We start from the raw sequence: 229,832 nt of genomic DNA, 5'->3' as shown, positions 1-229,832 counted from the left end.
CAACGCCGTCCACTGGAACTGCGCGGACGGCAACGGCTTCGGCCGCGGACTGCCGATGGCGTCCGACAACGCCGCCAAGTGGCCGTACGCCAAGCCCCTGTTGAGCAAGGTCCGGGTGGGCTGCGAGCAGATCGACGGCGCCTCGGCGGCCTACCGCGACCTGCTGCGGATCCGTACCACCGAGCGGGACTTCTCCCTCGGCACGACCGAGCGGGTGCAGTCCCGGCTCTCCTTCCCGCTGTCCGGCAGGGACGAGACACCCGGCGTGATCACCATGCGGCTCGGTGACCTCGTCGTCGTCTTCAACGCCACCCCCGAGCGGCGGGAACAGCGCGTCCCCGCACTCGCCGGGACCGGCTACCGGCTGCACCCCGTGCAGGCGGCGGGGGCGGACCCTACCGTCAAGTCGGCCTCCTACGCGGCGGAATCGGGCACGTTCGCCGTTCCGGGGCGCACGGTCGCCGTCTTCACCCGGGCCGCCGGATAGCCGCACTACGTTGGGTGGGGCAGGCCGCGACCGACGGTCTGCCCCACCCACGTACGCCCCGAGGGCCCAGTCGAGATGGACGGCAACGGTACGCAGCACAGCCCCGGCACCACCGTGCTGGTCGTGGACGACGTCGCGGCCAGCCGGTACGCCATGGGCGCGGTGCTGAGCCGGGCCGGCCACCAGGTCGTGCCCGTCGCCAGCGGCGGCGAGGCGCTCGTCGAACTCGACGTCCGGCTGCGCGACGGCACCCTGCCCGACGTGGCCCTCGTCGACGTGGGTCTGCCGGACATGAGCGGCTTCGAACTGTGCCGCCGGGTCCGGGCCCGACCGCCCATGGCCGCCCTGCCCGTCGTGCACTTCTCCGCCGCCGCGACCGCGCCCGGCGACCGGTGCCGGGGCCTGGACGCGGGCGGCGACAACTATCTGACCGTGCCCGCCGAGCCCCAGGAGATCCAGGCCGTCGTACGGGCCGCCGTGCGCGGGGCGCGCCGCAGCACGGGCGCCGAGACCGCCGTCCACCGTCTGACCCTGCTGTCCGAGGCCATCGTCACCGTGCAGGCCGCCCGCTGCCCGCGGGAACTCGCCGCCGCGGCCGCCGACGGCGCCGCCCGCCTCACCGCCTCGCCCGCCGTGGTGCTGGTGATCGGCCCGGACGGCGAGCCGTACCGGGGCACGGCCCGGTGCCGTCCCGCGCCGGCGGACACCGGCGCCCACCAGGCGGCGGCACGGCTGGTCACCCGGCTCGCGGAGGGCCGCACGGGCGTCCACAGCACCGTCGTCCCCGCGCCGCTGTGGCCGGCCGGGATGTTCCGGCCGGGCGTCGAGGAGGACGCCCGCCTGACCGTGGCGACCGCCCAGGACGGCCGGACGGCGGTCTGCCTCGCCACCACCGTACGCCGGGCCGCCATCACCGACCCCGCGGCCGACGGGCTGCTCGCCCGCCTCGCCCAGGCCTGTGCGCTGGCCGCCGAGCCGCTGCTGCTGTACCGGGTGGAGCGGCACGTCGCCCTCACCCTCCAGCACAGCTTCCTGCCCCAGCCGCACAAGCTGCCGCATCTGCCCGGCGTCGACATCGTCGTCCGCTACGTGCCCGCCTCCCGGCAGACCGAGATCGGCGGCGACTTCTACGCCGCCCTGCGCACCGGCGACGGCGTGCTCACCGCCGTCGGGGACGTCGTCGGGCACTCGCTGGACGCGGCCACCGTCATGGTCGAGATCCGGCACGCGCTGCGCGCCTACTGCGTGACCGAGAGCGACCCGGTGGTCCTGGCCGGCCGGCTCGACCGGATGCTCCAGCAGTACCACCCGGACATCACGGCCACCGTGTGCCTGGCCCTGCTCGACCCGGGCAGCGGACGGGTGCGGATCGCCAACGCCGGGCACATCCCGCCGCTGATCCTGCGCGACGGGGGCGGTGCCGAGTACGTCGACGTGTGCGGTCCGCTGCTCGGGCTGGGCCTGGAACGGCCCGAGCCGACCGAGCGGTACCTGAAGCCAACCGACCGCCTCCTCATGGTCACCGACGGTCTCATCGAGACCCGCGGCACTCCCCTGGAGACCTCCATGGAACAGCTCCGCACGGCCGCCGCGGACGCCCCGGCCGGCCTCGACCCCCTCTGCGACGTGCTGCTCGGCTGCTTCGGGCGGGACCGGGAGGACGACATCGCGATGCTGGCGCTGCGGCTAGGGTGAGCCCGTTGGCCGCCGCCCAGAACAGGAGTGCTCATGCCGCAGATCACCGTCGACTATTCCGCCGACCTCGCGGACGACTTCGACCGGCCCGGGTTCGCGAAGGCGCTGCACGAGGCGACCGTCGAGATCGCGGCCGCCAGGCCGCCGGCGTGCAAGACCCGGTTCCGCCGGACCGAGGACATCGTGGTCGGGCCCGAGACCGGCGGGCACTCCCATGTGCACGTCCACTTCGCGCTGCTTCCCGGCCGCACCGAGGAGACCAAGGCCCGGCTCACCGAGGCCACCCTGGAATTGCTGCGCACGCATGTGAAGGCCGCCGAGGGGCGCGCGCTGCACGCCTCCGCCGAGGTGCGCGAACTGGACGCGTCCTACCGGAAGTTCGAGAGCTGAGAAGCTGAGAAGTCCAAAGCCGCGCGGCCTCAGGTCGCCAGCGCCAGGAGGCGGCCGGCCAGCTGGGCGAACGGGCCGTCGGCCGGCTCCTCCCGGGCGATGCGGCGCATCAGGGCGCCCATCTCCGCGTCCTGGGCGGCGCTGACCGCGGTGAGCGCGGCGAAGTCGTGGACGAGCTGGACCTCCAGCTCGGCCCGCGGGATGCGCCGGCCGTCCAGCCAGATCAGCGCCGTCGACTCGGCGAGCGAGATCCAGGAACGCACGACGAGTTCCAGCCGCGCGGGCGGATCGGTCACGCCCAGATGCGAAAGGATCTGGACATACGCGGCCTGCCGTACGGAGTCGATCAGCGCGTTGGTCGTCGAGGAGCCGACCGCCGGGCCGCCGCGCATGAGGGCGGAGAAACCGGGGCCGTGCTCGTCGACGAAGTCGAAGAAGCGGCGCATCACACGCAGCAGCCGCGCCCCCAGCGGCCCCTCGTGCGGTTCCACGAAACGGGCCGCGAGATCGTCCGAGGCCCGCTTCAACGCGGCCTCGTACAGGCTGAGTTTGCCGGGGAAGTAGTGGTAGACCAACGGGCGTGAGATGCCCGCGGCGGACGCTATCTCGTCGATCGAGACCTCGTCGGGCGAGCGGCGGCTGAACAGTTCGAGGGCGACGCCGATCAACTGCTGCCGCCGCTCCTCGACTCCCATTCTGCGGCGAACCCCGGTAGTCATGCGAACACCTTACCGATCGATTCCGGCCTTGAACGGATCGGATCGATCAGGGATGTTCACCCGGGGGCCCCGGGCGGGTGCCCGGGGCTGTCGGGTGGGCGCCCGGGGCTGTCGGGTGTGAGCCAGTAGCCGTCGGTCAGCGCAGCCCGCCGATCGATCGCCCGTCCCGCAGCGTGCCCTTCAGTTCGGCCCGCGCTCCCTGCTCGGCCGGCACGGTCAGCAGACTGGTCGGCGACGACCCGGCGGCCCCGCCCTTCGCCCGGACCGACGCGGTCTCCCGGCTGCCGGCGGCCAGCAGATACCAGTCGCCCGCCTTCGACTTCCACAGCACTCCGGCCAGGACGTGCGGCTCACGCGCCCCGCAGGCAGGGACGTTCTCGGCCTTCGCCGCCACCGCCCCGTACGTCCCGCCCGGCGTGTGGAACTGGGCCAGCACCCGCGCCCCGCCGCCCCGCCAGGTCTCGGCCCGGGTGCACACCCACGCGGCCGAACCGCTCGCGTCCGGCAGCGGCTGCTCGTTGAACGCCCAGGCGTTGACGCTTCGCACGCCCGCGGAGCGCGCCGTGGCCAGCGAGCAGGCGAACGGCGCCCAGGTGCGCAGCGCCTTGGCGCCGGACGCCTCCCCCGGGGATCCGGGCCGTCCGGCGGTGAGCCGGGCCGGGACCAGTTCGCCGAGGTCGGTCAGCAGCCGCGTCTTCCTGCCGTCGGTCAGTTGCAGCACGTTCCACGACGTGCACGACCCGGACCGCAGGACCGGGCTGGCCAGCGGCGCGGCCACACCGTCGGTGAGGGTCAGGTCCATCGCGCCGGAGCCCGGCTTCATCAGGTCCCGCTCGCCCACCTCCTTCACCCAAGGGGCGGTCAGATAGCGGACGTTGCCGTCGGCCCGGCCCAGGACCACCGCGCCGGCCTCGGCCCGGCCCGCGCCGTCGACCCGGGCGAAGTCGAGGGCGGCGCCCTGCGTGCCCTCCTTCGGCTCGGCGTACCGGGCGATGCGCAGACCGTCGTAGAGGATCACCACGCGCGCCGCGTCGACCGTCCCCGCGTACAGCAGCTGGGGCGGTCCGGCCGGGCCGCCGGACGCGGTGCCGGGCGTCGCGGAGACCCGGACCGTCTCGCCGGGGCGGGCCCAGACGGCCAGCGCGCGGCGCAGCAGGGCCGAGTCGCCGGTGAGATCACCGCGGGCCGGCCACACCGAGAAGTCGGTGCGCGCCGAGCCGCGCCACGCGGTGGGAGGGACCCGGGTCAGCTTCGCCGGGTCCAGGGCGGCCTGGGCGGCCGGATTGCGCGCGTACGGCGGCGCGGCGGCGCCGTCGGGTCCCCAGCCCTCGCCCGGCAGACCCAGCAGCGCCCCGCACACGAGCAGGGCCGCCCCGGCGGCCAGCGCGGCCTTCAGGTGCTGGCGGCGCCGCATCAGGTCGGTGGGGCGGGCCTGGAGCGAGCAGGGGTCGAACTCGGGGGAGTCGAGCAGCCCGTACTGTGCGGGGACCCCGTCGGCCTCCAGCAGCGCGCCGTCCGCGTCGGCGACGCCCGCGGCCGTGAGCACCTTGCGCACGCCGTCGTCCGTCAGCCGCTCCAGGCCGCGCAGCGCGTAGGCGGCCCGGGCCGGTCCCGACAGGGTGGACAGCCGCTGGTCCAGGGCGAGCTCGTCGGCTCCGCCGGAGCGCGGGAACAGCTTCAGGCCCCACACCTGCGGCAGCACCGGCGGCAGCTGGGACCGCTTCGGCCATGCCCTGCGCTTCAGCGGCAGCCCCGCCTCCAGCGCCGTCCGCAGCACCTGGAGACGGACCAGGGCGTAGCCCGGGTCGCCGTCACGGCCGGTCGACTGGGCCGGGATCACCGGCGCCGGTGTGCGGTTGCGGGGGAGTGCGCGCTGGGTGAGGGCGTGTGCGGTGAGGACGCGCCTGTGGCGGCCCAGGCCCGGCGGCAGCACCAGATAGGCGAGCCGCACGAGCCGCGGATAGTGCTCGACGAGCGCGGCCTCGGCCTGCTCGACATCGACGACCGGGCCGGTGGGGGAGGGGGGCGCGGGGCGCTGGGCGACATCCTGTGACTGCACGTTCAGCAGAACGAGCGAATCGGGGGATGGTCACCTGACAGCGGGCGTCACGCCCCCGGTTGCTCCGCGGGCTCGACGAGCAGCCGGGCGTAGTTCGCCATCGACCGCTGGTAGCGCGGCAGGTGCGGGGCCAGGGCGCCGAGGGCCAGCGACAACGCCTCACGGTCGCGGCCCAGGCTGGACAGGCACAGCGCGAGCGTCGCTCTTACGGGATCGTCCAGCTCGTCGGACGGGGCGTCCAGCTCGGGTGTCAGCAGCGCGACGCCCTCCTCGGCCTGCCCGATGTTCCGCAGCGAGCTGGCCAGCTGGATCTTCGTCCGGCGGGCCTTGTAGGGGCTGACGCCGGCGAGGCCGAGCTCAAGGGCCTCCCGGTAGAGCGGGACGGCCTTGTCCGAGTGGCCCGTGGAGTCCCAGGCGCAGGCCTGCTCGAACGGCCCGTGCGGACTGCCCTCCGGCAGTTCGGCCACGAGGGCGTCGACGTCGGCGCGGAAGCGGGCCTCGTCCTCCTCGGTTTCGGCGTAGTCGTCGAAGCGGTCCCACAGGGCGGCCACGCGATCTTCCCAGTCCTGGTTCACCGGGACACACTCGCACGGACGTGCCCACGCCGGCACCCGAATTTGAGCGCTGCGCCCGCCACAGCCGTATCGAAGGCGAGAGCCTCTTGCCGGGGCTCCGTGCGGCATGCGTCCGGACCGTGCCGTGACAAGGACCGGAGGAACAGATGAGGGTGACCCGACCGATGCTCGCGTTGAGCGGCGCGGTGGCGATACTGGCGCTGGCCGGCTGCGGATCCGGCGGCAAGGACGAGGCGGCCGTGCCGGAGGCGGTGACCGGCAGCCTGGAGCACATCGCGGCAGAGGCCAAGTGCAAGCCGAACATGCAGACCGACGCCGACGAGATCCGCCAGGCCCTCTGCAAGAAGGGCAAGGAGAAGTACGTCCTCGCGACCTTCGCCACCGACCGCGGCCAGCGCGAATGGCTGAACAGCGCCAAGGACTACGGCGGCTACTACCTCGTCGGCCGCAAGTGGGTCGCCGTCGGCCAGGAGAAGACGGTCACGGCGCTCCAGGGCACCCTCGGCGGGACCATGGAGGAGGGCTCCGAGCACATGAACCCCGGCGGCAGCCACAACAAGGGCGGTCACGACGGCGGCAGCAGCCATCACGGCTGACCGCGCGGGCGGAAACGGCAAGCGAAAGCCGGCGGTGGGAAATCCCACCGCCGGCTTTCTGCCGTTCTCACTGCGTGAGGACTACTGGCAGTCCTCGCCGCTGTTGATGCACTGGACCATCTCGTTCATCACGTTGTCGTCGAAGAAGTTGATGAAGTCGTTGTGGTCCGTGATCGGCTTGTGCAGCTGCTCCGGGAAGGAGTCCACCGCGAACGGGTTCTGGACCTGCCCGTTCTGGATCTGCGGCGCCGGGACGTCGTAGACCAGGCGGACCTGGAGCTGGGGGATGGCCTTGAAGCCGTTCGAGCAGCTGCCGTCCGCCTCCACGAAGTCCACGTGGGTGCGGTGGTTGGCGCTGTCGATGTTCTGGCCGTCCCAGCAGCTCTGGAAGTTGGACGTCCGCACCACGCTGCTGCCCTCGGGGCAGATCGGGTACTTGTCCGTCACCTGCCGGTCCTCGAAGCCGGTGCAGCTCCAGGAGGTGTTGGCGTTGTTCAGGCCGTTGGTGAAGGACTTGGCGTCACCCGTGATGATGCGCAGGGCCTTCGGCATCGCGACCACGTCGCTCGTCCGGTTGCCGACGAACTTCAGCTGCGCCTCGGCGGGCCGGACGATCTTGCCGACGTTGCTGTCCTGACCGCCACCGGGCTGGCCCTGGTCGGCTTCCTGCGTGCCGTCCTGGATACGGATGACGGGCCAGAAGTACGTCGACTTGTCGCCCTGGTTCTGGCAGGAGGTCTGGCCGCCCGCCAGGTCCTCGTCGCTCGCGAAGGCGTTGTTGTTCTGGTTGCCGACGTAGTCGTGCTGGTGCTGCGCACCGTTGGAGACACCGGGCGCCACGATCACGTTGTCCGAGTTGCGGTTCGCGTTCTCGTTGGTGCCGCAGTTCGTGGTGAAGGTGCCGGTGGAACCGCCGTCGCCGTTCGCGGCGAGGCCGTTCGGCAGGTTGCGGGAGTTGGGCTGGACGTCCTCGATGTTGATGAAGTCGTCCGCCACCGGGCCGTTGCCGGCCTGACCGCCGTTGCCGCCCTGACCCTGGTCCTGGCCGTTGTCACCGCCCTGGTCCTGACCGCCCTGGTCCTGGCCGCCCTGGTCCTGACCGCCGTCCTGGTTCTGGTCCTGGCCGTCCTGGTTCTGGCCGTCGTTGTTCTGACCGTCCCCGGCGTTGCCGTCGTTGGTGTTCGCGTCGGCGGCCATGCCCTTGCACTCGGCCATCTGGGCGAGGTTGTCCGGGGCCTGTCCGCCCACCCGCCGGATGTTGATGCCGATCCGGTCGATGGCCGCGGTCCGCTTCGACTTCAGCGGGCCGAGGATGGCGTTGTCGACGAAGCCCGAGTCACCGGCCTGGGCCTGGCGCGTGGAGGCGAGGCGGCTGTAGGCCTCGCTGATCTGCTTGTCGAGGTTCGCCAGCTCCTTGTCCACCCCCTGGCGGGCGCCGTCCGGCACATCGGTGAGCTGCTGTCCGACGTCCGGACACTGGATCGTGGCGATCTGTGCGCCCGCGGACTTCGTCTGGTTCGCCGAGTTCTCCTCATGCGCCGAGGCGTAGAAGTTTGCCCAGATCAGCCCGCCCCCACCGAGCGCTAGGGCCGCCGATGCGGCTATGGCCTTGGTGGCCATCGGCGTCCGGCGTTTTCTTGTGTTGCGTCCCATGGAACTCCTCTGACTTCCTTTTTCGGGGGCATCGAGGCGCCCGACAGGAGTGAAGCGGCTCCCATCCATACGGAGGCCGTCCCAGGGGTGTTCAGATGTCCCGGAAATTGATGCGAGATTCGTGAGGGAGCTGTGTTCTCAACAGCCCCTTGCGCACCGGGAGTTGTTGATCCCCGACCGTGGGTGAACAAGCCGGGCCGATATCACCGGCCGTGGTCGAGATACGCGAGAACCGCCAGCACACGCCGGTTGTCGTCGTCCGAGACCTCCAGTCCCAGTTTGGCGAAGATGTTCGCGGTGTGCTTGGCGATCGCCCGTTCCGTCACGACCAGCCGGCCCGCGATCGCGGCGTTGGACCGGCCCTGCGCCATCAGCTCCAGCACCTCCCGCTCCCGGGGCGTCAGCCGGGCCAGCGGACGGTCGTCGCCCGACTGCCGCGCCAGCAGCTGCTGGATGACCTGCGGATCCATCGCCGTACCACCGGCGGCGACCCGCCGCACCGCGTCCACGAACTGCTCGGCGTCGAACACCCGGTCCTTCAGCAGGTATCCGACACCGCCTCCCCCACGCTCGGCTCCGCTCGCGCGGGAGGTGCCCCCATCGTCGGCGAGCAGCTCCCGCGCGTACAGCTGCTCCACGTGCTGGGAGAGCACCAGCACCGGCAGCCCGGGCCGCTGCCTGCGGGCGTCCAGCGCGCACTGCAGCCCCTCGTCGGTGTGCGTGGGCGGCAGGCGTACGTCGACCACGGCGACGTCCGGCTCCAGCTCGGTCAGCGCGGCGGCCAGTTCGGGACCGGACTCGACGGCCGCCGCGATCTCGAAGTCGTGCGCCCGGAGCAGCCGGACGAGTCCGTCGCGCAGCAGGAAGAGGTCTTCGGCTAGGACAACGCGCAAGGGATCTCCATGGTGACCATGGTGGGACCGCCCGCGGGACTGCCGACGGCCAGGACGCCGTCGAATGTACCCAGTCGCCGCTCGACCCCGGCCAGCCCCGAACCGGCCCCGATCACCGCACCTCCCTTGCCGTTGTCGGTGACGGTCGCCCGCAGATGGCCGTCCGCATGGTGCAGGTCGACCCAGATCCGGTCGGCGCCGGAGTGCTTCACGGCGTTGGTGAGCACCTCGCTCACGGCGAAGTACGCGGCCGACTCCACGGGCGCCTCCGCCCGCCCGGGCAGGTCGACGTTCACCTCGGTGGCCACCGGCAGCCGCAGCGCCAGCGCCCGTACGGCGTCGCCCAGTCCGCGCTCGGCCAGGACCGGCGGATGGATGCCGCGCACCAGCTCGCGCAGTTCGGACAGCGCCTCGACCGAGGACCTGCGGGCCTGCGCGATCAGCTCCTTGGCCTGGGCCGGGTCCTTGTCGAGGAGCGCCTCGATGGTGCCCAGGTCCATGCCGACCGCGACCAGCCGGGCCTGGGCCCCGTCGTGCAGATCCCGTTCGATGCGCCGCAGTTCGGCGGCGGAGGTGTCGACGGCATCGCGTCGCGTCTCGGTCAGGACCCGCACCCGATCGGCCAGTTCGCGCTGGTTCGAGCCCAGGACGGCCTGGGTGAGCCGGAAGTGGACGTCCAGCAGCGGCGGGGTGAGGAACCGCGCGAAGGAGAGGACGACCAGGCCCAGGGCGGCCGCACCGAACGCCGACACCTGCCCGGTGACCTTGACGAACCCGTACCAGTACCCCTCGGGAGAGACCCGCCACAGCCCCGCCGCGAGCGCGAACCCCTCCAGCGGGTACAGCCACAGCATGGCCGGCAGCAGCGCGGTGACGAACCCGGCCGTCATGTCGACCGGCAGCCACCTCAGGTCCCGCCAGGTCGCCGGGTCGCGCAGCATCCCGAAGGTGCGCGACCACGGATTGGCGTCCTTCGGCAGCGGCCGGTACGCCGGAGGTATCCGCACCCCGCCCCACTGAGCCGCGAGCTCCCGCCGCCAGTTCGCGAACGCCCGCACCCCGTTCAGTACGTACGGCGTCGTGACGAGCCCGATCCCGATCGGGATGAGCGCCATGGACACCAGGGACAAGGTGAAGCACAGCACCGCCCCCGGCAGGGAGACGAGGGCGACCCCCAGCCCCCGCACCGCGGCGAGTGCGAGGCCCCGCCCCTTCGTACGCCCGTTGCCGCTCTTCGTGTCGATGGTCATGGCGTCAGTCTCGCCGAGCGGGGGTGCGGGGTCACTGGGCCGGAACACCCGGTCACGGGGTGGTGTTACGTACACCTCCGCCGGCTGCGAGCACCTTCGCCTCCACCTCCGGGTCCAGGCCCGAGCGCGGCCGGTCCGGGCGCTGGGGCGCCACCCCGCCGATGTCCTGGAGCCACCGCCAGGTGTCGGCCACGGTCTCCTCGACGGGCCGGCAGCTCAGCCCCGCCGCGACCGCCTTCGAGACGTCCCTGTTGTGCAGACCGTCGTGCAGGTCACTGCCCGGCGGCACCCACACCGGCAGCTCGGTCCACGGCTGGATGCCCGCCTGGAGGATCACCTCCGGCTCGGTCCACCGGAGTTCGGCCGCGCCGCCGGTGACCGTCACGCAGGCGTCCAGCAGCTCGCCCATCGTGGTGTGGCCCTGCGGACTGACGAGGTTGTACGGCCCGCTCAGCTCCCGCTCCGCCGCGTGCAGGACCCACTCGGCCAGGTCACGGACGTCCACGTACTGGATGGGCAGGTCGCGCGGGCCGGGTGCCAGCACCGGGCCGCCGCGCGCCGTGCGGGCCAGCCACCAGGGCAGCCGGCCGATGTTCTCGTAGGGGCCGAGGATCAGCCCAGCCCGTACGAGCACCGACCGGTCCTCGCCGAAGGCGTCCAGCACGGCCAGTTCACCACCGAGCTTGTCCTGCGCGTACGCGGTCTGCTCCGCGTCGGCCGAGGCGCCCTCCACCAGCGGCGCGTCCTCGTCGTACCCGGCGGGCCGGCCCCACGCGTACACCGAGCAGCTCGACACGTACACGTACCGGCGGGCGCGGCCCCGCAGCAGCCGCGCCGCGTCCCGCACCGCGCGGGGCGCCGCCGACCAGGTGTCGACGACGACGTCCCACTCGCCCGGGTCCTCGGCGAGGGCGGCCAGACCGCCGGGCTCGGTGCGGTCGCCGAGCAGCGAGCGCACGCCCGGCGGCGCCTCGTGCCGCCCCCGGTGGAAGACGGTCACCTCCCAGCCCCGCCCCAAGGCCGCCTCCACGACGGCCCGGCCCGCGAACTCCGTACCGCCCAGCATCAGAAGTCTCATGCCGTCGACTCTGCCCGCCGGGGCGGCGGTACGGAACGCGCTTCTGCCGTCAGCAGACGGGCGGGCACCAGCGGCTCAGCCGCCCACGGCGGGTACGTACTTGTAGCCGACCCGGCGCACGGTGCGGATCGTGTCGCGGTGCTCGGCACCGAGCTTGCGGCGCAGGCGGGCGATGTGGACGTCGACCGTACGGCCGTCGCCGACGTGCCCGTAGCCCCACACCGTGCCGACCAGCTGGTCGCGGGTGTGCACCCGGCCCGGATGCGCCACGAGGTGGGCCAGCAGCTCGAACTCCAGATACGTGAGGTCGAGCGGCCGCCCGGCCACCTGGGCGGTGCGCTGCACGGTGTCGACGCGGATCGGCTGCTCGCCGCCCGGCTCGGAGCCCGCGGGAGTCGTGGGGGTCGTGGGGCCTTCCGGGCGGGTGGCCTTCGGCAGGTCCGGCACCGCCACCGGGAACGGCGGTTGCTGGTCGGCCGGGACGAGCACCAGATAGCCGATCATCGGCGGCCGGCCGGGGAGCGTGGGCAGGGTGTGCTGCGGCGCCGGCAGCCAGGTGGCGCCCGGGGGCAGCAGGTCCGCGACCGTCACCACCTCCTCCCGGTCGACGGCGCGCAGCCGGTGCCGGGGCCCGGTGGCCGACGGGGCGTTGAAGGAGGCGGCGGTGGACAGGGAACGAGTGGTCGCCATGAGAGGTCAGCTCTTTCGCGCGAGGAGTTCGTCGGAAGGTCGACGGCCGCGAGTTCGTGGTCGGGCTCGCCGAGGACGTACGCGGTTCGCGCTGGCCGAAGGCCGGGGTGTACGGCTTTAGAGGGCCGGCGCGTTCGTCGCGCGGCAACACACCCGGTCGAAGTCGTGGTCCTGACGGGACGGCCAGAAGGGCTCGAGGTCATGGCGACCCGTCGCGGTGTGCTTCTGGTAGCTGGCCATGGGGCCATTGAAGCAGACCGGTGCCGGGTACGGGGACCCTCCTCTCACAGCGTGGACACCCGCCGGGAGGGCGGACGGCCGCCCGGCGTCTCATCCCACCAGGCGTTTGCGCCACTCCAGCGCCGCGACGTCGATCGCCTTGCCCGGGTCGCCGTCCCACTGGGCGGACAGCCCGGCCGCGGTCAGCGCCGCCACGACCTGGTGTCCGACGGTCTTCGTGGTCTCCTCGGAGCCGTCGAACCCGCCGTAGTAGAGCGACAGGCCGTGGCCCTGCGCCGCGCCGCGCGTGCCCTGGTGGTGGAAGAAGACGAACCCGCGCGCTCCCGGCCTGCCGTCCGCCTCCGCGCCGATCTCCGACATGCCGCAGCCGCGGCAGCAGGTGAAGTTCTCCCGGGCGACGATGCCGTCCTCCTCCAGGGCCGCGAAAGCCCGCCCCAGCCGGTCCGGATCGGTCGGCCCGGTCCACTTCTCCTGCTCGTCGAGCCGCTCCAGCCACAGCCGCTCGACCAGCTCGCGGGCCTGCTCCTGGGAAACGGGAGGGGTCTCCTCGCCGTCGTCCGTCAGGTACACCGTCTCGCGGATCATCGCCTCGATGCCCAGATAGCCGTCCTGGAGCATGTCGCGGATGTATCCCTCGGCCCGCGCCGCGACCTCGGGGGCGAGGGCGGGAGCCTCCTCGGGCAGCCCGAACTCCTCGCGCTTCCAGGAGACTCCGGCGTCCCAGCCGTCCTCCTGCCGCGCCCAGCGCACCATCGCGTCCGCGACCGGGCCCGGGTCGGTCACCCGGGCCACCCACATATGGGGGACGCGGCCCGTGCGGTGCTGGAGGTCGTACGCCCCGTCCGCATCGCGTGCCGTCTGGATGAAGACCAGCGGCCGGTCCGGTATCCGCTGCACGACGAGGAAGTGGTCGTCCTCGCCGCCGATCCGCTCCACCAGCTCCCGCAACCGCCGCGCCGAGACCCGCGCGTACGTCTGCCCGCTCTCCGTCATGACCTTGACCGGAAGTCCCCCGTCGATCTCCATGCCCCCACGATGACACGCCCCACTGACAACGCGAGGGGGCGCCCACCGCGAACGGTGAGCGCCCCTCGGAGCCTTGCGGACGGATCAGACCTGGCCGGCCTTCTCCAGCGCTGAGCAGCAGGTGTCGACGAGCAGCCGGGTCACCACGTACGGGTCGACGTTGGCGTTCGGACGGCGGTCCTCGATGTAGCCCTTGCCGTCCTTCTCGACCTGCCACGGGATACGGACCGAGGCACCGCGGTTGGAGACGCCGTAGGAGTACTCGTTCCACGGGGCGGTCTCGTGCAGACCGGTCAGGCGGTCGTCGATGCCGGCGCCGTAGTTCTTGACGTGGTCGAGCGGCTTGGAGCCCTCACCGAGCGACTCGCACGCGGTGATGATCGCGTCGTAGCCCTCGCGCATCGCCTTGGTGGAGAAGTTGGTGTGCGCACCGGCGCCGTTCCAGTCGCCCTTGACCGGCTTCGGGTCGAGCGTGGCGGCGACGTCGAAGTCCTCGGCGGTGCGGTACAGCAGCCAGCGGGCCACCCACAGCTGGTCGGAGACCTCCAGCGGGGCCAGCGGACCGACCTGGAACTCCCACTGGCCGGGCATGACCTCGGCGTTGATGCCGGAGATGCCCAGGCCCGCCTTCAGGCAGTTCTCCAGGTGCGCCTCGACGACGTCACGGCCGAAGATCTCGTCGGCGCCGACACCGCAGTAGTAGCCGCCCTGCGGGGCCGGGAAGCCGCCCTTGGGGAAGCCGAGCGGGTAGCCGTCCTTGAAGAAGGTGTACTCCTGCTCGATGCCGAAGATCGGCTCCTGCGCCGCGAACTTCTCCTCGACCTCGGCCAGCGCGGCACGGGTGTTGCTGGCGTGCGGGGTGAGGTCGATGTTCAGGACCTCGCACAGCACCAGGATGTCGTCGCCGCCGCGGATCGGGTCCGGACAGGTGAAGACCGGCTTGAGGACGCAGTCCGAGGCGTGGCCCTCGGCCTGGTTGGTGGAGGACCCGTCGAAGCCCCAGATCGGCAGCGCGTCGAGACCGGCGGGGGAGCCCGCGATGATCTTGGTCTTGGAACGCAGCTTGGCCGTCGGCTCGGTGCCGTCGATCCAGATGTACTCAGCCTTGAAGGTCACGGGCCACATCCTTCGGGGGTGTGTCTGGGCGCGTATCGCGGGTGCTTGCGGCGCTGCGGCACTGGGGCGCCGCTCAATGCCCGGCAGCCTGTCAACAGGCGATTTCCCGGCCATTGCTCGAATGTGAACCCCGTGTTACCTGGTGCCGCTGTGCCGCACCTCACGCTGTGAGGGCGTTTGGCCGCGAGGGAGGAGCCGGTCACCGGCTTCCCTCCGTCAAGCCGGTGACCGGCGCCGCGTGTCGCACAGCGCGCCGGGTCCTGCCCCTCCTGGCCGGGAGCGGCAGGACCGCTGACACGTACGAGGAGGCGGCCGAGGGGAGGGCCGCCCGCCTCAGTGACTCACTCGTCCTCGCTCGTCCGGCGTCACCCCACCTTCTCGATCACGGCCCGGCGGATGAGGAACTTGCCGGGCTCACGGACCTGTTCGAAAGCCGCGTTGTTGAGCAGCACACAGCTGCCGGAGACCGAAGTGACCTCCACCGTCGTGGACTTGCTGTTGTCCAGGTTGGTGACCTTCAGCTTCGTGCCGGCCGGGAACTGGTTGCTGGACGCGGCGGGCGCACCGTCCTCGCCGGAGAGCGTGACGGTGGAGCCGTTGCACACCTGCTGCCCGGAGGCCGCAGCGCCACCGCCGGCGTTCTCCGCGGGGGCGGACTGCGCGGGCGCGGGGGCGGCCTGGGAGGGCTGCGCGGTCCGGGAGTCCTGAGCCGACTCCCCCACCACGCACCCCGACGCCTCCTGCTTCCGCTTGATCTCCTCGATGACCGCCTGGCGGTTGGCGATCCGGGCTTCCGACTGCGCGTCGGGCTTGGCCTGCTGGTCGGCGATGAACTTCTCGTTGTTGCCGAGGGCGGTGGCCAGTCCCTGGCAGGCTGCCGACTCCGCCGCCGACTGGGGAGCCTGCGCGGCGTTCGACGTGCTCGCCATGACGAAGGCCCCGCCTCCCGCCACGGTCGCCGCGCTCACCAGCAGCGCGATCTTCTTCTTCGTACCGAGCGTTCTCCTACGCGACATGCGCGCCTCCTGAGAGGTAGGGGGAGCGTACGCCGCTATGTACGAGATACCGAACGAGGTTACTCAGCGGTTACAGGAGTCACTTAAGTAACCTCCGTCACACGGAAGCGAGATCTCTGCGGAGACGAGCCCTCTAACGGGAGAGGGCGTCCCGTACGGCCTCGTCGGTGCGCGCGACCACCGCCGTCCCGTCGTCCGCGGTGATGATCGGCCGCTGGATCAGCTTGGGATGCTCGGCGAGGGCCTTGATCCACTGCTCCCGCGAACTCGCGTCCCGGGCCCACTCCTTGACGCCGAGTTCCCTTGCGGCGTCCTCCTGGGTACGGGTGATGTCCCAGGGCTCCAGCCCGAGCCGGTCCAGGACGCCCCGGATCTCGTCCTCGCTCGGCACGTCCTCCAGGTAGCGGCGGACGGTGTAGTCGGCGCCCTCGGCGTCGAGCAGCTTCACGGCACTGCGGCACTTGGAACAGGCCGGGTTGATCCAGATCTCCATGGGGCTACGGTACGCCCTCGTGACGCCGGGGAGCGGGGCCGAAACCTCGTTCTCCCCTTGTGTCACCGCACCCCCGAAAGCCCTTGTGGCCAGGGCCTTTTGTCAGTGGTGGGCAGTAGAATAGAAGCAGTGTTCGAGGGTGGCGCCGGGATCGCCGAGGACCCCGGAGAGCCGCCCTGACCGCGACAGGAGGATGCCTGTGCCCGCTGCCGCACTCAAGCCGAAGCCGCTGCCCACCCAGTCCACCGCGAAGCGCCCCGTCCTGCTCGACCTGCCGTACGCGCCCCTGGAGAAGCGGCCGCTGCCGCCGGGCCGACCGCGCGAGTGGTACGTCGCGCACAACCGTCGCCTCAAGGCGATGCGCCTCGCCATCGCCCTGCTCGACTCCGGCGTCCACACGCCGAACCAGGCCCGCAACGAGACGATCCGCGACACGGCGGAACTGATCGGCGTCCACCCGCCGTCGGACACGACGTGCCACATGGTGAGGGCGTTCATGCGGTACTCGCGCTGACACGATCCGACCCGATCCCGAGCGCCGGGTGCCCTGTTCCGCGGGGCGCCCGGCGCTTCGTCATGCCGCCTGGTCCGGTGCCGCGAACACCGGCGGGTTCAGGCGGGCGAAGCCCTCCTGCCGCTCGTAGGGGAAGTAGGGGTAGGGCGCCGGGCGGTGGCTCGCCGCGTCCAGCTTCGCCATCTGCTCGGGGGAGAGGCTCCAGCCGACGGCGCCGAGGTTCTGGCGCAACTGCTGCTCGTCGCGGGCGCCGATGAGCACGGAGGACACCGTCGGCCGCTGCAGCAGCCAGTTGAGGGCGATCTGCGGCACCGCCTTGCCCGTCTCCTGTGCGACCTCGTCCAGCGCGTCGATCACGCCGTAGAGGTGCTCATCGGTGACGGGCGGGCCGTAGTCGGCGGTGCGGTGCAGTCGGCTGCCAGGCGGGAGCGGCATGCCGCGGCGGATCCGGCCGGTGAGGCGGCCCCAGCCGAGCGGACTCCAGACGATGGCGCCGAGGCCCTGGTCGAGGGCGAGCGGCATCAGCTCCCATTCGTAGTCGCGGCCGATGAGGGAGTAGTACACCTGGTGGGCCACATGGCGTGGGTGGCCGTGCTGCTCCGCTGTCGCGAGGGACTTCATCACCTGCCAGCCGGAGAAGTTGGAGACGCCGGTGTAGCGCACCTTGCCCGCCCGTACCAGCGAGCCGAGCGTGTCCAGTACCTCCTCCACCGGCGTCCCGGCGTCGAAGGCGTGGAGCTGGAACAGGTCGAGGTGGTCCGTGCCCAGCCTGCGCAGGGAATCCTCGCAGGCGCGGATCAGCCGGGACCGGGAGGAGCCAGCATCGCCCGGTCCGTCGCCCATCGGCAGGCTCGTCTTGGTGGATACGATCACCTGGTCCCGGCGGCCCTTGATCGCCTCCCCGAGCACCTCCTCGGACGCGCCGGCGGAGTAGACGTCGGCGGTGTCGAACATCGTGATCCCCGCGTCCAGGCAGATGTCCACCAGGCGGCGCGCCTCCCGTGCGTCGGTGGTACCCCACGCGCCGAAGAGCGGACCCCGGCCGCCGAAGGTGCCGGCTCCGAAGCTCAGCGCCGGAACCATGAGCCCGGACGCGCCCAGTCGCCTGTATTCCATCTCGATCCCCTTCCGGAGGTGACCCGGCCTTTAATGGGTCTGTAGATCCGTTAGTGTCGCTAAGGTAGCAGGGCGAAGGAGTTAATGGAACAGGAGTACCGTTATGGTTGATGGGGGCGAGCCGGGAACCGTACGGCCCGGGGGGCGCACGGCACGGGTCCGGGAGGCGGTGCTGCGGGCGGCCGAGGACGCCCTGACCGAGCAGGGATTCACCGGCCTGGACCTGGCCGACATCGCTCGCCGTGCCGGTGTCGGCAAGACGACCGTCTACCGCCGCTGGGGGACGGTGACCGGGCTGGTGGCGGACCTCCTGGCGGACATGGCCGAGCAGTCGGCGCCGCGCACCGAGACCGGTTCGCTGCTCGGCGACCTGACGGCGAACGCCCGGCTGGTGCAGCGGACGTTGACGGACCCTCGACAGGGGCCGCTGTTCAAGGCGCTGATCGCCGCAGCCACAGGCGACACGAAGACGGCCGCGGCGCTGCACCGCTTCTACGACATCCGCGTCAGGGAGTGGGCCCCCTGCGTCCGGCAGGCCGTCGACCGTGGCGAGGTACCCGAGGGCACCGACACACACGAAGTGGTCCGTGCCGTCTCCGCCCCGCTCTACTACCACCTGCTGATCAGCGGCGGCCGCCTCGACGAGACGATGGCCGACCGGGCGGCGGAGGCGGCGGCGACTGCGGCGCGGGCGGGGGTGTACGTACGGGCCTGACGCCGCGGAGGCCCGACGCCCCTCCTGGCTACGCCGCCAGCTCCTTCTCCAGCGGCGTCCGGAAGCGCGGCGTGATCCTGGTCGTCCCCACCCACCCGCTCAGCCGCTCCGCCTCCTTCTCGATCGCCGCGCGCGCCTCCCGGCCCACCCCCTCCTCGTCGAGGATCCGCCAGACGATCTCCCCGCCGGGCCGCTGGGCCCACCCGCCGACCACGCGTCCGTCCCACCACACCGTCGGCCCGACGTTCCCGCTGCGGTCGAACAGCAGGGGCCGCAGCTCCGGCGCGAGATACCAGTCGCGCTGCTGCCACCCCATGGCCGTCGGGTCGAGGCCGGGCAGCAGCGCCGCCCAGGGCTCGCCGGGCGGGGCCACCTCGTCGACGTCGCCGTCGGCCACGTACCCCGTGCCCTCGTCCAGCGACACCGGCCGCGCCCCGATCGCGGCCAGCGCCGCGCGGACCTCCGTCACGCGCCATCCCGTCCACCACTTCAGATCGGCCTCGGTCGCCGGACCGCACGCGGCCAGCCACCGTCTCAGCAGCTCCGCCTGCGCCTGCGCAGGGTCCAGTTCGGCGTGCTCGGGCGCGACGGCCCAGCGGAACTGGCTGGACGTCCAGGAGCCGAGGGGCCGGCCGCGGACGACCTTCCCTTCGACGCCCAGCACCCTCAGCAGCCGCGTCGAGACCGTGTGCACCCCCTCGTAGCGCTTCCCGGCCGCGTACACGAACTGCTCCCGCAGGCGCGGCTCGTCCTGGGCGAGTTCGGCGGCCGTGGCCTGCCCGCGCCGGGCGAGTGCCGCCAGCGCCGACTGCTCGACCTCCGTCAGCCAGGCCGCGTCCGGCGCCCCGGCCGCCGTCATGTCCCTGAGCAGCGCGGCCCGCTCCCGGGCGGCGACCGCCAGGCCGGTCGAGGCGTGTACGACGGCGGTCAGGGCCGTCGGGAACACGAACACCGTGTGCCGCATGCCGTGCATCCGCACCAGGGAACGGTCGTCGTACAGCGCGCGCCCGGTCTCTGCCACGGTCTTCGCGGGGTCCGCGAGACGCGCGCCCACGGCCAGGTACACCGTCGCCGGGTCCGTGCCGTGCAGGGCGACGAGCGAACCGGCGACCTCCTCCGGCGTGTGCGCCCGCGCCTGCCCGGCCAGCCGCTGCCGCAGCGCGAGCCGGGCCCGCCGCTCGGCCACCCCGATGTACCGCTGCGCCTCGCCCATACCGGCCTCCTTCCGTCACGTCCCTCCGACCCGACTGCATCATCGCGAACGCCACTGACAATCGGCCGTCGACTGCCCGGCTCAGGCGTACCGCTCCAGCAGCCCCGCCACATACGCCTCCAGCCGTCCGCCCAGCACCTCCGGCGTCAGATCGGTCCGGCCCAGCTCCCGCCACGGGCCCGCCAGCTTCGCCGCGTCGGGGACGTAGGCCAGGGCGTCGAGCAGCCGCCAGTACAGGTGGTCCGGCCCGTCGGCGAGTCGGTGGCCGCCGTGCGCCGCGTAGTGCTCCCGGAAACCGAGGCCGTACTCCGGGCCGTACAGCAGCGCCAGGGCGGTCGAGCAGTGGGCGGCGTCCAGGTCGGCGGGACCCCACGAGGTCTCCACCCAGTCGACGACACCACTGATCCGCAAGCCGTCTCCCGAGCCCGTGAACAGCACGTTCCCGGGGTGGTAGTCCCGGTGCAGGAAGCAGCCCTCGTACGGCGGCGGGTCGCGGCGGATCACGTCCACCGCCCGCTCCCACATCGCACCCGCCGGCGCCCGCACCCGCTCCGGGGAGGTCCACGCCTGATACGGACGGGGCCGCTCCACGGGAACCACCCGGTGGATCCGGGCGAGCTGCGCCGCCAGCAGGTCCACCCGGCGGTCGAGGTCCTCCTCGTCGACCCGCACCCGCCCCGGCAGCTCGGACATCAGCAGGGACGGGTGGTCACAGTGCTCGGCGGTGGCGTCCACACCGGTCAGCTCGGGAGCCGGCACACCGTCCTCCCCGGCCAGCAGGGTGAGCACGTCCGCCTCGCGGGCCAGCAGCCCGGGGGCGTGCCGCCGGAAGAAGGGCTTCACGAAGGTCCGCAGGGCGAGTGCGGTGCCGTCGTCCAGGGTGAGCCGCCGCATCTGGGCGCTCCAACCGCCGGTGAGGAAAGTGGACGTGTCGACCGTACGGCCTTCCGGGAGCTGCTTGGCCACCCACGCGCGGGTCGCCGTCCAGCCCTGGTCGCCGAGCCCGGTCAGGACGTTGGTGACGAACTCCCCCAGGTCGCCGGGGTGGTCACGGAACCACCGGCCCAACCGGTGCTCCGCGTCGGGGAGTTCCCAGTGGGTGAACTGGGCGCGCCGGGCCAGCGCCTCCGAGACGGCCTCCGTCACTGCGGGCGGGATGACCTCGTCCGTGCCCGGCACCGCGAGCACCGCCCGCCCCTCGTACCCCCGCAGGACGTCGAGCGCGGGCGACTCCCGCCAGCTGCCGGGCCGCCGGATGATCTCGCTGAACCGCCCGTCACCCGCACCGAACGCCACGTCCCACGCCTGAGCCGCGTACACCGCCGGCGCGCACAGTCCCAGAGCCGCCACCCGGTCCCCGTAGTGCCGGACGAGATCGGCCACCGTCTGGCCGCTCATGCTGAAGCCGACGAGGACCAGCGGCCCGGCCACGCGCGCGTGCGCGTCGATGACGGACACGGCCTGCTCGAAGCGGCGGCGCAGGCTCAGCTCCCGCAGCAGGCCGGTGCTCTCCCCGTGCCCGGAGAAGTCGAAGGCGAGGGCGTGGCAGCCGTGGGCGGCGAACTCCTCCAGCAGCGGCACCAGCCGCTCCTTGCCGCCGTTGCCCGCGCCGTGCAGCAGGACGGCGGTCGCCCTGGCCGGCTCACCCGGGCCGGCGCCGCCGGACAGCCCGCTGAGTCGTTCGCCGTCGACGGTGTGCGTGAAGGGGATCAGCTCACTCATACGGCCATTCACTCACGCACGCGGGCCAGGTGACGGGCGATCACACCGGCGCGGTCACAGACCCGGCGCGCCCCACACCGGGAACCAGCGGCCCAGGTCCTGCTCGATCGGCAGGTCCTCGGCGAGTGCCGCCCGTACCTGGAGTTCCAGCGCGTTGTCACGCCGCTGTGCCTTTCCGGGCAGGGGCGCGAACGGGTAGAAGGTGCCGCGCTTGTAGAGGTAGACCAGCCCGAGCCGCCTGCCCGACCGATCCCTGAACCCGGCCAGGGAGCACAGGAGCTGGGGGCCGAAGCCGTTGACCTCCATCTGGCTGTTCACGGCGTGCAGGTCGGTCACGAGCGGGGCCAGCTGGTCGGGGGCGCGGTGCGAGACCAGCCAGGAGTAGCCGTAGTCGTCCTGCCGCAGTTCCACCGGAGGGCCGTCGCGGTCGATGTCGGCGTCCAGCAGCGCCTGCACCTCGCGGTGGGTCTGCTCGAAGGCCGCGCCCTCGACCGTGGCGAAGCACACCGCGCCCTGCCCGGTCGGGGTGAAGCCCGCCGCGGCCTCCAGTGTCACGGCCGCCGACGGCAGGGCGAAGAGCCGGTCCAGATCCGGCGCGACCGGCTTCGTGCGGCCGAGCAGAATGTCCAGCAGCCCCATGCCCCGCTCACACCCCTCCGGGTGCCGTCGCCTCGCCCAGCTCGGCGGAGATCCGGCCCAGCTGGTCGAGCCGCTGCTCCAGGCTCGGGTGGGTCGAGAAGAGCCGCGCGACACCGGGCTCGCGGCCCAGCGCCGGAGTGAAGTAGAAGGCGTTGAAGGCCTGGGCCGTGCGCAGGTCCTTCGTCGGGATGCGGGCGATGTCCCCCGACACCTTGGTGAGGGCGGAGGCCAGCGCCGAGGGCCGGCCGGTGAGCAGCGCCGCCGCCCGGTCCGCGGCCAGCTCCCGGTACCGGGACAGGGACCGGATCAGCAGGAAGCTCAGCGCGTACACGGCCGCCGAGACGCCCATCACCGCGGCGAAGACCACCGCCGTGTTCTGGTCCCGCCGGCCCCCGCCGAACAGCTGCGAGTAGAAGGCGAACCGCACGATCAGCCCGGCGAGCACACCGAGGAACGAGGCGACCGTGATCACGGCGACGTCCTTGTGCGCCACATGCGACAGCTCGTGCGCCAGCACGCCCTCCAGTTCGGCCGGCTCCAGGCGCCTGAGCAGCCCGGTCGTCACACAGACCACGGCATGGTCGGCATTCCGCCCGGTCGCGAACGCGTTGGGCATGTCCATATCGGACACGGCCACCACCGGCTTGGGCATGTCCGCGATGGCGCACACCCGGTCCACGACCCCGTGCAGCTCGGGATACTCCTCCCGCTCCACGACCCGCCCGTGCATCGCGAACAGCGCGACCCGGTCCGAGAACCAGTACTGCGCCCCGAGCACCGCCGCCGCGACCAGCACGACCAGCACCCACGACTTCAGCAGCACGATCAACGCCGCGACGAACCCCACGTACACCAGCCCGAGCAGGAACAGCGTGATCCCCATACGGGTGGTCAACCGCCGGTCGCTCCGGAAACGGCTGTGCATCTGCATCACCCCGCAGTCACGCACTCGTCCCACTGCCAGTGTGCACCCGGCCCGGCCCATGAACGGGTCGCGATCGCCCCCAGGCCCGGCAAAGGCGTCAGCCGCCCGCGGCCACCGCGTACCCGGGCACGGACGGCCACCGGACCGTCAGCACCACCGACTCCTCCTCGGCGCACCAGGAGTGATCGACTCCGCGCCCCCACACGACGTAGTCGCCCTGCCGCTCCAGCAGGACACTGCGACCGGGAAGCTCCACCCGGAAGCGCCCGCTGATCAGAACGAGCAGCGCGGTCCGCTCCTCGCCCCGCACCCACTGCGACCGCTCGTCGCCGGCCGGATGGACACCCCACTTGACCTCGACGGCCTCGCTGTGCCGCGGATCGCCGACGCCCTTGAAGTGCCCGAGGAGCCATCCCCGGTCCAGCGCCGCGTCCCGGCCCGCGTTGCCCACGTACACACCGTCATCCACGTAGCCGGACGCTCCCTCGTACAGCGGCCGGCTAGTACGGCGGCCGGAAGTTGATGTACCCGAGCAGCACGATCACCGCGGCCACGCAGCCGAGCACCACGACCGTCGACACCCACGACGAGCGGGACCCGCGACCGGACGACCTGTGGTCGGGCTCGGGACGGAAGGGCACGGGCCCGGGCGGGTCGTGCTTCCAGCGCGCGGCGAGCATCCGGGCCCGCGCCGAGGGCTCCTTGTGCTCGGCGCTGTCCGCCCATCTGAGGTCGAACTCGCGCTCCTGGCCGTCCTGTTCGTGCTCGGGCATCTCCTGCTCCACCCCCGTGAGGTCCTGGCAGCAGAATAGAACACACGACCGCGCCCCCGCTGCCCGTAGGGACGGCGGAGGCGCGGTCGTGATGCCTCGATCAGGCGTCGATCACACGGCTCGGGCGTCGATCACACGTCGAAGTACAGCTCGAACTCGTGCGGGTGCGGACGCAGCTGAAGCGGCGCGATCTCGTTCGTGCGCTTGTAGTCGATCCACGTCTCGATCAGGTCCGGCGTGAACACGTCGCCCTGGAGGAGGAACTCGTGGTCGGCCTCGAGGGAGTCGAGGACGGCCGGGAGCGAGGTCGGGACCTGCGGGACGCCCGCGTGCTCCTCGGGAGCCAGCTCGTAGAGGTCCTTGTCGATCGGCTCGGCCGGCTCGATCTTGTTCTTGATGCCGTCCAGGCCCGCGAGGAGCAGCGCGGAGAACGCCAGGTACGGGTTGCCGGAGGAGTCGGGCGCGCGGAACTCGACGCGCTTGGCCTTCGGGTTCGAGCCCGTGATCGGGATACGCATGGCCGCGGAGCGGTTGCGCTGCGAGTAGACCAGGTTCACGGGCGCCTCGAAGCCCGGGACCAGACGGTGGTACGAGTTCACCGTCGGGTTGGTGAAGGCCAGCAGCGACGGGGCGTGCTTGAGGATGCCGCCGATGTAGTAGCGAGCGGTGTCCGACAGGCCCGCGTAACCGGCCTCGTCGTAGAACAGCGGGGAGCCGCCCGACCACAGGGACTGGTGGACGTGCATGCCCGAGCCGTTGTCACCGAAGATCGGCTTCGGCATGAAGGTCGCCGTCTTGCCGTTCTTCCACGCCACGTTCTTCACGATGTACTTGAAGAGCTGGAGGTCGTCGGCGGCGGCCAGCAGCGTGTTGAACTTGTAGTTGATCTCGGCCTGGCCGGCGGTGCCCACCTCGTGGTGCTGGCGCTCGACCTGCAGGCCGGCCCGGTTCAGCTCCAGGGAGATCTCGGCGCGCAGGTCGGCGAAGTGGTCGACCGGCGGGACGGGGAAGTAGCCGCCCTTGTAGCGGACCTTGTAACCACGGTTGTCCTCGACGGCACCGGTGTTCCAGGCGCCGGCCTCGGAGTCGATGTGGTAGAAGGACTCGTTCGCGGTGGTCGCGAAGCGGACGGAGTCGAAGACGTAGAACTCGGCCTCGGGGCCGAAGTACGCCGTGTCGGCGATCCCGGTGGAGGCGAGGTAGGCCTCGGCCTTCTTCGCCACGTTGCGCGGGTCACGGGAGTACTGCTCGCCCGTGATCGGGTCGTGGATGAAGAAGTTGATGTTCAGCGTCTTGTCACGGCGGAACGGGTCGACCCGGGCGGTCGACAGGTCCGCGCGCAGCGCCATGTCGGACTCGTGGATGGCCTGGAAGCCGCGGATGGACGAGCCGTCGAAGGCCAGCTCCTCGTCCGCGTCGAACGCCTCAGCAGGCACCGTGAAGTGCTGCATCACGCCCGGCAGGTCGCAGAAGCGGACGTCGACGAACTTGACGTCCTCGTCCGCGATGAACTTCTTGGCCTCGTCGGCGTTCTGGAACATCCAGCTCCTCCTACTCCCGACCGTCCCGCCGGGGTGGTAGTTCGTTCGTGCGGCCAGTGCGGGTGGCACACGCTGACCTCGACCCTAGGGACGGGTGGTTTCTCGGGCGTGACTCATTTGTTTCGCACAAGTTAACCGGCTCGGCTTCCACCCTAGCCCCGACGCACCCCGCCGTGCCCTGGTCATTTCCGGGCGCAGTACCGTGGACGGGTGGACAACAGGCAAGCACTCGGATCGTGGCTTTCCGGGCCCCGCGCGGCGGCGGAAGAGGCCGGTGTCGACTTCGGATACCGGGGTGAGCAGCTCGGTCTGCCCGAGGAGGGGCCCGGCTCGATCGCCCGTCCGGGGCGGCGGCTCGGCGCCCTCGCCGTGGACTGGGGCCTGAGCCTCCTGATCGCATACGGTCTCATCACCCAGAGCTACAACGAAGCGGCCCAGATCTGGGCGCCGCTCATCATGTTCGCCTTGATGGTCCTCACGGTCGGTACGCTCGGCTTCACGCCGGGCAAGCGGCTCTTCGGCCTGCGGGTGGTCGCCCTGGACACCGGCCGGGTCAGCCCGTGGCGCGCGGTGCTGCGCACGGTCCTGCTCTTCCTCGCGATCCCCGCCCTGATCTGGGACCGCGACGGCCGCGGCCTGCACGACCGGCTGGCGGGCACGGTCGAGGTCCGCCTCTGACACGAACGAACGGACATGAGTGAAGGGGCGGCCGGATCACTCCGGCCGCCCCTTCACTCATGTGGTGTGCAGGCGGTCAGCGCGCCTTCGGCCCGCCGCCCCTCGGCATCCGCATGCCCTTGGGCATCGGCCCCTTCGGCAGCGGCATGTTGCTCATCAGGTCGCCCAGGGCGCGCAGCCGGTCGTTGGTGGCGGTGACCTGGGGGCCGGTCAGCACGCGCGGCAGCTTCAGCATGGTCGTGCGCAGCTTCTTCAGCTCGACCTGGCCCTCGCCCGTGCCCACCACCAGGTCGTGCACCGGGACGTCCGCGACGATGCGGTTCATCTTCTTCTTCTCGGCGGCGAGCAGGGACTTCACCCGGTTCGGGTTGCCCTCGGCGACCAGCACGATGCCGGCCTTGCCGACCGCGCGGTGCACCACGTCCTGGTTGCGGTTCATCGCCACCGCGGGGGTCGTCGTCCACCCCCGGCCGATGTTGTCGAGCACCGCCGCCGCGGCACCGGGCTGGCCCTCCATCTGCCCGAAGGCGGCCCGCTCGGCCCGGCGCCCGAACACGATCGCCGACGCGAGGAAGGCGAGCAGGAGGCCCAGGATGCCGAGATAGATGGGGTGACCGATCAAGAAACCGATCGCGAGGAAGACACCGAAGGTGACGATTCCGACTGCCGCGAGTACAAGACCGATCTTCTTGTCGGCCTTGCGGGTCATCTTGTAGGTCAGGGCGATCTGCTTCAGTCGCCCGGGATTCGCAGCGTCCGCTGCAGGTTCCTTCCTCGCCATGCCACGAAGTCTACGTGGCCCCACAAGCGCCTCCGACGGCAGTGTCCGCGGGGAGGCTCGCGGGGGAGGAGAGCGGGCTCAGGGGTGGACGGAGACGGACCGGGAGACGGACTGCTCGAGGACGCGCTGCGCCTCGACCCGGTCCTTGGCGCGACGGCGGTCCTCCAGCACGGAGGTCCAGGCGTTGCGGCGGGCGGTGCGCTGACCGCTGCTGAGCAGCAGCGACTCGACGGCACGCAGGGCGGTGGTGAAAGACGGAATCGCGGTGGCGCGAACGGGCGCGGCCTGCATGGGTCAGGTCCCCCCTCGGGAGCGGTGTACGTGCTGTGAGTTCAGCGTCACTGATTGGTGTTACCAGGGCGTGTCCGACCGGTCAAACACCCATGAAGCCCCGGCGGGGATCCGCGGAACGCCGACGCGGTCCTGACATACGCCCTCATCTGCGAGGACGGTCAGGACCGCGTCCATTCGGCCGTTACCGGCGGGTAGTGTCTTGTGCGCGAATTCACACGCTTGTCTCGCCCCTTGGCGGGCAGGGACGGTGACGGTTCGTCAGACGGCCTGGGCCGCGATGCGCGCGTCCCGCTGCTCCATGGCCATCTGGTAGAGCCGCCCGGCACGGTACGAGGACCGCACCAGCGGACCCGACATCACACCGGAGAAGCCGATCTGCTCGGCCTCCTCCTTCAGCTCCACGAACTCGTGCGGCTTGACCCAGCGCTCCACCGGGTGGTGGCGCACGGAGGGCCGCAGGTACTGCGTGATGGTGACCAGCTCGCAGCCCGCGTCGTGCAGCTGCTTGAGCGCCTCGCTGACCTCCTCGCGGGTCTCGCCCATGCCGAGGATGAGGTTCGACTTGGTGACGAGGCCGTAGTCGCGGGCCTCGGTGATGACCTTCAGGGAGCGCTCGTAGCGGAAGCCGGGGCGGATCCGCTTGAAGATCCGCGGGACCGTCTCGACGTTGTGCGCGAAGACCTCGGGGCGGGAGGAGAAGACCTCGGCGAGCTGCTCCGGGACGGCGTTGAAGTCGGGCGCGAGCAGTTCGACCTTCGTCCGGCCGGCCTCGCGGTCCGCCGTCTGCCGGTGGATCTGGCGGACCGTCTCCGCGTACAGCCAGGCGCCGCCGTCCTCCAGGTCGTCGCGGGCGACGCCGGTGATCGTGGCGTAGTTCAGGTCCATGGTGACCACGGACTCACCCACGCGGCGCGGCTCGTCGCGGTCGAGCGCCTCGGGCTTGCCGGTGTCGATCTGGCAGAAGTCGCAGCGCCGGGTGCACTGGTCGCCGCCGATGAGGAACGTGGCCTCGCGGTCCTCCCAGCACTCGTAGATGTTGGGGCAGCCGGCTTCCTGGCAGACCGTGTGCAGCCCCTCGCTCTTCACGAGGTTCTGCATCTTGGTGTACTCGGGGCCCATTTTCGCCCGGGTCTTGATCCACTCGGGCTTGCGCTCGATGGGGGTCTGGCTGTTGCGGACCTCCAGGCGCAGCATCTTGCGTCCGTCGGGTGCGACTGCGGACACGACCGGCTCCCTAGCGTTTGATTCTTCGGCGTCCTCAAGGGTACGCCCGTTGATTTGAATGCCTGTGTGGGTGCCAGCCCCTCCACGGCCCGTTTTATGCCGCCGGCGCCTTCTCGATCTCCCGCGGCTTCAGCTCGGCGTTCTCCAGGACGTCCCGCAGATGCCGCTCGACGACCGGCAGGACCTCCTCGATCGTCACGTCGCGGCCCAGTTCGCTCGCCAGGGAGGCGACCCCCGCGTCACGGATGCCGCACGGGATGATCCGGTCGAACCACTTGTTGTCCGGGTTCACGTTGAGCGAGAAGCCGTGCATGGTGACGCCCTTGGCCACGCGGATGCCGATCGCGGCGATCTTGCGGTCCTCGCGGCGCTGGCCCGCGTTGGAGGGCGCGTACTCCGGGCCGTTCAGGCGCGGGTCGAACTCCTCGTCGTGCAGCCGCGGGTCGAAGTCCAGGGCCAGGCCGCCGAGCGCGGGGCGCTGTTCGACCGGGTCGCCCAGCACCCACACCCCGCTGCGGCCCTCGACCCGGGTGGTCCCCAGGCCGAACTCCGCGCAGGTGCGGATCAGGGCCTCTTCGAGGCGGCGCACGTGCGCCACGACGTCCACCGGGCGCGGCAGCTTCTGGATCGGGTAGCCGACCAGCTGGCCGGGGCCGTGCCAGGTGATCTTGCCGCCGCGGTCCACGTCGATGACCGGCGTGCCGTCGAGGGGCCGCTCGTTGTCCGCCGTGCGCCGTCCGGCCGTGTAGACCGGCGGATGCTCCAGGAGCAGCACGGTGTCGGGGACCTCGTCGGCGAAGCGCGCCGCGTGCACCCGGCGCTGTTCGTCCCACGCCTCCTGGTACTCGACGGCCTCGTCACCGAACCCCATGCGGACGAACCGCAACTCACTCACGGCAAGCGCCTCCCTAGGACGGGTGTGTCGGGCACGTATCGCGCCCCAGCCACTGTACGTCCGGCCCGGACACGTCAGTCCTGGGGTCAATCCTCACACGATCGGATGAATGTCCCCGAAAATGTGTGATGGGGTGTTTACTCTCCGCTACATTCGCGCCGTCCAGCAAGCCAAAAGGCCTGCTCACAGGCAATCCGGCAGATCACCAGCACCGGAAGGCAGGAGACCGCACCGCACCATGACGGAACGACCCGCGCAGCGCACCCCCAACCGACAGCTCGCCGCGCTCATCGCAGAAGCGGGGTTCTCCAACGCGGGTCTCGCCCGTCGCGTGGACCAGCTCGGTCTCGAACACGGGCTCGATCTGAGATACGACAAGACATCCGTCACCCGGTGGCTGCGCGGCCAGCAGCCCAGGGGCACCACGCCCGCCCTGATCGCCGAGGTCTTCACCCGGCGCCTGGGCCGCCGTCTCACCGCCCAGGACCTCGGCCTGGACGCCTGCGCGCCCGTCTACGCGGGGCTGGAGTTCGCCGCCACCCCCGAGGAGGCCGTCGACATCGTCAGCGGGCTGTGGCGCAAGGACTCCGGCAGCCACGCCGAGCTGCGCAAGATCGCCTTCACTCCGGCCGGGCTCGTCGTGCCCAGCCGGGACTGGCTGATCGGCCGCGCCGACGAGAAGGTGGCCCGGGGCGAGCCGGCCGCCGCCCGGATCCCGGCGCAGGGCCGCCCCGCCCTGCGTCCCCCGGCCGAGCAGGGCGTGCCGTCCCTGCCCCGCCAGCGAGGGCAGGCCGAACGCGGACCCGGCCAGAAGGTGACCGCCGGCGACATCGCCGCCCTGCGCTCCGTCGGCGAGCTGTTCCGCACCCTCGACGACGCCTACGGCGGCGGTCACGCCCGCCAGGCCCTCGTGCGCTACCTGGAGCACGAGTGCGAGCCCATGCTGCGCGGCACCTACGGCGAGCAGACCGGCCGCCGGCTGTTCGCCGCCGCCGCCGACCTGACCCGGCTCGCGGGCTGGACGTCGTACGACATCGCCGCACACGGACTCGCCCAGCGCTACTTCGTGCAGGCGCTCCGGCTCGCCCAGGCGGCCGGGGACCGGACGTACGGGGCGTACGTGCTGGTCACCATGAGCCGCCAGGCCGTCTACCTCGGGCACGGGCGCGAGGCGGTGCAGCTCGCGCGCGTCGCCCAGCAGGGCGTCGGCACCTCGGCCCCGCCGGTCGTCCAGGCGCTGCTGCACGCCTCCGAGGCACGCGGGCACGGGGTGCTCGGCGAGGTGCGGGCCTGCACGGCCGCACTGGTCCGCGCCGAGCGCGCCCTGGAGACGGCCCGGTCCGGGGACGACGTCCCGTACTGGGCCAAGTTCTTCGACGAGGCACAGCTCGCCGACGAGTTCGGGCACTGCCACCGGGATCTCCAGCAGTTCCGCGCCGCCGCCCAGCACGCGGAACGCTCACTCCAGCTCCGCGCCCCGTCCTACGCCCGCAGCCGCCTGTTCTGCCGCGTCGTCCTCGCCACGGCCCGCCTGGGCCTGGGCGAACTCGACCAGGCCTGCCAGCTCGCGGCGGAGGCCGCCGGCCAGGCCGCTGAGATGCGTTCGGTAAGGGCGGTGGAGTACGTGCGGGACTTCGAGCGAAGGCTGGAGCCGTACAAGGACGCGGCCCCGGTGCGCAGCTACCGCGACAAGGTGGCGGCCTTGGGGTGAGGTCTTGGGGGCGCGGGGCTGTGTCGATTTGCGGCTCCGCCGCGTGGGCGCGACAAGCCACAACGCGCCCGCACTCGCCGACGAAGCGCTCAGGCCGCTTCCGGCTGCGTATCCCGCCGCGTCGGCAACGGGTCGGCCATGTGCAGAGACCGCCCCGCCCCGAGATCCGCCAAGATCGCCGCCGACGCCCGGTGCCCAGAATGCAAAGCGCCCTGGACCGTACTGGTATCGCGGTGATCCCCGCACACATACAGCCCCGCAAGCAACCGCACCGGCCGCCGCAGATCATGCGGCGGCCGCATCGCGGGCACGGCCTCCGCCGTGTGGTGCACGGCCAACGTCTCCCACCGCGCCGTCGACACCCCGTACAGCCGCGCCACATGCATCCGCACAGCCGTGTCGACATCCCCCGGCGGCCGTCCCAGCACCGTCGAGGACACCAACGCCCGCCCCGCCGGCGCCCGGGACGGATCGACGTGGCTGACCACCGCCGTGTGCGCGACCGGCCCACCGAGGTCCGCGTCGAGCAACAGCGACGCCCCCGTCGCCGGCGGCTCGTCCGTCGTGTGATGCACCACCGTCACCGGATGGAACTCCGGCACCCGCAACCCGGGCAGCAGCTCGGCCGCGGCCCTGGCGCCCGTCGCCACCAGTACCGCCCGGCAGCGGATCTCGCCGTGCTCGGCGGTGGTCACCGAGGTCGTGGACACGGAGGTGACGCGCACGCCGGTGTGCACGGTGCCCGGCGGCAGCGTGCTCGCGAGCAGCTCCGGCAGGGCCTCGGCGCCGCCCTCCGGCAGACACAGCCGGCCGCGTGCGAAGGCCCGCAGCGCGAGGTCCGCGCACCGGCTGGACGTCGTCAGGTCCGGGTCGCACAGCAGGGCGGCGAGCAGCGGACGCAGGAAGCCGTCGATCGTCCGGGCCGGCAGCCCGCGAGCCGCCAGGGCCTCACCGGCGGGCAGCTCCGGGCGGGTCAGCAGCCGTTCGGCCGGTGTGCCCGCCAGCCGGGTCAGGGCGGCCCCCAGACGTGCCTGGTCGACTGCCGTGCCCAGCGGCGCACCGGACCGGCTCCGGGGCACCGAGACCTGCCGGCCGGGCACCGCCACCGGCCTCCTGGGCGGCCTGGGCGCGGACGGCGACCGGGGAGCGCTCGCCAGGGCGCGCACCGCGTGCAGTGCGCCCCGTGCGCCCCCTGTGCCCGCCTGGACGCCCGCGCGGTGGTGGCGTCCGTCGCCGTGCAACAGGACCCCGGGCGCGAAGGGACGCAGCGCGAGGGCGCCGAGGCCGGGTGTCAGCCGTAGTTCCGGGTATGCCGTGGACAGCAACTGGCCGATTCTGTCGAGCCGGAAGCCGTCGACCTTCTCCGTCGCCATGCGGCCGCCGACCCCGAGGGCGGCCTCCAGGACCATGGTCGTCACTCCTGCGCTGGTCAGCCGGTGCGCGGCCGAGAGTCCGGCGACCCCGGCCCCCACGACGACCACGTCCGCCTGGTAAGCGGGCTCAAGCACGTGCCCCTCCTCGAGGTTGCGCGGGCGCTGGAGACGTCATGCCCTCAACAGGCCCCAGGGATACGCGAGTTCTGGTCGAGGGTAGGGCCGTGATCGGTCAGGGGGAGTCGCGCATCGACAGGGCACGGTCGCACAGCGGTCGCATACGGACTCCTTGTGGGCATGAAGTGGTCACAGGGGGCTGGTGTGCGGCGCGAGGGGCTGTCTCGGAATGGTCGGTCGGCGGTCGGTCGGCGCTCTCGGGGTACGTCACAACGCCGCCCGGATCGCCCCCTCGATCTCCGGGAAGGCGAACCGGAACCCCGACTCCAGCAGGCGCGTCGGCAGGACCCGGGCGCTGCCGAGCACATCCCCGGCCATCTCGCCCAGCACGGTCCGCAGGACGGGCGCGGGCACCGCGAACAGCGTCGGGCGGTGCAGCACGCGCCCCATCGCCGCCGTGATCTCACGGTTCGTCAGCGGGTTCGGGGCGGTGAGGTTGAACGGTCCGGACAGGCCGTCGGTGTCGATCAGATGCCGGATCGCGGCGACCTCGTCGTGCAGCGCGATGAACGACCAGTACTGCCGCCCGTCGCCCATCCGCCCGCCGAGACCGGCCTGGAACAGCGGGAAGAGCCGCCCCCACGCACCGCCCTCGCGGGACACGACCAGCCCGGTCCGGGTGAACACCGTGCGGACACCGGCCTCCTGGGCGGGGGCTGTCGCGGCCTCCCACTCCACGCACAGCCCGGGCAGGAAGCCCTCGCCCGCCGGCGCGCTCTCGTCGACGGACCGGTCCCCGGTCTCGCCGTAGTACCCCATGGCGCTGCCGTTCACGAAGACCCGCGGCCGGTCCTTGTCGTCCAGCGAGGCGACGGCCCGGGCGAGGGCCGCCGTGCCGTTCACCCTGCTGTCGCGGATCCGCTGCTTGTAGGCGTCCGTCCAGCGGCGGTTGCCGACCCCCGCACCGGCCAGGTTCACCACCGCGTCGCACCCGGCGAGCCCGGCCGCGTCCACGCGCCCGCCCTCGGGGTCCCAGCGGACCTCGTCCGCGACCCTGGGGGCATGGCGCACGAGGCGCACCACGTCGTGCCCGTCCGCGGTCAGGGACCGCACCAGGGCGCCGCCGATGAGACCGGACGCACCGGCCACTGCGATTCGTGAGCGTTCCATGGCCCCCATCCTGCCTGCCGGCTCCATAAATCCGGCGTACGGCCACAAGCCATCGCCGTAGGGTGACGCCATGCCCGAGTCCCGCGAACCCCGCATCCGCGTGGCCGCGCCCGATGACGACGAGGGGCTGGCCCTGCTGGACCGGCTCGCCTGGTCGCATCTGCACGCGGTGGTGCCCCGGCCGCAGCCGCCGTACCCGCCGTTCTTCAGCGACCGGCACGCCCCCGAGGACTGCCTGGTCGCCGAACTCGGTGACCGCTTGGCGGGATACCTCCATCTCGGCTTCCCGACGCCGGTCGCAGCGAACCGGCACGTCCTGCAGATCCAGGGCCTCGCCGTCGCGGAGGAGGCACGCGGCCGGGGTGTCGGGCGGGCGCTGGTCCGCGCCGCCGTCGACGAGGGCCGCCGGCGCGGTGCCCGCCGCCTCACCCTGCGCGTCCTCGGCCACAACGCCCCGGCCCGGAGGCTCTACGAGGCCGAGGGATTCGTGGTGGAGGGGGTTCTGCCCGAGGAGTTCCGGCTCGACGGGCAGTACGTGGACGACGTACTGATGGGACGTTTCCTCTGAGCCGGTACCAGGACGCCTACGACGCGGCCAGCTCGCCCGTGTCCACCGGTGCCGTCGCGTCCGCCGCGCGCTCGGCGTCGGAGGAGACCTCGGCCGCCGTCAGGACGTAGCCCGTCTCGGCGTCGGAGGTGGAGCGGGCGAAGACCACGCCGAAGACCCGGCCGTCCGTGGTCAGCAGGGGGCCGCCGGAGTTGCCGGGGCGGACCGTGGAGCGGATCGAGTAGATCTCGCGGGTGACCGTGTCGTCGTTGTAGATGTTCTGGCCCGTCGCCCGGACCCGGTTCGCGACCGTCGCCGCCTGGAGGTTCAGGTCGCCGTCCTGCGGGTAGCCCGCGACCACCGCCGAGTCACCGCGCTCGGCGTTGTCGTCGAACCGCAGCACGGGCGCCTTCAGGCCCGGCACGTACAGCACGGCCACGTCCTTCTGCGGGTCGAAGAGCACCACCCGCGCCTCGTACGTCCGCCCGACCCCGCCGATCTGCACGGTCGGCTCGTCGATGCCCGCCACCACATGGGCGTTGGTCATCACGTGCTCCCGCGCGTACACGAACCCGCTGCCCTCGCGGCCCTGGGTGCCCGCGACGCCCTCGACCTTGACCGTGCTCAGCTTCGCCGCGTTCGTGGCGGCCGCCGTGACACTGTCGCCGGAGGGCGCGGCCACCTCGGCCGTCGACTCGTTCTCGAACGGGTTGAAGACCTGCGGGAAGCCCGCCTCGGTCAGCGCCGACGTGGCCCGCGAGAACCAGGCCGGGGTGGTGTCCGGCATCGTCTCCTGCACCGCGCCGAGCAGCCGCGAGTCCCGGATCGCCGAGGTGACCAGCGGCGACGAGGACGCGCCCAGAACGCTCGCGGCCACCCACGCCACGATCAGGACCGCGACCGAGTTGGCCACGGCCCCGCCGATCCCGTCCGCCACTCGCAGCGGCCCCCGGTCCAGCTCCCGCCGCAGCCTGAGCGCGAGGCGCCCCGCCAGCTCGTGGCCCACCACCGCCGGGAGCAGCACCGTGAACACCGCCGTCACCGTCGCGCGCGTCGTACCCGGCGGCACCAGGTCCATCACCCACGGCAGGATCCAGACGCCGACGACCGCACCGCCCACGAAGCCCGCCAGCGACACACAACCGGCCACCAGCCCGCGCCGGTAGCCGGACGCCGCATAGGCCAGGACGACCAGCAACAGCAGGATGTCGAGCAGGTCCACGCACGCCTTCTTTCTCTCGGAACCCCTTAGTACGTGGGGGGAGGGCCCGTTTGATCAGTCACACGCGCGTGGATGATCAGAACCGGCCACGTGCGCGTGCACTCGGAGGAAAAACGTCGCGGACCGTGACGATGGTTCCACCAGGTGGCACATCACACATCGCGGACGGACCGGATCAGGCCGACAGTGGGTCCATGCGTGTCTTGCGAAGACGGCGGGGTACGCGCAGGCGCCGCGTCGCCGGGACACCCGGCATAGCCGGTATGCCGCGCGCGGCCCGGGTGCTGCTCGGCTGCCTGCCGGGACTCGCCGCCGTCGTGGCGCTGGTGCTGTGCTCCTACGGCGTCGAGAACGCCGCCGAGACCGGCCCCCGCCCGGCCGGGCACCGCCCCGCCGCCACGCCGTCCTACGCCGCCCCGCGGCCCCCCATCGTGCCGAGATCGCGGTGGCTGGGCGACGCCGCCCGCAAGCAGCCCCGCCCGCGCTACGGCGACCGGGTCGCCGCCGTCTTCGTGCACCACACCGACTCGCCCAACGGCTACGACTGCGCTGACGCGCCCCGTATCCTCCGGGACCTGTACACCGGCCAGACCGGCACCCGCGACTGGGACGACATCGGCTACAACTTCGTCGTCGACCGCTGCGGCACCGTCTACGAGGGCCGGGCCGGCGGCGTCGAGCGGGCCGTCACCGGTGCCCACACCCAGGGCTTCAACCACCGCACCACCGGCATCGCCGCCCTCGGCACCTTCACCGCGGGCATGCCCGTACCCCGGGCGATGATCCACGCCATCGCCGCGCTGTCCGCCTGGAAGCTGGGCCTGACCGGCATCGACCCCCGGGCGCGCGTCCGCCTGGTCTCCAGCAACGGCCTGAGCCGGTACGCGGCCGGCACCGCCGCCGAGCTGCCCGCCCTCGCCGGTCACAACGACGGCTACATGACCAGCTGCCCGGGCGCCGCCCTGCACGCCAGGCTGCCCGAGATCAGGCAGCTGGCCGCCCGGTTGCAGGGCCGGCCGGCGGGCCCACAGGAAGGCCACAGCCGACACGCAGCGTCCTCAGATCCCGGCGCCCTACGGTCACCACCACAGGCAGCCGACCGGAGGTGGGGACCATGAACAACGGTCGTACGAGGAACCGGGGGATCCGGGCCGGGGCCGGACGCGGCCCGTGGGCGGTGCTCCGCGCGGTCACGACCGTCGTCCTGGGCCCGGCCGCGGCCACCGCGTCCGCCCTCGACCAGGCCAACGCCGCCCCGCTGCACGAGGCGGTCACGGCGGATCAGCCCCACGCCCACCTCGCTGATCAGCCCCTGAAGCGCTCCCACAGCCGGGGATAGCGCTCGGCGAGCAGGTCCTCGTTCTCGAAGTCGAGCGGGGTGCCCTCCGGTTCCGGGGGCGGGGGCGAGATCTCCAGGTCGGGGGCGACCGTGCCGGTGAGCTGCTCGTAGGCCTCGTCCGCCGCGTAGCCGAGCTCCTCGCCGTCGCCGTCGATCTCCTCGTCGAAGTCGTCCAGCAGATCGGCGAGCGAGTCCGGGTCGTGCACGGCGCCCTCGAAGACATGGCGGCCCTGGCCGATCAGCCAGCAGCGGAAGAAGTCGAAGGCGTCGTCGCTCGCCCCGTCGAGCAGCACCCAGGCGGCGCCCCACAGGTCCCAGCGGTAGGCCCGGTTGTAGCGGGACTCGAAGTGCCGGGCGAAGTCCAGGACCGAGTCCGGGTCCTTCTGCGTGAGCCGCTCCACGAGCAGGTCGGCCTGCTCTTCCGGGTCGCCCTCGGCGGCCTCCCGGGTGTCGTCCACCAGCTCCCAGAACTCCGTCTCGTCCATCACGGGTCCAGCATCGGCCCTGGGGCACAGGGGCGCACCCGGAGTGCGCGGGATCGTTATACGCCGTCCCGGGGGTGGTACAGCCCGGCCAGCCGCAGCGCGTCCCCGGCGAACCGCTCGCGCAGGCTCTCCGGCGCCAGCACCTCCACCTCCGGGCCCAGCGCCGTCAACTGGGTGTGGGCGACCTCCTCGGACTCCACCGGCAGTGCCACCGTCACCCAGCCGTCGCCGTCCGGAGCGTCCGCGTCCGCCAGGGCCTCACGGGCGGACAGCGAGTCGAGGGCGTGCGGCAGTCTGCGCACACCGTCCGGGGACAGCCGCACCACGACCCGCGCCCGCAGGATCGACCGCGCGAACTGCTCCGCCCGCTCCTCCCAGAAGGCCGGCAGATCGAACTCCGGCTCCCGCTCGAAGCGCTCCTCGCCCGTCTCCACCGCCGTGAACCGGTCGATCCGGTACACCCGGAAGGACCCGCCCCCGGCCACCCGGGCGCACAGGTACCAGACGCCCGCCTTCAGCACGAGCCCGTACGGCTCCAGCTCGCGGACGACCTCGTCCTCCCCGCGCCGGTAGCGCGCGGTGATCCGCCGGTCGTCCCACACCGCGTCGGCGACCGCCGGCAGCAGCACGGGCGTCTTCGGCTCCCTGAACCAGTTCGGCGCGTCCAGATGGAACCGCTGCGCCGCCGTCCTCGACGCGTCCCGCAGCGAGGGCAGCAGGGCGGCCGACACCTTCAGCCGGGCCGCCGAGGCGGCGTCCTCCAAGCCCATCTCGCGCAGCGCCCCCGGCACCCCGGACAGGAACAGCGCCTCGGCCTCGCTGCGGTGCAGCCCGGTCAGCCGCGTACGGTACCCGCCGACCAGCCGGTACCCGCCGACCCGGCCCCGGTCCGCGTACACCGGCACACCCGCCTCCGACAGCGCCTGGGCGTCCCGGGTGACCGTCCGCTCGGACACCTCCAGCTCGCGGGCGAGCTCGGCGGCCGTCATGGAGGGCCGGGACTGGAGCAGCAGCACCATCTTGATGAGCCGGGCAGCGCGCATGCAGCACATGATGCAGCAGGAGGCCCCCGCCGCAGCGGGGGCCTCCTGCCTGACAACCCTTACAGGCCGTACTTCGCGCGCGCTTCCTTCACGGCCGTCGCCTTGACCTCGCCGCGCTTGGCGAGCTGGGCCAGGGCCGCGACGACGATCGACTCGGCGTCGACACCGAAGTGGCGGCGGGCCGCCTCACGGGTGTCCGAGAGGCCGAAGCCGTCGGCGCCCAGCGAGGACCAGTCCTGCTCGACCCACTGCGCGATCTGGTCCGGGACCTGGCGCATGTAGTCGGAGACCGCCAGCACCGGGCCCTCGACGCCCTGGAGCGCCTGCCGGACGAACGGCATCCGCTCCTCGCCGCGCAGCAGCGCCTCGTCTGCCTCCAGGGCGTCCCGGCGCAGCTCGCTCCACGAGGTCGCCGACCACACGTCGGCCGCCACGCCCCACTCCTCGGCGAGCAGCGCTTGCGCCTTCAGCGCCCAGTGGATCGCCGTACCGGAGCCGAGCAGCTGGATCCGCGGGGCGTTGGCCGGGGGCGTGATGCCCGCCGACTCCGCCGTGTTGAAGCGGTACAGGCCCTTGACGATGCCCTCGTCGATGCCGTCCACGGACGGCTTCGCGGGCTGCGGCAGCGGCTCGTTGTAGACGGTCAGGTAGTAGAAGACGTTCTGGTCCTCACCCGGGGCCGCCTCGCCGTACATCCGGCGCAGACCGTCCTTGACGATGGCCGCGACCTCGTACGCGAACGCCGGGTCGTACGTCAGCGCCGCCGGGTTCGTCGCGGCGATGACGGGGGAGTGGCCGTCGGCGTGCTGGAGGCCCTCGCCGGTCAGCGTCGTACGGCCCGCCGTGGCGCCGACGAGGAAGCCGCGGCCGAGCTGGTCGCCGAGCTGCCACATCTGGTCGGCCGTGCGCTGCCAGCCGAACATCGAGTAGAAGATGTAGAACGGGATCATCGTCTCGCCGTGCGTCGCGTACGACGTCGAAGCGGCGATGAAGTCGGCCATCGAACCGGCCTCGGTGATCCCCTCGTTGAGGATCTGGCCGTTCTGGGCCTCCTTGTAGTACATCAGCTGGTCGCGGTCGACCGGCTCGTACGTCTGGCCCTTCGGCGAGTAGATGCCGAGCGACGGGAAGAGCGACTCCATACCGAAGGTGCGCGCCTCGTCCGGGACGATCGGCACCCAGCGCTTGCCGGTCTCCTTGTCGCGGACCAGGTCCTTCACCAGGCGGACGAACGCCATGGTGGTGGCCACGTTCTGCGAGCCGGAGCCCTTGTCGAAGGAGGCGAACGCCTTCTCCGCCGGGGCGGGCAGCGGCGCCACCGGGTGGACGCGGCGGGCCGGGGCCGGACCGCCGAGGGCGGCACGCCGCTCCTGGAGGTAGCGGACCTCGGGGGAGTCGGCGCCCGGGTGGCCGTAGGGGACCACGCCGTCGACGAAGTCGCTGTCCTTGATCGGCAGGCCGAGCAGGTCGCGCATGTTCTTGAACTCGTCCACCGTCAGCTTCTTCATCTGGTGGTTGGCGTTCTTCGACGCGAAGCCCTCGCCGAGGGTGTGGCCCTTGACCGTCTGGGCCAGGATCACGGTCGGCGCGCCCTTGTGCTCGACGGCGGCCTTGTACGCGGCGTACACCTTGCGCGCCTCGTGACCACCGCGCGAGAAGTGGAAACACTCCAGGATCTTGTCGTCGCTCAGCAGCTTCGCCAGCTCCGCCAGCGCCGGGTCGCCGCCGAAGAAGTCCTGGCGGATGTAGGCCGCGTCGCGGGTCTGGTACGTCTGGATCTGCGCGTCCGGTACCTGGCGCAGACGGCGTACGAGCGCGCCCGTGGTGTCGAGCTGGAACAGCTCGTCCCAGGCCGTGCCCCACAGCGTCTTGATGACGTTCCAGCCGGCGCCGCGGAACTGGGCCTCCAGCTCCTGCACGATCTTGAAGTTGGCGCGGACCGGGCCGTCGAGGCGCTGCAGGTTGCAGTTGATGACGAACGTGAGGTTGTCCAGCTCCTCACGGGCCGCCAGCGCGAGGGCCGCCGTCGACTCGGGCTCGTCCATCTCGCCGTCACCGAGGAACGCCCACACGTGCGAGGCGGAGGTGTCCTTGATGCCGCGGTTGGTCAGGTAGCGGTTGAAGCGCGCCTGGTAGATGGCGGAGAGCGGGCCGAGGCCCATCGACACCGTCGGGAACTCCCACAGCCAGGGCAGGCGGCGCGGGTGCGGGTAGGAGGGCAGGCCGTTGCCGCCCGCCTCGCGGCGGAAGTTGTCGAGCTGCTCCTCGGTCAGACGGCCGTCGAGGAACGCGCGGGCGTAGATGCCGGGGGAGGCGTGGCCCTGGATGTAGAGCTGGTCGCCGGAGCCGTCGGCCTCTTTGCCCTTGAAGAAGTGGTTGAAGCCGGTCTCGTAGAGCCAGGCCGCGGAGGCGAAGGTGGCGATGTGGCCGCCGACGCCGTACTTGCTGCCACGGGTGACCATCGCGGCCGCGTTCCAGCGGTTCCACGCGGTGATCCGCTGCTCCATCGCCTCGTCACCGGGCACGGCCGGCTCGGCGGCGGTGGGGATGGAGTTGACGTAGTCGGTCTCCAGGAGCTTCGGCAGCGCGATGCCGGCGCCCTCGGCGCGCTCCAGCGTGCGACGCATCAGATATGCGGCACGGTGCGGCCCGGCCGCCTCGGTCACCGCGTCCAGGGAGGCCTGCCATTCGGCGGTCTCCTCCGGGTCCCGGTCCGGGAGCTGGTCGAGCTCGCTCGGCTGGATGGCGTTGGGGTCGGTCATGTCGCCGCCTTCCTCAGTCGAAGGGGGTTCCCTCACGTAAGGGGATCGGGGGTGCCCTTTGTCTTTGGCAGGACAGGGCTGGAGCTTGGGTGGCAAGCCCGTCGGCGACTGTAACTCGCTGATCGATGATCGATCAAAGGGTTGAGAGGCAAAACCTCTTGATCACGAGAAAGTAGGCACGGGGTGCCTCCGGCGGTGGCACGCGGTGACGGCCCTTCTCTGGGTTTTCGCAGGTGGGAGGCGTTTGAGCGGGAGTGCGCTCGGGTGTCACGCCCGGGGCGCGCAGCCCAGTACGTGCGCCTTCACGAGTTCCGCGATCCGGGGGTCACGGCGCTTGAAGGCGGCGACCAGCTCCTCGTGCTCCTCGGCGTACGACTGCTGCCGGGTGCCCAGCCAGCGGATCGACAGGGCCGTGAACACCTCGATGCCGAGGCCTTCCCAGGTGTGCAACAGGACGGAGTTGCCCGCCGCGCGGACCAGTTCGCGGTGGAAGGCGACGGTGTGGCGGACCTGGGCCGTGCCGTCGGACATGCGGTCGGCCTCGTAGAGGGCGTTGACGTGGGGTTCCAGGGCCGAGCAGTCCTCCGACAGGCTCTGGGCCGCCAGTTCCGCGGCGATGGCCTCCAGGCCGGCCCGGACCGGGTAGCTCTCCTCCAGGTCGGCGGCCGTCAGGTTCCTGACGCGGACGCCCTTGTTCGGAGCGGACTCGATCAGGCGCAGGGACTCCAGTTCGCGCAGGGCCTCGCGGACCGGGGTCTGGCTGACCTCCAGCTCGGTGGCGATCCGGCGCTCCACGATCCGCTCGCCCGGCTGCCAGCGTCCGCTGATGATCCCCTCCAGGATGTGCTCGCGGATCTGCTCGCGCAGCGAGTGGATGACGGGCGCGGTCATGTGGGCTCCTTAGGCGGGATTGACGTTTAGACAATACGGCCGGTTCGCTCCGGGGGTGGGACCGATGAGGGCGCTGTCGTGCAGGTGAGATGAGGCGCACATGGTGTCTGTGACGCATGTGAGCTCGGGCTGGCCGGTCTTCGGGCGGCTGCGGCTTGTTTGTGCTTGATCGCGCAGTTCCCCGCGCCCCTCAGGTACGACGATGCCCCGCCCGGGAAATCCGGACGGGGCACCGTACAGCCGTGAGGAAGGTCAGAGGCCGAGCTCGACCTCGAACTCGCCCGCCTCAAGGATGGCCTTGACCGCCGTCAGGTAGCGGGCCGCGTCGGCGCCGTCCACCAGGCGGTGGTCGTAGGACAGGGTCAGGTACGTCATGTCGCGGACGCCGATGACCGTGCCCTCCTCCGTCTCGATGACGGCGGGGCGCTTGACCGTGGCGCCGATGCCGAGGATGGCGACCTGGCCCGGCGGCACGATGATCGTGTCGAAGAGCGCGCCGCGCGACCCGGTGTTGGAGATGGTGAAGGTCGCGCCGGACAGCTCGTCCGGGGTGATCTTGTTGGCGCGGACCTTGCCCGCCAGCTCGGCCGTGGCCTTGGCGATACCGGCGAGGTTGAGGTCACCGGCGTTCTTGATGACCGGGGTCATCAGGCCCTTCTCGGAGTCCACCGCGATACCGATGTTCTCGGTGTCGAAGTAGGTGATGGTCCCCTCGGCCTCGTTGATCTTGGCGTTGATGGGCGCGTGCGCCTTCAGCGCCTGGGCCGCGGCCTTGACGAAGAACGGCATCGGGGAGAGCTTGACGCCCTCACGCGCCGCGAACGCGTCCTTGGCACGGGCGCGCAGCTTCATCAGGCGGGTGACGTCGACCTCGACGACCGAGGACAGCTGGGCCTGCTCGTGCAGGGCCTTGACCATGTTGTCGCCGATGACCTTGCGGATCCGCGGCATCTTGATGGTCTGGCCGCGCAGCGGGGACGCTTCCAGCACCGGGGCCTTCTTGGCGGCGGCCGGAGCGGCCGCGGCCGGAGCCGGGGCAGCGGCGGCGGCCTTGGCGGCCTCGGCGGCGGCCATGACGTCCTGCTTGCGGATACGGCCGCCGACGCCGGTGCCCTTGACGGCGGACAGGTCGACGCCGTGCTCGGCGGCGAGCTTGCGCACCAGCGGGGTGACGTAGGCACCGTCGTCGGCCGGCTTGGCGGCGGCCGGAGCGGCCGGGGCCTGCGCCGGAGCCGGGGCGGGAGCAGGAGCGGCCGGGGCCGGCTCGGGAGCCGGAGTGACCTGCTGCTGCGGGGCCGGGGCCGACGGAGCCTGCGGGGCCGGGGCGGGCTGCGCCGGGGCCGGCTCGGGAGCCGGGGTGGGCTCGGGCTGGGCCGGGGCGGCCGGGGCCTCCTGCGCCGGGGCGGCGGCCGGAGCGGCACCCGCCACGCCGATGACGGCGAGCTTGGCGCCGACCTCGGCCGTCTCGTCCTCGCCGACCACGATCTCCAGCAGCGTGCCCGAGGTGGGCGCCGGGATCTCGGTGTCGACCTTGTCGGTGGAGACCTCCAGCAGCGGCTCGTCGGCCTCGACGCTGTCACCGACCGACTTCAGCCAGCGGGTGACGGTGCCCTCGGTGACGGACTCGCCGAGCGCGGGCAGGACCACGTCCGTGCCCTCGGCGGAGCCGCCGCCGGCAGCGGCGTCGGCGGTGGGAGCGGGCGCCGGGGCGGCCTGCTCGGTGGACGGGGCGGCCGGGGCCGGCTCGGGGGCGGGCTCGGCGACCTGCTCGGCGGCCGGGGCCGGCGCTGCAGCGGGCGCGCCCGTGCCGTCGTCGATCACGGCCAGCTCGGCGCCGACCTCGACCGTCTCGTCCTCGGCGACCTTGATGGACGCCAGGACACCGGCGGCGGGAGAGGGGATCTCGGTGTCGACCTTGTCGGTGGAGACCTCGAGCAGCGGCTCGTCGGCCTCGACGCGCTCACCCTCGGCCTTCAGCCAGCGGGTGACAGTGCCCTCGGTGACGCTCTCGCCGAGCGCCGGAAGGGTTACGGAAACCGCCATGGTTTCGGTTGCTCCTTACGGAAAGTGCGGAAGTCTGTGTCGTCGCGTTCGTCGACCGAGGGGTCAGTCGTGCGCGTGGAGGGGCTTGCCGGCCAGGGCCAGGTGGGCCTCGCCGAGCGCCTCGTTCTGCGTCGGGTGGGCGTGGATGAGCTGCGCGACCTCGGCGGGCAGCGCCTCCCAGTTGTAGATCAGCTGGGCTTCGCCGACCTGCTCGCCCATGCGGTCGCCGACCATGTGGACGCCGACGACGGCACCGTCCTTGACCTGGACGAGCTTGATCTCGCCCGTGGTGTTCAGGATCTTGCTCCTGCCGTTGCCCGCGAGGTTGTACTTCAGAGCGACGACCTTGTCCGCGCCGTAGATCTCCTTGGCCTTGGCCTCGGTGATACCGACGGAGGCGACCTCCGGGTGGCAGTACGTCACCCGCGGGACGCCGTCGTAGTCGATCGGAACGGTCTTGAGACCGGCCAGACGCTCCGCCACCAGGATGCCCTCGGCGAAGCCGACGTGGGCGAGCTGGAGGGTCGGGACGAGGTCACCGACGGCGGAGATGGTCGGGACGTTGGTGCGCATGTACTCGTCGACCAGGACGTAGCCGCGGTCCATGGCGACGCCCTGCTCCTCGTAGCCCAGGCCCTGGGAGACCGGGCCGCGGCCGATGGCGACGAGCAGGACCTCGGCCTCGAACTGCTTGCCGTCGGCGAGGGTGACCTTGACGCCGTCCTGGGTGTACTCGGCCTTCTCGAAGAAGGTGCCCAGGTTGAACTTGATGCCGCGCTTGCGGAAGGCGCGCTCCAGCAGCTTGGAGGAGTTCTCGTCCTCGACCGGGACGAGGTGCTTCAGGCCCTCGACGATGGTGACGTCGGTGCCGAAGGACTTCCACGCGGAGGCGAACTCGACGCCGATGACACCGCCGCCCAGGATGATCGCGGACTTGGGCACACGGTCCAGGACGAGGGCGTGGTCCGAGGAGATGATCCGGTCGCCGTCGATCTCCAGGCCGGGCAGCGACTTCGGCACGGAACCGGTCGCGAGGAGCACGTGGCGGCCCTCGACGCGCCGGCCGTTCACGTCGACGGAGGTCGGGGAGGACAGCCGCCCCTCACCCTCGATGTAGGTCACCTTGCGGGAGGCGACGAGCCCCTGGAGCCCCTTGTACAGGCCGGCGACCACGCCGTCCTTGTACTTGTGGACGCCGGCGATGTCGATGCCCTCGAGGGTCGCCTTCACACCGAACTGCTCGCTCTCGCGGGCCTGGTCGGCGATCTCACCCGCGTGCAGCAGGGCCTTGGTGGGGATGCATCCTCGGTGCAGGCAGGTGCCGCCGACCTTGTCCTTCTCGATCAGGGCGACGTCCAGGCCCAGCTGCGCCCCGCGCAGGGCCGCGGCGTAACCACCGCTGCCACCGCCGAGGATCACTAGGTCGAAAACGGTGCTGGCGTCGTTCGCCACGTCACGTCCTCCATGCATGTGCGCCGTACGCCGGTCTTCACTGACCGGCAGGCGGCTGGTGTCCGGCCGCTCGTTCTTCGGCCCTTCGGTGGGGCCCTGTCCTGCCGAGCCCCATCTTCGCACTTGTCAGCACAGAAGGAGACGCCGGGCTGCTGTGTGAGACGGCCCACGTTCAGATGAGAGACGCCCCTGAAGGGCAGTGCCCCGTTGAGGGGCGCGGGGAACTGCGCGAACAGCCCCCACGCCCCCGCACTCGCCACACAACCGGCGAGACCGAGCTACTGGGCGACGATCAGCCCAGATCACCCGCAGCGGTCAACTCGGCCAGCCGCACGAGCGTCCGCACAGCCGACCCCGTCCCGCCCTTCGGCGTGTAACCGAACGGCCCGCCCTCGTTGAAGGCCGGCCCGGCGATGTCGAGGTGCGCCCAGGTGATCCCCTCGCCCACGAACTCGCGCAGGAACAGCCCGGCGACCAGCCCGCCGCCCATCCGCTCGCCCATGTTCGCGATGTCGGCCGTGGGCGAGTCCATCCCCTTGCGCAGGTGCTCCGGCATCGGCATCGGCCACGCCGGCTCCCCGACCTCCTCCGCCGCCTCGTACAGCGCCGTACGGAAGGAGTCGTCGTTGCCCATGATCCCGAACGTCCGGTTCCCCAGCGCCAGCACCATCGCCCCGGTCAGCGTCGCGACGTCCACGATCGCGTCCGGCTTCTCCTGGGACGCCGCCCACAGGGCGTCGGCCAGCACCAGCCGGCCCTCCGCGTCGGTGTTGAGCACCTCCACGGTCTTGCCGCTGTACATCCGCAGCACGTCACCCGGACGGGTCGCGGACCCGGAGGGCATGTTCTCGGCCAGGGCCAGCCAGCCGGTGACGTTGACCTCCAGCCCCAGCCGGGCGGCCGCCACGACCGCGGCGAACACCGCGGCCGCGCCGCTCATGTCGCACTTCATGGTCTCGTTGTGACCGGCCGGCTTCAGCGAGATGCCGCCCGAGTCGTACGTGATGCCCTTGCCGACGAAGGCGAGGTGCTTCTTCGCCTTGGAGGAGGTGTACGACAGCTTCACCAGGCGCGGGCCCGCCGCCGAACCGGCCCCGACGCCCAGGATGCCGCCGTAGCCGCCCTTCTCCAGGGCCTTCACGTCGAGCACCTGCACCTTGATGCCGTGCTCCTTGGCCGCGGCCTGGGCGATCGCGGCGAACGACTCGGGGTTCAGGTCGTTCGGCGGGGTGTTGACCAGGTCGCGGGCGCGGTTGAGCTCCTCGGACACGGCGACGGCACGCTCGATCGCGGCCTTGTACGCCTTGTCGCGGGGCTTGCCGCCGAGCAGGGCGACCTCGGCGAGCGGGGCCTTGCCGTTCTTCGCCTTGGGATCCTTGCCGTTCTCCTTGTAGGCGTCGAAGGAGTACGCGCCGAGCAGCGCGCCCTCCCCGATCGCGCCGGCGTCGGCGGCGTCCGTCAGCGGCAGGGCGAAGGCGGCCTTCTTGGACCCGGTCAGGGCGCGGGCGGCGACACCGGCGGCCTTGCGCAGCGCCTCGGTGTCGTAGCCGGCGTCCTTCTCGGGCACCGGGCCCAGGCCCACCGCCAGCACGAGCGGTGCCTTGAAGCCGGACGGCGCCGGCAGCTTCGTCACCTCGCCCTCGGCGCCGGCGGCGCCGAGAGTCTCCAGAACGCCGGCGAGTTTGCCGTCGTACGCCTTGTCCACGGCCTCGGCGCCCGGCGCGACGACCGGCCCCTTGGCACCCTTGGCGACACCGATCACGATGGCGTCGGCCCGCAGACCGGGCGCCGCGGCGGTGCTGAGAGTGAGAGCAGTCACGGTGGTGAAATCTCGCTTCCGATGTGAAGTTGCTGTGGTCGAACGGTGTGGGTCGACCGGGCCCGACAGCCGACCCTGAGGGTCGGTCGGCGATCTCCCGCCTGCCCGGCGGTGTCCGGCACGCGCATCTGCGGCGTTGTCGTCGGTCCCCGACGCTCCGCGTCGACTCCCTCCTCCGCCTTGCAGCTGCACGCACCGGACACCGCCGGGCCCGCCCTCCGGGCGGACGACGGGAGATCGCCGACCGACCCTATTCCGACCTCAGGGTTCGGGTATCACGGGGCCTTCCCCGGTGCGGCGAACACTCGACGACGAGACTACGCGCGTGGTCGTGTTCGCTCATTCCTGCGGGCGTTCACCTGTCGGTGGCGTAGTGGCCAGTTCTTGATCCTCCATGTCGGTGAACTGAGTCACACTCATCGAGATCCGGTGAGCGCCCTGCTCGCCGCTTTGCATGATTTCCACGGATCCTCCTCTGTTCGACCGCAAGGGGATCCCTGGGATCTTCTGGGGGAGGAACCATGGCGCAGCGTGCGCGCGGATGGAGAAGCACGGCCGCCGCGGTGACGGCGGCCGGCATGATCACGGCCGGGGCGGTGGCGCCCGGGGCGGCAGCCGCGGAGGAACCCCGCATCGATCTGAAGGTGCTGGTGGTGGACAACGGCGACAGCTCGGTCCGGGCCGTCACCGCCCAGCTGAAAAGCACCGGCGTCCCGCACACGACCGTCGACCTGAACGACGCCGGCCGCCCGGAGATCACCGAGTCGTTCCTCAGCGACACGGTCGACGGCAGCCCCCGCGCCAAGTACCAGGGCGTCGTCCTGCCGAACGAGTCCCCGTTCGGCGCGGGCTCCGCCGAACAGACCGCCCTGGAGACGTACGAGCGGACGTACGGCATCCCCCAGGTCGACGCCTACACCTGGGCGCACCCGGAGGTCGGCCTCGACTACACCAGCGAGGGTGGCTGGGCAGGCACTCTTGACGGGCGCGAGGCATCCGTCACCACGGCCGGGAAGGCGGGCTGGTTCGGCTACCTCGACGGCGCCTTCCGGTTCGAGGACAACTCGGCGGCCGTCCAGGAGAGTTACGGCTATGTGGCCCGGCCCCGCGCCGGTTTCACCAGCTACGTCGACATCCCCGTGCCCGGCGGCACCGGCCGTGGCAGCCTCGTCGGCGAGTACGCCCACGACGGCCGCCGCGAACTCGTCGTCACCTTCGCCTACAACGGCAACCAGCAGCAGTTCCGGCTGCTGGCCCGGGGCATCGTCGAGTGGCTCACCCAGGGCGTGCACCTCGGGCAGACCCGCAACTCCTTCGCCGTGCACGTCGACGACGTGTTCGCGCCGGACGGCCGCTGGGACACCGAGCGCAACTGCACGCCGGGCGACTTCGACTGCGCGGGAGGCGACGGCGAGGGCACCACGCCGATCCGCATGACCGCGGACGACGCCGCGTACGCCGCCCAGTGGCAGCGCGAGCACGGCTTCACCATGGACCTGGTCTACAACGCCGGCTCCGGCGAGGAGTGGAAGACCGAGCACGGCGGCACCGACGCCCTGGCCGACCGGCTGCTCGCCGACAAGGCCCAGTACCGCTGGGTCAACCACACCTACACGCACCCCTTCCTGGGCTGCGTGCAGGACACCTCCACCGTGCCGTGGAGCTGCGCGAAGAACGCCGACGGCTCGACGAAGTACATGAGCCGCGCCGAGATCGCCGCGCAGATCCGCGACAACCACGACTGGGCGGTGAACAAGGGCCTCGGCGTCGACCGCGCCGAGCTGGTCACCGGTGAGCACTCGGGCCTGAAGACGCTGCCCCAGCAGCCCGACGACAATCCCGACCTGGCCGGCGCCCTCGCCGACACCGGCGTCAGGTGGATCGCCTCGGACAACTCCCGCGAGCCCGAGCAGCGCGCGGTCGGCAACGCGCTGACCGTGCCGCGCCACCCGATGAACGTGTACTACAACGTGGGCACGGCGGCCGAGATGGCCGACGAGTACAACTGGGTCTACACCTCGCGGGCCGACGGCGGCAGCGGCGTCTGCGAGGACAACCCCACCTCGACCTGCCTCGACGAGCCCCTCGACCCCGCCACCGGCTACACCGCGCACATCGTCCCGCAGGAGGCGCGCACCGCCCTCGGCCATGTCCTCGCGGGCGACCCCCGGCCGCACTACGCGCACCAGTCCAACCTCGCCGAGGACCGGCTGCTCTACCCGGTCATGGAGAAGGTGCTGGACGACTACCGGGCGCTGTTCGCCGGCAACACCCCGCTGGAGAACCCCCGGCACAGCGTCATCGGCACGGAGGTGCAGCGCCGCGCCGCCTGGCATACGGCCCTGGCCGACGGCCGTGTCACGGCGTACCGCATCGGCAACACGGTCACGGTCACGGCACCGTCCGGAACGCAGATCCCGGTGACGGCACCGGAGGGCACGAAGAAGCAACTCCTGCTGAGCACGACCGATTTCGGCACCCCGTACGCGGGATCCCGCTCGGCCTGGACGACCCCGGCAGCACTCCAGTCGGCTTTGACACTGAAGCTGCCGTAGGGAGCAACGCCCTTCTTTTCAGGGGCGCGGGGAACTGCCCGACCAGCCCACGCGAGACCCGCACTCGGCATCCGGGCAGCAGTTCCCCGCACATCATCCGCACCACAGGGGGAAACACCGCATGAGGCGAACAGGCCGTCATGTCACCATGCTCACCGAAGGCACCTACCCGCACGTCCACGGCGGCGTCAGCACCTGGTGCGACCAGCTCGTCAAGGGCATGCCCGAGGTCGACTTCCACCTCGTCTCGCTCACCGGCAACGGCCGCGAACCGATCACCTGGGAACTGCCGCCCAACGTCTACGCACACACCTCCGTCCCCACCTGGGGCCCGCGTCCCGGCCGCACCAGACCCCCGTACGGCAGGGCCCGCCGCCGCTTCTGCGAGACCTACGAGCGTTTCCTGCTCTCCTTCCTCGACCCCGGCTCGCACGCCGACTTCGGCGAGTCCCTGAACGAGCTGGCCGGACTCGCCCGCGACGGACGCCTGCCGGCGGCCCTGCGCACCGAGTCGGCGCTGCGGTCCCTGATGTGGATATGGACCATGCCGCATCTGCCGACGGCCGCCGCCCGCCCCACCGTGCACGACGCGCTGACCGCGACCGACCTGCTGGAACACGCCCTGCGCCCGCTCGGCGTCCGCATCCCCGAGGACTCCGTCGCGCACGCCGTCAGCAGCGGCCTCGCGACCCTGCCCGCGCTCGCCGCCCGCCACCTGGACGGCGTGCCGTTCCTGCTCACCGAGCACGGCATCTACCTGCGCGAGCGCTACCTCGGCTACCGCCGCGACGCCCAGCGCTGGCCCGTGAAGGCCTTCATGCTCGGCTTCTACCGCGAGCTCAATTCCTACGGCTACCGTGCCGCCGACCTGATCACGCCGTGCAACCAGTACAACCGCCGCTGGGAGGAGCGCGGCGGCGCCGACGCCGACAAGATCCGCACGGTCTACAACGGCGTCGACCCGGCCGCCTTCCCGCACGCCGGCCCCGAGCCCGAGGTTCCGACGCTGACCTGGTGCGGCCGGATCGACCCGATCAAGGACCTGGAGACCCTGATCCGCGCCTACGCGATGGTGCGCGCCGAGATCCCGGCGACCCGGCTCAGGCTCTTCGGCCCGGTCCCGCCCGGAGGCGAGGCCTACCGCACCCGGCTGGAGAAGCTCGCCGCCGAACTGGGCGTCACCGACGGCCTGACCTTCGAGGGCCGCATCAGCGAGGTCTGGCGCGCGTACGCGGCCGGGCACCTGGTCATGCTGTCGTCGATCTCCGAGGGCTTCCCGTTCTCCATCATCGAGGCCATGTCGTGCGGCCGTACGACGGTGTCGACCGACGTCGGGGGAGTGCGCGAGGCCGTCGGCGACACGGGTCTCGTCGTGCCGCCGCGCGAGCCGGAGAAGATGGCCGCCGCCGCACTGACCCTGCTCAAGGACGACCAACGGCGCACCGAGCTGGGGGAGTTGTCGCGGCAGCGGGTCATCGACCGGTTCACGCTGCGCCGCTCGGTGGACGCCTTCCGCACCATCTACAAGGAACTCGCGGGCGAGGACGAGGTGTACGAGCCGACGCTGGAGACCGTCGCCGACTGGACGCTGGAACTGCGCGACCCCTGGTACGCGGCCGTCGCGACGGACGGTGCAGGCTGGTGAGCGGAAGCGTCTGGCTGCCCCCGGGCTCCCGCCCGGACACCCTCCCCGGCATCCCCCGGCAGCGCACCCCGAGCTGGGCCCAGCCCGACCCGGTCGACGAACTGGCCGTCCGTCTGGAGGACTTCATAGCCGCGGCCGTCCACCCCGACGAGGTAGCCGCCCTGCTGGAGTCCGACGGCCTCTCCGACGACCAGATACGCGAGCGGTACGGCGTGAAGAACTCCTTCGCCCTCGCCGAGACCCTCTACGAACGGGTCGAGCGCCGCTACCCCGAGCCCGACGGCCCGGTCCACGACCCCTGGCGGATCGGCCTGCTGGGCTGCCTGCTGCGCGGCGTCGTCTTCGCCCTGCCCGGCCTCGCCTACGTCCTCGGCGCACCCCTGTTCACCGGCCCGGGCGACTTCGGCCTCCCCGCCGGCACGGTCCCGCTGCTGGCCGGAGCGCTGTGCGGCTGGACGTGGAACCAGGGGCTCGCCCACCGGGCGTACGCCTGGCTCGGGCTCGGCGACCGGATGGCCGCCCGGCGCGCCCTGCTGCTCGGCGCCCCGGCCGGCGCGCTGCTCGGCGCGCTGGTCGCCCTGGCGTTCGAAGGCGCCGCCGCCCCGGCCGTGGTCGCCTTCGCCGCCGGGCAGTCCTGCTATCTGGCGGCGGCGACGGTGCTGCTGGTGATGGGCCGCGAACGGTTCCTGCTGACCGCACTCGCCCCGATGGCGATGGGCGCGGTCCTGTCCCTGGTCGACCCGCTGCCCGAGGCCGCGAGCCTGGCCCTGCTGCTGGGCTCCCTGGCGGCGGTCGCGGCCCTCGCCGTCCGCGAAGTCGCACCCGCGCTCAGGAAACCGGGCGAGGGCGGCTGGACCGCCGGCCTCGTCGCCCTGCTGCCCTTCGGCGGGTTCGGCACCGTCCCCGCGCACCGGCGCCCCGCCGGACCCCGGCTCACGGGCTCCCTGCCGTACGCCCTGTTCGGGCTCGGCACGGGCGTCCTCGTGCTGTACGCGGCACTCGGTGACGCCCTCGCCGGCGAGGAGCACAGCGCGGTCGCCGCGCCCCGCCGCGGTGGCGCTCACCCTCAGCATGGGCCCCGCCGAGTGGCTGCTGTACCGCTTCCGCAGCGACAGCCTCGCCGGACTGCGCTCCAGCGGCACCGCCCGGGACTTCCGGCGGACCACGATCCTGACGGTCGTCCAGTGCCTGGCCGCCTATCTCGCCGTGCTGCTCGCGCTGAGCCTCGCCGCCTCCGCCCTGTGGCCGCACTCCCCGGTCCCGGGCGGTGCCCGGCTGGCCGGGCTGCTCCTGCTGGGCGTGGTCCTGTGGACGGGCCTGCTGCTCCAGTCGTTCGGCGCGGTGACCGGCGCGACGGCGGTGTGCTGCGCCGCCGCCCTCGCCCAGACCGTGCTCCTCGTCACCCGCACCGGCGATCCGCACCTGGCCGGTGCGGCCGTCTACGGCACGGCGGCCATCGTCCAGGCCGCCCTGGTGTGCGCCCTGCTGGGAAGGGCAACCGCCCACCGATGAGCACTCTCCTGGTCCCGTACTACGAGCACCCGTCCGTCCGCCCCGCCGAATGGGACGCGATCATCGCCGCCGCGCCCCGCCTCCACGGGGTCGTCCTCAACCCGGCCAGCGGCCCCGGCGACCGCCCCGACGAGGCCTTCGCCGAGGTCGCCGCCCGGTTGAAGGCGGCGGGCGTCCGGGTGCTCGGGTACGCCGACACCGACTACGGCCGCCGCGCCGCCACGGACGTCGTCCGCGACCTCACCCGGCACCGCGACTGGTACGGCACCGACGGCGCCTTCCTCGACCAGGTCCCGTCCGGGCCCGAGCGGTTCGAGCACTACCAGCGGCTGGCCGTGGCCGCCTGGGGCGTCGGCTGCGGCACCCTCGTCCTCAACCACGGCACGGCACCGCACCCCTGCTATGCCCGCATCGCCGACGTCCTCGTCACCTTCGAGGGCACCTGGGCGGCCTATCGCGCCCTGCCTCCCCAGCCCCGGCCCGGCGACCACGGGGTGCGGCTGTGCCACCTGGTGTACGGCGTGCCGCCCGGCGCCGACGCCGAGCGCCTGGCGCGGGAGCGGGGCGCGGCGGTGCACTGCGCCGTGCCCGGCACCGGAGATCATCCTTGGGGCACCCTGCCGCACACCCTGCACGACCCGGAGAACGCCCCGTGAGACGCCCCCTGCTCGCCGCCCTGCTCGTCCTGCTGCTCGCGGGCTGCACCCAGGACCCCGACGACAAGCCCGGCCCCCGCTGGCAGCCCCGCCCCGGCACGGCCTGGCAGTGGCAGCTCAGCGGCCGGCTGGACACCTCCGTCGACGTGCCGGTCTACGACATCGACGGCTTCGACCACTCCGGGGCCACCGTCGCCCGGCTGCACCGCGAGGACCGCAAGGTCATCTGCTATCTGTCCACCGGCGCCTGGGAGGAGTTCCGCCCGGACGCGAAGAGGTTCCCGAAGCCGGTTCTCGGCCGGGGCAACGGCTGGGAGGGCGAACGCTGGCTCGACATCCGCCGCACCGACGTCCTGGAGCCGCTCATGGCAGCCCGCATGGACATGTGCCGTGACAAGGGCTTCGACGCGGTGGAGCCCGACAACATGGACGGCTACCGCAACGACACGGGCTTCCCGCTGACCGCCGCCGACCAGCTCCGCTACAACCGCCTCATCGCCCGCCTGGCCCACGACCGGGGCCTGGCCGTCGGCCTGAAGAACGATCTCGACCAGATCCCGGAGCTGGTCGGCGACTTCGACTTCGCGGTCAACGAACAGTGCGCCCAGTACGACGAGTGCGGGACCCTGAAGCCGTTCGTGGCGGCGGGCAAGGCCGTCTTCCACGTCGAGTACGAGGTGCCCAAAGGCCGCTTCTGCGCCGAGTCCCGCCGCCTGCGCCTGAGTTCACTGCTCAAGAAGTACGAACTAGGGGCATGGCGACAGGCGTGCTGAGCCCGATCCCGGTGACCGCCGTGCCCGCCACCCGGTCGGCGAGGGACCGCCGGCCGGTGAAGAGGACCGGCAGCGCGTTCAGCAGGAACAGCACCACCGCGACCGCCCACACCAGCACCGACATCACGACCTGCCCCTCGACCAGCAGCACACAGGCCACCGCGTACACGGCGACGTCCGAGGCGGTGGTGACGGCGGCCCGCAGCGCCGCCCGGTGCGGCAGCCGCGGCGTGACCTTCAGCCCGACCAGGCCCTTGCCGATCGTCCGCCCCGCCAGGGCCAGGCACGCCCACTGGTAGAGGAACACCGTCAGGACCAGCAGCCCGAAGGCCTGCTCCACGTACAGCACCGACTTGTCCCACAGCGTCAGCCCCAGGTCCTGGGAGGCGTCGAGCACGTCGCCGCGCGAGGTCAGCAGGTCCAGGCCGCTGCGGGTGGCGAGTTCGGGCACGTCGGTGACGAGCGCCGAGATCCGGTGGAAGGTGAGCACAGCGAGCCCCGAGGCCAGCGCCACCACCAGTGCGAAATCGACGAACCAGGCCAGGGCACGGCGCAGCTTCGGCATGAACATCCCCCGATCACTTGTGTGTCGGGGCAGGAAGCTAGCGGCTGGGCAGCCCGTGCAGGAGGGGGACGAGGAGATCGTTTCAGCCCAGTGACAGAACGACCAACGCCGTGGTCGCCGCCGTCTCCGCCAGACCGCCGAAGACATCCCCGGTGACCCCGCCGAAGCGGCGAGTGCAGTGATGCAGCAGCACCTCGGCGGCCGCCAGGGAGAGGACGACCGCGAGCACGCTCCGGACCATGTCGTACGGCCCGAGGAAGGCACCGGCCGCTGCACCGGCTCCCGCGACGGCCACGGCGGTGACCACCGCCCCCCGCACCGGCACCACGCCCGCCACCGCCGCCCCCAGCCCCTCCGGCCGCGCCGCGGGCACCCCGGCCCGGGCCGCCAGGGTCAGGGTCAGCCGGGCGACCGTCGCGGAGACGACGGCGGCACCCGCGCCCCGGGCCCAGGAGGCGTCGTAGACCTGGGCGAGCGCGGCGGCCTGCGCGAGCAGGGCGAGGACGAGGGTGATGACCCCGAACGGCCCGATGTCCGACTGCTTCATGATCCGCAGGGCGTCCTCGGCGGGCTTGCCGCTGCCCAGCCCGTCGGCGGTGTCCGCGAGCCCGTCGAGGTGCAGCCCCCGGGTCAGGACGGCGGGGACGGCGACGGTGGCCACGGCGGCGAGCGGTCCGCCCGCGCCGAGGAACAGCAGCACCAGCCCGGCGGCGGCGGCAGCGGTACCGACCGCGAGCCCGGCCAGCGGAGCGCACAGCATGCCGCCGCGCGCCGCCTCCCGGTCCCACCGGGTCACCCGGACCGGGAACACCGTGAGGGTGCCGAAGGCGAAGCGGAGACCGTCGAGGGGTGAGGTTCTGGGCACCGGCGCAGGCTACCGGCCGGTCAGAAGAGCGGATCCGGTGGGCAGGGATAAAGTTCGCATATGGGATGGCTGGAGCGGAACATCATCGAACCCGGCAAGCTGCCGCTGCTCCTCGCCCTGGTCTCCTTCGTGGTGACCTTCCTGATCACCCGGGGCATCACCCGCCTCATCCGGGCGGGCAAGGGCCCCTTCCGCAACGTCAGCAGCAGCAGTGGTGTCCACGTCCACCACGTGGTCCCGGGGATCATCCTGGTGATCGCCGGCGGCTTCGGCGCGGTCGCCAGCGGCCAGCACGGCGTCGGTGCTGGGCTGGCCGCGGCGGTCTTCGGCATCGGCGCCGGTCTCGTGCTCGACGAGTTCGCCCTGGTCCTGCACCTGGCCGACGTCTACTGGAGCGAGGCCGGCCGCAAGAGCGTCGAGATGGTCGTCCTCACCGCCTCTCTCGTCGGACTGCTCCTGATCGGCTTCTCGCCCCTGGGCGTCGACGGCCTCTCGGACGACCAGGAGCAGAACCGCGCCACCGTGATCGTGAACATCGCCGTGAACTTCGTCTTCGCCCTCATCGCCCTGTTCAAGGGCAAGACCCGCCTCGCGGTCTTCGGCGTGATCGTCCCCGTCATCGCCCTGATCGGCGCCGTACGGCTGGCCCGCCCCGGCTCCTACTGGGCCAAGCGCTTCTACCGGCGCCGCCCCCGCGCCCGCGCCAAGTCCGGCCTGCGGGCCTACCGCCACGACCGCCGCTGGCTGGGCCCCCGGCGCGCGTTCCAGGACTGGATCGGCGGCGCGCCCGATCCGCAGCAGACCCGGTCCCTCGAACACCACTGACGTGCCGCCCGCGCACCGCTCCGGCCGCGCACACCACCAGCACGGCCGCGATCGCCGCCAGGTGCTCCTTGCCCGCCAGGTTCTCTTTCACGGCGACCTCGGCCACCATCGCCACGATCACCGCCCCGGCCGTGACATACGCGCGGTAGCGCCATCCCAGGCAGACGGCCAGTCCCACCACCGCCGCCGACGGCCCGGTGTCCACGGCCCGGGCGTCCGAGACGGGCAGGCCCAGTGGAGAGTCCGGGCCCAGCCAGATGCCGAGGCGGGCGTAGAGCGTGCCCGCGAGCGTCGCGAGGTACGCGACGACCAGCGTCCGTCGCCGGCCCAGGCAGAGCTCCGCGATGCCGAACACCAGCAGGAGTTGCACCAGCGCGCCCCACACCGGCAGGTCCAGCGCGGGCACGAACAGCGACAGCGGCGTCCGCAGGAGCGCGAGCCACAGCGGGTCCTCGGCCCGTACCGCCCCGATGTCCTGCACGAACCGGTAGCCCCAGGGCTGGTTGTGCACCAGGTGCAGCGCGGCCGTCAGGCACACGGCCGCGACCGCCATCGGCACGGCCCGCAGGCGCCGCTCCCGCAGCGGCCTGTTCACGGCCGCGTACAGCGGCCCCCATTCGGCACGGGCCCAGCGGGCGAGCGTGGTCATCGGGCCGTCCTCGTCCGGATGTCGGTACGTCAGCGGGTGTGCGCGGTGGCTGGGCTCAGCCAAACCGACACCACACGCGAAGACCGACCGGAACGGGACGAAGTTGAGCCAGGTGTGCGTGACCAGGATCTCGCGGGAACGCTACTGCTCGGAGGGAACCTCCGAGGCCTCGGACGCGTCCGTCGCCTCCGCGGTCTCCGGCTCCTCGGACTCCTTCGGCTTCTCGGGCAGCTCCGCCGCCAGCGCGGCCGCGGCCTGCACCAGCGGCAGCGCGAGCAGGCCGCCCGCGCCCTCGCCGACGGTCACGCCCTGGGTCAGCAGCGGCTCCAGGGCCATCCGGTCCAGCGCCTTGGCCTGCCCCGGCTCGCCGCTGTCGTGCGCGGCCAGCCACCAGTCCGGCGCCCGGAACGCGATCCGCTGCCCGACCAGCGCGCACGCGGCCGTCACGACCCCGTCGAGCACCACCGGCAGCTTGCGCACCGCGCTCTGCAGCAGGAAGCCCGTCATCGCGGCGAAGTCGGCGCCGCCCACCGTCGCCAGCAGCTGCAACTGGTCCCCGAGCACCGGCCGGGCCCGCCGCAGCGCGTCGCGGATCGCCGCGCACTTGCGCATCCACGCCAGGTCGTCGATCGCCAGCCCGCCCCGGCCGGTGACGACCGACGCGTCGACCCCGCACAGCGCCGCGACCAGCACGCCCGCCACCGTGGTCCCGCCGACGCTCACATCGCCGAGCACCACCAGATCAGTACCGGAGTCGGCCTCCTCGTCGGCCACCGCGACCCCGGCCCGGAACGCCGCCTCGGCCTCCTGAAGGGTCAGCGCGTCCTCGACGTCGATACGCCCGCTGCCACGCCGCACCCGGTGCCGCACGACGTCCTCGGGCAGCGACTCCGGGTCGCAGTCCAGGGCCATGTCGACGATCCGCACCGGCACGCCCAGCCGTCGCGCCAGCACCGACACGGGCCGGCCGCCCTCCAGCACCTGACGCACCAGTTCCCCGGCGCCGCCCGCCGGCCGGGCCGAGACGCCCAGCTCGGCGACGCCGTGGTCACCGGCGAAGAGCACCACCCGCGGCCGTTCGACCGGCCGCACCGGCACGGCCGACTGCGCCGCGGCCAGCCACTCACCCAGGTCGTCGAGGCGGCCCAGCGACCCGGGCGGCACGACCTGCCGCTCCCGGCGCGCCTCGGCGTCACGGCGCACCCCGCCGTCCGGACGCTCGATCAGATCGGTGAAGTCGTCGAGATTAAGCGAGCTCATTCGCCGAACAGTACCGGCACCGGTCGAACAGCACGGCGCCACATCGCGACTCCGCGCAGGCGACGTCGTTGCACCCGGGACCCCCATCCCATACGTTCCGGTTTGCAGCGGATTGTCGTACGTGGTTGGTCGGACGTCCCTGCCGTACGCCTCGCGCCCGGGAGCCGCCCATGCCCGCACATCCCGCCCCCTCCGCACCCCCCGTCCTCCAAGCGACCACACCCGTCCACGAGCCGCGCCGCGAGGACTGCCCCTGGTGCGGCTCCGCCCGCCTGCGCAACCGGCTGCGCACCGGTGACCTGCGGCGGTACAACCCGGGCAGCTTCACCGTCGACGCGTGCCGGGACTGCGGTCACACCTTCCAGAACCCCCGCCTCACCTTCGAGGGCCTCGCGCTCTACCACCGGACGGTGCGCGGGGCGCCACGGGACGTCGCGGCCGACACCCTCCTCGCGCTGCGCGCCAGCCGGCTCCGCCACCGCTCGGCCGCCCGCGCGATGCGGCGGTTCGGGGAGCCGGAGAGCTGGCTGGACGTGGGCACGGGCCACGCCCGCTTCCCCGTGACGGCCCGGGAGTTCTTCCCGTACACGTCGTTCGACGGCCTGGACCACACCCCGCGCGTGGTCCGCGCCCGCTCGGCCGACCGCGTCGAGGAGGCCCACGTGGGCCGCCTGGCGGACCCCCGGATCTCGGCGCCCCTGCGCGCCCGCTACGACGTCGTCAGCATGCTCCACCACCTGGAGGGCACCCCCGACCCCCGCGCGGAACTCCACGCCGCCCTCGCGGTCCTGCGCCCCGGCGGCCACCTGCTCATCGAGACCCTGAACCCCCGCAGCCTGTACGCCGCGCTCCTGGGCCGCTGGTGGCTCGCCTACGACCAGCCTCGCCATCTGCACCTGCTCCCCCCGCACAACCTCCGCGCGGAACTGGAGGCGGCCGGCTGCACGATCGCCCTCCTGGACCACCGCCCCGTCCACATCCCCCACGACCTCTCCGGCGCCACGGCCCTGGCCCTCTCCCACGCACTCCCCGCCCCCGACACCCCGTGGCGAGCGATCCCCCCACCCCTGGCCCGCCAACACCTGCGCGAGGCCCTGCTCCGAGCGGGCATCCCGCTGGTGGCCCTGGCATCGGTGGCAGACCACCTCATCGCCCCCCTGGCCCGCCGCACGCGCTTCGCGAACGCATACCGGGTGATCGCCCGCAAACCGACCTAGCCAGCTGCGGGCAGTCGTGCCTCCCCCAGTGCCTTAAGGGCCTGGGAGGTACCCCCAGGGCGGCACGGGTGGGCGCAGCGGCACCCCGCTCCGCCGGGCTGCGCACCCACCCGCCCCCAGCCCACACGCCGAGCACCGTTCACCCCCGCAGCACCACAGCCTGCCCCGCCACCACCAACAGCACATGCTCACACTCGTCCGCGAACCCCGCGTTCAACCGCCCGAGTTCATCCCGATACCGCCGCCCCGACGCGGTCGACGGCACGATCCCCGACCCCACCTCGTTCGACACGGCCACAACCCTCCGCCGAGTCGACCGCACCGCTTCCGTCAACTCCCGCACCCGCTCCCGCAACGCCTTCTCCCCCCGCTCCGCCCACACCGCGTCGTCCCACGCCCCCGCCGCGTCCATCGCATCCGTCAGCCACAACGACAGACAGTCGATCAGCAACGGCGGCCCCTCCGCCTCCAGCAACGGCACCAGATCGCAGGTCTCGACCGTCCGCCACGACCCCGGCCGCCGCTCCCGGTGCGCGGCCACCCGCGCCGACCACTCGGTGTCCCCGTTCCGCGACCCGCCCGTCGCCACGTACAGCACGTCCGGAAAGGCCTCCAGCCTCCGCTCGGCCTCCACCGACTTGCCCGACCGCGCCCCGCCCAGCACCAGCGTCCGCCGCGGCAGGTCCGGCACGTCCTCGTACACCCCCACCGCCAGCGTCGTCCCGTCCGGCACGGCCCGCGCCCCGGCCGCCGCGAGCCGCCGCGCGAGCTCAGGACCGGGCGGCACGTCGTGGTCCAGATGGACGGCGACCACATCGGTCGTCGGCCCCACCGCGCCCACCGCCCGCAGTTTCGCCAGCGCGTCCGGCCGCCCCACGACGTCCGCGAGCACCATGTCGTACGACTCGGCCGGCTCCTCCAGCCCCGCCGGCGCCCCGCCGGGCGGCAGGTACAGCAGCCGCTGCCCCTCCGGCCCGGTCACCGCGTACCCCGTGCCCGGCGCGTCCATCGCCACCGCCCGTACCCGGTGCCCCGTCAGCAGCGTCAACTCCCGCCCGTCCGGCACCCGTCCGGGTTGCGGCAGCCCGGCCGGCACCTCGACCGCAGGCCCGTTGTGCGGGTGCGACAGCAGCACCTGCCGTACGCCGGTCAGGGAACGGCCCGCCCGCGCCGCCGCGAACGCGGCCCCGGGCGTCAGGTCGAGCAGCAGCGCCCCGTCCAGCAGCAGCGCGGTGGCCGCCCGCGCGTCGGGGCCGAGGGCAGCCGCACAGGCCGCGCAGGGACAGTCGGGGCGGGGGAGTCCCGCGGGGGCGCCGGTGCCGAGCAGAGTCAGTTCCACGCCCCGATTCTCACCCGCGAGCATGGGACATGCGTTGTGGAGACGCCCCGACAGGGGCGCGGGCCGTATCGATATGCGGCTCCGCCGCGCGGGCGCGACCAGCTCCACACGACCCGCACGCGCCCAACCACCCGCACTCCCGCAAGGCCTATAACGCCGAACCCAGCGGAGCGCTTAGGCTCTGGACAGGAGCCGGACCAAGATCCGGCTTCCGCTGTGCAGTGTGCTCACACACATGGGAGGCGTACATGGCGGCATGGACGTGGCGGTTCGAGAAGACCGACGGGACGGAGATCCAGCCCGCGGTGCCGCCGGAGGAGTTCCCCACCCAGGGGGACGCCGAGTCCTGGATCGGGGAGCACTGGAAGGCCCTGCTGGAAGGCGGCGCCGACCAGGTGCGGCTGTTCGAGGACGCCACGGAGATCTACGGGCCGATGAGCCTGCACGCGGCCGACGCGTGAGCCCCCGGGGCGGGGGCCCACGGCCCTCGCCCCACCCCGAGGGGGTGGGCGTGTCAGCCGCGCACGCCGCACAGGTGGAGCAGCGCCGCCACCCCGCGGTACGGATCCGTCCGCCCGGCCTTCTCCTCCACCGCGAGCAGTGTCTCCACGTCGGCCGGGACATCGGCGCCGTCCGCCGCCGTGTCCGTGAACACGCGCACCCCGTACCAGGCGTGCAGCGGCGCCCCGATCCCGGCGAGCGTCGACGTCAGGTCCTTCAGCCGGTCGGCCCGTACGTCCAGCCCCAGGCGGATGGGGGTCCCCCCGTTCGAGTCTGTTCGAGAATGGGGGAGGTAGGAGACCGTGTCGAACGCGGCCAGCGCGCCCGCCCAGTCGCCGGACAGCCCCGGCCGGATCGCGAGCGCGTCCCCGTTGCGCACGAGCAGGGACAGCAGCCCGCCGGGCGCGAGCATCCGGGCCAGGCCCGCCAGCAGCGGGTCGGGCTCCTCCACGTACATCAGGACGCCGTGGCACAGGACCACGTCGAAACTGCCCGGCAGGAAGTGCACGCCGGTGTCCCGGCCGTCGCCCTCGATGATCCGCATCCGCTCCCGGATGCCCTCCGGTTCCCCGGCGAGGGACTCCCGGGCCACGGCGATCATCTTCGCGTCCTGCTCCAGACCGGTCACCTGGTGCCCGGCCCGGGCCAGCCGCAGCGCCTGCGTGCCCTGGCCCATGCCCACGTCGAGCACCCGCAGCCGCTGCCCGACCGGGAACCGCCCGACGATCTGCTCGTCCAGCTGGCGGGTCACCAGCTCCTGCCGGACGACATCGCGCAGCCCGCCCAGCTTGTCCAGCCAGGCATCCGCCGCGCCCCCGGAGAACGACGTCGCGGTCAGGGCCGCTCTCCGCGCTTGACCTGCGGCTTCGGCAGCCGGAGCCGGCGCATCTGGAGAGAGCGCATCAGGGCGTAGGCGACGGCGCCGCGCCGGTTCTCACCCGCGAAGCGCTCGTTCAGCTGCTTCTTCAGGCGGAACGCCGTGACGAACGAGTCGAGCACGATCAGCACGATCACCACGAGCCACAGCAGCAGCGCGATGTTCTGCAGCGCGGCCACCCGCACCATGCTCAGCACGAGGATGACGACGGCCATCGGCAGGAAGAACTCCGCGATGTTGAACCGCGAGTCGACGAAGTCGCGCGCGAACCGGCGGACCGGCCCCTTGTCACGCGCGGGCAGGTACCGCTCGTCGCCGCTCGCCAGCGCCTGGCGCTGGCGCTCCAGCGCGCTGCGGCGCTCCTCGCGCTGCCGCTTGGCGGCCTCCTTCCGCGTCATCGACGTGTTGGCGACGCTGCGGCGCTGGGACTGGGCCTCACTGCGCTTGGGCGTGGGCCTGCCCTTCGGGGCCTGCGGGTCGCGGGGCTGCTTGGAGAAGTTCACCGGCGCCTTGTCGGCGGCCTGGGCCTTCTCATCCTTCGCACGGCTACGGAACACAAAACCCAAGGGTAAGGGCTTCCCGGGCATGGACCCCAGTCCCATGGGGAACGATCCGGCAACACCAGTCGTCAGTAAGGGGACAGAGGGGACGTTGTGTACGCACCCGGTCGTTCCCCGGAGGTACGTCTCCGGTTACCGGGGGTATCCCCGGTGACCCCGGGGACCACCTACTCCCTACGCCGGAGCGGGCGCGTGCTCAGTCGTCCTTGGGGATGAGCGCATCCGTCCCCGAACAGTGCGGTAATGGATGCAGGGCCCGTACTGTGGGTTCTGTCGCAGGAGCTGGAGCCGGAGTCGGTCAGAAGGGGGCGCGCGAAGCCCATGAGCGGTGTCATGAAGCGTATGGGGATGATCTTCCGCGCGAAGGCGAACAAGGCCCTTGACCGGGCCGAGGACCCGCGCGAGACCCTCGATTACTCGTACCAGAAGCAGCTGGAGCTGCTCCAGAAGGTCCGCCGCGGCGTCGCCGACGTGGCGACCTCGCGCAAGCGCCTGGAACTCCAGCTGAACCAGTTGCAGTCCCAGTCCACCAAGCTGGAGGACCAGGGCCGCAAGGCGCTCGCGCTGGGCCGTGAGGACCTGGCCCGCGAAGCGCTGTCCCGCCGTGCCGCCCTCCAGCAGCAGGTGACCGACCTGGAGACCCAGCACGCGACGCTCCAGGGCGAGGAGGAGAAGCTCACCCTCGCGGCCCAGCGGCTCCAGGCCAAGGTCGACGCCTTCCGTACGAAGAAGGAGACCATCAAGGCGACGTACACGGCGGCCCAGGCGCAGACCCGGATCGGCGAGGCCTTCTCCGGCATCTCCGAGGAGATGGGCGACGTCGGCCTGGCGATTCAGCGCGCCGAGGACAAGACGGCCCAGCTCCAGGCGCGCGCCGGCGCGATCGACGAGCTGCTCGCCTCCGGCGCCCTCGACGACCAGTCCGGCATGCACAAGGACGACATCCAGGCCGAGCTGGACCGGCTCTCCGGTGGTACGGATGTAGAGCTGGAACTTCAGCGGATGAAGGCCGAGCTGGCCGGAGGTTCGAGCGCCGGGCAGCAGGCCCTCGAAGGTGGCACGAGCCAGCAGCAGTCCCAGCAGCAGCCGCAGGACACCCCGCGCTTCGACAAGCAGTAGGGGCCCACGCCTAGGAGGGCGACATGATCGTACGGATCATGGGGGAGGGCCAGGTGAGGCTGGCCGACGGCCACCTCGCCGAACTGAACAAGCTGGACGACGAGCTCCTGGCGGAAATGGAGAACGGCGACGGCCCCGGCTTCCGGCGCACCATCCAGGCCCTGCTGACCAGGGTCCGAGACCTGGGCGACCCCCTCCCGGACGACTCCCTGGAACCCTCGGACCTGATCCTCCCCTCTGCGGACGCGACGCTGGAGGATGTCCGGGAGCTCCTCAGCGACGACGGCTTGATTCCGGGTTCGTGATCCGCGGGCAATCGTGCCTCCCCCAGTGCCTCAAGGGCCTGGGAGGTGCCCCCAGGGCGGCACGGGTGGGCGCGGGCGGCACCCCGCCACGCCGGGTTGCGCAGTCGCCCCGCCCCCAGCCTCAACGCCGAGCACCTCACACCCGGCCCTTTGCCCCCGGCCCCCATACCCCCGCACACCCACCCCGGCTACCGTGAACCCCCGTGAGCACCCTCCAGCGGGTCAAATGCCAGGCCAAAGCACATCCCCTGGCCATGGACGCCGTCCTGGCCGCAGCCGTCCTGGTCTGCATGGTCGCCGGCTCGTTCGTCGAACCCCGCCACCGTGACAGCGTCAGCTGGGCCCTGCGCACCCCCGACCCCCTCAGCCTCGTCCTCATGGCCCTCGGCGCCGCCGCCCTGGTCTTCCGCCGCCGCGCCCCGATGACCGTCCTCGCCCTCACCGGCGCCGTCTCCGTCATCGAATCCGTCACCGGTGACCCCCGCGCCCCCGTCGCCATGTCCGCGGTCATCGCCCTGTACACCGTCGCCTCCACCACCGACCGCCCCACCACCTGGCGCGTCGGCCTGCTCACCATGACCGTGCTGACCGGCTCCGCCATGGCCGCCGGCAGCCTGCCCTGGTACGCCCAGGAGAACCTCGCGATCTTCGCCTGGACCGGCATCGGCGCCACCGCCGGCGACGCCGTCCGCAGCCGCCGCGCCTTCGTCCAGGCCATCCGCGAACGCGCCGAACGCGCCGAACGCACCCGCGAGGAGGAGGCCCGCCGCCGGGTCGCCGAGGAGCGGCTGCGGATCGCCCGCGACCTGCACGACGTCGTCGCCCACCACATCGCCCTGGTCAACGTCCAGGCCGGAGTCGCCGCACACGTCATGGACAAGCGCCCCGACCAGGCCAAGGAGGCCCTCGCCCACGTCCGCGAGGCCAGCCGCTCCGCGCTCAACGAACTCCGCGCCACCGTCGGCCTGCTCCGCCAGTCCGGTGACCCCGAGGCCCCCACCGAACCCGCCCCCGGCCTGGACCGCCTCGACGAACTCACCGGCACCTTCCGCAACGCCGGCCTGCACATCGAGGTCGCCCGCGCCGACCAGGGCACCACCCTCCCCGCGGCCGTCGACCTGGCCGCCTACCGGATCATCCAGGAGGCCCTCACCAACGTGCAGAAGCACGCCGGAACACAGGCCAAGGCCGAGGTCAGCGTCGTACGGGTCGGACCGAACATCGAGATCACCGTCCTCGACGACGGCACCGGCGAGAACGAGACCCGGGACGACAACGGCGGCGGGCACGGGCTGCTCGGCATGCGGGAACGCGTCACCGCCCTGCGCGGCACCCTCACCACCGGTCCCCGTTACGGCGGCGGTTTCCGCGTCCATGCGATCCTGCCGGTCAAGAACCGCACACCCGGGGAGGACCCCGCATGACGATCCGTGTCCTGCTCGCCGACGACCAGGCGCTGCTCCGCAGCGCCTTTCGCGTACTCGTCGACTCCGAGCCCGACATGGAGGTGGTGGGCGAGGCCTCCGACGGCCTGGAAGCGGCGCGGATGACGAAGGAGCTGCGCGCCGACGTCGTCCTCATGGACATCCGGATGCCGGGCACCGACGGTCTCGCGGCGACCCGCATGATCAGCGCCGACCCCGACCTCGCCGACGTCCGGGTGGTCATCCTGACGACGTTCGAGGTCGACGACTACGTCGTGCAGTCGCTGCGCGCCGGTGCCTCCGGCTTCCTCGGCAAGGGCTCCGAGCCCGAGGAACTGCTGAACGCCATCCGGATCGCGGCCGGCGGCCAGGCCCTGTTGTCCCCGGCGGCCACCACCGGTCTGATCTCCCGCTTCCTCGCCCAGCAGGACCCGGCCGACGACGACCGCGACCCGGCCCGGGGCGAGCGGCTCGACTCGCTCACCGTCCGGGAGCGCGAGGTGCTGGTCCAGGTCGCGGGCGGCCACTCCAACGATGAGATCGCCGAGCGGCTGGAGGTCAGCCCGCTGACGGTGAAGACGCACGTCAATCGGGCCATGGCCAAGCTGGGCGCCCGGGACCGGGCCCAGCTGGTGGTCATCGCCTACGAATCCGGCCTGGTCCGTCCAAGGGTGGAGTGAGCTCTACCCCGGCGTACTGCGGCCGGAGTATGCGCCGCATAAGGAACGGGACTTGGGGCCTACGGATCGGGCCCCGCCGATGGCTCAGGGTGTAAGGGCGGGCGCTCATCTGCGCGCCCGCTGCCGCTTCTGCCGCTAAACAGAAGAGAGACCCTGACCCATGTCCTGGCTGTCGAGATTCAGCCTCGCGCAACGGGCCCTGATAGGGCTGATGTCGATCATCGCGCTCGTCTTCGGGGCGATCGCGATACCCCAGCTCAAGCAGCAGCTGCTGCCCACCATCGAACTGCCCATGGTGTCCGTGCTGGCGCCCTACCAGGGCGCGTCCCCGGACGTGGTCGAGAAGCAGGTCGTCGAGCCCATCGAGGACAGCCTCGAAGCCGTCGACGGCATCAGCGGCGTGACCTCCACCGCCACCGAGGGCAACGCCGTGATCATGGCGTCCTTCGACTACGGCAACGGCACCGAGCAGCTCGTCGCCGACGTCCAGCAGGCCGTCAACCGGGCCCGCGTCCAGCTCCCGGACGACGTGGACCCGCAGGTCGTCGCCGGTTCCACGGACGACATCCCGACCGTCGTCCTCGCCGTCACCTCCGGCCGGGACCAGCAGGCCCTGGCCGACCAGCTCGACAAGACCGTCGTGCCGGACCTGAAGAGCATCGACGGCGTCGGCCAGGTCACCGTCGACGGTGTACGGGACGTTCAGGTCTCCGTCACGCCCGACGAGGCGAAGCTCGCGAAGGCGGGCCTCACCTCGCAGTCCGTCGCCCAGGCGCTCCAGGCGGGCGGCGCGACCGTCCCGGCCGGCTCCTTCGACGAGGGCGGCGCCAACCGCACGGTCCAGGTCGGCGGCGGCCTCACCTCGCTGAAGCAGATCCAGGACCTGATGGTCACGGGCGAGCCCGGCAAGGGCAAGCCGGTGCGCCTCGGCGACGTCGCCACGGTGAAGCAGCAGGAGGCCCCGGCCGACTCCATCACCCGCACCGACGGCAGGCCCAGCCTCGCCGTCACCGTCACCATGGACCGCGACGGCAGCGCGGTCGCGATCTCCGACGCCGTCCAGGACAAGCTGCCCGACCTGCGCAAGGACCTCGGCTCCGGCGCGACCCTCACGGTCGTCAGCGACCAGGGCCCGGCCGTGTCGAAGTCCATCAAGGGCCTCACCACCGAGGGCGCGCTCGGACTGCTCTTCGCGGTCCTGGTGATCCTGGTCTTCCTGGCCTCGATCCGCTCCACCCTGGTGACCGCGGTGTCCATCCCGCTGTCCGTGGTCCTCGCCCTGATCGTGCTGTGGACCCGCGACCTGTCGCTGAACGTCCTCACACTGGGCGCGCTGACCATCGCCATCGGCCGGGTCGTCGACGACTCGATCGTGGTCCTGGAGAACATCAAGCGGCACCTCGGCTACGGCGAGGAGCGCCACTCCGCCATCCTCAACGCCGTGCGCGAGGTCGCGGGCGCGGTGACGTCCTCGACGCTCACCACGGTCGCGGTATTCCTGCCGATCGGCCTGGTCGGAGGCATGGTGGGCGAGCTGTTCGGCTCCTTCAGCCTCACCGTCACGGCCGCGCTGCTGGCGTCCTTGCTCGTCTCCCTGACGGTCGTGCCGGTCCTGTCGTACTGGTTCCTGCGGCCCCCGAAGGGCACCCCGGAGGACGCGGACGAGGCCCGCCGGCTCGCCGAGGAGAAGGAGGCCAGGAGCCGCCTGCAGCGCATCTACGTCCCGGTCCTGCGCTTCGCGACCCGCCGCCGGCTCACCAGTGTGGCCCTCGCGATCGTCGTCCTGGTCGGCACGTTCGGCATGGCGCCGCTGCTGAAGACGAACTTCTTCGACCAGGGCGAGGTCGAGGTCCTCACCGTCAAGCAGGAACTGAAGCCCGGCACCAGCCTGGAGGCGACCGACGCCCAGGCCAAGAAGGTCGAGCGGCTCCTCGACGGCACCGAGGGCGTGAAGGACTACCAGGTCACGGTCGGCTCGTCCGGCTTCATGGCGGCCTTCGGCGGCGGTACGGACACCAACCAGGCCTCGTACCAGGTGATGCTGGACGACTCGGCGTCGTACGAGGACGTCCAGGACAGCATCGAGAAGGGTCTGGCCGGGCTGAAGGGCATCGGCACGACCACCATCTCCGCCGGTGACGGCTTCGGCGCCCAGGACCTCAGCGTGGTCGTGAAGGCCGCCGACGCCGACGTCCTGCGCACGGCGTCCGAGGAGGTCCGCAAGACGGTCGCCTCGCTCGACGACGTCACGGACGTCACCAGCGACCTGGCGACCAGCGTGCCGCGCATCTCCGTGAAGGCCAACGACAAGGCGGCCGCGGCCGGTTTCAACGACCAGACCCTCGGCGCCGCCGTCGCCCAGGCCGTCCGCGGCACTCCGGCCGCCAAGGCCGTCCTGGACGACACCGAGCGCGACGTCGTCATCCGCTCGGCCAAGCCCGCGACGACGCTGAAACAGCTCCAGGACCTGCGCCTGGGCCCGGTGAAGCTCGGCGACATCGCGACGGTGAAGCTGGTCGACGGCCCGGTGTCGATGACTCGTATCGACGGCCAGCGCGCGGCCACCATCACCGCGAAGCCGACCGGCGACAACACGGGCGCGGTGAGCACCAAGCTCCAGTCGAAGATCAACGCGCTGAAGCTCCCCGACGGCGCCACGGCGTCGATCGGCGGTGTCTCCGAGGACCAGGACGAGGCGTTCGCCAACCTGGGCCTGGCGATGCTGGCGGCCATCGCGATCGTCTTCATGCTGCTGGTCGGCACCTTCCGGTCGCTGGTCCAGCCGCTGATCCTGCTCGTCTCCATCCCGTTCGCGGCCACCGGCGCGATCGGCCTGCTGGTGGCCACCGGCACGCCGATGGGCGTCCCCGCGATGATCGGCATGCTGATGCTGATCGGCATCGTGGTGACGAACGCGATCGTGCTGATCGACCTGATCAACCAGTACCGCAAGCAGGGCTACGGCGTCGTCGAGGCCGTGATCGAGGGCGGCCGGCACCGCCTGCGCCCGATCCTCATGACGGCCCTGGCGACGATCTTCGCCCTGCTCCCGATGGCCCTCGGCATCACCGGCGAGGGCGGCTTCATCGCCCAGCCGCTGGCCGTGGTCGTGATCGGCGGCCTGGTGACGTCGACCCTGCTGACACTGCTGCTGGTGCCCACGCTGTACGCGATGTTCGAACTCCGCAAGGAGCGCCGGGCGAAGAAGCGGGCGGCGAAGCGGCAGGCGAAGGCGCAGACGTCGTCGGAGGAGGTGCCGGAACCGGCCGGCGTCTGACGGCCGGCGAGGCGATGACGGCCGGGTCCCTGCGGGGGCCCGGCCGTTTCCGCCGTTGTACGGCTAGGCGCCGTCCTGGGGCTGGGTGAGGGACTGGATGAGGCGCAGCCAGGGGGCGGGGTCTTGACCCGGGCGAGCGCTGAGCGCGGCCAGTTCGGTGAGGAGGCGGGTACGGGTCTCCGGCGGGGCGTCGGCGACCGGGGCGTCGGGGGCGGGAACCTCGCCCTCGCCGGTGAGCAGGGTGGCGGCCTGCGCATGGGCGCGGGAGGACAACGCGTCGCCGTAGACGTCCAGTTCGAGGGCGGAGGCAGCTGTCAGGGCCGCGGCGTCCCCATCGGCGACGGCCCGCTCGACGTACCGCTGGAGGCTCTCCCGCTTCTGGACCCGCTCGTAGGCGGTGTCGATGCCCTCCGTCCGGGCCATGTGGACCAGGGCGCTGTGCGCGGCCGAGCCGATGTCCTGGAGAACGGCGTCCGCGTGCTCGTCGAGGAGGAAGTCGGCGTTCTCCTGGAAGAAGAGCCGCGATGCCTTCAAGGGTTCGCGGTCCACCCAGTCCAGGACGGCGTCCTCCACGTGCAGGCGCCGGAAGACGGGGGCGGCCCCCTCGGAGAGGATGCGCAGGCGCAGCGCGATGTGCTGATCGGCGACGAACGTGAACACCGCGCGCTCCGCCAGGGCCGCCGACGCCTCGTCCGAGCTCAGCACATCGGCGTGGCGGGTCCAGAAATCATGGCTCTCGGACCACGTGGCCGCCTCCAGCCACGCGTCCACCGCCGTCAGGACCTCCGCGCGGATCCGTATCCAGTCCGGCAGGGCGGTGGAGGTCTCGTGCCGCCACACCTCCTCGAACAGAGAGAGACGGTCCGGGTCTTCCTGGATGAAGGTGCGCAGCTTGTCGCGTACGCGTACGGCGATGCTGTCGGGCACTTCATCGGTGTCCCTGACGAGCACACCGATGAGCCGCCGCAGGCCGGCGGCCTTGGACGCCCGGTCGGGGAGCCGGAGCTGGAAGACCCCGCACTCGCTCTCGACCAAGTGTCCGGCGCCCGGGTGGTCCCGGGCGATGGCGCAGGTGGTGTCCGAGAAGAGCCGGAGGGCCTCGTCCACGTCACCGGAACGGGCCAGTTGGTCGGCGAGGTTGTTGAGCGATGTGACGAGGCCGGAGAAATGCGCAGCGGGGTTCGTGCGGACGAGTTCGAGCCGGAGTTCGAAGGACTCGCGGGCGGAGCCCACGGCGGCTCGGTCCTCTCCGTTCTCGGCCAGGCGGAGGGCGAGGCCGTAGAGGGCCTGGGCGAGGCCGGGGAGGTGAGCGGCCCGGTTGGTGCCGGTGAGTTCGGTGTAGAGGTGGACGGCTTCGCGTGCGGTCGTCAGGGCGGCAGGGTGGTCTCCGTTGTCGGCCAGGTGGCTGGCGAGGTTGTTGAGGGCCATGGCGAAGTCGGGGAGGTGGGCGGCCCGGTTGGTGCCGGTGACTTCGGTGTAGATCTGGACGGCTTCGCGGGAGGTCGCGAGGGCCGCCTCCCGGTCCCCGGTCCGGGTCAGGTAGCCGGCGAGGTTGCTCAGGGTGCCCGCGAGCCCGGGTAGGTGCGCGGCGGGATGGGCCCGGGCGAGTTCTCGCTTGATGCAGACGGACTCCCGGGCCGTCTCCAGGGCGGCTGCCGCGTCTGAGGTGTCGGCCAGGTGGCTGGCGAGGTTGTTGAGGGCGAAGGCGAGGCCGGGCAGGTAGGCGGCGGGGTCGGCCTCGGCAAGTACACGCCGGATGCCGACGGATTCCCGGGCGGGCTCGATGGCGGACTGCGGGGAACCGTTCCGGGACAGGTGGCCGGCGAGGTTGTTGAGGGCCATGGCCAGGGCCGGGAGATGGGCGGTGGGATTGCCCTCAGCGAGTTCACGCCGGATGTCTACGGCTTCCTCGATGGTCTCGACGGCGGCCTGACGGTCTCCGTTCCGGGCGAGGCCGGCGGCGAGAGTGTTGAGCGAGGTGGCCAGGTCGGGGAGGTGCGCGGTGGGGTTGACGCGCACGAGTTCGCGGTGGATACGGACGGCTTCCTGGGCGGGGCCGATGGCGCCTTGGAGGTCTCCGTTGTCGGCCAGACGGATGGCGAGGTTGTTGAGGGCATGGGCGAGGCCGGGCAGGTGGGTGACGGGGTCGGTGCGGGCCAGCCGGGTGTAGAGGTGGGCGGCTTCTTGGGCGGCCGTGAGGGCGGCCGGGTGGTCTCCGTTGCCGGCCAAAAGCATGGCGAAGTTGTGTACAGAGGACGCGAGTTCGGCGAGGTGTGCGGCCGGGTCGGCCCGGGCGAGGTCGCATCGGATGCGGACGGCTCGGTCAGCCGTCTCCAGCGCGGCTCGGTGGTCTCCGCTGTCGGCCAGCCGGCCGGCGAGCGTGTGCAGGGCGGCGGCGAGACCGGGGAGATGAGCGGACGGGTCGGCCTCGGCAAGTCCGGCGTGGAGCTGGACGGCCTCCCGGGCGGTTGTGAGGGCGGCTCGGGAGTCTCCGTTGTTGGCCAGGTGGTTGGACAGATGGGTGAGGGCCCTGGCGAGGTCGCGCTGGTGGGCGGCCGGGTCGGTGCGGGCGAGTTCACGCCGGACGGTGACGGACTCCAGGCCGGCTTCCAGGGCCGCCCGGTCGTCTCCGGCCCACGCCAGGAGCGCGCCGAACTCGTTGAGGGAGGCGGCCAGGTCGGGGAGGAGGCCGGGATCGGTCCGGGCGACCTCGCGGCGGATACGGACGGCCATGCTCAAGGGCTCGATGGCGGCCTGCCGGGCGCCGGACAGGTTCAGCGTCGCGGCGATGTTGAAGAGGGAGGAGGCGAAGACGGCGCCGTGTGTCCCGGGATCGGCCTCGGCCAGCCCGGAGAACAGTTCGGCCGCCTCGTAGGACAGGGCGAGGGCGGTCTCGTGGCGGCCTTCCACGGACAGGAAGGCCGCCAGGTCGTGCAGCGCCACCGCGAGCAACGGCAACGCCTTCCCGTCCCACTCGACGATTGCGCGCAGCATGTCGATGCCCGGCTGACCGGCCCACACCGCGTGCCGCGGCAGCCACATCAGGAGATACGGATCGACGGCGCTCCAGTCCCCGACCCGCGCGTCCCGCCGGACCAGATCCACGACCGTCCGGCACACCACCAGCCCCGCGCCGGCACCCCCGGGTCCGCCACGCCCCCGCAGATGCGTCACGAACTCCCGGTGATACAGCCGGTACACGGCCTGGGATTCCGCGCCGTCCTCGACGATGTACCGCCCGTACGCGGACAGCACCCAGTGCACGTCATCCTCGTCGTAGACGGCATCTCCCAGCGCGGAGGCCACCGCCTCCCATACCCCGCCCGCCGGCATGCCGTGCCCGGCAGCCCAGGCCAGTGCCGTCAGCAGGTCCCGCGCCGCCGAGGCAAGTTCCGTACCGTCGTCCCGCACACGCACCGGCCCCGACCGCAGGTCCTCCTCGAACGCGGCCTCGACGGACTCCGGCAGCCCGGCCAGCAGATCGGACTCCCGCACCACGCCCTCCCGGAGCCGGGAGATGAGAAAACCCGTCACCAGCCGGGCGAACAGGAAACCCCCGTCGGCCTCGGTGGCCCGCTCCGCCAGTGCTCCGGCGACCCGCGAGCCGTCGACCTCCGCCGCCTCGCACCGCCGCCGCACGTACGCGGCGATGTCCGCCCGCGTGTCCGGCTCCCGCTCCAGGTCCACGGTGACGACCCCCATCCCGATATAGCGCTGGAGCGCCTGGGGAAGCGTCTCCCCGTTGGCGAGCTTGCTCAGGAACGGCCGCTCCCGCGAGCCGACCAGCACCGGGAGCATCCGGCTCAGCGGGAACACCAGCTCCTCGATCACCTCCTGCGTGTGTTCGGCCGGCACTTCGTCCAGGCCGTCGAGCACGACGACCGGAGGTACGGGAAGCTCCCGCAGCGCGGCCCGGAACGCGTCCACACTCCTCGGCTGGTCGAGCCGCAGCCGCGCCGCCAGCTCCGCGGCCGCCCGCAAGGCATCCAACCCCCGCAGATGCACCGCCGCGAACGACCGCGGATCCCGCACCCCGGGGTCCGGGTCGCCACCCCTCAGCGCCTCCTGCCGTTCCGCCTCCTGCCGTGCCTGCGGGTCCGCGAGCGTGGCGATACGGCCCAGAACGGCCGACTTGCCGCACCCCGCTGGGCCGGTCACGAGGAACAGCCCGGGATCGCCCGTCTCCAGCCACGCGACGATGCGGCCGAGCACCCGTCGCCGCCCGGTGAAGAACCACCCCTCCTCCCGGTGCCCCACACCTCGCGCCGCGAGCACCAGATGCTCCACGAGCGCGGCTGGGGCGCCCGGCTCGGACCTGGGGTTGGGAAATGCCGGGCGCTCGTCCCCGACCGTGACCTTCTGCGGCGTCTGGCCGTCCGCATCCCACTGGCTGCGTACGGCGGCCATCAGGTCGGCGCCGGTGACCAGCTCGTTGTGCACGCTCCAAGCGGAGAGGTAGCGGTCCGTGCGCGGTCCCTCGGCCAGCGCTCTCGCCACCGCCTCCAGCAGCGGGCCGTACCCCTCGGAGAGTTCACCGGCCCGACAACTCGCCATCGCGCCCAGCCACTTCGAGCGGCCCTCCGGCAGCGAGGTCCGTCCCAGATGCTCCAGGGCGGTCTCCACGCCCGGCGCCAGGCCGGCCCCCGCATGGCAGGTGTCCACGAGGAGCAGGATCTGGTCGGCGCCGGAGGCCAAGGCCGTGCCGACGAGCTGCTGTGCCGTGACGCCGTGGTCCCGCAGCAGCATCGTCCGCTCGGAGGGGTCCCCCGTGAGCTTCAGGTCGCCCAGCACCAGCCGGAGGTCCCGGCCGTCCACCAGCTCGCCGTGGCCCGACCAGAGGATCAGCGCGGGACCGTTGCCTCCCTCCCGCCGCCAGAAGGCGCGCCACTCCTCCTTCTCCCGCTTGAAGGCCGCCAGGTCGGGGTCCTCATGCTGCCCGATCACCCGGACCGCGAATCCGAGGCGCCGCAGCCGTTGCGCGATCCTGAGCATCTGCTCGCGCGCCCCGGCCAGCCGCCGGGAGACGGGCGCGCCCTCGTACGACTCGCACACCACGCACAGCGCGGTGGCCGTGAAGGGACCGGTGGCCGCCGAGGACGCGGAGCGGCCGGGCACCTCGCTCACGCCCCGCCACCGGCCCGGGAGTCGCGGCCCAGCACCAGCACGAGCGCCGTCACCGTCTCCCCCGGGGCATGCCGCGCCCCCACCTCCAGCCGGTGCGCCCCGGCACCCAGCCCGCGAAGCGCCGCCGCATACCGCCCCCCGCCCCGATTGCGCAGGGGACGCCATCCGTCCCCGCCGTCTACCCGCACCCCCACCGCCAGCTCCTCGAACCCCGGCACGTCTCGAGGGACCGACACCTCGACCTCGCACAGCTCGCCCTCGGCCACCACCTCCGGGACCCGCACTCCGAGAGCCGCCTCCCTCCTCTCCGGCCCCCGGTGCACACGCGGCTCCGGCGTGAGCCAGCCCCACAGCGCCTGCCGTACGGCGGGGTTGTTCTGCAGCGAGCCGTGCTGCTCCCACGGGGTGCACGCGGGCCGTCGCACCCCGGCGACGTGCGCACTGGACAGACACGGCACCCGGCCGTCACCGCCCTCGTCCTCGCCCTCGATGGTGAACAGCGGCGCCAGCCGATCGCCCCCGTCGAACTCGGCCGTCGTCGGCGTCGGCTGGAGCACCCCGCCGACCGGCAGGTACTCCACCGCGTACGCCGTCCCCGCGGCCGGCTCGCGCAAGGCGCAGTGGAAGGTCTGCGCGTCCTTCAGCAACTCCTCGTCCACGCCCGGCAGACCGGTGACCTCCCACGCGCAGCGCAGTGCCGGGGCCCCTGCCAGGCATGCGTAGTCCGGGGCGAGCTGATGCAGCGACGGCAGGCTGCGCGCGAAGGACGACAGGGCCGGCCCGACGAGCCGGCCGAGGCCCCGCCGCGCGCCGTTGACCAGGTACAGCAGCGCGTCCAGCGAGCCTCGGTAGGGCGTCCCCAGCGTGATCACCCGCCGTGTGATCTCCGCCCCGCCACCCTGCTCGACGTACTGCCGGGCCACCAGCCCGCCCATGGAGTGGCACACGAAGACGGCCTTGGCGTCCGCCCGCCCGGGTGCCGTTTGCCGCCAGCGGCCGAGCTCCTGAGCCACCCGCTCGCCGAGCCTGGCCGCGTTGTAGCGGCAGGACAGGCGCCAGTCGTAGGAGAAGGCGATCAGGTTGGCGGGGGTTCGCGGGTCCTCGTCCGGCAGGCGTCTGCGGAGGGTGAAGTGCCGCTCCAGCCAGTCCAGCAGGTCGGTGTAGCCCTCGACGAGCGATGACAACCCCGGCAGGCCGTGCACGTCAGGTATGACCCCGACGGGCCGTACGCCGTCCCCCGGATGGTCGTCGAGCAGCCCGGCCGGGAGGGCCAGCGCCGTGACGGAGCCCCCGAACGTCCTGATTCCCCGTAAGAGAGCCCGGCCCGAGAGCCCCCACACCTCACGGCCGTCCGCGTCCGCCAGCCGGCTCCCCATGATTCCCGGCACCACGACCACGAGGTCGTCGACCCGGCCACGCCGCGTTGCCAATCTCGCCCCCGAGCATGCACGTGCTGTGAGGAGACCAGGTTAGTGACGAGGAGACGAAAAGGTGCCCCTTCCGTTCGGAAGGGGCACCCCTCTCACCGCTGCTGACGCCTCACGGCCGCTTACGGCAGCGCCAGCATCCGCTCCAGGGCCAGCTTCGCGAACGCCTCGGTCTCCTTGTCCACCTCGATGCGGTTGACCAGGTTGCCCTCGGCCAGCGACTCCAGGGTCCAGACCAGGTGGGGGAGGTCGATGCGGTTCATGGTCGAGCAGAAGCAGACCGTCTTGTCGAGGAAGACGATCTCCTTGCCCTCCGGAGCGAAACGGTTCGCCAGGCGGCGGACCAGGTTCAGCTCCGTGCCGATGGCCCACTTGGAGCCGGCCGGGGCGGCCTCCAGGGCCTTGATGATGTACTCCGTCGAGCCGACGTAGTCCGCCGCGGCCACGACCTCATGCTTGCACTCGGGGTGGACCAGGACGTTCACGCCCGGGATGCGCTCGCGCACGTCGTTCACCGAGTCCAGGCTGAAGCGGCCGTGCACCGAGCAGTGGCCGCGCCACAGGATCATCTTCGCGGCGCGCAGCTCGTCGGCCGTCAGCCCGCCGTTCGGCTTGTGCGGGTTGTAGACGACGCAGTCCTCCAGGGACATGCCCATGTCCCGCACGGCCGTGTTCCGGCCGAGGTGCTGGTCGGGCAGGAAGAGCACCTTCTCACCCTGCTCGAAGGCCCAGTCCAGGGCCCGCTTGGCGTTCGAGGAGGTGCAGATGGTGCCGCCGTGCTTGCCCGTGAACGCCTTGATGTCGGCGGACGAGTTCATGTACGAGACGGGCACGACCTGCTCGGCTATCCCGGCCTCGGTCAGCACGTCCCAGCACTCGGCGACCTGCTCGGCCGTCGCCATGTCGGCCATCGAGCAGCCGGCGGCGAGGTCGGGCAGGACGACCTTCTGGTCGTCGGACGTCAGGATGTCCGCGGACTCCGCCATGAAGTGCACACCGCAGAACACGATGTACTCGGCCTCCGGACGCGCCGCCGCGTCCCGGGCCAGCTTGAAGGAGTCCCCCGTGACGTCGGCGAACTGGATGACCTCGTCGCGCTGGTAGTGGTGGCCGAGCACGAAGACCTTGTCCCCGAGCTTCTCCTTCGCCTTGCGGGCGCGCTCCACCAGGTCCGGGTCGGACGGCGAGGGCAGGTCGCCGGGACACTCCACGCCGCGCTCGCTCCTGGGGTCGGCCTCACGGCCGAGGAGCAGCAGGGCGAGGGGCGTCGGCTGTACGTCGAGCTCCTGGGTTTGGGCGGTGGTCACGACACGCACCCTTTCTGTTCCGCGACTTTTCGTCGATTTGACGCTATCTATCATAACCGCTTCACGTCACTTTGACGATGGCCATAGCGTCTGTGTGACGTGAATCCCGGTGAGCCGCCGTTCATTCCCGGGAAGGCCGGGAAAGAGCCGTTTTCCGGTTCCGGGCGCGTGTGCGAGCATGAAGAGGAGCCGAGATCGAGCGCCCGGCCCGGAATGAATCCGAGGCCCCGCCGGTTGCACCCGTCGGCAAGCAGTCTCCGTACAACCCGGGAGAGATGTAGATGTCCGTATCGGACGAGACCAGCACCGTCACCGACGGCATCATCCTGACCGACGCCGCCGCGTCCAAGGTCAAGGCGCTGCTCGACCAGGAAGGCCGCGAGGACCTCGCGCTGCGCGTCGCCGTCCAGCCCGGCGGCTGCTCCGGCCTGCGCTACCAGCTCTTCTTCGACGAGCGTTCGCTCGACGGCGACGTGGAGAAGGACTTCGGCGGTGTGAAGGTCGTCACCGACCGCATGAGCGCCCCCTACCTGGGCGGTGCCACGATCGACTTCGTCGACACGATCGAGAAGCAGGGTTTCACGATCGACAACCCGAACGCGACGGGCTCCTGCGCCTGCGGCGACTCCTTCAGCTGAGCCTGCCTAGCAGCTGAGCCTGCAGAGCGGCTGAGCCCGCCGAGCCGCTTCCCGCGGCCGCGGACATGACGAAGGCGGCGGCCCCCTCCGAGGGGGACCGCCGCCTTCGCGCTGTGCCGTGTGCTACCGCGCCTGCGTTGAGCCGTCCTACCGCGCCCGCGTCGGGGGAGCCGGCAGCCGCGCGCCCTCCTTGGCCAGCGGGACTCCCTTGCCGTCCGAGTCCACGACCGCACGGTCGCCGAGCGGCTCGTCCAGCTGCACGGTCTTCTGGAACTGCTTCGCGATCATGATGCAGACCTTGCCCGGCCACGGGGTCGAGGTCACCGTGACCTTCACCTCGTCCCCGCTCTCGCTCGCCTTCACGTCGTAGTCGGAGCACACCCCGCCCGTGAAGGTCACCGTCAGCTCCGAGCCCTCGGCCCGGTAGCCGTCCACCTTCACGTCACGCGGCTCGGGAGCCGGCGTCGGCTTGTCACTCGGCCCGCTCGGCGTCGCGGAGGCCAGGTACTTCGGGTCGACCGCCGGGTACGTGACCGTGAACGGGTCCTTCGCGCCCGGCGCCGTCACCTCGAACAGCCAGGACGGCACCAGCGCCTGCCGTCCGTCCACGAAGTGCGAGGCCAGCCCGAACACCGCGTTCTCCACCGTCACCGCGTCCTGCTCGGGAGCGCCGCTCGCCGACGACCCGCAGGGCTGCTCCAGCCGGTCCTTCAGCGGCACGGGGCTCGCGCAGCCGCCGATGCCCATGCGGTGGTCGCCCGTCGGCCGCTTCTCCATCAGCTCCAGCGCCTTCGCGGCGCCGACCACGGGGTAGGTGTCCCCCTTCACCGGCGTCTTCAGCTGACCGCTGCCGCCGACGACCTCGCCGTCCGAGCCGACCGTGACCCCGGTCGTCCAGCCGTGCGTCGGCAGTCCGCCGACCTCGGGAGCGGCGTTCACCACCCGCTGGGCGCCCATGACCTGGCTCGCGTCGCGCTTCGCGTCGTCCTGACCCAACGCCTTCAGCACCGGCGCCGCGGCCTTCTCCGCCTCCGCCTCGCTCACCGGGCTGCCGCCGGACCGAGGAGCGGTGCAGGCGTCGGTGCCCTTGCAGTCGTCGGTGCCCGGGGCGTACCGGCTGAAGGTCCAGGCACCCGGCGCCTGCTTGTTCACCTGGAGGCTCGGCCCCGAGCCGTCCTGACCGGCCCCGACCTTCCAGGCCTCGCCCTGCGCCACCGGCGTCCCCTCGACCCCGAGGGCCTTCGCCAGCCGGGCCACGTCGTCCTTGGTGACCTGGCCCCGCGCCCGGTACACCGGGGCTTCGCCGGGACCCTCGGGCAGCGGGCCGTCGACCCGGTAGGTGGTGCCGTAGGGGTTCGGCTCACCGGGCGCGATGCCGTTGCCGCCGCCAGGCGTCGATTCCGCGTACCCGTCGAGCGCGAGCGGCGGGGGAGTGCCGTCCCCACTGGGCGCGCCGGGCGTCGCACCGCCGCCGGAGCCGCCGGAGGCGTTGGCCGCGAGCCAGGCTCCGCCACCGCCGATCAGCAGCACGGCGGCGGCGACGGAGGCGATGATCGCGGGCGTCCGCGACCGCCCGCCGCCCGGACGGACCAGGTGCTCTTCGTCGCGGGGCAGGTCGCTGTCGGGTGTGGCGGGTGTTTCCTCGTGGGCTTCCGGGGCCGGACCGGCTTCCTCGGCGTCGGCACTGCGAGTGCCGGCTTCGTCGGTGTCGGTGCCCCGGCCCTCGGGTGCGTCGCTCTTCCCGGCCGCGGTTTCCGGTGTGCTGGTCTCTTCGGCCTCGGCCGGCGCTTCGTCCGTCGTCTCCGACTCAGCAGCCCGCGCGTCAGCCCCCGAGGTCGCGGAAGCCTCGGTGGCCTCGGTTGCCTCAGCGGTGTCTGCCGAACCCCGCTCCTCGACCTCCGGGGTGTCGGCGGATCCGGCGCCGCCCACATCCCTGGCGTCGTCGTCGTTGTCGGGTCGCTCGGTGTTCACCGCATCGCTCCTTCGGCTGCACAGCTGTCCCATGGGACCCGGCCCGGGTCCGACACGGGCCGCTGTCGGGTCGTATCCCGCCTCCCCTTTACGGGGGACAGCGATGGGACGCAGCGGGGGAGCGCACGGTTCCCGTCAGCGCGCCGCTCAGTCCCCGTAGTCCGACATCGCGTCGAGCAGCCGCGCCGACGCCGGGGGTACGGTCACACCGTGGATCAGGGCCGGGGAGACCGGCCGGGAGGCGACCCGGTCGGGAACCGCCCAGTGGGGAGCCATCCGGGCGCCGTCGCCGGGCAGCGACGCCAGGTCGCCTTCGAGATCGACCGGAACGGGCACCTGGACCTTGAGGTTCGTCATATCCGCACCGTAGGCACGCCGGACCTCACGGAGAAAGATCTACTATCGGGTAGTTTCGATGCCTTCAGAGCCGCCCCGTCCACCCGATAGCGTGAAGCGTCAAGGTCCGCCTCCCTCAGGAGAGTCCACGCCGTGCGCATCGCAGTCACCGGCTCCATCGCCACCGACCACCTCATGACCTTCCCCGGCCGCTTCGCCGACCAGCTCGTAGCGGACCAGCTGCACACGGTCTCGCTGTCGTTCCTGGTCGACAAGCTCGACGTCCGCCGCGGCGGCGTCGCCGCGAACATCGCGTTCGGCATGGGACAGCTCGGCACCCGCCCGATCCTGGTCGGCGCCGCGGGCGCGGACTTCGACGAGTACCGGGCCTGGCTCGACCGGCACGGCGTCGACACCGACTCCGTCCGCATCTCCGACACGCTGCACACCGCCCGCTTCGTGTGCACCACCGACGCCGACCACAACCAGATCGGCTCCTTCTACACCGGCGCCATGAGCGAGGCCCGCCTCATCGAGCTGAAGACCGTCGCCGACCGCGTCGGCGGTCTCGACCTGGTCTCCATCGGCGCGGACGACCCGGAGGCCATGCTCCGCCACACCGAGGAGTGCCGCTCCCGGAACATCCCGTTCGCCGCCGACTTCTCCCAGCAGATCGCCCGGATGGACGGCGAGGAGATCCGCATCCTGCTGGACGGGGCGACGTACCTCTTCTCCAACGAGTACGAGAAGGGCCTCATCGAGTCCAAGACCGGCTGGACCGACGCGGAGATCCTCTCCAGGGTGGGCCACCGGGTGACCACCCTCGGCGCGAAGGGCGTGCGCATCGAGCGGGCCGGCGACGACCCGATCGAGGTCGGCACCCCGGACGAGGAGCGCAAGGCCGACCCGACCGGCGTCGGCGACGCCTTCCGCGCCGGGTTCCTCTCGGGGCTCGCCTGGGGCGTGTCCCTGGAGCGTGCCGCGCAGGTCGGCTGCATGCTGGCGACTCTCGTCATCGAGACGGTGGGGACGCAGGAGTACCAGTTGCGCCGCGGGCACTTCATGGAGCGGTTCACCAAGGCGTACGGGGACGAGGCCGCGGCGGAGGTGCAGGCGCACCTGGGCTGAGAGGCCGGCGCCGACCGCGTGGGGGCTGGTCGCGCCCACGCGGCGGAGCCGCACATCGACACAGCCCCGCGCCCCTGAGTTACTCAGCTCACCCGGCGGACCAGGTACGCGGTTCCTTTGTGCGCCGGTTCCTCGCCCACGTACTCCTGGCCCCTCATCTCGCACCACGCCGGGATGTCCAAGCGGGCCGCCTCGTCGTCCGACAGGACCCGGACCAGGCCGCCCACCCGCACGTCGCCGATGACCTTCGCCAGTTCGATCACCGGGATCGGGCAGCGCTTGCCGAGGGAGTCGACGACCAGGACGTCCTCCTCGCGGGCGATCTCGGAGGCGACCGGCGCCCCCAGCTTCTCCCGCACCGCCGCCACGGCCCGGGGGAGGACCTCCAGGAACCGCTCGACATCCTCCTCCGCCGCCCCCGGCGGCAGCGACACCCGTACGTTCCCCTCGCTCAGGACGCCCATCGCCCGGAGCACATGGCTCGGCGTCAGCGTGCTGCTCGTGCAGGACGATCCGGACGAGACGGAGAAATCCTCCCGATCCAGCTCGTGCAGCAGGGCCTCCCCGTCGACGTAGAGACAGGAGAAGGTGACGACGCCGGGCAGCCTGCGCACCGGGTCACCGACCACCTCGACGTCCGGCACCGCCTGCGGCACCCGCACCCGGATCCGCTCCGTCAGCTCCCGCAGCCGCGGGGCCTCCTGGGCGGCCTCGGCCCTTACGGCCCGCAGCGACGCGGCTGCCGCCACGATCGCCGGAATATTCTCAAAACCGGGTGCCCGCCCCGATTCCCGCTCGTCCACCGGCCCTTGCGGCGCGAATCGCACACCCTTGCGGACGACGAGCAGCCCGACCCCCGACGGCCCGCCCCACTTGTGGGCACTGGCCGTGAGCAGCGACCAGTCGCCCTCCACCGGCCCCCACCCCAGTGACTGCGCCGCGTCCACCAGCAGCGGCACGCCCGCCGCCCGGCACGCCTCGGCCACGGCCGGGACGGGCTGCTCCGTCCCCACCTCGTGGTTCGCGGACTGCAGACAGGCCAGCGCCGTGTCCGCGCGCAGGGCGGCCGCGTACGCCGACGGCTCCACCATCCCGGTGCGGTCCACCGCGATCTGTGTGACGGTCCCCCCGGCGGACTCGTGGAGCTCCGCCGAATGCAGTACCGAAGAGTGTTCGACCGCCGACACGATCAGGTGACGCCCGACCCGCCTCCGCCCGGCCAGCGTCCCGGCAATCCCCGTGTGCACGGCACGGGTTCCCGACGAGGTGAAGGTCAGCTCGTCCGGCCGGCATCCCACCGCCTCGGCGGCGGCCTCCCGCGCCGCGTCCAGCAGCACCCGGCCACGCCGCCCCTCCCTGTACAGACGCGCCGGATCCGCCCACCCCTCGTCGAGCGAGGCCAGCAGCGCCTGCCGGGCAACGGGGTGGAGAGGAGCACTCGAAGCAGCATCGAAGTAGGGCACACCTCAACGCTAAGCGCCCCAAAGGGGCGCGGGGAACTGCGCGCTCGCCCCCACGTACCCGCGGTCGCCGATTGGCGGAACTCCCGCCCTGGTGGGCGCCCGGCGTAACCCGCGGCGCGTTGGGCACCCCTCCCCGAGAACCCCCGGAGGGCGTCGGCTAGGGTTTGGTCCGCATAAACATCCAAACCCCTGCCCGACGCAGGGCGGCGACCGACCAGCGAGAAGGCCAGGCCGCAGCCGATCCGCGCGGGCGAGACTCTCGGGAAGGCGCTACGTGAGTCCCAACGGCTCCGACCGCTCGCCGCGGCGCCCGATGCGGCGGAAGCTGCTGCAGGCACTGACCGCGGGCCTGGTCTTGGCGACAGCCACCGGTTGCTCGTACAACTGGGAAGACTTCCCCCGCCTTGGTATGCCCACCCCGACCACGGAAGAGGCTCCGCGGATCCTCTCCCTGTGGCAGGGGTCCTGGGCGGCTGCGCTCGCCGTTGGCGTGCTGGTGTGGGGTCTGATCCTGTGGAGTGCTTTCTTCCACCGGCGCAGCCGCACCAAGGTCGAGGTTCCTCCGCAGACCCGGTACAACATGCCCATCGAGGCGCTGTACACCGTGGTCCCGCTCATCATCGTCTCGGTGCTGTTCTACTTCACCGCCCGCGACGAGTCCGAGCTGCTCAGCCTCAAGAAGAAGCCCGACGTCACGGTCAACGTGGTCGGCTTCCAGTGGAGCTGGTGCTTCAACTACATCGAGCCGGTCGCCGGTTCCACGGGTGACGCCAAGAAGTCCCCGGAGCTCGACGCGATCCCGGACCGGTTCAAGAAGGACTTCCCGGCAGGTGCCGGCGGCGTCTACGACTGCGGCACCCCCGGCACGCGGAACCCGCAGACCAACAACCCGGGCCCGACGCTCTGGCTGCCCAAGGGCAAGACCGTCCGCTTCGTCCTCACCTCGCGTGACGTCATCCACTCCTTCTGGGTGGTGCCGTTCCTGATGAAGCAGGACGTCATCCCGGGCCACACCAACGCCTTCGAGGTGACCCCCAACAAGGAGGGCACCTTCCTGGGCAAGTGCGCCGAGCTCTGCGGCGTCGACCACTCTCGGATGCTGTTCAACGTGAAGGTCGTCTCCCCCGAGCGCTACGAGCAGCACCTCAAGGACCTCGTGGACAAGCAGCAGAACGGTTACGTTCCTGCCGGCATCGCGCAGACGAGCCACGAGAAGAACCGGGAGACGAACAACCTGTGAGCATCCTCAACGAACCCCAGGGTGCCGCGGCAGCAGGGTCCCACTACCAGGACGAGCTGCCGGTCAGGCGCCAGAACCGCGGCAGCGTCGTGGTCAAGTGGCTGACGACGACGGACCACAAGACGATCGGCACGCTGTACCTGGCCACGTCGTTCGCGTTCTTCGTCATCGGCGGCGTGATGGCGCTGCTCATGCGCGCCGAGCTCGCCCGGCCCGGTCTGCAGATCATGTCGAACGAGCAGTTCAACCAGGCGTTCACGATGCACGGCACGATCATGCTGCTGATGTTCGCGACGCCGCTGTTCGCCGGCTTCGCGAACTGGATCATGCCGCTGCAGATCGGCGCGCCGGACGTGGCCTTCCCCCGGCTGAACATGTTCGCCTACTGGCTGTACCTGTTCGGCTCGCTCATCGCCGTGGGCGGCTTCCTCACGCCGCAGGGCGCGGCCGACTTCGGCTGGTTCGCCTACAGTCCGCTCTCGGACGCGATCCGCTCCCCGGGCATCGGCGCCGACATGTGGATCATGGGTCTGGCCTTCTCCGGCTTCGGCACCATCCTCGGCTCGGTCAACTTCATCACCACGATCATCTGCATGCGCGCCCCGGGCATGACCATGTTCCGCATGCCGATCTTCACCTGGAACGTGCTGCTGACCGGTGTGCTGGTCCTGCTCGCCTTCCCGGTCCTGGCCGCGGCCCTGTTCGCCCTGGAGGCGGACCGCAAGTTCGGTGCGCACGTCTTCGACTCCGCCAACGGCGGCGCGTTGCTGTGGCAGCACCTCTTCTGGTTCTTCGGCCATCCAGAGGTGTACATCATCGCGCTGCCGTTCTTCGGGATCATCTCCGAGGTCATCCCGGTCTTCTCCCGCAAGCCGATGTTCGGTTACACGGGTCTGATCGGCGCGACCATCGCGATCGCGGGTCTGTCCGTGACGGTGTGGGCGCACCACATGTACGTCACCGGCGGTGTGCTGCTGCCGTTCTTCTCCTTCATGACCTTCCTGATCGCGGTCCCGACCGGTGTGAAGTTCTTCAACTGGATCGGCACCATGTGGAAGGGTTCGCTGTCCTTCGAGACACCGATGCTGTGGGCGACCGGCTTCCTCATCACCTTCACCTTCGGTGGTCTGACCGGTGTCATCCTGGCCTCGCCGCCGATGGACTTCCACGTCTCCGACTCGTACTTCGTGGTGGCCCACTTCCACTACGTCGTCTTCGGCACCGTCGTCTTCGCGATGTTCTCCGGCTTCCACTTCTGGTGGCCGAAGTGGACCGGCAAGATGCTCGACGAGCGCCTCGGCAAGATCACCTTCTGGACGCTGTTCATCGGCTTCCACGGCACGTTCCTGGTCCAGCACTGGCTGGGTGCCGAGGGCATGCCGCGCCGGTACGCGGACTACCTCGCGGCCGACGGCTTCACCGCGCTGAACACGATCTCGACGATCAGCTCGTTCCTGCTCGGCATGTCGATCCTGCCGTTCTTCTACAACGTGTGGAAGACGGCCAAGTACGGCAAGCCGGTCGGCGTCGACGACCCGTGGGGCTACGGCCGCTCCCTGGAGTGGGCGACCTCCTGCCCGCCGCCGCGGCACAACTTCATCACCATGCCGCGGATCCGCAGTGAATCCCCGGCGTTCGACCTGCACCACCCGGAGATCGCCGCCCTCGACCAGCTCGAGAACGTCGGTCACGGCGAGAAGGCCATCGCTGGTGGCAAGGAGGCCGGCAAGTGAAGATCCAGGGCAAGATGTTCATGTGGCTGAGCGTCTTCGTCCTCGCCATGGCGGTCGTCTATGGCGTGTGGTCGAAGGAGCCGGCCGGTACCACGGCCCTCTTCCTGGCCTTCGGCCTGTGCATCATGATCGGCTTCTACCTCGGCTTCACGGCCAGGCGGGTCGACGTCGGTGCGCAGGACAACAAGGAGGCGGACGTCGCGGACGACGCCGGCGAGGTCGGGTTCTTCAGCCCGCACAGCTGGCAGCCGCTCTCCCTGGCCATCGGTGGCGCCCTCGCCTTCCTGGCCATCGCGATCGGCTGGTGGCTGCTGTACTTCTCGCTGCCGATCATCCTGGTCGGCATCTGGGGCTGGGTCTTCGAGTACTACCGCGGTGAGAGCCGCACCCAGTAACACGAGCCGAGCGCTCCAGGGGCCCGGACACTCCGCGAGGAGCGTCCGGGCCCCTGCTTTTGCCGCAATCCATGTCACTCGAACGAGTCACCCGGCGTGCCGCAGTTGACGCCGCTTCCTAGCGTGAGGTCATGAGCCACACAGCGATCTCCCGCCCCCGCACCGCCGTCAGTTGCACGCTGCTGGTGACAGCCCTCTGCGCGGGCGTCACGGCCTGCGGCTCGGACGGCAACCCGCTCTCCCACCGCCCCTACGACGCGGCGGACCAGATATCCTTCAACGCCCCCTCCGAGGGCCGCAAGAAGGCCGACCCGGACAAGCCCCTGGAAGTGGTCGCCGAGGACTCCGACGGGCGCATCACGGACGTCACGGCCCACGACGCCACGGGACGCTACGTGGCCGGCGAACTCTCCGCCGACGGCGGCCGCTGGCACAGCACCTCACCGCTCGCCGCCAACGCCAGCTACACGGTCCGGGTGAGCACCGAGGACGAGGACGGGGCGCCCGGCCGCAAGGTCCTCACCTTCGACACCGGTAAGCCCACCAGCAACAAGCGCCTCGACGTCACCTTCGGCCCCAAGGCGGGCACCTACGGCGTCGGCCAGCCCATCACGGCCGAGCTGAGCCAGCCCGTCAAGGACAGGTCCCAGCGGGCCGTCGTCGAACGGGCCCTGAAGGTCTCCTCCATGCCCGCCACGGAGGGCGCCTGGCACTGGGTGGACGACAAGGAGCTCCACTACCGCCCGAAGGACTACTGGCCCGCACAGGCCACCATCCAGGTCCGCAGCAACCTGGAGGGCATCAAGATCGGCGACCGTGTGCGGGGCGGCAAGGCCAAGCCGCTGACGATCAGCACGGCCGACAAGGTCATAGCCGTCACCGACGCCGCGGCCCACCAGATGACCGTCTACAAGAACGACGAGATCGTCCGGCAGATCCCGGTCACCACCGGCAGGCCGGGCTACGACACCCGCAACGGCGTCAAGGTCGTCCTCGCCAAGGAGGGCACCGTTCGGATGACCAGCGCCAGCATCGGCGCCTCGGACTTCTACGACCTGGTCGTCCACCACTCCGTGCGGGTCACCAACAGCGGCGAGTACGTGCACGCCGCCCCCTGGTCCGTCGGCTCCCAGGGCTACGCCAACGTCAGCCACGGCTGCACCGGCATGAGCACCGAGAACGCCGTCTGGTTCTACGACAACGTCCGCGAGGGCGACATCGTCAAGGTCATCAACTCCGGCGGCGACACGATGCCCCCCTTCGGCAACGGCTACGGCGACTGGAACCTCGAGTGGAAGCAGTGGCGCACAGGCAGCGCCCTCACAGCCGGCACCCCGGAGGGCCCGACACCGGCGGACAGGGCCCGTCTGAGACCGCAGAGTGCGTGACCGACCCAGGGGCGCGGGGAACTGCGCGACAAGCCACACACCACCCGCACCCGCCGACGACGAGGAAGCCCCGGGCTCCTAGGCGTTCAAAGCCGCCCTCGACCGCAACAAGGAAGCCAGCGCAGAGGCGAACTCCACCGGCTCCACCGGCAACGTCACCGCCGATTCAGCCCGGCTCCAGGTCGCCAGCCACGCATCCTGCGGCCGCCCGATGAGCAACAACACCGGCGGACAATCGAACACCTCGTCCTTGATCTGCCGACAGAGCCCCATGCCCCCCATCGGCACGGCCTCACCGTCCAGCACACAGACGTCGATCCCACCCCGGTCCAGCTCCCTGAGCACCGCGTCCGGAGTCGCACACTCCACGAACTCCACCAGAGGAACGTCCGGCGCCGGCCGCCGTCCCGTGGCGAGCCGCACCTGTTCGCGGGTGGTGGAGTCGTCGCTGTAGACCAGCACCGTGGCGGTCGGCTGCATTGTTCCTCCGTGACGTCAGCGTCGTAAGGACAGGCCCGTTGGGCCGGATGCTACTCCCTTGAACACCACGTCAACACCGGTACGACCGGGTCAGACACTCCGAACGGCACCCCCCGGAGTGAGGGCGGGATAAGCGACCGACATAATGTCGGTCGTGGCGACAGCAACGACAGTAGAAACCGGGCACGCGCACCCGTCGGTCAATCGGCCGAACCTCACCAGCGTCGGAACCATCATCTGGCTGAGTTCCGAGCTGATGTTCTTCGCGGCCCTCTTCGCGATGTACTTCACCCTGCGATCGGTGACGGGTCCCGATCACTGGAAGGAGATGGCTGCCCATCTCAACTTCCCGTTCTCGGCGACGAACACCACCATCCTGGTGCTCTCCTCACTCACCTGCCAGCTCGGCGTCTTCGCCGCCGAGCGCGGTGACGTGAAGAAGCTGCGGATGTGGTTCATCGTCACCTTCGTGATGGGTGCGATCTTCATCGGCGGTCAGGTCTTCGAGTACACCGAGCTGGTCAAGGACGCGGGCCTGTCCCTGTCCTCCGACCCGTACGGCTCGGTCTTCTACCTGACCACCGGCTTCCACGGCCTGCATGTGACGGGCGGTCTCATCGCCTTCCTGCTGGTCCTGGGCCGGACCTACGCGGCCCGGAGGTTCACCCACGAGCAGGCGACCGCCGCGATCGTCGTGTCCTATTACTGGCACTTCGTCGATGTCGTCTGGATCGGCCTCTTCGCCACGATCTACATGATCAAGTAGCGGGACCGCAGCGCGCGCCCGACGAGGCACGCATCCCAGAAGCACCGACGCAGAAGATCCTGACACCGGGGTAATCCGTGAAAAAGCTCTCCGCACGACGACGCCACCCGTTGGCGGCGGTCGTCGTCCTACTCCTCGCGCTGCTCTTCAGCGGGGGGCTGTACGCCGTGTTCGCACCCACGAGCAAGGCTGAGGCCGACGAAACCGCCCAGTCACTCACCATCGAGGAGGGCAAGAAGCTCTACTCGGTCGGCTGCGCCAGTTGCCACGGCACCGGCGGTCAGGGCACCTCCGACGGGCCGAGCCTGGTGGGTGTCGGCGCCGCCGCCGTCGACTTCCAGGTGGGCACCGGCCGTATGCCGGCCGCCACCTCCCAGGGCCCGCAGGTCCCGAAGAAGAAGAACATCTACAGCCAGGCCGAGATCGACCAGCTCGCGGCCTACATCGCCTCGCTGGGCGCCGGTCCTGCCGTCCCGACCGAGGAGCAGTACGGCCCCCAGGGAGCCGACATCGCCAAGGGCGGTGAGCTGTTCCGCACCAACTGCGCGCAGTGCCACAACTTCACCGGCAAGGGCGGTGCGCTGACGCACGGCAAGTACGCGCCGACCCTTGAGGGTGTCGCCCCGAAGCACATCTACGAGGCCATGGAGACCGGCCCGCAGAACATGCCGTCCTTCCCCGACACCACGCTGTCGGAGAAGAACAAGAAGGACATCATCGCGTACCTGGACGCGGTCAACAGCAGCAAGTCCGAGAGCCCCGGCGGCCTCGAGCTCGGCGGCCTCGGGCCGGTCAGCGAGGGCCTGTTCGGCTGGATCTTCGGTCTCGGCGGGCTGATCGCCGTCGCCGTGTGGGTCGCCGCCCGGACCGCAAAGGCCAAGAAGTCATGAGTAGCCAAGACATTCCAGAAGAGAACCTGCCTGCTGAGCAGTCCGAGCAGTCCGCAGGACATGACGAGCACGGGCACGGGGCGCTGAGCCCCGCGGACGAGCACCCGTTCGCCGACCCGGGCCTGCCTCCCCACGAGCACCGGATCCAGGACGTCGACGAGCGGGCCGCCAAGCGGTCCGAGCGCTCGGTCGCCCTGATGTTCACGGTGTCGATGCTGGCCACCATCGCCTTCATCGCCTCGTTCGTGGCGATCCCGGTCGACAAGTCGGTCTACATCTTCCCGCTGGGCCACATCAGCGCGCTGAACTTCGCGCTGGGCCTGACGCTCGGCATCGCGCTGTTCTGCATCGGCGCGGGCGCGGTCCACTGGGCCCGCACCCTGATGTCCGACGTGGAGATCGCCGACGAGCGGCACCCGATCGAGGCGGAGCCCGAGGTTCGCGAGAAGGTCTTCGCGGACTTCCAGCAGGGCGCCAAGGAGTCCGCGCTCGGCCGCCGCAAGCTGATCCGCAACACCATGTTCGGCGCGCTCACGCTGGTGCCGCTCTCCGGTGTCGTGCTGCTGCGCGACCTCGGCCCGCTGCCCGAGGACAAGCTGCGTCACACGCTCTGGTCCAAGGGCAAGCTGCTCGTCAACATGAACACGAACGAGCCGCTGCGTCCGTCGGACGTTGCGGTCGGCTCGCTGACCTTCGCCAAGCCCGAGGGCCTGGAGGAGCACGACCACGAGTTCCAGAACGAGATCGCCAAGGCCGCCCTGATGATCGTCCGGATCCAACCGGACAACATCAAGGACAAGCGCGAGCTCGAGTGGTCGCACGAGGGCATCGTCGCGTACTCGAAGATCTGCACCCACGTCGGTTGCCCGATCTCCCTGTACGAGCAGCAGACGCACCACGTGCTCTGCCCCTGCCACCAGTCCACCTTCGACCTGTCCGACGGTGCCCGAGTGATCTTCGGTCCCGCCGGTCACGCCCTGCCGCAGCTGCGCATCGGCGTGAACGACGAGGGCTACCTCGAGGCGCTCGGCGACTTCGAAGAGCCCGTCGGTCCTGCCTTCTGGGAGCGCGGATGAGTAACAAGGACGACCGCCGCAAGGCACCCGCCGGAGAGCGGGTCGCCGACTGGGCCGACGGCCGCCTGGGGATCTACTCCCTGGCCAAGGCCAACATGCGCAAGATCTTCCCGGACCACTGGTCCTTCATGCTGGGTGAGATCTGCCTCTACAGCTTCATCATCATCATCCTGACGGGTGTGTACCTGACGCTGTTCTTCCACCCGTCGATGAACGAGGTGGAGTACCACGGCAGCTACGTCCCGCTCCAGGGGCAGCTGATGTCGGAGGCGTTCGCCTCCACCCTGGACATCAGCTTCGACGTGCGCGGTGGTCTGCTCATCCGGCAGATCCACCACTGGGCGGCGATCATCTTCCTCGCCGGCATGTTCGTGCACATGATGCGCGTCTTCTTCACCGGCGCGTTCCGCAAGCCGCGCGAGATCAACTGGATGTTCGGCTTCCTGCTGTTCGTCCTGGGCATGTTCACCGGTTTCACCGGCTACTCGCTCCCGGACGACCTGCTCTCCGGCACCGGTGTCCGCTTCACGCAGGGCGCGATCCTGTCCGTGCCGATCGTCGGTACGTACATCTCGATGTTCCTGTTCGGCGGGGAGTTCCCGGGTACCGACTTCGTCGCCCGGTTCTACTCGATCCACATCCTGCTGCTGCCGGGCATCATGCTCGGGCTCGTGGTCGGCCACCTGATCCTGGTCGTCTACCACAAGCACACGCAGTACGCGGGTCCCGGCCGGACGAACAAGAACGTCGTCGGCATGCCGCTGCTGCCGGTCTACATGGCCAAGGCCGGAGGCTACTTCTTCCTGGTCTTCGGCGTCATCGCGGCCCTCGCCGGCATCGCGACCGTCAACCCCATCTGGGTCCTGGGCCCCTACCGGCCCGACCAGGTGTCGACGGGCGCGCAGCCCGACTGGTACATGGGCTTCGCCGAGGGTCTGGTCCGGGCGATGCCGGGCTGGGAGATCAACCTCTGGGGCCACACGCTCGTCCTGGGCGTGTTCATCCCGCTGGTCCTCTTCGGCCTGTTCCTCGGGATCATCGCCCTCTACCCGTTCATCGAGTCGTGGGTCACCGGGGACAAGCGCGAGCACCACATCCTGGACCGGCCGCGCAACGCCCCGACGCGCACCGCCTTCGGTGTCGCCTGGGTCACCGGCTACATGATCATGCTGATCGGCGGTGGCAACGACATCTTCGCCACCCACTTCCATCTGTCGATCAACTCGGTCACCTGGTTCGTCCGGATCGGGTTCTTCCTCGGACCGGTCGTCGCCTTCATCATCACCAAGCGCATCTGCCTCGGCCTCCAGCGCCGCGACAAGGAGAAGGTGCTGCACGGCCGCGAGTCGGGCATCATCAAGCGCCTGCCGCACGGTGAGTTCATCGAGGTGCACGAGCCGCTCAGCCAGGAGCAGATGTACACGCTCACGGCGCACGAGCAGTACAAGCCGGTCGAGATCGGCCCGACGGTCGACGAGAACGGTGTCGAGCGCAAGGTGAAGGGCTCCGAGAAGCTGCGCGCCAAGCTCAGCGAGTCCTACTACGGCGAGGGAGCCCAGATCCCGAAGCCGACCGCCGAGGAGTACCGGGAGATCACGAGCGGCCACGGCCACCACTGATCACTGCTTCGCCACGCCACAGAAGGGCCCCGTCCGGTGTTCGGACGGGGCCCTTCGCGTGCCCTGGGGCTGGATAGGGTGGACCTCGTTGAGACTCTCGTCCCGTAGTGCGGGACGCCTGACCCTGGAGCGGCTTATGAGCGCTGTGACCCCCGCTGGAGGCGACACCGCGGCGGGCCGCTCCTGGCCCCTGCTGTTGAACGGTCTGCTGGACCGCCGGGACCTGACCGCCGACGACACCGCGTGGGCGATGGACCTGATCATGCGCGGCGAGGCGACGGACGCCCAGATCGCCGGACTGGTGGTGGCGCTGCGGGCCAAGGGCGAGACCGTCGAGGAGATCGCCGGGTTCGTCCGGGCGATGTACGAGCACGCGAACGTCATCGAGGTGCCGGGCCCGGCCGTCGACATCGTCGGCACGGGCGGCGACGGGGCGAAGACCGTCAACATCTCCACCATGTCGGCGATCGTCATCGCCGGCACGGGCGCGAAGGTCGTCAAGCACGGCAACCGCGCGGCGTCGTCGGCGTCCGGGGCGTCGGACGTGCTGGAGAAGCTCGGCGTCAACCTGGAGCTGCCGACGCACCGGGTGGCCCAGGTCGCCGAGGAGGCCGGGATCACCTTCTGCTTCGCGGCGAAGTTCCACCCGGCGATGCGCCATGTGGGCGCCGCGCGCGGCCAGTTGGGCATCCGGACGATCTTCAACGTCCTCGGTCCGCTGACCAACCCGGCGAAGGTGCGGGCCCAGGCCGTCGGTGTCGCGGACCCGCGCATGGCACCGATCGTCGCGGGCGTCTTCGCCGAGCGCGGCCACTCGTCCCTGGTCTTCCGAGGTGACGACGGCCTCGACGAACTGACCACCACCGCCACGTCCAGAGTGTGGGTCGTCCGCGACGGCAAGGTGACCGAGGAGGCCTTCGACCCGCGCGACGTGGGCCTCGAACTCGTCCCCGTCGAGGCGCTGCGCGGCGCCGACGCCTCCTACAACGCGGAGGTCGCCCGCCGTCTGCTGGACGGCGAGACGGGCCCAGTGCGCGACGCCGTCCTGCTGAACTCGGCGGCGGCCCTGGTGGCCCTCGAACCCGGCCCGGGGACACTCGCCGAGCAGATCGGCGCCGGCATGGCGAAGGCGGCCGCATCGATCGACTCCGGGGCCGCCAAGCGGACCCTGGAGCGGTGGGTGGCGGCGAGCAACGCGTAGGGCTGTCTGACGCCGGGTGTCCCGCAATCCGGACTCGGGTTGCGGGACGCCGATCTTTTCGCGTACGTTCCTGACCAGGTCATGAGTGACAGTCATGAGGCCCCGGCCGACTGTCCGGCAACCCTCCGTCCGTGGCGGGGTGCCCCGGGTGAAGACCAGGCCGCAGGCAGCGAGGTCTGTGGCAAGCGCGTGACGAGGAGTCTCTCGTGAACCAGCGAATGCGATAGGGCCGCAGAGCCCCGCCTCCGCACCCCTCTTTCCTTCACCCCCGCTTGAGCCATGTGCTCGCGGGCGGATTCCACCTGACTTCACGGGAGTTCCGCCATGTCCGTCTCCACCGTTGCCGCCGCCCCGTCCGTTTGTGCCCCGCTGCCCGTTCTGGGCCGGGACGTCACCGTTCCGCTCGTCACCGGGGGCGAGGTCGCCTACGCCGCGCTCGACTACGCCGCCAGCGCCCCGGCGCTCCAGCGGGTCTGGGACGACGTCGCCGCCTACGCGCCCTACTACGGCAGCGTTCACCGCGGAGCCGGGTACCTGTCCCAGCTGTCGACCGACCTGTTCGAGAACGCCCGCCGGACCGTCGCGGAGTTCCTCGACTGCCGGGACGGTGACCAGGTGGTCTTCACCCGGTCCACCACCGACTCCCTCAACCTCCTGGCCGCCGCGCTCCCGGCCGGCTGCCAGGTCTTCGTCTTCGAGACCGAGCACCACGCCTCCCTGCTGCCCTGGCGCGACGCCCGCGTCACGTATCTCGACGCCCCGCGCAGCCCCCGCCAGGCCGTCGAGACCCTGGAGCGCGCCCTCGCCGACCGTGACCCCTACGGGCCGGCCCTCGTCTGCGTCACCGGCGCCTCCAACGTCACCGGCGAGCTGTGGCCCGTACGGGAACTCGCGGCGGCCGCGCACGCGCACGGCGCCCGGATCGTGCTCGACGCCGCCCAACTGGCCCCGCACCACCCCGTGTCCGTCGCCGACCTCGACGTCGACTGGGTCGCCTTCTCCGGGCACAAGCTGTACGCGCCCTTCGGGTCCGGCGTCCTGGCAGGGCGGGCCGACTGGCTGCGTGAGGCCGAGCCGTATCTCGCGGGCGGCGGCGCCAGCCGCAAGGTCACCCGGCGCACGGACGGGGGAGTGGACGTGGAGTGGCACGACAGCGCCGCCCGTCACGAGGCCGGATCGCCCAACGTCATCGGCGCCTACGCCGTGGCCTCCGCCTGCAAGGCGCTGACGGAGGCCGGCTTCGACACCCTCGTCGCCCGCGAGCAGTACCTGGTCGCCAAGGTGCGCGAGGGGCTCGCCGACGTCCCTCAGGTGCGGTTCCTGTCCCTCTTCGGGGACGACGCCCCGCGCGTCGGTGTGCTCTCCTTCGTCGTCGAGGGCTGGAACAGCTCCCACTTCGCCGCCGCGCTCTCCGCCGAGTACGGCATCGGCGTGCGGGACGGGCTGTTCTGCGCCCACCCGCTGGTGCGCACGCTGCTCGGCAGCGACCCGCAGACGCAGGGCGAGTGCGGGTCGCCCGAGGCCGCGCCCGGCGAGAAGTCCCTCAACGCCATCCGGGTCAGCTTCGGCGCGGGCACGCCGGACGAGCACGTGGAGCGGTTCGTGCGGGCCGTGCGGGAGCTCGTGACGGACGGGGCGCGGTGGAACTACCGCACGGAGGACGGGCGTTGCGTGCCGGACACCTCCGCCTGAACGGGTTCGGACACCGGAGGCAGCCGGGTGCCGAGGACGATCATCCGCAGGGCGCGTTCCGTGGCGTCGGTGAGCAGTTCGCTCGCGCGCGGCAGTGCCTCGGCCGGCTCCTTCGGGGCGGGCAGGATGCCGTGGCAGGCGTCCACGCCCGCACCTCGTGCGCGCCCTCGCCGAGCATGCCCGCCAGGGCCAGGACCGGGCGGCCGTAGAGCTTGGCCCGGCGGGCCACTTCGGCCGGGACCTTGCCGCGCGGCGTCTGGTGGTCCAGGGCGCCCTCGGCGGTGATCACCAGGTCGCGCGGGCCGGCCGGGCGTCCAGGTCGAGGTGGGCCAGCAGCACGTCGAAGCGGGGGAGGAGACGGGCGCCGAGGGTGGCGAGGCCGGCGCCCAGCCCGCCGGAGGCCCCGGTTCCGGGACCGTGCCGGAGGTTGGTGTCCGGGACGGCGACATCGCGGGTGAGGACGAAGGCCCAGTTACCCGGGCCATGCCCCGCTCGCCGCACAGCACGTTGTACGGGTTGCAGGCGACGAGCAGCTCCACATCCGCCAGGCGGGCGTCCAGGCCCCTCGGGTCGACGCGGTGCAACCGCGTCAACTCCCGGCCCCGGAATGTGAGTTCCTTGCCCCACTCGTCCAGCAGCCGGGCCCCGAACGCCTGGAGCGCGCCCGCGCCGCCGCCGCAGCCGACGAGGATCCGCCTCACGCCCCGGTCGAGCGCGGAGCGGATCAGCTCGCCGACGCCGTAGGTGGTGGTGCCGCCCGGGTCGCGCGGGACGAGGGAGAGGCCGGTGACCACCGCCATCTCCACGACCGCCGTGTCCCCGGAGCCCAGCGGGGTGAAGCGGGGGCCCACGGTCCGGAGGACGCGGCCGAGTCGACGATGCCGCGCTTGGCGGCGGGGTCCTCGTGCAGGGGCAGGGCCTGCCGCCGGCGGATCTGCCGGGGCGTGCCGCCCGCCCCGCCGACCAGGCCGGTCAGCTCCTCGTCCGCGTCGGGGTTCTGCCGTTCCAGGAACATCGTCAGCAGCCGGTCCGCGTCGGTGAACGGCCGGCCCGTCCGAGGATCCCGGCCCCGCTCCTCGACGTTGGCGAACTCGCCGGTCTCCTGCGTGAGCAGGCGGTTGCCCAGCGGGCTCAGTACGACCGCGGAGAGGGCGGCCATGCGACGGGAGAATGCCATGTGCCTGATCCTGCGGACGGAACCCGGAGCGAATGATGATCCCGGATGAGGAACTCTTCATCCGGGGCCCGGCAGGCTGGACGGCTCTAGTTGTCCAGCCCGATCGAGAACGCCGCCTCCAGGTCGTGCTGCGAGTAGGTACGGAACGCCACGTGCGTGTCCGTGCCCTCCACGCCGGGGATCTTGCTGATCCGGCCGGGGATGACCTCCGCCAGGTCCTCGTGCTGCTTCACCCGGACCATCGCGATGAGGTCGTAGGTGCCGGTGACGGAGAAGACCTCGCTGACGCTGTCCAGCGCCGCGATCGACTCCGCGATCTCGGGGATCCGGTCCACGCTGGTCTTGATGAGGACGATCGCGGTGATCACGGCTGGTTCTCTCCCTCGGGGGCCGGAGCAGGGGCGGACTTCACTCTAGTGGGACCGGCGGGACGGCCGTAGCGGACCGACGCGTAGCCGAAGCCGAGGCCGAAGCCCACCAGGTGGGCGAGGTAGGCCACGCCCGGCCCGTCCGGGGCCCGCCCCGCCGCCAGCCACTGGAGCGCCGCCCAGAACGGCAGCACGACCCAGGCCGGGAAGCGCACCGGCAGGAAGAAGAGGAACGGCAGGAGACTGGTCACCCGGGCCCGGGGGAACAGGTAGAGGAACGCACCGAGGACCGCCGAGATCGCCCCCGACGCACCGACCAGGGACTGCTCGGAGTCCGCGTTGGCGGCGGCGTAGCCCAGCAGGGCCAGAGAGCCGCAGCCGACGTAGAACAGGGTGAACTGCACCCGGCCCATCCGTTCCTCGGTCATCGCCCCGAAGACGTAGAGGAAGAGCATGTTGCCGAGCAGGTGCACCCAGCTGCCGTGGACGAAGAGGGCCGTCGCGGGGGTGAGGGCCGATCCGGCGGACCCCTCGAACAGTTCTGCGGGGATCACGCCCCAGCGCCGGAAATAGGCCCGGTGCGCGGCGAGCAGCTCGTCGCCCGTGCCGTACGCCGGACCGAGCCCCGAGGCGGGACCGGCCAGGAAGACCGCGCAGCACAGGGCGATCAGTGAGTACGTCACCGGCGCCGACGACCCCCGGAACGTTCTGCCGGCCCGGACGATCGACGCACTCCACTTGCTGATCATGGCTACAGAGCATGACGTAACCGGACGCAACCGCACAGACCGCCTCGCCGCCGTGGGCGCGTGGGCGGCGAGGACCCGCCAGGCCGTAGGGTTACGAGCCACACGCACCGGATGCCGGTGGCGTCACGGACACTAGAAGGAAAGAGAACAGGCCACGATGACGGTTCCCCTGCCGACCGCCGAGACGCGGTGGCGCTGCACCCTCTGCGGCAACCTCACGAGGTTCGACGTGACCCGCTCCTCGAAGGTCGTCGAGTACGTCCACCTCGACCTGGCCGGAGAGCCGAAGGTCGAGGAGCGCGAGGTGCTCAGTGAGACCATCGAGTCGGTGCGCTGCCGCTGGTGCAACGCGGTGGACCAGGTGGAACTCGTGGACAGGCCGGGTGCCGGCTCCTGAGGGGAGCTGGCCCCGCACAGGCATTGGGGTGTGACGGATGGTGGAGACCACAGGCGGGGGGCCGGGCGACGGCGCCGCCGAGGTGCTCGACCGTCCGCTGCCCGACGGCGTGCGCCGCAGAGTCGTCCAGATCGTTTCCGACGGCTTCGGTTCGCTGACGGTCGGCGAGCTGCCCGCGCAGCTCAGGCAGTACGCCCGGTTCGCCCCGAACCGCCGGACCAAGTTCGCGGGCAACGCCATGGCCGCGGCACTGGAGACCGACCCGCTGTTCCGGCAGCGCATCGGGGAGAAGCTCAGAGAGACCCAGCCGGAACTGACCGGCGCCCTCGACTCAGGCTCCCCGCCCCCGGCCGCGGACCCGCTCGACGTGGCGGCCGCGGCCTACGTACTGCGGCCCCACGGCTGGGTGAAGCTCGTGGCCGCCGCCGGCGAGGAGGCCCAGCGGGCCGACGCCGAGCGGGCCGACGAGGAGAACCGGGCCGAGCTGGAGCGGCTGCGCACCGAGCTGGCCCGGGCCCGCGACCACACCAGGGCCGAGACGGAGCGGCTGCGCACGGAGCTGGATTCGGCCAAGAAGGAAGCCGAGTCGCTGCACCGCAAGCTGCGCGCCGCCCTCAGTGACGTCAAGCGCGGCGAGGCAGCCCTGCGCAAGGCGCACGGCGAGATGGAGGCTGTCCGGGCCGAGGGGCAGGCCCAGGTGTCCGCCGCCGAGAGCGAGAGCCGGCGGCTCAAGGCCCGGCTGGGGGAGACCGAGGCCGCCCTGGAGGCCACGCGCCGGGCCGCGCGCGAGGGCCGCAGCGTCGAGGACATGCGGGTACGGCTGCTGCTGGACACCCTGCTGGACGCCACCCAGGGGCTCCGGCGCGAACTGGCCCTGCCGCCGGTGTCCGTGCGGCCCGCCGAGACCGTGGACGCCGTCGAGCCGGACCGGATGAGCCCCAAGGACATCGCCGCCCGCGCCCTGTCCGAGGACGACCCGCAGGTCCTCGACCAGCTGCTGGCGCTGCCGCAGGCCCATCTGGTCGTCGACGGTTACAACGTCACCAAGACGGGTTATCCGCAGATGCCGCTGGAGAAGCAGCGCCTGCGGCTGCTGGGGCAGCTCTCACAACTGGCGGCGCAGAGCGGCGCCGAGGTCACGTGCGTCTTCGACGGGGCCGAACTGGCCGCGCCGGTCCTGCTCGCGCCGCCGCGCGGAGTCCGGGTGCTGTTCTCGAAGCCGGGCGTCACCGCCGACGAGCTGATCCGCCAGCTGGTGCGCGCCGAACCGCCCGGCCGGCCGGTCATCGTCGCCTCCACCGACCGCGAGGTGGCCGACGGCGTGGCCCGCGCGGGCGCCCGCCCGGTGGCCTCGGCGATGCTGCTGAAGCGCCTTTCGCGGGGCTAGCAGCTGTTCGCACCATGCGTAACGTACGGGCTTCATGCCCGAATTGGTGAGGTCTGTGTGCCACGTTGCGTCAAATGGGGCTCACCGCCTGTGAGTCAAGGGGAAAAGATGGCTCACTGTGACGCAATTTTTCAGCTGAGGATTTGAACTGATCACAGGAAGGTCACTAGGGTCAGGCCGAACCTCCGCTCGGGTGATCACTCATCGGGAGAGACGGCGGAGGGGCCAGAAGGAGCTTTTCACCCGTGGCGTCCCACCGTCGTCCCAAGCAGCCGAGCCGCGCACGTGTGACCGTGTTGACCACCGCCGCCGCAGCTGCCGTCGCCTTCAGCTCGCAGGCCGCCAACGCGGCCCCCAGTGAGAAGCCGAGCAAGGACGAGGTCAAGGCCAAGGTCGACAAGCTCTACGAGCAGGCGGAGCAGGCCACCGAGAAGTACAACGGGGCCAAGGAGAAGCAGGAGAAGCTCCAGAAGGAGATCTCCACGATCCAGGACAACGTCGCCCGCGGCCAGGAGGAGCTCAACGAGCTGCGCGACAGCCTGGGTCTCGCGGCCGCGTCGCAGTACCGGACCGGCTCCATCGACCCCTCCGTGCAGCTCTTCCTCTCCGCGAACCCGGACGACTACCTCGACAAGGCCTCCACGCTCGACCAGTTGAGCAGCCAGCAGGTCGAGGCGCTGAAGAAGGTCCAGGAGAAGCAGCGCGAACTGGCACAGGAGCGCGCCGAGGCCTCCGAGAAGCTCAAGGACCTCGCCTCCACCCGGGCCGAACTCGGCAAGAAGAAGAAGGAAGTCCAGGGCAAGCTCGCCTCCGCGCAGAAGCTGCTCAACAGCCTCACCGCCGCCGAGAAGCAGGCACTCGCCGCCGAGCAGGACCGCGCCAGCCGTGACAGCGAGCGCGACGCCCTCACCGACAACGTCCCGCCCGGCTCCGGCCGCGCCGCCGCGGCCTATGCCTTCGCGCAGAGCCAGCTCGGCAAGCCCTACGTCTACGGCGCCACCGGTATGAGCTCCTACGACTGCTCCGGCCTCACCTCCCGGGCGTACGCCGCGGCCGGCGTGCAGATCCCGCGGACCTCCGAGGCGCAGGCCCAGTACGGCACCAAGATCTACTCGGTCAGCCAGCTCAAGGTCGGCGACCTGGTCTTCTTCTTCAACGACCTGCACCACGTCGGCCTCTACGCCGGCAACGGGCAGATCATCCACGCCCCGCGCACCGGCACGGTCGTCCGCTACGAGTCGATGGACACCATCGGCGGCCCGTTCATGTTCGGCGTCCGCGTCTGATCCCAGCGCCCGGGAGTCCCCGGCGTCTCCAAGATCAGGACACCGTGTCCGCCGTTCGGGCGAATCACGCCAACTTCGAGTGAGCCCACGCCCCGCCAGTGACCTGCGTCAGTGGCGGGGCGTCGTGCCGCATACCCACGGATGGTCGTTGGCGGTCCCCCGTCGCGGGGCTACTGTCTGCCGCGTTTCCTAGTCCGCCAGCGGAAGGAGAGCGGCTTCCCGTGGGGTCCCATCGTCGCCTTGCACCGTCCGGGTTCGACCGGAACGCCAGTGTCGCGGTCAGCTTCCTTTCCGTCGCGGCCGCCGCCCTGGGCGCGGTACCGGCCCCAGCCGCACCGTACGACGACACCCGGGCCACGGTGGACCGCCTCTACGAGCAGGCCGAGAAGGCGACGGAGGCCTACAACGAGGCCGATGAGCGCGCCGACCGGCTGCGCGACGAGGTCGGCACCGCCCGGGACCGGATCGCCCGGCAGCAGCAGCGCATCAACTCCATGCGGGAGTCGCTCGGTTCGCTCGCCGGTGCCCAGTACCGGTCGGGCGGCATCGACCCGTCCCTCGCCCTGCTGTTCTCCGACGACCCGGACGACTACCTCGACAAGGCCTCCCGGCTGGACCGCATCACGGCCCACCAGGCCGGTGAGCTCAAGGAGCTTCAGCAGGCCATGCGCGAACTCGCCCAGGACCGTGAGGAGGCCGCCGGCAAGCTCCGCGAACTGGAGAAGAGCCGCGAGGCCGTCGCCGCCCGCAAGAAGACCGTCGAGCACAAGCTCGCCGCGGCCCGGCGGCTGCTCAACTCCCTTCCGGACAGCGAGCGTGACGCCTACGGCCGCGCCTCCCGCTCCGGCCGCGACGGCATCCCCGGCCTCGGCGGCGCCACCGCCGCCTCGGGACGCGGAGCCGCCGCCGTCGCCGCCGCTCGCAGCGCGCTCGGCAAGCCCTACATCTGGGGCGCCAACGGCCCCTCCGGTTTCGACTGTTCGGGGCTGACGCAGTGGTCGTACGCGCAGGCCGGGGTCTTTCTGCCGCGCACCTCGCAGGCCCAGCGGTACGCCGGCCGGCAGATCCCGCTGTCCGAGGCGCGCCCCGGCGACCTGGTCGTCTACCGGGGCGACGCCAGCCATGTCGGGATGTACATGGGCAACGGCCAGGTCATCCACGCGCCCTACCCCGGCGCGCCCGTGCGCTACGACCCGGTCGGGATGATGCCCGTCTCGTCGGTCACCAGGGTCTGACCGGCGCGGCCCGGCGCCCGTACGATCGGGACCGTGGCTGGTCGAAGGTCGAGGTCCCCGGTGGTGGCGCTCGTCGTGCTGCTCGTCGTCCTGACCGGATGCGGCGGCCGGTCCGCCGCCGACAGCGCCACGGCGGACGTCCAGCGGCTCCTCGACCGGCGGGCCGCCGCGGTCCTCGACCACGACGAGCGGTCCTACGCGCGCACGGGCACGGGGGCGGATTTCGCCCGGGTGCGCGCGCTGCCCCTGGCCGCCTGGTCGTACCGCGTGACCGGCCTGCACCGCACCGGCGACACCGCCACCGCCGACGCCGAGCTGCGCTACCGCGTCGCGGGGTACGACCGGGCGCCGGTGACCGCCGGCCGCACCCTGCGGCTGAGCCGCGACGCGGACGGGCAGTGGTCGGTCGACGCCGACCGGCCCGCGAGGAAGTCCGCCCAGCAGCTGTGGGACCAGGGCGCCGTACAGGTCGTCCGGGGCGAGCGCAGCGTGGTCCTCGGCGTCGGACAGTCCGGCCGGTCGCTGCGCGGCTTCGCGGACCTGGCCGACCGCGCGGTGCCCGCCGTCTCTCAGGCGTGGGGCACGGACTGGGGCCGGCGCGTCGTCCTGCTCGTACCGAAGTCGCTGGAGGGGATGGCGGGGCTGCTCGGCTCACCCGCCTCCTCCTACCGCGGGATCGCGGCGGTCACCACCGGCGAGACGGGAGCACCGGCGAAGGCGCCCGCGGACCGCATCATCGTCAACCCGGACGCGTTCGCACTCCTCGGGACCCTCGGCGAGCAGGTCGTCGTCACCCACGAGACGACCCATGTCGCCACCCGCGCCCACACCACCCCCGCCACCCCGCTCTGGCTGTCCGAGGGCTACGCCGACTGGGTCGGCTACCGGGCCGCCGGCCGCACCCCGCCCGAGGCCGCGCCCGAACTGTCCCGCGCGGTGACCCAGGGCCGGATCCCGTCCGCCCTCCCCGGCGACAGGGACTTCGGCTTCACCGGCGATGCGAGCCGCCTGGCCCGGGCCTACGAGAGCGGCTGGACGGCGTGCCGGCTGATCGCCGACCGCTGGGGCGAGGCGCGGCTGGGCGCGTTCTACCGGGCCGTCGGGGAGCACCGGAAGCGGGCTGGGGCGGTGGAGGAGGCGATGCGCGACGTGCTGGGGACGACGCCGGAGGCCTTCACGGCGCAGTGGCGGGACTATCTGCGGGTCCAGCTGGGCTGACCGCCCGCGGTCTCACTCAACCCGGCTGTTCGAGCAGCGCGATGGCCTCCCGCAGCCAGGACCGTTCCGCTTCGCCCGTCGCCCGGGCGACCCGCAGTATGCCCTGGCGGAACAGGTCGTCCGTCTCCTCGGCGCGGACCGGCTTGCCGGACTCGTAGAAGAAGCTCGCCGGGGTCTGAAGGAACTCCAGCCGGCGGCGCAGCACCGCGGCCTGCTCGTGCCGGTCGGGCAGGTGGCGCAGGAACGCCAGGACCGTGTTGAAGCGGACGTGGTCGGTGATCTCGGTCTGCTTCGGGCGGCGCAGCCGCTCCAGCAACTCCTCGTGGCCCTTGCCGGTGAGGGCGAGGATCCGGCGCGGGGCCGCGCTCGCGCCGGGCTCGGTGCGCTGGTCGAGCAGGCCCGCCCCGACCAGGCGGGTGATCGCCGGGTAGAGCGCGCCGTCGCTGACCGGCCGGACATGGCCGGTCAGCGCCTTGATGCGCTCCTTGAGCTCATAGCCGTGCAGCGGTTCGTCGGCCAGGAAGCCCAGGATCGACAGCTCCAGCATGGTCCTCCTCGTCCTCCTTGCGGCGCCGTGAGACGCCATGCTACCTCTTATCGAGCTACCTCGAATCGAGGTTCAGTCGGTCTCAGGGGGGACAGTCACCGTGAACGCCCACCGCAAGCAGCTCCTCCAGCTCGCCCGCCCCGTCTACTTCTCGCTCCTGGCGTCCGTCGCCGCCGGGATCATCAACACCATCTGGGTCGCCCGGCTCGGCGGTCCGGCCGTGGCCGCCGTGGCCGTGGCGACCACCACGGAGAACGTGCTGCTCGGCATCGCCCTGGTCTTCGGCTCCGGCACGACCGTGCTGGTCGCCCACGCCCGGGGCGCCCGCGACCCCGCCGCCGTACGGGCGGCCGTGCGCGGCGGCTGGGCACTGTGGGCGCTGGTGACGCCCCTGGTGGTGGCGGGCGGCCTGCTGGGGCGCGAACCCCTGGCCCGGCTGGTGCTGGGCGGGGCCGACAGCGCCGCCCTCCCGCTCGCCGTCTCCTACTTCACGCTCTCCATGCCCGGCACGGCCGTCTTCTTCGCCCAGCAACTCGTCGACGGCATCCTCAAGGGCACCGGCGACACCCGGACCCCGATGCGGCTCGCCCTGCTCTCCAACGGTCTGATCCTGGCCCTCGACCCGTTCCTCATCCACCTGCACGGCGTCCAGGGCGCCGCCGCCTCGACGGTGCTGTGCCGGACCGTGGCGCTCGGGGCGGGACTCGTCGCGGTCCGGCGCACCGCACTGCTGCGCAGCGCCCGCGGAGCGGCACCGGCGGAGCCCCTGGCCGTCTCCCTGCGCCGGACGCTGACCACCGGCCTGCCCATGTCCGCCGACTTCACCGTGCGGCAGACCGGCACCCTGGTCCTGGTCGCCGTCGTGGCGCGGCTCGGGGTGACGGCGGTGGCCGCGTACTCGATCGCCTACAAGGTCATGTACGTGGCGACCATGGCCTTCTACGCCGTGCGCCAGGCCGCGTCCATCCACACCGCGCACACGCGGGGCGAGGGAAGGGACGCGCGGCGGGAGATCGGGCGGCAGGCGGTGCTGGTCTCCGGAGCCATCGGCCTCGCCGCGGCCGTCCTGCTGGCCGTCGCCGCCCCGTGGCTCATGGCAGCCTTCGGCGCCGGACCCGGGGTCGCGGGCGAGGGTGTGCTGTTCCTGCGCTGCGTCGGGCCCTACCTGCTGCTGATGGCCTGCCTCATCGCGCTCGGCGGGGTCTTCGAGGGCGGCGGGGACGCCCCGAAGCTGCTGCGCGTCACCGTGCTCGGGACGGCTCTCCAGCTGGCGCTCGCGTACGGCCTGACCGGGCTCGGGCTGCCCGGTGTGTGCCTCGCGCTGGCGGTGGCGACGGCGGTGCAGTGCGCGCTGGCGGGCGTGCTGTTCCGGCGGGCCCCGGCTCAGGTGGAGACCGGGGTCTCGTCGGTGCGGGTGGTGGGCTGAGCGGGCACCGGAGCGGGGGCCGTGCGCGGTACCGTCGCCCGCCACAGGGCGCGGGCCGCGAGGAGCGTGGCGGCGACGAGCAGGCCGTTGCGCAGGAGCAGCAGGGTCAGGCCGAGGCTGTCACTGGCCACCACGTTGGCGAAGTAGAGCGGGAACTCCAGCACCGTCACGAAACACGCCACCAGGACGAGCCCGACCGGCAGCCGCATCCGGCTCCCGGGGAAGTACAGGCAGACCGCGGCCAGCCCGACCAGCCAGACCATGTACTGCGGGCTGATCACCCGGCTGGTGGTGGTGAACATCAGCACCGCCACGAAGGCCGCGTCGGCGACCGTGTGCTCCTCGAAGGTCCGGGCCAGCAGCCGCCACAGCACCAGCCAGCCGAAGGCCGCCCCCGTCAGGAACAGCGCGCCCGTGCTCACCTCGCGCACGTACGGCCCGAGGAACTCGATCGAGCCGTAGTTCAGCCGCACCTCGCCCCGCCAGCCGAAGCGCCGGGCGACATGGAAGACCAGCGCGCCCAGCGACTCCACCTCGGTGCCCCGGTCGCGCTGGGAGGTCAGGAAGGTGAACGCCCCCGGCGCGGCCAGGGCGCACACGCCCGTCACCGCGACGCCGGTGACCAGGGCCGACACCCAGGAGGCGGGCCGGCGGGCCGCCAGCAGGAGCATCGCCGGCCAGACCTTCAGCAGCGCGCCGAACGCGGCCAGCACCCCCATCACCTTGGGGTGCCGGGCGCCCGCGAGCAGCGCCGCCACGGCCACCGCCGTGACCATCACGTCGTAGCGCGCGTACACCGTCGGCCCGAGCAGCGGCACGCCCGCCACCCACACCCAGGCGCCGCGCAGCGACCTGCCGGGGCGCCGGCCCGCGTACGTCAGCAGGGCCAGGACGGCCAGGTCGGTGACGCAGACCAGCACGAAGAACGCGGTCGCGTAGGGCAGGAAGGGCAGCAGGCCGGGGGAGAGGATCGCCAGGGCGGCGGCGGGCGGGTACTGCCAGGTGACGTCGTCCTGAGGGAACGTTCCGCTGCTCAGGACGTTGTACCAGCCCTGGTAGATCACGGACACGTCGCTCGTCACGTCCGGGCCCGGGAAGACGTACACCTTCAGCACGAACAGCAGCAGCATCAGCCTCGTGAGACCCCAGGCCACCAGCAGCCATGCCAGGGACCGCTTCGCGCCCGTCGTCCTCACCGAATCCCTGCCCGTCCGCGTGCCGTGTCGAGGAGGCCATGATGTCCCCGACAGCTGTGAGGGTGCCACACCCGGCGGCGCGTACGGCCGCGCGGGGCGGTTCGGTAGGGTCGGCGGCGTGCGCAAGACCCTGATCGTGACGAACGACTTCCCGCCCCGGCCGGGCGGCATCCAGGCGTTTCTGCACAACATGGCGCTGCGGCTGGACCCGCAGCGGCTGGTCGTCTACGCGTCGACCTGGAAGCGGAGCCGGGAGGGCGTGGCGGCGACCGCCGCCTTCGACGCCGAGCAGCCCTTCACCGTCGTACGGGACCGTATGACCATGCTGCTGCCGACGCCGGGTGCCACCCGGCGGGCCGTCGGGTTGCTGCGGGAGCACGGGTGCACCTCGGTGTGGTTCGGGGCGGCGGCTCCCCTCGGCCTGATGGCACCGGCGCTGCGCAGCGCGGGCGCCGAACGGCTGGTCGCCACCACGCACGGCCACGAGGCCGGCTGGGCACAGCTGCCCGCCGCCCGGCAGCTGCTGCGCCGGATCGGCGACTCCACGGACACGATCACCTACCTCGGCGAGTACACGCGCTCCCGGATCGCCGGCGCGCTGAGCCCGCAGGCGGCCGCGCGGATGGCGCAGCTGCCGCCGGGCGTCGACGAGAAGACCTTCCACCCCGGCTCGGGCGGCGACGAGGTGCGGGCCCGGCTGGGCCTGACGGACCGCCCGGTGGTGGTGTGCGTCTCCCGGCTGGTGCGGCGCAAGGGCCAGGACACCCTGATCCAGGCCATGCCCCGGATCCTGGCGGCCGAGCCGGACGCCGTGCTGCTGATCGTCGGGGGCGGCCCGTACGAGAAGGACCTCCGCAGGCTGGCCCACGACACGGGCGTCGCCGCCTCGGTCCGCTTCACGGGCCCGGTGCCCTGGTCCGAGCTGCCCGCCCACTACGGCGCCGGCGACGTCTTCGCCATGCCCTGCCGGACCCGCCGCGGCGGACTGGACGTCGAGGGCCTCGGCATCGTCTACCTGGAGGCCTCGGCGACGGGCCTCCCGGTCGTCGCCGGCGACTCGGGCGGCGCCCCGGACGCGGTCCTCGACGGCGAAACGGGCTGGGTGGTGAGAGGAGGCTCCCCCGATGAGGCAGCCGACCGCATCACCACCCTTCTCGGCGACGCCGACCTGCGCCGCAGCATGGGCGAGCGGGGCCGCGAGTGGGTCGAGGAGAAGTGGCGCTGGGACCTCCTCGCCGAGCACCTGAAAAACTTGCTGTAGATGCTCAGGGGCGCGGGGAACTGCGCGACAAGCCACAACGAACCCGCACCCGCCCACAACGATCAAGCGGCACCCCACTAGGCGGAACCCAAAAATCCGCTGATGCTGCGCACATGACATCAAACCTGACACAGCGTCAGCTGACAAGACGTCAGATCCTGGGCATGGCAGCCCTGCAAACCGCAGCCACCCTGGGATTCACCCGCATCGGCCTCGATTCCGCCCGAGCGGCGCAGCCCGACGCAGTGGACACCGCCCCCGCCATCGTCATCGGCTCCGGCTACGGCGGCGCCGTAGCCGCCCTCCGCCTCGCCCAGGCCGGCATCCGCACCCTCGTCCTGGAAATGGGCCGGCTCTGGAACACCCCCGGCCCCGACGGAAAGATCTTCTGCTCCACCCGCACCCCGGACCAGCGCTCCATGTGGTTCCGCACCCGCACCGAGGCCCCCCTGGGCACCTTCCTCTGGCTGGACGTCGTCAACCAGGACATCGGCCGCTACCCGGGCGTCCTGGACCGCGTGCACTTCGCGCAGATGTCCGTCTACGTCGGCCGGGGCGTCGGCGGCGGCTCACTCGTCAACGGCGGCATGGCGGTCACGCCGCCCAGGGCCTACTTCGCCGAGCAGTTCCCCACCGTCGACGCCGACGAGATGTACGGCACGTACTTCCCGCGCGCCCGCGCCGCCCTCGGTGTGAACACCGTCGACCCGGCCTGGTTCGAGTCGACGGAGTGGTACCGCTTCACCCGCGTCTCCCGCAAGCACGCCGAGAAGACCGGCCTGCGCACCACCTTCGTGCCGAACGTCTACGACTTCGGCCACATGGCGCGCGAAGCGGCCGGCACCGCCCCGAAGTCGGCCCTCGCCGGCGAGGTCATCTACGGCAACAACCACGGCAAGCGCAGCCTCGACAAGACCTACCTCGCCACCGCGCTCGGCACCGGCCACGTCACGATCCACACCCTGGAGAAGGTCCGCGCGATCAGCCGGGCGCCGGACGGGAGCTACGTCCTGACCGCCGACCGCGTCGACGAGACCGGCCGGGTCGTCGAGACCAAGGAGTACGGCTGCACGTACCTCTTCCTCGGCGGCGGCAGCCTCGGCACCACCGAACTGCTGCTGCGCGCCCGGGAGACGGGCACCCTGCCCGACCTCGCCCCCAGCGTCGGCGCCGGCTGGGGCACCAACGGCAACGTGATGCTCGGCCGGGCCAACCACCTGTGGGACACCGTCGGCGCGAACCAGTCGACCATGCCGGTCATGGGCATCGACGACTGGGCCAACGCCGACAACCGCGTGTTCGCCGAGATCGCCCCGCTGCCGACCGGGCTGGAACACTGGGTGAGCCTCTACCTGGCGATCACCGGGAACCCGGAGCGGGCGTCCTTCTCGTACGACACGGGCTCGGGTGAGGTGCGGCTCGGCTGGACGGCCGCCCACAGCGCGCTCTCCGTCGCCATGGCCAGAAAGCTGTTCGACCGGATCAACGCGGCCAACTCGACGATCTACCGCTACGACCTGTTCGGATCGAGCAGCAAGGTCTTCGCCGACGACTTCACCTACCACCCGCTCGGCGGCTGCGTACTGGGCCGGGCGACGGACGACTACGGGCGCGTGAAGGGCTACCCCAGGCTCTACGTCACCGACGGCTCGCTCGTGCCCGGGTCGATCGGGGTCAACCCCTTCGTGACCATCACCGCGCTCGCCGAACGCACGATGGCGCGGGTCCTCGCCGAGGACACCGCGCCATGAACGCCCCAGGAAAGACCTGCTACTTCGCGTAGATCGCCTCGACCTCGTGCGCGTAGTCCTTCGCCACCACGTTCCGCTTCAGCTTCAGTGAGGGGGTCAGGTGGCCCGACTCCTCCGTGAACTGGGAGGACAGAATGCGGAACTTCCGCACCGATTCCGCCTTCGACACCGCGGCGTTGCCGTCGTCGACCGCCGCCTGGATCGCGGCCAGCAGGTCCGGGTCCTCGCACAGCGACGCCGCGGTGGAACCCGCCGGCTTGCCGTGGTCCGCGCACCAACGGCCCAGGAACTCCTCGTCGACGGTGATCAGCGCGCCCACGAACGGCCGCCCGTCGCCCACCACCATGCACTCCGCGACCAGCGCGTGCGCCCGGATGCGGTCCTCGATCACGGCCGGGGCGACGTTCTTGCCGCCCGCGGTGACGATGATCTCCTTCTTGCGACCGGTGATCCTCAGGTACCCGTCCTCGTCGAGGGTGCCGATGTCACCGGTGTGGAACCAGCCGTCGGCCAGCGCCTCGGCGGTCGCGGCGGGGTTGTTCCAGTACTCCTTGAACAGGTGCTCGCCGTGCAGCAGCACCTCGCCGTCGTCGGCGATCCGCACCACCGAGCCGGGCAGCGGCTGGCCGACCGTGCCGATCTTCTGCCGGTCCCAGGGGTTGAACGCGGTGGCCGCGCAGGACTCGGTCAGGCCGTAGCCCTCCAGGACCGTGAAGCCGATGCCGCGGAAGAAGTGGCCGAGGCGCTCGCCCAGCGGGGCGCCGCCGGAGATGGCGTACTCGCCCCGGCCGCCGAGGACCGCGCGGAGCTTGCTGTAGACGAGCTTGTCGAACGTCTTGTACTTGATCTTCAGGCCGAGGGACGGGCCCGACGGGGTGTCCAGCGCCTTGCTGTACGCGATCGCCGTGTCGGCGGCCTTGTCGAAGATCTTGCCCTTGCCGTCGGCCTGCGCCTTGGCGCGCGCCGAGTTGTAGACCTTCTCGAAGACGCGCGGCACCCCGAGGATCAGGGTCGGGCGGAACGCGGCCAGCTCGTCGGTGAGGTTCTTGATGTCCGGGACGCAGCCGAGCTTGATCGGCGCCATCATCGGCGCGATCTGCACGAGCCGCCCGAAGACGTGCGCGAGCGGCAGGAAGAGCAGCACCGAGCACTCGCCCGTGCGGAACAGCGGACGCAGCCGCTCCACGATGTTGCCGCACTCGGCGAAGAAGCTGCGGTGGGTGAGCACACAGCCCTTGGGGCGGCCTGTGGTGCCCGAGGTGTAGACGATGGTCGCCGGGTCGTCGGCCTTGGCGATCGAGCTGCGCTCCTCGACCGTCTGGTCCGTGACGTCCTGCCCGAGCCGGCCCAGCTCCTCGATGCCGCCGGCCTCGATCTGCCACACGTGCTTGAGCGCCGGCAGCCGGTCACGCACCGACTCGACGGCGGCCGTGTGACCGTCCGACTCCACGATGCACGCGGTCGCGCCCGAGTCGCCGAGGATCCACTGCACCTGCTCCGGCGAACTGGTCTCGTACACCGGCACGGTCACCGCGCCCGCGCTCCAGATCGCGAAGTCCAGCAGCGTCCACTCGTAACGGGTGCGGGACATCAGGCCCACCCGGTCGCCCGGCTCGACCCCGGCGGCGATCAGCCCCTTCGCGGCCGTGTGCACCTCGGCGAGGAAGGCGGTGGCCGTGACGTCCTGCCAGGTGCCGCCGACCTTGCGGGCGATGACGGCGACGTCCGGGTGCTGCGCGGCGTTTCTGCGGACGATGTCGGTCAGATTGCCGTCCGCAGGGACCTCGTACAAAGCCGGAAGGCTGAACTCGCGCAAGACTGCTGCTCCTCATAGGGCGCCGGCGCCACGACGTTGTGTGATGCGACGGTCCGGTCCAAGGCTCGGGCAGGTGCTCCGGCATTCACTTGTTGAAATGCAGAGCACGACTGGACTGCCCGGACGTTACCCGCCGGTATGGGTTCTCCGACAGGGGGTCCCGTCGAGATGTTCGCTGCGTCACACAGTTGGGTATTCCTTTGCGCACAGTAGTCCACGTGCTAACTGACTGGCCAGTAACCGCAGGTAGGGCCGCCACTGTTCACAACTGTGCCGCTCGACCTACCCTTGATCACCATGGCACCCACACCAGCCGGAAACCACAGGACGCGCGTGCACGTGGTCAGCGACGTGCACGGCAACGCCCGTGACCTGGCCAGGGCCGGCGAGGGCGCCGACGCCCTGATCTGCCTGGGCGACCTCGTCCTCTTCCTCGACTACGCCGACCACTCGCGCGGTATCTTCCCCGACCTGTTCGGCGTCGAGAACGCCGACCGCATCGTCGCGCTGCGCACCGCCCGGCGCTTCCAGGAGGCGCGGGAGCTCGGGGCCCGGCTGTGGGCCGGCGTCGGCGAGGACCGCGCCTCGGTGATCGAGAAGGCGGTGCGCAAGCAGTACGCCGAGATGTTCGCCGCGTTCCCCACCCCTACGTACGCGACCTACGGCAATGTCGACATGCCGCCCTTGTGGCAGGAGTACGCCGGGCCCGGCACGACCGTCCTCGACGGCGAGCGCGTCGAGATAGGCGGCTGGGTCTTCGGCTTCGTCGGCGGCGGCCTGCGGACGCCGATGCGGACGCCGTACGAGATCAGCGACGAGGAGTACGCGGCCAAGATAGAGGCCGTCGGCGAGGTCGACGTGCTGTGCACGCACATCCCGCCCGAGGTTCCCGAACTGGTCTACGACACGGTCGCGCGCCGCTTCGAGCGCGGCAGCCGGGCCCTGCTGGACGCCATCCGCCGCACCCGGCCCCGCTACTCCCTCTTCGGGCACGTCCACCAGCCGCTGGTGCGGCGGATGCGGATCGGGGCAACCGAGTGTGTGAACGTGGGGCACTTCGCGGGGACCGGGACACCGTGGGCGCTGGAATGGTGAGGACGTCCCAGGTCGGGTGAGATCGGCGGGTCCCGTGCGCGGTAGCCTTCACGCTGCACACGCTTGCGCACGACGACCTCATACCGGCCCGTATCTGGAGGAGCCACGGCGATGGCGGAACACACCAGCTCGAGCATCACCATCGAGGCGGCCCCGGCCGACGTCATGGCGGTCATCTCCGATTTCGCCCGCTACCCGGACTGGACCGGCGAGGTGAAGGAGGCCGAGGTACTCAAGACCGACGAGCGGGGCCGTGCCGAACAGGTCCGGCTCGTCATGGACGCGGGGGCGATCAAGGACGACCAGGTCCTCGCGTACACGTGGACCGGCGAGAACGAGGTCTCCTGGACCCTCGTGAAGTCCCAGATGCTCCGGTCCCTGGACGGCACGTACTTGTTGAAGCCGGCGGGGGCGGGTGGCACGGAGGTCACCTACGCGCTGACCGTGGACGTCAAGATCCCCATGCTCGGCATGATCAAGCGCAAGGCGGAGAAGGTCATCATCGACCGGGCGCTGGCGGGTCTGAAGAAGCGCGTGGAATCGGGCAAGTAGGGGTCGCGCCGTAGCGGTGCCTGTGCCGTACCGGGTGCGGGCCCGTCGTGGCTGGTCGCGCAGTTCCCCGCGCCCCTGGGGTGCCTCGGCTGCGGGCTGCGGACCCACCCGGCCCGAGCGCCAACGCCCGGTACCGTTCACCCTCATGCGCACCATCCTGATCACGGGCCCCGGCGGCAGCGGCCGTACCACCCTCGCGGCCGCGACCGCCCTGGCCGCGGCAGCGAAGGGCACCCGCACCCTCGTCCTCGGTACCGACCGCACGGACACCCTCGGTACCGCCCTGGGCACCCCCACCGGCCCCGAGCCGGTCAAGGCCGCACCCGGTCTCACGGCCTGGCGCCCCGACCCCGCCCAGGACTTCCGCACGGACCTCACCGCCCTCCAGGACCGCGCCTCCTCCGCCCTGGACCTCCTCGGCGCCTCCCGCCTCGACCCCGAGGAACTCAGCCCCCTCCCCGGAGCCGAGGAACTCGCCCTCCTGCGCGCCCTGCGCGACGCCGCGCTGTCGGGGTCGTACGACCTGCTCGTCGTCGACCTGCCCCCGGCCCCGCAGGCCCTCGCCCTGCTCGCCCTGCCCGAGGAACTCCGCCGCTACCTGCGCCGTCTGCTCCCGCCCGAACGCCAGGCCGCCCGCGCCCTGCGCCCCGTCCTGGGCCGGCTCGCCGGCGTCCCCATGCCCGCCGAGTGGCTGTACGAGACGGCCGCCCGCTGGGACCTTGAGCTGGCCGCCGTCGAGGCCGTCGTCGCCGACCGCGACACCGTCGTACGACTGGTCGCCGAGCCCGGCCCGGCCGGTGCCGACGCCCTCCGCACGGCGCGCCTCGGACTCGCCCTGCGCGGCCTGCGTACCGACGTCGTGGTCGCCAACCGCGTCCTGCCCGAGGCGTCCCCGGACACCTGGCTGGCCGGCCCGGTCGCCCAGCAGCGCAAGACACTGGACGAGTGGCGGGAGTCCTACGACGTCCGGACCGTCGCCCACCTGGGACGCGACCCGGTCGGCGCCGACGACCTGGCCGCCCTCGCCGCGCCCGGCGTCGACCCGGACGCCCCCGTCCCGGCGGTCGAGTGGCCGGTGGCCGACCGGCTCGGCGAGGACGGGGTGCTCGTCTGGCACATCCCGCTGCCCGGCGCCCTGCGCGAGGAACTGGACCTCGTGCGGCGCGGCGACGAACTCGTCGTCACGGCGGGGCGTTTCCGCCGAATCGTTCCGCTGCCCTCCGCGCTGCGCCGCTGCACCGTCGACGGGGCCGCCCTGCGCGAGGGCGAGCTGCGCATCCGCTTCGCGCCCGACCCGAAGCTCTGGCCGCAGACGCGGTGAGGGGGTATGAGAGGGGGTAACGTCGGAGAGACGAACCGTAGTCAGGAGTCCGTCATGAGCGAAGAGCTCCCCCCGTCCGACGCCGCCCGCGACGAGGCCGCGGACGAGGTGCGGGCGACCGACGCCGACGCCGACGCCTGGGCGACCGCGTGCGCCGAGGACCTCGAAGCGGAGAAGGCCCGCCGCCGAGCCGAGTACGGCCCGCCCCCGGGCTCCGCGGCCGAGGAACTGAAGAAGCTCGTCGACGCCGTCGCGGACAAGCTGTCGGGGATCCAGTCCCCGCTGTTCGGCGCCGTCGCCGGGCCCGCCGCCGAACAGGTCGTCCGCCAGGTCGTCCAGCAGGCCAAGGCCGCCGTGGAACCCGTCATCGAACGCAACCCGGACGTCTTCGACCACCTGGCAGCCGCCGGGAACGAACTGCTCGCCGCCTACCGCTCCGCCGTCGAGGCCCAGGAGCGCCGCTGGACCGGCCGCGACGACCGGATCGACCCGCGTGACCTGGACGAACGCCATGACCGGGGCGACGACGCCGGTCCCGGGGAGCGCATCGACCTGGACTGAGCCCCGCCTCCTCTTCACGAGCCGCGACCGGCGTGCCGCCGCCGGTCCTGCCCAGCGTGCGGACGACAGCGAACCCGACGGCGTGCCTCGGGTACCGTTGGCCGTAGCGGGGCTCGACCGAAACTGAGGGATTCATGGGACTCACCATCGGCGTCGACATCGGCGGCACGAAGATCGCGGCCGGCGTGGTCGATGAGGAAGGCAACATCCTCTCGACCTTCAAGGTGCCGACCCCGGGCACGCCTGAGGGCATCGTGGACGCCATCGCATCGGCGGTGGAAGGCGCACGCGTCGGGCACGACATCGTCGGCGTGGGCATCGGCGCGGCCGGCTATGTGAACCGGCAGCGCTCCGAGGTCTACTTCGCGCCCAACATCCACTGGCGCAACGAGCCGCTCAAGGAGAAGGTCGAGGCCCGCGTGGGCCTCCCGGTGGTCGTCGAGAACGACGCGAACGCCGCGGCGTGGGGCGAGTACAAGTTCGGCGCCGGCAAGGGCCACCGCAACGTCATCTGCATCACGCTCGGCACCGGCCTCGGCGGCGGCATCATCATCGGCAACAAGCTGCGCCGCGGGCACTTCGGCGTGGCCGCCGAGTTCGGTCACATCCGCATGGTGCCGGACGGCCTGCTGTGCGGCTGCGGCTCGCAGGGCTGCTGGGAGCAGTACGCCTCGGGGCGGGCGCTGGTGAGGTACGCCAAGCAGCGCGCCAACGCCACTCCCGAGAACGCCGAGATCCTCCTCGGCCTCGGCAACGGCACGCCCGACGGCATCGAGGGCAAGCACATCTCCATGGCCGCCCGCCAGGGCGACCGCGTGGCCGTCGACTCCTACCGCGAACTGGCCCGCTGGGTCGGCGCGGGCCTCGCCGACCTCGCCTCCCTCTTCGACCCCTCCGCCTTCATCGTCGGCGGCGGCCTCTCCGACGAGGGCGAACTGGTCCTGGGCCCGATCCGCAAGTCCTACAAGCGCTGGCTGGTCGGCGGCAACTGGCGCCCGGTCGCCGAGGTCCGCGCGGCGGAACTGGGCAACAAGGCCGGGCTGGTGGGAGCGGCGGACCTGGCCCGGGAACCCGACCCGATCATGTAAACGCCCTTCTTTTTTGCTTTTTTGGGGGCGCGGGGAACTGCGCGATCAGCCACAGACGACCGGCACTCGCGCACCATCCCCGCGCCCCGAGCCATTGGGCGTAAATTGATCACATGCCCCTGCTCCCCAACTCCCGTACCGAACCCGACGGTTCCGCGGTCATCAGGGTCCTCAGCTACAACATCCGCTCGATGCGCGACGACACCGACGCCTTGGCCCGCGTCATCAAGGCCTGCGAACCCGACCTGGTCCTTGTCCAAGAGGCCCCCCGCTTCTTCCGATGGCGCAAGAAACTCGCCCGTCTGGCCCGCGCATCCGACCTGGTCGTCGTCACAGGGGGCGCCACCACCACAGGCCCGGCGATCCTCAGCTCGCTGAGGGCGAGCGTCGAACGCACGGAGGACGTCCTCCTGCCCCACACCCCCGGCCTGCACCGCCGCGGCTTCGCCACGGCCGTCGTCCGCTTCGCCGGCACCCGCCTCGGCGTCCTGAGCTGTCACCTGTCGCTGCAGAAGGACGAGCGCTACGACCAGGCCGGCATGCTCCTGGACCGGCTCGCCGGCATGGGCGTGGAGCACGTGATCGCCGGCGGCGACCTGAACGAACGCCCCGACGGTCCCGCCTTCCGCCTGCTGGCCGGCACCCTGACCGACTGCCGGGCCGCGTCCCCCTGGGGCGGCGAGCACACCTGGACCCCCGCCGACCCCTACCAGCGCATCGACGCGATCTTCGCGACCGAGGGCATCGAGGTGCTGGGCTGCGGCGTGCCGATCGGACACCCCGGAGTGACCGACACAGACCTGAGGGCGGCCACGGACCATCTCCCGGTCCTGGCCGCCCTCAGAGTGCCGGCTTCCTAGACGACCGCACCCCGCCCGGGGTCGTCGTCCTCCTCGTCGTCGGTGCGCATCCGCATCACCAGCGTCGCGAACCCGCCGAGGAAGCCGCCGATCCCCAGCGTGGTCAGCCACCAGGTCATCTCCCAGCCGAGCAGCACGGCCAGCAGGAGCAGCACCGGCCCGCCCAGGACGCCGAGCCAGGCGAACTTGGCGGTGGGGTCGGCGGACGGCAGCGGGGGCGGCTCCGGCGGCACGAAATGCCCCTCGTCGTCCTCGTCGAAGTCGTCCTCGGCGGGCTCGGGCGCCGAGTAATCGCGCGGGCCGACGCCGGGCGCGAAGGAGACGGAGCCGCCCAGCGGCTTGGCCGGCTTGTCGCCGGATGCCTTCGGCTCCGGCCCGTCCGGCTCGCCGGGCTTCCCGGCGTCCGCGGGGGCCGACGCGGCCGTGTCCACCCGGTCGGCCCGGTCGTCGTTGGTCGGAGGCTCCAGCAGCGGCAGGTCCTCGACCGACTTGAACGGCTTGGCGCCCGGCGGGTCCGGCGGTTCCTCGCCGTACCCGGCGACGATCGCCGCCCAGGCGGCCTCCTCGTCGAACGGGACGCCCTTCTCGTCCGGCTCGCGGCCCTCGCGGTCGGAGTCGTGCTCAGCCACCTGCGGTCGTCCCTTCCTTGCCGAGACCGGGCTCCTTGCCGAGGCCGGACGCGAGCCGGCTGATGAAAGTGGTGCTCTCCTCGAAGATCCGGTCCGCGTCATGGTCCAACGTGGCGACGTGGTAGCTCTGTTCCAGGAGGACCTCTTTCACGTCCGTCGACGAGATGCGGCTGAGGACACGGGCCGAGTCGGCCGGCGGCACCACATGGTCCTGCGGGCTGCGCAGCAGCAGCACCGGCTGGGTGACCTGCGGCAGCTCCCGGTCGGTTACCTGGAAGAACTGGCGCAGGGAGTGCGCGGCGTGCAGCGGCACCCGGTCGTAGCCCAGCTCCCTGCTGTCCGGCTTGGCGATGTCGCTGGCGATGCCCTTCGTCGCGGGGACGAAGTGGCGGATCACCGGGAGGGCGTGCGCGGCCAGGCCGTGCACCTTGTTCGCCGGGTTGACGACCATCACTCCGCTGACGGCGTCGCCGTGCCGCGCGGCGAGCCGCAGGGCCAGGGCGCCACCCATGGACAGACCGGCCACGAACACCTGCTCGCGGCGCTCGCACAGGAGGCGCAGCTCGCGCTCCACCTCCGCGTACCAGTCCTGCCAGCCGGTGATCCGCAGGTCCTCCCAGCGCGTGCCGTGCCCGGGGAGCAGCGGCAGCGAGACGGTCATGCCGCGTGCGGCGAGATGCTCCGCCCAGGGGCGCAGCGACTGCGGTGAACCGGTGAAGCCGTGACAGAGGAGCACGGCGATCTCCCCGCCCTCGTGGCGAAACGGCTCGGCTCCGGCAAGGACCGGCACCTTCGGCCTCCTGGTCGTGAGAAGGGACGAACACGATCACGGAATGTCACGGAACGTCATGGCAGGGGTCGCACGGCGTTCGCGGGACCTTCACCGTACGCGACGGCACTGACACCGACCAGGGCCGTCGGCGCCTTTGACGGCGCGCCGGGTTAAGGTCTGATCGATACCTACAGGAGGCACTCGGTTGTTGTACGGCGCGATGAAGGTCGCTGTTGGGGGGCCGCTGAAGGTCGCCTTCAGGCCCTGGGTGGAAGGCCTGGAGAACGTTCCCGCCGAGGGCCCCGCGATTCTGGCGAGCAACCACCTGTCCTTCTCGGACTCGTTCTTCCTGCCCGCGGTCCTGGACCGCAAGGTCACGTTCATCGCGAAGGCCGAGTACTTCACCACGCCCGGGGTGAAGGGCCGGCTGACGGCCGCCTTCTTCAAGGGAGTCGGCCAGCTGCCCGTGGACCGCTCCGGTGCGCGCGGCGCGGGTGAGGCCGCCATCAAGAGCGGCATCGAGGTGCTGGAGCGCGGCGAGCTGTTCGGCATCTACCCGGAGGGGACGCGTTCGCCCGACGGGCGGCTCTACCGCGGCAAGCCGGGCGGCCTCGCGCGCGTGGCGCTGGCGACCGGCGCGCCCGTCATCCCCGTAGCCATGATCGACACGGAGAAGATCCAGCCGCCCGGGAAGGTCATGCCGAAGCTGATGCGCCCCGGCATCCGGATCGGCAAGCCCCTGGACTTCAGCCGCTACCAGGGCATGGAGCACGACCGGTTCGTGCTGCGCGCGGTGACCGACGAGGTCATGTACGAGATCATGAAGCTCTCCGGCCAGGAATACGTCGACATGTACGCGACGGCCATGAAGCGGCAGCTCGCGGAGGCGGCGAAGGCGGAGAAGGAAGCCGAGAAGGCGGCGAAGGCCGCGCTCGCCCGGGCGGAGAAGGAACAGGCGGAGAAGGAACAGGCGGACCAGGAAAAGCCGGAGCGGTAAGAGCCGCAGAAGAGGCGGACGGAGCCCTGGTCGGGGGCGCGTTCCGGGGGTGGGGGAGATGGCCGAGCGCGAGCGGGTCATGAGGATGTCGGTCGAGCAGCCGCTGTGGCGTGCGCTGACCGCCTACCGGGTGCTGACGATGCTGTACGCGGTCGGCCTGTTCGCCACCGCCTACGAGGAGTTCGCCCGGCCCTGGATCGCCGTCGCCTACTACGCCGTACTGGCCGTGTGGACCCTGGCCACCCTGCCCCGGGTCGCGAACGCCGCCCGCTGCACCAAGCGGTTCCTCACCGCCGACCTCACCATCGCCGTCGCCGGCATCCTGCTCACGCCCGTCGCCGACGCGCACGAGCGGGTCCAGGCGGGAGGCCCGACGCTGCCGTCGATATGGACCGCCGGTTCCGTCCTGGCCTTCGCCGTCAAGGGCGGCTGGCGCTGGGCGGCCCTCGCCTCCACGCTCGTGGCCGCCGCCAACCTGGTCGAGCGCGGCAGCCCGGCCCGCGACACCGTCCACAACGTCATCCTCGTCTGCATCGCCTCCATCGCCATCGGCTACGTCGTCGAGGTCGCCCGCGCCTCCGAGCGCACCCTCGCCCGCGCCCTGGAGATCGAGGCCGCGACGAGGGAACGGGAGCGCCTCGCCCGGGACATCCACGACAGCGTGCTCCAGGTGCTGGCGATGGTGCAGCGGCGCGGCGCGGTGATCGGCGGCGAGGCGGCCGAGCTCGGCCGGATGGCCGGTGAGCAGGAGGTCGCGCTGCGCACCCTGGTCTCCGGCGGACTCGTGCCCGTCTCCCGGATCTCGGAGGACGCCGCCGAGGGAGCCGTCGTCCGGGCCGTCGACGAGCAGCCGGAGAAGAGCGGCCCCGTCGACCTGCGCGCCCTGCTCGCGCCGTACGCCGGCGCCAAGGTCAGCCTCGCCGAGCCCGGCGCGCCCGTGCCGCTGGCGCCGGCCGCCGCCCGGGAGGTGGCCGCCGCGGTCGGCGCGGCCCTGGACAACGTCCGCAGGCACGCCGGAGAAGAGGCGCGCGCGTGGATCCTCGTCGAGGACGAGCCGGACGAGGTGATCGTCACCGTACGGGACGACGGACCCGGCATCCCGGAAGGGCGGCTCGCCCAGGCCGAGGGCGAGGGGCGGCTCGGCGTCGCCCTGTCGATCCGCGGACGGCTGCGCGACCTCGGCGGCAGCGCGGAGCTGATCTCGGTGCCAGGCCAGGGCACGGAGGTCGAACTGAAGGTACCGAAGGACCTGACGACCGTACGGGGGAAGGCGGAGCAGCGATGACGGAGACCACTGCGGACCGGCGGGAGCCGATCAAGGTCATGGTGGTCGACGACCACCCCATGTGGCGCGACGCGGTCGCCCGTGACCTGGCCGAGTCGGGCTTCGAGGTCGTCGCCACCGCGGGCGACGGCGAGCAGGCCGTGCGCCGCGCCAAGGCCGCCGCACCCGAGGTCCTGGTGCTCGACCTGAACCTGCCCGGCAAGCCCGGCGTCCAGGTCTGCAAGGAGGTCGTCGCCGCGAACCCCGCGCTGCGCGTCCTGGTGCTGTCCGCGAGCGGTGAGCACGCCGACGTCCTGGAGGCCGTGAAGTCCGGCGCGACCGGCTATCTGCTGAAGTCGGCCTCCACCGAGGAACTCCAGGACGCGGTCCGCCGCACGGCCGTCGGCGACCCCGTCTTCACCCCCGGCCTCGCCGGGCTGGTCCTCGGCGAGTACCGCCGCCTGGCCTCCGAACCCGCCCCCGCCCCCGACACCGACGAGCCGAAGGCGCCCCGCCTCACCGACCGCGAGACCGAGGTACTGCGCCTTGTCGCCAAGGGCCTGAGCTACAAGCAGATCGCCGAACGCCTGGTCATCTCCCACCGCACGGTGCAGAACCACGTCCAGAACACCCTCGGCAAGCTCCAGCTGCACAACCGCGTGGAGCTGGTCAGATATGCGATAGAGCGCGGACTCGACGACGAGTGAGACGCACGCCACACTGACCCTTCGTCAGGCACCTGCTGCGAAGGGACATTCCATGCGGGTCGGAGTACTGACCGGAGGCGGCGACTGCCCCGGGCTCAACGCCGTCATCCGGGCCATCGTCCGCAAGGGCGTGCAGGAGTACGGCTATGACTTCACCGGCTTCCGGGACGGCTGGCGCGGTCCACTGGAAGGCGACACCGTCCGTCTCGACATCCCCGCCGTGCGCGGCATCCTGCCCCGCGGCGGCACCATCCTCGGCTCCTCGCGGACCAACCCGCTGAAGGAGCGGAACGGCATCCGCCGGATCAAGGAGAACCTCGCCGGGCTGGAGGTCGAGGCGCTCATCGCCATCGGCGGCGAGGACACCCTGGGCGTGGCCGCCCGGCTGTCCGACGAGCACGGCGTGCCCTGCGTGGGCGTGCCGAAGACGATAGACAACGACCTGTCCGCCACGGACTACACCTTCGGCTTCGACACCGCGGTCGGCATCGCGACGGAGGCCATCGACCGGCTGCACACCACCGCCGAGTCCCACATGCGGGTCCTGGTCTGCGAGGTGATGGGCCGGCACGCCGGCTGGATCGCCCTGCACTCGGGCCTCGCCGGCGGGGCGAACGTCATCCTCATCCCCGAGCAGCGCTTCGACGTCGAGCAGGTGTGCGCCTGGGTGACGTCCCGCTTCCGGGCGTCGTACGCGCCGATCGTCGTCGTCGCCGAGGGAGCCATGCCCAAGGACGGCGACATGGTCCTCAAGGACCAGTCGCTGGACTCCTTCGGGCACGTCCGTCTGTCCGGTGTCGGCGAGTGGCTCGCCAAGGAGATCGAGAAGCGCACGGGCAAGGAGGCCCGCACGACGGTCCTGGGCCACGTCCAGCGCGGCGGCACCCCCAGCGCCTTCGACCGCTGGCTCGCCACCCGCTTCGGCCTGCACGCCATCGACTGCGTCCGCGACGGCGACTTCGGCACGATGGTCGCCCTGCGCGGCACGGACATCGTCCGCGTCCCCCTCGCGGACGCGACGGCCCGTCTGAAGACGGTGGACCCGACGCTCTACGAGGAGGTCGGGGTGTTCTTCGGCTGACCGCCCGTGCCAGGTGCCGGTCGGAACCGCGCGGCCCCGACCGGCACCTGTGCTACACCGAGGGCGCGCTCGTGCCCCGCAGCTGTCCCACCAGGTCCCGCACGACCGCCGCGCCGCCCAGCGTGAGCACCGACTCCGGGTGGAACTGCACTCCCGCGAATCCCGGCCCCCGCAGCGCGTGCACCTCCCCGTTCGCCGCGCGGCTGACCTGCACGCCGTGCGCGGCCAGCTCCTGACGGGCCCCTTCGTCGCAGCGCGCCACGAAACTGTTGTAGAAACCGACCGTCTCCGGCCGCCCGAACAGGTCGATCGTCGTCTGCGCCCCCTGGTACGGCACTTCCTTGCGTACGATCTCCAGCCCCAGCTCGGCCGCGATCAGCTCGTGCCCGAGGCAGACGCCGAGCACGCCGTGCGGGTGATCACGGATGACCTCGGAGGCGAGGTTGCGCAGGAGGCGCATCTTGGGATCGGTGAGATCGGAAGGGTCACCGGGGCCCGGGCCGAGCACGACCGGGCCCTCGTGCGCGAGCACCGCCTCGCGGAGTCCGTCCTCGTCGTACCGCCGGACGGTCACCTCCAGCCCGCCCGTCCGCAGCACATGCGCGAGCATCGCCGTGAAGGTGTCCTCGCCGTCGACGACCAGGGCGTGTCCCGTGACCTCCTCGGACGGCTCCTGCATCCGCAGCCAGAACGGCGCGAGCGAGGCCCGGCGCCCGTCGAGCGCGGCCCGCACGCGCGGATCGTCGGCCAGTCGCGGCCGTACGGACTCCTCGCGCGGCCGGCCCGGGCGTACGCCCAGCGCCGTCAGCACGCCGGCCGCCTTCGCGTGCGTCTCCGCGACCTCGCCCGCCGGGTCGGATCCGCGCACGAGCGTGGCGCCCACCGGCACCCGCAGCCGGCCGCCGGCACCGATGTCGGCCGTGCGGATGAGGATGGGGGAGTCCAGGGTCTGGGCCCCGCCCGAATCCCGTCCGAGGAGGGCCAGCGCACCGGCGTAGTACCCGCGCCCGCCGACCTCGTGCCGCTCGATGACCCGGCAGGCGTTCTGCACCGGCGAGCCCGTGACGGTCGCCGCGAACATGGTCTCCTTCAGGACCTCGCGCGCGTCCAGCGAGGACTTGCCGCGCAGCTCGTACTCGGTGTGCGCGAGGTGCGCCATCTCCTTCAGCCGGGGCCCGACGACGACGCCGCCCATGTCGCCGACGGTGCACATCATCTTGAGCTCCTCGTCGACGACCATCGACAGCTCCTCGATCTCCTTGCCGTCGGCGAGGAAGTCCAGCAGGTGCTCGGGCGTCGGCCCCTCGGCGGGATAGCGGTACGTCCCGCTGATCGGGTTCATGACGACCGTGCCGCCGGACATCCTGACGTGCACTTCCGGGCTCGCCCCCACCAGCGTCCGGTCCCCGGTGTGCACGACGAACGTCCAGTACGCGCCCCGCTCGCCCTCCAGCAGCCGCCGGAACAGTGCCAGCGCGTCGGCCCGGCCGAACCCGGGGATCTCCCCCTCGTACGTCCGCCGGATGACGAAGTTCGCGCCCTCGCCCCGCCCGATCTCCTCCCGCAGCACGCGCCCGACGATCTCCGCGTACTCCTCGTCACCGACGTCGAAGCCGCCGCCCTCGACCCGCACGTCGTGCGCCGGGAGCTGTTCCAGGGCGTCGGCGAGCGGGACGTCGTAGGACTCCACGGGGGTCAGCACCGACAGCGGCGTGCCGTCGTCACGGACGTCGAAGCCGCGCTCGCGGATCTGCCGGAAGGGGACGAGCGCCAGGCCCTCGTCGGGGAGGTCGGCGAGGCGGTCGTAGGTGGTGACCGGGCCGATGAGGACCTCGATCAGGTCGTGGTCGTGGCCCGGGGTGCGGCGGCGGAGCAGGGCGAAGGGGCGGGGCTCGTGCAGCAGCTGTGTCAGGTCCATGGTTCCTCCGTGGCTGTCGATCGACGGCGATCGATGTCGGTGAGGAGCGGACCCCGGAAACACCGAAGGCCGCCCTCGGGCGGCCTTCGCGAAGTCTGTCGTACGCGCAGTCAGTGGGCCGCCGGATGAGCGGTCCACCACCAGGTCTGGATCGAGTGCGCGAACATGGCAAGCACCCTACCCCATGTCCGAGTCGTGTACCCCGTGTCTCAATTGCTGGGCATGGGCCGGGACGCCCGACACGACCCCGTAATGTTGAGGCCGTGACCGTGAACGCTAAGACCAGCACGAGTGCTGGCAACACCTGGCGAGACCTGCCCGCGGCGCAGCAGCCCGAGTACCCCGACACCGAGGCTCTGCGCGCAGTCGTTGCGGACCTCGAGTCGTATCCGCCGCTCGTCTTCGCGGGCGAGTGCGACCAGCTGCGCGCCCGGATGGCGGCCGTCGCCAAGGGAGAGGCGTTCCTCCTCCAGGGCGGCGACTGCGCCGAGGCCTTCGACGCGGTGTCCGCGGACCACATCCGCAACAAGCTCAAGACGCTGCTCCAGATGGGCGCCGTGCTGACGTACGCCGCCTCCGTGCCGGTCGTGAAGGTCGGCCGTATCGCCGGCCAGTACTCCAAGCCGCGCTCCAAGCCGACCGAGACCCGCGACGGCGTGACGCTGCCGACGTACCGGGGCGACTCCGTCAACGGCTTCGACTTCACCGAAGAGGCCCGCATCCCGGACCCCGAGCGGCTGAAGCGGATGTACCACGCCTCGGCCTCCACGCTGAACCTGGTGCGCGCCTTCACCACCGGCGGCTACGCCGACCTGCGCCAGGTGCACGCCTGGAACCAGGACTTCGTGAAGTCGTCCCCGTCGGGGCAGCGCTACGAGCAGCTGGCGCGCGAGATCGACAACGCGCTGAACTTCATGCACGCCTGCGGGGCCGACCCGGAGGAGTTCAAGACCGTCGAGTTCTACTCCTCGCACGAGGCGCTGCTGCTCGACTACGAGTCCGCCCTGACCCGGATCGACTCGCGCACCGGGCAGCTGTACGACGTCTCCGCGCACATGGTGTGGATCGGCGAGCGCACCCGGCAGCTGGACCACGCGCACATCGAGTTCGCCTCGAAGATCCGCAACCCGATCGGCATCAAGCTGGGTCCGACGACCACGGCCGAGGACGCGCTGCAGTACATCGAGCGCCTCGACCCGGAGCGGCAGCCGGGCCGACTGACCTTCATCGTCCGCATGGGCGCCGACAAGGTCCGCGACAAGCTTCCCGAGCTGGTCGAGAAGGTCACCGCCTCGGGCGCCACCGTCGCCTGGGTCACCGACCCGATGCACGGCAACACCTTCGAGGCGGCCTCCGGGCACAAGACCCGCCGCTTCGACGACGTGCTCGACGAGGTCAAGGGCTTCTTCGAGGTCCACAAGGCGCTCGGCACCCACCCGGGCGGCATCCACGTGGAGCTGACCGGCGACGACGTCACCGAGTGCGTGGGCGGCGGCGACGAGATCTTCGTCGACGACCTGCACCAGCGCTACGAGACGGCCTGCGACCCGCGGCTCAACCGCAGCCAGTCGCTGGACCTGGCGTTCCTCGTCGCCGAGATGTACAGGGACCAGTAACGGGTTCGCCTGTTACCCGACATCGACTGGGGCGCGGATCACATACGATCCGCGCCCCTCTCGGCTTTTGTGCCTCCCACCCGGCGGGTAAGGTTAGGTTAGCCTCACCGATCAACGGGGACGGCGCCTTGGAACGACCTGTCGGGAGGTGGACCGCGTGTACGTGTGCAGTTGCTTCGGGATCACCGAGCAGCAGGTCAAGCAGCACGCGGACGGTGGCGCTTGCACCCCTCGGCAGATCGCGTCCGCCTGCAAGGCGGGCACGGACTGCGGGTCGTGCGTACGCCGCATCCAGGCGCTCCTCGGCAGGGGTTCGTGTCCTCGGCGTGAGCGGGCGGACCGGGGTGAGCCGGTGCTCGCGGAACTGGAAGACGCCGCCTAGAGCCGCATGGATCCGGCTAGCTCGGCTGCTCGATCTGCTGCGCGATGTACAGCGCCTCGCCGATCTTGTCGATGAGCTCCAGCTGCGTGTCCAGGTAGTCGATGTGGTGCTCCTCGTCCTCGAGGATCGACTCGAAGAGGTTCGCGGACGTGATGTCGCCCTTGCTGCGCATCACCTCGATACCGCGCCTGAGGCGGTCGATCGCCTCGACCTCGACCTGCCGGTCCGCCTGGAACATCTCGGTGACCGTCTGACCGACCCGGACATGGAAGAGCCGCTGGTAGTTGGGCAGGCCGTCCAGCATGAGGATGCGTTCGGTGATCTTGTCCGCGTGTTTCATCTCGTCGATGGATTCTTCACGCGTGTACTTGGCGAGTTTGGTCCAGCCCTTGTTGTCCTGGATCCGGTAGTGCAGCCAGTACTGGTTGATCGCCGTCAGCTCGCCGGTCAACTGCTCGTTCAGGAATTCGAGAACCTCGGGGTCGCCCTGCATCGCAGAGGCTCCTTCCGCGCGGGGGGAACTGGCAGGTTGCGCCGCATGATTCCACCGGCGACGAAGATCGTCCAGTAAGTCTTCACTTAGTAAGTAAGGGCATGCTTAGTTCTCATTGCCCTGTTTTGGTGTTGCCCCGGTCAGGGGCATCACCGGGGGTCTGTCAGGATGGAGTCATGGGTCAGCCGGTGGGACACGAATCGGGAGAAGGGCGCGATCCGGCAGGAGCGACGCAGCCCGGGCTGCCGCCGGGACAGCGGATGCAGCGCGGCTGGCCGGTCACGCACTACGGCCCCGTCCCCAAGTTCCGGCCCGAGCGCTGGGAGTTCAGGGTCTTCGGCGCCACGGCCGACGGCGGCAAGCACTGCTGGACCCACGAGGAGTTCACGGCCCTGCCGTACACCACCGTCGTGGCCGATCTGCACTGCGTCACGAAGTTCAGCATGCTGGGCGCCGAGTGGGGCGGTGTCCCCGCGCGCACGATCCTCGACATCGCGCCGCCCGCGGACGACGTCACCCATGTGATGGTGTGGGCCGAGTACGGATTCAGCTCCAACCTCCGGCTGTCCGACTTCGCCTCCGAGCACGTCCTGTTCGCCACCCACAAGGACGGCGAGCTGCTCACCGCCGAGCACGGCTTCCCGCTGCGCCTGATCGTGCCCCACCTGTACGCCTGGAAGGGCCCCAAGTGGGTGCGCGGTGTGGAGTACATGACCGCCGACCGGCGCGGCTTCTGGGAGGAGCGCGGCTACCACAACATCGGCGATCCATGGCAGGAGCAGCGCTACTCGTACCAGGAGGAGCCGGGGGACGGCCCCGACCTCTGAGCCTTCCAGGCTCTGGCGCCTGCGGTGTCTGTGCGGTCTTTCAGCAGTCGCGCAGCTTCTTCAGCCGCTCCACGTCCGCCGCGTGCCCCTCCTTGCCGCCCGGCGTCTCGATGATCAGCGGCACGCCCTCGGTCGCGGGGTGTGTCATCAGGGCCCGGAACGGGTCCTCGCCGATGTGGCCGACGCCGATGTTCTCGTGCCGGTCCTTGTGCGCGCCCACCACGTCCTTGGAGTCGTTGGCGTGGATCAGCTTCAGCCGGCCCGCGCCGACCGTGTCCACCAGCAGGTCCAGCGTCTGGTGCATGCCGCTGGGGCCGGTCAGGTCGTGCCCCGCGGCGAAGATGTGGCAGGTGTCCAGGCACACGCCCAGCTTGGGATGCGCGTCCAGCGCCTCGAAGTACGGGCCGAAGTCCCAGGTCCGTGAGCACAGGGAGGCGCCCTGGCCGGCGGTCGACTCCAGCAGCAGGCACGGGTCGTCGTCGTGGGTCAGCTCGTCGAGCAGCGGCAGCAGATGCTCCCGGACCTGCTTCAGCGCCACCGACCGCTCACGGCCGCCGGTCGCGCTGCCGGTGTGCACCACCACGCCCAGCGCCCCGATCTCGCGTCCGCGGCGCAGCGAGTGCCGCAGCGACTCCACCGACCGCTCCACGGTCGCCTCGGTGTGCGAGCCGAAGTTGATCAGGTAGGGGGCGTGCACGTACGCCGGGATCGACTCGGCCTCGCACGCGGCGCGGAACGCCTCGTCCTGCTTCGGGTTACCGGCCGGAGTGGCCCAGCCGCGCGGGTTGGCGACGAAGACCTGGACGGTCTCGGCCTTCAGATCACGGGCGTAGGTCAGGCCGACGGAGTGGAGGCCACCGGCCACGGGGACGTGGCCGCCCACGGGGTTGCGGGAGGGGCCGGACAGCTGATGGTTCACCCGTTCAGGGTGTCATGCGTCCGGCCCCGCCCCGTCCACGGGCTCCCCGCCCGCATCCGTCACCTGATCTTGATCGTGATCGTCGAGCCCTTGGGCGCGGTCTCCCCGCCCTTCACGGACTGGTCCTTCACCGTGTCGCCGAACAGGCCGAGCAGTCCGCGGTCCTCGTCGACCTGGAAGCCGGCGCTCTTCAGCTCCCGCGTGGCGTCGTCGACGCTGTCGCCGACCACGTCCGGGACCTCGATCATCTCGGGGCCCTTGGACACCGTCAGCGTCACCGTGTCGCCCTCGGCCGCCCGGCCGCCGGGGTTCGGGCTCTGCCGGGCGATCTGGCCCTTGTCGAACTCGGAGGAGGTGACCCGCTCGGTGGCGACCTTCACCTTGAGACCGGCGTCCGTCAGCTCGGCCCTGGCGTCGGCCAGGTCGTCACCGGTGACGTCGGGGATGTCGATGGGGCTGCCCTTGCTGACGACGAGCGCGACCGCCGAGCCCGCGCGCACCTTCGTGCCGTCCGCCGGCCGTGCGGAGATCACCGAGCCCCTGGGCACGTCCTCGCTGAACTCCCGGGTGACCATGCCCGGCTCCAGCCCGTCCTCCTTCAGCAGCGACCGTGCCTTGTCCAGCCGCTGCCCCTCCAGGGCGGGCACCCGCACGTTCCGGGGGCCGTCGGAGATGGTGACGGACACCGAGTCGTTGCCGCGGATGCGTGTCCCGGCCTTCGGGTCGCTGCTGATGACCGTGCCGCGCTCCACGGTGTCGCTGTAGGCGTGTTCCACCTTGCCGAGCTCCAGCCCGGCGTCCGCCAGCCGGTCCTCGGCCTGCGCCTGCGTCTTCGCCAGCAGCGGGGGGACCTCGGTGAACTGGCCCGAGTTGATGTACCAGATGCCGGCGCCGAGTCCGAGCACGAGCAGGACGGCGGCCACGATCGCCATCGGGCCGCGCCTGGGCCCCGAGCGGCGCCGGGACGGCGGGGGCGGCGGGGACTCGAAGCGGCTGGTGCGGTTGAGCGCGGCCGCGGAGCCCACCTCCTCGTCCTCGTTGACGGGCAGCGGGCGAGGCATGGCCGGCGCGCGGGGGATCACGCTCGTACGGTCGTCGGCGTTGACGTGGTCCGCCGCGAGCGCCTGCGGCGGCACCGCGTCCAGCTGCTCCGCCGTCAGCCGGCCGCGCCCGTCACGGACCTGCGCGAGCAGCGCCACCGCGTCGTGCGGGCGGATGTCCGGGGTGCGGGCGGTCGCCGAGGCCACCATCTCGTCCAGCTCGTACGCCAGACCGGGCACGGCGGCCGAGGGCGGCGGGACGTCCTCGTGCAGATGCTTGTAGAGGATCACGGCCGGGGAGTCCCCGTCGTGCGGCTTGTCGCCCGTGAGCATCTCGTAGAGCATCACGCCGCACGCGTACACGTCGACGCGCGGGTCGGCGGTGCCGTTCTCTATCTGCTCGGGGGCGAGGTACGAGACCGTGCCGAGGACGGTGCCGGTGGTGTTCGTCACCGTGTCGACGGCCCGTACGAGGCCGAAGTCGGCGACCTTGACCCGGCCGTCGTCCCCTATCAGGACGTTCTCGGGCTTCATGTCCCGGTGCACGAACCCGGCGCGGTGCGCGGCGCCCAGCGCTGCCAGCACGGGCTCCAGGATGTCCAGGGCGGCATGCGGCTGCAGGGCCCCGCGCTCGCGCAGCACGTCCCGCAGGGTGCAGCCCGCGACGTACTCCATGGCGAGGTAGACGTAACTGCCGTCGGTGCCCTGGTCGAACACCTGCACCACGTTCGGGTGCGCCAGCCGGGCCACCGACTTCGCCTCGCGGATGAACCGCTCGACGAACGAGCCGTCGACGGCGAGCGAGGGGTGCATCACCTTGAGCGCGAGGACCCGGTCGAGCCGGGTGTCCACGGCCCGGTAGACCGTGGCCATCCCGCCGACCGCGATCCGCGCGTCAACGCGATACCGGCCGTCGAGCACCTGCCCGACCAAGGGGTCCTGAAGGGTCGTGTCCACGCAGGCGAGTGTACGAGCCACGACTGACAGCTCCGTCCCCCCGTCAGTTTCGGAGCGCGACTGAAGCGGACCTGTGACGTGCGTCCCACCAAGCTGCGGGCAGTCGTGCCGCTAGAGGCGGTACGGGTGGGCGCAGCGGCACCCCGCTCCGCCGGGCTGCGAAACGCCCCGGCCTCGGCAACAAAGCCGGGTCACTGAAAAGCAGGCCGCTCCGGATCCAGCACGGCCATGCCCTCACCCGGCGAAGACGCCTCCGCGAAATGCCGCCGAGGAATACGCCCCGCCCGATAAGCCAACCGTCCCGCCTCCACCGCATGCCGCATCGCGTCAGCCATCAGCACCGGCTCCTGCGCCCGCGTCACCGCCGAGGCGAGCATCACACCCGCACACCCCAGCTCCATCGCCAACGCCGCGTCCGACGCCGTACCGGCCCCCGCGTCCAGAATCACCGGCACACGCGCGTGCTCGACGATCAGCTGGAAGTTGTGCGGATTGCGGATGCCCAGCCCGGAGCCGATCGGCGAGCCCAGCGGCATGATCGCCGCGCAGCCGACGTCCTCCAGCTTCCGCGCCAGCACGGGGTCGTCATTGGTGTACGGCAGCACCGTGAACCCGTCGTCGACCAGCGTCTCGGCCGCCTCCAGCAGCTCGATCGGATCCGGCAGCAGGGTCCGCTCGTCGGCGATGACCTCCAGCTTGACCAGGTCCGTGCCGAGGGCCTCGCGCGCGAGACGGGCCGTGAGGACGGCCTCACCGGCGGTGAAGCAGCCCGCCGTGTTGGGCAGGACGCGGATGCCCAGCTTGTCGAGGACGGACAGCACCGAGCCGTGCACCGAGGCGTTCACCCGGCGCATCGCGACCGTCGTCAGCTCCGTCCCGGACGCGACCAGCGACCGCTCCAGCACATCGAGGCTGGGCGCCCCGCCCGTACCCATGATCAAGCGGGACGTGAAGGACGTGCCACCGAGGACAAAAGGATCGTCGGCCATGATCAGCCTCCTTGGACGGCGGTGAGGACTTCCACGCGGTCCCCCTCGGAGAGGGGCGTGGACGGCCACTGCGCGCGCGGGACGACGGTTTCGTTCAGGGCGGCGGCCACACCGGACGGCGCGGCGGTGAGGGACTTCACGACGGCGTCGAGAGCCGTGCCGGGCCGGACGTCCCGGGGCTCCCCGTTGACGGAGATGTTCATGCGGGCTGCTCCGTGAGTGCGGTGGCGGTGCTGAAGCGCTTCGGCGTGAAGGGGCGGGCCTCCTCGGGGAGTTCACCCGTCGCCAGGGCGTGCGCCAGGGCGTCGCCGGTGACCGGCGTGAGCAGGACGCCGTTGCGGTAGTGCCCGGTGGCCAGCAGGAGCCCTTCGAGACCGGTCGGGCCGAGCAGCGGCGCGTTGTCGGGGGAGCCGGGGCGCAGTCCGGCCCGGGTCTCGGTGAGGGGCAGCTCGGTGATCCCCGGGACCAGCTCGTGCGCGTCGCGCAGCAGCTCGTACACGCCGCCCGCGGTCACGGTGGTGTCCCAGCCCAGTTCCTCGCTGGTCGCCCCGATGACCAGCTCCCCGCTCTCGCGCGGTACCAGGTAGACGTGGCTGCCGCGCACGACCGCGCGTACGGTCCGGCTCAGGAACGGCCCGTGCCGCTGCGGCATGGTCAGCCGTACGACCTGCCCCTTCACCGGTCGCACGGGGGGCAGCACCTCCTCGGGGACGCCCGCGAGCCGCCCGCTGAGGCTGCCCCCGGCGAGCACGACCTGCCCGGCGTCCAGCGGGGTGCCGTCGTCGGTGACGACGCCCGTGGCCCGGTCCCGTACGACGGTGAGCCGCTCGGCCCACGCCCGGTGGAAGACCACACCGGTCCGCTCGCACGCGGCGACCAGCGCCCCGGCCAGCCGCCGCGGATCGATCTGGTGGTCCCCGTCGACCCGCAGCCCGCCGCGCACGCCCGGCGCCAGCATCGGCTCCAGGCGACGGCACTCCCGCCCCGACAGCCACTGCGACTCCAGGCCCGACTGCTGCTGCAGGGCGTGCAGTTCGCGCAGATGGGCCCGGTCGTCGGCGTCCAGGGCCACGGCGAGCGTGCCGCACCGGCGGTAGCCGAGGTCGTGGCCGGTCTGCTCGGCGAGCTCGGCCGCGAAGTCCGGGTAGCGCCGGGCGGAGGCCAGATTCAGCGCGAGCAGGGTCTGCTCGCCGTAGTGCAGTTCCGTGACGGCGGCCAGCATCCCGGCCGCCACCTGTGCGGCTCCGCCGCCCGGCTCCGGGTCCACCACGGCCGTGGCGAGCCCGCGCTGCGCGGCCCGCCACGCGGTGACCAGGCCGATGATCCCGCCCCCGACGACGAGGACGTCTGACGTTCGCGTACGCGACATGGGCGTCCAGCCCCTCCCTTCGCCGGCATGACCCGGATCAGGTTCGTACGGTCGGAGGCCGCCAGCCTCCCTCTCAGCCCGGTGCGTCCGGGCTCCCGCGAGTGCCTTACGTTGGCCACCCACCCTAGCCCGATGCCGTATGCCGCAGTAAGGGAGCCACCGCCCATGGCCCGATCCCTCGACGGTCTCGTCCTCGCCCCGGTCGCCGATCAGGCGCCCGGCCAGGTGGGGACCCGCACCCGGTTCACGTACCACGAGAAGGACGGCGAGATCTGGGCCGAGTACACGGGCGGCGACGTCGTACGCGGACATCTCGTGGGTACCCGTGAGGGCGACAGGCTGGATTTCCGGTACGTACAACTCAAGGGGGACGGGACCACCTCCTCCGGGCACTGCGTGTCGACGGTCGTGGAACTGCCCGACGGGCGTGTGCGACTGGAGGAGAGCTGGGAGTGGGAGTCCCAGGTGGGCAGCGGAACGAGCGTTGTGGAGCAGGTCACTGCGTATGAGCACTGACTGACGGAATGTCAGTTGTCTATGGTGATCAGGTGAGCGAGCAGACGCAGGAACCAGGTTCGTCCGCGCCGCGGCGCGTGGTCGTGGCGGGTGCGGGCATGGCCGGTGTCCAGACCGCGGTCGCCCTGCGGGAGCAGGGCTTCACCGGCACCGTGAGCCTGATCGGTGCCGAGCCCCACCAGCCCTACGACCGGCCTCCCTTGTCCAAGGCCGTGCTGCTCGGCAAGGCCGAGGGCTCCGCCTTCGACGTCGACTTCGAGGCCCTCGGCATCGAGCTGCGGCTCGGCTGCGAGGTGCGGGGGCTGCGTCCGGGCGCCCACGAGCTGGACACCGAGGACGGGCCCGTGCCGTACGACGTCCTGGTCGTCGCGACCGGTGCCGAACCCATCCGGCTGCCCGGGGCGGAGGGCGTGCCGGGCGTGCATCTGCTGCGCACCCTGGACGACGCCGAGCGGCTGCGGCCGGTGCTGGCCGGACGGCACGACATCGTGGTCGTCGGCGCCGGCTGGATCGGCGCGGAGTTCGCCACGGCCGCGCGCGAGGCGGGCTGCGCCGTGACCGTCGTGGAGGCCGCCGAACGGCCCCTCGCCGGGGCGCTGCCCGCGGAGGTCGCCGCGCCGATGGCCCGCTGGTACGCCGACGCCGGTGCCGTGCTGCGGACGCACGCGCGCGTGGAGCGCGTGGAGCCCGGCACGGTGGTGCTCGGCGACGGCTCGCGGCTGCCCGCGGACGCGGTCGTCGTCGGCATCGGCGCCCGTCCGGCCACGGCCTGGCTGTCCGGCTCCGGGATCGAGCTGGGGACGCACGGCGAGATCGTGGCCGACGAGCACCTGCGTGCGTCGGTGCCCGACGTGTACGCGGTCGGCGACTGCGCCTCCTTCCCCTCGGGCCGGTACGGTGAGCGCCTGCTGGTGCACCACTGGGACAACGCCCTCCAGGGGCCGCGCACGGTCGCCGTGAACATCGTCGGCCGGGCCTCGGGGGAGACCCCAGCGGTGTACGACCCCGTGCCGTACTTCTGGTCGGAGCAGTTCGGGCGGTTCGTGCAGTACGCCGGGCACCACGCGGCCGCCGACACGACCCTGTGGCGCGGCGACCCGGCCGGACCGGCCTGGACGGTCTGCTGGCTGCGCGGCGACCGGCTGGTCGCGCTGCTGGCGGTGGGCCGCCCCCGGGACCTGGCGCAGGGCCGCCGCCTGATCGAGTCGGGCACGCCGATGAATCCGGCCCTGCTCGCGGACCCGGCGAGGCCGTTGAAGGCGGCGACGGCGTAGCTCGACAGGAGCGCGTGTCCGCCCAGGTGGGCGGTCCCGGCTTCCGACTGTCAGTGGGGGATGGCAGGCTGGTTTCCGTGACCGAGATTGACGCAAAGATCGATGCTCTCGTCCCTGCCTGGCTCACCCTCCCCGACATCGCCGAACAGTTCGGCGTCGAGGTGACGCGCGTGCGGCAGCTGGTCAAGGAGGGCCAGCTCATCGCCGTACGCCGCGGTGAGAACCGCGCGCTGCACGTCCCCGCGGCCTTCATCGACGGGGACAAGGTCGTCAAGGGCCTGGCCGGGACCCTGACGCTCCTGCGGGACGACGGCTTCACGGTCGAAGAGATGCTGGAGTGGCTCTTCACCCCCGACCCGAGCCTGCCCGGCACGCCGGCCCAGGCCCTGAGCGAGAACCGCGGCACGGAGGTGAAGCGCCGCGCCCAGGCGCTCGCGGTCTGACCCGACCACGACCGCACAACGGTCCGGTCCCGTACGAGCGGGGCCGGACCTGAACAAACGCCCGGTGTGTGGGCCGGGGCCCGTGGGGTCCCGGTCACGGGGTGGCTTGTGCCAGTCGCGGGGCGGTTTGTGCCCGGCGCAGACGCGGCGCCGGGTGCCTCGTAATGTCACCGGCACGGCTGCACCCCGCACCCGTACGCCACCGACACCAGGGGGACGACCCGCATGGCCGCCACCACCCGCACCACCGCCCGCGCCCGGCTCGCCGACGCCCGGGTCTACCTCTGCACCGACGCGCGCAAGCGGCAGGGCGATCTCGTGGAGTTCCTGGACGCCGTCCTGGCGGGCGGGGTCGACATCGTGCAGTTGCGGGACAAGGGCATGGAGGCGGCCGAGGAGCTGGAGCACCTGGCCGTCTTCGCCGACGCCTGCGCCCGGCACGGCAAGCTGCTCGCGGTCAACGACCGCGCGGACGTCGCCCACGCCGCCGGCTCCGACGTACTGCATCTCGGCCAGGGCGACCTCCCCGTCCCCGCGGCCCGCGCGATCCTCGGCGACGACGTCCTGATCGGCCGCTCCACGCACGCCGAGTCCGAGGCCGCCGCGGCCGCCGTCCAGGACGGCGTGGACTACTTCTGCACCGGCCCCTGCTGGCCCACCCCCACCAAGCCCGGCCGGCACGCCCCCGGCCTGGACCTCGTCCGGTACACCGCCGCCCTCGGCACCGACCGGCCCTGGTTCGCCATCGGCGGCATCGACCTCGGCAATCTCGACCAGATCCTCGAAGCGGGAGCCCGGCGTGCCGTCGTCGTACGGGCGATCACCGAGGCCGACGACCCGGGCGCGGCGGCGGCCGAGTTCGCGAAGCGGTTGCGGGAGCGGCAGGGGACCGGTTTGTAGGCCGGTTTGTCCAAGGGGTGGACAACAAGCGCACAAATCAGGCAAAAGTCCGGGGCCCGGTTGGGGGACCGACCGCCCCTGGCTAACCTGCCGGTATGGCCCTCGGCACCGCATCCATCAGGTCGGACCACGCGCGCACCGTTCGCGACATGCTCGCGACCGGCAAAACGACGTACTCGTTCGAGTTCTACGCCCCGAAGACCCCGAAGGGCGAGCGGAACCTGTGGAACGCGCTGCGCCGGGTCGAGGCCGTGGCGCCCGACTTCGTCTCCGTCACCTACGGAGCGGGCGGCTCCACCCGCGCGGGCACGGTCAAGGCGACCGAGGCGATCGCCTCCGACACCACCCTCACGCCCATCGCCCACCTCACGGCGGTCGACCACTCCGTGGCCGACCTGCGCAACATCATCGGCCAGTACGCCGACGCCGGGATCCGCAACATGCTCGCCCTGCGCGGCGACCCGCCCGGCGACCCGATGGGCGAGTGGGTGCCGCACCCGCGGGGCCTCGCCTACGCCGCCGAACTCGTCGAACTGATCAAGGCATCGGGTGACTTCTGCGTGGGCGTCGCCGCCTTCCCGGCGATGCACCCGCGCTCCACCGACTGGGACACCGACGTCCGCCACTTCGTCGACAAGTGCCGTGCGGGCGCGGACTACGCCATCACGCAGATGTTCTTCCACCCGGAGGACTACCTCCGGCTGCGCGACCGGGTCTCGGCCGCCGGCTGCGACACCCCGATCATTCCCGAGGTCATGCCGATCGCCAGCGTGCGGTCGCTGGAGCGGATCGGGTCCCTCACCAACGCCGCGTTCCCGGCCGCCCTGAAAGAGCGGATCCTCACAGCAAAAGACGATCCGGCCGCTGTACGCTCCATTGGTATCGAATTCGCCACGGAGTTCTGTGCGCGGCTGCTCGCCGAGGGAGTGCCCGGCTTGCACTTCATCACGCTCAACAACTCCACGGCGACGCTGGAAATCTACGAGAACCTTGGCCTGCACCACCGACCGCAGGCCTAGACCGTTCGCACCGGTATACGACACACTGCGTAGCGGCGACTGGGAGAGGGGCGTACATGGGCTGGGCGGTCCTCTACATCGCGTTCGGCATCGTCGCGCTGTGGCTGCTGGGCGAGGTGCTGCTGCAGTACAAGGCGCGGCTGCGCTGGCGGCTGCTGGCCTTCGCCGGCTTCCTCGGTGTCGTCGTCGGTGTGCTGATCCCGTCCGTCATCGTGATCGGGCTGGGCGCGGCCGCCTTCGCGGTCGGGCAGACGTACGTCACCCTGTCGTTCCGCAGCGGCTTCTCGGCCGGCTGGGCGATGAACGCGCCGATGCTGGGCGGCAAGAGCCGCCGCGGTGAGCGCGGCCGTCAGGAACCGAGCCTCGAGGTCTCCGGCATGGAGGCGGCCGACGGCGGCTACGGCGACGAGGGCGGCGACTACCGCCGCGACGCCACCGCCCCCGCCTACGGTCAGGACGACGACTACGACCGCGACGACGTCTTCACCCCGTCGCGTCCGGTGCACCCGACGGCCGCCGAGACCACCGCCGTCTACGAGCCGCAGCCCGTGCCCGACGACACCGGCTCCTACGGCGTGTACGGCGACACCGGGTACCAGCCGGGCTCGCCCCACGACCAGTACGCCGCCACGGCCCAGGGCACCGACCAGCCCTACGGCTACGACTACTCGGGCTACGGCCAGCAGCAGGGCTACGACGCCACGGACCAGCAGCAGTACCCCGCCTACTCCGACCCGTACATCGGCACGCCGACCTACGGCGGGGCCTCGTACGACACCTCCTACGGCGATCAGCAGTACTACGCCCAGCAGGGCTACGGCCAGGACCAGTACGCCGGCACCTACGGCGGCGAGTCCCCGCCCGACGGTGTGTGGGTCCCGCAGCAGCGCACCACCGACGAGTACGGCCAGGAGCTGCCGCCGGAGCAGTCGTACCCGTACCAGGGCAACGGGCAGCAGCAGACGCCCGGGAGCGGCTTCGACGAGCAGTACCGTTTCTGAGGCCTCAACGCCGCTGGGGCGGCGAGCTCACTGGGAGCCCCGGAACTCCGGTCCCTCCACGATCAGTCCCGCCACCAGCGCGCCCGACATGCCCGCGTGCGGCAGTCCGCCACCGGGATGGGCCCAGCCGCCGACGGTGAACAGGCCGGGCACGCGCGTGCTGTTGGACGGATGCAGCAGCCGCCCGCCGTCCGCCGCCAGGGCGGGCACCGGCACCGCTCCGCCCTCCGCGCCGGTCGCCTCGGCGATGTCGGCCGGGGTGCGCACCTCGTGCCAGAGGAGGCGGTCGCGCAGGTCCGGCAGGGCGCGTTCGGCGACCGTGATCATGTTCTCGGTCAGGGCGTCGCAGGGCTCGCCGGGCCGCGCGGGCACCACCGTCGTGAGGGTGACCGCCTCGTGGTCCGGGTCCGGGGCCAGTCCCGGGTCGTCGGGCCGCAGGACCGTGACGGTAGGACGCGGGTTGTGCGCCGCCGTGCCGAACAGGGCGTCCAACTCGGCCTCTCGGTCCGCCGCGTGGACCACCGTACGGTGTGGCGTGCCCTCGGGGCGGCCTCCGCGCAGGGCGAGCAGTACCGTGACCCGGCTCGCCGCCGCGGGCTGCGGCGGCACGTCGCCGTCGCCCCGCACCACGACCTGGGCCGACAGCCGGTCCAGCGTGCCGGGCGCGACACCGGCGACCACGAAGTCCGCCTCCGCGACCGTGCCGTCGGCGAGCTCGACCCCCGATGCCCGGCCGTCCTTCTCCGGCACCCCGGTCACGTCGGCGCCGAAACGGAACTCGACCTTTCGGGCCACACACCGCTCGTACACCGCGCGGGCCAGCTCGCGCAGGCCGCCGCGCACGTACCAGGTGCCGAAGGCGTGCTCCATGTACGGCAGTACGGCCGCGCTCGCCGGGGTGGTCCGGGGATCCAGGCCGTGCGCCAGGGCGTGGCTCTCCAGGAGGGCGGTGAGCCGGGCGTCCCGCAGCTCCCAGGCGCCGACCTCGGCGAGCGTGCCGGCCCGGCGGGTGCGCAGCAGCCGCTTGTGGGGCACCGCCGGGTACGGCTCGCGCTCGGCCAGCACCTGCCAGTTCGGCCACAGCGGCTCCTCCAGGAGGGGCCGGCGGGTGCGGTCCCAGGCCTCGCGGGCCCGCACCAGGAAGTCGCCCCACCGCTTCCCGGCCCCGGACCCGAGCGCCTCGTCCAGGGCCGCCACGACGCCCGCGCGCGAGGCGTTCGGCAGCGAGACCCCGGTGCCGTCCGCGAACACGTGCCGGGACGACGGGTCGACCTGGACCAGGTCGACGCAACGCTCCAGCGGCTCCTTGCCGGTCTTGACGAACAGGTCGCGGTAGACGGCGGGCAGCGGGAGCAGGCCGGGGCCGGTGTCGAAGGAGAACCCGTCGCGCTCGAAGCGGCGCAGCGCTCCGCCGTATGTGTCCGTCCGCTCGTACACCACCACCCGGTGGCCCGCGACGGCCAGCCGGGCGGCCGCCGCCAGCGCGCCCATCCCGGCGCCGATCACCGCAATCCGTGCCATGCCAGCGACTTTATCGGCCCCCACTGACAGCCCTCGCGCGACCGCCTCCGAGTACGGGCGCGGAGGTGGTCGCGACCAGTCGGCCACGGAGCGTTCTGGGTCCGCGTGCGCAGGGCTGAGTACCCGTACCTAGGGAGGGAGTTGAGTACGCGCGCGGATGGGAGACGACCTGCGAGAACGAGAGAGTGGAGGCACGGAGAGGGGCACGGCCCCGGTACCGGCGACACGGGGCGCCGGAACGAGACCGGGCCCACGATCCGCTCCTTCCGCCGACGGAGTCGGCGGGAGCGAGGCACGGGGGAGACCGGGGGACGACCGCACGGGGGTCCTGCGGGGGGACGTACGGGGGAGCAGGAAAACGGGGGAGCGAGGAAGGCGCCGGTTCGAGGTGGCCCGCGGGGGACGCGGCCACAGCGGACCGGCGCTTTCACATCTGCGCCATCGGTGCCTTCGGCGGCAGAGCTCAGGACGGGTCCTCAGCGGAGCCGCTCAGGGCGTGCCCTCAGCGGCAGCCGCTCACCCGTCCCTGGAGCAGCCGGGACAGCGCCGCGTGGACGTCGTCCAGGGAGCGTTCCGGCTGGAAGGACTTCCAGTCCAGCGCGGCCACCAGGACCATGCCGACCAGCGCGGCCGCCGTCAGCGGGACGTCGATCTCGTCGCTGAACTCGCCGCCCGCCACGCCCGCGCGCAGCACGTCCTCCACGACCGCGACGGCCTGCTGCCGGACCACCATCAGCGTCGACTGCCAGGCCCGGTTCGTGCGCCACAGCTCGGCCACGTACAACTGCGTGAAGGCCGGGTAGCGGTCGATGAAGACCAGCCCCGCGCGGACCATCGCGTCCAGGGCGTCGACCTTGGTGCCGCCCTCGCGGGCGGTCCGCTCGGCCGCTTCCCGCAGGGAGGCGGTCAGGAGGCCTACCCCGTGCCGCAGCAGTTCCTCGAAGAGGACGGACTTGCTCGCGAAGTTGTAGTAGACCGTGCCCTTGGCGACTCCGGCACGCTCGGCGATCTCGTCCACGGTCGTGGCGGAGAAGCCCTGCTCGGCGATGAGCGTGACGGCCGCCTCGTAGAGCTTCTGCCGGGTGGCCTCGCGGCGCGTGCTGCCGCCCGACGCGGCACTGCTGCTTTCCATGGCCCTGATTGTCACAGGAACCTTTCCGGGAGATGTCACCGAAGGGCTCACCGGGGATGTCACCGAAGCGCTCACAGGCTCAGCTCCGGGTGCAGCCGGTCCAGCGTCCACACCTGGCGGCGCCGGGCCGCCACGGCGGTCAGCGCGAGGGCACCGGCGGTGAACGCCGTCAGCACCACGCACGCGTGCCACACCGGTTCCAGGCCGCCGCCCGTGATGAGCCGGCGCAGCGCCTCGACGACGTAGCTCATCGGCAGGAACGGGTGGAGCGCGTTGAAGAAGCCGGGGCTGGTCTGCACCGGGTAGGTGCCGCCCGCCGAGGTCAGCTGGAGCATCAGCAGGGCGAGGACGAGGATCCGGCCCGCCGCCCCGAAGCGCGCGTTCAGCCACTGCACGATCGCCGCGAAGCACGCCGTCACCAGGAACAGGAAGCCCACCGTCCCGGCCGCCCGCGCCATCTCCAGGCCGACCGCCCAGTGCAGCACCGACATCAGGGCCACCGTCTGGAGCACCCCGATCGCCACCACCGGCAGCCAGCCGGCCAGCGCGATCCGCCATGCCGGGGCGCCCGCGGCGAGCGCCCGCCGGTTCATCGGCGCGATCAGCATGTAGGCCACCATCGCGCCCACCCACAGCGACAGCGGGATGAAGTACGGGGCGAACCCGGTGCCGTAGTTGGGCGCCTTGTGCAGGTCCTGGGAGGCGAGCCGCACGGGGTCGGCCATGACCTCGGTGCGCTGGTCGCGGTCCTGCTTGTCGTAGTCGGGTATCCGCTCCGCCCCGTCGTGCAGCCCGCCGGCGAGCTTGCCGGAGCCGTCGACGAGCTTGAACATGCCGCCGCTGAGGTCGTCCGCGCCCGTCTTCAGCTTGCCGACGCCCTTGTTCAGGTCGACAGCGCCGGTCCTGGCCGTGCCGAGCCCCTTGTGCAGCTTCTTCGCGCCCGCGGCGACCCGGGCCGCCCCGTCGTTCAGCTTGTTGATCTTCTTGACGGCGTCGTCGAGGTCCTTGGACAGGTGCGGCGCGCGGTCGGCGAGGGCCTCGGACTGCTTCTGGAGGGCGGCGAGGTTCTTGTCGAGCTTCGTCAGATCGCCGTTCTGGTCCGCGATCAGCGTGTTGACGTCGCCGGCGATGAGGGCCGCGTCGGCCGCCGCGTCCTTGGCCTTCTTCAGGTCGCCACAGGCGGCGTCGGGCAGGACGGGGTCGTCGCAGCGCCTGGCGTAGACGCCGTTCAGCGTGTCCGACGCCGTACGGGCGCCCTTGGCGGCGGTCGGGGCCGTCTTCGCCAGGGTGTCCAGGTGCTTGCGGATCACGCCGGAGGAGTCGGCGACGAGCCGGGCCGTGTCGGCGATGGTCTTCTCGTTGCCCTTGAGGAAGGGGCCGACCTTGCCGGCGGTCGTGTTGACCCGGTCGGCGAGCTTCTGCGTGCCGTCCGCGACCTGCTTCGAGCCGTCCTCCAGGTCGCCCGCGCCCGTGTGGAGCTTCTTCAGGCCCGTGGACAGCTTGCCGCTGCCGTCCTTGGCGTCCTTCAGGCCGTCGGCGAGGTCCTTGGAGCCCTTCTCGGCCTTGCCGAGGCCGCCGTTGAGCTGGTCGGCGCCCTTCGCCGCCTTCACGGTCTTGCCGTGGATGTCGGAGAACGAGACGAAGATCTTGTCCAGGAAGGACCGCGACGTCTTCGTGGACGCGGCCTGGCGCACCTCGCTGAACACCGTCCGGGAGATCTGCCCGACGATGTAGTTGTTCGCGTCGTTCGTGCGCACCTGGAGGGCACCGGTCTCCGGGGAGTTCCCGGAGCTGGAGGCGATCCGCTCGCTGAAGTCGGCGGGCATGGTGAGCGACAGGTAGTAGGTACCGTCCTCGACACCCCGGCGGGCCTCGGCGGCGCTCACCTCCTGCCAGTCGAAGGTCTTGCTGTCGCGCAGGCCCTTCGTGATGTCGTCGCCCGCCGAGATCTTCTTCCCGTCGGCGGTCGCCCCCCTGTCGTCGTTCACGAGCGCCACGGGGATACGGTCCAGACGGCCGTACGGGTCCCAGAACGACCACAGGTACAGCGCGCCGTACAGCAACGGCAGCACCAGCAGCGCGACCAGCGCGGCGCGCGGCAGCTTGCCCCGGCCGAAGCGGCGGAGCTCAAGCGCGGCCAGTCTCGGCGAGCGCATCGGCCTTCTCCTCTCCCTGGGCGGCCTTCTCGTCCTCGGCGGCCGGGTCGTCCTGGTTCTCCTGGTCGTCCTGGTTCTCCCGGGCGTCCTGGTTCTCCTCGGTGGACACCCTGACGGCGCCCTCGGGGGCCTCACTGCACACCGCCACGACCGTCGTCCCGGCGTCGGCGAGAGACCTGAGCAGGGACCAGACCTCGTCCCGCTCGCCGTCGGAGAGCTTGAGGTCGGTGTCGTCGACCCCGAGCAGCCGGGGCCGGCCGACGAGCGCGAGGGCGAGGGACAGCCGCAGCGCCTCCAGGCGGTCCAGATCGCGTACGGCGGTGCGGGGGCCCTTGGGCAGCGCCTCCAGGTCGAGGCCGGCGGCGGCCAGTGCCGCGTCGACGCGCTGCCCGGCCTCGGCCGCCCGCTCGCCGCGGGGCCGCAGCAGCCCGCGCAGGGAGTCGCCGAACCGCCGCTGGAGCAGTGCCCGTTCCCGCAGGTGCTCGCCGACGGTCAGGGCCGGGTCGAGCTCGCTGACCCCGGGCACATGGGCCAGGGCACTGACCCGGCGCACCGCCGACAGCTGCTTGGGGAGCCTGGCCCCGCCGACCGTGGCCGTGCCCTCCGCGATCTTCATACGCCCGGTCAACGCGAGCAGCAGGCACGTCCGGCCGGACCCGGACGGGCCCTCGACCGCGACGAGCGCTCCCGGCTCGGCGTCGACGGAGATCCCGCGGAACGCCCACCCGCGCGGCCCTTTCACCCCAAGGCCCGCGGCGGCGATCCGCGCCCCTCCCACTCGTTCCCCCACGAGTCTCCCTCGTTCTGTCGGAGAATTTGAACTGACTGGTCAGTGCAAAAACTACTCCGAACCTTCGATCGAAGCAAAGTCGCAGGTCAGAACGGATTGTCAGTGCCATACCTCACGATGGGTCACATACGGCACTCCTTACCGGACGTGCCGTCACACAGACGACAGGAGGTTCGTCATGGCCAGCTACCACGCAGCAGCCGCCCGTCGGCGCCGCGCCTCCGGCCCTGCCCCCTCACTGACCGGACCGGCGAGCGACGTGCACCCCGTGCTGCGCCGGGCCACGGCCCCGCCCGCCGCCCTCGACCTGCTCGCCCAGGCCCGCGCCGCCCTCGACGAGGCCGCCGCCCTGGAGACACCGAACGAGCGCTACGCGACGGCCCACCTCGCCGCCCTCCGCACCGCCGCCGCCGTGCTCGCCGCCAGGGGCAGGCCGGAGACCTCGCCCCGGGCCCGGGCCAAGATCAGGAGCGCTTGGGAAGTGCTCCCCGAGATCGCGCCCGAACTGTCCGAGTGGAGCGCCCTGTTCGCCTCCGGCGCCCGGCGCCGAGCCCGGGCCGAGGCGGGCATCCGGGACGCGGCCAGCAGCCGGGACGCCGACGACCTCATACGGGACGTGGCGATGTTCCTCCGCCTCGTCGAGCGCATGCTGGTCCTCCAACCGGTCCTCCCGCAGCCCCGCCCGGACCAGGACCGGCCCGGGGGGCCGGGGGAGGGGCGGGACATGCCGGACGCGGGCTGAGCGGACACCAGCGGCGCGCGTCCGCCCGGTCGTGCCGACGCGTGTCCTGGTGAGCACCGGGCCATGCCGGCCGACCTGCCGGAGGCAATAGGGTGGGGGACGCCTGAAGTCTCCCCTCCCCTTCGCCGGGGCCGGGGAGGCACCCCGTTCGCTCCGCCGCGCAAGAGGCGGTGCCGCGCCGAGGAGTCAACTGCCGTGTCGGACCCGATGCGCCCCCGCGCCTCACTCCGTACCGCCGTGGTCTGGGAGGTCCTCCAGGACGCCCTGGACCGCCGGGTCAAGGCCACGGGTCGGGAGTCGCTGGACGTCCTCGACACCGGAGGCGGCAGCGGCAAGTTCGCGGTGCCCGTCGCCCGTCTGGGCCACCGGGTCACCGTCGTCGACCCCAGCCCCAACGCGCTGTTCGCCCTGGAGCGCCGCGCTGCCGAGGCGGGAGTCGCCGACCGGGTGAAGGGCGTGCAGGGCGACGCCCACGGCCTCTTCGACGTGGCCGAGCGCGGTGGCTACGACGTGGTGCTGTGCCACGGCGTCCTGGAGTACGTGGACGACCCGGCCGAGGGCGTCCGCAACGCGGTGGCCGCCCTGCGCTCGGAGGGCGTCCTCAGCCTGCTCGCCGCCGGTCTCGGCGGTGCCGTGCTGGCCCGGGCCCTCGCCGGTCACTTCAAGGAGGCCCGGCAGGCGCTCGACGACCCGAACGGTCGATGGGGCACGGGTGACCCGGTCCCGCGCCGCTTCACCGCCGAACAGCTCACCGGGCTGGTCGAGGGCGCGGGCCTGCGTGTCGGAGCCGTGCACGGCGTGCGGGTCTTCGCCGACCTCGTGCCCGGGGTTCTCGTCGACACCGAGCCCGGCGCCCTGGAGGCGCTGCTGAAGCTGGAGGAGGCCGCCGCCGAGCTTCCCGCCTTCCATTCGGTGGCCACGCAGCTTCATGTACTGGGTGAGACCACTGAGACTGCTGAGACCGGTGAGGCCTGAGTCCCCTCCCGGGGTACCGCCGCTGATCAGCGCCTTGGCTGCGCATGGAGTACGCCACAGGTCGCCCGAACGGCGGCTTGGCGCCGTATGATCGAGGGAGACCGTTCCGGCATGACGGGTCGGCCGCCGGGGAATGGAAGCCTCAGCGAGCCGGGTCGTCCATGGCGGATTCCGGTTGGCCAATTGGCGCAGAGGGGCGGGTTTCACGGGGGCGATTCCCTGCCTATCCTGAAGAGACCCCCCGGGTCGCCCCGGCGACTGCACGATGAGGAGGACTCCGTGCCGCTCTCGGAGCACGAGCAGCGCATGCTCGAGCAGATGGAGCGAGCGCTGTACGCCGAAGATCCCAAGTTCGCGTCGGCGCTTGAGGGAAGCGGGCTGCGTACGTACACCCGGCGGCGGGTCTACCAGGCGGTCGCGGGCTTCCTCGTAGGTATTGCGCTCCTCATGGCCGGTATGGTCGCCAAGCAGGTCTGGCTCAGCGTCGTGGGCTTCCTCGTCATGCTGGGCTGTGCGGTGCTGGCCGTGACCGGCTGGCGCAAGGCCCCCAAGCCGGGCGAACAGGCGGCCGGGGCCGGCGGACAGCAGGCCGCCCGCCGACAGGGCCGGCAACGGCGCTCCATGATGGACCGCATCGAGCAGCGCTGGCAGAAGCGCCGCGACGAGCAGGGCGGCCATTAGCCGGGAGCGCAGCTCTCCAGGACACGCAAGGACATGAGTCAGGGGTGACCACCCACCGGGTGGTCACCCCTGACGTATGCCTACCGAGCCCTGCCCCGGCCCCTGACACATGCGTGCCGCGCGCGAGGCCCTCGGCTCAGCCCTGCTGGCCCGATGCCTTCCGCCACGTCGGCCGCAGCGCCAGGGCCCGGGTCCGCAAGGTCGACCACCAGGCCGACACCGCCCACACCACGCGCACCGTGGAGCGCGGGACCAGGACCGCACGGAGCCTGGCACCGCGGCCGGCCCCGGCGCTCAGGCCCGCCGCCGCACGGCGGACGTCGTCCGCGAGGCCCGCCGTCGGGCGGGGGTGCGGTGCGTACAGAACCTGCTCCACCGCGTTCGCCACCCGGTGCACCGAGGCCGCGGCCGTCGCGTCGAGGGAGCCCAGCCGGACGATACGGGCGGCAGCCTTGCGCGGCGTCTGCGAGTCGTCCGGCGCGATGCCGAAGTCCCAGGCCGTGTCGGTCAGCTCCTGCCACACGGCCAGTGTGTGCGGAAGTGCGTCCGCTTCGCCACGGCCGTGCGCCCCCAGCCGGACCGCGCGGGTCCGCCGGCGCCACAGCATCGGTGCCAGGGGGAGCGCCAGGACGGCGAGGCCGCCCAGGGTCCAGGCCGCGATCGCGTACCACTTCGGGCCGTCGTCGCCGGTGGGCAGCACCGCCTGCGGGGACTCGCTCGCGCATCCGCCGTCCAGCTTCTTCTGCTCCGGCGTGCAGCTGTCACTCGTCGAGGGCGTCGCGGACGGCGCGGCGGACGACGTCTGGGACGGGCGCGCCTCGTCCGGCACCGAGCTGCCGGGGTTGTCCGGCAGGGTGTACGGCGGCATCGAGCCGCGGTTCGGGGTCGGCTCGAAGCGGGTCCAGCCCACGCCCTCGAAGTACAGCTCGGGCCAGGCGTGCGCGTCGCGCAGCCCCACCGACACCGAGCCGTCCGCCTGCGGGGAACCGGGCGCGAAGCCCACCGCGACCCGGGCCGGTATGTCCAGGGAGCGGGCCATCGCCGCCATCGCGAAGGAGAAGTGCACGCAGAAGCCCTGCTTGTCCTTCAGGAAGCGGGCGATGCCCTCCGAGCCGCTGCCGACCTGCACCTGGGTGTCGTACTCGAAGCCGCCGGTCACGGCGAACCAGTCCTGCAGCTTGACCGCCTGGTCGTAGGGGTTGGCGGCGCCCGCGGTGACCTGGCGGGCGGTGCGGGCCACCACCGACGGCAGCGAGTCGGGCAGCTTGGTGAAGTCGCGCTCGATGGCCGCCGGCGCGGGCCCGGCCGAGGCCAGCTGCTCCGCCGTCGGCTGCACGTCCAGGCTCTTGACCTGGTACGTCAGCCCTCGCGTGTTCTGGCCGTGGTCGCCGACCAGCGTCATGCCCAGGGGCTCGTAACGCCAGTTGCCCCGGATGCTGACGCCGCTCGGTGGGTACGGCATGGGCAGCCAGTCCTGGGCGTACCAGCCGGCCGCCGTGATCGTGGTGTCGACCTCCGTGCGCTTGACGTCGGAGCCGAGGCCGATCGGGGTCGGGAAGGTGCCGTTGGGCACGGCGGTGATGGAGCGCCGGGACGGCTTCCAGGTGGTGCCGTCGAAGTCGTCCAGGGACACGATCCGCAGATAGAGGTCCGAGACGTCGGCCATCTTCGTCTTCACGGAGAGGACCTGCCGGTCCTCGTCCACGTTCAGATTGTCGCGCAGCGACACCAGCGGGTTCACGGCGGAGATCGTGCCGCCGCTGCCCGTGCCGCCGCCCGCGCCCGTGCCCACGGAGTCCAGCAGGCCGCCGTTCATCGCCGGCAGGCCGAGCGGCACCACCAGGGCGATGCCCAGCGCGACCATGCCGATGCGCCGGCCGGTGCGGACCGGGGCGACGGCGCCGCTCGGTTCCCCTCCGGCCGTGCGCGGGGCCCCGCCGAAGACCCGGCCCCACTGGGACAGCCGGTCCCGGCCCTCGGCCAGGAGCAGCATCAGATAGCCGGCCGCCGCGACCAGGAACCACAGCCAGTCCGTGCCCCCGTCGGACAACCCCGCGGCCACCGAGTACAGCGCGAGCAGCGGCAGCCCGGCCGGAGCGGCACTGCGGAAGGTCACCGCGAGGGTGTCCACCAGCAGCCCGATGATCAGGACACCGCCGATGAGCATCAGCCGGATGCCGTCGGACTCCAGGGGCGCCGGGATCGCGTACCGCGCGATGTCGTCCCCGCCCTGCCGGAGCAGCAGCGCGAAGCGGTCTACGGCCTCCGGCCCGGGCACCAGCCCGGCGAGGGCCTGTTCACGGGCGAACACGAACGTCAGCAGCACCGCCGTGACCACGGCCTGGGCCGCCACCGTCAGCGGTCGCGCCAGCGGCACCCGGCGGGCCGCGGCCCCCACGCCCGCCTGCACGGCCAGCAGGAAGGCCGCCTGCACGATCCACGTCGCCGGTTTGACGAGGGGCAGCAGGGCGCACGCGGCCATCAGCGTGGCCGCCCACGCGCCCAGCGTCAGTCGTACCCGCCCGCTCATCACGGCCCCTCCCCGCCGCCCGCGACGGCCACGCCCCTGCGCTCCCGGTCGGCCTGCCGCCACAGCTCGTCCACGGAGGCACCCCGCGGCACGCCGAGGGCCGTCCAGCCCGCCTCGCGCAGCATGCGCAGCCGCTCCCCGCTCCGGTCCAACGGACCGGGCACATCACTCGGTTCCCGCACCCAGGTGTCGCTGTCCAGCACGAAGGCGACCGCGCCCGGGCTGCGCTGCCGCATCCGGCCCAGCACGGCCGCCTGCTCCTCGTCCAGGTCGCCGAGGAAGGCCACCAGCAGCCCCTCGTTCCCGCCGCGCAGCACGTCGTAGGCCCGGGACAGACCCGCGCCGTCGGAGTGGTCGATCACCGCGAGGGTGTCCATCATCAGCCCGGCCGCGTCCGCCGACTCCTGGCTCGCGCCCGCGAAGCCGTCTCCGCCCTCGCCTGGCATCGCGTTGCCGGTGTCCGTCAACAGCCGTACCGAGAAGCCTCGTTCGAGCATGTGCACCAGCACCGACGCGGCGCCCGACACGGCCCACTCGAAGGCCGAGTCGGGGCCCGCGCCCTGGTAGGCGATGCCCCGGGTGTCGAGCAGCACCGTGCAGCGGGCGCGCTGCGGCTGCTCCTCGCGGCGCACCATCAGCTCGCCGTAGCGGGCGGTCGAGCGCCAGTGCACCCGGCGCAGGTCGTCGCCGTAGCGGTACCCGCGCGGGATCACGTCGTCCTCGCCGGCCAGCGCGAGCGAGCGCTGGCGCCCGTCGCCGTACCCCTTCGCCTCACCGCTGAGGCGCACCGGCGCCAGCGCCTCCACCCGGGGGATCACCGTCAGGGTGTCGTGCGTGGAGAAGGACCGGGTCAGCTCGCACATGCCGAACGGGTCGGTCAGGCGCAGCTGGAGCGGGCCCAGCGGATAGCGGCCGCGCAGGTCGGAGCGCACCCGGTAGGACACCTCGCGCCGGCCGCCCGCCTCCACCCGGTCGAGCACGAAACGGGGCCGGGGACCTAGCACGTACGGCACCCGGTCCTGGAGCATCAACAGGCCCGTGGGCAGCCGCGAGACGTTGTCCATCCGCAGGTGGACCCGGGCCTCGCTGCCGGCCGGCACGCGCGCGGGGGAGAGGCGGCGGCTGCCCGCGACCCGGTAGCGCGTGCGGTACAGCACCGTCGCGCACACCAGCGGCAGCACCGCCAGCAGCAGGCCCACTCGCAGCAGGTCGCTCTGCCCGAGCACATACGCACAGACGGCGGCCGCGACGCCGGCGGCCAGGAAGGAGCGTCCGCGGGTGGTCAGACCGGCCAGGGCGGTGCGGATGCCGCCCTTCTCGCCCCGGTCGGCCTCCGCCTGCCCCGTCCCCGCGGTGGTCATCACAGCCTCCGCGGCGGCTGCTGGGGATACACCGGCACACCCCGGCCGAGGCCGCCGAACCCGCCTGGCTGCTGGGGCGCGGCCGGCACCGGAGTGCGCTGGAGGATCTCCTCGACGACCTGCTCGGCCGTGCGTCGGTTGAGCTGGGCCTGGGCGGTGGGCAGCAGACGGTGGGCCAGGACGGCGACGGCGAGTGCCTGCACGTCGTCCGGCAGCGCGTACTCCCGGCCGCTCAGGGCTGCGGACGCCTTCGCCGCGCGCAGCAGGTGCAGCGTCGCGCGCGGGGAGGCGCCCAGTCTCAGGTCGGGGTGCGTGCGCGTGGCGCCGACGAGGTCCACCGCGTAGCGCCGGACCGGATCGGCGACGTGGACGCCGCGCACCGCCTCGATCAGCTTGAGGACCTCGTGCGCGTGGGCCACGGGCTGGAGGTCCTCCAGCGGCGAGACGCCGCCGTGCACGTCCAGCATCCGCAGCTCGGCCTCGGCGCTCGGGTAGCCGACCGAGACCCGGGCCATGAAGCGGTCGCGCTGGGCCTCCGGCAGCGGATAGGTGCCCTCCATCTCGACCGGGTTCTGCGTCGCCACCACCATGAAGGGGCTGGGCAGCTCGTAGGTCTGGCCGTCGATGGTGACCTGGCGCTCCTCCATGGACTCCAGGAGCGCGGACTGCGTCTTGGGCGAGGCGCGGTTGATCTCGTCGCCGATCACCACCTGCGCGAAGATCGCGCCCGGCTTGAACTCGAAGTCGCGGCGCTGCTGGTCCCAGATGGACACACCGGTGATGTCCGAGGGCAGCAGGTCGGGCGTGAACTGGATGCGCCGCACCGAGCAGTCGATGGACCGCGCCAGTGCCTTGGCGAGCATCGTCTTGCCGACGCCCGGGACGTCCTCGATCAGCAGATGTCCCTCGGCGAGCAGTACGGTCAGCGAGAGCCGTACGACCTCGGGCTTGCCCTCGATCACGCCTTCCACCGACTCCCGCACGCGTTCCACCACGGCGGTCAGATCAGTGAGGCTCGCTCGATCGTCATAGGTCGTCACCCGGCCCTCCTCGGCCTTTCCCTTGCTCCCAGGGAGCACGGGATACCCCATTTTCCCGGGCCGACGCCCCAAGACGCGGGCCGGCCCACCCCGAACCACGGACACCACGCGTGGAAAGTTCCGCGTGACGCCACTCCCGCATTCTTGCTGCCGTTACCGATTCGTGTCACTCGACTGTGGATAACTGGCCGCGATATGTCGGACTTGCGACCATTCGAACGTGTGACTGACAGGCTTTCGACAGCTGCGAGAGGTTGTGTCCGGGGCGGGCGACCAGGTCAGACGGCGGGGTCGACCTCGCGCAGTCGGCCGGTCTTCACGTCGAAGACAAAGCCCCGCACATCGTCCGTGTGCGGCAGGAACGGCGAGGTGCGCACGCGCTGCATCGACTGCCGTACGTCCTGGTCGACGTCCCGGAAGGACTCCACCGCCCACGCCGGGCGCTGGCCGACCTCGGCCTCCAGCTCGTTGCGGAAGTCCTCGGTGAGGCTCTCCAGACCGCAGCCCGTGTGGTGGATGAGGACGATGCTGCGCGTCCCCAGCTTGCGCTGGCTGATGGTGAGGGAGCGGATCACGTCGTCGGTGACGACGCCGCCCGCGTTGCGGATCGTGTGGCAGTCGCCCAGTTCGAGACCGAGCGCCGCGTGCAGATCGAGTCGGGCGTCCATGCAGGCCACGACGGCGACGTGCAGCACGGGCCGGGCGTCCATCCCCGGGTCGGTGAACTCGGCGGCGTACCGGGCGTTGGCGTCGACGAGGCGGTCGGTGACCGTGCCGCCGCCGGCCGGGGTGTTCTCCGAGGCTGTGGGAACCGATGCAGAAGTCGTCATATGCATGACGTTACTGGTCACACCCCGTCCGAGCCTCTTGTGAGAGTGGACAAAGAATGTCAGCCAGCCTGTGATGTGAGGTAACCCACAAGGGTGATGTGTCGGCGGTCGCGACGCGCAGGCCGGTTGATTGACCGGGAGACAGGGTGGACTAAAGTGACGCGAAGCGGGAGGCGAGACTCTCCCCGCTGGACTGTTTTCCCCGGAGATTCCGGCGACCACCGGAGATCTCCCCACGTGCGCGGCGCGTACGTACGGCTCGGCCTCCTCCCGCTCCCGGTCGGCTGACGCTTCCGGCGCCGGCAGGCCTCCCCTTCACGAGCGGGCGGGGACCCGGCGGTGCGTAGGGCCGCGCCGGATCTGAGAGGGCCCAGGATCAATGGGGCGCGAAGCGCATTCGAATGTGGGTGGTGGCGGGCGACGGGAGGGACAAAGTCGACACGTCCCGGTGATGCTCCAGCGGTGCCTGGATCTGCTGGCACCCGCCCTGGAGGGCCCGGACGCCGTGGTCGTCGACTGCACCCTCGGCCTCGGCGGCCACAGCGAAGCGCTCCTGGAGAGGTTCCCCGGGGTCCGTCTCGTCGCCCTCGACCGCGACAAGGAGGCCCTGCGCCTGTCCGGCGACCGCCTCGCGCCCCACGGGGAGCGCGCCACCCTCGTCCACGCGGTGTACGACGAGCTCCCCGAGGTGCTGCACAAGCTCGGCATCGCGCGCGTGCAGGGCGTGCTGTTCGACCTCGGCGTCTCCTCCATGCAACTCGACGAGGCCGACCGCGGCTTCGCCTACGCCCAGGACGCCCCGCTCGACATGCGGATGGACCAGACGTCCGGAGTCAGCGCCGCCGAGGTCCTCAACACGTACCCGCCGGGCGAGCTGGTGCGCATCCTCCGGGCGTACGGCGAGGAGAAGCAGGCCAAGCGGATCGTGTCCGCGATCGTGCGCGAGCGCGAGAAGGAGCCGTTCAGCACCAGCGCGCGGCTGGTCGAGCTGATCCGGGACGCGCTGCCGCAGGCCGCCAAGCGCACCGGCGGCAACCCGGCCAAGCGCACCTTCCAGGCCCTGCGCATCGAGGTCAACGGCGAGCTCGCCGTCCTGGAGCGGGCGATCCCGGCCGCCGTGAAGGCGCTGGACGTGGGCGGGCGGATCGCCGTGCTGTCGTACCACTCGCTGGAGGACCGGCTGGTCAAGCAGGTGTTCGCGGCGGGTGCCGCCACCACGGCGCCGCCCGGGCTGCCCGTCGTGCCCGAGCGCTACCAGCCGCGGCTCAAGCTGCTCACGCGTGGTGCCGAACTCCCCACCGAGGAGGAGATCGCCGAGAACCGGCGGGCGGCGCCGGCGCGACTGCGCGGCGCCCAGCGCATCAGGGAGGACATCGAGTGAGCCACGTGCAGGGCGTGCGGGTGTCCCGGACCCCAGGGAGCGTGAGTGAGCAGTAAACCCGAACTGAAGGGGAGGGCGGCGCGTCTGGCACAGCTCTTCCCGACCGGCCCCGGGCAGGCGGCCCGCACCCCCTTCGTCCTCCTCGTGGTCCTCCTCCTCGGCGGTGGTCTCATCGGCCTCCTGGTGCTGAACTCGGCCCTCAGCGAAGGCGCGTTCAAGCTCGACGACCTCCAGCGAGAGACCAAGAGCCTCACCGACGAGGAACAGGCCCTGCAGCGGGACATCGACGCCTACTCCGCTCCCGAGGCCCTCCAGCGCCGCGCCCGCGAACTCGGCATGGTCCCCGGCGGCGACCCCGCCTTCCTCGCCCCCGACGGCACCGTCAAGGGCGTCCCCAGCCCCGCCCCCGGCGTCGGGCAGACCTCCGCCCACATCCCCCTGGTCCTGGCCCCCGAGGCCATGTCCAACGGCTCCACCTCGACCTTCGGCAGGTGACGGAAGTGACCGACAGGGAACCCCCGCGCCGCCGCGTGCCCGGCCCCGCCAGGCCCGCTAGGCCCGACGCCCGGCGCCGTCCCGGGCCCGGTGCCCGTCCGGCCCGTCGCCCGGCTCCGGCGCGTCCGGCGGCGTCCAAGCCCCTCCGGCTGGGCAGCCCGCGCCCCCGGCTGCGTCTGGTCGGGCTGGCGCTGACGCTGGTGCTGATCGCCTTCGTCGTGCGGCTGTTCCAGGTGCAGGCCGTCGACGCGAGCACGTACGCCGCCAAGGCCGAACAGAACCGCTACGTCGGGCAGGTCCTGGCCGCCGACCGAGGCGAGATCACCGACCGGTCCGGTGTGGCCCTGGCGACCAGTGAGGACGCCTACGACATCACGGCCGACCCCACGATGTTCGCCCCCGACGAGCTGAAGATCGGGGACGGGCCCGAGCAGGCGGCCGCGCTGCTCGCGCCGATCCTGGGCCAGGAGCAGGAGACCCTGGTGGAGAAGCTCCGGCCGAAGAACAAGGCGCTGCGGTACGTCAAGCTCGCCTCCCGCCAGACCCCGCAGGTCTGGAAGCAGATCAAGGACCTGAAGGCCGCGCTCGCCAAGAAGGAGCAGACCGACAAGTCCGCGCACAACGTCCTGGCGGGTGTCTTCTCCGTCGCCACCAGCAAGCGCGTGTACCCGGCGGGCGACCTCGCCGCCGGGATACTGGGCTGGGTCAACGGCGAGGGCAAGCCCGGCGGCGGCATCGAGCTCCAGTTGAACAAGCGGCTGGCCGGCAAGGACGGCAAGATCCGCTACGCCCAGTCCGGTGGCCGGCTCGTCCCCACCGCGGGTTCCACCGAGACACCCGCCGTGCCCGGCAGCGACGTCGAGCTCACCATCGACCGCGACATCCAGTGGGCCGCCCAGAAGGCCATCAGCGACCAGGTCAAGGAGTCCGCGGCCGACCGCGGTTACGTCATCGTCCAGGACACCCGCACCGGGCAGGTTCTGGCCATGGCCAACTCACCCGGGTTCGACCCCAACGACCTGTCCGGCGCCGACCCCGCGGCCCTCGGCAACGCGGCCCTCCAGGACGCCTTCGAGCCCGGCTCCACCGCCAAGGTCATGTCGATGGCGGCCGTCCTCCAGGAGGGCGCCGCCACGCCGATGACCCACGTCGTCGTGCCCAACCGGCTGCACCGCGGCGACCGGCTCTTCAAGGACGACATCGACCACCCGACCTGGCACCTGACGCTCAACGGCGTCCTCGCCAAGTCCAGCAACATCGGCACCATCCTCGCCACCGGGCAGCTCGGCAGGACCCAGGCCCAGTCCAACAAGGTCCTCTACGACTACCTGCGCAAGTTCGGCCTCGGCAGTTACACCGGCCTCGGCTTCCCCGGCGAGACCAAGGGCATCCTCGCCCCGCCCGACAAGTGGTCGACCTCGCAGCAGTACACGATCCCTTTCGGCCAGGGCGTCTCCATCAACGCCATGCAGGCGGCGTCGGTGTACTCGACCATCGCCAACGGCGGCGTCCGGGTCGAACCCACGCTCGTGCGCGGCACCAAGGGCCCCGACGGTGGCTTCACCCCGGCCCCCAAGCCCGAGAAGACCCGGGTCGTCAGCGCCAAGACGGCGAAGACCCTCGCCCAGATGCTGGAGTCGGTCGTGGACGACGAGGAGGGAACGGGCACCAAGGCGCGCATCCCCGGCTACCGCGTCGCGGGCAAGACGGGCACCGCCAACCGCGTGGATCCGGCCACCGGCAAGTACCACGGCTACACCTCCTCCTTCGCCGGGTTCGCCCCCGCCGACAAGCCCCGCATCACCGTCTACTGCGCCATCCAGAACGCCACCAAGGGCAACTACTTCGGAGGCCAGATCTGCGGCCCCGTCTACAAGCAGGTCATGGAGTTCGCACTGAAGTCCCTCCAGGTCCCGCCGACCGGGGCCAAGCCCGCGAGGCTGCCCGTCACGTTCAAGAACTGAACCGGCCCCCGAGAACCCGGCCCCCCGAGAACCCGGACCGCCTCCCCGCGAACCGACCCGCGAGAATCGAACCGACCCCGAACCGCCAAGCCCCTGATCAGCACCGAGCACCACCGAGCCACCAGGACCGCCCCCGTGACAACGATCACCCCCGATCCCGGGAACCAGAGCGCCCCCCGCCCCTCACTTCGCCCGGAGGCGGGTACGCCCGGTACGCTCACCGCCGTGCCACACGCTGATCAGTCCCAAACCACCCAGAAGGGCCATCCCGTGACATACCCCGGGCCGCCCAGGCCGGCGCAGGTCTCCGCCACACCCCTCGCGGAACTGGCCGACCAGCTGGGTGCTCCAGCGCCGGAGGGCGCCGCCGACGTCACGGGCATCACCCACGACTCACGCGCCGTGCGCCCCGGCGACCTGTACGCCGCCCTCCCGGGCGCCCGTCTGCACGGCGCCGACTTCGTCGAGCAGGCCGCGAGCCTCGGCGCGGCCGCCGTGCTGACCGACCCCACCGGCGCCGAGCGCGCGGCCGCCTCCGGGCTGCCGGTCCTGGTCGTCGAGGCCCCACGCGCACAGATGGGCGAGCTGGCGGCCACGATCTACGGCCACCCCGGCCGGGACCTGCTCCAGATCGGCATCACCGGCACCTCCGGCAAGACCACCACCGCCTACCTCGTCGAGGGCGGTCTGAAAACCGTCAGGTCCACCGGCCTGATCGGCACGGTCGAGATGCGCATCGGCGACGAGCGCATCAAGTCCGAGCGCACCACGCCCGAAGCCACCGACCTCCAGGCCCTGTTCGCCGTCATGCGCGAACGCGGCGTCGAGGCGGTCGCCATGGAGGTGTCCAGCCACGCCCTGGTCCTCGGCCGCGTCGACGGCTGCGTCTTCGACATCGGCGTCTTCACCAACCTCAGCCCGGAACACATGGAGTTCCACTCCGACATGGAGGACTACTTCCGGGCCAAGGCGCAGCTGTTCACGCCGGAACGGGGCAAACTCGGCGTGGTCAACGTCGACGACGAGTACGGCCGCAGGCTGGCGAACGAGGCCACCGTCCCGGTCGTCACCTACTCCGCCGAGGGCCACCCCGACGCCGACTGGCGCGCCGAGGACGTCGAGGTCGGCCGGCTCGACTCGACGTTCACCGTCGTCGGACCCAAGGGCGAGCGGATCAGCGCCAAGTCGCCGCTGCCGGGGCCCTTCAACGTGGCCAACACCCTCGCCGCGATCGTCGCCCTCGCCGTTGCCGGCCTCGACCCGCAGGCCGCCGCCGACGGCGTCGCGGCCGTACCCGGTGTACCGGGCCGCCTGGAGCGCGTGGACGCCGGACAGCCATACCTCGCGGTCGTCGACTACGCCCACAAGACCGACGCCGTCGAGTCCGTGCTGCGCGCCCTGCGCAAGGTCACCGAGGGCCGGCTGCACATCGTCCTCGGCTGTGGCGGCGACCGGGACAAGACCAAGCGCGAGCCGATGGGCGCCGCCGCGGCCCGGCTCGCCGACACCGCCGTACTGACCTCCGACAACCCCCGCTCCGAGGACCCCCTCGCGATCCTCGCCACGATGCTCCAGGGCGCGGCCTCCGTGCCCGCGCACGAGCGCGGCGAGGTGCAGGTCTTCGAGGACCGGGCCGCCGCGATCGCCGCCGCCGTCGCCCGTGCCGAGCCGGGCGACACCGTGCTGGTCGCGGGCAAGGGCCACGAGCAGGGGCAGGACATCGCCGGGGTGGTCCGTCCGTTCGACGACCGCCAGGTGCTTCGCGAAGCCATTCAGAAGACCCAGGGATGAATTCCCGCATGATCCAGGGGATGAACTTGTGATCGCCCTCTCCCTCGCCGAGATCGCAGAAGTCGTCGGCGGGCAGACGTACGACATACCGGATCCGACCGTCCAGGTCACCGGCCCGGTCGTCCGGGACTCCCGCGAGGCGGGGCCGGGCAGCCTGTTCGTGGCCTTCGCCGGGGAGCGCGTGGACGGCCACGACTTCGCGGCGGCGGTCGTCGAGGCGGGAGCGGTGGCCGTGCTCGGCACCCGGCCCGTCGGCGTGCCCGCGATCGTCGTGGACGACGTCCAGACCGCCCTCGGCGCCCTCGCGCGGCACGTCGTACGGCGCCTCGGTGCCACGCTCGTCGCCCTCACCGGCTCGGCGGGCAAGACCAGCACCAAGGACCTCATCGCGCAGGTGCTCCAGCGCAAGGCGCCGACGGTGTTCACGCCCGGCTCGCTCAACAACGAGATCGGACTGCCGCTGACCGCGCTCAGCGCGACCGAGGAGACCCGGTTCCTCGTCCTGGAGATGGGCGCCCGCGGCATCGGGCACATCTCCTACCTCACGAGTCTGACGCCTCCGAAGATCGGCCTCGTGCTGAACGTCGGCAGCGCCCACATCGGCGAGTTCGGCGGCCGGGAGCAGATCGCCCAGGCCAAGGGCGAACTCGTCGAGTCCCTCCCGTCCGAGGCCGACGGCGGGACGGCCGTCCTCAACGCGGACGACCCCTACGTCCGGGCGATGGCCACCCGTACGAAGGCGAAGGTGATCTTTTTCGGAGAGTCCGGCGAAGCGGACGTGTCCGCCGAGAACGTGCGACTCACGGACACCGGACAGCCCTCGTTCAGGCTTCACACACCCTCCGGTGCAAGCGATGTGACCATGCGCCTGTACGGTGAGCACCACGTGTCGAACGCGCTCGCCGCGGCCGCCGTCGCCCACGAGTTGGGCATGTCCGCAGACGAGATCGCCGTCGCGCTCTCCGAGGCGGGCTCCCTCTCCCGCTGGCGGATGGAGGTCACCGAGCGCCCGGACGGCGTGACGGTCGTCAACGACGCCTACAACGCGAACCCCGAGTCCATGAAGGCCGCGCTGCGCGCGCTCGTGGCCATCGGCAAGGGGCGTCGTACGTGGGCGGTGCTCGGCCAGATGGCCGAGCTCGGGGACGAGGCTCTCGCCGAGCACGACGCGGTCGGACGGCTCGCCGTCCGGCTCAACGTCAGCAAGCTCGTCGCGGTCGGTGGCAGGGAAGCCGCCTGGCTGCAACTGGGCGCATATAACGAGGGTTCGTGGGGTGAGGAGTCGGTGCACGTGTCCGACGCACAGGCGGCGATCGACCTGTTGCGCAGCGAGTTGCGCCCGGGAGACGTCGTACTCGTGAAGGCGTCCCGTTCGGTCGGCCTCGAGCGCGTTGCCCAGGCGCTGCTCGAGACCGGTGCCGAGGGTGAGGTTTCCGCCCGATGATGAAGCAGATCCTGTTCGCAGGAGTCATTGGCCTCTTCCTGACGCTGGTCGGCACCCCGCTGCTGATCAAGCTCCTCGCGCGCAAGGGCTACGGCCAGTACATCCGCGACGACGGCCCGCGCGAGCACGCCAGCAAGCGCGGAACGCCGACCATGGGCGGTATCGCCTTCATCCTGGCGACGGTCGCCGCGTACTTCCTGGCCAAGGTGATCACGGGCTATCTCGACCCGGACGTCGACGCGGCGCCGACCTTCTCGGGTCTGCTGGTGCTCGGCCTGATGGTCGGCATGGGCCTGGTCGGCTTCCTCGACGACTACATCAAGATCGTCAAGCGGCGTTCGCTGGGTCTGCGGGCCAAGGCGAAGATGGCCGGCCAGCTGATCGTCGGCATCGGCTTCGCGGTGCTCTCGCTGCAGTTCGCGGACAACCGCGGCAACACCCCCGCCTCCACGAAGCTGTCGTTCATCACGGACTTCGGCTGGACGATCGGCCCCGTGCTGTTCGTGGTCTGGGCGCTGTTCATGATCCTCGCGATGTCGAACGGCGTGAACCTGACCGACGGTCTGGACGGTCTGGCGACCGGCGCCTCGGTGCTCGTGTTCGGCGCCTACACCTTCATCGGTGTCTGGCAGTTCCAGGAGTCGTGCGCCAACGCGCAGACGCTGACCAACCCGGGCGCCTGCTTCGAGGTGCGGGACCCCCTCGACCTCGCGGTGGTGGCCTCCGCGCTGATGGGCGCCTGCCTCGGCTTCCTGTGGTGGAACACCTCGCCGGCCAAGATCTTCATGGGTGACACCGGGTCGCTCGCGCTCGGCGGTGTGCTCGCCGGCCTCGCGATCTGCTCCCGCACCGAGCTGCTGATCGCCCTCCTCGGCGGCCTGTTCGTCCTGATCACCATGTCGGTGGTCATCCAGGTCGGCTCCTTCAAGCTCACGGGCAAGCGCGTCTTCCGGATGGCGCCACTCCAGCACCACTTCGAACTCAAGGGCTGGTCCGAAGTGCTCGTCGTGGTCCGCTTCTGGATCATCCAGGGCATTTGTGTGATCGTCGGACTTGGCCTCTTCTACGCAGGATGGGCAGCGGACAAGTGACCTCCTCGGAGCCCTTCGACTTCCAGGGCAAGCACGTCACCGTCGCCGGGCTCGGCGTCTCCGGCGTCCCGGCGGCCAAGGTGCTGCACGGCCTCGGCGCGATCGTCACGGCCGTCAACGACGGCGCCGACGAGCGCGCGCGGGCGCAGGCCGCCGAGCTGGAGGCGCTCGGCATCACCGTGCGCCTCGGTGACGGCGACACCCTGCCCGAGGGCACCGAGCTGATCGTCACCGCGCCCGGCTGGAAGCCCGACAAGCCGCTGTTCGCGGCGGCGGAGCGGGCGGGCGTGCCCGTCTGGGGCGACGTCGAGCTGGCCTGGCGCCTGCGCGGTCCCGACGCGGCCCCGTGGCTCGCCGTCACGGGCACCAACGGCAAGACCACCACGGTCCAGATGCTCGCCTCGATCCTGAAGGCGGCGGGCCTGCGCACGGCCGCCGTCGGCAACATCGGCGTCTCCCTGCTGGACGCGGTGCTCGGCGAGGAGCAGTACGACGTGCTGGCCGTGGAGCTGTCCAGCTACCAGCTCCACTGGGCGCCGTCGCTGCGCGCCCACTCGGCCGTCGTGCTCAACCTCGCCCCCGACCACCTCGACTGGCACGGCTCCATGGAGGCGTACGCCGCCGACAAGGGCCGTATCTACGAGGGCAATCGCGTCGCCTGCGTCTACAACGCCGCCGACAAGGCCACCGAGGACCTGGTCCGCGAGGCCGACGTCGAGGAGGGCTGCCGGGCCGTCGGCTTCACCCTCGGCACGCCCGCGCCCTCCCAACTCGGCGTCGTGGAGGGCATCCTGGTCGACCGCGCCTTCGTCGAGAACCGGCAGAAGAACGCCCAGGAGCTCGCCGAGGTCGCCGACGTCAAGCCGCCGGCCCCGCACAACATCGCCAACGCCCTCGCGGCGGCGGCCCTCGCGCGGGCCTACGGCGTGCCCGCCAAGGCCGTACGGGACGGCCTGCGGGCGTTCACCCCGGACGCCCACCGCATCGCGCACGTGGCCGACGTGGACGGGGTCGCGTACGTCGACGACTCCAAGGCCACCAACACCCACGCCGCGGAAGCCTCGTTGGCGGCCTACGAGTCGATCGTGTGGATCGCGGGCGGGCTCGCGAAGGGCGCCACCTTCGACGAGCTGGTCGCCAAGTCGGCGCCCCGGCTGCGCGGGGCCGTGCTGATCGGCGCGGACCGCGCGCTGATCCGCGAAGCCCTGGCGCGACACGCCCCCGAAGTACCCGTCGTCGACCTCGACCGGACCGACACTGGGGCGATGCGCGCGGCGGTCCAGGAGGCGCGGCGGCTCGCTCAGACCGGTGACACGGTGCTGCTGGCTCCGGCCTGCGCCTCCATGGACATGTTCGCCAACTACAACAAGCGCGGGGACGCTTTCGCGGACGCCGTTCGCGAGCTCGGCTCCGTCGACGGCTGACCCGGGTCCGCCTCGCCCGGCGGCGGCGCCGGGCGTATCTGGGAGGGACACGTGACACGGATGCGGCTGGTGCCCGAGCGGCCAGGGAGTGTTAGGTCCTTCAAAGCGCCCCCTGGCCGCGGAACGTTCCCCTCCGGCAAGGCGGGGTGAGCGGCGATGCCCACCAGCCGCACCGGGCGGCCTCCCGTCCCCCGCGCTTCCAAGCGCCCCGCCGCGCCCCGGCTCGCCCGCGAGAACCGCGTCCTGGCCTTCTACACCCGCGCGCGCCGGGGCTGGGACCGGCCGCTGACCGCCTACTACCTCATCTTCGGCGGCAGTCTGCTGATCACCGTGCTGGGCCTGGTGATGGTCTACTCGGCCTCCCAGATCACCGCGCTCCAGATGTCGCTGCCGGGTTCGTACTTCTTCCGCAAGCAGCTGCTGGCCGCCGTGATCGGAGCCGGGCTGCTGTTCGCCGCCTCGCGCATGCCGGTGAAGCTGCACCGGGCCCTGGCCTACCCGATCCTCGCCGGCGCCGTCTTCCTCATGGCCCTCGTGCAGATCCCCGGGATAGGAGTGTCGGTCAACGGCAACCAGAACTGGATCGCGGTCGGCGGCTCCTTCCAGATCCAGCCCAGCGAGTTCGGCAAGCTCGCGCTCGTGCTGTGGGGCGCCGACCTGCTCGCCCGCAAGCAGGACAAGAGGCTGCTGACCCAGTGGAAGCACATGCTGGTTCCTCTCGTGCCGGCCGCGTTCATGCTGCTCGGGCTGATCATGATCGGCGGCGACATGGGCACCGCGATCATCCTCACGGCCATCCTGTTCGGCCTGCTCTGGCTGGCCGGCGCACCCACGCGCCTGTTCGCCGGGGTGCTGTCGATCGCCGCCGTACTCGGCCTGATCCTGATCAAGACCAGCGCGAACCGCATGGCGCGCCTGCAGTGCCTCGGCGCCACCGAACCCCAGTCGGGACCGGTCGACTGCTGGCAGGCCGTGCACGGCATCTACGCCCTCGCCTCCGGCGGAATCTTCGGCTCGGGGCTGGGGGCGAGTGTGGAGAAATGGGGTCAACTCCCCGAAGCCCACACCGACTTCATCTTCGCCGTCACCGGTGAGGAACTGGGCCTGGCGGGGACGCTGTCGGTACTCGCCCTCTTCGCGGCTCTAGGCTATGCGGGTATCCGCGTGGCCGGACGCACGGAGGACCCCTTCGTGAGGTATGCCGCGGGAGGCGTGACCACCTGGATCACGGCCCAGGCCGTGATCAACATCGGTGCGGTGCTCGGTCTGCTGCCGATCGCCGGCGTCCCCCTCCCGCTGTTCTCCTACGGGGGATCCGCCCTGCTGCCGACCATGTTCGCCATCGGGCTGCTGATCGCCTTCGCGCGCGACGAGCCCGCTGCGCGGGCAGCGCTTGCGATGCGGCAACCCCGCTTTGGTAGAAAACGGGGGGCTGGGGGAACCGGTTCCGGCCGGAGTCCCCGGAGATGGAACACGATGCGACGGCGCGCCTCGGCGGCGCGTTCGTCCGGAGAGCGGTGAATTTCGGTGCATGTCGTACTCGCCGGCGGAGGAACCGCGGGCCACATCGAGCCCGCGCTCGCCCTCGCGGACGCCCTGCGCAGGCAGGATCCGACCGTGGGCATCACGGCCCTGGGCACGGAGCGAGGCCTGGAGACGCGTCTCGTACCCGAGCGCGGGTACGAACTCGCGCTGATCCCCGCCGTACCGCTGCCACGCAAGCCCACTCCCGAGCTGATCACAGTCCCGGGCCGGCTGCGCGGGACGATCAAGGCGACCGAGCAGATCCTGGAGCGCACCAAGGCGGACGCCGTGGTCGGCTTCGGCGGCTACGTTGCCCTGCCCGGCTACCTCGCGGCCAAGCGCCTGGGCGTGCCGATCGTCATCCACGAGGCCAACGCCCGCCCGGGCCTGGCCAACAAGATCGGCTCGCGGTACGCCAGCCAGGTCGCCGTCTCCACGCCCGACAGCAAGCTGCGGAACTCCCGCTACATCGGCATCCCGCTGCGCCGCTCCATCGCCACCCTGGACCGGGCCGCCGTACGCCCCGAGGCCCGCGCCGCGTTCGGGCTCGACCCCAACCTGCCCACGCTGCTGGTCTCCGGCGGCTCCCAGGGCGCCCGCCGCCTCAACGAGGTCGTGCAGACGGTCGCGCCCTGGCTCCAGCAGGCCGGTATCCAGATCCTGCACGCGGTCGGTCCGAAGAACGAACTGCCGCAGGTCCAGCAGATGCCGGGAATGCCCCCCTACATCCCGGTAAGTTACCTGGACCGGATGGACCTCGCGTACGCCGCGGCCGACATGATGCTCTGCCGCGCGGGCGCGATGACCGTCGCCGAGCTCTCCGCCGTCGGGCTCCCGGCCGCCTACGTTCCGCTGCCCATCGGCAACGGCGAACAGCGGCTCAACGCCCAGCCGGTGGTCAAGGCCGGCGGCGGACTGCTGGTCGACGACGCGGAGCTGACCCCCGAGTGGGTCCAGCGACACGTCCTGCCCGTGCTCGCCGACCCGCACCGGCTGTACCAGATGTCCCGCGCCGCCGCCGAGTTCGGCCGCCGGGACGCCGACGACCTGCTCGTCGGCATGGTGTACGAGGCGATCGCCGCGGCTCGTGCACACCGCTAGGACCGTATGACGGAAGGCAGGGGAGCGTGGCCGGATCGACCACCGCCGAGCGCGGTGAACGCCAGCAGGAGTCGTCCGGCCCGCCGCCCGTCAGGCGTCTGAGGCGACGGCACCTTCGTATGATCGTCATCCTGGGCCTCGCCCTGGTCTTCCTCGGCATCCCGACGGTCTGGCTGTTCTACGGCTCCGACTGGCTGCGGGCCGAGCACGTCTCCGTGTCGGGGACCCGGGTCCTGGCGCCGGATCAGGTCGAGGCGGCCGCCGACGTCCCCCTCGGAAAGCCGCTGATTTCCGTCGACACCGATGCGATCGAGACGCGACTGCGGCAAAAATTGCCCCGAATTGACTCGGTTGACGTGGTCCGTTCCTGGCCCCATGGAATCGACCTGAAAGTGGTCGAGCGGACTCCGGTTCTGATTGTCCAAAAGGCCGGAAAGTTCATCGAAGTGGACGATGAAGGTGTCCGTTTCGCCACGGTTTCCGAGGCGCCGAAAGGCGTGCCCGCACTGGAATTGACGCTCTCCCGGTCCAGCTCCGCCGCCGCGAGCCTGCGCCGCTTCGGCGAGGCCAGGCTGGTGCGTGAGGCGGTGGGCGTCGCCCGTGCCGTCCCGTCCGCCGTCGCACGCGACACACGGACCGTCAAGGTCCGCTCCTACGACGACATCTCGCTGGAGTTGAGGGACGGCCGCAGGGTCGCCTGGGGGAGCAGCGAGAAGGGTGCCGCGAAGGCTCGTACCCTCACGGCTCTGATGAAAGCCTCGCCCGGTGCGCGGTACTTCGACGTGAGTGTTCCCACCGCGCCCGCGTCATCAGGGAGTTGACGCACATCCGCGCAGGCCAGCACCCTGGTTGGGCAGTGCTACGGCTGATCACATAGGGTGAAAAGAAAAACGGGAGGTTCGGCGTGTTCGTTGAAGGAGCGCCACTTGTCGACTTAGTGTCCTGTTCAGAAGACTCCAAGGAACAGACACACTGGTAACCCTAAACTTCAGGGTTAGGGTTCGGGTCGGCGATACGGACCGTCCCATTCGGCATCAGTCGTCGGGTCGCGGGGCGCAGCGCGCCACGGTGATTCGGCGACACGTAACTCGAGGCGAGAGGCCTTCGACGTGGCAGCACCGCAGAACTACCTCGCAGTCATCAAAGTCATCGGTGTCGGCGGCGGTGGTGTCAATGCCATCAACCGGATGATCGAGGTCGGTCTCAAGGGCGTCGAGTTCATCGCCATCAACACCGACGCGCAAGCTCTGTTGATGAGCGACGCCGACGTCAAGCTGGACGTCGGCCGTGAACTCACCCGCGGACTCGGCGCCGGAGCCAACCCGGCCGTCGGCCGCAAGGCCGCCGAGGACCACCGCGAGGAGATCGAGGAGGTCCTCAAGGGGGCCGACATGGTCTTCGTGACAGCCGGTGAAGGCGGCGGCACCGGCACCGGCGGCGCGCCCGTCGTGGCCAACATCGCCCGCTCGCTCGGTGCCCTCACCATCGGTGTGGTCACGCGCCCGTTCACCTTCGAGGGACGGCGCCGCGCGAACCAGGCCGAGGACGGCATCGCCGAGCTCCGCGAAGAGGTCGACACCCTCATCGTCATCCCGAACGACCGGCTGCTGTCCATCTCGGACCGCCAGGTCTCGGTGCTGGACGCCTTCAAGTCGGCGGACCAGGTCCTGCTCTCCGGTGTCCAGGGCATCACCGACCTCATCACCACCCCGGGCCTGATCAACCTCGACTTCGCCGACGTCAAGTCGGTCATGTCCGAGGCCGGCTCGGCCCTGATGGGCATCGGCTCCGCCCGCGGCGACGACCGCGCGGTGGCCGCCGCCGAGATGGCGATCTCCTCGCCGCTGCTGGAGGCGTCCATCGACGGCGCCCGCGGTGTGCTGCTCTCCATCTCCGGTGGCTCGGACCTCGGCCTGTTCGAGATCAACGAGGCCGCCCAGCTGGTGAGCGAGGCCGCCCACCCCGAGGCCAACATCATCTTCGGCGCGGTGATCGACGACGCCCTCGGCGACGAGGTCCGGGTCACCGTGATCGCGGCCGGCTTCGACGGCGGCCAGCCCCCGGCCCGCCGGGAGAACGTGATCGGCTCGACCTCGGCCAAGCGCGAGGAGCCGGCCCCGGCACGGCAGACCGAGAGCCGCCCGTCCTTCGGTTCGCTCGGCAGCGTGACCCCGAAGGAGGACCCGGAGCCCGCTCCGGAACCGGTCAACGACATCCCGGTCGCCCCGCCGGTCCCGCCGGCGCCGCGGACCTACTCGGACAGCGCGGCCGAGGAACTGGACGTACCGGACTTCCTCAAGTGATCCTTCTGACGTGATAGGACAGCGCGAAAGCGTGAGCGGCGCCCACTTCGCCTTCACCGACCGGTGGGGCGGGGTGAGCGCCGCTCCGTATGAGGAGCTCAATCTCGGCGGTGCGGTCGGTGACGACCCGGACGCCGTACGCACCAACCGCGAACTGGCCGCGAAGTCCCTGGGCGTCGATCCGGACCGGGTGGTCTGGATGAACCAGGTGCACGGGGCCGACGTGGCGGTGGTGGACGGGCCGTGGGGATCTTCCTCTGAGATCCCGTCGGTCGACGCGATCGTCACGACGCGGCCGGGGCTCGCCCTCGCCGTGCTCACCGCCGACTGCGTGCCGGTCCTGCTCGCCGACCCCGTCGCCGGGATCGCCGCCGCGGCCCACGCGGGCCGGCCCGGCATGATCGCCGGAGTCGTCCCGGCCGCGCTACGCGCGATGACGGAGCTGGGCGCCGAGCCCTCCCGGATCGTCGCCCGCACCGGGCCCACCGTCTGCGGCCGGTGCTACGAAGTGCCCGAGGCGATGCGCGCGGAGGTGTCCGCCGTCGAGCCGGCGGCGTACGCCGAGACGAGTTGGGGCACACCGGCGGTCGACGTGAGCGCCGGCGTGCACGCACAACTGGACCGGCTCGGAGTGCGGGACCGGGCGCAATCGCCGGTGTGCACGCTGGAGTCGGACGATCACTTCTCGTACCGCCGCGACCGCATCACCGGTCGGCTCGCGGGCTATGTGTGGCTGGACCGATGGGCATGACGGACCGCAAGGACGAACTCGCCGCGAATCTGGCGAAAGTGGAGCGGCGCATCGCCGACGCGTGCGCGGCCGCGGGGCGGGGACGCGACGAGGTGACCCTGATCGTGGTCACCAAGACCTACCCCGCGACCGATGTGCGGATCCTCGCGGAACTCGGCGTGCGGCACGTCGCCGAGAACCGCGACCAGGACGCGGCACCGAAGGCCGCCGCGTGTATGGATCTGCCCCTTACTTGGCATTTTGTCGGTCAACTCCAGACCAACAAGGTGCGATCCGTGGTCGGATACGCGGACTTCGTGCAGTCCGTCGATCGTTCCAAGCTCGTCACAGCTCTGTCGAAGGAGGCCGTCCGAGCCGGGCGGGAGCTGGGGTGCCTCATCCAGGTCGCACTCGACGCCGGCGAGAGCGAGCGGGGTGAGCGGGGCGGCGTCGCGCCCGGCGGGATCGAGGAGTTGGCCGACGTCGTCGCGCAGGCGCCGGGGCTGCGGCTCGGTGGACTGATGACCGTCGCACCCCTCACCGGGGAGTACGCGGGGCGCGAACAGGCGGCGTTCGGGCGGTTGATGGATTTGTCGACTGACCTGCGCCGGAGCCATCCGGCTGCCACCATGGTCTCGGCAGGGATGAGTGCGGACCTCGAGCAGGCTGTGGCGGCCGGAGCGACACATGTGCGCGTCGGCAGCGCGGTACTCGGAGTCCGCCCCAGGCTCGGGTAACGTCGCCAAGAAGTCGGACCACAGCAGAAAATATGGTCATTGCCGCCGAAAGGCGGATTCAAGGACCTCGTGGATCGCGGGCACTTGGCAGTCGTCAGCCGATCCACCACAGAGCGGAGGACTCAGAGCATGGCCGGCGCGATGCGCAAGATGGCGGTCTACCTCGGCCTCGTGGAGGACGATGGGTACGACGGCCGCGGATTTGACCCCGACGACGACTTCGAACCCGAACTGGACCCGGAGCCCGAGCGGGACCACCGACGGCATGAGCCGTCCCATCAGCCGCACGGCTCACATCAGCCCCAAAGGGACGAAGAGGTACGAGTCGCACAGCCGCCCGCCCCTCGTGAACCGGCCGCCCGTTCCGCTTCGCTACCCGCGGAATCCGGCCGCCCGGCGCGCATCGCGCCCGTGGCATCCATCACACAAGAACGCGCAAGTCTGGAGAAGAACGCACCGGTGATCATGCCCAAGGTCGTGTCCGAACGAGAGCCTTACCGGATCACCACGCTCCACCCACGGACCTACAACGAGGCCCGTACCATCGGGGAACACTTCCGTGAAGGCACTCCGGTGATCATGAATCTGACTGAGATGGATGACACAGACGCGAAGCGACTTGTCGACTTTGCGGCCGGTTTGGTGTTTGGTCTTCACGGCAGTATCGAGCGGGTGACGCAGAAGGTGTTCCTGTTGTCGCCTGCTAACGTCGATGTCACGGCGGAGGACAAGGCCCGCATCGCAGAGGGCGGGTTCTTCAACCAGAGCTGAGACGTAACACCGGAAGCAGCAGTAACAGCAGGGCACAGGGGAGAGGGAAGCAACAGGTCATGAGCGTGGTTTTGGATGTCGTCTACATCGCGCTGATGTGCTTCCTCATCGTGCTCATCTTCCGGCTGGTCATGGACTACGTCTTCCAGTTCGCCCGCTCATGGCAACCAGGCAAGCCGATGGTGGTCGTACTGGAGGCCACCTACACTGTCACGGATCCACCGCTCAAGCTTCTGCGGCGGTTCATTCCGCCGCTGCGTCTCGGGGGCGTGGCGCTCGACCTGTCCTTCTTCGTGCTGATGATCATCGTCTACATCCTGATCTCGATCGTGAGCCGGCTGTGAGCGATGTGAACTACGGTCTTGCCGAATGCCGACGACTACGTTGAGGTGAAGAGATGCCGTTGACCCCCGAGGACGTGCGGAACAAGCAGTTCACGACCGTCCGCCTCCGAGAAGGCTATGACGAGGACGAGGTCGATGCCTTCCTCGACGAGGTCGAAGCCGAACTGACCCGCCTGCTCCGCGAGAACGAGGACCTGCGCGCCAAGCTGGCCGCGGCCACGCGCGCTGCTGCCCAGAACCAGCAGAACATGCGCAAGCCTCCGGAGCAGCAGGATCAGCAGCAGCAACAGCAGCAGCAGCAGGGCATGCGCGGTCCTGGTGGTCCCGTACCCGCCGGCATATCGGGCCCGCCGCAGCAGCAGATGGGTGGCCCCATGGGTGGTCCGCCCCAGCTGCCGAGCGGTGCCCCGCAGCTGCCCGCCGGTCCCGGCGGTCAGGGTGGCCCGCAGGGTCCCGGCCCGATGGGCCAGGGTCCGGGCGGTCCGGGCCCGATGGGCCAGCCCCCCATGCAGCAGCAGATGGGTGGTCCGATGGGCGGCCCCATGGGCGGTCCGATGGGCGGCCCCGGTCAAGGAGGCCCCGGTGGCGACAGCGCCGCCCGTGTCCTCTCGCTGGCCCAGCAGACCGCCGACCAGGCGATCGCCGAGGCCCGGTCCGAAGCCAACAAGATCGTCGGTGAGGCGCGTTCGCGTGCCGAGGGTCTGGAGCGTGACGCCCGTGCCAAGGCAGATGCCCTGGAGCGGGACGCGCAGGAGAAGCACCGCGTCGCGATGGGCTCCCTGGAGTCCGCCCGCGCCACGCTGGAGCGCAAGGTCGAGGACCTGCGCGGCTTCGAGCGCGAGTACCGCACGCGCCTGAAGTCGTACCTGGAGTCGCAGCTGCGTCAGCTGGAGACCCAGGCCGACGACTCGCTGGCCCCGCCGCGCACTCCGGCGACCGCGTCCCTCCCGCCGTCCCCGGCGCCTTCCATGGCACCGGCCGGCGCGAGCGCCCCGTCGTACGGCGGCGGCAACCAGACGATGGGCGGCGGTCCCTCGCAGTCCGGTCCGTCCTACGGCGGTCAGCAGCAGATGTCCCCGGCGATGACCCAGCCGATGGCGCCGGTGCGTCCGCAGGGCCCGTCGCCGATGGGTCAGGCGCCCTCGCCCATGCGGGGCTTCCTGATCGACGAGGATGACAACTGACGGCCTGATGGCCAGTAGTACGGCGTAGAGGTCGGCAGCGTTCAGGGCGGGGCCCCGGGGTGAACCCGGGGCCCCGCCCTTTTGCCGTGCGCGCCGCCTCCTTGCCGCACACGTCGTCTCTTTGCCACACGCGTTCGTGCGCACACAACGCCGAAGGCCCGGGCCCACCAAGATCTTTGGCGGGTCCGGGCCTTCGGTCCGTGGCTTACCCCCTGTGGGTTACGCCTTGCGCAGGCGGAACGTCAGCGTCAGCCCCTCGTCCGTGAACGGGTTCCCGTAGCTGTCGTCCGCGTCGCCCTGGGCGCTGTGCTCATTCAAGAAGTCGGTCGCCAGGACCTCGTCGGCGATCAGGCCGGCGTGGTCGGTGAGGGCCGCGACCGTCGCCGGGTCCGTGGCGGTCCAGCGCAGTGCGATGCGGTCGGCCACGTCGAGGCCGCTGTTCTTCCGGGCCTCCTGGATCAGGCGGATCGCGTCACGGGCCAGGCCCGCACGGCGGAGCTCCTCCGTGATCTCCAGGTCCAGGGCGACCGTCGCGCCCGCGTCGGACGCCACGGACCAGCCCTCGCGGGGCGTCTCCGTGATGATCACCTCGTCGGGAGCCAGCGTGATGGTCTCGCCGTCGACCTCCACCGACGCCGTGCCCTCGCGCAGGGCCAGGGACAGCGCGGCCGCGTCCGCGTTCGCGACGGCCTTGGCCACGTCCTGGACGCGCTTGCCGAACCGCTTGCCCAGCGCGCGGAAGTTGGCCTTCGCCGTGGTGTCCACCAGGGAGCCGCCGACCTCGCTCAGCGTCGCCAGGGCCTCGACGTTCAGCTCCTCCGTGATCTGCGTGCGCAGTTCGGAGTCCAGCGTCTCGAAGCCCGTCGCCGCGATCAGGGCGCGGGACAGCGGCTGACGGGTCTTGACGCCCGACTCCGCGCGCGTGGCACGGCCCAGCTCCACGAGCCGGCGCACCAGCACCATCTGCTTCGACAGCTCCGGGTCGATGGCGGTGAGGTCCGCCTCGGGCCAGGACGACAGGTGGACCGACTCCGGGGCGCCCGGGGTGACCGGAACGATCAGGTCCTGCCACACCCGCTCGGTGATGAACGGGGTCAGCGGGGCCATCAGCTGCGTCACCGTCTCGACGACCTCGTGCAGCGTGCGCAGCGCGGCCTTGTCGCCCTGCCAGAAGCGGCGGCGGGAGCGGCGCACGTACCAGTTCGACAGGTCGTCGACGAACGCGGACAGCAGCCTTCCGGCGCGCTGGGTGTCATAGGCGTCGAGGGACTGGGTGACCTGGTCGGTGAGCGCGTGCAGTTCGGACAGCAGCCAGCGGTCCAGGACCGGGCGGTCCGCCGGGGCCGGGTCGGCCTCGGACGGGGCCCAGCCCGACGTCCGCGCGTACAGGGCCTGGAAGGCGACCGTGTTCCAGTACGTGAGGAGCGTCTTGCGGACGACCTCCTGGATCGTGCCGTGGCCCACGCGGCGGGCAGCCCAGGGGGAGCCGCCGGCGGCCATGAACCAGCGGACCGCGTCCGCGCCGTGCCGGTCCATGAGCGGGATGGGCTCCAGGGTGTTGCCCAGGTGCTTGGACATCTTGCGGCCGTCCTCGGCGAGGATGTGGCCGAGGCAGACCACGTTCTCGTACGAGGACTTGTCGAAGACCAGCGTGCCGACTGCCATCAGCGTGTAGAACCAGCCGCGGGTCTGGTCGATGGCCTCGCAGATGAACTGCGCCGGGTACCGGGACTCGAACAGCTCCTTGTTCTTGTACGGGTAGCCCCACTGCGCGAACGGCATCGAACCCGAGTCGTACCAGGCGTCGATGACCTCGGGCACGCGCGTGGCCGTCGTGCCGCAGCCGTCTTGCGGGCAGGCGAAGGTGACCTCGTCGATGAACGGGCGGTGCGGGTCCAGGCCCGACTGGTCGGTGCCGGTCAGCTCGGTCAGCTCGGTGAGGGAGCCGACGCAGGTGAGGTGGTCGTCCTCGCAGCGCCAGATCGGCAGGGGGGTGCCCCAGTAGCGGTTGCGGGACAGCGCCCAGTCGATGTTGTTGTTCAGCCAGTCGCCGTACCGGCCGTTCTTGACCGTGTCCGGGAACCAGTTGGTGTTCTCGTTCTCCGCGAGGAGGCGGTCCTTGACCTCCGTGGTGCGGATGTACCAGGAGGGCTGCGCGTAGTAGAGGAGCGCGGTGTGGCAGCGCCAGCAGTGCGGGTAGCTGTGCTCGTACGGGATGTGCTTGAAGAGCAGGCCGCGCTGCTGGAGGTCCTCGGTGAGCTTTTCGTCCGCCTTCTTGAAGAAGACGCCGCCGACGAGGGGGACGTCCTCCTCGAAGGTGCCGTCCGGGCGGACCGGGTTCACGACCGGCAGGCCGTACGCGCGGCAGACCTTGAGGTCGTCCTCACCGAAGGCGGGGGACTGGTGGACCAGACCCGTACCGTCCTCGGTCGTGACGTACTCGGCGTTCACCACGTAGTGCGTGCCGCCCTCGGTCTCCGGGAACTCGACGAGCTCGAACGGGCGCTGGTAGGTCCAGCGCTCCATCTCGGCGCCCGTGAACGTCCGGCCGGTGGTCTCCCAGCCCTCGCCGAGGGCCTTGGCGACGAGCGGCTCGGCGACGACGAGCTTCTCCTCGCCGTTCGTCGCGACGACGTAGGTGACCTCGGGGTGCGCGGCGACCGCGGTGTTGGAGACCAGCGTCCAGGGCGTGGTCGTCCACACCAGGAGCGCGGCCTCGCCGGCCAGCGGGCCGGAGGTGAGCGGGAAGCGGACGAAGACCGACGGGTCGACGACCGTCTCGTAGCCCTGTGCCAGCTCGTGGTCCGACAGGCCTGTGCCGCAGCGGGGGCACCAGGGGGCGACGCGGTGGTCCTGGGCCAGCAGACCTTTGTTGAAGATCTCCTTGAGCGACCACCAGACCGACTCGATGTACTCGGGGTCCATGGTGCGGTAGGGCTCGGTGAGGTCGGTCCAGTAGCCCATGCGGGTCGTGAGCTCTTCGAAGGCGTCCGTGTGCCGGGTCACCGACTCGCGGCACTTCGCGTTGAACTCGGCGATGCCGTACGCCTCGATGTCCTGCTTGCCGGAGAAGCCGAGCTCCTTCTCCACGGCGAGCTCCACCGGGAGGCCGTGGCAGTCCCAGCCGGCCTTGCGGGCCACGTGGTAGCCGCGCATGGTGCGGAAGCGGGGGAAGACGTCCTTGAAGACGCGGGCCTCGATGTGGTGGGCACCGGGCATGCCGTTGGCGGTGGGCGGGCCCTCGTAGAACACCCACTCGGGGCGGCCCTCGGACTGCTCCAGGCTCTTGGCGAAGATCTTCTGCTCGCGCCAGAAGTCGAGCACGGCGTGCTCGAGGGCGGGCAGGTCGACCTGGGCGGGCACCTGGCGGTACGTCGGCGATGTCATCAGCGGGCTTCCTCCGGCGGACTTGCTGCCTTCCGTCCGGAGGGACGAGAGCTACGTCTGTGCCTGCGCCGCCTTCGGCGCGCTCCCGCGGTACCACCCTCCTTGGCCCTCCGGCGCGGGGTGTGCGCCGACGAGCCCCCTCATTGGGGTCGCGATGCCGGTTCTACTGGCCGCCGCGCTCGGCGGCGGTTTTCTTCCGGCGGCTCCGGGGTGATCTTCACGTCGCGCTCGCCCCCGGGCTTCCACCGTCCCCGGGTCGCTCTGGGCTGCGTACGCCGCTACTCGTCCCCATCCACGCTTTTCGCTCCGCCCAGTGTACGGCGCCGCGCGGACAGCGGCCGACCGCTTTTCGGGGCGGTTGGGGGCAGAGGGCCGTAAGGGGCGCCGTTGAGGGTGACGTATGGGTTTGATGACCTGAATGGAGTGGTATGGGTGTTCGGATCCTGGGACGTCCGGCTCGGCGGATTACCGGGCGGGGAGCTGGGCACAACGGATGCAGGTTCGCCGCGCGGCGTGCGCGAGGCGGGCGAATCGGGCGGTGTGCCCCGTTGCCGCGGGACTCAAGTCGATTTATCGTCCCAGCACGATTCGCGAGCAAGATCACAATATGTGAAGGGGCCGCGGCCATGGTGGCGAAGAAGACCGCCGTACAGCAGCCGGCGTCCGGCAGGTCCGCGGAGGCCTCCGGCGGTGCGGCCAAGGACGTGGGCGGGAAGAAGACCACGCAGGGGGGCTCGGCGGGGCGGGCGGCGAAGGGGGCGGCCGGGAAGGCGACCGAGGGGACGAAGGCGGCTGTCAAGAAGACGAAGGCGGCCGTCAGGAAGGTGACGGCCAAGAAGTCCGTGGCCGAGGAAGCGGTGGCCAAGGCCGGGAAGGCCGTGACCAAGAAGACCGCGACCAGGCCTCCGGCTGAGGGGGCGACGGCTGAGAAGGCGGCTGCGAAGGAGGCGGCTGCCGGGGAGACGGTGGCCCGGAAGTCGGCGGCAAGGGGGACGGCGGCCGAGGTCGCGGCCGAGAAGGTCCCGGCGAAGAAGGCGGCCGGCAAGGAAGCGGCTGCCCGGAAGACGGCCGTCAAGAAGACGGCAGGCAAGACCGCGGCCGAGAGGGCATCGGCCAAGGAGACGGCGGCCAAGAGGACGGCGGCCAAGGCTGCGGCCGGGAAGGCCCTGGCCAGGAAAGCGGCGGCCAGGAAGACGGCAGCCAAAGCCGCGGTCGAGAAGGCGCCGGCCAAGGAGACCGCGGCCAAGGCCGCGGCAGAGGAGGCCCCGGCGAAGAAGGCCCCGAAGGCCCCCGCCAGGAGCGCGGCGGCCGAGGAGGCGGCGGAGAAGAAGGCCGCTGTCAAACGGGCGAAGGCCGCCAAGGCCGGTGTCGCGAAGAAGGCCGGCGTCGCGAAGAAGGGCGTCGAGGCCGAGGGCGTTCGCGCCGGAGGCGAGAGCACCACCCCGAAGGGCGCTGTCGGGAAGGGCGCTGCCCGGACCGGCGCGGTCACACAGGACACGGCCGGGAGCAGCACGGCCAAGAAGGCGGGCGCGGCAAGGGCCGCGCAGCAGACGGGAGCGACGACCGTGGGTGCTAAGAAGACTCCTGGCACGGCGACGGCGGCCAAGACCGCTGTTCCGAAGGCACGGGCGGCAGCGGCGGAGCCCGGTGAGCTCGCGGTTCGCCCGGGCGAGGACCCCTGGACGGAGGCGGAGGTCGAGGAGGCGCGTGCCGAGTTGACGTCCGAGGAGATCCGGCTGCGTGAGGAGATCACGTCGTCGGAGCGGTCGCTGGCCGGTCTGATGCGGGACTCCGGGGACGGCGCGGGCGACGACCAGGCGGACACCGGCACCAAGAACATCACCCGCGAGCACGAGCTGGCCCTGGCCGCCAACGCGCGCGAGATGCTCGTCCAGACCGAGCGCGCCCTGGAACGCCTGCACGCGGGCACCTACGGCCTGTGCGAGAACTGCGGCAATCCCATCGGCAAGGCCCGCATGCAGGCCTTCCCGCGGGCGACCCTGTGCGTGGAGTGCAAGCAGAAGCAGGAGCGCCGGTACTGACCGGCCGCCGAATGCCTCCTGAGCACGTGGGGCGCCCGGGGCGTGCCGTACCCTCGTCCTCAGTCAGGCACCTAGGTTGAGGGACTCACGTGGCAGAGGCGGAGCGCATCATCGGTACGCCGGACACACCGGACGCGACCGGCAACGGGCGGGAGCGGCCCGACGAGGCGGCGGCCGCCGGGGTGTCCGGCACGGATGAGCCGACGGCGGCCGGGCGGCCCCGGGGCAAGCGCCGGATCGCGGTCCTGTTCGCGGTCGCCGCGTTCGCGTACGCCCTCGACCTGATCAGCAAGATGCTCGTGGTGGCCAAGCTGGAGCACCACCCGCCCATCGAGATCATCGGGGACTGGCTGAAGTTCGAGGCGATCCGCAACGCGGGCGCGGCCTTCGGCTTCGGCGAGGCCTTCACGGTGATCTTCACCATGATCGCGGCGGCGGTGATCGTGGTGATCGCCCGGCTCGCCCGCAAGCTCTACAGCCTGCCCTGGGCGATCGCGCTCGGCCTGCTGCTCGGCGGTGCGCTGGGCAACCTCACCGACCGGATCTTCCGGGCGCCGGGTGTCTTCGAGGGCGCGGTCGTGGACTTCATCGCGCCCAAGCACTTCGCCGTCTTCAACCTGGCCGACTCGGCGATCGTGTGCGGCGGCGTCCTGATCGTGCTGCTGTCGTTCAGGGGGCTCGACCCCGACGGGACCGTCCACAAGGACTGAGCCCGCGAGGGGTTGTCCACAGGCTCGGTACGGGGCTGTCGGACCCGTCCGGCATACTCGACGGGTGAGCACGATTCCCGAGATCCGTACCCTGCCCGTGCCCGACGGCCTGGAGGGCGAGCGCGTCGACGCCGCCATCTCCCGCATGTTCGGCTTCTCCCGGACCAAGGCGGCCGAGCTCGCCGCCGCGGGGAAGGTCACGGTCGACGGATCGGTGGTCGGCAAGTCGGAGCGGGTGCACGGCGGCGCCTGGCTGGAGGTCGAGATGCCGCAGGCGCCCGCGCCGGTGCAGGTGGTGGCCGAGCCGGTCGAGGGCATGGAGATCGTGCATGACGACGATGACGTGGTCGTGATCGTCAAGCCGGTGGGCGTGGCCGCGCACCCGTCGCCGGGCTGGACCGGCCCGACCGTCATCGGCGGCCTCGCCGCCGCCGGGTACCGCATCTCCACCTCCGGCGCCGCGGAGCGCCAGGGCATCGTGCACCGGCTCGACGTCGGCACGTCCGGGCTGATGGTGGTCGCCAAGTCGGAGTACGCGTACACGTCCCTGAAGCGCCAGTTCAAGGAGCGCACGGTCGACAAGCGGTACCACACGCTCGTCCAGGGCCACCCGGACCCGACGAGCGGCACCATCGACGCCCCCATCGGCCGCCACCCGCAGCACGACTACAAGTGGGCGGTCACCGCCGAGGGCAAGCCGTCCGTCACGCACTACGACCTGATCGAGGCCTTCCGCGCCGCGTCCCTGCTCGACGTGAAGCTGGAGACCGGCCGCACGCACCAGATCCGCGTCCACATGGCCGCCCACCGGCACCCCTGCGTCGGAGACCTGACGTACGGCGCCGACCCGACGCTCGCCAAGCGGCTCCATCTGACCCGCCAGTGGCTGCACGCGGTGCGGCTCGGTTTCGAGCACCCCGGGGACGGGCAGTGGGCGGAGTTCGCCTGCGACTACCCGGAAGACCTGCAGAACGCCCTGGACCAGGTCCGGGAGGAGACCTACGCATGAGCGTCCCGTCGTACGTGGTGCGTGTCGCCGAGGACCCGGCCGACCGTGAGGCGTGCTTCGCGGTGCGCAAGGAGGTGTTCGTCGGCGAGCAGGGCGTGCCGGAGGACGTCGAGTACGACGCGTACGACCCGGGTGCCGTCCATGTGCTGGCGGTCCGGGAGGACGGCGTGCCGCTCGGGACGGGGCGGCTGCTGCTCGGGGAGGCGGCCGTGGCACAGACCGGAGCCGACCCGTCCGTGGGCTCCCTCGGCCGGCTCGCCGTGGCCGCCCACGCGCGCGGACTCGGTGTCGGCGTCGCCCTGGTGCGGGCCATCGAGGACGCGGCACGCGCGCGTGGTCTCGCGGCCGTGGACCTGCACGCGCAGACGCACGCGCTGGGCTTCTACGAGCGGCTCGGCTACGAGCCGTATGGACCGGAGTACGTGGAGGCGGGGATTCCGCACCAGGGGATGCGGCGTTCGCTTTAGCCCGTCCTGAAGGGTGCCGAAACGGTTTGTCCCGGGAGTTGCGTGGCAGGCTTGAGGTCAGTCGTGTGAACGTTTGACCTTCCGGAGCGCTGACCGTGGATCAGTTGGCCCTGCTGTTCGTGCTGTTGCTCGGGGCCGTGATCAGCGTCCCGGTGGGGGACCGGTTCAGTGTGCCCGCGCCGGTGCTGATGACGCTGCTGGGCATAGTCCTCGCGCTGCTCGACTTCGTGCCGAACGTCGAGATCCCGCCGGACCTGATCCTGCCGCTGCTGTTGCCGCCGCTGCTGTACGCCGCGGTGCGGCGCACGTCCTGGCGGCAGTTCGCGGCGAACAAGAGGCCGATCTTCCTGCTGGCCGTGGCGCTGGTGTTCGTCACCATGGCCTGTGTGGCCGCCGCGGCCAACGCGATCGTGCCGGGGCTGCCGCTGGCCGCGGCGTTCGCGCTCGGCGCGCTGGTCGCGCCGCCGGACCCGGTCGCCGCGACCGCCGTCGCCGGGCAACTCGGGCTGCCGCGCCGGCTGGTGTCGATCCTGGAGGGCGAGGGGCTGTTCAACGACGTGACGGCCATCGTCCTCTACCACGTGGCGATCGCCGCCGCCGTCAGCGGGACATTCTCGCCTTGGAAGGCCGGGCTCGATCTCGTGCTGTCGGCCGTGGTGGCGGTGGCCGTGGGCCTCGCGCTGGGCTGGGGCGCGAACAAGCTGATGGAACTGCTCGGGGACGCGACCCTCCAGATCGGGCTGACGCTGCTGGTGCCGTACGCCTCGTACGTCCTGGCCGAGGAGATGCACGGGTCCGGGGTGCTCGCCGTGCTGACCACCGCGCTGTTCCTCGCGGAGTACGGCTCCGACGCCGACGACGTCATGACGCGGCTGGCCGGGCACACGTTCTGGAACATCGTCGACACGCTCGTCACCGGGGTTGCGTTCGGGCTGGTCGGGCTGGAGCTGCACAACGCGATCCACACCGCGTCCGGCCGGTGGGGCGAGCTGCTCGGCTGGGCGGCGGTGGTCGTCTGCGTGGTCGTGTTCGTACGGCTGTTGTGGCTGCTGCCGGCGACCTGGCTGACGAAGCGGCTGCACGCGCGGCGGGACTACGACGAGGACATCCCGGTGAGCTGGCGCGAGACCGTGGTGATGTGGTGGTCGGGGATGCGGGGCGTGGCCTCGGTCGCGCTGGTGCTGGCCATTCCGCTGGAGACCGACGCGGGGGCGCCGTTCCCCAGCCGGGACGAGATCATCTTCATCGCGTTCGGGGTGATCGTGGTGACGTTGGTGGTGCAGGGGCTGACGTTGCCGTGGCTGGTGCGGCGGCTGGGGGTGCGGGCCGACACGGACGTCGAGAAGGAGTTCGCGAAGGCGCTGGCGATCCGGGCGTCCAAGGCGGCCAAGCGCAGGCTCCGGGAGATCGAGGAGACCGAGGAGCTGCCGGAGGAGCTGTCCGAGCAGATGGTGCGGCGGGCGTTCGACATCGCGGTGCGGATCAGTCCCGCGGTGGCCGAGGACGAGCGGCGGGAGGCCTATCGGGAGCGGGCCCGGCGACTGAAGCGGGTACGGCGGATCCAGCAGGAGATGCTGAGCGCTGCGCGGCACGAGGTGCTGGCGGCGCGGAGTGAGCCGGGGGCGGATCCGGAGGTGGTGGACCGGGTGCTGCGGCATCTTGATGTGCGGTCGATGCGGTGACGTTTCGGCTTTCGGGGGGTGGGGGTTGCTGTTCGGTTTGTTCCCCGCCAGGCGCCGCGCCGCCCGTAGCTGTCGGCCGAGGGGCCCTGGTTCTCCCGTGGGGGACGTTCGCCGTTGGCGGCTGACGGGTTCCAGGACCCCTTCCTCAGCGGTCCGGCCTCGTGGAGCCGTGGTAGCGGCGCTGTTGGTGGGGGACGCCGTCCTGGGACGGGCGGTGGCCGTTGCGGGACGGGGGCGGGGTCGCGTCCGACGTGTTGACCCGGGGCAGGGCGTAGGGGTGCTCTGCGGTCAGCCAGCGGATCATCTGCTCGCGGACCGTGACCCGTGCCGTCCAGATGTCGTCCGCGTCCTTGGCGGTCACCAGGGCCCGCACCTGCATGGTGTTCGGGGTGGTGTCCGTGACGGACAGGTCGTAGGCGCGGCCGTCCCAGGCCGGGCACTGGCGCAGGATGTCGCGGAGCTTCTCACGCATCGCGTCCACGGGGGCCGTGTGGTCGACGTGCCAGAAGACGGTGCCGGTCATCTGCGGCGTGCCGCGCGACCAGTTCTCGAACGGCTTGGACGTGAAGTACGACACCGGCATGGTGAGCCGCCGCTCGTCCCAGGTGCGCACGGTCAGGAACGTCAGGGTGATCTCCTCGACCGTGCCCCACTCGCCGTCCACGACGACGGTGTCCCCGATGCGCACCATGTCGCCGAAGGCGATCTGGAACCCCGCGAACATGTTGCTCAGCGTGGACTGCGCGGCGACACCGGCGACGATGCCGAGGATGCCGGCCGAGGCCAGCAGCGAGGCACCCGCGGCGCGGAACGCCGGGAACGTCAGCAGCATGCTCGCCGCGGCCACCACGCCGACGATCGCCGACACCACCCGCATGATCAGCGTCACCTGGGTGCGCACCCGGCGGACCCTGGCCGGGTCCCGCTGGGCCCGGGAATGGGCGTAGCGGCTGTACGACGTCTCGACGATCGCCGACGCGATCCGGATCACCAGCCAGGCGGTCGACCCGATCAGCACCAGGGTCAGCGCCTGGCCGATGCCCTCCCTGCGGCTCTCCAGCAGTTGTGCCTCGTCGTACGACCCTCTCAGCAGGGCCGCGAGGAGCACGAGCTGGTAGGGGATGCGGCCGCGGCGGAGCAGCCCCCACAGCGGGGTCTCGTGGTGCTGTTCGTCGGCCTTGCGCAGCAGGAAGTCGGTGGCCCAGCCGATCACCAGCGTGAGCACGACCGAGCCACCGACCACGATCAGCGGTCGCAGCAGGTTTTCCATGCCCCCGAACCTAACCGGCTCGCGGGGCACATGAACATGTGACTTCGGCGGCGTCCTGGGTAGTGCGGTGATCCGGGCCTGTCACACCCGGCTGGCACCATGGGGTCATGAACATCATGCTCTTTCACTCGACCCATGGGCTGCGCCCCGCGGTGCTCCAGGCCGCCGACCGGCTGCGCGCGGCCGGACACGAGGTGTGGACGCCCGACCTCTTCGAGGGACGCACGTTCGACTCGGTCGAGGAGGGCATGGAGCACAAGGAGAAGATCGGCAAGGACGAGCTGCTGAAGCGGGCCGTGCTGGCCGCCGCGCCCTACTCGGAGCGCGGGCTGGTGTACGCCGGGTTCTCGCTCGGCGCGTCCATCGCCCAGACCCTCGCCCTCGGCGACGACAAGGCGCGCGGGCTGCTGCTCCTGCACGGCACGTCGGACATCGCGCCGGGCGTCACGGCGGACGAACTGCCGGTCCAGCTGCACGTGGCGGAGCCCGACCCGTTCGAGACGGACGACTGGCTCAGCGCCTGGTACCTCCAGATGGGCCGGACCGGCGCGGACGTCGAGGTGTACCGGTACGCGGGGGCGGGTCACCTCTACACCGACCCCGACCTGCCGGACTACGACGAGGAGGCCGCCGAGGCCACCTGGCGGGTGGCGCTCGGCTTCCTCGACAGCCTGTAGCCGGCGGTTACCCCGGGCTCACACGGCGTCGTGGACGCGCTCGATCCTCTGCGTGCCGCTGCGCGTGCGGTACGAGCGGGACCACGTGGCGGTCGCGTCGCGCCGCGTCCGGTCGGAGATCACGTAGTAGTCCATCTGCGCGCGCTCGGCCGTGATGTCCAGGACGCCGAAGCCGTGGCGGTCGGTGTCGACCCAGTGGACGTGCCGGTTGGCGGCGCGGATGACGGGTGCCGCGACCGCGGAGACCGTGCCCTGAGGGACCTTGACGAGGTCGTCGAGGTTGTCGGAGGTGACCGAGGTGACGACGAACTCCGTGGCGGCCGACGGGGACAGCGGGTACGTACCGGCGTCCACCGGCACGTCGTTGGCCCAGGCCATGTGGATGTCGCCGGTGAGGAAGACCGTGTTGCGGATCGCGTGCGCGCGCAGATGGGCGAGGAGTTCGCGCCGGTCGTCGGTGTAGCCGTCCCACTGGTCGGTGTTGAGGGCGAGGCCCTCCTGCGGCAGGCCCAGCAGCTTGGCCAGCGGCTTCAGCAGGTCGGCGGAGAGCGAGCCGATGGCGAACGGCGAGATCATCACCGAGTTGCCGACCAGCCGCCAGGTGGTGTCGGACGCCTTCAGGCCCGCCTTGAGCCAGTCGAGCTGGGCGCGGCCGGTGAGGGTGCGGTCCGGGTCGTCGACCTGGCCGTTGCCGACCTTGACCTGCTGCGAACGGAACGAGCGCAGGTCCAGCAGCGAGAGGTCGGCCAGCTTGCCGAAGCGCAGCCGGCGGTAGGTGGTGCCCGCGATCGCCGGGCGCACCGGCATCCACTCGAAGTAGGCCTGCTTGGCGGCGGCCTGGCGGGCGGACCAGGTGCCCTCGGCGCCCTCGGTGTGGTTCTCGGCGCCGCCCGACCAGGCGTCGTTGGCGAACTCGTGGTCGTCCCAGATCGCCACGACCGGGGCCGCCGCGTGCAGCGCCTGGAGGTCGGGGTCCGTCTTGTAACGCCCGTGCCGGACGCGGTAGTCGGCGAGGGTGACGATCTCGTGGGCCGGGGCGTGCGGGCGGACGACCGTGCCGCGGGTGCCGTACTCGCCGGTGCCGTACTCGTAGATGTAGTCGCCGAGGTGCAGCCAGGCGTCCAGGTCGCCGCGGGTCGCGAGATGGCGGTACGGGGAGAAGTGGCCGGCCTCCCAGTTGGCGCAGGAGACCACGCCGAAGCGCAGGCCCGTGACGGCCGCGTCCGGGGCCGGGGCGGTGCGGGTGCGGGCGGCGGGGGAGTCGGTGCCGCCGGCGGAGAAGCGGAACCAGTAGTCGGTGCCCGGCTCCAGGCCGCGGATGTCGGCCTTCACGGTGTGGTCGGAGGCGGCCGTCGCGGTGGTGGAGCCCTTGGCGACGACGGTGCTGAACGCCCGGTCCTTGGCGACGGTCCAGCTCACCTCGGTGTCCGGGCCGAGTCCGGAGCCGGGTATGGCCTCCGGGACGGGCGTCACGCGGGTCCACAGCAGGATGCCGTCCGGCAGCGGGTCACCGGAGGCCACGCCGTGCAGGAAGGCGGGGGCCTGGTCGACGGCCCGCGCGGGCAGGGTCGCTGCCAGCGGTCCGGCCAGGACAGCGGTCGCCGCCGCGGCCTTGACGACCGTACGGCGGCGCGGGGTGCGGGAGTTGAGGTCCTCTGACGGCTTCGACGATCTGTATCGACTGGTCACGGACGATCAGGTTACTGATCGGTATGCACCAGAGCGGGCGAACTCCGGAAGTTCGCCCGCTCTTCACATGCCGGCCGCTCCTCGACCTGCCGTCACTTCTTCAGAGCCTCGCCCACCACCCTGTTGAAGTCGGCCACCGTCATCAGCGGCGTGCCCTGGTTGTCGGCGGTGAGCTGCTTGCCGTCCATGACGAAGCCCGGGGTGCCCGTGACGCCGTCCTTGTTGTCGTCGAAGGTCTTCGACATGGCCATCGCCCAGGCGTCGTAGGTGCCCTTCTCGACCGCGTCCTGGAACTTCTTGTTGCCCTTCAGCTCCGGGACGGTGTCCGCGACCTTGATGAGGTAGCTGTCGTCCTTGAACTTGTCGGTCGTCTCGTCCGGGTGGTACTTCGCCGAGTACAGCGCGGCCTTGTAGTCGAGGAACGCCTCGGGGCTGACGTTCAGCGCGGCACCCAGGGCGCTCAGCGCGTTCTTGGAGCCCTCGCCGTTGTCCTTGTTGTCGATGAAGGTGGCGCCGACGAACTGCATCTTGAACTTGCCGTCGTCGATGTCCTTCTTCACGGTCGAACCGACGGTCTGCTCGAACTGGGCGCAGACGGGGCAGCGCGGGTCCTCGTAGACCTTCAGGGTCTTCTTGGCCGAGTCCTTGCCGATGACGACCGTGGTGCCCTTGGTGCCCGTGGTGTTGGCCGGGGTGACGACCTTGGCGTCCTTCTGGGCCTCCCAATAGGTGGGCTTGTTGGCCTGGACGACCGCGTAGCCGATGCCGCCGGCTATCGCCAGGACGCCGACGATGGAGGCGGCGACGATGATCTGCCGCTTGGCCTTCGCCCGCTTGGCCTCGCGCTCGCGCTCGATGCGCAGCCGCTCACGGGCCGCCGTCTTTGCCGCCTGGGTGTTCCGCTTGCTCATGGTGATGTTCTCCGTCGGGGACGCGCACAGGTCGTGTGCGGGATACGTAAGGGGGACTGCCGGTGCTCGAAAGGTGCCTCACGCGAAGGCGGGCGAGCACGGCGGTCCACGCCGTCCCAGACAGTGGGCGAGGATCCGCTCGCGGGCGGTGGGCGTGCGGTCGGCGGCCCGCGACGGCAGGCGGCGCCCGGCCGGGGCCCGCGTCACCGTCACCGCGGCGACCGCCAGCAGGAGCGGCCGGAACGTGGTCGCCCCCACGGCCCGCAGCAGCTGGGCCAGGGCCCGCTCGCCCCGGCGCAGCCAGACGGCGGCGGCCAGCCCCACGCCGATGTGCGCGCCGAGCAGCAGCCAGGCGGTGGCCGGGTCGGCGTGCGCGACCGCGGCGGCGAGCCGGTCGGTGCCGGTGGCCCCGGCCATCCGGGCCAGGGGTGTGCCGATCTCGCCGCCCCCGCACAGCACGTCCAGGCCGACCGACCGCAGCGGGCCGGCGACCGGGCCGCCCGACCGGCCGTAACAGGCGTGCTGTCCCGTGGTGAACACCGTGTCGGCGGCCAGTTCCAGCGGGATCAGCAGGGCCGCGATCCGTCGGAAGGAGCGCTCGCGGCCCGCCAGGGCGTAGGCGATCACGAACACGGTGGCGGCGACTGCGGCCACCGTGCCCAGCGGGAGCGGGACCTGGGACAGCAGCACGTGCGACGCGGTGCTGAGCGTCACGACCACTGCCGTGAACAGCGCCGCGCGTACGGCTCTGAGCTGGATCCCGGATATGTCCATAGCGAGAGGAGAGTCTGTCACGGGGGCCGGTAAGGGACCCCTAAAGGATGCCTGTGAGTGAGCGGACGGCCAAAGTCCCGGCAGGGGTCTTTACAGACCCGGGATCCGGCCGTTGCGGAACAGGTCCACGAAGGTCTGGTGGTCGGCACGCGCGCGTGCGCCGTAGCTGTGCGCGAAGTCGATCAGCAGCGGCGCGAAGCCCTCCTCGTCCGCCGCGATCGCCGCGTCGATGGCCCGCTCCGTGGAGAACGGCACCAGGGACTCGCCGGACTGGTCGTCCGCCGCCGAGTGCATCGTGGCCGTGGCCCGGCCGAGGTCGGCCACCACCTGGGCGATCTCCTCCGCGTCGTCGATGTCGCCCCAGTCGAGATCCACCGCGTACGGCGAGACCTCGGCGACCAGCTGGCCCGCGCCGTCCAGCTCCGTCCAGCCCAGCCACGGGTCGGCGTGCGCCTGGAGGGCGCGCTGGGAGATGACCGTGCGGTGTCCCTCGTGCTGGAAGTAGTCGCGGATCGCCCGGTCCGTGATGTGCCGGGAGACGGCCGGGGTCTGGGCCTGCTTGATGTAGATCACCACATCGTTCTCCAGGGCGTCGCTGTGGCCCTCCAGCAGGATGTTGTACGACGGCAGCCCCGCCGAGCCGATGCCGATGCCGCGCCGGCCGACGACGTCCTTCACGCGGTAGGAGTCCGGGCGGGCCAGCGAGCTGTCCGGGAGCGTCTCCAGATAGCCGTCGAAGGCGGCGAGGACCTTGTAGCGCGTGGCCGCGTCCAGCTCGACGGAGCCGCCGCCGGACGCGAAGCGGCGCTCGAAGTCGCGGATCTCCGTCATCGACTCCAGCAGCCCGAAGCGGGTCAGTGACCGCGCGTCACGCAGCGCGTCCAGCAGCGCGCCCTGCGCGGTGTCCAGCGTGAACGGCGGCACCTCGTCGCTCTTGGCGCCCGTGGCCAGGGCGTGGATCCGCTCGCGGTAGGCGACCGCGTAGATCGTCACCAGCTCGGAGATCTGCTCGTCGCTGAGCGCCTTCGCGTACCCGATGAGGGCGATGGAGGCGGCGAAGCGCTTCAGGTCCCACGTGAAGGGGCCGACGTAGGCCTCGTCGAAGTCGTTGACGTTGAAGATCAGGCGGCCGTTGGCGTCCATGTACGTGCCGAAGTTCTCCGCGTGCAGGTCGCCGTGGATCCACACGCGCGAGGTGCGCTCGTCCAGGAACGGCCCGCCTCGCTTCTCCTCGTCCAGGTCGTGGTAGAAGAGCGCTGCCGTGCCCCGGTAGAACGCGAAGGCCGAGGCCGCCATCTTCCGGAACTTCACGCGGAACGCGGCCGGGTCGGCGGCCAGGAGCTCGCCGAAGGCGGTGTCGAAGACGGCGAGGATCTCCTCGCCGCGGTGCTCGTCGTCGAGCTGCGGGAACGACATCGCTGGGTGCCTCCTGGTGCGTACGTCGGGGCGGCAGGTCCGCCCTCCGGCTAACGTGCGGCGGTCCGCGGGAGTGCCCGCGGCCCCCGCACGAAGGTACGCGGGTCAGGCCTCCGAGTGTCAGTGGCGAGGCATAGACTTCGACGCTGTCCCCCAGACTGTCCGCAGCCTGTCGGGCCCCATTCGACGTACGTTTTCCCTGGAGGCCGCAGCCGTGTCAAAGCCGCCGTTCACGCACCTGCACGTCCACACCCAGTACTCGCTGCTGGACGGTGCCGCGCGGCTGAAGGACATGTTCAACGCGTGCAACGAGATGGGCATGTCGCACATCGCCATGTCCGACCACGGCAACCTCCACGGGGCGTACGACTTCTTCCACTCCGCGCAGAAGGCCGGGGTCACCCCGATCATCGGCATCGAGGCGTACGTCGCGCCCGAGTCGCGCCGCAACAAGCGCAAGATCCAGTGGGGCCAGCCGCACCAGAAGCGGGACGACGTCTCCGGTTCCGGTGGTTACACCCACAAGACGATGTGGGCGGTGAACAAGACCGGCCTGCACAACCTCTTCCGGCTCTCCTCGGACGCGTACGCCGAGGGCTGGCTCCAGAAGTGGCCTCGGATGGACAAGGAGACCATCGCCCAGTGGTCCGAGGGCATCGTCGCCTCCACCGGCTGCCCCTCCGGCGAGGTCCAGACCCGGCTGCGCCTCGGCCACTTCGACGAGGCCCTCAAGGCCGCCGCCGACTACCAGGACATCTTCGGCAAGGACCGCTACTTCCTGGAGCTGATGGACCACGGCATCGAGATCGAGCACCGGGTCCGCGACGGCCTGCTGGAGATCGCCAAGAAGCTCGGCATCCCTCCGCTGGTCACGAACGACTCCCATTACACCTACTCGCACGAGGCGAGCGCCCACGACGCCCTGCTGTGCATCCAGACGGGCAAGAACCTCTCCGACCCGGACCGCTTCAGGTTCGACGGCACCGGCTACTACCTGAAGTCCACGGACGAGATGTACGCCATCGACTCCTCGGACGCCTGGCAGGAGGGCTGCGCCAACACCCGGCTGATCGCCGAGATGGTCGACACGACGGGCATGTTCGAAAAGCGCGACCTGATGCCCAAGTTCGACATCCCGGAGGGATACACCGAGGTCAGCTGGTTCCGCGAGGAAGTCATCCGCGGCATGCACCGCCGCTTCCCGGACGGCATCCCGGACGACCGCATGAAGCAGGCCGAGTACGAGATGGACACCATCATCTCGATGGGCTTCCCGGGCTACTTCCTCGTGGTCGCCGACTTCATCATGTGGGCCAAGAAGCAGGGCATCGCGGTCGGCCCCGGACGGGGCTCCGCGGCCGGCTCGATCGTCGCCTACGCCCTCGGCATCACCGACCTCGACCCCATCCCGCACGGCCTGATCTTCGAGCGGTTCCTCAACCCCGAGCGCATCTCCATGCCCGATGTCGACATCGACTTCGACGAGCGCCGGCGCGTCGAGGTGATCCGGTACGTGACGGAGAAGTACGGCGCCGACAAGGTCGCCATGATCGGCACGTACGGCACCATCAAGGCCAAGAACGCGATCAAGGACTCCGCGCGCGTGCTGGGCTACCCGTACGCGATGGGCGACCGCCTCACCAAGGCCATGCCCGCCGACGTCCTCGGCAAGGGGATCAACCTCGACGGCATCACCAACCCCGAGCACCCCCGCTACTCGGAGGCGGGCGAGATCCGGGCGATGTACGAGAACGAGCCGGACGTGAAGAAGGTCATCGACACCGCCAAGGGCGTCGAGGGCCTGGTCCGGCAGATGGGCGTGCACGCCGCCGGCGTGATCATGTCCAGCGAGACCATCACCGACCACGTCCCGGTCTGGGTCAGGCACACCGACGGCGTGACCATCACGCAGTGGGACTACCCGAGCTGTGAGTCGCTCGGCCTGCTGAAGATGGACTTCCTGGGCCTGCGCAACCTGACGATCATGGACGACGCCGTCAAGATGGTGAAGTCCAACAAGGGGATCGACATCGATCTCCTGAGCCTCCCGCTCGACGACCCCACGACCTTCGAACTGCTCCAGCGCGGCGACACCCTCGGCGTCTTCCAGTTCGACGGCGGCCCCATGCGCTCCCTGCTCCGGCTGATGAAGCCGGACAACTTCGAAGACATCTCCGCCGTGTCGGCCCTGTACCGCCCGGGCCCGATGGGCATGAACTCCCACACGAACTACGCGCTGCGCAAGAACGGCCAGCAGGAGATCACGCCCATCCATCCCGAGCTGGAGGAGCCGCTCAGGGAGGTCCTGGACGTCACTCACGGCCTGATCGTCTACCAGGAGCAGGTGCAGAAGGCCGCCCAGATCATCGCCGGCTACTCGCTCGGCGAGGCCGACATCCTCCGCCGCGTGATGGGCAAGAAGAAGCCCGAGGAACTGGCGAAGAACTTCGTGCTGTTCCAGGAGGGCGCCCGCAAGAAGGGCTACAGCGACGAGGCCATCCAGGCGCTGTGGGACGTGCTGGTCCCCTTCGCCGGCTACGCGTTCAACAAGGCGCACTCCGCCGCGTACGGACTCGTCTCGTACTGGACGGCCTACCTCAAGGCGAACCACCCCGCCGAGTACATGGCCGCGCTGCTCACCTCCGTGAAGGACGACAAGGACAAGTCGGCCGTCTACCTCAACGAGTGCCGCCGCATGGGCATCAAGGTGCTCCCGCCGGACGTCAACGAGTCGATGTCCAACTTCGCGGCCCAGGGCGACGACGTGATCCTCTTCGGCCTCTCCGCCGTCCGCAACGTCGGTACGAACGTCGTCGAGTCGATCATCAGGTGCCGCAAGGCCAAGGGGAAGTACGTCTCCTTCCCGGACTATCTCGACAAGGTGGAGGCGGTGGTCTGCAACAAGCGCACCACCGAGTCGCTGATCAAGGCCGGCGCCTTCGACGCCATGGGCCACACCCGCAAGGGCCTGACCGCGCAGTACGAGCCGATGATCGACAACGTGGTCGCGGTCAAGCGGAAGGAGGCCGAGGGGCAGTTCGACCTCTTCGGCGGCATGGGCGAGGCCGAGAGCAGCGAGCCGGGCTTCGGGCTCGACGTGGAGTTCACCACCGAGGAGTGGGACAAGACCTATCTGCTCGCCCAGGAGCGGGAGATGCTCGGTCTGTACGTCTCCGATCACCCGCTGTTCGGCCTGGAGCACATCCTGTCCGACAAGGCCGACGCGGGCATCTCCCAGCTGACCGGCGGTGAGCACTCCGATGGCGCGGTCGTCACCATCGGCGGCATCATCTCCGGCCTCCAGCGCAAGATGACCAAGCAGGGCAACGCCTGGGCCATCGCCACCGTCGAGGACCTCGCCGGCTCGATCGAGTGCATGTTCTTCCCGGCGACGTACCAGCTCGTCTCGACCCAACTCGTCGAGGACGCCGTGGTGTTCGTCAAGGGCCGCCTCGACAAGCGCGAGGACGTGCCGCGGCTGGTCGCGATGGAGTTGCAGGTCCCCGACCTGTCGAACGCGGGCACCAACGCGCCCGTCGTGCTGACCATCCCGGCCACCCGGGTCACCCCGCCGCTGGTCAGCCGCCTCGGCGAGGTCCTCAGCCACCACAAGGGCGACAGCGAGGTCCGGATCAAGCTCCAGGGACCGACCAAGACGACCGTGCTGCGGCTGGACCGCCACCGGGTGAAGCCCGACCCGGCGCTCTTCGGCGATCTGAAGGTGCTGCTCGGGCCGTCCTGCCTGGCGGGATGACCTGGACGGCGCTTGACGCGCGTGAGGGGCGTACCCGGTACCTGGTACGCCCCTCGCGCATGTGCGTGGGTCTCAACAACCCGTCACACAGATGTCAGTTGTGGCCGAAGCTGCGCTTCCGCTTGCGGGACGCCACGTCACCGGGGGTCAGCTCGACCTCGGGCTGGGGCTCCGCCTCGGCCGCGGGGCTGCGGTCCGCGCGCTGCCCGCGCTCGGTCGGACGCTGCTGCTTACGGTCACGGTTCTTGTTCTTGGCCATGGTGATGCCTCCTGTGGGGGATCTAGGGGCCAGGGCCGGGACCAGATTCACACAGGCCGACAACGATCGCATGTCGGACAATTACCCTGCGTGACAGGGGCAGTCGGAGCGGGACGGCGCGAAACGCCACGCCGAAGATCGAGTTCCGGCCGTTAACCTCCGCGCCGTCGGGCAGACTCGAAGCAAGCCCGAAGCAAACCTCCCGGGAAGAGGGTGAGTCGTGTGGACCGCTGCATCGTCCTGGTGGACGCGGGGTATCTGCTGGGGGCGGCGGCGAGTCTCCTCGCCGGGGAGCCCTCACGATCCCGGATCACCGTCGACCACACCGCCCTCATCCAGGGGCTGCGCGAACGCGCCGAGTCGGACACGCAGCAGCCCCTGCTGCGGATCTACTGGTTCGACGGCGCCCCCGACCGCGTCCCGCAGCCCGAACACCGCAGGCTGCGCGTGATGCCCCGGGTCACCGTCCGGCTGGGCGCGCTGACCCGCAGCGACGGCCGCTGGGCGCAGAAGGGCGTGGACGCCGCGATGCACGCCGAGCTCACCGAGCTGGCCCGCAACCGCGCCTGCTCCGACATCGTCCTCGTCACCGGCGACGGCGATCTGCTGCCCGGCATGATGGCCGCCAAGGAGCACGGCGTCGCCGTCCACCTGTGGGCCGTGCAGGCCGCCGACGGCGACTACAACCAGTCCGAGGACCTGGTCGCCGAGGCCGACGAGCGGCGCGTCCTGGACCGGACCTGGATCACCAAGGCCGTCCGCGCCAAGGAGCACACCGGTGTGTGCGCCCCACAGCCCGCGCCCCGGCCCGAGATCGCCGCGATCCTCTCCGCCCCGCTGCCCGAGTCCGCGCTCGCCGCCGCGGCCGAGCGCCCCGCACCGCAGCCGCAGCACCCCGCGGCCGGCGCCGGGCAGAACGGCGCGGAGGAACGGGCGCCCGCCGCCAAAGGCGTCCCCACGCCCAAAGACCTGGCCGCCCTGCGCGCACCCGGCCCCCAGTCCACCCAGCAGCCCCCCGCCGCCACCCTCCGCTGGTCCTCCGACAAGGGCTGGGTCGACCGGCCCACGGCCGAGCCCCCCGAGGCCGCCTCGATGCCGACGCTCGCCCAGCTGACCACGGCCGAGCAGCGGTGGGCCGACCGCGAGGAGGACATCACCACCGTCGGCGGCGACCCCTACGAGGTCGGGCAGGTCTTCGCCCGGCGCTGGGTCGAGCGCCTCGGCGACCAGAGCCACCTGCAGAAACTGTCCGGGATGTACCCGCGCATCCCGCACCGCGTCGACGGGGAGCTGCTGCGCTACGCCGCCCGCTTCGGCCTGCTCGCCCACAAGGACGACCAGATCGACGAGCGGGACCGGTACGCCATCCGGGCCGGCTTCTGGAAGGAGATCGGCGTGCGCACGGGAGTGGAGCACGCGCCCGTGGGCGAATGAGAACTTTGCCGGCGGATTTCCCGTTGTGGACCGACCCGAGAGCGGACCGGGGCAGTCGACCCCGTAGTCTCGTTGCTTGTGAGTAAGCGCGCGGCACAGGCATTTCGGCACGAGGGTGACGTCGTGTGCGCGGTGCGCGGGCTGACCAAGACCTACCCTGCCGTACGCGGCCGGCGCGGCGCGCCCGGAACACCCGAGGTCCGTGCCACGGACGACGTGACGCTGGACATCCGGCGCGGCGAGATCTTCGGCCTGCTCGGGCCGAACGGCGCCGGCAAGTCCACCCTCGTACGGCAGCTCACCGGGCTGATGCGGCCCGACCGCGGCAGCGTGGAGATCCTCGGGCACGACATCGTGCGCCACCCGGAGCGGGCCGCGCGGATCCTCGCCTACCTCGGTCAGGAGTCGACCGCCCTCGACGAGCTGACCGTGTCTCTCGCCGCCGAGACCACCGGGCGGCTGCGCGGCCTGGACATCCGGCGGGCGCGGGCCGAGCGGGACGACGTCCTCGACGAGCTGGGGCTCGCGCCGCTCGCCGGGCGGCCGCTGAAGAAGCTCTCCGGGGGCCAGCGGCGCCTGGCGTGCTTCGCCGCGGCACTGGTGGGGGAGCGGCCGCTGCTCGTGCTCGACGAGCCGACCACCGGCATGGACCCGGTGGCACGGCGGGCCGTGTGGTCCGCCGTCGACCGGCGGCGGGCCGAGCGCGGGACGACCGTGCTGCTCGTCACCCACAACGTCATCGAGGCCGAGACCGTGCTGGACCGGGTGGCCGTCCTCGACCGGGGGCGGGTGATCGCCTGTGACACCCCGGCCGGGCTCAAGGAGCAGGTCGCCGGTGAGGTGCGGGTCGACCTGGTGTGGCGGGACGCGGCGCCGGTGCACGTCCCCGAGGTGGCCGCGCTGCGGGGCCGGGCCGTGGAGTCGGGCCGCCTGTGGACGCTCCGGCTCGGGCCCGAGGAGGCCCGGGCGGTCGTCGCCACCGTCACCGGAGGAGCCGCCTTCGCCGCCCTGGACGACTTCACGCTGGCCACGCCGAGCCTGGAGGACGTGTATCTGGCCCTGGGCGGCGCCGCGCAGCAGGGGCTGGTGAAGGCGTGAGGAGTACGAAGCCCTGGAACATGACGGCCCGCAATACGGCGGCCTTGAGTACGCGGGCCGCCGCATACGTACCGAACACGTACGTACCGAACAGGGCGACTGCCGCAGTGGACCCGACGAAGGGGAGCAGCGCGACGTGAGTGTCGTACCCGCCGATGTCCTGCCGGGCAGCGCCCTGGCCGTGGACGAGCCCGCCGTGGGCGCGGCCGAGCTCGGACCCCGGGCGCGGCTGTGGCCGTCGCTGGCGGCCGTGTACCGGGCGCAGCTGTCCCGGGCGCGGGTCGCGCGGATCCCGCTGCTGTTCGTGGCGACGTTCCAGTCGGTCGGGATCATGGTCCTGATGCGTGGGGTCGTGGACGACGGGGCGGAGGCGCAGGCCGTCGTCGCCGGGTCGTCCGTCCTGGTGGTGGCCTTCGTCGCGCTGAACCTGCTCGCGCAGTACTTCGGGCAGCTGCGGGCCAGCGGCGGACTCGACCACTACGCGACGCTGCCGGTGCCGCCGGCGGCGGTGGTGCTGGGCGCGGCGGGCGCGTACGCGTCGTTCACCGTGCCGGGGACCGTCGTGACGGCGGTGTTCGGCTGTGTGCTGTTCGGGCTGCCACTGGCCCATCTGTGGGTCCTGGTGGCCGTGATCCCGCTGGCGGGCGCCGCGCTCGCCGGACTGGGGGCGGCGCTCGGACTGCTCGCGCCCCGGCCGGAGCTGGCGACGCTCCTCGGGCAGCTGGGCATGTCGGCGGCGCTGCTGCTGGGCGTGCTGCCGGCCGAGCGGATGCCGGAGGCGGTGCGTTTCACGCGGGACCTGCTGCCCTCGACGTACGGCGTGGAGGCCTTCGCGCGGACGTTCGGGCCGCATCCCGACTGGGCCTTCGTGCTCGGCGACCTCGCCGTGTGCGGGTTCGTGGGCGTCGTCTCGCTGGTCGTGGCGACCTGGGCGTACCGCCGGGCGGCCGTCCGGTGAGCGGGGAGGGATCGTCCGGTGACGCGGGGCACAGGCGGGCCTGGCACGATGGCAGGGTGACCGCACCACTGAATCCGCCACCGCCGCCGCATGAACGTTCCGCACAGGATGCGTGGCCGCCGCCGGGCGCCGGGTCCGGGGCGCACGGATCGCAGGCTCCCGGGTCTCAGCACGCCGCGTACTCCGGGCACGGCTGGTACGGGCAGGACGGGCCCGGTATGAAGACGGAAGTGCGGGAGGCCGGCGTGGCCGCCGTGGCGGTGGCGCTCGGCGGGGTGCTGCTGGGTGTGCTGTGGTGGTGGCTCGCGCCGCACGTGCCGCTGGTCGGTGACGTGGTCGGGGGGAAGTGGATCGTCTACCTGAAGGACACCGAGGGGGAGCAGGCCGTCGGGGTCGACGGCACGTTCGCCCTGCTCGGGCTGGCCTTCGGGGTCGTCAGCGCCCTGGCCGTGTTCCTGCTGCGGCGGCGCGGTGGTGTGCCGCTGGTGGTGGGGCTGGCCGTCGGGGGGCTGCTCGGGTCGTTGCTGGCCTGGCGGGTCGGGGTGTGGCTCGGCCCCGCGGAGGATGTCGTCGCGCGGGCGCGGGATGTGGGGCGGGGGGTGACGTTCTCCGCGCCGTTGAGGTTGGGGGCGAAGGGGGCGTTGCTGGCCTGGCCGCTTGCGGCGCTGGTGTTGCATCTCGGGTTGACGGCGTTGTTCGGGCCTCGGGATCCGGAGCCGGAGTTCTCGGACGGGCCGTATCAGACACCGCCTGCTGCATAGGTGCCCGGCGTTTGGGCTGAGGCCGGGTCGGGGCGCAGCCCGGCGGGGCGGGGTGCCGCTGCGCCCACCCGTGCCGCCCTGGGGGCACCTCCCAGGCCCTTGAGGCACTGGGGGAGGCACGACTGCCCGCAGCTAAGCGGCTAGGGGCGTCCGATCGGCGCCAGTACCGCCTCCGTCAGCTTCTGCAAGTCCTCCGGGGACAGTTCCACCTCCAGGCCCCTCCGGCCCGCCGAGACGCAGATGGTCGGGTGGGACGACGCCGACGCGTCCAGCACCGTCGGGAGCTTCTTGCGCTGGCCCAGGGGAGAGATGCCGCCCCTGACGTAACCCGTCGTGCGTTCCGCCAGGGTCGGGTCGGCCATCGTCGCGCGTTTGCCGCCCACCGCCGCTGCCAGGGCCTTCAGGTCCAGTTGGCCCGCCACCGGGACCACCGCGACCGTCAGCGCGCCGTCGATGTCGGCCACCAGGGTCTTGAAGACGCGGTCCGGGGAGACGCCCATCGCCTCGGCCGCCTCCTCGCCGTACGAGGGATGGGCGGGGTCGTGGTCGTAGGAGTGGACCGTGAACTCCACGCCCGCCGCCGTGAGGGCGACCGTCGCGGGGGTGCCGCCCGGCTGCTGCTTCTTCGACTTCTTCGCCATTCCGGTCCGCTTCAGTTGAGACTCGTCGGGCCGCGCGTCAGGTCCGACGCCGGCAACGACGGCAGATTACGGATGATGGCCGTCTCGGAGCGAAGGAGTTTCAGCTCGTCGCGCAGGCGGGAAGCCGTGTCGGGCGCCTGGAGCAGGCGCTGCTTGGTGGGGGTGTCCAGCATCATCGCCGCGGCCACCAGGTACGACACCACGCCGGGCTCGTCGGGCAGGTCGGCGCCGGTCGTCAGGGACCGTTCCCGTGCGCCCGCCAGTCGCTTCTGGTACTGGCGGAAGGACCGCAGCACCCCCTCGGCCAACGGCGCCGCCTCGTCGCCGGGTTCCTCCGACAGCGTCTCCAGCTCGGCCGTCAGGAACGGACCCGACGCCTCCACCGACAGCAGCCGCACCCGGGTAGTGCCGGTCGCCAGCACCTCGAAGGAACCGTCGGTCCGCTCCCGGATCGTCGCAGCGTCCGCGATACAGCCCACCTTGTGGAACGCCTTGGCCGGGTCCGTGCCGAAGCCGGCGGCGGGCCCCCGCTCGGGCAGGGACGTGGGGTCGGGCATGCCGGGCGCGCTCGGGGCCACCTCGTGGCCGTCGCGGATCGCCACGACGGCGAACCGGCGCGGCTCGTCCTCCGGCGTCTTCAGCAGTTCGCGCATCATGGCGCGATACCGCTCCTCGAAGACGTTGAGCGGGAGCACGAGCCCCGGGAACAGCACCGAGTTCAGGGGGAAGAGGGGGAGCCGGACGGTGGTCACGACGCAAAAGCCTAATGGTCGCGGGAGGTGACTCGTCCGCCCCGTTCACTCCGTGGATGCCGGGCCGGCCGGCCGGCTGCTCCGGACAGCACGTCCTCGCGTATCCGCAGGAAGTGACCGAGCGGGTCGTCCGACACCTGGTCCCAGGGGAACGAGGTGGCGTACGGGCCGTTCAGGCGCAGTTGTTCCCAGGCGTCCTGCCAGCGCTCCAGGCGCACCAGGACGAAGACGAGCAGGTTCCGCATCCGGGCCGGCCAGGGGTCGGCCGCCGGCAGTCGCGGGGACAGCGCGATCGCCCGGTCGGCGGCGGCGTCCAGCCGCTCGCGCGGCAGCTCGGGCCCGCAGCCGTCGGTGAGGTAGCCGAAGGCCGCCCGCAGCGGGAGCGCCTGGACGAGCGCGTCGGCGGGCGCGTCCTGTGCGGCCCGGTCGGCGAAGTCGAAGCACTCCTGGTGCGAACCGTGCCAGGACGCGGCCAGATAGCGCAGGGCCGACTCGTGGCAGCCGTAGTGGTGCGGGGCGCGGCGCACGGCCGCCGCCCACAGTTGCTCGAAGTAGCTGTGTCCGGCCTGGGCGCCGCGCGCGTGGTCCAGCGCGAGTCGCCAGGGCACCGGGTCGGCGTGGTCGGCCCGGGCGGCGGCCGTGATCAGCGGGCTGATCTCGCGCAGCGCCTCGGCCCGGGCCGGTGACTGCCAGGCGCGGTCCACCGCCAGCTGGGCCCCGAGCAGCAGCGCGTCCGGGTCGTGCGGGGCCGTGGCGAGCCAGGCGTCCAGCCAGTCGGGGCGCGAGCGGGCGAAGGCGGCCAGCCGGGTCACGTACCGGTCCCGGCGCTCCCACTCGGTCGCCGCCCGGGTGGCGCGGAGCAGACCGGAGGCCGGTCCGTGGTCGCCGCGGGCGGCCGCGACCAGCGCCGGGCTGAGCCGGGCATCGGGCGCGTCGAGCAGCACCTCGTCGTCGGCGCGCGGCCTGCTGACGAGGTGGGGTGCGGTCCTTGTCATCCGGCCCGGGCGGATGAACGGCAGCTGCATGGCCATGGTGCCGACCATTGAAAGTCCGCTGGTCATGACGGCGCCAGATCGTTCGGTGAACTCGCGGAAAGTTGTACGCCTCAGGGTCAAGAGAATGTAAAAGTGTGACAGTTCAACAACACTGGTCACACCAGCATCATCAGTTGCGCCGCAGCAACCGCGTCGCCCCCGCCGCCACCGTCGTCGCCAGGATCCAGCCCAGCAGGATCATCGCCGTCGCCAGCCACTGCCAGCCGCCGCGCAACTGCCAGAAGCCCACCTGGCCCAGGTCGATCACCGGCAGCAGCAGATCGAGCGTGAACAGCGTGGGGTTCCACTCCGGATGCTCGCCCTGCTTCAGCGGCGGATGCCCGGCCTGCGCGAAGGCGAGGGAGCCCGCCGCCCACAGCACCGCCATCCACACCGCGGCCCGGCCCGGCCGGTACCCGTAGGCGACCGTCCAGTCCTGGGCGTAGCCCCACAGCTTGGCGGCCGGCGGCAGGCTCTCCCGGTGCCGGCGCTGCTTGGCGAGCAACACCTCGCGGGCGTCCTCGTCCTCCCCGCCGGCCCGCAGCACGGCGGCGAGCCGCTCGTACGGCTCCGGGTTGTACTCGGCGGTCGCCGCCGCCACCCAGTCCAGCCGCTCGGCCAGCGGGAACGGCCCGCGCGGCACGAGGTTCTCGTAGGTGAAGCCGCCCATGTGCAGCCGCCCCGGGCCGGGCCAGGCGTCCGCCCGGTCCATCAGGTTGACGATCTTCGCCCCCGACAGCACGACACGCCCGCGCGCGGGATGCTCGCCGAGGAACCGCAGCTCCGGCGTCTGCACCCGGCGCAGCGACAGTTCCTGGTCGTCGGTGAAGGTGAATCTGGCCTGCTCGAAGTCGACCGCGTCGCCGAACCGCCCGTCGTCCAGCCGGATCCCGCCCTCGCACGAGAACCGCTGGATCCGCGTCCCGCGCGCCGGGGTCATCCCGCTCATCGCCTGGGCGCCGACACCCGCCGGGGTCAGATACAGGCTGCGCTCGACGGTCAGCTGCGGGGCGTTGAAGGCGAGCCGCTCGTACGGATTGGCCAGGCGGGCGCCGCGCAGGCTCAGGGACACGCCGATGGTGGCGGCGCGCAGGCTCAGCTCGCCGTGCGACTCCAGCAGCTCGGCCTGTAAGTCCTGGCCGACGGTCAGGCCGTCCGCGGCGATCGACCGGCCGCTGCGGTCCCGGTGCGCGATCGCCTGGTTGAGCATCAGGTCCGTGCCGATCTGCGCGTCGGTGAGCCGGATGCCGCGGTGGAACCGGCAGCGCGGCAGATGCAGATCGCCCTCCGTCTGTACCCGGGCCGCCTCCAGCCGCGGCACCGAGCAGTTCACCATCCGCACGGTCGTGAAGCGGGCCTCCGGCAGCAGCACGTCCTGCTCGAACCGGCACTGGCGCATCTCGACGTACGGCACCACCGTGCCGCCCGCGAGGTCCAGCGAGCCGCTGATCCGCACGCCGGCCAGCTTCAGCGACGACACCCGGCCGGCCAGGGCGGGCGGGCCGTCCAGGAGCAGCCAGCAGACGATCCGGGCCCGCACGGTCCGCTCCTCGCCCCAGGGGTGGCCGCCGTGCGGATCGTCCACCACCGGGTCGCCGCTGCTCAGGTCGTACACGCTGCCGTTGCGGAACGCCTGCCACATTCCGGCCTCGGCCGCCGTCAGGTCGTCGGGCACATCCCCGGCACGCACGCCGGCCCCCTCGGTCACGTCTCTTCCATCCTCCCCGGATACTCGCGGGTCAGGTGCTTCGTACAGCTGTTCATGCCCGCTGAGTGACGCCCCGAACGCGAAACGTGAAGGGGATCTTCCGGCTTCCGGCGGTGGTCTGTATCAGCCATTGATACGAGCGGACGGCGCGTGATTCGGGTCTGAGAGAATTGAGCACGTGATCTCCCGAATCGATCTGCGCGGCGACGCCCTCCCCGAGGGCCCCGCCCTGCGTGACCTGCTGCCCCGAGCCGAGTTCGACGTTCAGGCCGCCCTGGAGAAGGTGCGTCCGATCTGCGAGGACGTGCATCATCGGGGCGACGCGGCGCTGATCGAGTACGCCGAGCGGTTCGACGGGGTCAGGCTCGACCAGGTGCGGGTGCCGGCCGCCGCGCTCACGCGCGCGCTGGACGAGCTCGACCCGGCCGTGCGCGCGGCCCTGGAGGAGTCCATCCGGCGCGCCCGGACCGTCCACCGCGAGCAGCGCCGCGCCACCCACACCACCCAGGTGGTGCCCGGCGGCTCCGTGACCGAGAAGTGGGTCCCGGTCGACCGGGTCGGGCTGTACGCGCCCGGCGGCCGGTCCGTGTATCCGTCCTCCGTGGTCATGAACGTCGTGCCCGCCCAGGAAGCCGGCGTCGAGTCCATCGCGCTCGCCTCCCCGGCCCAGTCCGAGTTCAACGGGCTGCCGCACCCGACGATCCTCGCCGCCTGCGCCCTGCTCGGCGTCGACGAGGTCTACGCGGCCGGCGGTGCCACGGCCGTGGCGATGTTCGCCTACGGCACCGAGTCCTGCCCGCCCGCCACCATGGTCACCGGCCCCGGCAACATCTGGGTCGCCGCCGCCAAGCGCTACTTCACCGGCAAGATCGGCATCGACGCCGAGGCCGGCCCGACCGAGATCGCGGTCCTCGCCGACGACACGGCCGACCCGGTGCACGTGGCCTCCGACCTGATCAGCCAGGCCGAGCACGACCCGCTGGCCGCCGCCGTCCTGGTCACCGACTCCGCCGAGCTCGCGGACGCGGTGGAGAAGGAGCTGGAGCCGCAGGTCGCGGCCACCAAGCACGTCGACGACCGGATCGTCCCGGCGCTGTCCGGCAAGCAGTCCGCGATCGTCCTGGTCGACGGCATCGACGAGGGCCTGAGGGTGGTCGACGCGTACGGCGCCGAGCACCTGGAGATCCAGACGGCCGACGCCGCCGCCGTGGCCGACCGCGTCAGGAACGCCGGCGCGATCTTCATCGGCCCCTGGGCCCCGGTATCCCTCGGCGACTACGCGGCCGGCTCCAACCACGTCCTGCCCACCGGCGGCTGCGCCTGCCACTCCTCGGGCCTGTCCGTCCAGTCCTTCCTGCGCGGCATCCACATCGTCGACTACACGCAGGACGCGCTGGCCGAGGTCGCGCACCACGTGGTCACGCTGGCGGAGGCGGAGGACCTGCCCGCGCACGGCGCGGCGATCAAGGCCAGGTTCGGCTGGAAGGTACCCGAGAGCAAGTGAGCGACGTACGCATCGATGATCTGCCCGTACGGGACGAGCTGCGCGGCAAGTCCCCCTACGGCGCGCCCCAGCTGGACGTCCCCGTACGGCTGAACACCAACGAGAACCCCTACCCGCTGCCCGAGCCGCTGGTCGAACGCATCGCCGAGCGGGTCCGTGAGGCCGCCCGCAACCTCAACCGCTACCCGGACCGGGACGCGGTCGAGCTGCGCACCAAGCTCGCCGAGTACCTGACGGACACCTCCGGCCACGAGGTCGGCCTGGCCAACGTCTGGGCGGCCAACGGCTCCAACGAGGTCATCCAGCAGCTGCTGCAGACCTTCGGCGGGCCCGGCCGTACCGCGATCGGCTTCGAGCCGTCGTACTCGATGCACGGGCTCATCGCGCGCGGCACCGGTACCGGATGGATCTCGGGCCCCCGCAACGACGACTTCACGATCGACCTCGCCGCCGCCCAGAAGGCGATCGCCGAGCACCGGCCCGACGTCGTCTTCGTCACCACCCCCAACAACCCCACGGGCAACGCGGTCCCGCCCGAGACGGTCCTCGCGCTCTACGAGGCCGCGCAGGCGGCGAAGCCGTCGATGGTCGTGATCGACGAGGCGTACATCGAGTTCAGCCACGGCGACTCGCTGCTGCCGCTGCTCGACGGGCGCCCGAACCTCGTCGTCTCGCGCACGATGTCGAAGGCGTTCGGCGCGGCGGGCCTGCGCCTCGGCTACCTCGCCGCGCACCCGGCCGTCGTCGACGCCGTCCAGCTCGTCCGGCTGCCCTACCACCTGTCGGCCGTCACCCAGGCGACCGCCCTGGCCGCCCTGGAGCACACCGGCACGCTGCTGGGCTATGTCGAACAGCTCAAGGCCGAGCGGGACCGCCTGGTCACCGAGCTGCGCGCCACCGGCTACGAGGTCGTCGAGTCCGATGCCAACTTCGTGCAGTTCGGCCGGTTCGAGGACGCGCACACGGCCTGGCAGAAGATCCTCGACCGGGGCGTCCTGGTCCGGGACAACGGCATCCCCGGGTGGCTGCGGGTGTCGGCCGGCACCCCCGAAGAGAACGACGCGTTCCTCGACGCGGTACGTGCACTGAAGAAGGAGCAGAGTTCATGAGCCGCACAGGACGCGTGGAGCGGACGACCAAGGAAACCTCGGTCCTCGTCGAGATCGACCTCGACGGCACCGGCAAGACGGAGATCTCCACCGGCGTCGGCTTCTACGACCACATGCTCGACCAGCTCGGCCGGCACGGTCTGTTCGACCTGACCGTGAAGACCGAGGGCGACCTGCACATCGACTCGCACCACACCATCGAGGACACCGCCCTCGCCCTCGGCGCCGCCTTCAAGCAGGCCCTCGGCGACAAGGTCGGCATCTACCGCTTCGGCAACTGCACGGTCCCGCTGGACGAGTCCCTCGCCCAGGTCACCGTCGACCTGTCCGGCCGCCCCTACCTCGTGCACACCGAGCCCGAGAAGATGGCGCCGATGATCGGCGAGTACGACACCACGATGACCCGGCACATCCTGGAGTCCTTCGTCGCCCAGGCCCAGATCGCGCTGCACGTGCACGTGCCCTACGGGCGCAACGCCCACCACATCGTGGAGTGCCAGTTCAAGGCGCTGGCCCGGGCCCTGCGGTACGCCTCCGAGCGCGACCCGCGCGCCGCCGGCATCCTCCCCTCCACGAAGGGCGCCCTGTGAACGGCATCTCGACCCTGCTGATCGTCGTCGGCCTGTTCCTCGTCGGCGGCATCTACTCCTTCGTCAAGCAGAAGATGCCCAAGGGCCTGATCGTGCTGCTCTCCATCGGCGCCGCGATGTGCCTGGCGGCCGGTGTCGTGAGGCTGGAGGTGTGGAATTGAGCGCCCCTCAGAAGAAAGTGGTCGTCTTCGACTACGGCTTCGGCAACGTCCGCTCCGCCGAGCGTGCCCTCGCGCGCGCGGGAGCCGACGTCGAGATCACGCGTGACTACGACAAGGCCCTGAACGCCGACGGGCTGCTCGTGCCGGGCGTCGGCGCCTTCGCCTCCTGCATGAAGGGCCTGCGCGAGGCGCGCGGCGACTGGATCGTCGACCGCCGGCTGGCCGGAGGCCGGCCCGTCATGGGCATCTGCGTCGGCATGCAGATCCTCTTCGCGCGCGGCATCGAGCACGGCGTGGAGAGCGAGGGCCTCGACGAATGGCCCGGCTCGGTCGAACCGCTCCAGGCCGAGATCGTGCCCCACATGGGCTGGAACACCGTGGACGCGGCGGCAGGCTCGCAGCTGTTCGCGGGCCTGGACGCGGACGCGCGCTTCTACTTCGTGCACTCCTACGCCGTCCACGACTGGTCGCTTCAGACCCACAACCCGGCGATGGAGGCCCCCAAGGTCACCTGGTCCACGCACGGCAAGCCGTTCGTCGCGGCCGTCGAGAACGGCGCCCTGTGGGCCACGCAGTTCCACCCCGAGAAGTCCGGCGACGCCGGAGCCCAGCTCCTCACCAACTGGATCGGAACCCTGTGAGCAAGCTCGAACTCCTCCCCGCCGTCGACGTCCGTGACGGCCAGGCGGTCCGCCTCGTGCACGGCGAGTCCGGTACGGAGACCTCCTACGGCTCACCCCTGGAGGCCGCCCTCGCCTGGCAGCGCTCCGGCGCCGAGTGGCTGCACCTGGTCGACCTGGACGCCGCGTTCGGCACCGGGAACAACCGCGCGCTGATCGCCGAGGTCACCAAGGCCATGGACATCAAGGTGGAACTGTCCGGCGGCATCCGCGACGACGACACCCTCGCCGCCGCCCTGGCCACCGGCTGCACCCGCGTGAACCTCGGCACGGCCGCCCTGGAGGCTCCCGAGTGGGTCGCCAAGGTCATCGCCGAGCACGGTGACAAGATCGCGGTCGGTCTCGACGTCCGCGGTACGACCCTGCGCGGCCGTGGCTGGACCCGCGACGGCGGCGACCTCTACGAGACGCTGGAGCGCCTGAACAAGGAGGGCTGCGCGCGGTACGTCGTCACGGACATCGCCAAGGACGGCACCCTCCAGGGCCCCAACCTGGAGCTGCTGAAGAACGTCTGCGCGGCGACGGACCGCCCGGTGGTGGCCTCCGGCGGTGTCTCGTCGCTCGACGACCTCCGTGCGATCGCCGAGCTCGTCCCGCTCGGTGTCGAGGGCGCGATCGTAGGGAAGGCGCTGTACGCGAAGGCGTTCACCCTGGAAGAGGCATTGGAGACTGTGTCGTCATGAGTGATGCCGTACGGCGCGTGCAGAGCGGAAGTCCCTGGGAAGAGAGTTTCGGTTTCGCACGCGCCGTGGCGGCGGGCGATCGGGTGCTGGTGGCGGGCACGACACCCTTCAAGGGCGATGTGCTGTACGGGGAGGGCGACCCGTACGAGCAGGCCAAAGCGGCCTTCACCAGCGCCCTCGAAGCGATCGGCGAGTTCGGGCTCGGTATCGAGTCCGTGGTCCGGACGCGAATGTATCTGGCACACACGCGCGACCTCGACGAGGTGGGCCGGGCCCACAAGGAGCTGTTCGACTCCGTGCGCCCCGTCGCGTCCTTCCTCGTGGTGGACGGCTTCGTCGACCCGCGCGTCCTGGTGTCGGTGGAACTAGAGGCATTCAGAGGAACGGTGGATTCATGACCCTGGCGGTCCGAGTCATCCCCTGCCTGGACGTGGACAACGGCCGGGTCGTCAAGGGCGTCAACTTCCAGAACCTGCGCGACGCGGGCGACCCCGTCGAGATGGCCAAGGTGTACGACGCCGAGGGCGCCGACGAGCTGACGTTCCTGGACATCACCGCCTCGTCGGGCAACCGCGAGACGACGTACGACGTGGTGCGCCGCACGGCCGAGCAGGTGTTCATCCCGCTCACGGTCGGCGGCGGGGTGCGCACCGCCGAGGACGTGGACAAGCTGCTGCGGGCCGGCGCGGACAAGGTCGGCGTCAACACGGCCGCGATCGCCCGCCCGGAGCTGATCCGGGAGATCGCCGAACGCTTCGGCCGCCAGGTCCTGGTCCTGTCGGTGGACGCGCGCCGCACCGAGTCCGGCTCCTTCGAGGTGACCACCCACGGCGGCCGTCGCGGCACCGGCATCGACGCCGTCGAGTGGGCACACCGGGCCGCCGAGCTGGGGGCCGGCGAGATCCTGCTCAACTCCATGGATGCGGACGGCACCAAGGACGGCTACGACCTGGAGATGATCCAGGCCGTCCGGGGGCACGTGACCGTCCCGGTCATCGCCTCGGGCGGCGCCGGCAAGCTGACGGACTTCCCGCCGGCCATCGCGGCGGGAGCGGACGCGGTGCTGGCCGCGTCGGTGTTTCACTTCGGGGACCTGCGCATCGGCGAGGTCAAGCAGACGCTGCGGGAGGCGGGCCACCCGGTGCGGTGACCCACCCCCTCGGATCCCGGACCGTTTCAGATCCCGAGCTGCTTGCTTTCGTGCAGCTTCGCGATCGCGTCCTCGTCGCCGTCCAGCTCGACCTTGGCCTTGCTCTGCCGACCGTAGGAGAACAGCACCAGCTCCGAGGGCTCACCCGTCACCGTGACCACCGGCGCGCCCCGCTGGGCGACGACCGTCTGGCCGTCCGGGCGGCGCAGCACCAGGCCCGTCGGGACGCTGCGCCCCATCAGCCGGGCGGTGCGCTCCAGCCGGGACCACAGGGCGTCCTGGAAGACCTGGTCGAGCTCACGCGGCGACCAGTCGGGCTGGGCGCGCCGGACGTCCTCCGTGTGGACGTAGAACTCGATGATGTTCGACATCTCGTCGACCTGCTTGAGCGAGAAGGGCGAGAACCGCGGCGGCCCCGTACGGATCAGCTGGATCAGCTCCTCGTACGGCTTGTCGGTGTACTCCGCCATCACCCGGTCCAGGCGCGGCGCGAGCTGCTTGATCAGTATCCCGCCGGCCGCGTCCGGGCGGCGCTCGCGCACCACCACGTGCGCGGCGAGGTCCCGGGTGGTCCAGCCCTCGCACAGGGTGGGCGCGTCCGGGCCCGCGGTCTCCAACAGATCGGCGAGGAGAAGTCGTTCACGCTTGGCATGGGTCGACATGGAGTCAGCCTACGACCGGCTCGAAGGTCCGCACAGTGGACACTCCACCTGGCCTGTCAGTGGCGCGCGGCACAATGGTCGGCATGACCAGCACGTCCCCCCGGCCCAGCCGTCTCGACCCGGAGATCGCCGCCCGCCTCAAGCGCAGCGCCGACGGCCTCCTGCCCGCCATCGCCCAGCAGTACGACACCGGAGAGGTGCTGATGCTCGGCTGGATGGACGACGAGGCGCTGCACCGCACCCTGACCACCGGCCGGTGCACCTACTGGTCGCGCAGCCGCCGGGAGTACTGGGTCAAGGGCGACACCTCCGGCCACTTCCAGTGGGTGAAGTCCGTCGCCCTCGACTGCGACGCCGACACCGTCCTTGTCAAGGTCGACCAGGTCGGCGCCGCATGCCACACCGGCGCCCGCACCTGCTTCGACGAGGACGTGCTCCTCAAGGACGGCGGCTCCGACGCCCCCGCCTCGGATCAGTAAGGTCAGCGGCCATGGACCTCGAGACGTTCCGCAAGCTCGCCACCGACCGGCGGGTCATCCCCGTCACCCGCAAACTCCTCGCCGACGGCGACACCCCGGTCGCGCTCTACCGCAAGCTCGCCGCCGAGCGCCCGGGCACCTTCCTGCTGGAGTCCGCGGAGAACGGCCGCTCGTGGTCCCGTTACTCCTTCGTGGGCGTGCGGTCGGCGGCGACGCTGACCGAGCGCGACGGACAGGCCCACTGGCTCGGCGTCCCGCCCGTCGGCGTCCCCGTCGACGGCGACCCCCTCGCCGCGCTGCGCGCCACCATCGAGGCCCTGCACACGCCCCACCAGGACGGCATGCCGCCCTTCACCGGCGGCATGGTCGGTTATCTCGGTTACGACATCGTCCGCCGCCTGGAGAAGATCGGCCCCGGCGAGCGCGACGACCTGAAGCTGCCCGAGCTGACCATGCTCCTCACCAGCGACCTGGCCGTCATGGACCACTGGGAGGGCTCGGTCCTGCTGATCGCCAACGCGATCAACCACAACGACCTGGACAGCGGCGTCGACGAGGCCTACGCGGACGCCGTGGCCCGGCTCGACGCCATGGAGGCCGACCTCTCCCGCGCGGTCGCCCAGCCCCCGGCCGTGCTCCCGCCCTCCGAGCTCCCCGCGTACACGGCGCTGTGGGGCGGCCCCGACTTCCAGGAGGCCGTCGAGGACATCAAGGAGCGCATCCGGGCCGGCGAGGCCTTCCAGGTGGTCCCCTCCCAGCGCTTCGAGACGCCGTGCACGGCGAGCGCGCTGGACGTCTACCGGGTCCTGCGGGCCACCAACCCGTCCCCGTACATGTACCTGTTCCGCTTCGACGGCTTCGACGTGGTCGGCTCGTCCCCCGAGGCCCTGGTCAAGGTCGAGGACGGCCGGGCCATGGTCCACCCCATCGCCGGCACCCGCTGGCGCGGCGCCACCCCGCAGGAGGACCAGGCCCTCGCCGACGAGCTGCTCGCCGACCCCAAGGAGCGCGCCGAGCACCTCATGCTCGTCGACCTGGGGCGCAACGACCTGGGGCGGGTCTGCGAGCCCGGCTCGGTCGAGGTCGTCGACTTCATGTCCGTCGAGCGGTACTCGCACGTGATGCACATCGTCTCGACGGTGACGGGCCGCGTCGCCCCGGGCCGCACGGCCTTCGACGTCCTCACCGCCTGCTTCCCGGCCGGCACCCTCTCCGGCGCCCCGAAGCCCCGCGCCCTGCAGATCATCGACGAACTCGAACCGTCCCGGCGCGGGCTGTACGGCGGCTGCGTCGGCTACCTCGACTTCGCGGGCGACTCCGACACCGCCATCGCCATCCGCACGGCCCTCCTCCGGGACGGCACCGCCTACGTCCAGGCCGGCGCGGGCATCGTCGCCGACTCCGACCCGGTCGCCGAGGACACTGAGTGCCGCAACAAGGCGGCGGCGGTGCTGCGGGCGGTCCATACGGCGAACAGGTTGGGCAGGTGACAGCACGATTGGCATGTGATCGTCCGATTACGCTATGTTGCAGCTCCCGCGCGGGAGTCCCTGAAGGCACAACCCCGGCTTGCCGGTGGACCCGGTTTCGTACGGGACGTTGATCGCGTAGGCGCGGGGTGCAGCCAATCACCCCTGCTCCACCGGAGTGGAGCTGGACGCAAGCGCCGTGTCACAGCCAGTGGCACTCGTTGTGCAAGCCCCGGTGTCCCGGTGCCTGGCAGTTGGCGCGATAGTGGGTACATGACTGCCGTACCTCACCCCCACTCCGTAGCGGCCGGCCCCACCCGGGCCGGCCGCCGGAGCCTCGCCGTCGCGCTGCTGTGCGGTGCGCTCGGCGCGGCCGTGGCGCTGCTCGCCACCCGGCAGCGCTGGGCGGAGGGCACCGCGACGGTGGCCGGCGGCGCCTTCCCCCTGACCGCCAAGGGCAGCGACGTCACGGGCGTACCCGCGGCGCTCGCCGTGGTGGGCCTCGCCGCGCTCGTCGCCGTCTTCGCCGTCCGCCGGGCCGGCCGCTTCGTGGTGGCCGGGCTGCTGGCGCTCTCCGGCGCGGGCATCGCCGCCGCCGCCCTGCTCGGCGCCTCCGACAGCGCCGCGCTCGACGAGCAGGCCGCCCAGGCCTCCGGCGACACCTCCGCCTCCGTGGACACCCTCAGCCACACCGCCTGGCCGTACGTCGCGGCCGTCGGCGGCCTCCTGATCCTCCTGGCCGGGCTGCTCGCCCTGCGCTACGGCCGGCTGTGGCCCGCGATGTCCGGCCGCTACGAGCGGGGCGGCACGCCCCAGCCACGCCGCAAGGCCCCCGCCGTCGACCCCGACCGGCCCGAGGACCTGTGGAAGGCACTCGACCGGGGCGAGGACCCGACCGGGGCCTGAGCCCACCCGGGGGAGCGGGGACACCCCCGCTCACGGCGGGCGCGTGCGTGCGGGACAATGGGCCTGAGCGTCCTGCTCAGACACGCACACAGCAACGAGGAGCAAGCAATGGCGGGCAGCAGCCACGGTCACACCCCGGCCGCCTGGACCGGTGTCATCATCGCCTTCATCGGTTTCTGCGTCGCGGGCGCGTTCATGGTGATGGACCAGCCCGTGGGCTTCTGGGCGGGCATCGTCGTCGTGCTCCTCGGCGGTGTCGTCGGCGGCATCATGCGGATGATGGGCCTCGGCCAGCCGAAGGACCTGCACCAGCCGCACCAGATGACCGGCGACCGCGAGCCGGCGCGCGCCGAGGGCTGACCCCCGGCGGAACACTCCGTCGTCGCGTGAGGGGCGGCCGGCACTCGGGTGCCGGGACCGCCCCTCAGGCGCGTGCGGGGCACAATGCCTACCGTGAACGCCGACAGCCGAAGGGTGACGCACAGCGTCCCGGGCCGCCTGGCCGTCCCCGCCGGGGTGCTCGCGGCCGTCGCCGCCGCGTTCGCCTATGTGGGCGCGGTCGACCCCAACGAACCCGGCCACTACCCCGCCTGCCCGCTGCTGCACTACACCGGCCTGTACTGCCCCGGCTGCGGCGGACTGCGCAGCGCCCACGCCGTCGTCCACGGCGACCTCCCGGCGGCACTGCACGCCAACGCGCTCGCCGTCCTCGGCTATCTGGCCTTCGCCGTGCTGTGGACCGTATGGGTGGTCCACGCGGTGCGCGGGCGCCCGATGCGGTTCGACCCCCGCCCGGGGCTGGTGTGGAGCCTCGGAGCGTTGCTGCTGGTCTTCACCGTTGTCCGGAACCTGCCCTTCGGTGGCTGGCTCCATCCTTGATCAACTGGCGGATGTCCAGTATGGGGGCACCTCCCGCCCGAGCATGCGAAGCTGGTTCGAGGGTGGGGGAGGGACCGGCGTCAACCGGATGCGAGGCCTTCGCCCCGCTGCGGATACCATCGCAGTGACCATCGGTTTTCGATCGGTCGCTGGAACTGTCAAGAGTCTGGAAGGGGGCCGCTCGCGTGAGTGTGCTCGACGAGATCATCGACGGAGTCCGTGCCGACCTCGCGGAGCGGCAGGCGCGCGTCAGCCTCGACGAGCTCAAGGAGCGCGCGGCGAAGGCTCCCGCGGCCAAGGACGGCGTGGCCGCACTGCGCGGCGACAGCGTCAAGGTCATCTGCGAGGTCAAGCGCTCCAGCCCCTCCAAGGGCGCGCTGGCCGCGATCGCCGACCCGGCCGGACTCGCCGCGGACTACGAGGCGGGCGGCGCGGCCGTCATCTCCGTCCTCACCGAACAGCGCCGTTTCGGCGGCTCGCTCGCCGACCTCGAAGCGGTCCGCGCCCGCGTGGACATCCCGGTCCTGCGCAAGGACTTCATCGTCACGTCGTACCAGCTGTGGGAGGCCCGCGCCTACGGCGCCGACGTCGTCCTGCTGATCGTCGCAGCCCTCGACCAGCCCGCCCTGGAGTCCCTCATCGAGCGCGCCGAGTCCATCGGGCTCACGCCGCTCGTCGAGGTGCACGACGAGGACGAGGTCGAGCGCGCGGTCGACGCCGGCGCCCGTGTCATCGGCGTCAACGCGCGCAACCTCAAGACCCTCGAGGTCGACCGCGGCACCTTCGAGCGCGTGGCACCGGAGATCCCCGACCACATCATCAAGATCGCCGAGTCCGGCGTCCGCGGCCCGCACGACCTCATCGCCTACGCCAACGCCGGCGCCGACGCGGTCCTGGTGGGCGAGTCCCTCGTCACCGGCAAGGACCCCAGGACGGCGGTCTCCGACCTGGTGGCGGCGGGCGAACATCCCGCACTCCGGCACGGCCGGGGCTGATCTCCCGCTAGGCTTGGCCCCGATGACTGTCACCATGACGACCGTGGACCGGTACGCCCGCCTCGCGCGCGGCTGCCGCCCCCGCGGCTGCCGAGCCCCCGCGCGCCGCGTCCACGGCCGCCGGGTGAGGTACGTCATCGGTGACGAACCGGGCCAGGTGAACGGCATGCGATGGCAGCAGCGCCCCTTCAGGGGCGCGGGGAACTGCGCGACCAGCCACTGACGGCCCGCGGTCAACAGCCGATCCTCGCCCCCACGGCGATTAGTGCATCCAACACACTCACCGTGAGGTATTCGCATGCCCAGCCAGTTCTTCATCCCCGACCCCGAGGGTCAAACGCCCAACCCCGAAGGCTACTTCGGGACATTCGGCGGCAAGTTCATCCCGGAGGCCCTCGTCGCCGCGGTCGACGAGGTGGCCGTCGAGTACGACAAGGCCAAGCACGACCCCGAGTTCGCCAAGGAACTCGACGACCTCCTGGTCAACTACACCGGCCGCCCGTCGGCCCTCACGGAGGTGCCCCGGTTCGCCGAGCACGCCGGAGGCGCCCGCGTCTTCCTCAAGCGCGAGGACCTCAACCACACCGGCTCCCACAAGATCAACAACGTCCTCGGGCAGGCCCTGCTCACCAAGCGCATGGGCAAGACCCGGGTCATCGCCGAGACGGGCGCCGGCCAGCACGGCGTCGCCACCGCCACGGCCTGCGCCCTCTTCGGCCTCGAGTGCACGATCTACATGGGCGAGATCGACACCCAGCGCCAGGCCCTCAACGTCGCCCGCATGCGCATGCTCGGCGCCGAGGTCATCGCCGTGAAGTCCGGCAGCCGCACGCTGAAGGACGCGATCAACGAGGCGTTCCGCGACTGGGTCGCCAACGTCGACCACACGCACTACCTCTTCGGCACGGTCGCCGGACCCCACCCCTTCCCGGCCATGGTCCGCGACTTCCACCGCGTCATCGGCGTGGAGACCCGCCGGCAGCTCCTGGAACGGGCGGGCCGGCTCCCCGACGCGGCCGTCGCCTGCGTCGGCGGCGGCTCCAACGCCATCGGCCTCTTCCACGCCTTCATCCCGGACGAGTCCGTCCGCCTCATCGGCTGCGAGCCGGCCGGCCACGGCGTCGATACCGGCGAGCACGCGGCGACCCTGACCGCCGGCGAACCCGGCATCCTGCACGGCTCCCGCAGTTACGTCCTCCAGGACGACGAGGGCCAGATCACCGAGCCGTACTCGATCTCGGCCGGTCTGGACTACCCGGGCATCGGCCCCGAGCACTCCTACCTCAAGGACTCCGGCCGCGGTGAGTACCGCGCGGTCACGGACGACGCGGCCATGCAGGCCCTGCACCTGCTGTCCCGCACCGAGGGCATCATCCCGGCCATCGAGAGCGCCCACGCGCTGGCCGGTGCCCTGGAGGTCGGCAAGGAGCTGGGCAAGGACGGGCTGATCGTGGTCAACCTGTCCGGCCGCGGCGACAAGGACATGGACACCGCCGCCCGCTACTTCGGCCTGTACGACACCGACGCCGAGGTCGCCGCCGACGCGGACACCGACACCGCCGAGATCGAGGGGGACGCCAAGTGAGCGGCAAGATCCAGCTGTTGACCGACACCCTCGCCGCGGCGAAGTCCGAGGGCCGGTCCGCCCTCATCGCCTACCTCCCGGCCGGCTTCCCGACCGTGGACGGCGGCATCGAGGCGATCAAGGCCGCCCTGGACGGCGGCGCCGACGTCGTCGAGGTCGGTCTGCCGCACAGCGACCCCGTCCTCGACGGCCCCGTCATCCAGACCGCCGACGACATCGCCCTGCGCGGCGGCGTGAAGATCGCGGACGTGATGCGCACGGTCCGCGAGGCTCACGCGGCCACCGGCAAGCCGGTCCTCGTCATGACGTACTGGAACCCCATCGACCGCTACGGCGTCGAGCGGTTCACCGCCGAGCTCGCCGAGGCGGGCGGCGCCGGGTGCATCCTGCCCGATCTGCCCGTCCAGGAGTCGGCGCTGTGGAGGGAGCACGCGGAGAAGCACGGCCTCGCCACCGTCTTCGTCGTCGCCCCCAGCAGCAGGGACGAGCGGCTCGCGCAGATCACCGCGGCGGGCAGCGGCTTCGTCTACGCCGCCTCCCTCATGGGCGTCACCGGCACCCGTGAGTCGGTCAGCTCGCAGGCCGAGGACCTGGTGGCACGCACCCGGGCCACCGGCACGGGCCTGCCGGTCTGCGTCGGCCTCGGCGTCTCCAACGCCACCCAGGCCGCCGAGGTCGCCGGCTTCGCCGACGGCGTGATCGTCGGCTCGGCCTTCGTCAAGGCCATGCTGGACGCCCCGGACGACGCGGCCGGGGTCGAAGCCGTCCGCAGCCTGGCGGCCGGCCTGGCGCGGGGCGTGCGCGGACAGGCGTAAGAGACCGGGTAGTCATACAGGTCCCTCGTACGGGTGGACCTGGGGCCGGGGAGGCGCGGTGCGCCTCCCCGGTTCGTTTCCGGGGTGTGAGCGAGAAGAACCGTGAGGGAAAGCGCACCGCCCGGGAGAAGCTGGCGGTGGAGCGCGAGAAGCAGAAGGCCTCGGAGAAGCGCCGGCGCGCGCTGATCGTGGGCGGTGCCGTCGTGGCCGTCCTGGGACTCGCGGCGGTGATCGGCGTCGTCGCCGCCAACGCCGGGAAGGACGACGACAGCGAGGCGGCGGGCCCGGTCGTGGCGCCCTCGGGAGCCCAGGGCAAGGACGGCCTGGCCATCCCGGTCGGCAAGGACAGCGCCAAGTCCACGCTCACGGTGTGGGAGGACTTCCGCTGCCCGGCCTGCAGATCCTTCGAGACGGCGTACCGGCCGGTGATCCACGAGCTGACGAACGCCGGACAGCTGAAGGCCGAGTACCACCTGGTCACCCTGATCGACGGCAACATGCGCGGCACCGGCTCCCGCAACGCGGCCAACGCCGCGGCCTGCGCCCAGGACGCCGGGAAGTTCCCCGCGTACCACGACGTGCTCTTCGACAACCAGCCCCCGGAGGTCGACGACGCCTACGCCAAGAACGCCAAGCTGATCGAGCTGGCCGGCAAGGTCGACGGTCTGGACACCCCCGCCTTCCGCAAGTGCGTCGAGGACGGCACGCACAACGCCTGGGTCGCCAAGTCCCACCAGGCGTTCAACAAGGGCGGCTTCTCGGGCACGCCGACCGTCCTGTTCGACGGCAAGAACATCTACCAGGACCGGACGATGACCCCGGCGAAGCTCAAGCAGATGGTGCAGGAGCAGAACAAGGGGTGAAGGCTCTTCTCACGTGCCCGTTATGGACCCGTAGCCGGGCTGCCTGCCGCGGCCCGGGTCCGGCACGGTAGCGTCGACCTTGCCATGGAACTTGCCTTCATTCCCAGCCCGTCACGCGGGGTGCTGTACCTCGGCCCCATTCCGCTGCGCGGCTACGCGTTCTGCATCATCATCGGCGTCTTCGTTGCCGTCTGGCTCGGCAACAAGCGCTGGATCGCCCGGGGCGGGCGGGCCGGCACGGTGGCCGACATCGCCGTCTGGGCCGTGCCCTTCGGCCTCGTGGGCGGCCGGCTCTACCACGTGATCACGGACTACGAGCTGTACTTCAGCGAGGGCCGTGACTGGGTGGACGCCTTCAAGATCTGGGAGGGCGGCCTCGGCATCTGGGGCGCGATCGCGCTGGGCGGGCTGGGTGCCTGGATCGGCTGCCGGCGCCGTGGCATCCCGATGCCGGCGTACGCCGACGCCGTCGCGCCGGGCATCGCCCTCGCCCAGGCGATCGGCCGCTGGGGCAACTGGTTCAACCAGGAGCTGTACGGCAAGCCCACCGACCTGCCGTGGGCCCTGGAGATCACGTCCTCCGCGGACGGCCGGGTGCCGGGCACGTACCACCCGACGTTCCTGTACGAGTCGCTGTGGTGCATCGGCGTCGCGGTCCTGGTGATCTGGGCGGACCGCCGCTTCCGGCTGGGACACGGCCGGGCGTTCGCGCTCTACGTCGCCGCGTACTGCACGGGCCGGGCGTGGATCGAGTACATGCGGGTCGACGACGCCCACCACATCCTGGGTCTCCGGCTGAACGTCTGGACCGCGTTCCTGGTGTTCCTGCTCGCGGTCACGTACCTCGTGCTGTCGTCGAGGAAGCGGCCGGGCCGTGAGGCCGTGGTGGAGCCGGGCGCGGAGGCCTCCGGAGATGACGCCGACGGCGGCGACGAGTCCGCCGGCGAGGGCAAGGAAGACGAGGCCAAGGCCGACGACGAGACCAAGGCCGACGACGAGGCCAATGACGAGGCCGGGTCGGCGAAGAAGAGCTGACCGTCCGCCGTACGTGACCGAGGGCGCCCGTGGATGCGCGGGCGCCCTCGGTGTTTTCCGGGTCGGGAAACGGATCACCGGCGGCGTGCCAGGGACAGGGTGCGCTGGGCCGCCGTCACCACCGCCGTGTCGATGAAGCGGCCGTCCGGGAGGGCCTGGGCGCCCTGTTCCGCCGTCGCCGCCTTGACGATCGTCTCCGCGTGCTCGATCTCCTCCTCGGTGGGGAGAAAGGCCCGCTCGATGACCGGGAGCTGGCGGGGGTGGATCGCGGCCCGGCCCAGGAAGCCCAGAGCGCGGCCATGGGCGCAGGAGGCGACCAGCCCTTCCAGGTCGCGGACGTCCGGGTGGACCGACTGCGCCGGCGGCGGCAGGCCCGCGGCCCGGGCGGCCACGATCACCCGGGAGCGGGACCAGTCGAGCCCCTCGTCGTCACATCCGCCCAGGTCGGCCCGGAGATCCGCCTCACCGAGCGCGATGCCCCGCAGGGACGGGTGGGCCGTGGCGACGGCGTACGCCTGCTCCACGCCGAGGGCCGTCTCCAGGAGGGCGTACAGGGGCATCCCGGTGGGGACGGCGTGCTGGGCGATCCGGACGACCTCGGCGGGTGAGCCGATCTTGGGGAGCCGCAGGGCGCAGAGGCCCGGAGCGGGGGCGACGGCGGCGAGGTCCTGCCCGGCCCAGGGGCTGTCCAGGGCGTTGACGCGGACGTGGACCGGGACCGGCGGCAGCTCGGTGAGCAGCTCGGCGGTGGCGGCACGGGCGTACTCCTTCCGGTCGGGGGCGACGGCGTCCTCCAGGTCGACGACGACGATGTCGGCGCCGGAGGTGAGGGCCTTGGCGACCACGTGGGGGCGGTCGCCCGGGGCGTAGAGCCAGGTGAGCGGGAACGCCGTCACAGCGCGCCCTCCGCGCGCAGTGCCGTGAGGTCGGCCGGGGACAGGCCCAGTTCGGTGAGGACCTCGTCCGTGTCCGCTCCGTGGGGGCGGCCGGCCCAGCGGATCGCGCCGGGCGTGGCGGAGAGCCGGAAGAGGACGTTCTGCATGCGCAGGGGGCCCAGCTCCGGGTCGTCGACGGTGGTGATGGTGTTCAGGGCCTGGTACTGCGGGTCCGCCATCACGTCCCGGATGTCCTGGACCGGGGCCACGGCCGCCTCTGCCTTCTCGAAGGCGGCCAGGACGTCCGTGCGGGTGCGTGCGGCGATCCAGGAGCCGACCGCCTCGTCCAGGACGTCGGCGTGGCGGGCGCGGTCGGCGCCCGTGGCGAACCACGGCTCGTCGATCAGTTCCGGGCGGCCCACCAGGTGCATCACGCGCTCCGCGACCGACTGGGCCGACGTCGAGACGGCGACCCAGGTGCCGTCCGCGGTGCGGTAGACGCCGCGCGGGGCGTTGTTGGGGGAGCGGTTGCCGGTGCGGGGCTGGACGTGGCCGAGCTGGTCGTACCAGAGGGGCTGAGGGCCGAGGGCGGCCAGGATGGGCTCGATCAGGGCCATGTCGATGACCTGGCCCTCGCCGGTCCTGTCCCGGGCGGCGAGCGCCGTCATCACCGCGTACGCCGTCGTCAGGCCGGCGATGGAGTCGGCCAGGCCGAACGGCGGGAGCGTCGGCGGCGCGTCCGGTTCGCCGGTGATCGCGGCGAAACCGCTCATCGCCTCGGCGAGGGTGCCGAAGCCGGGGCGGTGGGCGTAGGGGCCGAACTGGCCGAAGCCGGTGACGCGGGCCAGGACCAGGCGGGGGTTGGCGGCTGACAGCTCCGGCCAGCCCAGGTCCCATTTCTCCAGGGTGCCGGGGCGGAAGTTCTCGATGATCACGTCGGCGCCGGCGGCGAGGCGCAGGAGGGTGGTGCGGCCGCCGGGCTTCGACAGGTCGAGGGTGATGGTGCGTTTGTTGCGGCCGAGCATCTTCCACCACAGGCCCAGGCCGTCCTTCGACGGGCCGTGGCCGCGGGACGGGTCCGGTTTCGCCGGGTGCTCGACCTTGACGACCTCCGCACCGAAGTCGCCGAGCAGGGTGGCGGCGAGCGGACCGGCGAAGAGGGTGGCGAGGTCCAGGACGCGGAGGCCGGTGAGGGGCGCGGTCATGAGCGGTGGGTCTCCCGGTGGGTGAGATGGGCGAGGGTGTCGAAGCCGATGCCGTTGAAGTCGCCGACGGAGGTGGACAGGCGGTTCTTCAGCGGGGCCGTCCAGCGGTCGGGGAGCGCCGCGGGGTCCCCTGCCAGCAGGCCGGCGATGCTGCCGGCGGTCGCGCCGTTGGAGTCGGTGTCCCAGCCGCCGCTCACGGCGCGGCAGATCGAGCCGGAGAAGTCGCCGTCGGCGTGGGTGAGGGCGGCGGCGACGAGGGCGGTGTTGGGGACGGCGTGCACCCAGTGGTGGGTGGCGGCGTGGGTGGCGTGCAGTTGGTCGACGACCGTGTCGAAGTCGTCGTGTTCCCGGGCCAGTCGGATGGCGTGGTGGACGGCTCGGGCGAGGCGGGAGCGGGGCGGGACGACGGTGAGGCCGGTGCGCAGGCAGGTGTGGACGTCGTGTTCGCCTGTCGCGGCCCGCGCGATGGTGGCCGCCGTGAACATCGCCGCGTAGACGCCGTTGGCGGTGTGGGTGAGGGTGGCGTCGCGGTGAGCCTGTTCCGCGGCGGTGGCCGGGTCGCCGGGGTTGGTCCAGCCGTGCATGTCGGCGCGGATCAGGGCGCCGATCCATTCGCGGAACGGGTTGCGGTGGCGGGCGGTGTGCGGGGGTTCCAGGCCGGTGAGGAGGTTGCGGTAGGCGATGCGTTCGGCGGTGAAGGTGCGGCCGGCGGGGAGTTCGTCGAGCCAGGTGCGGGCCACGTCCGTGGTGGTGAAGGACGTGCCGTGGCGTTGCAGGAGGATGAGGTTGAGGAGGGGGTAGTTGAGGTCGTCGTCCTCGGGCATGCCGTCGATGTTCTCGGCGAGGGAGGTTTGTGCGGAGCGGCGGTTCCAGGGGTGTGCGGCGAGGAGGTCTTGGGGGACGCCTCGGGCTGTGAAGTAGGTGGTGAGGGGCCAGTTGCCGGTGGACTCGGCCAGTTGGCGGATGGCGTCCAGGGGGAGTTTTTCGACTGGTTTGCCCAGGAGGCAGCCGACGGCTCGGCCCAGCCAGGCGGCTTCCAGGTGCTGCGGGGTTGTGGCTGGGGTCGGGGTGGGGTCGCTCGCCGGCGCCGGCGGGGTGCCGCCTGCGCCCACCCGTGCCGCCCCAGCGGCACGACTGCCCGCAGGCTCAGGCAATGACCAAGCCGGGCACAGGGACTTGATCGCTGCCAGGTCCGTCGGCTCGTCGTCCGTCAAAGTGCTCGGCAGGTCCGCCAGTTCGTCCAGGAGGTCTTCTGCCAGTTGGCGGAGGTAGCGGGAGGCGGGGGTGGGGGACGCGCCTGCTGTGAGGGGGGCGTCCGGGCCGCCCGCTGCTCTCCAGCGGGCCGCGATCGCTTTCGGCTCGCGGCCGTCCTGGGTCGCCTGGTGGAGTTCGTGGCCGATCAGGTCCTCCGGCTGGACCCAGGTCAGGCGGAGCATTCCGGGCCTCCGAGGGCTGCGAAGGCCTGTTCGTGGGTGCGGCGGCGGGAGATGTCCCGGGCGAAGATCTCGCGGGTGACGGCCGTGAGGGTCGTGGCCGGTTCCCAGAGGTCCAGGCGGCTGGCCTCCGCGACCGTCTTGGCCCAGTCCTGGGGGACCGGCGAACCGAGGGCGCCCGCCAGGGCTCCGGCCATCGTGGCGATGGAGTCGCAGTCGCGGCCGTAGTTCACGGCGCCCAGGACCGCGTGGCGGTAGTCGCCCCGGGCCACGAGCAACAGGCCCAGGGCCACGGGGAGTTCCTCGATCGCGTGGAGGCGGGAGGGGCGGCGGGCGCCGAGGGAAGGGGCGCGGTAGTCCGGGCCGACCGTGTCGTAGGGGGCGACCGCCTCGCGCAGGGGGACCAGGGCCGACTCGAAGTCCGTGTGGCGGGAGGCCTCCTCGCAGACCCGTTCGATCGCGGTGCGCGTGCCGTCCTTCGCCAGGGACAGGCAGGCCGAGACGACCGAGTCCGGGGTGGCTCCCGGGCTGCACGCCGCCGCGACCGCCGCCGCCAGGACGCCCGCCGCCTCACGGCCGTACGACGACTGGTGCGCGCCGGCGATGTCGAGGGCCTCGGCGTAGGCCGCCCGCGGGTCGGCCGCGTTGACCAGGCCGACCGGGGACATGTACATCGCCGCACCGCAGTTGACGATGTTGCCGGTGCCGGCCTCGCGCGGGTCGGCGTGGCCGTAGTGGATCCTCGTCACCAGCCACTTCTCCGCCAGGAAGACGCGGTGCAGGGGGAGTGCCTCGGTTTCCAGCTCCGGGATCCAGCGGGGCTCGGTCATCAGGTCGGGGACGAGGTGGTCGGCGATCGCATAGGCGTCGAGGTGGTCGCGGACCCGGGCGTAGACGCGGATCAGGGCGTGCGTCATCAAGGTGTCGTCGGTGACGTGGCCGTCGCCCTTGTGGTACGGGGCGAGGGGGCGGGCGGTGCGCCAGTCGTCGCCGTGCCAGGGGCCGACGATGCCGTGGACGCGGCCGCCGTGGCGTTCCAGGATCTGCTCGGGCGAGTAGCCCTCGACGGGGCCGCCGAGGGCGTCGCCGACGGCGGCACCGACCAGGGCGCCGGTGATCCGCTCGCCCAGTGTGGCGTTTTGGTGTGGTTTGGGCTGCATGGCCGCATCATCCACCGGGGCGGGCCGGTTGTGCGGCTTCCAGGAGTTCGGCGAGTTCCACGAGGTCCGTGCCGGTGAGGCGGGGCAGCACGCAGCCGGAGAGGGCGCGGCAGGTCTCCCGCCAGGAGGCCGGGATCGAGGCGCCGCCGCCGAGTGCGCCGGTGAGGGCGCCCGCCAGGGCCGGGGCGGAGTCCGCGACGCGGGACAGGCAGGCCGCGGCCGGTACCGCCTCCGCGATACGGCCGCGGGCCGCTGTGGCCAGGGCGAGGGCGACCGGGACCGTTTCGGCGGCGGCGATGCCGTAGCTGTAGACGTGGTCGACGATCTGGTGTTCCAGGGGCGGGACCAGGGCGAAGGCGCTGTCCGCGTCGGCCGCGAGGTGCAGCGCGTGCCGGGCGTTGCGGCCGATCTCCGTCTCCTCGGGCAGTTCCGCGAGCGCGGCGGTGACGCAGGCGTGGACGTCCGCGCCTGCCAGGGCCAGGGCGAGGGCCGCCGCCATCGCGCGGGCGCCGTGCACGCCGTCGCCGTCCTGGGTGTACCGGGCGTCGAACTCGGCGAGGTCGGCGGCGCGCCGGGGGTCGCCCGGGTGGGCCACGGCCAGGACGCAGGCCCGTACGCAGGCGGCGTCGTCGAAGTAGTGGGGGTTGTCGTGGCCGGTGGCGGGCGGGCGCAGGCCGGTGGCGAGGTTGCCGAGGCCGGCGCGGACGGAGATGCGGGCGCGCAGGGGGAGGACGGCGGATTCGATCTCGGGCGCGCGGTCCGCTGCGGCGGCCACCTCGCTTGCGATGGCGTTCCAGGTCAGGTCGATCGCGGCGCGGATGCGGCGTTCTCGGCTGAGGTCGTTCAGGACGGTGTCGTCGCCCGCGCGGAGGAGGGCTTCGGCGGCGAAGGCTGCCCATTCGGCGTCGTCCGAGGGGCCCAGGCGGAGGGGCTCCGGGGGCTGATTCAGGGCGATGGGGACGGGGAGGGTGGTCGTGGCGTTGTGTTCGGCGAAGGTGTCCAGTTCGCGGGTGAGGCGGCGGGTCCAGTCGGGCATGCGGGCGGCTCTGTGGCGGGCGGCGGGCCAGCCGGCGGCGTCGCCCGCGGCCAGTCCGAGCAGGAGGCCTTCGGCCTTCTTGTCTGCCACCCGCTCACCGCCCGTAACTGTCACCCGAGGGGCCTTGGTCTCCCGTGGGGCGTCTTCGCCGTCGGCGGCTGCGGGTGGTCCCTCCGGGGCCGCGGCGCCGGCCGCTCCCGCCGGATCGTGCGGCGTCATGCGGGGGCCTCCGTTCCGTCGCCCGCCAGGACGAAGTCCGTCGGCCCGGGCTCGTCGCCGTGTGCCGCGGCCCAGGGCGCCAGCAGGTCCGCCACGTCCAGGACGTGGTAGCCCGCCATCGCCGGCAGGCACCGGCCGCGGACCGGGCCGATGGGGGTCGTCCAGGCCTCCGGGATCGCCGAGACGCCCCGGGTCGCACCCGCCAGCGCGCCCGCCACCGCGGCCGTCGTGTCCGCGTCGCGGCCCATGTTGACCGCCGTCAGGACGGACTGCTCGAAGTCGCCGTCGGCCGCCGCGTACGCGCCGAAGGCGAGGGCGACCGCCTCGGGGGCCAGGTCGGTCCACGGGTAGCCGCCGATGACGACCGCGGAGCGGACCGCGCGTTCGCCGCGGTGGGCCACCGCCACCGCGCGGCGCAGGCAGCGGGCCGTCCACGAGTCGTCGGGCACGACGGCGAGGGCGGCGGCCACGACCGCGATCGGCTGGGCGCCCGCCATCGCCGCCGCCACGCCCGCCGCCACCGCCTGGCCGCCGTAGATGCCCTCGCCGTCATGGCTCACCGAGCCGTCGATCGCCACCAGCCGTGCCGCCTCCGCCGGGCGGCCCGGCGCGAACACCCCGAAGGGCGCCGCGCGCATGGCCAGACCGTCGCTCCAGGCGTGCCGGTGCTGGGCGGAGATGGGGGCGGCCAGGCCCCGCCGGAGGTTCTCCAGCGTGCCGCGTTCGCTGAAACCGGCACCCCGGAAGGGGCCCTCCTCCCGGTCGGCGATCCACTCGTGCCAGGCCGCCTCCACATGCGCGGGGGTCAGTGCCGAGCCGTGCCGGGCCAGGAGGAGGCCCGAGAAGATCGCGTACTCGGTGTCGTCCGTGCCGGCGGGGTGCTCGGTGACGTAGCCGGTGATACGGCCCCACCGCGCGCGGATCTCGGAGGGCTTCAGGTTCTCGGCCGGGGCCCCGAGCGCGTCACCGACGGCCAGGCCCAGCAGGGCGCCGCGGGCCCGTGCGCGGAGTTCGGTGGCGTCCCCGGGCGCCGGTACGGAGGGGATGCAGGCGATCGATGCCATAGGGAAGGTGTCCCACTGCGGCGACCGCCCCGAGCCTCGGGAGCCACAGCATCACCCGGTCGACATCTGTGCAAGATCGTCATCAAGTGAGCACCGAAGGGCAAAACCGCAGGTTAGCGCAGCCTTTCCTTGCTGGCGGCGCCGGAATCCACGGCGTACTTTGTGTGTTGTAAAAATCTGGAACTCGTCCAGAGAAGCTGGTTCGGCAAGGGGATCGGGGATATTTCATGGCCATCATCGAGACCGAGGCGGCGCTGCACGAGGCGCACCGGGACAACCACACCCACCGGGACGTCAACGGCGGCTGGCTGCGTCCCGCGGTGTTCGGTGCGATGGACGGCCTCGTCTCCAACCTGGCCCTGATGACCGGTGTCGCGGGCGGCTCGGTCAGCCAGCACACCGTCGTCCTCACCGGACTCGCGGGCCTGGCCGCCGGCGCCTTCTCCATGGCCGCCGGCGAGTACACCTCCGTCGCCTCGCAGCGCGAGCTCGTCGAGGCCGAGCTGGACGTGGAGCGGCGCGAGCTGCGCAAGCACCCGAAGGACGAGGAGGCCGAGCTCGCCGCGCTCTACCGGGCGCGCGGAGTCGAGGCGCGGCTGGCCGACGAGGTCGCCCGGCAGCTGTCGAAGGACCCCGAGCAGGCGCTGGAGATCCACGCCCGGGAGGAGCTGGGCATCGACCCCGGCGATCTGCCCTCGCCCACCGTGGCCGCGGTGTCGAGCTTCGGTTCCTTCGCGCTGGGCGCGCTGATCCCCGTCCTGCCGTATCTGCTGGGTGCGGGCAGCCTCTGGCCGGCCGTGCTGCTGGCGCTGCTCGGGCTCTTCCTGTGCGGCGCGGTGGTGGCCCGGGTGACGGCTCGCACCTGGTGGTACAGCGGGCTGCGGCAGTTGTTCCTGGGAGGCGCGGCGGCCGGTGTGACGTACGCCCTGGGCAGCTTGTTCGGAACGGCCGTAGGATAGCTCGGCTCGGACTTATGCGAGGGACCGTATAAGTAGCCGTTACTTGCTGGTTTCGAACGCGCAATCACCGGGCATGAGCCGTAAGCGCTGCGGGCAACGAGGCCCGTGGCCGCGCTCAGCGGGGTGGGTGAAGACGCCCGTCCCGCCCCCGGGCCCGACGGGCATCGATCTCACCCGGTCGTTCCGTACTGGCCCCCCATAGCTTCCGCCGTCGGTGCGGTACCCCCGCCGCGAGCCGCCGGTGTCCGCATGTTGGAACGGATTATCCCGGTTCCCGAGAACCGCTCCATCATGTAACCTGCACGAAATTTTGCGATCACGCGAGGGCCAACGTCGTCCCTCGGCACTTGCATATGCCACATGACGACGACGGGAGAGCCGATGCGTACGCCGCGCCAGCCGTCCCAGCATTCCGCGAATGGCCAGAACTGGTCCTTCATGGATGCTCGCCCTGCTGCGCAGGGTATGTACGACCCCCGCAACGAGCACGACGCCTGTGGCGTCGGCTTCGTCGCCACCCTTACCGGCGAGGCGTCCCACACCCTGGTCGAGCAGGCCCTGACCGTCCTGCGCAACCTCGAACACCGCGGTGCCACCGGCTCCGAGCCCGACTCCGGCGACGGCGCCGGCATCCTGTCGCAGGTCCCGGACGCCTTCTTCCGTGACGTGGCCGGATTCGAACTGCCCGCGGCCGGTGCCTACGCCGTCGGCACCGCCTTCCTGCCGGAGGACTCCGTCGCCGACGCCGTCTCGCAGATCGAGACGATCGCGGCCGAAGAGGGCCTGACCGTCCTCGGCTGGCGCGAGGTGCCGGTCGCCCCCCAGCTGCTGGGTGCCACCGCCCGGTCGACCATGCCGGTCTTCCGCCAGATCTTCGTCAGCGACGGCGTCTCGGAGGGCATCGCCCTCGACCGCAAGGCCTTCGTGCTGCGCAAGCGCGCCGAGCGCGAGGCCGGCGTGTACTTCCCGTCGCTGTCCGCGCGGACCATCGTCTACAAGGGCATGCTGACCACCGGCCAGCTGGAGCCCTTCTTCCCGGACCTGTCCGACCGCCGGTTCGCCTCCGCGATCGCGCTCGTGCACTCCCGGTTCTCGACCAACACGTTCCCGTCGTGGCCGCTGGCCCACCCGTACCGCTTCGTCGCGCACAACGGTGAGATCAACACCGTCAAGGGCAACCGCAACTGGATGGTGGCCCGTGAGTCGCAGCTCGTCTCGGACCTGTTCGGTTCCGACGACAAGGCCATAGAGCGGATCTTCCCGGTCTGTACGCCGGACGCCTCCGACTCCGCCTCCTTCGACGAGGTCCTCGAACTCCTGCACCTGGGCGGCCGTTCCCTGCCGCACTCCGTGCTGATGATGATCCCGGAGGCGTGGGAGAACCACGACTCCATGGACCCGACGCGGCGCGCCTTCTACCAGTTCCACTCCAACCTGATGGAGCCCTGGGACGGCCCGGCCTGCGTCACCTTCACCGACGGCACCCAGGTCGGCGCCGTGCTCGACCGCAACGGCCTGCGCCCCGGCCGCTACTGGGTCACCGACGACGGCCTCGTCGTCCTCGGCTCCGAGGTCGGCGTCCTCGACATCGACCCGTCCAAGGTCGTCCGCAAGGGCCGCCTGCAGCCCGGCCGCATGTTCCTCGTCGACACCGCCGAGCACCGCATCATCGAGGACGACGAGATCAAGGCCCAGCTCGCCGCCGAGCAGCCGTACGCGGAGTGGCTGGAGGCCGGTGAGATCGAGCTCTCCGACCTGCCCGAGCGCGAGCACATCGTCCACACTCACGCCTCGGTCACCCGCCGCCAGCAGACCTTCGGCTACACCGAGGAGGAACTGCGCGTTCTCCTCGCGCCGATGGCCAAGGCCGGTGCCGAGCCCATCGGCTCGATGGGCACCGACTCGCCGATCGCCGCGCTGTCGGACCGCCCGCGCCTGCTCTTCGACTACTTCACCCAGCTGTTCGCGCAGGTCACCAACCCGCCGCTGGACGCCATCCGCGAGGAGCTCGTCACCTCGCTGCGCTCCTCGCTGGGCCCGCAGGGCAACCTGCTCGACCCGAGCGCGGCCTCCTGCCGCAGCGTCGTGCTGCCCTTCCCGGTGATCGACAACGACGAGCTGGCCAAGCTCATCCACATCAACGCCGACGGCGACATGCCCGGCTTCAAGGCCGCGACCCTGTCCGGCCTGTACCGGGTGCACGGCGGCGGCGAGGCCCTCGCCGCGCGGATCGACGAGATGTGCGCCGAGGCCGACGCCGCGATCGAGAACGGCGCCCGCCTGATCGTCCTGTCGGACCGCCACTCGGACGCCGAGCACGCGCCGATCCCCTCGCTGCTGCTCACCGCGGCCGTCCACCACCACCTCATCCGCACCAAGCAGCGCACCCAGGTGGGCCTGCTGGTCGAGGCCGGTGACGTCCGCGAGGTCCACCACGTCGCCCTGCTCATCGGCTACGGCGCCGCCGCCGTCAACCCGTACCTGGCGATGGAGTCCGTCGAGGACCTGGTCCGCGCCGGCACCTTCCTGCCCGGCATCGAGTCCGAGAAGGCCATCCGCAACCTCATCTACGCCCTGGGCAAGGGCGTGCTGAAGGTCATGTCCAAGATGGGCATCTCGACCGTCGCCTCCTACCGCGGCGCCCAGGTCTTCGAGGCGGTCGGTCTCGACGAGACCTTCGTCGAGAAGTACTTCAACGGCACGGCCACCAAGATCGGCGGCGTCGGCATCGACGTCATCGCCAAGGAGGTCGCCGCCCGGCACGCCAAGGCCTACCCGGCCTCCGGCATCGCCCCGGCGCACCGCGCCCTCGACATAGGCGGCGAGTACCAGTGGCGCCGCGAGGGCGAGCCGCACCTGTTCGACCCGGAGACGGTCTTCCGCCTCCAGCACTCCACGCGCTCCGGCCGCTACGACATCTTCAAGAAGTACACCGAGCGGGTGAACGAGCAGTCCGAGCGGCTGATGACGCTGCGCGGCCTGTTCGGCTTCAAGTCCGACCGGAAGCCGATCCCGATCGACGAGGTCGAGCCGGTCTCCGAGATCGTCAAGCGGTTCTCGACGGGCGCCATGTCGTACGGCTCCATCTCCCAGGAGGCGCACGAGACCCTCGCCATCGCCATGAACCAGCTGGGCGGCAAGTCCAACACCGGTGAGGGCGGCGAGGACCCGGAGCGCCTGTACGACCCGGCCCGCCGGTCGTCCATCAAGCAGGTCGCCTCCGGCCGCTTCGGTGTGACCTCCGAGTACCTGGTCAACTCCGACGACATCCAGATCAAGATGGCCCAGGGCGCCAAGCCCGGCGAGGGCGGCCAGCTGCCCGGCCACAAGGTCTACCCGTGGGTCGCCAAGACGCGGCACTCGACGCCGGGCGTCGGCCTCATCTCGCCGCCCCCGCACCACGACATCTACTCCATCGAGGACCTGGCCCAGCTGATCCACGACCTGAAGAACGCGAACCCGCAGGCGCGGATTCACGTCAAGCTGGTCTCGGAGGTCGGTGTCGGCACGGTCGCCGCGGGTGTGTCGAAGGCGCACGCGGACGTCGTCCTCATCTCCGGCCACGACGGCGGCACCGGCGCCTCGCCGCTCACCTCGCTGAAGCACGCCGGCGGCCCCTGGGAGCTCGGCCTCGCCGAGACCCAGCAGACGCTGCTGCTCAACGGCCTGCGCGACCGCATCGTCGTGCAGACCGACGGCCAGCTCAAGACCGGCCGCGACGTGGTCATCGCCGCGCTGCTCGGCGCCGAGGAGTTCGGTTTCGCGACCGCGCCGCTCGTCGTCTCCGGCTGCGTCATGATGCGCGTCTGCCACCTGGACACCTGCCCGGTCGGCATCGCCACGCAGAACCCGGTGCTGCGCGACCGGTACAACGGCAAGGCCGAGTACGTCGTGAACTTCTTCCGGTACATCGCCGAAGAGGTCCGCGAGATCCTCGCCGAGCTGGGCTTCCGCTCCATCGAGGAGGCCGTCGGCCACGCCGAGACCCTCGACGTCACGCGGGCCGTGGACCACTGGAAGGCGCAGGGACTGGACCTGGCACCGCTGTTCCACGTGCCCGAGCTGCCCGAGGGCGCGGTCCGCCACCGGCTGATCGCCCAGGACCACGGTCTGGAGAAGGCGCTCGACAACCAGCTCATCAAGCTCGCCGCTGACGCCCTGTCCGCCTCGGACGCCACCGAGGCCCAGCCGGTCCGCGCGCAGGTGCAGATCCGCAACATCAACCGCACGGTCGGCACCATGCTCGGCCACGAGGTGACGAAGAAGTTCGGTGGCGCGGGCCTGCCCGACGACACCATCGACATCACCTTCACCGGCTCCGCCGGCCAGTCCTTCGGCGCCTTCGTGCCGCGCGGTGTCACGCTGCGCCTGGAGGGCGACGCCAACGACTACGTCGGCAAGGGCCTGTCGGGCGGCCGGATCGTGGTCCGCCCGGACCGCGCGGCCGACCACCTCGCCGAGTACAGCGTCATCGCCGGCAACACCATCGGCTACGGCGCGACCGGCGGCGAGATGTTCCTGCGCGGCAAGGTCGGCGAGCGGTTCTGCGTCCGCAACTCCGGCGCGACGGTCGTCTCCGAGGGCGTGGGCGACCACGGCTGCGAGTACATGACCGGCGGTCACGCGGTGGTGCTCGGCGAGACGGGCCGCAACTTCGCGGCCGGTATGTCCGGCGGTATCGCGTACGTCATCGACCTGGACTGCGACAACGTCAACGTCGGCAACCTGGACGCGGTCGAGGCGCTGGACGACACCGACAAGCAGTGGCTGCACGACGTGGTCCGCCGCCACCAGGAGGAGACGGGCTCCACCGTCGCCGAGAAGCTCCTGGCCGAGTGGGACACCGCCGTCGAGCGCTTCAGCAAGATCATCCCCAGCACGTACAAGGCAGTGCTCGCCGCCAAGGACGCCGCCGAGCGAGCCGGTCTCTCCGAGACCGAGACCCACGAGAAGATGATGGAGGCGGCGATCAATGGCTGACCCGAAGGGCTTCCTGAACCACGGGCGCGAGGTCGCCAAGTCCCGCCCCGTCGAGGAGCGCGTCAGGGACTGGAACGAGGTCTACGTCCCCGGCTCCCTGCTGCCCATCATCAGCAAGCAGGCCAGCCGGTGCATGGACTGCGGCATCCCGTTCTGCCACAACGGCTGCCCGCTCGGGAACCTCATCCCCGAGTGGAACGACTACGCCTACCGCGAGGACTGGGCCGCCGCCTCCGAGCGGCTGCACGCGACGAACAACTTCCCGGAGTTCACGGGCCGGCTGTGCCCCGCTCCCTGTGAGTCGGCGTGTGTGCTCGGCATCAACCAGCCGCCGGTCACCATCAAGAACGTCGAGGTCTCGATCATCGACAAGGCGTGGGAGACCGGGGACGTCGCCCCGCAGATCCCGGAGCGCCTGTCCGGCAAGACCGTCGCGGTCATCGGCTCAGGCCCGGCGGGGCTCGCCGCCGCCCAGCAGCTGACGCGGGCCGGCCACACGGTCGCCGTCTACGAGCGCGCGGACCGCATCGGAGGCCTCCTGCGGTACGGCATCCCCGAGTTCAAGATGGAGAAGCGGCACATCAACCGCCGCATCGAGCAGATGCGCGCGGAGGGCACCCGCTTCCGCACCGGCATCGAGATCGGCCGCGACCTGAAGGCGACGGACCTGAAGAAGCGGTACGACGCGGTCGTCCTTGCCGTCGGCGCCACCACGGCCCGTGACCTGTCGGTGCCCGGCCGCGAACTCAAGGGCGTCTACCAGGCCATGGAGTACCTGCCGCTGGCCAACAAGGTGCAGGAGGGCGACTACGTGGCGCCCCCGATCTCGGCCGAGGGCAAGCACGTCGTGGTCATCGGCGGCGGCGACACCGGCGCCGACTGCGTCGGTACGGCCCACCGCCAGGGCGCGGCCTCCGTCACGCAGCTGGAGATCATGCCCCGCCCGAACGACGAGCGGCACCCGACGAACCAGCCCTGGCCGACCTTCCCGATGCTCTACAAGGTCACCTCGGCCCACGAGGAGGGCGGCGAGCGCGTCTACTCGGTCTCGACGACCCACTTCGAGGGCGACGAGGACGGCAACGTGCAGTGGCTGCACCTCACCGAGGTGGAGTTCATCGACGGCCGGCTGACCCCGAAGCCGGGCACCGAGCGCAAGATCCCCGCCCAGCTGGTCACCCTTGCCATGGGCTTCACCGGCACCGACCGCGAGAACGGCCTGGTCGAGCAGTTCGGCCTGGAGCTCGACGAGCGCGGCAACATCGCCCGCGACGAGGACTACCAGACCAACGTGCCGGGCGTGTTCGTCGCCGGTGACGCGGGCCGCGGCCAGTCGCTCATCGTGTGGGCGATCGCCGAGGGCCGCTCGGCGGCGCGCGGGGTGGACCGCCACCTCACGGGCGCCAGCGAGCTGCCGGCACCGATCCGCCCGACGGATCGCGCGCTGATGGTCTGACGGAGCCCATGAGACAAGTGACCTGACGGTCACCCATACGTCCCGTACAAAGGCGTGCGGAACACTGACGGCGCCTGCCCCACAGTCCCCGACCGGACGAACGGGCAGGCGCTGTCGCCTTTCCCCGCTACTTTCGCCGGGCGCGACCCACGTGACGATCACCGCGGCGGCGACGCACAGGACACCGGCCAGGGCGAGCCAGCGCGCGCACTCCACCAGCAGCCAGACGGTCTTCGTCCGCTTCTTCTCGTACCGCAGCAGCCTGCCCGCCTCCAGCAGGATCTCCTCACCGGGCCGTCCGTGCACGGCCAGAACGCCCAGCCAGGAAGCGGCGATCAGGGCGAGGAACCCGGCGATCAGCAGACCGGTCACCCACCAGCGCGGCGTGTCCGCCAGCTTGCTCAGATCCTCCTGGCCCTTCAGCACGAACACCGCCGCGAGCAGGCCGGTGAGCGAGACGAGGAAATTGCGGTACCCCTCGGCCTGATGCAGCGCCGCCTGCAACTGCCGATCCGGGGAGGCCATCTCGCGACAGCGGCGGTCCGCGCCGCGGAGCTGCTGCGGCGTGGGCGTGAAGGTCATGGCGTCGCTCCGGGCTGCCCGGGCGAGGGCGGCGCCGCGATGGTCAGCAGGGCGCCGCAGCCCCGCGGCTCGCTCGCGGGGCGGTTCATGTGCAGTGTGCGGCACTGGCACAGGGTGTGGAACGGCTCGGGCCCCGGCTCCTCGCGCCGGCCGAAGAAGCCGCCCTTGGCGACCGGGGGCTGCCCGAAGGGCCACGTCCTCGTCATCGGGCAGGTGCAGACCGGACAGGTCCCGGAGGCTTCGTACTGGGCGTCGTCGCCGTTCCTGCGGACGATCCACCGGAAGGTGAGGACGGGTGTGTGGACGGCGTCGGGGTCGTACTCGATCGGGGGCGTCACTCGGCGGTGCCTTCCAGGTGAGGGGCTTCGGCGGGGAGTTCGAGGGAGAAGAGGTCCGCGTACCGGGCCAGCCGCTCGCGCACCTCGGGCCCGGACAGGTCCGTCTCCTCCGCGCAGAGCGTGATGTGGTCCTGGGAGACGGTGCCGGCCAGGGCCGGGGCCCGGCCGGTGAGCTGCTCGGTCAGGATGATCAGGTCCTGCCAGTCGGGGACACGGTCGGCCACCGAGCCCTCGGGCCTGGCCACGGTGACGTCCAGGCCGAGGCAGGCGAAGGGGGCGTAGCGGTCGTACGTCTTGGCGAGGGTCCAGTCGAAGCGGCCTGCGGTGCGGGCGAGTTCGAGGGGGCCGAGGGCGCAGGACTCGTCGTCAGCGCCGAGGAGACCCGCGCTGAAGGCGGCGAGGTCGAACAGGTCCGGTGTGCGGTCCCGTACGGCCGCGAACCCGGGGGTGTCGGGGGTGCAGGGGGGCGGTGGGCCGCCGAGCGGGACGAACCGGGTGAGGTGCTCGATGGAGGCGGCGAGGGTGCGGCGCGTGCTGTACGCGTGGTGCAGCAGTCGCCGGAGCCGGAGGTCCGGCATGAAACCTTTCGACGGGTGCAGCAGGATCGCGTTGACGTCCTGGGG

At 71.6% G+C, this 229,832-nt stretch carries 207 protein-coding genes, 2 pseudogenes and 2 riboswitches (2 of these 211 running past the window's edge); of the genes and pseudogenes, 116 read left to right on the top strand and 93 right to left on the bottom strand.

The features are described from left to right. The 3 genes from pulA to QF034_RS11085 form a co-directional block, all read left to right on the top strand. On the top strand, window positions 1-487 hold the 3' end of the coding sequence (gene pulA / locus QF034_RS11095) for a pullulanase-type alpha-1,6-glucosidase (protein ID WP_307174777.1). It extends 4,943 nt beyond the left edge of the window; the window shows 487 of its 5,430 coding nt (coding positions 4,944-5,430); the start codon falls outside the window, past its left edge; the stop codon is at window positions 485-487. Between the two features lie 75 nt (window positions 488-562). Continuing rightward, window positions 563-2,182: a fused response regulator/phosphatase gene (locus tag QF034_RS11090; protein ID WP_307174776.1), complete on the top strand. Its 1,620-nt coding sequence runs from the start codon at window positions 563-565 to the stop codon at window positions 2,180-2,182. Between the two features lie 33 nt (window positions 2,183-2,215). Continuing rightward, window positions 2,216-2,572, top strand: coding sequence for a 5-carboxymethyl-2-hydroxymuconate Delta-isomerase (locus QF034_RS11085; RefSeq protein WP_307174775.1), 357 nt, complete (start codon window positions 2,216-2,218; stop codon window positions 2,570-2,572). A 29-nt stretch (window positions 2,573-2,601) separates the two neighbouring features. Here QF034_RS11085 and QF034_RS11080 read toward each other — a convergent pair whose 3' ends face one another. The 3 genes from QF034_RS11080 to QF034_RS11070 all read right to left on the bottom strand — a co-directional run bounded on the left by QF034_RS11080 (window position 2,602) and on the right by QF034_RS11070 (window position 5,925). Then, a complete protein-coding gene (locus tag QF034_RS11080; RefSeq protein WP_086560674.1) occupies window positions 2,602-3,291 on the bottom strand; it encodes a TetR/AcrR family transcriptional regulator in 690 nt (229 codons plus the stop codon). 136 nt (window positions 3,292-3,427) lie between these two features. Further along, window positions 3,428-5,350 (bottom strand): hypothetical protein, encoded by a 1,923-nt coding sequence (locus QF034_RS11075; RefSeq protein ID WP_307174774.1) that lies wholly within the window; start codon window positions 5,348-5,350, stop codon window positions 3,428-3,430. 47 nt (window positions 5,351-5,397) lie between these two features. Next, window positions 5,398-5,925, bottom strand: coding sequence for a tetratricopeptide repeat protein (locus QF034_RS11070; RefSeq protein ID WP_307174773.1), 528 nt, complete (start codon window positions 5,923-5,925; stop codon window positions 5,398-5,400). A gap of 146 nt (window positions 5,926-6,071) precedes the next feature. Here QF034_RS11070 and QF034_RS11065 point away from each other — a divergent pair, with 146 nt between their 5' ends. Further along, entirely contained in the window at window positions 6,072-6,521 is a 450-nt protein-coding gene (locus QF034_RS11065; RefSeq protein ID WP_307174772.1) for a hypothetical protein, read from the top strand. 81 nt (window positions 6,522-6,602) lie between these two features. On the opposite strand, the gene QF034_RS11060 is transcribed toward QF034_RS11065, so the two are convergent. From QF034_RS11060 to QF034_RS11015, 10 genes are all read right to left on the bottom strand, one after another. Continuing rightward, window positions 6,603-8,174, bottom strand: coding sequence for a DUF1996 domain-containing protein (locus tag QF034_RS11060; protein WP_307174771.1), 1,572 nt, complete (start codon window positions 8,172-8,174; stop codon window positions 6,603-6,605). A gap of 203 nt (window positions 8,175-8,377) precedes the next feature. Continuing rightward, window positions 8,378-9,067, bottom strand: coding sequence for a LuxR C-terminal-related transcriptional regulator (locus QF034_RS11055; protein WP_307174770.1), 690 nt, complete (start codon window positions 9,065-9,067; stop codon window positions 8,378-8,380). Further along, on the bottom strand, window positions 9,052-10,317 hold the full coding sequence (locus QF034_RS11050) for a sensor histidine kinase (RefSeq protein WP_307174769.1): 1,266 nt from the start codon (window positions 10,315-10,317) through the stop codon (window positions 9,052-9,054). The genes QF034_RS11055 and QF034_RS11050 overlap by 16 nt, the downstream gene beginning before the upstream one ends. A 52-nt stretch (window positions 10,318-10,369) precedes the next feature. Further along, window positions 10,370-11,395, bottom strand: a complete 1,026-nt coding sequence (locus tag QF034_RS11045; protein ID WP_307174768.1) for an NAD-dependent epimerase/dehydratase family protein — start codon at window positions 11,393-11,395, stop codon at window positions 10,370-10,372. Between the two features lie 75 nt (window positions 11,396-11,470). After that, entirely contained in the window at window positions 11,471-12,085 is a 615-nt protein-coding gene (locus QF034_RS11040; protein WP_307174767.1) for a winged helix-turn-helix domain-containing protein, read from the bottom strand. Window positions 12,086-12,202: 117 nt separating this feature from the next. Beyond that, complete coding sequence (locus QF034_RS11035; RefSeq protein ID WP_010037077.1) at window positions 12,203-12,325, bottom strand: hypothetical protein; 123 nt, start codon at window positions 12,323-12,325, stop codon at window positions 12,203-12,205. A gap of 90 nt (window positions 12,326-12,415) precedes the next feature. Next, window positions 12,416-13,351, bottom strand: coding sequence for a DUF6891 domain-containing protein (locus tag QF034_RS11030; RefSeq protein ID WP_307174766.1), 936 nt, complete (start codon window positions 13,349-13,351; stop codon window positions 12,416-12,418). Window positions 13,352-13,435: 84 nt separating this feature from the next. Continuing rightward, complete coding sequence (glnII, locus tag QF034_RS11025) at window positions 13,436-14,467, bottom strand: glutamine synthetase (RefSeq protein WP_307174765.1); 1,032 nt, start codon at window positions 14,465-14,467, stop codon at window positions 13,436-13,438. A gap of 365 nt (window positions 14,468-14,832) precedes the next feature. Continuing rightward, the gene (locus QF034_RS11020; protein ID WP_307174764.1) at window positions 14,833-15,483 is read right to left on the bottom strand and encodes an SCO2207 family protein; all 651 of its coding nucleotides are present in this window, start codon (window positions 15,481-15,483) and stop codon (window positions 14,833-14,835) included. Between the two features lie 133 nt (window positions 15,484-15,616). Then, window positions 15,617-15,976, bottom strand: coding sequence for an arsenate reductase family protein (locus QF034_RS11015; protein ID WP_307174763.1), 360 nt, complete (start codon window positions 15,974-15,976; stop codon window positions 15,617-15,619). A 199-nt stretch (window positions 15,977-16,175) separates the two neighbouring features. Here QF034_RS11015 and QF034_RS11010 point away from each other — a divergent pair, with 199 nt between their 5' ends. Next, on the top strand, window positions 16,176-16,490 hold the full coding sequence (locus QF034_RS11010; protein ID WP_307174762.1) for a hypothetical protein: 315 nt from the start codon (window positions 16,176-16,178) through the stop codon (window positions 16,488-16,490). A gap of 60 nt (window positions 16,491-16,550) precedes the next feature. Here QF034_RS11010 and QF034_RS11005 read toward each other — a convergent pair whose 3' ends face one another. Further along, window positions 16,551-17,606 (bottom strand): aldo/keto reductase, encoded by a 1,056-nt coding sequence (locus QF034_RS11005; RefSeq protein ID WP_307174761.1) that lies wholly within the window; start codon window positions 17,604-17,606, stop codon window positions 16,551-16,553. A 103-nt stretch (window positions 17,607-17,709) separates the two neighbouring features. Between QF034_RS11005 and QF034_RS11000 the strand changes: the two genes are divergently transcribed. Beyond that, window positions 17,710-18,321: a TetR/AcrR family transcriptional regulator gene (locus QF034_RS11000; RefSeq protein ID WP_307174760.1), complete on the top strand. Its 612-nt coding sequence runs from the start codon at window positions 17,710-17,712 to the stop codon at window positions 18,319-18,321. A gap of 28 nt (window positions 18,322-18,349) precedes the next feature. On the opposite strand, the gene QF034_RS10995 is transcribed toward QF034_RS11000, so the two are convergent. The 7 genes from QF034_RS10995 to glnA form a co-directional block, all read right to left on the bottom strand. Continuing rightward, complete coding sequence (locus QF034_RS10995; RefSeq protein WP_307174759.1) at window positions 18,350-19,534, bottom strand: winged helix DNA-binding domain-containing protein; 1,185 nt, start codon at window positions 19,532-19,534, stop codon at window positions 18,350-18,352. Window positions 19,535-19,615: 81 nt separating this feature from the next. Continuing rightward, entirely contained in the window at window positions 19,616-21,256 is a 1,641-nt protein-coding gene (locus tag QF034_RS10990) for an alpha/beta fold hydrolase (RefSeq protein ID WP_307174758.1), read from the bottom strand. A gap of 54 nt (window positions 21,257-21,310) precedes the next feature. Continuing rightward, on the bottom strand, window positions 21,311-21,895 hold the full coding sequence (gene pspAB / locus QF034_RS10985) for a PspA-associated protein PspAB (RefSeq protein WP_307174757.1): 585 nt from the start codon (window positions 21,893-21,895) through the stop codon (window positions 21,311-21,313). Between the two features lie 7 nt (window positions 21,896-21,902). Next, window positions 21,903-22,820, bottom strand: coding sequence for a zinc metalloprotease HtpX (htpX, locus tag QF034_RS10980; RefSeq protein WP_307174756.1), 918 nt, complete (start codon window positions 22,818-22,820; stop codon window positions 21,903-21,905). Window positions 22,821-22,917: 97 nt separating this feature from the next. Further along, window positions 22,918-23,289, bottom strand: coding sequence for a cupin domain-containing protein (locus QF034_RS10975; RefSeq protein ID WP_307174755.1), 372 nt, complete (start codon window positions 23,287-23,289; stop codon window positions 22,918-22,920). Between the two features lie 31 nt (window positions 23,290-23,320). After that, window positions 23,321-23,593 (bottom strand): SCO2583/SCO2584 N-terminal domain-containing protein, encoded by a 273-nt coding sequence (locus tag QF034_RS10970; protein WP_307174754.1) that lies wholly within the window; start codon window positions 23,591-23,593, stop codon window positions 23,321-23,323. A 131-nt stretch (window positions 23,594-23,724) separates the two neighbouring features. After that, window positions 23,725-25,134, bottom strand: coding sequence for a type I glutamate--ammonia ligase (gene glnA / locus QF034_RS10965; protein ID WP_307174753.1), 1,410 nt, complete (start codon window positions 25,132-25,134; stop codon window positions 23,725-23,727). 210 nt (window positions 25,135-25,344) lie between these two features. Here glnA and QF034_RS10960 point away from each other — a divergent pair, with 210 nt between their 5' ends. Then, window positions 25,345-25,812, top strand: a complete 468-nt coding sequence (locus QF034_RS10960) for an RDD family protein (RefSeq protein WP_307174752.1) — start codon at window positions 25,345-25,347, stop codon at window positions 25,810-25,812. 76 nt (window positions 25,813-25,888) lie between these two features. Here QF034_RS10960 and QF034_RS10955 read toward each other — a convergent pair whose 3' ends face one another. From QF034_RS10955 to lipB, 4 genes are all read right to left on the bottom strand, one after another. Then, entirely contained in the window at window positions 25,889-26,593 is a 705-nt protein-coding gene (locus tag QF034_RS10955) for a DUF4191 domain-containing protein (protein ID WP_086564124.1), read from the bottom strand. Between the two features lie 78 nt (window positions 26,594-26,671). Further along, window positions 26,672-26,884: an SCO2195 family GlnR-regulated protein gene (locus tag QF034_RS10950; protein ID WP_086564125.1), complete on the bottom strand. Its 213-nt coding sequence runs from the start codon at window positions 26,882-26,884 to the stop codon at window positions 26,672-26,674. Between the two features lie 261 nt (window positions 26,885-27,145). Beyond that, on the bottom strand, window positions 27,146-28,111 hold the full coding sequence (lipA, locus tag QF034_RS10945) for a lipoyl synthase (protein ID WP_307174751.1): 966 nt from the start codon (window positions 28,109-28,111) through the stop codon (window positions 27,146-27,148). 94 nt (window positions 28,112-28,205) lie between these two features. Then, window positions 28,206-29,006 (bottom strand): lipoyl(octanoyl) transferase LipB, encoded by an 801-nt coding sequence (lipB, locus tag QF034_RS10940; RefSeq protein WP_307174750.1) that lies wholly within the window; start codon window positions 29,004-29,006, stop codon window positions 28,206-28,208. Window positions 29,007-29,244: 238 nt separating this feature from the next. Here lipB and QF034_RS10935 point away from each other — a divergent pair, with 238 nt between their 5' ends. Then, on the top strand, window positions 29,245-30,717 hold the full coding sequence (locus tag QF034_RS10935; protein ID WP_307174749.1) for an NsdA family TPR-like regulatory protein: 1,473 nt from the start codon (window positions 29,245-29,247) through the stop codon (window positions 30,715-30,717). An 89-nt stretch (window positions 30,718-30,806) separates the two neighbouring features. Here QF034_RS10935 and QF034_RS10930 read toward each other — a convergent pair whose 3' ends face one another. Beyond that, complete coding sequence (locus QF034_RS10930) at window positions 30,807-32,225, bottom strand: NAD(P)/FAD-dependent oxidoreductase (protein WP_307174748.1); 1,419 nt, start codon at window positions 32,223-32,225, stop codon at window positions 30,807-30,809. Window positions 32,226-32,474: 249 nt separating this feature from the next. Further along, window positions 32,475-33,377 (bottom strand): TIGR01777 family oxidoreductase, encoded by a 903-nt coding sequence (locus QF034_RS10925; protein ID WP_307174747.1) that lies wholly within the window; start codon window positions 33,375-33,377, stop codon window positions 32,475-32,477. Between the two features lie 70 nt (window positions 33,378-33,447). Here QF034_RS10925 and QF034_RS10920 point away from each other — a divergent pair, with 70 nt between their 5' ends. Continuing rightward, window positions 33,448-33,945 (top strand): GNAT family N-acetyltransferase, encoded by a 498-nt coding sequence (locus QF034_RS10920; RefSeq protein ID WP_307174746.1) that lies wholly within the window; start codon window positions 33,448-33,450, stop codon window positions 33,943-33,945. Window positions 33,946-33,961: 16 nt separating this feature from the next. On the opposite strand, the gene QF034_RS10915 is transcribed toward QF034_RS10920, so the two are convergent. Continuing rightward, the gene (locus tag QF034_RS10915) at window positions 33,962-35,146 is read right to left on the bottom strand and encodes a MarP family serine protease (RefSeq protein ID WP_307174745.1); all 1,185 of its coding nucleotides are present in this window, start codon (window positions 35,144-35,146) and stop codon (window positions 33,962-33,964) included. A gap of 263 nt (window positions 35,147-35,409) precedes the next feature. On the opposite strand from QF034_RS10915, the gene QF034_RS10910 reads away from it, so the two are divergent. Both QF034_RS10910 and QF034_RS10905 read left to right on the top strand, forming a co-directional pair. Further along, window positions 35,410-36,264: a peptidoglycan recognition protein family protein gene (locus tag QF034_RS10910; protein ID WP_307179851.1), complete on the top strand. Its 855-nt coding sequence runs from the start codon at window positions 35,410-35,412 to the stop codon at window positions 36,262-36,264. After that, entirely contained in the window at window positions 36,261-36,485 is a 225-nt protein-coding gene (locus QF034_RS10905; protein WP_307174744.1) for a hypothetical protein, read from the top strand. The genes QF034_RS10910 and QF034_RS10905 overlap by 4 nt, the downstream gene beginning before the upstream one ends. Here the strand turns inward: QF034_RS10905 and QF034_RS10900 are convergent. The 8 genes from QF034_RS10900 to QF034_RS10865 form a co-directional block, all read right to left on the bottom strand. Then, window positions 36,452-36,973, bottom strand: coding sequence for a DUF4240 domain-containing protein (locus QF034_RS10900; protein WP_307174743.1), 522 nt, complete (start codon window positions 36,971-36,973; stop codon window positions 36,452-36,454). The genes QF034_RS10905 and QF034_RS10900 overlap by 34 nt on opposite strands. A gap of 53 nt (window positions 36,974-37,026) precedes the next feature. After that, on the bottom strand, window positions 37,027-38,013 hold the full coding sequence (locus QF034_RS10895) for a helix-turn-helix transcriptional regulator (protein WP_307174742.1): 987 nt from the start codon (window positions 38,011-38,013) through the stop codon (window positions 37,027-37,029). 59 nt (window positions 38,014-38,072) lie between these two features. Continuing rightward, complete coding sequence (gene aceE, locus QF034_RS10890) at window positions 38,073-40,775, bottom strand: pyruvate dehydrogenase (acetyl-transferring), homodimeric type (protein WP_307174741.1); 2,703 nt, start codon at window positions 40,773-40,775, stop codon at window positions 38,073-38,075. A gap of 267 nt (window positions 40,776-41,042) precedes the next feature. After that, window positions 41,043-41,666 (bottom strand): GntR family transcriptional regulator, encoded by a 624-nt coding sequence (locus tag QF034_RS10885; RefSeq protein ID WP_307174740.1) that lies wholly within the window; start codon window positions 41,664-41,666, stop codon window positions 41,043-41,045. Window positions 41,667-41,918: 252 nt separating this feature from the next. Continuing rightward, a complete protein-coding gene (sucB, locus tag QF034_RS10880) occupies window positions 41,919-43,709 on the bottom strand; it encodes a 2-oxoglutarate dehydrogenase, E2 component, dihydrolipoamide succinyltransferase (protein ID WP_307174739.1) in 1,791 nt (596 codons plus the stop codon). A 63-nt stretch (window positions 43,710-43,772) separates the two neighbouring features. Beyond that, complete coding sequence (lpdA, locus tag QF034_RS10875; RefSeq protein ID WP_307174738.1) at window positions 43,773-45,161, bottom strand: dihydrolipoyl dehydrogenase; 1,389 nt, start codon at window positions 45,159-45,161, stop codon at window positions 43,773-43,775. A gap of 292 nt (window positions 45,162-45,453) precedes the next feature. Then, a complete protein-coding gene (locus QF034_RS10870) occupies window positions 45,454-46,980 on the bottom strand; it encodes a leucyl aminopeptidase (RefSeq protein WP_307174737.1) in 1,527 nt (508 codons plus the stop codon). Between the two features lie 339 nt (window positions 46,981-47,319). Further along, window positions 47,320-47,445, bottom strand: coding sequence for a hypothetical protein (locus tag QF034_RS10865; RefSeq protein WP_307174736.1), 126 nt, complete (start codon window positions 47,443-47,445; stop codon window positions 47,320-47,322). A 56-nt stretch (window positions 47,446-47,501) separates the two neighbouring features. Between QF034_RS10865 and QF034_RS10860 the strand changes: the two genes are divergently transcribed. The 5 genes and pseudogenes from QF034_RS10860 (at window position 47,502) to QF034_RS10840 (ending at window position 54,121) form a co-directional block, all read left to right on the top strand. Beyond that, window positions 47,502-49,535 carry a hypothetical protein gene (locus QF034_RS10860; RefSeq protein WP_307174735.1) on the top strand — a complete coding sequence of 678 codons (2,034 nt, stop codon included), beginning with the start codon at window positions 47,502-47,504 and terminating at the stop codon, window positions 49,533-49,535. Window positions 49,536-49,656: 121 nt separating this feature from the next. Beyond that, entirely contained in the window at window positions 49,657-51,180 is a 1,524-nt protein-coding gene (gene pelF, locus QF034_RS10855; protein WP_307174734.1) for a GT4 family glycosyltransferase PelF, read from the top strand. Beyond that, window positions 51,177-52,692, top strand: a pseudogene (locus QF034_RS41445) (hypothetical protein). The gene pelF and the pseudogene QF034_RS41445 overlap by 4 nt, the downstream one beginning before the upstream one ends. Further along, a complete protein-coding gene (locus QF034_RS10845; protein WP_307174732.1) occupies window positions 52,689-53,348 on the top strand; it encodes a spherulation-specific family 4 protein in 660 nt (219 codons plus the stop codon). Before QF034_RS41445 ends, QF034_RS10845 begins: the two are co-directional and overlap by 4 nt. Next, on the top strand, window positions 53,345-54,121 hold the full coding sequence (locus QF034_RS10840; RefSeq protein WP_307174731.1) for an endo alpha-1,4 polygalactosaminidase: 777 nt from the start codon (window positions 53,345-53,347) through the stop codon (window positions 54,119-54,121). The genes QF034_RS10845 and QF034_RS10840 overlap by 4 nt, the downstream gene beginning before the upstream one ends. On the opposite strand, the gene QF034_RS10835 is transcribed toward QF034_RS10840, so the two are convergent. After that, entirely contained in the window at window positions 54,081-54,686 is a 606-nt protein-coding gene (locus tag QF034_RS10835; RefSeq protein ID WP_307174730.1) for an RDD family protein, read from the bottom strand. The two genes, QF034_RS10840 and QF034_RS10835, sit on opposite strands and share 41 nt — an antisense overlap. A gap of 82 nt (window positions 54,687-54,768) precedes the next feature. Beyond that, entirely contained in the window at window positions 54,769-55,551 is a 783-nt protein-coding gene (locus tag QF034_RS10830; protein ID WP_307174729.1) for an adenosylcobinamide-GDP ribazoletransferase, read from the bottom strand. A gap of 60 nt (window positions 55,552-55,611) precedes the next feature. Here QF034_RS10830 and QF034_RS10825 point away from each other — a divergent pair, with 60 nt between their 5' ends. Then, on the top strand, window positions 55,612-56,376 hold the full coding sequence (locus QF034_RS10825; RefSeq protein ID WP_307174728.1) for a hypothetical protein: 765 nt from the start codon (window positions 55,612-55,614) through the stop codon (window positions 56,374-56,376). Window positions 56,377-57,166: 790 nt separating this feature from the next. Here the strand turns inward: QF034_RS10825 and cobT are convergent. Continuing rightward, a complete protein-coding gene (cobT, locus tag QF034_RS10815; RefSeq protein WP_307174727.1) occupies window positions 57,167-58,285 on the bottom strand; it encodes a nicotinate-nucleotide--dimethylbenzimidazole phosphoribosyltransferase in 1,119 nt (372 codons plus the stop codon). Between the two features lie 170 nt (window positions 58,286-58,455). On the opposite strand from cobT, the gene QF034_RS10810 reads away from it, so the two are divergent. Continuing rightward, a complete protein-coding gene (locus QF034_RS10810) occupies window positions 58,456-59,502 on the top strand; it encodes a class I SAM-dependent methyltransferase (RefSeq protein WP_307174726.1) in 1,047 nt (348 codons plus the stop codon). Between the two features lie 139 nt (window positions 59,503-59,641). On the opposite strand, the gene QF034_RS10805 is transcribed toward QF034_RS10810, so the two are convergent. Next, complete coding sequence (locus QF034_RS10805; protein WP_307174725.1) at window positions 59,642-60,841, bottom strand: bifunctional adenosylcobinamide kinase/adenosylcobinamide-phosphate guanylyltransferase; 1,200 nt, start codon at window positions 60,839-60,841, stop codon at window positions 59,642-59,644. Between the two features lie 248 nt (window positions 60,842-61,089). On the opposite strand from QF034_RS10805, the gene QF034_RS10800 reads away from it, so the two are divergent. Next, window positions 61,090-61,302 carry a hypothetical protein gene (locus QF034_RS10800; RefSeq protein WP_307174724.1) on the top strand — a complete coding sequence of 71 codons (213 nt, stop codon included), beginning with the start codon at window positions 61,090-61,092 and terminating at the stop codon, window positions 61,300-61,302. 53 nt (window positions 61,303-61,355) lie between these two features. On the opposite strand, the gene QF034_RS10795 is transcribed toward QF034_RS10800, so the two are convergent. After that, window positions 61,356-62,093, bottom strand: coding sequence for a class I SAM-dependent methyltransferase (locus QF034_RS10795; RefSeq protein ID WP_307174723.1), 738 nt, complete (start codon window positions 62,091-62,093; stop codon window positions 61,356-61,358). A gap of 83 nt (window positions 62,094-62,176) precedes the next feature. Beyond that, a complete protein-coding gene (locus QF034_RS10790; RefSeq protein ID WP_020275853.1) occupies window positions 62,177-62,776 on the bottom strand; it encodes a DUF3043 domain-containing protein in 600 nt (199 codons plus the stop codon). A gap of 336 nt (window positions 62,777-63,112) precedes the next feature. On the opposite strand from QF034_RS10790, the gene QF034_RS10785 reads away from it, so the two are divergent. From QF034_RS10785 to QF034_RS10765, 5 genes are all read left to right on the top strand, one after another. Then, window positions 63,113-63,898, top strand: coding sequence for a PspA/IM30 family protein (locus QF034_RS10785; RefSeq protein WP_086565214.1), 786 nt, complete (start codon window positions 63,113-63,115; stop codon window positions 63,896-63,898). Between the two features lie 23 nt (window positions 63,899-63,921). Beyond that, complete coding sequence (gene pspAA, locus QF034_RS10780) at window positions 63,922-64,203, top strand: PspA-associated protein PspAA (protein ID WP_307174722.1); 282 nt, start codon at window positions 63,922-63,924, stop codon at window positions 64,201-64,203. Window positions 64,204-64,406: 203 nt separating this feature from the next. After that, window positions 64,407-65,627: a sensor histidine kinase gene (locus QF034_RS10775; protein WP_307174721.1), complete on the top strand. Its 1,221-nt coding sequence runs from the start codon at window positions 64,407-64,409 to the stop codon at window positions 65,625-65,627. Next, window positions 65,624-66,307, top strand: a complete 684-nt coding sequence (locus QF034_RS10770) for a response regulator (protein ID WP_307174720.1) — start codon at window positions 65,624-65,626, stop codon at window positions 66,305-66,307. The genes QF034_RS10775 and QF034_RS10770 overlap by 4 nt, the downstream gene beginning before the upstream one ends. Window positions 66,308-66,467: 160 nt before the next feature. Next, complete coding sequence (locus QF034_RS10765; RefSeq protein ID WP_307174719.1) at window positions 66,468-69,584, top strand: efflux RND transporter permease subunit; 3,117 nt, start codon at window positions 66,468-66,470, stop codon at window positions 69,582-69,584. A gap of 63 nt (window positions 69,585-69,647) precedes the next feature. On the opposite strand, the gene QF034_RS10760 is transcribed toward QF034_RS10765, so the two are convergent. The 3 genes from QF034_RS10760 to nadA form a co-directional block, all read right to left on the bottom strand. Then, window positions 69,648-74,708, bottom strand: a complete 5,061-nt coding sequence (locus QF034_RS10760) for a tetratricopeptide repeat protein (protein WP_307174718.1) — start codon at window positions 74,706-74,708, stop codon at window positions 69,648-69,650. After that, a complete protein-coding gene (locus QF034_RS10755; RefSeq protein WP_307174717.1) occupies window positions 74,705-76,138 on the bottom strand; it encodes an alpha/beta hydrolase in 1,434 nt (477 codons plus the stop codon). Before QF034_RS10755 ends, QF034_RS10760 begins: the two co-directional genes overlap by 4 nt. A 119-nt stretch (window positions 76,139-76,257) precedes the next feature. After that, a complete protein-coding gene (gene nadA, locus QF034_RS10750; RefSeq protein ID WP_086561380.1) occupies window positions 76,258-77,442 on the bottom strand; it encodes a quinolinate synthase NadA in 1,185 nt (394 codons plus the stop codon). A gap of 281 nt (window positions 77,443-77,723) precedes the next feature. On the opposite strand from nadA, the gene QF034_RS10745 reads away from it, so the two are divergent. Then, a complete protein-coding gene (locus tag QF034_RS10745; protein ID WP_306967610.1) occupies window positions 77,724-78,080 on the top strand; it encodes a HesB/IscA family protein in 357 nt (118 codons plus the stop codon). Between the two features lie 147 nt (window positions 78,081-78,227). Here the strand turns inward: QF034_RS10745 and QF034_RS10740 are convergent, their stop codons facing one another. Both QF034_RS10740 and QF034_RS10735 read right to left on the bottom strand, forming a co-directional pair. Beyond that, complete coding sequence (locus tag QF034_RS10740) at window positions 78,228-80,051, bottom strand: hypothetical protein (RefSeq protein WP_307174716.1); 1,824 nt, start codon at window positions 80,049-80,051, stop codon at window positions 78,228-78,230. Between the two features lie 147 nt (window positions 80,052-80,198). Next, window positions 80,199-80,408: a hypothetical protein gene (locus tag QF034_RS10735; protein WP_184982950.1), complete on the bottom strand. Its 210-nt coding sequence runs from the start codon at window positions 80,406-80,408 to the stop codon at window positions 80,199-80,201. Between the two features lie 132 nt (window positions 80,409-80,540). On the opposite strand from QF034_RS10735, the gene QF034_RS10730 reads away from it, so the two are divergent. Beyond that, window positions 80,541-81,515 (top strand): carbohydrate kinase family protein, encoded by a 975-nt coding sequence (locus QF034_RS10730; protein ID WP_086561377.1) that lies wholly within the window; start codon window positions 80,541-80,543, stop codon window positions 81,513-81,515. 83 nt (window positions 81,516-81,598) lie between these two features. Here the strand turns inward: QF034_RS10730 and QF034_RS10725 are convergent, their stop codons facing one another. Continuing rightward, window positions 81,599-82,978, bottom strand: a complete 1,380-nt coding sequence (locus QF034_RS10725; protein WP_307174715.1) for a cysteine desulfurase/sulfurtransferase TusA family protein — start codon at window positions 82,976-82,978, stop codon at window positions 81,599-81,601. Between the two features lie 274 nt (window positions 82,979-83,252). Between QF034_RS10725 and ctaC the strand changes: the two genes are divergently transcribed. The 4 genes from ctaC to QF034_RS10705 all read left to right on the top strand — a co-directional run bounded on the left by ctaC (window position 83,253) and on the right by QF034_RS10705 (window position 87,734). Further along, window positions 83,253-84,218, top strand: coding sequence for an aa3-type cytochrome oxidase subunit II (ctaC, locus tag QF034_RS10720; protein WP_279542157.1), 966 nt, complete (start codon window positions 83,253-83,255; stop codon window positions 84,216-84,218). After that, the gene (ctaD, locus tag QF034_RS10715) at window positions 84,215-85,951 is read left to right on the top strand and encodes an aa3-type cytochrome oxidase subunit I (RefSeq protein ID WP_307174714.1); all 1,737 of its coding nucleotides are present in this window, start codon (window positions 84,215-84,217) and stop codon (window positions 85,949-85,951) included. The genes ctaC and ctaD overlap by 4 nt, the downstream gene beginning before the upstream one ends. Then, window positions 85,948-86,346, top strand: coding sequence for a cytochrome c oxidase subunit 4 (locus QF034_RS10710; protein ID WP_086564613.1), 399 nt, complete (start codon window positions 85,948-85,950; stop codon window positions 86,344-86,346). Before ctaD ends, QF034_RS10710 begins: the two co-directional genes overlap by 4 nt. Window positions 86,347-86,477: 131 nt before the next feature. After that, complete coding sequence (locus QF034_RS10705; protein ID WP_307174713.1) at window positions 86,478-87,734, top strand: L,D-transpeptidase; 1,257 nt, start codon at window positions 86,478-86,480, stop codon at window positions 87,732-87,734. Between the two features lie 78 nt (window positions 87,735-87,812). On the opposite strand, the gene QF034_RS10700 is transcribed toward QF034_RS10705, so the two are convergent. Next, window positions 87,813-88,214, bottom strand: coding sequence for a response regulator (locus tag QF034_RS10700; protein ID WP_307174712.1), 402 nt, complete (start codon window positions 88,212-88,214; stop codon window positions 87,813-87,815). A gap of 145 nt (window positions 88,215-88,359) precedes the next feature. Between QF034_RS10700 and ctaE the strand changes: the two genes are divergently transcribed. The 6 genes from ctaE (at window position 88,360) to QF034_RS10670 (ending at window position 95,458) form a co-directional block, all read left to right on the top strand. Continuing rightward, complete coding sequence (gene ctaE, locus QF034_RS10695) at window positions 88,360-88,980, top strand: aa3-type cytochrome oxidase subunit III (RefSeq protein WP_020272940.1); 621 nt, start codon at window positions 88,360-88,362, stop codon at window positions 88,978-88,980. Window positions 88,981-89,057: 77 nt separating this feature from the next. Continuing rightward, window positions 89,058-89,870, top strand: a complete 813-nt coding sequence (gene qcrC / locus QF034_RS10690) for a cytochrome bc1 complex diheme cytochrome c subunit (RefSeq protein WP_307174711.1) — start codon at window positions 89,058-89,060, stop codon at window positions 89,868-89,870. After that, window positions 89,867-90,946 (top strand): cytochrome bc1 complex Rieske iron-sulfur subunit, encoded by a 1,080-nt coding sequence (gene qcrA / locus QF034_RS10685; RefSeq protein ID WP_307174710.1) that lies wholly within the window; start codon window positions 89,867-89,869, stop codon window positions 90,944-90,946. Before qcrC ends, qcrA begins: the two co-directional genes overlap by 4 nt. Then, a complete protein-coding gene (qcrB, locus tag QF034_RS10680; RefSeq protein WP_307174709.1) occupies window positions 90,943-92,565 on the top strand; it encodes a cytochrome bc1 complex cytochrome b subunit in 1,623 nt (540 codons plus the stop codon). Before qcrA ends, qcrB begins: the two co-directional genes overlap by 4 nt. Before the next feature lie 136 nt (window positions 92,566-92,701). Next, window positions 92,702-93,766, top strand: a complete 1,065-nt coding sequence (gene trpD, locus QF034_RS10675) for an anthranilate phosphoribosyltransferase (protein ID WP_307174708.1) — start codon at window positions 92,702-92,704, stop codon at window positions 93,764-93,766. A gap of 77 nt (window positions 93,767-93,843) precedes the next feature. Continuing rightward, window positions 93,844-93,960: riboswitch (SAM riboswitch) on the top strand. 130 nt (window positions 93,961-94,090) lie between these two features. Next, window positions 94,091-95,458 (top strand): aminotransferase class V-fold PLP-dependent enzyme, encoded by a 1,368-nt coding sequence (locus QF034_RS10670; protein WP_307174707.1) that lies wholly within the window; start codon window positions 94,091-94,093, stop codon window positions 95,456-95,458. Here QF034_RS10670 and QF034_RS10665 read toward each other — a convergent pair. The 3 genes and pseudogenes from QF034_RS10665 to QF034_RS10650 all read right to left on the bottom strand — a co-directional run bounded on the left by QF034_RS10665 (window position 95,413) and on the right by QF034_RS10650 (window position 97,752). Continuing rightward, window positions 95,413-96,473 (bottom strand): annotated as a pseudogene (locus QF034_RS10665) (glycerate kinase family protein). The gene QF034_RS10670 and the pseudogene QF034_RS10665 sit on opposite strands and share 46 nt — an antisense overlap. Window positions 96,474-96,721: 248 nt before the next feature. After that, window positions 96,722-97,003: an Lrp/AsnC family transcriptional regulator gene (locus QF034_RS10655; protein WP_097216160.1), complete on the bottom strand. Its 282-nt coding sequence runs from the start codon at window positions 97,001-97,003 to the stop codon at window positions 96,722-96,724. Then, the gene (locus tag QF034_RS10650) at window positions 97,000-97,752 is read right to left on the bottom strand and encodes a rhomboid family intramembrane serine protease (RefSeq protein WP_307174705.1); all 753 of its coding nucleotides are present in this window, start codon (window positions 97,750-97,752) and stop codon (window positions 97,000-97,002) included. The genes QF034_RS10655 and QF034_RS10650 overlap by 4 nt, the downstream gene beginning before the upstream one ends. Window positions 97,753-97,909: 157 nt before the next feature. Here QF034_RS10650 and QF034_RS10645 point away from each other — a divergent pair, with 157 nt between their 5' ends. From QF034_RS10645 to QF034_RS10625, 5 genes are all read left to right on the top strand, one after another. Next, on the top strand, window positions 97,910-98,149 hold the full coding sequence (locus QF034_RS10645) for a hypothetical protein (protein ID WP_003989675.1): 240 nt from the start codon (window positions 97,910-97,912) through the stop codon (window positions 98,147-98,149). Between the two features lie 37 nt (window positions 98,150-98,186). Next, window positions 98,187-99,536: an NYN domain-containing protein gene (locus QF034_RS10640; protein ID WP_307174704.1), complete on the top strand. Its 1,350-nt coding sequence runs from the start codon at window positions 98,187-98,189 to the stop codon at window positions 99,534-99,536. 245 nt (window positions 99,537-99,781) lie between these two features. Next, window positions 99,782-100,822 (top strand): C40 family peptidase, encoded by a 1,041-nt coding sequence (locus QF034_RS10635; protein ID WP_306967642.1) that lies wholly within the window; start codon window positions 99,782-99,784, stop codon window positions 100,820-100,822. Window positions 100,823-101,043: 221 nt separating this feature from the next. Further along, on the top strand, window positions 101,044-102,057 hold the full coding sequence (locus QF034_RS10630; RefSeq protein WP_307174703.1) for a C40 family peptidase: 1,014 nt from the start codon (window positions 101,044-101,046) through the stop codon (window positions 102,055-102,057). A gap of 33 nt (window positions 102,058-102,090) precedes the next feature. Continuing rightward, window positions 102,091-103,275: a hypothetical protein gene (locus QF034_RS10625; protein ID WP_307174702.1), complete on the top strand. Its 1,185-nt coding sequence runs from the start codon at window positions 102,091-102,093 to the stop codon at window positions 103,273-103,275. A 16-nt stretch (window positions 103,276-103,291) separates the two neighbouring features. Here QF034_RS10625 and QF034_RS10620 read toward each other — a convergent pair whose 3' ends face one another. Next, window positions 103,292-103,822 carry a PadR family transcriptional regulator gene (locus tag QF034_RS10620; RefSeq protein WP_307174701.1) on the bottom strand — a complete coding sequence of 177 codons (531 nt, stop codon included), beginning with the start codon at window positions 103,820-103,822 and terminating at the stop codon, window positions 103,292-103,294. Between the two features lie 100 nt (window positions 103,823-103,922). Here QF034_RS10620 and QF034_RS10615 point away from each other — a divergent pair, with 100 nt between their 5' ends. Beyond that, window positions 103,923-105,248 (top strand): MATE family efflux transporter, encoded by a 1,326-nt coding sequence (locus QF034_RS10615; protein ID WP_307174700.1) that lies wholly within the window; start codon window positions 103,923-103,925, stop codon window positions 105,246-105,248. On the opposite strand, the gene QF034_RS10610 is transcribed toward QF034_RS10615, so the two are convergent. Then, on the bottom strand, window positions 105,206-106,444 hold the full coding sequence (locus QF034_RS10610) for a glycosyltransferase 87 family protein (RefSeq protein ID WP_307174699.1): 1,239 nt from the start codon (window positions 106,442-106,444) through the stop codon (window positions 105,206-105,208). The two genes, QF034_RS10615 and QF034_RS10610, sit on opposite strands and share 43 nt — an antisense overlap. 118 nt (window positions 106,445-106,562) lie before the next feature. Between QF034_RS10610 and QF034_RS10605 the strand changes: the two genes are divergently transcribed. Continuing rightward, a complete protein-coding gene (locus QF034_RS10605; RefSeq protein WP_307174698.1) occupies window positions 106,563-107,705 on the top strand; it encodes a glycosyltransferase family 4 protein in 1,143 nt (380 codons plus the stop codon). 113 nt (window positions 107,706-107,818) lie between these two features. Beyond that, complete coding sequence (locus tag QF034_RS10600) at window positions 107,819-109,456, top strand: GMC oxidoreductase (protein ID WP_503167791.1); 1,638 nt, start codon at window positions 107,819-107,821, stop codon at window positions 109,454-109,456. 19 nt (window positions 109,457-109,475) lie between these two features. On the opposite strand, the gene QF034_RS10595 is transcribed toward QF034_RS10600, so the two are convergent. Beyond that, the gene (locus QF034_RS10595; protein ID WP_307174696.1) at window positions 109,476-111,272 is read right to left on the bottom strand and encodes an AMP-dependent synthetase/ligase; all 1,797 of its coding nucleotides are present in this window, start codon (window positions 111,270-111,272) and stop codon (window positions 109,476-109,478) included. Between the two features lie 297 nt (window positions 111,273-111,569). Here QF034_RS10595 and QF034_RS10590 point away from each other — a divergent pair, with 297 nt between their 5' ends. From QF034_RS10590 to QF034_RS10565, 6 genes are all read left to right on the top strand, one after another. Next, complete coding sequence (locus QF034_RS10590; protein ID WP_082319876.1) at window positions 111,570-112,367, top strand: metallophosphoesterase family protein; 798 nt, start codon at window positions 111,570-111,572, stop codon at window positions 112,365-112,367. 111 nt (window positions 112,368-112,478) lie between these two features. Continuing rightward, entirely contained in the window at window positions 112,479-112,919 is a 441-nt protein-coding gene (locus tag QF034_RS10585; protein ID WP_306967651.1) for an SRPBCC family protein, read from the top strand. A gap of 145 nt (window positions 112,920-113,064) precedes the next feature. Next, window positions 113,065-114,240, top strand: a complete 1,176-nt coding sequence (locus QF034_RS10580; RefSeq protein WP_307174695.1) for an ArsA family ATPase — start codon at window positions 113,065-113,067, stop codon at window positions 114,238-114,240. A 54-nt stretch (window positions 114,241-114,294) separates the two neighbouring features. Next, the gene (locus QF034_RS10575) at window positions 114,295-114,801 is read left to right on the top strand and encodes a DUF5304 domain-containing protein (RefSeq protein WP_307174694.1); all 507 of its coding nucleotides are present in this window, start codon (window positions 114,295-114,297) and stop codon (window positions 114,799-114,801) included. A gap of 134 nt (window positions 114,802-114,935) precedes the next feature. Continuing rightward, the gene (locus QF034_RS10570; protein ID WP_307174693.1) at window positions 114,936-115,889 is read left to right on the top strand and encodes an ROK family glucokinase; all 954 of its coding nucleotides are present in this window, start codon (window positions 114,936-114,938) and stop codon (window positions 115,887-115,889) included. 113 nt (window positions 115,890-116,002) lie between these two features. Beyond that, on the top strand, window positions 116,003-116,749 hold the full coding sequence (locus QF034_RS10565) for an endonuclease/exonuclease/phosphatase family protein (RefSeq protein ID WP_307174692.1): 747 nt from the start codon (window positions 116,003-116,005) through the stop codon (window positions 116,747-116,749). On the opposite strand, the gene QF034_RS10560 is transcribed toward QF034_RS10565, so the two are convergent. Together QF034_RS10560 and QF034_RS10555 are read right to left on the bottom strand one after the other, a co-directional pair. Further along, on the bottom strand, window positions 116,746-117,378 hold the full coding sequence (locus QF034_RS10560) for a hypothetical protein (RefSeq protein WP_307174691.1): 633 nt from the start codon (window positions 117,376-117,378) through the stop codon (window positions 116,746-116,748). The two genes, QF034_RS10565 and QF034_RS10560, sit on opposite strands and share 4 nt — an antisense overlap. Further along, window positions 117,371-118,168, bottom strand: coding sequence for an alpha/beta hydrolase (locus tag QF034_RS10555; protein ID WP_307174690.1), 798 nt, complete (start codon window positions 118,166-118,168; stop codon window positions 117,371-117,373). The genes QF034_RS10560 and QF034_RS10555 overlap by 8 nt, the downstream gene beginning before the upstream one ends. A gap of 202 nt (window positions 118,169-118,370) precedes the next feature. On the opposite strand from QF034_RS10555, the gene QF034_RS10550 reads away from it, so the two are divergent. From QF034_RS10550 to QF034_RS10535, 4 genes are read left to right on the top strand one after another with little or no spacing between them, the layout of a single operon-like run. After that, a complete protein-coding gene (locus tag QF034_RS10550; RefSeq protein ID WP_307174689.1) occupies window positions 118,371-119,147 on the top strand; it encodes a lysophospholipid acyltransferase family protein in 777 nt (258 codons plus the stop codon). A 58-nt stretch (window positions 119,148-119,205) separates the two neighbouring features. Further along, entirely contained in the window at window positions 119,206-120,432 is a 1,227-nt protein-coding gene (gene macS / locus QF034_RS10545; protein ID WP_307174688.1) for a MacS family sensor histidine kinase, read from the top strand. Continuing rightward, window positions 120,429-121,118 (top strand): response regulator, encoded by a 690-nt coding sequence (locus QF034_RS10540; RefSeq protein ID WP_086565422.1) that lies wholly within the window; start codon window positions 120,429-120,431, stop codon window positions 121,116-121,118. The genes macS and QF034_RS10540 overlap by 4 nt, the downstream gene beginning before the upstream one ends. A 52-nt stretch (window positions 121,119-121,170) precedes the next feature. Next, the gene (locus tag QF034_RS10535; RefSeq protein ID WP_307174687.1) at window positions 121,171-122,199 is read left to right on the top strand and encodes a 6-phosphofructokinase; all 1,029 of its coding nucleotides are present in this window, start codon (window positions 121,171-121,173) and stop codon (window positions 122,197-122,199) included. A 52-nt stretch (window positions 122,200-122,251) separates the two neighbouring features. Here QF034_RS10535 and QF034_RS10530 read toward each other — a convergent pair whose 3' ends face one another. After that, the gene (locus QF034_RS10530; protein ID WP_307174686.1) at window positions 122,252-124,117 is read right to left on the bottom strand and encodes an anthranilate synthase family protein; all 1,866 of its coding nucleotides are present in this window, start codon (window positions 124,115-124,117) and stop codon (window positions 122,252-122,254) included. A gap of 110 nt (window positions 124,118-124,227) precedes the next feature. After that, a complete protein-coding gene (locus QF034_RS41440) occupies window positions 124,228-124,284 on the bottom strand; it encodes a trp operon leader peptide (RefSeq protein ID WP_082319877.1) in 57 nt (18 codons plus the stop codon). A gap of 96 nt (window positions 124,285-124,380) precedes the next feature. On the opposite strand from QF034_RS41440, the gene QF034_RS10525 reads away from it, so the two are divergent. Beyond that, window positions 124,381-125,733: a class II 3-deoxy-7-phosphoheptulonate synthase gene (locus tag QF034_RS10525; protein ID WP_307174685.1), complete on the top strand. Its 1,353-nt coding sequence runs from the start codon at window positions 124,381-124,383 to the stop codon at window positions 125,731-125,733. 148 nt (window positions 125,734-125,881) lie between these two features. After that, window positions 125,882-126,115 carry a (2Fe-2S)-binding protein gene (locus QF034_RS10520; RefSeq protein WP_307174684.1) on the top strand — a complete coding sequence of 78 codons (234 nt, stop codon included), beginning with the start codon at window positions 125,882-125,884 and terminating at the stop codon, window positions 126,113-126,115. A gap of 16 nt (window positions 126,116-126,131) precedes the next feature. On the opposite strand, the gene bfr is transcribed toward QF034_RS10520, so the two are convergent. Beyond that, window positions 126,132-126,608: a bacterioferritin gene (bfr, locus tag QF034_RS10515; protein WP_086565088.1), complete on the bottom strand. Its 477-nt coding sequence runs from the start codon at window positions 126,606-126,608 to the stop codon at window positions 126,132-126,134. 176 nt (window positions 126,609-126,784) lie between these two features. Here bfr and QF034_RS10510 point away from each other — a divergent pair, with 176 nt between their 5' ends. Beyond that, window positions 126,785-127,435 carry a sulfite oxidase-like oxidoreductase gene (locus QF034_RS10510; protein ID WP_086565089.1) on the top strand — a complete coding sequence of 217 codons (651 nt, stop codon included), beginning with the start codon at window positions 126,785-126,787 and terminating at the stop codon, window positions 127,433-127,435. Between the two features lie 40 nt (window positions 127,436-127,475). Here QF034_RS10510 and QF034_RS10505 read toward each other — a convergent pair whose 3' ends face one another. The 5 genes from QF034_RS10505 to thiO form a co-directional block, all read right to left on the bottom strand. After that, entirely contained in the window at window positions 127,476-128,354 is an 879-nt protein-coding gene (locus QF034_RS10505; RefSeq protein WP_307174683.1) for a deoxyribonuclease IV, read from the bottom strand. Between the two features lie 59 nt (window positions 128,355-128,413). Continuing rightward, window positions 128,414-130,351: a Stk1 family PASTA domain-containing Ser/Thr kinase gene (pknB, locus tag QF034_RS10500; RefSeq protein ID WP_307174682.1), complete on the bottom strand. Its 1,938-nt coding sequence runs from the start codon at window positions 130,349-130,351 to the stop codon at window positions 128,414-128,416. 191 nt (window positions 130,352-130,542) lie between these two features. Next, window positions 130,543-131,340, bottom strand: coding sequence for a thiazole synthase (locus QF034_RS10495; protein WP_307174681.1), 798 nt, complete (start codon window positions 131,338-131,340; stop codon window positions 130,543-130,545). A 2-nt stretch (window positions 131,341-131,342) separates the two neighbouring features. Next, a complete protein-coding gene (gene thiS, locus QF034_RS10490; protein ID WP_307174680.1) occupies window positions 131,343-131,543 on the bottom strand; it encodes a sulfur carrier protein ThiS in 201 nt (66 codons plus the stop codon). Then, the gene (thiO, locus tag QF034_RS10485) at window positions 131,540-132,709 is read right to left on the bottom strand and encodes a glycine oxidase ThiO (protein WP_307174679.1); all 1,170 of its coding nucleotides are present in this window, start codon (window positions 132,707-132,709) and stop codon (window positions 131,540-131,542) included. The genes thiS and thiO overlap by 4 nt, the downstream gene beginning before the upstream one ends. Continuing rightward, a riboswitch (TPP riboswitch) is annotated at window positions 132,707-132,818 on the bottom strand. Its footprint overlaps the gene before it by 3 nt. A gap of 56 nt (window positions 132,819-132,874) precedes the next feature. On the opposite strand from thiO, the gene QF034_RS10480 reads away from it, so the two are divergent. The 6 genes from QF034_RS10480 to QF034_RS10455 all read left to right on the top strand — a co-directional run bounded on the left by QF034_RS10480 (window position 132,875) and on the right by QF034_RS10455 (window position 137,862). Next, window positions 132,875-133,225: an avidin-fold protein gene (locus QF034_RS10480; RefSeq protein ID WP_307174678.1), complete on the top strand. Its 351-nt coding sequence runs from the start codon at window positions 132,875-132,877 to the stop codon at window positions 133,223-133,225. Window positions 133,226-133,257: 32 nt separating this feature from the next. Next, window positions 133,258-134,499 (top strand): NAD(P)/FAD-dependent oxidoreductase, encoded by a 1,242-nt coding sequence (locus QF034_RS10475; RefSeq protein WP_307174677.1) that lies wholly within the window; start codon window positions 133,258-133,260, stop codon window positions 134,497-134,499. 77 nt (window positions 134,500-134,576) lie between these two features. Continuing rightward, a complete protein-coding gene (locus QF034_RS10470; RefSeq protein WP_184982857.1) occupies window positions 134,577-134,942 on the top strand; it encodes an Rv2175c family DNA-binding protein in 366 nt (121 codons plus the stop codon). A gap of 225 nt (window positions 134,943-135,167) precedes the next feature. Continuing rightward, on the top strand, window positions 135,168-135,842 hold the full coding sequence (thiE, locus tag QF034_RS10465) for a thiamine phosphate synthase (protein WP_307174676.1): 675 nt from the start codon (window positions 135,168-135,170) through the stop codon (window positions 135,840-135,842). 95 nt (window positions 135,843-135,937) lie between these two features. After that, window positions 135,938-136,861: a methylenetetrahydrofolate reductase [NAD(P)H] gene (gene metF, locus QF034_RS10460; RefSeq protein WP_307174675.1), complete on the top strand. Its 924-nt coding sequence runs from the start codon at window positions 135,938-135,940 to the stop codon at window positions 136,859-136,861. A gap of 56 nt (window positions 136,862-136,917) precedes the next feature. Next, on the top strand, window positions 136,918-137,862 hold the full coding sequence (locus tag QF034_RS10455) for an SCO2102 family sporulation regulator (protein WP_307174674.1): 945 nt from the start codon (window positions 136,918-136,920) through the stop codon (window positions 137,860-137,862). A gap of 27 nt (window positions 137,863-137,889) precedes the next feature. Here QF034_RS10455 and QF034_RS10450 read toward each other — a convergent pair whose 3' ends face one another. The 4 genes from QF034_RS10450 to QF034_RS10435 form a co-directional block, all read right to left on the bottom strand. Continuing rightward, entirely contained in the window at window positions 137,890-139,383 is a 1,494-nt protein-coding gene (locus QF034_RS10450) for a phytoene desaturase family protein (protein WP_307174673.1), read from the bottom strand. A gap of 502 nt (window positions 139,384-139,885) precedes the next feature. Next, window positions 139,886-140,515 carry a TetR/AcrR family transcriptional regulator gene (locus QF034_RS10445; RefSeq protein WP_307174672.1) on the bottom strand — a complete coding sequence of 210 codons (630 nt, stop codon included), beginning with the start codon at window positions 140,513-140,515 and terminating at the stop codon, window positions 139,886-139,888. Between the two features lie 71 nt (window positions 140,516-140,586). After that, the gene (locus QF034_RS10440) at window positions 140,587-142,671 is read right to left on the bottom strand and encodes a YhgE/Pip domain-containing protein (protein ID WP_307174671.1); all 2,085 of its coding nucleotides are present in this window, start codon (window positions 142,669-142,671) and stop codon (window positions 140,587-140,589) included. Beyond that, window positions 142,643-143,461: an ATP-binding cassette domain-containing protein gene (locus tag QF034_RS10435; protein ID WP_307174670.1), complete on the bottom strand. Its 819-nt coding sequence runs from the start codon at window positions 143,459-143,461 to the stop codon at window positions 142,643-142,645. The genes QF034_RS10440 and QF034_RS10435 overlap by 29 nt, the downstream gene beginning before the upstream one ends. A 178-nt stretch (window positions 143,462-143,639) precedes the next feature. On the opposite strand from QF034_RS10435, the gene QF034_RS10430 reads away from it, so the two are divergent. The 3 genes from QF034_RS10430 (at window position 143,640) to QF034_RS10420 (ending at window position 145,859) form a co-directional block, all read left to right on the top strand. After that, on the top strand, window positions 143,640-144,203 hold the full coding sequence (locus QF034_RS10430) for an SAV_6107 family HEPN domain-containing protein (RefSeq protein ID WP_307174669.1): 564 nt from the start codon (window positions 143,640-143,642) through the stop codon (window positions 144,201-144,203). Between the two features lie 195 nt (window positions 144,204-144,398). After that, on the top strand, window positions 144,399-145,178 hold the full coding sequence (locus tag QF034_RS10425; RefSeq protein WP_307174668.1) for a methyltransferase: 780 nt from the start codon (window positions 144,399-144,401) through the stop codon (window positions 145,176-145,178). A 279-nt stretch (window positions 145,179-145,457) separates the two neighbouring features. Beyond that, the gene (locus QF034_RS10420; RefSeq protein ID WP_010039328.1) at window positions 145,458-145,859 is read left to right on the top strand and encodes an SCO2097 family morphological protein; all 402 of its coding nucleotides are present in this window, start codon (window positions 145,458-145,460) and stop codon (window positions 145,857-145,859) included. A 136-nt stretch (window positions 145,860-145,995) separates the two neighbouring features. On the opposite strand, the gene QF034_RS10415 is transcribed toward QF034_RS10420, so the two are convergent. The 4 genes from QF034_RS10415 to QF034_RS10400 form a co-directional block, all read right to left on the bottom strand. Continuing rightward, window positions 145,996-148,389, bottom strand: coding sequence for a transglutaminase TgpA family protein (locus QF034_RS10415; protein WP_307174667.1), 2,394 nt, complete (start codon window positions 148,387-148,389; stop codon window positions 145,996-145,998). Continuing rightward, on the bottom strand, window positions 148,389-149,750 hold the full coding sequence (locus QF034_RS10410; RefSeq protein WP_307174666.1) for a DUF58 domain-containing protein: 1,362 nt from the start codon (window positions 149,748-149,750) through the stop codon (window positions 148,389-148,391). Before QF034_RS10410 ends, QF034_RS10415 begins: the two co-directional genes overlap by 1 nt. Beyond that, window positions 149,750-150,790, bottom strand: a complete 1,041-nt coding sequence (locus QF034_RS10405) for an AAA family ATPase (RefSeq protein ID WP_307174665.1) — start codon at window positions 150,788-150,790, stop codon at window positions 149,750-149,752. Before QF034_RS10405 ends, QF034_RS10410 begins: the two co-directional genes overlap by 1 nt. 278 nt (window positions 150,791-151,068) lie before the next feature. Then, entirely contained in the window at window positions 151,069-151,620 is a 552-nt protein-coding gene (locus QF034_RS10400) for a beta-class carbonic anhydrase (RefSeq protein ID WP_307174664.1), read from the bottom strand. Between the two features lie 379 nt (window positions 151,621-151,999). Here QF034_RS10400 and rsmH point away from each other — a divergent pair, with 379 nt between their 5' ends. The 16 genes from rsmH (at window position 152,000) to QF034_RS10320 (ending at window position 169,904) form a co-directional block, all read left to right on the top strand. After that, window positions 152,000-153,001, top strand: a complete 1,002-nt coding sequence (rsmH, locus tag QF034_RS10395) for a 16S rRNA (cytosine(1402)-N(4))-methyltransferase RsmH (RefSeq protein WP_307174663.1) — start codon at window positions 152,000-152,002, stop codon at window positions 152,999-153,001. 45 nt (window positions 153,002-153,046) lie between these two features. Then, a complete protein-coding gene (gene ftsL / locus QF034_RS10390) occupies window positions 153,047-153,496 on the top strand; it encodes a cell division protein FtsL (RefSeq protein WP_307174662.1) in 450 nt (149 codons plus the stop codon). A gap of 5 nt (window positions 153,497-153,501) precedes the next feature. Continuing rightward, on the top strand, window positions 153,502-155,460 hold the full coding sequence (locus QF034_RS10385; protein ID WP_370880938.1) for a peptidoglycan D,D-transpeptidase FtsI family protein: 1,959 nt from the start codon (window positions 153,502-153,504) through the stop codon (window positions 155,458-155,460). A 270-nt stretch (window positions 155,461-155,730) separates the two neighbouring features. Then, window positions 155,731-157,251: a UDP-N-acetylmuramoyl-L-alanyl-D-glutamate--2,6-diaminopimelate ligase gene (locus QF034_RS10380; RefSeq protein ID WP_307174660.1), complete on the top strand. Its 1,521-nt coding sequence runs from the start codon at window positions 155,731-155,733 to the stop codon at window positions 157,249-157,251. Between the two features lie 28 nt (window positions 157,252-157,279). Beyond that, window positions 157,280-158,695: a UDP-N-acetylmuramoyl-tripeptide--D-alanyl-D-alanine ligase gene (locus QF034_RS10375; protein ID WP_307174659.1), complete on the top strand. Its 1,416-nt coding sequence runs from the start codon at window positions 157,280-157,282 to the stop codon at window positions 158,693-158,695. Beyond that, window positions 158,695-159,786, top strand: a complete 1,092-nt coding sequence (mraY, locus tag QF034_RS10370) for a phospho-N-acetylmuramoyl-pentapeptide-transferase (RefSeq protein WP_030848214.1) — start codon at window positions 158,695-158,697, stop codon at window positions 159,784-159,786. The genes QF034_RS10375 and mraY overlap by 1 nt, the downstream gene beginning before the upstream one ends. Beyond that, window positions 159,768-161,210, top strand: a complete 1,443-nt coding sequence (murD, locus tag QF034_RS10365; protein WP_307174658.1) for a UDP-N-acetylmuramoyl-L-alanine--D-glutamate ligase — start codon at window positions 159,768-159,770, stop codon at window positions 161,208-161,210. Before mraY ends, murD begins: the two co-directional genes overlap by 19 nt. 156 nt (window positions 161,211-161,366) lie before the next feature. Beyond that, complete coding sequence (gene ftsW, locus QF034_RS10360; RefSeq protein WP_307174657.1) at window positions 161,367-162,731, top strand: putative lipid II flippase FtsW; 1,365 nt, start codon at window positions 161,367-161,369, stop codon at window positions 162,729-162,731. A gap of 6 nt (window positions 162,732-162,737) precedes the next feature. Continuing rightward, complete coding sequence (gene murG / locus QF034_RS10355) at window positions 162,738-163,835, top strand: undecaprenyldiphospho-muramoylpentapeptide beta-N-acetylglucosaminyltransferase (protein ID WP_307174656.1); 1,098 nt, start codon at window positions 162,738-162,740, stop codon at window positions 163,833-163,835. Between the two features lie 26 nt (window positions 163,836-163,861). Continuing rightward, window positions 163,862-164,656 carry a cell division protein FtsQ/DivIB gene (locus QF034_RS10350; RefSeq protein WP_307174655.1) on the top strand — a complete coding sequence of 265 codons (795 nt, stop codon included), beginning with the start codon at window positions 163,862-163,864 and terminating at the stop codon, window positions 164,654-164,656. A 288-nt stretch (window positions 164,657-164,944) separates the two neighbouring features. Continuing rightward, a complete protein-coding gene (gene ftsZ, locus QF034_RS10345) occupies window positions 164,945-166,138 on the top strand; it encodes a cell division protein FtsZ (RefSeq protein WP_020277551.1) in 1,194 nt (397 codons plus the stop codon). A gap of 10 nt (window positions 166,139-166,148) precedes the next feature. Then, window positions 166,149-166,889, top strand: coding sequence for a peptidoglycan editing factor PgeF (pgeF, locus tag QF034_RS10340; RefSeq protein WP_307174654.1), 741 nt, complete (start codon window positions 166,149-166,151; stop codon window positions 166,887-166,889). Next, window positions 166,886-167,605 carry a YggS family pyridoxal phosphate-dependent enzyme gene (locus QF034_RS10335; RefSeq protein ID WP_307174653.1) on the top strand — a complete coding sequence of 240 codons (720 nt, stop codon included), beginning with the start codon at window positions 166,886-166,888 and terminating at the stop codon, window positions 167,603-167,605. Before pgeF ends, QF034_RS10335 begins: the two co-directional genes overlap by 4 nt. Before the next feature lie 129 nt (window positions 167,606-167,734). Then, complete coding sequence (locus tag QF034_RS10330) at window positions 167,735-168,376, top strand: cell division protein SepF (RefSeq protein WP_184982821.1); 642 nt, start codon at window positions 167,735-167,737, stop codon at window positions 168,374-168,376. A 59-nt stretch (window positions 168,377-168,435) separates the two neighbouring features. After that, a complete protein-coding gene (locus QF034_RS10325; RefSeq protein ID WP_086564213.1) occupies window positions 168,436-168,720 on the top strand; it encodes a YggT family protein in 285 nt (94 codons plus the stop codon). A gap of 53 nt (window positions 168,721-168,773) precedes the next feature. After that, window positions 168,774-169,904 (top strand): DivIVA domain-containing protein, encoded by a 1,131-nt coding sequence (locus QF034_RS10320; protein WP_307174652.1) that lies wholly within the window; start codon window positions 168,774-168,776, stop codon window positions 169,902-169,904. A 219-nt stretch (window positions 169,905-170,123) separates the two neighbouring features. Here QF034_RS10320 and ileS read toward each other — a convergent pair whose 3' ends face one another. Further along, window positions 170,124-173,291, bottom strand: a complete 3,168-nt coding sequence (gene ileS / locus QF034_RS10315; RefSeq protein WP_307174651.1) for an isoleucine--tRNA ligase — start codon at window positions 173,289-173,291, stop codon at window positions 170,124-170,126. A gap of 626 nt (window positions 173,292-173,917) precedes the next feature. Here ileS and QF034_RS10310 point away from each other — a divergent pair. The 5 genes from QF034_RS10310 (at window position 173,918) to QF034_RS10290 (ending at window position 179,201) form a co-directional block, all read left to right on the top strand. Next, window positions 173,918-175,333 (top strand): TraR/DksA family transcriptional regulator, encoded by a 1,416-nt coding sequence (locus QF034_RS10310; protein WP_307174650.1) that lies wholly within the window; start codon window positions 173,918-173,920, stop codon window positions 175,331-175,333. Between the two features lie 89 nt (window positions 175,334-175,422). Continuing rightward, the gene (gene lspA / locus QF034_RS10305; RefSeq protein ID WP_307174649.1) at window positions 175,423-176,043 is read left to right on the top strand and encodes a signal peptidase II; all 621 of its coding nucleotides are present in this window, start codon (window positions 175,423-175,425) and stop codon (window positions 176,041-176,043) included. Window positions 176,044-176,107: 64 nt separating this feature from the next. Next, window positions 176,108-177,052, top strand: coding sequence for an RluA family pseudouridine synthase (locus QF034_RS10300; RefSeq protein ID WP_307174648.1), 945 nt, complete (start codon window positions 176,108-176,110; stop codon window positions 177,050-177,052). Then, complete coding sequence (locus QF034_RS10295) at window positions 177,049-177,519, top strand: GNAT family N-acetyltransferase (protein ID WP_307174647.1); 471 nt, start codon at window positions 177,049-177,051, stop codon at window positions 177,517-177,519. The genes QF034_RS10300 and QF034_RS10295 overlap by 4 nt, the downstream gene beginning before the upstream one ends. Before the next feature lie 95 nt (window positions 177,520-177,614). Next, on the top strand, window positions 177,615-179,201 hold the full coding sequence (locus tag QF034_RS10290; protein ID WP_307174646.1) for a Na+/H+ antiporter: 1,587 nt from the start codon (window positions 177,615-177,617) through the stop codon (window positions 179,199-179,201). Window positions 179,202-179,346: 145 nt separating this feature from the next. Here the strand turns inward: QF034_RS10290 and QF034_RS10285 are convergent, their stop codons facing one another. Beyond that, window positions 179,347-180,471: a mechanosensitive ion channel family protein gene (locus tag QF034_RS10285; RefSeq protein ID WP_307174645.1), complete on the bottom strand. Its 1,125-nt coding sequence runs from the start codon at window positions 180,469-180,471 to the stop codon at window positions 179,347-179,349. A 107-nt stretch (window positions 180,472-180,578) separates the two neighbouring features. Here QF034_RS10285 and QF034_RS10280 point away from each other — a divergent pair, with 107 nt between their 5' ends. Next, window positions 180,579-181,148, top strand: a complete 570-nt coding sequence (locus QF034_RS10280) for a dienelactone hydrolase family protein (RefSeq protein WP_306967732.1) — start codon at window positions 180,579-180,581, stop codon at window positions 181,146-181,148. Window positions 181,149-181,166: 18 nt separating this feature from the next. Here the strand turns inward: QF034_RS10280 and QF034_RS10275 are convergent, their stop codons facing one another. The 4 genes from QF034_RS10275 to QF034_RS10260 all read right to left on the bottom strand — a co-directional run bounded on the left by QF034_RS10275 (window position 181,167) and on the right by QF034_RS10260 (window position 185,938). After that, entirely contained in the window at window positions 181,167-182,837 is a 1,671-nt protein-coding gene (locus QF034_RS10275; RefSeq protein WP_307174644.1) for an alkaline phosphatase D family protein, read from the bottom strand. A gap of 92 nt (window positions 182,838-182,929) precedes the next feature. Next, window positions 182,930-183,748, bottom strand: a complete 819-nt coding sequence (locus tag QF034_RS10270) for a thioredoxin domain-containing protein (RefSeq protein ID WP_307174643.1) — start codon at window positions 183,746-183,748, stop codon at window positions 182,930-182,932. Window positions 183,749-183,826: 78 nt separating this feature from the next. After that, window positions 183,827-184,522 carry a hypothetical protein gene (locus QF034_RS10265; RefSeq protein ID WP_307174642.1) on the bottom strand — a complete coding sequence of 232 codons (696 nt, stop codon included), beginning with the start codon at window positions 184,520-184,522 and terminating at the stop codon, window positions 183,827-183,829. Window positions 184,523-184,612: 90 nt separating this feature from the next. After that, window positions 184,613-185,938, bottom strand: a complete 1,326-nt coding sequence (locus QF034_RS10260) for a DUF2252 domain-containing protein (protein ID WP_307174641.1) — start codon at window positions 185,936-185,938, stop codon at window positions 184,613-184,615. A 214-nt stretch (window positions 185,939-186,152) separates the two neighbouring features. Here QF034_RS10260 and dnaE point away from each other — a divergent pair, with 214 nt between their 5' ends. Continuing rightward, entirely contained in the window at window positions 186,153-189,692 is a 3,540-nt protein-coding gene (dnaE, locus tag QF034_RS10255; protein WP_307174640.1) for a DNA polymerase III subunit alpha, read from the top strand. Window positions 189,693-189,786: 94 nt separating this feature from the next. On the opposite strand, the gene QF034_RS10250 is transcribed toward dnaE, so the two are convergent. Then, window positions 189,787-189,951 carry a hypothetical protein gene (locus QF034_RS10250; RefSeq protein WP_020277572.1) on the bottom strand — a complete coding sequence of 55 codons (165 nt, stop codon included), beginning with the start codon at window positions 189,949-189,951 and terminating at the stop codon, window positions 189,787-189,789. 222 nt (window positions 189,952-190,173) lie between these two features. Here QF034_RS10250 and QF034_RS10245 point away from each other — a divergent pair, with 222 nt between their 5' ends. From QF034_RS10245 to QF034_RS10230, 4 genes are all read left to right on the top strand, one after another. Then, on the top strand, window positions 190,174-191,385 hold the full coding sequence (locus QF034_RS10245; protein ID WP_307174639.1) for an NYN domain-containing protein: 1,212 nt from the start codon (window positions 190,174-190,176) through the stop codon (window positions 191,383-191,385). A 123-nt stretch (window positions 191,386-191,508) separates the two neighbouring features. Then, complete coding sequence (locus QF034_RS10240; protein ID WP_307179850.1) at window positions 191,509-192,483, top strand: ABC transporter ATP-binding protein; 975 nt, start codon at window positions 191,509-191,511, stop codon at window positions 192,481-192,483. Between the two features lie 136 nt (window positions 192,484-192,619). Next, a complete protein-coding gene (locus QF034_RS10235) occupies window positions 192,620-193,441 on the top strand; it encodes an ABC transporter permease (RefSeq protein WP_307174638.1) in 822 nt (273 codons plus the stop codon). Window positions 193,442-193,497: 56 nt separating this feature from the next. Continuing rightward, on the top strand, window positions 193,498-194,202 hold the full coding sequence (locus QF034_RS10230; RefSeq protein ID WP_307174637.1) for an AAA family ATPase: 705 nt from the start codon (window positions 193,498-193,500) through the stop codon (window positions 194,200-194,202). 140 nt (window positions 194,203-194,342) lie between these two features. On the opposite strand, the gene ybaK is transcribed toward QF034_RS10230, so the two are convergent. The 4 genes from ybaK to QF034_RS10210 all read right to left on the bottom strand — a co-directional run bounded on the left by ybaK (window position 194,343) and on the right by QF034_RS10210 (window position 198,337). Then, window positions 194,343-194,843 (bottom strand): Cys-tRNA(Pro) deacylase, encoded by a 501-nt coding sequence (gene ybaK / locus QF034_RS10225; RefSeq protein ID WP_307174636.1) that lies wholly within the window; start codon window positions 194,841-194,843, stop codon window positions 194,343-194,345. An 11-nt stretch (window positions 194,844-194,854) separates the two neighbouring features. Beyond that, window positions 194,855-195,595, bottom strand: a complete 741-nt coding sequence (locus QF034_RS10220) for an LON peptidase substrate-binding domain-containing protein (protein WP_086561955.1) — start codon at window positions 195,593-195,595, stop codon at window positions 194,855-194,857. A gap of 11 nt (window positions 195,596-195,606) precedes the next feature. Next, the gene (locus tag QF034_RS10215; protein WP_307179849.1) at window positions 195,607-196,638 is read right to left on the bottom strand and encodes a hypothetical protein; all 1,032 of its coding nucleotides are present in this window, start codon (window positions 196,636-196,638) and stop codon (window positions 195,607-195,609) included. Window positions 196,639-196,759: 121 nt separating this feature from the next. Next, window positions 196,760-198,337: an oxidoreductase gene (locus tag QF034_RS10210; protein ID WP_307174635.1), complete on the bottom strand. Its 1,578-nt coding sequence runs from the start codon at window positions 198,335-198,337 to the stop codon at window positions 196,760-196,762. 178 nt (window positions 198,338-198,515) lie between these two features. Here QF034_RS10210 and hisD point away from each other — a divergent pair, with 178 nt between their 5' ends. From hisD to hisF, 8 genes are read left to right on the top strand one after another with little or no spacing between them, the layout of a single operon-like run. Beyond that, on the top strand, window positions 198,516-199,841 hold the full coding sequence (hisD, locus tag QF034_RS10205; RefSeq protein ID WP_307174634.1) for a histidinol dehydrogenase: 1,326 nt from the start codon (window positions 198,516-198,518) through the stop codon (window positions 199,839-199,841). Next, entirely contained in the window at window positions 199,838-200,950 is a 1,113-nt protein-coding gene (locus QF034_RS10200) for a histidinol-phosphate transaminase (RefSeq protein ID WP_307174633.1), read from the top strand. Before hisD ends, QF034_RS10200 begins: the two co-directional genes overlap by 4 nt. Further along, on the top strand, window positions 200,947-201,540 hold the full coding sequence (gene hisB, locus QF034_RS10195) for an imidazoleglycerol-phosphate dehydratase HisB (RefSeq protein WP_003989586.1): 594 nt from the start codon (window positions 200,947-200,949) through the stop codon (window positions 201,538-201,540). Before QF034_RS10200 ends, hisB begins: the two co-directional genes overlap by 4 nt. Further along, complete coding sequence (locus tag QF034_RS10190; protein ID WP_010039417.1) at window positions 201,537-201,701, top strand: CG2302 family histidine operon protein; 165 nt, start codon at window positions 201,537-201,539, stop codon at window positions 201,699-201,701. Before hisB ends, QF034_RS10190 begins: the two co-directional genes overlap by 4 nt. Beyond that, on the top strand, window positions 201,698-202,342 hold the full coding sequence (gene hisH / locus QF034_RS10185) for an imidazole glycerol phosphate synthase subunit HisH (protein ID WP_370880780.1): 645 nt from the start codon (window positions 201,698-201,700) through the stop codon (window positions 202,340-202,342). Before QF034_RS10190 ends, hisH begins: the two co-directional genes overlap by 4 nt. Continuing rightward, a complete protein-coding gene (gene priA / locus QF034_RS10180; protein WP_307174631.1) occupies window positions 202,339-203,064 on the top strand; it encodes a bifunctional 1-(5-phosphoribosyl)-5-((5-phosphoribosylamino)methylideneamino)imidazole-4-carboxamide isomerase/phosphoribosylanthranilate isomerase PriA in 726 nt (241 codons plus the stop codon). The genes hisH and priA overlap by 4 nt, the downstream gene beginning before the upstream one ends. Beyond that, on the top strand, window positions 203,061-203,462 hold the full coding sequence (locus tag QF034_RS10175) for a RidA family protein (RefSeq protein WP_307174630.1): 402 nt from the start codon (window positions 203,061-203,063) through the stop codon (window positions 203,460-203,462). Before priA ends, QF034_RS10175 begins: the two co-directional genes overlap by 4 nt. Then, on the top strand, window positions 203,459-204,214 hold the full coding sequence (gene hisF / locus QF034_RS10170) for an imidazole glycerol phosphate synthase subunit HisF (protein WP_307174629.1): 756 nt from the start codon (window positions 203,459-203,461) through the stop codon (window positions 204,212-204,214). Before QF034_RS10175 ends, hisF begins: the two co-directional genes overlap by 4 nt. Window positions 204,215-204,240: 26 nt before the next feature. Here the strand turns inward: hisF and QF034_RS10165 are convergent, their stop codons facing one another. Beyond that, on the bottom strand, window positions 204,241-204,876 hold the full coding sequence (locus QF034_RS10165) for a TIGR03085 family metal-binding protein (protein ID WP_307174628.1): 636 nt from the start codon (window positions 204,874-204,876) through the stop codon (window positions 204,241-204,243). Window positions 204,877-204,959: 83 nt separating this feature from the next. Between QF034_RS10165 and hisI the strand changes: the two genes are divergently transcribed. From hisI to lgt, 11 genes are all read left to right on the top strand, one after another. Next, window positions 204,960-205,355, top strand: coding sequence for a phosphoribosyl-AMP cyclohydrolase (hisI, locus tag QF034_RS10160; protein ID WP_243380997.1), 396 nt, complete (start codon window positions 204,960-204,962; stop codon window positions 205,353-205,355). Between the two features lie 11 nt (window positions 205,356-205,366). Next, window positions 205,367-206,845, top strand: coding sequence for an anthranilate synthase component I (locus tag QF034_RS10155; protein ID WP_307174627.1), 1,479 nt, complete (start codon window positions 205,367-205,369; stop codon window positions 206,843-206,845). 252 nt (window positions 206,846-207,097) lie between these two features. Beyond that, the gene (locus QF034_RS10150; RefSeq protein ID WP_307174626.1) at window positions 207,098-207,730 is read left to right on the top strand and encodes a TIGR02234 family membrane protein; all 633 of its coding nucleotides are present in this window, start codon (window positions 207,098-207,100) and stop codon (window positions 207,728-207,730) included. Window positions 207,731-207,838: 108 nt separating this feature from the next. After that, window positions 207,839-208,090 (top strand): HGxxPAAW family protein, encoded by a 252-nt coding sequence (locus QF034_RS10145; RefSeq protein ID WP_307174625.1) that lies wholly within the window; start codon window positions 207,839-207,841, stop codon window positions 208,088-208,090. 84 nt (window positions 208,091-208,174) lie between these two features. After that, window positions 208,175-208,609, top strand: coding sequence for a DUF2752 domain-containing protein (locus tag QF034_RS10140; protein WP_307174624.1), 435 nt, complete (start codon window positions 208,175-208,177; stop codon window positions 208,607-208,609). Between the two features lie 185 nt (window positions 208,610-208,794). Beyond that, window positions 208,795-209,604: an indole-3-glycerol phosphate synthase TrpC gene (gene trpC, locus QF034_RS10135; protein ID WP_307174623.1), complete on the top strand. Its 810-nt coding sequence runs from the start codon at window positions 208,795-208,797 to the stop codon at window positions 209,602-209,604. A 22-nt stretch (window positions 209,605-209,626) separates the two neighbouring features. Further along, complete coding sequence (gene trpM, locus QF034_RS10130; RefSeq protein WP_307174622.1) at window positions 209,627-209,827, top strand: tryptophan biosynthesis modulator TrpM; 201 nt, start codon at window positions 209,627-209,629, stop codon at window positions 209,825-209,827. Between the two features lie 75 nt (window positions 209,828-209,902). Further along, a complete protein-coding gene (gene trpB / locus QF034_RS10125) occupies window positions 209,903-211,189 on the top strand; it encodes a tryptophan synthase subunit beta (RefSeq protein WP_307174621.1) in 1,287 nt (428 codons plus the stop codon). Further along, the gene (trpA, locus tag QF034_RS10120; RefSeq protein ID WP_307174620.1) at window positions 211,186-212,004 is read left to right on the top strand and encodes a tryptophan synthase subunit alpha; all 819 of its coding nucleotides are present in this window, start codon (window positions 211,186-211,188) and stop codon (window positions 212,002-212,004) included. The genes trpB and trpA overlap by 4 nt, the downstream gene beginning before the upstream one ends. A gap of 86 nt (window positions 212,005-212,090) precedes the next feature. Beyond that, the gene (locus QF034_RS10115) at window positions 212,091-212,867 is read left to right on the top strand and encodes a DsbA family protein (protein ID WP_307174619.1); all 777 of its coding nucleotides are present in this window, start codon (window positions 212,091-212,093) and stop codon (window positions 212,865-212,867) included. A gap of 84 nt (window positions 212,868-212,951) precedes the next feature. Further along, window positions 212,952-213,902, top strand: a complete 951-nt coding sequence (lgt, locus tag QF034_RS10110) for a prolipoprotein diacylglyceryl transferase (RefSeq protein WP_307174618.1) — start codon at window positions 212,952-212,954, stop codon at window positions 213,900-213,902. 74 nt (window positions 213,903-213,976) lie between these two features. Here the strand turns inward: lgt and QF034_RS10105 are convergent, their stop codons facing one another. The 6 genes from QF034_RS10105 to QF034_RS10080 are packed head-to-tail and all read right to left on the bottom strand — an operon-like array spanning window position 213,977 to window position 220,894. After that, complete coding sequence (locus tag QF034_RS10105) at window positions 213,977-214,798, bottom strand: HpcH/HpaI aldolase/citrate lyase family protein (protein WP_307174617.1); 822 nt, start codon at window positions 214,796-214,798, stop codon at window positions 213,977-213,979. Continuing rightward, complete coding sequence (locus QF034_RS10100) at window positions 214,795-215,982, bottom strand: CaiB/BaiF CoA transferase family protein (protein ID WP_307174616.1); 1,188 nt, start codon at window positions 215,980-215,982, stop codon at window positions 214,795-214,797. The genes QF034_RS10105 and QF034_RS10100 overlap by 4 nt, the downstream gene beginning before the upstream one ends. Further along, window positions 215,979-217,418 (bottom strand): ADP-ribosylglycohydrolase family protein, encoded by a 1,440-nt coding sequence (locus tag QF034_RS10095; protein ID WP_307174615.1) that lies wholly within the window; start codon window positions 217,416-217,418, stop codon window positions 215,979-215,981. The genes QF034_RS10100 and QF034_RS10095 overlap by 4 nt, the downstream gene beginning before the upstream one ends. Further along, complete coding sequence (locus QF034_RS10090) at window positions 217,406-218,575, bottom strand: ADP-ribosylglycohydrolase family protein (RefSeq protein WP_307174614.1); 1,170 nt, start codon at window positions 218,573-218,575, stop codon at window positions 217,406-217,408. Before QF034_RS10090 ends, QF034_RS10095 begins: the two co-directional genes overlap by 13 nt. A 7-nt stretch (window positions 218,576-218,582) precedes the next feature. Beyond that, window positions 218,583-219,830: an ADP-ribosylglycohydrolase family protein gene (locus QF034_RS10085; protein WP_307174613.1), complete on the bottom strand. Its 1,248-nt coding sequence runs from the start codon at window positions 219,828-219,830 to the stop codon at window positions 218,583-218,585. Further along, window positions 219,827-220,894 (bottom strand): ADP-ribosylglycohydrolase family protein, encoded by a 1,068-nt coding sequence (locus QF034_RS10080; RefSeq protein ID WP_307174612.1) that lies wholly within the window; start codon window positions 220,892-220,894, stop codon window positions 219,827-219,829. The genes QF034_RS10085 and QF034_RS10080 overlap by 4 nt, the downstream gene beginning before the upstream one ends. Before the next feature lie 227 nt (window positions 220,895-221,121). Between QF034_RS10080 and QF034_RS10075 the strand changes: the two genes are divergently transcribed. From QF034_RS10075 to QF034_RS10060, 4 genes are all read left to right on the top strand, one after another. Then, window positions 221,122-221,853, top strand: coding sequence for a VIT1/CCC1 transporter family protein (locus QF034_RS10075; protein WP_307174611.1), 732 nt, complete (start codon window positions 221,122-221,124; stop codon window positions 221,851-221,853). Window positions 221,854-222,234: 381 nt separating this feature from the next. Then, a complete protein-coding gene (gene gltB, locus QF034_RS10070) occupies window positions 222,235-226,833 on the top strand; it encodes a glutamate synthase large subunit (RefSeq protein WP_307179848.1) in 4,599 nt (1,532 codons plus the stop codon). After that, on the top strand, window positions 226,826-228,289 hold the full coding sequence (locus tag QF034_RS10065; RefSeq protein WP_307174610.1) for a glutamate synthase subunit beta: 1,464 nt from the start codon (window positions 226,826-226,828) through the stop codon (window positions 228,287-228,289). Before gltB ends, QF034_RS10065 begins: the two co-directional genes overlap by 8 nt. Before the next feature lie 151 nt (window positions 228,290-228,440). Further along, entirely contained in the window at window positions 228,441-228,776 is a 336-nt protein-coding gene (locus QF034_RS10060) for a hypothetical protein (RefSeq protein ID WP_307174609.1), read from the top strand. A 91-nt stretch (window positions 228,777-228,867) separates the two neighbouring features. Here QF034_RS10060 and QF034_RS10055 read toward each other — a convergent pair whose 3' ends face one another. Beyond that, window positions 228,868-229,209: a hypothetical protein gene (locus QF034_RS10055; RefSeq protein WP_307174608.1), complete on the bottom strand. Its 342-nt coding sequence runs from the start codon at window positions 229,207-229,209 to the stop codon at window positions 228,868-228,870. Then, window positions 229,206-229,832: the 3' end of an HD domain-containing protein gene (locus QF034_RS10050; protein WP_307174607.1), read on the bottom strand. It continues 4,542 nt past the right edge of the window; the window shows 627 of its 5,169 coding nt (coding positions 4,543-5,169); its start codon lies beyond the right edge, outside the window; it ends in the stop codon at window positions 229,206-229,208. Before QF034_RS10050 ends, QF034_RS10055 begins: the two co-directional genes overlap by 4 nt.

Source organism: Streptomyces africanus, assembly GCF_030816955.1.
Classification (GTDB): Bacteria; Actinomycetota; Actinomycetes; order Streptomycetales; family Streptomycetaceae; genus Streptomyces; species Streptomyces africanus.
The sequence above is the reverse complement of the archived record's forward strand: the minus strand, read 5'-3'. Positions and strand labels throughout refer to the sequence as shown.

What these genes read in the sequence shown, in the direction of transcription:
- sucB (WP_307174739.1), bottom strand. Translation starts at nt 43,709, where the DNA reads ATGGCGGTTTCCGTAACCCTTCCGGCGCTCGGCGAGAGCGTCACCGAG.
- QF034_RS10835 (WP_307174730.1), bottom strand. Translation starts at nt 54,686, where the DNA reads ATGCCGAAGCTGCGCCGTGCCCTGGCCTGGTTCGTCGATTTCGCACTG.
- QF034_RS10260 (WP_307174641.1), bottom strand. Translation starts at nt 185,938, where the DNA reads ATGTCGTTCCCGCAGCTCGACGACGAGCACCGCGGCGAGGAGATCCTC.
- QF034_RS11015 (WP_307174763.1), bottom strand. Translation starts at nt 15,976, where the DNA reads ATGGAGATCTGGATCAACCCGGCCTGTTCCAAGTGCCGCAGTGCCGTG.
- QF034_RS10510 (WP_086565089.1), top strand. Translation starts at nt 126,785, where the DNA reads ATGGGTCAGCCGGTGGGACACGAATCGGGAGAAGGGCGCGATCCGGCA.
- QF034_RS10700 (WP_307174712.1), bottom strand. Translation starts at nt 88,214, where the DNA reads ATGCAGCCGACCGCCACGGTGCTGGTCTACAGCGACGACTCCACCACC.
- QF034_RS11090 (WP_307174776.1), top strand. Translation starts at nt 563, where the DNA reads ATGGACGGCAACGGTACGCAGCACAGCCCCGGCACCACCGTGCTGGTC.
- QF034_RS10445 (WP_307174672.1), bottom strand. Translation starts at nt 140,515, where the DNA reads ATGGAAAGCAGCAGTGCCGCGTCGGGCGGCAGCACGCGCCGCGAGGCC.
- QF034_RS11050 (WP_307174769.1), bottom strand. Translation starts at nt 10,317, where the DNA reads ATGACCATCGACACGAAGAGCGGCAACGGGCGTACGAAGGGGCGGGGC.
- qcrA (WP_307174710.1), top strand. Translation starts at nt 89,867, where the DNA reads ATGAGTAGCCAAGACATTCCAGAAGAGAACCTGCCTGCTGAGCAGTCC.
- QF034_RS10735 (WP_184982950.1), bottom strand. Translation starts at nt 80,408, where the DNA reads ATGACGAACCTCAAGGTCCAGGTGCCCGTTCCGGTCGATCTCGAAGGC.
- QF034_RS10650 (WP_307174705.1), bottom strand. Translation starts at nt 97,752, where the DNA reads ATGATCAGCAAGTGGAGTGCGTCGATCGTCCGGGCCGGCAGAACGTTC.
- QF034_RS10540 (WP_086565422.1), top strand. Translation starts at nt 120,429, where the DNA reads ATGACGGAGACCACTGCGGACCGGCGGGAGCCGATCAAGGTCATGGTG.
- QF034_RS10770 (WP_307174720.1), top strand. Translation starts at nt 65,624, where the DNA reads ATGACGATCCGTGTCCTGCTCGCCGACGACCAGGCGCTGCTCCGCAGC.
- QF034_RS10785 (WP_086565214.1), top strand. Translation starts at nt 63,113, where the DNA reads ATGAAGCGTATGGGGATGATCTTCCGCGCGAAGGCGAACAAGGCCCTT.
- QF034_RS10905 (WP_307174744.1), top strand. Translation starts at nt 36,261, where the DNA reads ATGAACAACGGTCGTACGAGGAACCGGGGGATCCGGGCCGGGGCCGGA.
- QF034_RS10950 (WP_086564125.1), bottom strand. Translation starts at nt 26,884, where the DNA reads ATGCAGGCCGCGCCCGTTCGCGCCACCGCGATTCCGTCTTTCACCACC.
- QF034_RS10550 (WP_307174689.1), top strand. Translation starts at nt 118,371, where the DNA reads ATGAAGGTCGCTGTTGGGGGGCCGCTGAAGGTCGCCTTCAGGCCCTGG.
- QF034_RS10215 (WP_307179849.1), bottom strand. Translation starts at nt 196,638, where the DNA reads ATGGTCGGCACCATGGCCATGCAGCTGCCGTTCATCCGCCCGGGCCGG.
- QF034_RS10955 (WP_086564124.1), bottom strand. Translation starts at nt 26,593, where the DNA reads ATGGCGAGGAAGGAACCTGCAGCGGACGCTGCGAATCCCGGGCGACTG.
- QF034_RS11030 (WP_307174766.1), bottom strand. Translation starts at nt 13,351, where the DNA reads ATGGAGATCGACGGGGGACTTCCGGTCAAGGTCATGACGGAGAGCGGG.
- thiO (WP_307174679.1), bottom strand. Translation starts at nt 132,709, where the DNA reads ATGTCGCGTACGCGAACGTCAGACGTCCTCGTCGTCGGGGGCGGGATC.
- htpX (WP_307174756.1), bottom strand. Translation starts at nt 22,820, where the DNA reads ATGCACAGCCGTTTCCGGAGCGACCGGCGGTTGACCACCCGTATGGGG.
- QF034_RS10295 (WP_307174647.1), top strand. Translation starts at nt 177,049, where the DNA reads ATGAGCGTCCCGTCGTACGTGGTGCGTGTCGCCGAGGACCCGGCCGAC.
- QF034_RS10400 (WP_307174664.1), bottom strand. Translation starts at nt 151,620, where the DNA reads ATGACGACTTCTGCATCGGTTCCCACAGCCTCGGAGAACACCCCGGCC.
- QF034_RS10330 (WP_184982821.1), top strand. Translation starts at nt 167,735, where the DNA reads ATGGCCGGCGCGATGCGCAAGATGGCGGTCTACCTCGGCCTCGTGGAG.
- qcrB (WP_307174709.1), top strand. Translation starts at nt 90,943, where the DNA reads ATGAGTAACAAGGACGACCGCCGCAAGGCACCCGCCGGAGAGCGGGTC.
- QF034_RS10265 (WP_307174642.1), bottom strand. Translation starts at nt 184,522, where the DNA reads ATGGACATATCCGGGATCCAGCTCAGAGCCGTACGCGCGGCGCTGTTC.
- QF034_RS10645 (WP_003989675.1), top strand. Translation starts at nt 97,910, where the DNA reads ATGACGGTTCCCCTGCCGACCGCCGAGACGCGGTGGCGCTGCACCCTC.
- QF034_RS10575 (WP_307174694.1), top strand. Translation starts at nt 114,295, where the DNA reads ATGAGCGAAGAGCTCCCCCCGTCCGACGCCGCCCGCGACGAGGCCGCG.
- QF034_RS11060 (WP_307174771.1), bottom strand. Translation starts at nt 8,174, where the DNA reads ATGGGACGCAACACAAGAAAACGCCGGACGCCGATGGCCACCAAGGCC.
- QF034_RS10885 (WP_307174740.1), bottom strand. Translation starts at nt 41,666, where the DNA reads ATGACCGCGCCCGTCATCCACTCGCTGCGCGAGCAGATCCGCGAGCAC.
- ftsW (WP_307174657.1), top strand. Translation starts at nt 161,367, where the DNA reads ATGCCCACCAGCCGCACCGGGCGGCCTCCCGTCCCCCGCGCTTCCAAG.
- QF034_RS10150 (WP_307174626.1), top strand. Translation starts at nt 207,098, where the DNA reads ATGACTGCCGTACCTCACCCCCACTCCGTAGCGGCCGGCCCCACCCGG.
- ctaE (WP_020272940.1), top strand. Translation starts at nt 88,360, where the DNA reads ATGTCGGTCGTGGCGACAGCAACGACAGTAGAAACCGGGCACGCGCAC.
- ileS (WP_307174651.1), bottom strand. Translation starts at nt 173,291, where the DNA reads ATGACATCGCCGACGTACCGCCAGGTGCCCGCCCAGGTCGACCTGCCC.
- QF034_RS10925 (WP_307174747.1), bottom strand. Translation starts at nt 33,377, where the DNA reads ATGGAACGCTCACGAATCGCAGTGGCCGGTGCGTCCGGTCTCATCGGC.
- QF034_RS10970 (WP_307174754.1), bottom strand. Translation starts at nt 23,593, where the DNA reads ATGCCCGAGCACGAACAGGACGGCCAGGAGCGCGAGTTCGACCTCAGA.
- QF034_RS10155 (WP_307174627.1), top strand. Translation starts at nt 205,367, where the DNA reads ATGGACCTCGAGACGTTCCGCAAGCTCGCCACCGACCGGCGGGTCATC.
- QF034_RS10935 (WP_307174749.1), top strand. Translation starts at nt 29,245, where the DNA reads ATGACGGAACGACCCGCGCAGCGCACCCCCAACCGACAGCTCGCCGCG.
- QF034_RS10810 (WP_307174726.1), top strand. Translation starts at nt 58,456, where the DNA reads ATGCCCGCACATCCCGCCCCCTCCGCACCCCCCGTCCTCCAAGCGACC.
- QF034_RS10895 (WP_307174742.1), bottom strand. Translation starts at nt 38,013, where the DNA reads ATGCGCGCTGCCCGGCTCATCAAGATGGTGCTGCTGCTCCAGTCCCGG.
- QF034_RS10480 (WP_307174678.1), top strand. Translation starts at nt 132,875, where the DNA reads ATGGCCCGATCCCTCGACGGTCTCGTCCTCGCCCCGGTCGCCGATCAG.
- QF034_RS10270 (WP_307174643.1), bottom strand. Translation starts at nt 183,748, where the DNA reads ATGAGCAAGCGGAACACCCAGGCGGCAAAGACGGCGGCCCGTGAGCGG.
- QF034_RS10920 (WP_307174746.1), top strand. Translation starts at nt 33,448, where the DNA reads ATGCCCGAGTCCCGCGAACCCCGCATCCGCGTGGCCGCGCCCGATGAC.
- QF034_RS10145 (WP_307174625.1), top strand. Translation starts at nt 207,839, where the DNA reads ATGGCGGGCAGCAGCCACGGTCACACCCCGGCCGCCTGGACCGGTGTC.
- QF034_RS10140 (WP_307174624.1), top strand. Translation starts at nt 208,175, where the DNA reads ATGCCTACCGTGAACGCCGACAGCCGAAGGGTGACGCACAGCGTCCCG.
- QF034_RS10565 (WP_307174692.1), top strand. Translation starts at nt 116,003, where the DNA reads ATGCCCCTGCTCCCCAACTCCCGTACCGAACCCGACGGTTCCGCGGTC.
- QF034_RS10100 (WP_307174616.1), bottom strand. Translation starts at nt 215,982, where the DNA reads ATGACCGCGCCCCTCACCGGCCTCCGCGTCCTGGACCTCGCCACCCTC.
- QF034_RS10990 (WP_307174758.1), bottom strand. Translation starts at nt 21,256, where the DNA reads ATGAGTGAGCTGATCCCCTTCACGCACACCGTCGACGGCGAACGACTC.
- bfr (WP_086565088.1), bottom strand. Translation starts at nt 126,608, where the DNA reads ATGCAGGGCGACCCCGAGGTTCTCGAATTCCTGAACGAGCAGTTGACC.
- QF034_RS11040 (WP_307174767.1), bottom strand. Translation starts at nt 12,085, where the DNA reads ATGGCGACCACTCGTTCCCTGTCCACCGCCGCCTCCTTCAACGCCCCG.
- QF034_RS10860 (WP_307174735.1), top strand. Translation starts at nt 47,502, where the DNA reads ATGGCGCAGCGTGCGCGCGGATGGAGAAGCACGGCCGCCGCGGTGACG.
- QF034_RS10090 (WP_307174614.1), bottom strand. Translation starts at nt 218,575, where the DNA reads ATGCAGCCCAAACCACACCAAAACGCCACACTGGGCGAGCGGATCACC.
- QF034_RS10995 (WP_307174759.1), bottom strand. Translation starts at nt 19,534, where the DNA reads ATGGGCGAGGCGCAGCGGTACATCGGGGTGGCCGAGCGGCGGGCCCGG.
- hisF (WP_307174629.1), top strand. Translation starts at nt 203,459, where the DNA reads ATGACCCTGGCGGTCCGAGTCATCCCCTGCCTGGACGTGGACAACGGC.
- QF034_RS10585 (WP_306967651.1), top strand. Translation starts at nt 112,479, where the DNA reads ATGGCGGAACACACCAGCTCGAGCATCACCATCGAGGCGGCCCCGGCC.
- QF034_RS10450 (WP_307174673.1), bottom strand. Translation starts at nt 139,383, where the DNA reads ATGGCACGGATTGCGGTGATCGGCGCCGGGATGGGCGCGCTGGCGGCG.
- QF034_RS10165 (WP_307174628.1), bottom strand. Translation starts at nt 204,876, where the DNA reads ATGTCGACCCATGCCAAGCGTGAACGACTTCTCCTCGCCGATCTGTTG.
- QF034_RS11045 (WP_307174768.1), bottom strand. Translation starts at nt 11,395, where the DNA reads ATGAGACTTCTGATGCTGGGCGGTACGGAGTTCGCGGGCCGGGCCGTC.
- QF034_RS10085 (WP_307174613.1), bottom strand. Translation starts at nt 219,830, where the DNA reads ATGACGCCGCACGATCCGGCGGGAGCGGCCGGCGCCGCGGCCCCGGAG.
- QF034_RS10175 (WP_307174630.1), top strand. Translation starts at nt 203,061, where the DNA reads ATGAGTGATGCCGTACGGCGCGTGCAGAGCGGAAGTCCCTGGGAAGAG.
- QF034_RS10620 (WP_307174701.1), bottom strand. Translation starts at nt 103,822, where the DNA reads ATGCTGGAGCTGTCGATCCTGGGCTTCCTGGCCGACGAACCGCTGCAC.
- thiS (WP_307174680.1), bottom strand. Translation starts at nt 131,543, where the DNA reads ATGAACATCTCCGTCAACGGGGAGCCCCGGGACGTCCGGCCCGGCACG.
- QF034_RS11000 (WP_307174760.1), top strand. Translation starts at nt 17,710, where the DNA reads ATGGTTGATGGGGGCGAGCCGGGAACCGTACGGCCCGGGGGGCGCACG.
- QF034_RS10455 (WP_307174674.1), top strand. Translation starts at nt 136,918, where the DNA reads ATGGGCTGGGCGGTCCTCTACATCGCGTTCGGCATCGTCGCGCTGTGG.
- QF034_RS10800 (WP_307174724.1), top strand. Translation starts at nt 61,090, where the DNA reads ATGGCGGCATGGACGTGGCGGTTCGAGAAGACCGACGGGACGGAGATC.
- QF034_RS10065 (WP_307174610.1), top strand. Translation starts at nt 226,826, where the DNA reads ATGGCTGACCCGAAGGGCTTCCTGAACCACGGGCGCGAGGTCGCCAAG.
- QF034_RS10440 (WP_307174671.1), bottom strand. Translation starts at nt 142,671, where the DNA reads ATGCGCTCGCCGAGACTGGCCGCGCTTGAGCTCCGCCGCTTCGGCCGG.
- pelF (WP_307174734.1), top strand. Translation starts at nt 49,657, where the DNA reads ATGAGGCGAACAGGCCGTCATGTCACCATGCTCACCGAAGGCACCTAC.
- trpM (WP_307174622.1), top strand. Translation starts at nt 209,627, where the DNA reads ATGACTGTCACCATGACGACCGTGGACCGGTACGCCCGCCTCGCGCGC.
- pspAB (WP_307174757.1), bottom strand. Translation starts at nt 21,895, where the DNA reads ATGGGGCTGCTGGACATTCTGCTCGGCCGCACGAAGCCGGTCGCGCCG.
- QF034_RS10670 (WP_307174707.1), top strand. Translation starts at nt 94,091, where the DNA reads ATGTCCGTCTCCACCGTTGCCGCCGCCCCGTCCGTTTGTGCCCCGCTG.
- QF034_RS10430 (WP_307174669.1), top strand. Translation starts at nt 143,640, where the DNA reads ATGGCCAGCTACCACGCAGCAGCCGCCCGTCGGCGCCGCGCCTCCGGC.
- QF034_RS10910 (WP_307179851.1), top strand. Translation starts at nt 35,410, where the DNA reads ATGCCGCGCGCGGCCCGGGTGCTGCTCGGCTGCCTGCCGGGACTCGCC.
- QF034_RS10705 (WP_307174713.1), top strand. Translation starts at nt 86,478, where the DNA reads ATGAGCCACACAGCGATCTCCCGCCCCCGCACCGCCGTCAGTTGCACG.
- QF034_RS10590 (WP_082319876.1), top strand. Translation starts at nt 111,570, where the DNA reads ATGGCACCCACACCAGCCGGAAACCACAGGACGCGCGTGCACGTGGTC.
- QF034_RS10335 (WP_307174653.1), top strand. Translation starts at nt 166,886, where the DNA reads ATGACGGACCGCAAGGACGAACTCGCCGCGAATCTGGCGAAAGTGGAG.
- QF034_RS10280 (WP_306967732.1), top strand. Translation starts at nt 180,579, where the DNA reads ATGAACATCATGCTCTTTCACTCGACCCATGGGCTGCGCCCCGCGGTG.
- QF034_RS10250 (WP_020277572.1), bottom strand. Translation starts at nt 189,951, where the DNA reads ATGGCCAAGAACAAGAACCGTGACCGTAAGCAGCAGCGTCCGACCGAG.
- QF034_RS11080 (WP_086560674.1), bottom strand. Translation starts at nt 3,291, where the DNA reads ATGACTACCGGGGTTCGCCGCAGAATGGGAGTCGAGGAGCGGCGGCAG.
- macS (WP_307174688.1), top strand. Translation starts at nt 119,206, where the DNA reads ATGGCCGAGCGCGAGCGGGTCATGAGGATGTCGGTCGAGCAGCCGCTG.
- QF034_RS10075 (WP_307174611.1), top strand. Translation starts at nt 221,122, where the DNA reads ATGGCCATCATCGAGACCGAGGCGGCGCTGCACGAGGCGCACCGGGAC.
- glnA (WP_307174753.1), bottom strand. Translation starts at nt 25,134, where the DNA reads ATGTTCCAGAACGCCGACGAGGCCAAGAAGTTCATCGCGGACGAGGAC.
- pspAA (WP_307174722.1), top strand. Translation starts at nt 63,922, where the DNA reads ATGATCGTACGGATCATGGGGGAGGGCCAGGTGAGGCTGGCCGACGGC.
- QF034_RS11005 (WP_307174761.1), bottom strand. Translation starts at nt 17,606, where the DNA reads ATGGAATACAGGCGACTGGGCGCGTCCGGGCTCATGGTTCCGGCGCTG.
- QF034_RS10095 (WP_307174615.1), bottom strand. Translation starts at nt 217,418, where the DNA reads ATGCTCCGCCTGACCTGGGTCCAGCCGGAGGACCTGATCGGCCACGAA.
- QF034_RS10325 (WP_086564213.1), top strand. Translation starts at nt 168,436, where the DNA reads ATGAGCGTGGTTTTGGATGTCGTCTACATCGCGCTGATGTGCTTCCTC.
- QF034_RS10765 (WP_307174719.1), top strand. Translation starts at nt 66,468, where the DNA reads ATGTCCTGGCTGTCGAGATTCAGCCTCGCGCAACGGGCCCTGATAGGG.
- rsmH (WP_307174663.1), top strand. Translation starts at nt 152,000, where the DNA reads ATGGGGCGCGAAGCGCATTCGAATGTGGGTGGTGGCGGGCGACGGGAG.
- QF034_RS10825 (WP_307174728.1), top strand. Translation starts at nt 55,612, where the DNA reads ATGGGATGGCTGGAGCGGAACATCATCGAACCCGGCAAGCTGCCGCTG.
- metF (WP_307174675.1), top strand. Translation starts at nt 135,938, where the DNA reads ATGGCCCTCGGCACCGCATCCATCAGGTCGGACCACGCGCGCACCGTT.
- QF034_RS10495 (WP_307174681.1), bottom strand. Translation starts at nt 131,340, where the DNA reads ATGGCCGACGATCCTTTTGTCCTCGGTGGCACGTCCTTCACGTCCCGC.
- trpB (WP_307174621.1), top strand. Translation starts at nt 209,903, where the DNA reads ATGCCCAGCCAGTTCTTCATCCCCGACCCCGAGGGTCAAACGCCCAAC.
- QF034_RS11020 (WP_307174764.1), bottom strand. Translation starts at nt 15,483, where the DNA reads ATGTCGCGTAGGAGAACGCTCGGTACGAAGAAGAAGATCGCGCTGCTG.
- QF034_RS10320 (WP_307174652.1), top strand. Translation starts at nt 168,774, where the DNA reads ATGCCGTTGACCCCCGAGGACGTGCGGAACAAGCAGTTCACGACCGTC.
- QF034_RS10580 (WP_307174695.1), top strand. Translation starts at nt 113,065, where the DNA reads ATGCGCACCATCCTGATCACGGGCCCCGGCGGCAGCGGCCGTACCACC.
- QF034_RS11085 (WP_307174775.1), top strand. Translation starts at nt 2,216, where the DNA reads ATGCCGCAGATCACCGTCGACTATTCCGCCGACCTCGCGGACGACTTC.
- QF034_RS10640 (WP_307174704.1), top strand. Translation starts at nt 98,187, where the DNA reads ATGGTGGAGACCACAGGCGGGGGGCCGGGCGACGGCGCCGCCGAGGTG.
- mraY (WP_030848214.1), top strand. Translation starts at nt 158,695, where the DNA reads ATGAAGCAGATCCTGTTCGCAGGAGTCATTGGCCTCTTCCTGACGCTG.
- QF034_RS10415 (WP_307174667.1), bottom strand. Translation starts at nt 148,389, where the DNA reads ATGAGCGGGCGGGTACGACTGACGCTGGGCGCGTGGGCGGCCACGCTG.
- gltB (WP_307179848.1), top strand. Translation starts at nt 222,235, where the DNA reads ATGCGTACGCCGCGCCAGCCGTCCCAGCATTCCGCGAATGGCCAGAAC.
- QF034_RS10080 (WP_307174612.1), bottom strand. Translation starts at nt 220,894, where the DNA reads ATGGCATCGATCGCCTGCATCCCCTCCGTACCGGCGCCCGGGGACGCC.
- hisI (WP_243380997.1), top strand. Translation starts at nt 204,960, where the DNA reads ATGACCAGCACGTCCCCCCGGCCCAGCCGTCTCGACCCGGAGATCGCC.
- QF034_RS10310 (WP_307174650.1), top strand. Translation starts at nt 173,918, where the DNA reads ATGGTGGCGAAGAAGACCGCCGTACAGCAGCCGGCGTCCGGCAGGTCC.
- QF034_RS10600 (WP_503167791.1), top strand. Translation starts at nt 107,819, where the DNA reads ATGACATCAAACCTGACACAGCGTCAGCTGACAAGACGTCAGATCCTG.
- QF034_RS10845 (WP_307174732.1), top strand. Translation starts at nt 52,689, where the DNA reads ATGAGCACTCTCCTGGTCCCGTACTACGAGCACCCGTCCGTCCGCCCC.
- cobT (WP_307174727.1), bottom strand. Translation starts at nt 58,285, where the DNA reads ATGAGCTCGCTTAATCTCGACGACTTCACCGATCTGATCGAGCGTCCG.
- lgt (WP_307174618.1), top strand. Translation starts at nt 212,952, where the DNA reads ATGGAACTTGCCTTCATTCCCAGCCCGTCACGCGGGGTGCTGTACCTC.
- QF034_RS11065 (WP_307174772.1), top strand. Translation starts at nt 6,072, where the DNA reads ATGAGGGTGACCCGACCGATGCTCGCGTTGAGCGGCGCGGTGGCGATA.
- QF034_RS10745 (WP_306967610.1), top strand. Translation starts at nt 77,724, where the DNA reads ATGTCCGTATCGGACGAGACCAGCACCGTCACCGACGGCATCATCCTG.
- aceE (WP_307174741.1), bottom strand. Translation starts at nt 40,775, where the DNA reads ATGACCGACCCCAACGCCATCCAGCCGAGCGAGCTCGACCAGCTCCCG.
- QF034_RS10285 (WP_307174645.1), bottom strand. Translation starts at nt 180,471, where the DNA reads ATGGAAAACCTGCTGCGACCGCTGATCGTGGTCGGTGGCTCGGTCGTG.
- trpD (WP_307174708.1), top strand. Translation starts at nt 92,702, where the DNA reads ATGAGCGCTGTGACCCCCGCTGGAGGCGACACCGCGGCGGGCCGCTCC.
- thiE (WP_307174676.1), top strand. Translation starts at nt 135,168, where the DNA reads ATGGCCGCCACCACCCGCACCACCGCCCGCGCCCGGCTCGCCGACGCC.
- QF034_RS10410 (WP_307174666.1), bottom strand. Translation starts at nt 149,750, where the DNA reads ATGACCACCGCGGGGACGGGGCAGGCGGAGGCCGACCGGGGCGAGAAG.
- QF034_RS10535 (WP_307174687.1), top strand. Translation starts at nt 121,171, where the DNA reads ATGCGGGTCGGAGTACTGACCGGAGGCGGCGACTGCCCCGGGCTCAAC.
- ybaK (WP_307174636.1), bottom strand. Translation starts at nt 194,843, where the DNA reads ATGGCGAAGAAGTCGAAGAAGCAGCAGCCGGGCGGCACCCCCGCGACG.
- QF034_RS10570 (WP_307174693.1), top strand. Translation starts at nt 114,936, where the DNA reads ATGGGACTCACCATCGGCGTCGACATCGGCGGCACGAAGATCGCGGCC.
- QF034_RS11035 (WP_010037077.1), bottom strand. Translation starts at nt 12,325, where the DNA reads ATGGCCAGCTACCAGAAGCACACCGCGACGGGTCGCCATGACCTCGAG.
- QF034_RS10530 (WP_307174686.1), bottom strand. Translation starts at nt 124,117, where the DNA reads ATGGACCTGACACAGCTGCTGCACGAGCCCCGCCCCTTCGCCCTGCTC.
- murD (WP_307174658.1), top strand. Translation starts at nt 159,768, where the DNA reads ATGGGCAGCGGACAAGTGACCTCCTCGGAGCCCTTCGACTTCCAGGGC.
- hisB (WP_003989586.1), top strand. Translation starts at nt 200,947, where the DNA reads ATGAGCCGCACAGGACGCGTGGAGCGGACGACCAAGGAAACCTCGGTC.